The organism is Gordonia sp. AC31 (genome assembly GCF_031844505.1).
GTDB classification, from domain to species: domain Bacteria; phylum Actinomycetota; class Actinomycetes; order Mycobacteriales; family Mycobacteriaceae; genus Gordonia; species Gordonia hongkongensis.
On the sequence record NZ_JAUZVK010000013.1, the window covers coordinates 1 to 161,968 of the forward strand.

Here is a 161,968-nt window from a genome sequence, read left to right on the forward strand (position 1 = left end):
ATCACGTTCGACGACGAGATTTCTCCACAGACCTCATCGTCATCGAATCCTGTTGCACCGCAGTCGCTGTCACTCACTCCTCAGCGGTGAACGGTGGTGAACTGTGGTGAACAAAAACCCCACCAGTCACATAGCGTCAGCGTCTGCGACCCAACAACCACCGTGGTAGAGCTCAGACGAACTGCTTCAGCGAGCCGGCCCGACCTCGCACTGCATCCGGCTCCGACCGATGAACTCGAACTCGACGGATGCACTTCGAGCGAAGTCCATCGGTCGAGTTGAGGTCCATCAGTCGGGGGTGCTCGGCGGACCCTGCGTGACGCGCCCTCCGCAAGCTCCGGGCACTCCTCAGGGAACGGGCGTGACGCACACTCCGGGCAATCCTCAGTATCCGAGGCCTGGCGACCCGTCGTGGAGACGAAAGAACTCCGCTCCCTGAGGAGGCCGGAGCTTGCGGAGGCCGTCACAAAGGGTCCTGGCGAGATGCGTCGCCAACCCTTCGAGGCTCGTCGCTATCGCTCCTCGCGCCTAAGGGAGCAGAGGGAAGGCATCGCCGGCGCTCCTCGCGCCTCAGGGAGCAGAGGGAAGGCATCGCCGGCGCTCCTCGCACCTCAGGGACCAATGGTCATGTCGTTCTTCGGATCTGGGAGCAGGGTTGACGCACCCTCCCTCAGCGCCGCCCGATGATCAGCCGTCCCAGGATCCCGACGGCGAACATCGCGACGCCCACGCCGCCGACGATCAGTGCGACCCGGGTGACGTCGTCGTAGGCGCCGTCGATGATGAGCTCGGCGACCTGGCGGCCCGAGCGCTCTGCGCCGGCCACCTCCTGCTTGGCGCGGTCGGCGAAGAACAGGCCCATGGCCCAGGTCGAGACGCCGGCTGCAAGCACGCCGAGCCCGAGCCACGCGAAGACGGTTCCGCGTCGTCGGGCGATCAGCAGCGCGAGCACGGCTGCGATCACGGCCACCGCCGCCGAGCCCCAGGCGAGCAGCGTGATCTGGCTACCCACCTCCGCGTACCGGCCCGCCTCGAGGCCCGAGGAGCCGTTGGTCAACTCGACGACCACCGGCCCCTGGATCGCGTTGCCACCGGTCAGGTTCAGGGAGCGGTTGATCATGTTCGTGATGTCGAGTTGCATCACCGAGGTGTCCGAACCGGGCGCCGGCTCCTCGAACAGGAACGCGTGCTGCTGGCCGACGACATCGGCGAAGTCCTGCTGGAACTGTTCAGTCTCGGTGTAGCGGCCCGCCAGCGGCCGCACCAGGACGCCGGCGATCGGCAGGTCTGTCCGCGCGGTCGCCTGCGCGGCGATCTCATCTGCGAGGTAGTCCTTGACCTGCTGGTTCTCGGCCATCGGCGCGACCGTGGCGACGAACCCCGCCTGGTCGACGATGCGTTGATCCAGCCAGAAAGACGGTACGGCGAGAACGGTCGCCGCGATCGCGACAAGTGTCAACAGGGCACTCAGGAAGCTACGCACAGCCACGAGGCTACCGAGCCGGGGAACTACTCCCCGATCACATCCGCGGCGCGGCCGACGATCAGCGGGTCGGGCGTGCCCACGAAGGACTCGTTCTTGCCGTCGTAGTCGAAGAGACTCAGCACGTGACGCATGGCGTTGATGCGCGCCCGCTTCTTGTCGTTGGACTTCACCACCGTCCAGGGTGCGTGGTCGGTGTCGGTGGTGGCGAACATCGCCTCTTTCGCCTCGGTGTAGGCATCCCACTTGTCCAGCGACGCCAGGTCCATGGGCGACAGCTTCCACTGGCGCACCGGGTCGATCTGACGGATCGCGAACCGGGTCCGCTGCTCGAGCGGGGTGACCGAGAACCAGAACTTGACCAGGTTGATCCCGTCGTCGACGAGCATCTTCTCGAACGCCGGGACCTGGGCGACGAACTGCGTGTACTGCTGCGGACTGCAGAACCCCATGACCCGTTCGACGCCGGCGCGGTTGTACCAGGAGCGATCGAAGAACACCATCTCCCCGCCGGCGGGCAGGTGCTGCACATACCGCTGGAAGTACCACTCGGTGGCCTCGCGTTCGCTGGGCTTCTCCAGGGCGATCGTGCGTGCGCCGCGCGGGTTGAGGTGCTCGTTGAATCGTTTGATGGTGCCGCCCTTGCCCGCCGCGTCTCGGCCCTCGAAGACCAGCAGATGCCGCTGCCCGGTCTGCTTGGACCACTTCTGCAGCTTCAGCAGTTCGATCTGCAGCCGCCGCTTGGTGACCTCGTACTCGCGGCGGCTCATGCGCTCCTCGTACGGGTAGTCCTCGCGCCAGGTGTCGACGACATTCCGTTCGGGCAGGGTCAGCAGGACCGGATCGTCGTCATCGTCGTCGTTGACCGTGAAGTGCGTGGTGTCGTGGAGGTCGACGAGTTGCTGAAGTGCTTCGCGGCCGTTGAGCACGCTGAAGTCGGGGCCGATCTGTGTCTCGGGATCGTGGAGGTCGGTCACTCCACAACGATAGGTCGAAGCGGCGAACGACGCCCGACGCTCCGGTGAACTACCGTCGCGCCGGGCGTGTTCTGTCTCTCAGGTGTCGTGAGGTGGAGCCGCTCAGTTCCGCAGGTCGATCGAACCGGCGTGCAGACATGCCTTACCGGTGCTGGTGTCGAACGCGGTCGCGAAACCGCCACTGCAGCGGGCACCTTCGGGACCGGCGTAGGCCTCGCCGCCCCAACCGCCGATCGCGACCGTCGTACCGCCGCGACGCGCCTGCGCGACGGACAGCGCGCTCGGGCCGGTCGTGACCGAATAGGCGTTGCCCCGGCTGTTGGCGCCGGCGAGCGCCGTCGAACCGGGCTGCAGGTTGTAGGCCGCGGCGTTGCCGCCGTTGTCCGAGACCGAGACCGCGGTGCCCCGACCGCTGTATTCGTCGGCACTCGCGCGACTGCCGACTCCGGCCTTGGCGCCGCAACCGCTGCGCCCCTCGACACGCTCGACCTGATGACCGTTCGACACCGAGCAACGCGTGTCCGCCGCGGCGACCCCTTCGCCCGACAACCCGGCGAAACCAACACATCCGGCGAGCCCCGCCGCCAGGACCAGGCCGCGAACGGCAAACTTCTTGATTCTCAACTGCTTTGGCCTCCATAGCTCGGGCGCCCGGTAAGGAACGCCCTCAGCGTACAGGGGCCGGCGCCGTGGAGGAGACGATCGACTCGTCACGTCCCGGTCACGATCGTCCTCAGGCCGCCGCGCGCTTCTCCACTTCCGCGGTGAGTCCCTTGCGCGCGGTGTCCACGGCCATCTTCTGGGCGCGTTTCACGATGAGTCCGGGCAGCTTGATCTTCAGCTCGACGGCCAGGTCGAAGCGGACATGGGCACCCTTGTCGGATTCGGTGACGGTGTACTTGCCGTGCTGCTCGCTCAACTGATTCGACTCGATGAGGTGCCATTCGCACGAGTTCTCGGTCCAGTCATAGGTGCAGGTCTGCTCGTCGGAGATACCCGCGGCGGTGACGACCATCCGCACCTTCTGCGGCGTGCCGTCGTCGTAGCTGGACAGGATCTCGGCTTCCTTGTGCGGGCCCGACCAGTCCGGTAGGGACTCGATGTCCATGAGCACTTCCATCACCACCGAGACCGGGGCGGCGACGTCGAATTCGATGTTCGCTGAGACAGCCATGCGCTGAACCTACCGCGCGCCCGTTCCGCCTATGCAACGAACTGTCGAGGCTGTGTCGAGCCGCGACGGAGTCGCCCTGGATTGCCGCGACGGAGTCGCCCTGGATCGAACCGTTCAGCTCTCGCGGTCGACCAGGTTGACCGGCCACGCCTCGTCCGGGATGTCACGCAACGAGCACGCCTGGTCGACGGCGGTGAACCAGCCGCGGAAGTGCATGATCTCGCCGATGACCGGGTTGCGGACGGTCGCGTCGCAGCGGAATCGATCCCGTTTCTCGTCCCACCCCTCGATGTACTTCATCTGTGCGGTGAACAGCCCCTTCATCCCGACCTTGGGTCCGCGTCCGAGCCAGCGCATCGGTCCGCTCTCGAGCAACAGTTCGCCGGATCGCGTCACCGACGGCTCGATCGGATACAGGAACTCGGGGCCGTCGCCGAAGTAGTCGACCAGGCCCGTGCGCCCGGCCACCAGCAGGGAGTTCAGCTTGCGCGGGCCGGTCGTGTACTGGAAATTCCGCAGCACCGCGAGCGACTCGCGCCCCAGCTCGTCGGAGTAGCAGTAGTAACCCTGGGTGAACGGCACCATGCGACTGGTCTTCGAGGGCAGCGCATTGCGCTTGGCGTAATGCCACAGGGCGGGCGGCGGCAGCGCCGACGACACGTAGACCGACTCGTAGATTCCGCTACAGACCTGCGCGACACCGGAAGTCGAGTCGATGCCGTAGCGCCATGCGACGTTGGGATGCAGACGGTCGAAGTCCGAACCCAGCGCATGCCGGAAGACCGGCGTCATGGCGCAACCTCCCCGAGCTCACCCACCGATTCGAGCCCGTCCCGACGATGAACGGATACAGGCCAGACGCCACCACGGCGGTGACGACATGGTGAACCTACTAACGGAGCACACCTGTGTCCAACGTCTCGCCCCGGATCAGACCCGATCGACGGCCGCGTCGCAGAGGCTCGCCAGTTCGGCGATGACGCGATCGAGGGGTTCGACGCTGCGCCGCGTCTGGCAGAGCCCGACCGCTCCCTCGACCGCCGCGATGATGAGGTTGGCCAGTGAGTCGGCACGGTCGCTGTCGACGCCGTCGACCACCAGCCGCGCGGTGACCAGGTCGGCCCAGCGCTGCAGGATCTCGGCGGATGCGTCCGCCACCGCGGGTTCGCTGCGGCGGGCGAGTCCGCCGGCCAGCACGGGGCAGCCGAACTGGAAGTCGGTATTGACCAGTAGTCGCCGCCACACCCCGCCGATCTCGCGCACCGTGTCCGCCGGGGTCATCGTGGTCGGACGCCCGATGCGTTCGGCGATGAACTCACCGGCGTACCGGACGGCTTCGGTCATCAGTTGGGTCTTACCGCCCGGGAAATGGTGGTAGATCGATCCCCGTGGTGCGGAACTCGCCGAGATCACGTCGCCGATGGAGGTGGCAGCGACCCCGTCGCGGCCGATCAGATCGGCCGCGTGCACGACCATGCGTTCGCGGGGGCCGCGGTCGTCCGCGCCGGTGATCACGGACTCGGCGGGATGTGACGCCATGCAGCAACAACTCCTATGCCGACCCTCATACACCCGATGTCGTGGCCAGCATACATAGCATCGGCCGAGGTCATCCCGTATGCGGCGCAGCCTCGCCGATATGCAGACCTTCATAACCACGGCGGAGTATGCAACCATGCATAGTCATGACGACCACGACTGACGCACCCACCGACCCCACCGCCATGTCCGGACTCGAGCTGCTGCGAGCCTGGCAGGCGGGCGGCGCGGGCTCCGACCGTCCGAGCATCGGCCGCCTCCTGGGCATGGTGCCCAAGCAGATCGACGAGGGCGCGGTCACCTTCGCCGTGACTCCGCAGCCCGACTTCGCCAACCCCCTCGGCACCGTTCACGGCGGCATCTGCGCCACGCTGCTGGACTCGGTGATGGGGTGCGCCGTCCACACCACCCTGCCCGCCGGGGTCGGCTACACGACGCTGGAGCTGAAGGTGAACTACATCCGCTCGGTCGCCGTGGACGCCGGGGAGCTGACCGGCGTGGGTACCGTCATCCACGCCGGCCGCACCACCGCGACCGCCGAGGGCAAGGTGTTCTCCGCCGACGGCAAGCTCGTCGCCCACGGGACCACCACCTGCATCGTGTTCCGGTAGCCGGATCCAAGTCCGGCTGCATCAGCTGGCGAAGAGCCGAGGCGACATCTGTGCATGTCGCATGCCGAACAGCTCGAGCGCGAAGCTGCTGGAGCTCAGCGCGTCGAGCGGAGCCCGCTCGACGTCGGCGGCAAGGTCGACGAGAGCGGGTGTCGCCGCGACCAGTGCACGCTGTGCGCCGAGCGAACCGAGCCTGCCGAGACGTACGCACGCGCTGAACGCGGATGCCATCGACGAACGCAGCGTCCCCAGGGTCGCGATGCGCCGGTCGATCCCGAGTCCCGCCTGGACCACGGCTTCGACGACGGCCAGATTGCCCGGTGCATTCGCCGACGACACCGCGCGAAGGTAATCCGCGCGAGCACAGTCCGGCACTCCGCAGATCATCCCGACACGAGCTGCGGTGTCGGCGAGCTGACGCCCCGGCTTGAGCGACGCGTCTCGCGCGTTCTCCGAGGTCTTGTAGCTGAGCAACTCCCGATCGAGGCCCGTGAGCATCGCGAGATCGTCACTCGCCCAAGCGTGGACACCGACAACCGCATCGAGTGTCGCGACCGAGGTCGCCACGTAATCCACGACGAGCTCGACGATCTGATCGGGCCCGGCGTCGGGAAACGCACGCAGCCAGCTCTCGATGCCGTTGCTGTGGACCAGACGGCCCGCGGGAAAAGCGCTGTCGTGCAGGTTCAGCCAGCCGACGGCCGCCGCGAAGGAATCGGGCACAGAGCAATCGGACACAGCGGAGTCGATCGCGGTCCTCGGGCAGCAACTGATGACGGGTCGATCAGTCATGATGGTGATGATGGTGATGATCGGCCGACGTGTTCGACCATCCGTGTGAGGCGAGCGGGACGTCGGCCACCACACCCTGCAGACGCAGTGCGGCGAGGGTGTCCTTCGCGGTCGTCGCGCTCGTCATCAGCGGCGTCGACACCTGGTGCGCCGAGACATCCAGCGGGGCATGCTGGTTGCCCAGCAGATAACCCAGCAACAGCATTCGCCGCGCACCGTCGGGTCCGCCGTTGGCATCGAAGTCGACGACGATGGCGGGCTCGGCAGCACGACGTACCACGGTGATGGTCTCGCCGTCGTCGGCCAGGACCGCGCCGTCGTCGAGAAAGGAACCTCGTGGGAGGCGGAGCCGCACCGTCGATCCCGATGCGGTCGTGAGCATCTGTCGGTGCTTACGCGCGTCCCCCCAACCGATCTCGACGAGGTCGAGTCGACGTCCGTGGAACTCTTCATCACACTCACGTCCCAGGAGGTGGGTCACTTCCCGCGCCTGCTCGGTGGATTCAGTGGTCATGGGGTGTCCTCTCAGATCAATCGCCTTGGGGGCGGTGCCAGCATCAACAGTTCGGACCGGATTGACGCCAGACACACGGCGAGCGCCTCACGCATCGCGGGTGCTCTCGTGCCGAGCACGCGCACGATCGCACCACTCTCGCCCGGCAGTGCGCTGACGCCGCTGACCACATCCAACGCGTCCAGGGCCGATTGCAGTGCATTCTGTAATGCACCGGTGCTTCTCGTGGGAGCTACTACCAGCAACGTAGCGCAGTAGTTCGCGCCGATCAGCCGCTCCGGCAGCGAACCGGCGTCGTCGACCCGCCCTTCGGGTCGACTGAACCGAAGCGCGTCCCGCGCAACGACCTCACCGTCGACCCGCACCGTGGTCCGGCAGACGAGAGACCGGTACCGGAACCGCTCCCCACGGCCGATCCGCCCGGAAGCGAGCATCTCCCATCCGACGAAGAGCCCCGAACCCCGGACGTCGATCTCGGTGTACTGAGCGAACCGGGAGTCGGCCTGCGGAATGATCTCGCGCGGTACGAACTCGACCACCGATCGATCTGTGACCCGGATCCGTTGGTGGTGGGTTGCCCCCGGTCCGTCGTGCCCGTCGAACACCTGGGTTGCCGCCTGGGACGTGAACAGGAGATGGCTGCCGGGGCCGGCCGCCACAGTCGTGTGCAACGAGTCGTCGGCGAAGATCCCCCCGGACGGATTCTGTACGCAGAGATAGGCGATCCGTGGGTCGACGTCGACATACAGCGGTGTGGTGACCCGTTGCGGGTAGGCCTGCCGCAGATGCCGCACCCGAGTCCTTCCGCAGATATCGGCGACCACGTCGACATCGAGAACCCCCGGCTCGATCATGCCCTCGGTGGCGTGGGAAGCATTGCTCCCTTGACTATCTCGTCGGCCACCTCGACGACGCCCACCTGATGCCGTAGGTCGGTGAACAGTGTGGGTTTACTCGGCCGGGCAACCGAACAGTCGTGTCGCATGCGATCCAGGTCGGCTCCGACCATCTCGGCGAGATCGATCTTGTTCACCAGGAGCAGGTCAGCCTGCAGAAGGCCGATACCCTGCTTCCGCGGGATGTCGTCGCCGGCGGCGGTGTCGATGACGAAGATCCAGTAGTCGACGAGATCACTGCTGAACGTGGCAGCGAGATTGTCTCCGCCGGACTCGATCAGCACCGCGTCGAGGCCTGGGTAGGCAGCCGCCAGGTCATCCACGGCGGCCAGATTGACCGATGGGTCCTCGCGGATCGCGGTGTGCGGGCACGCACCGGTCTCGACGGCTCGGACCCGCGCGGGGTCGATGATGCCGCTGCGTCGTACACGCTGGGCGTCCTCGTCGGTCACCAGGTCATTGGTGATCACTGCGAGATCGACCCCGCGTTCTGTGAGGACGGGGACCAATGACTCGACCAGCCTGGTCTTGCCAGAGCCGACCGGTCCGCCGATTCCGATACGGATCGGATCCGAACTCATGCTCTCCTCCTATTTGAGCGTGTACCGGCGTCCGAGCGGGACGCTCGACATCGGTGTGCTCGTGCAGATCTCCCCGTTCACCACCACCCGGTAGGTATCGGGTTCGATGGAGATCTCGGGCAGGTGGTCGTTGTGGACGAAGTCCGCCTTGGTCAAGGCTCTCGATCCCGTGCAGCCGATCAGCGGGGTGTCGAGGCCGAGTCGTTCCCCGAGGCCCGAGTCGAGGGCCGCACGTCCGACGAAGTTGACCGACACGTCAACCGGCGACTTGCCGAAAGCCGCCCATTGCGGGCGATACTTCAGCGGTTCGCAGGTCATCAGCGAGGCGTTCGATTCGCCCATCACCGACCACGCCGGGAAGCCACCTTTGAACACCACTTCTGGACGGATACCGAAGAACTTCGGCTCCCACAGCACGATGTCGGCGAGCTTGCCGGGCTCCAGCGAGCCGACCTCGTGGTCGATGCCGAACATCTTCGCCGGATTCAACGTCAGCTTGGCGATGTAACGCAAGATGCGCTGATTGTCCGCGCCGGTACCGGCGTCGTCCGGCAACGGCCCACGCGTGGCGCGCATGTGCGAGGCGAGTTGCCATGTACGGGCGATGGTTTCGCCGATGCGGCCCATCCCTTGCGAGTCCGAGCCGATCGCGGAGATGGCGCCAAGATCGTGCAGGACGTCCTCGGCGGCGATCGTCTCTCGCCGGATACGCGACTCGGCGAAAGCCACATCCTCCGGTATCCGCGCATTGAGGTGATGGCACACCATGACCATGTCGAGATGCTCGTCGAAGGTGTTGAGCGTATACGGGTTGGTCGGATTCGTGGACGACGGAAGGCAATTCGGCTCACCCACGACCCGCATGATGTCCGGGGCGTGTCCACCGCCCGCACCTTCGGCGTGATAGGTGTGGATCGTGCGCCCACCGATTGCGCGCATGGTGTCCTCATAGAAGCCCGACTCGTTCAGGGTGTCACTGTGGATCTGCACCTGTAGGTCGAGTTCGTCGCCCGCGTCGAGCGAGGCGCGGATCGATGCCGGCGTCGCACCCCAGTCCTCGTGGATCTTGTATCCGATCGCACCGGCGAGTCCCTGCTCGATCAACGGTGCTGTGGATGCGGCACTTCCGTTCGCGATGAATCCGAAGTTCATCGGGAATGCCTCTGCTGCCCGAAGCATCCTTGCCAGATTACGTGGCCCCGAGCTGGTGATCCCCACCGTGACCGGACCCAGGCCCCCACCGATCATGGTGGTGATACCGCTCGAGATGGCTTCCTCGACCAGTCCGGCGCTGTCGAAGTGCACGTGGACGTCGATGGCTCCCGCGGTCGCGATCATGCCTTCACCCGAACGGATGTCGGTGCCGGCTCCGATCACCAGCTCGGCATCGACCCCATCCATGGTGGCGGGGTTGCCGGACTTGCCGATGCCGGCAATGCGCCCGTCCTTGATCCCGATGTCGGCCTTACGAATCCCCAGCACAGCATCGATGATGAGGACGTTCGTGATCACGAAGTCCAGTGCGCCTTCGGCATTCGTGATCGCATTGTGCACGGCCATGCCCTCACGCATGGTCTTGCCGCCGCCGAACACCGACTCGTCGCCGTATACGGTGGCGTCGGACTCCACGCGCGCCAGGAGTTCGGTGTCGGCCAGACGCACCCTGTCGCCGGTCGTCGGCCCGAACAGCTCCGCATAGTGCCTACGCGTCAGTCTCTGCACCATAGTCCCCTCCTGAAGTGGTCCTCCCGGTTACGTCTCCCGCGGACGTGTCCAGGAATCCCGCTGCGCGCAGGTCGCGTAGCGTCGCGGCGGGCAGCGCAACATCGGTTGGGCCGTTGGTCATGTCGTTGAGGCCGGTGATGACGCGCTCGCCGCCGAAGGCGACGAGTTCGACATCGTGCTCGGCCCCGGGCTCGAATCGGACGGCGGTGCCCGACGGGATGTCCAGACGCATCCCGAAGGCTTCCCGTCGATCGAACAGCAGCGCCCGGTTGGCCTCGAAAAAGTGGAAGTGCGAGCCGACCTGGACCGGTCGATCACCGGTGTTGACCACCGTGATCGCTGCTGTGTCCCGCCCGTCGTTGATCACGACGTCTTCGTCGACGAGCAGATACTCCCCGGGCGTGTGCTCGTCACCGTCCAGTCGCGTCGGCGCAGGGCCGGTTCCCGGCCGGATCGGGTCGTGAACGGTCACGAGCTTCTGGCCGTCGTCGAAAAATCCCTCCACCTGCACCGACCCCAGGAGGGCTGCGACCCCGGGGGCCACGTCGTCATCGGTGAGGAGCGACGCACCGAGTGCCGCCGCCTCCGAGACGCTGGCTCCCCCACGAGCGGCTTCCGCCACCTCGTCGGCGATGAGCGCACGCGCTTCCGGATACGTCAGTCGCAGTCCGCGCGACCGGCGTCTGCGTGAGAGCTCAGCTGCGAGGAAAAGCAGCAGCCGGTCCTCGTCCTTCGGTGTGAGATGCACAGGTGTTCCCTCTCAGATGGCCGACACGTCCGGGGTCAGCGGGTCAGGCCCCGACGCCCTCAGCCCACGGATAACTGTCGAGGAAAGGGTCGGGTTCGATCGGTCCGTCAGAACTCCACACCACATCGAACTGACCGTCTGCGGTCACTCGGCCGATCCGTGCCGTCTTGGTGACATGGTGGTTCTCGCCGTCGACGGTGACCAGTCCCTCGGGCGCTTCGTAACTGACGCCGGCTGCAGCAGCGGACACCTCTTCCGGTGTGAACGTATCCGCCTTCTCGACCATCTGCTTCCACAGGTGCACAGCGGTGTAGGCCGATTCCATCGGATCCGAGGTCACACTCGACGACCCGAACCGCTCCTTGAAGGCGGCAACGAACTCGTTGTTCACCGGATTGTCCAGTGACTGGAAGTAATTCCACGACGACAACTGACCGACGAGATTCTGGGCTCCGATGCTCCTGACCTCTTCCTCGCCGACGCACATCGACATGACCGGCATCGTCGAAGCGTTCAGGCCGACGTTGTTGTACTCGCGGAAGAACGCGGCCAACGAGTCGCCGACAACCACGTTGAACACGGCATCGGCGTCGGATCGACGGATCTTGTTGACGACCGTCGAGAAGTCGGTGGAGCCGAGCGGAGCGTAATCCTCACCGGCGATGGTCATTCCGTTCTCCTCCGCGTAAGCGCGCACAATCGCGTTCGAGGTGCGGGGGAAGACGTAGTCACTGCCCACGAGGTAGATCGACTTCACTCCTTGTTCGCGGAGGTAGTCCAGTGAGGGGACGATCTGCTGATTGGTCGTGGCACCCGTGTAGAAGATGTTCGGAGAGCTCTCCAGCCCCTCGTACTGCTGGCCGTAGTAGAGCAGCGCACCGGTGTCCTCGAACACGGGAAGCATCGCCTTCCGGCTGGCAGAGGTGTATCCGCCGAAAACTGCTGCGACACAGTCGCTCGCAACGAGCTTCTGGGCCTTCTGAGCGAAGATGGCGGGATCGGATGCACCGTCCTCGGAGATCTGCCGCAGTTGCTTTCCGAGTACACCTCCTTCCGCGTTGATCTGCTCCACGGCGAGCGTGATGGCGTCGTGGATCACGACTTCACTCACTGCGGTGCCACCGCTGAGCGAGTTGATCGATCCCACCGCGACCGAGTCTCCGCTCGTATCGAGACAGTCGACGCGGCCCGCGGCACTGTCACTGTCGGAAGCCGCACTCCCGCACGCGGACAGCATGACACCGGCCACCGCCACAGCGGTGATCGACATCGTCATGCGCCATCGGGAACGTTCATGTGAAGAGTCCGTGGTCATCGGTAACTCCTGGCTTGTCGGCCGGAGGTGCTCCGGGCCGTGTGAGATCAATCGGTCACCGGCCGCACAGCGGTGTGCGACCCGTGCCTCGAATCTAAGGACCGAGACCTGCCGCGCGAATCGGGAGAATTCCCCATCTTTCCCACTTCGATTGTTAACAGCTGGTTTCCGGATCGACAACGAGTGTTGCGTCGCCGGCCTGATGGGAAACATCGCCGAAACGCGCCTGCGGAACAATGCAACCCATCGAATGATCATCGTCGGGGGGTTACGGAGAGCGCATGAGATCGTCGACCACCGGCCCCTACCACGAGGCACTGGGGAGCGCGGCCGACCTCAACACACGCGCCGACGAGCTGCTGTGCGCGCTCGGTGAGCGCGTGTCGTCGTCGGCAAGCGCGATCAGTCTGTGGGATCCGGTCGCGGGCCGGCACCTGACCCTCGCCAATCACGACTATCCCGATTCGGTCATGAGCCACTTCAACAGCTGGTTCGTCTCGAACGACCCATTGTTCAAAGAGATGGAGAGAACCCGCTCCGGCGCGTTGCGCTGGCGTGACTTCCCCGGGTACCGACGGACCCACTCGGTCACCAACGTGTTCACCCCGGCCGGATTCGACGAGGGACTGTCCGCCCGCCTGGTCACCGCACAAGGCACTTATGCCGGGACCTTGCACGTCAATTCCGACGACCGCCGCTACCCCCGCGACGTGGACGTCACCGAGATCAACGAGCTCCGCAGCAGTGTCGCGTCGCTTCTCGACACGACGATGCGTCCGGTGATGGTGGCTGACTTCCTCTCTCCAGGGAGCCCCGCGTGGCTCATCGACAGGTCGGGAAACTGCCGGGCCCTGCACGATCAGCTCATACCAGATGTCGACCCCGAACTGCTCTCGATCGTCGCACGACTCGCCGGTACCGAGCGCAAGTTCCGATGGTGCGACCCCGGGGGAACCTGGCATCTGGTCCGGCTGCTCCCGGCGACGCCGCGATATCGGGCCGCCACCCCCGTGGCCCTGACCTTCGCCACGCCCGAGCCGCTCCCATTCGACCTCACCGGACGGGAGCTGGAGGTCCTCACCCTCGTGGCGAACGGTCTGACCTCGGCGCAGGTCGCCGGTGCGCTCGTCATCAGCGCCAAGACAGTCGGCCGCCACATAGAGCATCTACTCGGCAAGACCGGGGTCGCCAACCGCGTCGGACTGGCAACGCTGGCGCATCAGCACGGTCTCCTCAGCGGACGCCAGATGCAGCCTTGAATCGCCGGCGTGGTGTCGGAGGTACCCGGCCGGTCAGTCCGTGCGTGCCGCCGCGATGATCGCGGCGATGTCCTCGTCCCGCATCCCGAACCCGGCGAGGCGTCCGAGCGGTATCGACGCCATCATCCGTGCCATGTCAACGCCGAGGGCGTCGTCGGAGCTCGCCAGCGGGTTGTCCTCGAACCGGGACGCGAGCGCCTGCGCCGCAGCAGGATTCGCCAGGACCTCGCCGAGGGTCGAGTTCTCGTCGATTGCGAGATGAACCTCGTCGCCCGCGATCTCGACGGTGGTGGTCAGCCGGATGTCCCGACTCGACGCGCCGACGTCCACCCCGTACTCACCCGGTTCGACGACCCAGCGGTCGACGCGGGTGTCCCAGTACGCGAGGTCGTTACGGTCGATCGCGATCGAGATCCTCTGCGACTCACCGGGTTCGAGGTCGCGGGTGGTCGCGAAGCCCGTCAGCTCGCGCGGCGGTCGTCCGACTCGTGAGTCCGGCTTCGACGTGTAGACCTGGACGATGTCACGTCCGGCTCGAGAACCGGTGTTGGTCACCGTCAGCCCGACGACCACTCCGTCGACGCCCGGATCATCCGATGCGACAGACAGATCCGAGTACTCGAAGGTCGTGTAGGACAATCCGTGCCCGAACGGGTAGGCGACCTCGATGTCCCGGGCGTCGTACCAGCGGTAGCCGACGAAAATGCCCTCGCCGTAGCGGATGTGCGAGTTCTCGTTCGGGAAATTCAGGTATGCCGGGGTGTCCTGCAACCTGACCGGCACGGTCTCGGTGAGCCGACCCGACGGGTTGACGACCCCGAAGAGCACGTCGGCGATGGCCCCGCCCCCGGCCTGGCCGAGGAGCGCGCCGTCGAGGATTGCCGGGGCCGCGGCGATCGATCCGAGGCGGAGGACGCCTCCGTGAGCGAGCACGACGACCGTTCGCGGTTGCACCGCCAGGATCGCGGTCAGCAACTCGACCTGGTCCGCCGGCCGTTCGATGTCGTCGCGGTCGAAGCCCTCCGACTCCTGTGCGGCCGCCAGTCCCAGGAACAGCACGGCGGCATCGGCGCCCGCCGCCGCGGCGAACGCGCCCGCCGTATCCACCCGCGAGCCGTCGGTGCTGAAACCCGGGGCGTAGGTCACCGTGCCGCCGGCTGCCCGGATCTCGTCCACCGGTACGTCGAGGCGCGTCGGGTTCACGTGCGAACTGCCGCCGCCCTGATAACGGGGGTCGTGCGCGAACGAGCCGACGACCGCGACGGAGCGTCCGGGGCTCAACGGGAGCAGATCGCCGTCGTTCTTGAGCAGGACGATGGACCGTGATGCGGCCTCGCGCGCGAGTCGGTGGTGGAGATCGAAGTCGACGACGGACCGGTTCGCCCGGCCCGCGGCGGCCCGCTCCGCGAGTTCCCGGACCGCCCGGGCCGACCGGTCCAGCGCCGCCTCGTCGAGGGTTCCGTTCCGGACCGCGTCCACGACCTGCGCGTCGGTGCGGTCCCCCGGGCCGGGCATCTCGAGATCCAGGCCGGCGGCGACCGCCCGAACGCGGTCGGCGACCGCACCCCAGTCGGAGACCACCACGCCGTCGTAGCCCCACTCACCCCGCAACAAGTCGGTGAGGAGCCACCGGTTCTCCGCCGCGTACGTGCCGTTGATGCGGTTGTAGGAGCACATCACGGTCCACGGGTTCGCCGTGCGGATGATGTGCGCGAAGGCGCGGAGGTAGATCTCCCGCATCGGGCGCGGGTCGACGTCCGAACTCGACCGCATCCGGTCGTCCTCGGCGTTGTTCAGCGCGAAGTGTTTGAGCGACGTGCCGACCCCGATGCTCTGTACGCCGCTCACCCACGCCGCGCCGAGCCGGCCCGTGACGAACGTATCCTCGGAGAAGTACTCGAAATTGCGGCCGCACCGGGGATCTCGCTTGATGTTCACGCCCGGGCCGAGCATCACGTCGACGTCGAGACCGCGTGCCTCGCGTCCGAGCGCTTCGCCGACACGACGGATCAGCCCGGTGTCCCAACTCTGGCCGAGTCCGACCGCGGGCGGGAAGCAGGTGGCGGGTTCGCTGCCGGCGAGGCCGAGGTGGTCGGCGGCGCCGGTCTGTTTCCGGACCCCGTGCGGACCGTCGGTGAGTGTCAGCGCGGGAACGGAACCGACCGATTTGGTGGTCCAGAAATCGGCGCCGCTGCCCAGCGCGGCCTTCTCGGTCAAGCTGAATTCACTCACTCCAAGACACTACCGACGATCGTCGGGCGGTCAGCTCGCTCCCGGGCAGTTCACGGTGTAGTCCCACTCCGTGTTCCGGTCCGGCCCGGTCACTCGCACCACGACCGAGGTGTCGCCACCGGGTGGCACCGTGATCCGGACACTGCCGGTTCCCTGGTTGATGTCGTCTCCGACGTAACCGGTGTTGTAGATCTGCCGGCCACCGTAGAACACGCGGATCTCGTCCGGGATGTCGTAGGTGTCGTAGTTCAGCGTGAAGCTCGTCGGGCCTCGCAGGCCGAGGATGTGCCGGGTCTCGGTGACACCGTAGCCGCCGGACTTGGTCTCGGAGTTGCACCGCTGGGTCGACGGCGGAGCCTGATTGCCCCCGAGACTCCCGAAATAGTCGAGGCCGCCCAGACCGTATTCCTCGAGACTGCCCCCGTCGACGCTTCCGCCGTCGAGGCTCCCGGACTCGAGTGGCGCGGCATCGGCGATCGCGGCCGGGACGACCGCAGCGGTCGCCGTCGCGGCCAGGATGAGGGCAGCTCGAACGAAAATGGTTGTGCGCATCGATTTCTCCGGCAGTCGAGTCGTTTCGGGGGTGGTTCCGACGCTAACGCGACCTGCCATCCGCGGATATCCCCTCATCGGGTGAAAGCACGACGACCAGATGACACCCGTGCGGGTGACACCTCGCTGCCACAGCGTCTCGGGCGGCCAGCCCCTACGTCAGATATCGGTCCCGGAGCGCCTTCTGGTCCGCGGCACCCAGACCCAACGCCTCGCCGAAGTAACCCTCGATTCCGCCGTACCGCTTGTCCACCTCGCCGAACGCGGCGTCGAGATAGCCGGAGTCGACGCCCAGCACGCCGACGAGCAGCTCGGGATCGCCCCCGGCGGCGGCGAACCCGTCGAAGATGGGTGTGAGCGACGGGATCAGACGTTCATTGGTGAGCAGGTAGTCGCGATAGACGTCGTCCTTCGGCACCCCGAGCAGTGTCAGCAGAGACGCTGCGGCCCAACCTGTTCGGTCCTTGCCGGTGGTGCAGTGCATGAGGGCCGGCGTCGAGCCGTCGATCAGTCCACGAAACAGCTGCGTGTACGACGCCGTCGCACTGGGCAGGGTGATCATCTCGCGATAGGTCCCGGAGATCATCTCGCGCGCCTTGCCGCCGGACAGCATCTCGTCGGCCTGCGCGACGACGGCGGGATCGGCGAGGACAGCACCGATGTTGGCGGGAATCGACATCTGCGCATCGGCGAGGACATCGAGTGCGATGTTCGACGCGCCGGGCAGGACGGGGTCGGGGATGGCCTCGCTCTCGTGCGCCGATCTCAGGTCGTAGACGGTCTTCAGGCCGAGCGACTCGAGCGCGGAGACGTCGGCGGCGTCGAGCGCGGAGAAATCCGTGGACCGGTACAGCACGCCGGATCGAACCGTCTGCCCGTCCCCGGTCCGCCAGCCGCCGAGATCGCGGAGGTTGGGCATGCTGGAGATGGGGCTGGGCGCGCCGGGGGTCGCAGTCACGGTCACATCGTGACAGATTGTGCGGCGGTCAGTCGGTGAGCGCGCTTTCGAGCATCGGCCACGACTTCACGAGCTGGTCCTGCCAGTAGGGCCAGGCGTGCGTCCCCGGTGCATAGTCGACGGTCGCGGGAATGCCGAGTTGCTTGAGTCGACGATCGAGATTGAGCGTGCACTGGTGGGTGGCGGCCTCGATGGCGCCGCCGACCGCGATCTGGTCGATGTAGATCGTGGTCTTCCCGTCGATTCCCTGGCCCTGCAACCGGTCGTGCGGTCCGGGGACCCCCGTGCCGGTGCTGATGTAGATCGCCTTGCCGCGCAGCTTGTAGGCGTTGACGACCGGGTCGTGCGCCCGCCACCCCGGGGAGCCGACCGGGCCCCAGATGTTGGCGATGTCGCCACCGCCGCGTCCTTCGACGACCGCGCGGATGGCGAGCCGGCCGAGATTCGTACTCGTCTCCGCACAACCGCTGTAGGAGGCGACCGCGCGGTAGAGCTGAGGTGCGGCTTGGGCAAGACTCAACGACGACGTTCCCGCCATGGAGATCCCCGCGATCGCATTCACGCCGGTGGTGTTCAGCTTCCGATCGATGAGCGGCGGTAATTCGCTGGTCAGAAACGTTGTCCATTTGTTTCGCCCCAGCACCGGGTCGACTTTCACCCAGTCGGTGTAATAGCTGTACGCACCGCGCATCGGCACGACGACATTCACATTCTTGTCGGCGACGAAATCAACGATGTCGGTTTGCTCGAACCAGTGTCCGGTGCCCTCGCCGCCACCCGCGCCATTCAGCAGATACAGCGTCGGTCGGGGCACCGAGCGGTCGGCGGGCACGAGAACCCGGACCGGTACGTGACGTTTCATCGACGGCGAATACACCGACAGGTCCAGGACCCGGCCATCGGCGACAGCGCGGGCCAGCGCCTTCGCCCGGGACGAGGAATCTCCCGAGTCGGCGCCGGCGAACGACGGAACAGCAAGCGCGACAACGAGTACAACGATCGAGACCGTTGTGGCGACCAGGCGTCGGCGGAACAGACCACCCACTGCGGACATCACAGTCCCTTCACATCACTACATGCTCACATCACTACCGCGCCGCCGTCTCGACAACGGAATTCACACACGCAGATATCGATCCGAATACGTTTCACCATACGCACCGGAGACGGCCCCGTCCGGATTACCACGGCCGGGGGTCATCGCTGTTCACCTTGCGATTGCGCGCACCATGGTCATTATTGGAGGCGATTTCACGATGACTGATCCCGACCGGTCGAGACGTCGTGCTCCTGAACAGCCGATCTCGTGCGAGCGAGCCGGCCGTGATCGTCTCTGCCGTCGAAAAACGACCGGCCACTTCGAAAGGCGCCGGGAACGCATTCACCGACCACCCGGTGCCAGATTCGGCCGATCGGACTACAACCGGACCGCCTCTGATCGCACCGACACCGGAAACAGCATTCGTGGATTCTGGAGCAGCGCCGGCGGGGCGACGGCCGACCGCTCGAGCGTGCCGGTCCAGCGGACCCGACGCCGATGCGGGGTGAGCGCCCTGCCTCGGCGGGAGAACTCGTACTCGCCGATCAACGTCCCCAGGGGCAGCACGTCCGGATCGGTGGGGTCGACGACGGCGACCTCGTCCCCCACCCGCAGATCGGAGACGAACGATGCGAGCACGCGGAGGTCCTTGCCCGGCCGCCGCCCGGGACTTCGCTCCTTCAGCAACACGCGCAGGCCGGTCTCGGTGCCCACCGAGGCGTCGGTGTCGATGCCGGATTCGACGCCCAATCCGACGATCTGCCGGCGTCGGAACTGAGCGAACTGTTCGTCGGATCCGGCCCGGATGATCCACACGGTGCGGGTCGGTTCGTCCAGATCGTGCGCGTCGGTGGCCGGCGGATCCGGCCAGAAGTACGGCATCTCGTCGTCAATGTCGACGTCGTGGAACACGGAGCCGTAGAAGTCCGGCGCCTTGCGGAGCAGCGCCGAACGGTGACTGCGATGGAGTCGCTCGTCGCCGAGCCACGCGGGCATCAGACCCTGCGCGGTCAGCTCGGCTTGGGACGCACCCACCACCTCGGGCGCGAACTCGGCGATCATCGGAGCAGTGGTGTCTGCACGACCGCCGCCGGTCCACACGTCGACGAAAGCGAGCCCGTAGGCGACCAACGCCGGGGTGTGCCCGCGCCACATCGTGACCGCGGGATGGCTGGCCCAGCCGTAATCGAAGAGTTCGAGCGCCCGCAGGATCTGCAACGTCTCCACGCGCTGCTTACCGAGGCGCGCGGGGTCCAGGACCTCGGCAGATCGTCGAAAGTCCGGGTAGGGCAGGAACGTCTGCATGGCGCTCGCATACCCACTTCGGACGGGCGCTCACACCCGGCGGAGCCGCGCGGCGCCGAACTCAGAGTTGTCAGCTGCTACCGAAGATCGGCGATCCCGGCCCCGGCGTCACACCAGGACCGGCTCAACCAGCGGCGGGTGCGACCTACTGCCGCGCAGCGTGGACCGAGGTCACCTCGGTGGCTTCGACTCGGCTCAACCAGCGGTGGGTGCGATCTTCTGCCGCGCAGCGTCAGCCGAAGCCCGCGATGGCCTCGAGGAGGTGATCGACGCTCGGACTTCGGGGCTCAGTCGGATGCGGAGTCCGACGCGTCGGTCCCGACCTCCGGCACCGCACACACGCCGTCGACGCAGACGGCCGCGTCGTCGTCGCCGATCATCTCGAAGGGCACCACCGGGTCAGACACGGTCGGACTCCTCTGCGCGGACCTTGTCGAGGGCCTGCGCGAAGGTTTCCGGCGCCTGGGCTCCGGAGATACCGTACTTGCCGTTGATCACGAAGAAGGGAACCCCGCTGATCCCGTATGCACGGGCCTGGTCGATGTCGGCTTCTACGGCCGCGGCGTACTCGCCCGACTCGAGCGCGGCGAGCACGGCGTCGCGCTCGAGACCGACATCGGCCGCCAGATCGGCGAGTTCGTCGGCGCGGCCGATGTGGCGCCCCTGCTCGAAGTACGCCTGGAACAGACGCTCGGCCAGATCCGCCTGCCGGCCATGCGCTTTCGCGAAGTGCAGGGCCTCATGCGCTTTCAGGGTCTTGGTGTGCTGCAGCCGGTCGAAGTCGTAGTCGAGACCGACCTCGGCGGCGATCCCGCGGACCTGGTCGAGCATCCCCCGGACCTGATCGGCCGGCATGCCCTTGTGCCGGACGAGGAAGTCGACCTCTGAACCGTCGAAGTCGACCGGCGTATCCGGTGCGAGCTCGAAGCTGTGGTAGGTCACCTCGACGTCGTCGCGTCCGTCGAACTCGGCGAGGCCCGCCTCGAACTTCCGTTTGCCGATGTAGCACCAGGGGCAGGCGATGTCGGACCAGATGTCGACGGTGATGGGAGCGCTCATTGCCCTCTCAACACCTCGCGGATCGAGAACGTTCCCGGGAGTGCCTCACATGCGATCAGCCGACCCGCGCGCGTCGAGCAGGTCGTCGAGATGCGTTCGCGACCAGTCGCACAGGCCGTGGACCGTCGTGACGAGGTCGCGGCCGGCGTCGGTCAGCGTGTAGTCCACCCGTGGGTTGGCGGTGCGATGGTCGTGCCGATGGATCAGGCCGTGCGTCTCGAGGTCACGCAGCGTCTGGGTGAGCACCTTGTCGCTGATCGTCCCGATCGACCGCTTCAACTCGCGAAACCGGCGGGGTCGCTGCCGGATCTCCTCGAGGACGGTCAGACCCCATTTCGTCGACACGACGCTGAACACCGACCGCGCGAGTTGTCGGGCGCGCTCTTCGGCCCCGGACGACGGCGCGGCGTCCCCGCTCACCTCGAAGTGCGTACTGCCGCTCATCCGCCTGCGCTCCTAGCGTGGGGTCGATGCGAGTGCTGAAGACCTACGCCAGGATATTCGTCGCCGACCTCGACGAGTCTCTACCGCTGTACGAGACGATCGTCGGCGCATCCGCCGATCTGCGGTTCACCTTCGAGAAGGCCGAACTCGCCGCCGTCGGAAACTTCCTCCTCATCGCGGGAGCCGACGACGACGTCGAGGCCTACCGGTCGACCGTCGGACCGGTCATCGTCGACGATCTAGACGCCTTGATCTCGCAGGTCAGTGGCGAAGCCGGGGCCGAGGTCATCGGCGAATCCGAGAGCACGACAGGACGATTCGCCTACCTTCGCCATACCGACGGTGCGGTCCTCGAGTATGTCCAGTGGTCGCGGGAAGTCGCCGAAGCCGTGCTCGGAACGCCGAAGGCCGGCCCCCCGCTCGGGTGACCGGCCTTCGGTTGGTGCTGCGTGAGTGGACGCAGGGATCTGATCAGGAGATCAGAAGCCCATCCCGCCCATCTCGTCGCCACCCGGCATGGCCGGTGCGGCGTTCTTCTCGGGCTTGTCGGCGACGACGGCCTCGGTGGTGAGGAACAGAGCCGCGATCGAGGCTGCGTTCTGCAGCGCCGAGCGGGTGACCTTCACCGGGTCGTTGATGCCGGCCTTGAGCAGGTCCTCGTACACACCGGTGGCGGCGTTGAGGCCGGTGCCGGTGGGCGAGTTGAGGACCTTGTCGGCGACGACGCCCGGCTCGAGGCCGGCGTTGATCGCGATCTGCTTGGCCGGAGCCGACAGGGCGACCTTGACGATGTTGGCGCCGGTGGCCTCGTCACCCTCGAGCGAGAGTGCGTCGATGGCCGGCTCCGACTGCAGCAGGGCCACGCCACCGCCGGCGACGATGCCCTCTTCGACGGCAGCCTTCGCGTTGCGGACGGCGTCCTCGATGCGGTGCTTGCGCTCCTTGAGCTCGACCTCGGTGGCCGCGCCCGCCTTGATGACCGCAACACCGCCGGCCAGCTTGGCCAGACGCTCCTGCAGCTTCTCACGGTCGTAGTCGGAGTCGCTGTTCTCGATCTCGCCGCGGATCTGGGCGACACGACCGGCGATGGCGTCGGGATCGCCCGAGCCCTCGACGATGGTGGTCTCGTCCTTGGTCACGACGACCTTGCGAGCGGTACCGAGCAGCTCGATGCCCGCGCCCTCGAGCGAGAGGCCGACCTCTTCGCTGATGACCTCGCCACCGGTGAGGATGGCGATGTCGGCCAGCATGGCCTTGCGGCGGTCACCGAAGCCCGGGGCCTTGACGGCGACGGACTTGAAGGTGCCCTTGAGCTTGTTGACGACAAGGGTCGAGAGAGCTTCGCCCTCGACGTCCTCGGCGATGATCAGCAGCGGCTTGCCGGCCTGGATGACCTTCTCCAGCAGCGGCAGCAGGTCCTTGATGGTCGAGACCTTGCCCGAGACCAGCAGGATGTACGGGTCGTCGAGGACGGCTTCCTGGCGGTCGGCGTCGGTGACGAAGTAACCCGAGATGTAGCCCTTGTCGAAGCGCATGCCCTCGGTGAGCTCGAGCTGCAGGCCGAAGGTGTTGGACTCCTCGACCGTGATGACGCCTTCCTTGCCGACCTTGTCCATCGCCTCGGCGATGAGCTCGCCGATCGAGGCGTCGCCGGCCGAGATACCGGCGGTGGCAGCGATCTGCTCCTTGGTCTCGACCTCCTTGGCGCTCTTCAGCAGCGACTCGGTGACGGCCTCGACGGCCTTCTCGATGCCGCGCTTCAGACCCAGCGGGTTGGCGCCGGCGGCGACGTTGCGCAGACCCTCACGGACGAGAGCCTGGGCGAGAACGGTGGCGGTGGTGGTGCCGTCGCCCGCGACATCGTCGGTCTTCTTGGCGACTTCCTTGACCAGCTCGGCGCCGATCTTCTCGTACGGGTCCTCCAGCTCGATCTCCTTGGCGATGGACACACCATCGTTGGTGATCGTGGGGGCGCCCCACTTCTTCTCCAGGACGACGTTGCGACCCTTGGGTCCCAACGTCACCTTGACGGCGTCGGCAAGGCTGTTGAGGCCCCGCTCGAGGCCGCGACGGGCCTCTTCGTCGAACGCAATTTGCTTGGCCATGGGTAAGTGATCCTCCGAAGGGGGTGACACTAGGTTCGTATGGCCGGAACTCGGTGCCCGCGACGGACGACCGGTGTGTCATTCGGTACCGGCCTCACCGTCCCGACCTGGCACTCACAGCTCGCGAGTGCCAACCTCGTTTTTAGCACTCGACCAGTGCGAGTGCAAGGCTGGTTCAGGTGTCCCCGTCGGCGGCGTGGTCGGCCGCCGCGACGCTGACTACGTTGAGGACATGTCACTCGCCTCCAGGGAGTTCAGGTTCGGGGTCAACATGCTCGCGGCCGACACCGCGTCGTCGTGGCAGACGCGTGCCCGATCGGTCGAGGAACTCGGCTGCGACGTCCTGCTCGTCCCCGACCACCTGGGCATCCCGAGCCCGTGGCCGGCACTGGCCGTCGCGGCCACCGCGACGCAGCGCCTGCGCGTCGGCCCGTTCGTCCTCAACGCCGCGTTCACCAACCCCGCGCTGCTCGCCCGGGACGCCGCCACCGTCGACCGGTTGTCCGACGGCCGCGTGGAACTCGGACTGGGCACCGGCTACGCCCGGGAGGAGTTCGACGCAGCCGGGATCGAATACCGGTCCGCGGGCCGGCGCGTCGATCACCTGTCGGCGACCGCCGCCCGCGTGACAGAGCTGCTCGCCGACGAGGATCATCAGCCCCGACCCGTGCAGCCGAGGATTCCGCTCCTGCTCGCCGGCAACGGCGACCGCGTGCTGACGATGGCCGCCGGACACGCCGACATCGTCGGCTTCACCGCGGCCCGAACGGGACCCGACGGCGATCTGGAACCGCTGTCCGCCGGCGATTTCGACGAACGGGTGGCCTTCGCACGCGCCGCCGCCGGGGACCGCGCCGTCGAGGTGGAGTGGAATCTCCTGCTACAGATCGTCACCGTGACCGATGATCCGACGGCGGTGGCCGACGAGCTCATCGCGAAGCACGAACTGTCGATGAGCGCCCAGGAGTTCCTGGGCCTGCCGTCGGTGCTCATCGGATCGGTCTCCGACATCGCCGCCCGCCTCGTCGACCTCCGGGAGCGGACCGGGATCAGCTATCTCACCGTGCTCGAACCCGCGCTCGAGGTGTTCGCCCCGGTGATCGCGGAGCTGCGCGCCGTCGACGCCGGAGGGCGGTGAGGCGGTCACGGTCATTCGCACCCCCGACGACCGACGTCCCGCAAGCTGCCGGTCGACTAGGGTCTACAACCGTGGAATTCCTGCTGATCATCATCGTGGCGCTGCTGGCGATCATCGCGGTGGTCGTCATCTTCAACTTCCTGGGCAATCGGCGGGCCCGGCAGGCCGAGCAGGACGCCCTGCGTGAGCGGACCTATCGCCCCGGCGATCCGTTCTCGTCGGCCGACGACGATTCCGTCTACGGCGACCCCCGCGATCTCAAACCCGGCGATCTCGTCGAACTGCGCGGTCAGACCTACGCGGTCCGGGGCACCCTGCGCCTGACGCAGGACGGCTACACCTGGACCGAGAACTTCCTCGACACCGGTGTCGGGTCCAAGGCCTGGATCTCGGTCGAGGACGATCCCGACCTCGAGGTCGTGCTGTGGCACGAGGTACCCGGTGCCGCCGTCACCCCCGGCCCCGACACCGTGGAGCTCGAGGGGCGTCGATACCAGTCGGAGGAGGCGGGCTCGGCGCGTTTCACCTCCGCGGGGACCACCGGCGTCGCGACCTCGGGCCGGATGGCCTATCACGACTACCAGGCCGGCGACGACCGTCTGTCCTTCGAGGACTACGGCAGCGGCTGGGAATGCGCCCGCGGCGAACTGTTGTCCCGCGCGGACTACCGCATCTACCCCACCAACCCGGCTCCGGAAACACCCTGACGGCGGCCCCGACGCCCGCCCATCCACACGACGCCCTGAGCACGGAGACCCCACACCGCATGACCGAGAATTCCGAACATCCCGGCGACCCCGCCGCGCAACTCGCGGTGGCCTACGCCGACACCAGCGCGAGCCAGCTCGGCTTCTCGCTGAGCGCACCCTTGCAGGAGCCCCTGGCACAAGAGGATCGCGAGATCGACGGCATCACGGTGTCGGTGCGGTTGCTCGGCGCGAGCCATCAGGTACTCGTCGAGGACGGGGTGCAGCGGATCTGCGAGACCGTCGCCTGCCTGCCGGAGGTGACCTCGGCACTGCCGGAGAGTTTCCAGGAGAGCGGTTACTACTTCAGTTCCCGTGTGGAACAGGTGAATCCCGACCAGCTCGCCGCCCTCGTCGAACAGCTGAGCGCCCGCGTCACCGAACAGCTGGCCACCGGACACCCGTGCGTGATGGGACGGTTCCCGGGGGAGCCGCACGCCGTCACCGCGATCGTGTCGGAGTCCACCGATGACTCCATCAGCTGGCACACCTGGCACACCTATCCCAAGGCCGCCGAGGTCGTGATCACCTCCAGCAGGATCGACCGCGGTCCGGTGGCCCGTCCATGACCGGGCAACCACCGCCCGGCGGCCCGCCGGACCCACGCCGTCGTCTGAACAAGACCCGCAACATCATCATCGGCGTGATCGTCGTGCTCACCATCTTCGCGCTGATCGGTGCGTGCACCGCGCGAGTTGCCCGTGGCGGCGGAATCGGCGGGTCGGCGCGCGACTACATCACGCAGAACTACGAGCGCGACACCTCCCTCGACGAGGGCGACGTCGACGCCTATGTCGCCGACGGGACACCGGAGCAGGTCGCGGCCGAGATCCGCGACGCCGAACGTCCCAGCGACCAGCGGAGCGGCGCCGCCGGCGCGGGCAACATCGCCGGCACGCAGTTCCTCCAATACCCCGACTACCTCGTCGGCCTGTTCCCGCTGGCGGCCGGCGCCACCCGGGTGATGCTCAGCCGGGATTACCGGTCGGGGTATCACCACTACCACCCCTACGTCGGCGCGTTCTGGGTCCCGACCCCCCGCTATGCGGGTAGCGGCAGCGGAAACCGCGGCGGCGGGAGCGGTGGTGGCGGTAAATGATCGTCGTCCGTCCGGCACGTGCCATCGAATTCGTCCGACCAACCAACGGAGAAGACCATGCTCGCTGATATCGCTGAGAACGCCTACGCTGCAGGCGCTTACGCCGGTGTCGGCGTGATCCTGATGATCGTCTCGTTCGGCATCCTCGACCTGCTCACGCCCGGGAAGCTCCGTTCGCAGCTGTGGACGGACCGCAACCGCAACGCCGGCATCCTGGTGGGTTCCAACATGCTCGCCGTCGCCGTGATCGTCACCGCCGCCATCGTCGCGAGCGAGGGACGACTGCTCGAGGGGCTCACCTACACCGCGGTGTACTCGGCGATCGGCCTGGTCGTGATGGCGGTGACCTTCCTCGTCATCGACCTGCTGACCCCCGGCAATCTCGGCGAGTTGCTGGTCCACCCGGAGAGCCACCCGGCGGTGTGGGTGCAGGGCGTCGCACACATCGGGGTGTCGATCATCGTGGCCGCCTCCATCCTGTGACCGGGTTCCCGCACTCCCCCGTTTGTCCGTGACCGGTCACGACTCCGCTGCCGCCGATGCCGAACCGGTGACGACCGAACCCGTTCCGGACGTGCTGGCGATGCGACCGCGATTCGCCCGCGCCGGACTGCTGGCCGTCGTCTTCGTCTGCGCCGCCTGCGGGTTGGTGTACGAGCTCGCGCTGGTCTCGCTCGGCTCGTTCCTGATCGGCAACACCGCGACGCAGGCGTCGATCGTCCTCGCGGTCATGGTCTTCGCGATGGGCATCGGGTCACTCGCCGCGAAACCGCTCCAGCCACAATCGGTCACGGCCTTCGCGGTCATCGAACTGCTGCTCGCCCTCATCGGCGGATTGTCGGTGATGGCGCTCTACGCGGCGTTCGCCTACCTGGAGTTGTACACGCCCGCCCTCGTCCTGGTGGCCTTCGTGCTCGGCATCCTGATCGGTGCCGAGATCCCGCTGCTGATGGTTCTGCTGCAACGGATTCGACGCCAGGAGGCGGGTTCGGCGGTCGCCGACATGTTCGCGGTCGACTATATCGGCGCCCTCATCGGCGGCCTGTGCTTCCCGTTCCTGTTGCTGCCGTTCTTCGGCCAGTTGCGGGGTGCTCTGGTGGTCGGGCTGGTCAACGCCGCGGCCGGCTGCTTCCTCGTCTTCGTCATCTTCCGCAAGTCGTTGTCGCGCACCCAGATGGGTGTCCTCTCCGCGTCGGCCGTCGCCGTCGTCGCCGTCCTGATCGCCGGCCTGCTGCTGTCCGGCCGCTTCGAGATCACCGCGCGCCAAGCGCTGTACCGCGATCCCATCGTCGCCGCCGAACGTAGTGCGTACCAGGACATCGTCATCACCGAGAACCGTTTCGGCGCAACGGCCGACACCCGCCTGTACCTGAACGGCGACCTGCAGTTCTCCTCGGTCGACGAACATCGCTACCACGAGACGCTGGTGCATCCGGCGATGTCCGGGAACCACGACTCCGTGCTGATCCTCGGCGGCGGTGACGGACTCGCGCTCCGCGAGGTGCTCACCTACCCCGACGCCCGCGACGTCACGCTCGTCGAACTCGACCCGGAAATGATCCGACTCGCCCGGACCGACGAGCGTCTCACCACGTTGAACCGGGGATCGATGACCGACCCCCGAGCCGAGGTGATCGCCGCCGACGCCTTCTCCTGGCTGCGCGGCACCGACCGCCGGTTCGACGTCATCATCGTCGACATGCCCGACCCCGACGACTCGGCCACCGCGAAGCTGTACTCCACCGAGTTCTACGCGATGGTCCGGGCGCATCTCGCCGAGGCGGGCCGCACCGTGGTCCAGGCCGGGTCCCCGTACTTCGCGCCGAAGTCGTTCTGGTGCGTGGCCTCGACCATGCGCGCGGCCGGACTGGACCCGACCCCGTACCACGTCGACGTGCCGGCCTTCGGCGACTGGGGATTCCACCTGGCCGGCGCCGGGGGCAGGGTGACCCCGACCGTGGCGGCGCCCGGCCCCCTCCGGTTCCTCAGTCCCGAACAGTTGGCGGCGGCCACGGTTTTCCCGCTCGACCGGCAGCGACTGGATCTGCCGCCGTCCACCCTGATGGATCCCCGGATCCTGCGGTACGCACAGGGCGAGTGGGCGACCTACTGACGCCGCAACGCCTCCGCGCGCAGATACTCCAGGTGATTCCACAGGTCGCGCTCACGATCGAGGTCATGACTCTCCGCGGATGACTCCGACACCCGCCCGCGATCGATGTAGGCACCGGTAACCGCGTGCGGCACACCGTGAATCGTCTCGGCGAGCCGTCGACCGGCCGTCGGCACCCGATCGAACGGCCCGACCAGGGCCAGACCCGGCAGGACCCATCTGTTCGCAAGACGCTGCGGTGCGCTCGCCGCCCGGGCCAGGTCCGTACCGGGCACGTAACCCGGGTTGTACGAGACGATCTCGACGCCGTCGGGGAGCCGGCGTGCCCACTCGTGGACGAGATGGATGGCCGCCAGTTTGCTCGTCGAGTACGCGGTGCGGCCAGCGGCCGGACTCGAACCCCCGAACGCACCCGGCCGGAACAGGCGTGCCGGGCTCGTCCACCGCGGCGCGGGGACCATCCCGAGGTTGTGCCGGAGATCGCCGAAGTGCGTGTCGCTCACCGTGATGGTGATCCGGGAGCCACGGGTCAGATGTCCGCCGAGCTCACCGATCAGCAGGTGGTTCGCGAGTACGTTGACCGCGAAGGTCGCCTCCAGTCCGTCGGCGGTGACGTGGTCGTCGTCGAGGTACTGGATGCCCGCGTTGCCTGCCAGCCCGCGCAGCGGCGGCAGCGTCGCGTCGTCGAGCATCCGCCGGATCTCCGCCGCCGCCCTCATCGTCCCGGCGGTGTCGGCGAGATCGGTGTCGACGGCGACGACGCGCCCGGCGCCCTCGCCGAAGCCGTCGACGAACCCCGCGGGCCCGCCGCCGCGAGCGAGGACCAGGAGATGACATGACCGGTCCGTCGACACGATGGACCGGGCGGCGACCAGACCGAGCCCGCGGGTGGCTCCCGTCATGACCAGCGTCCAGTCCGGATTCGGGGTGAGTGGTCGAGTCATGTCGACTCCCGCCGCTTGAGTTGACGTTGTCAACACCAGAAGACGCCATTCGGTTGACGATGTCAACTGTAAGGTCGGGTGATGACCACGAGGGCGGAGAGCGCGGCACACACCAGGCAGGCACTGCTGGCCGCGGCGTCGGCACTTCTCGACCGCGGCGGGCCGGAGGCGGTGACCCTACGCGAAGTCGGCAGTGGCGCCGGGGTTTCCCGCTCGGCCGCCTACCGCCATTTCATCGGGAAAGAGGAACTGCTGGCGGCCCTCGCCACCGACGCATGGGCGGTCGTCGCTTACGGTCTCGACGCCATCGCCGCCGACCCGGAACTGTCGCCCGAGGATGCGGTCCGATCGGCGCTGCACGCGCTGTCAGACCTCGGACTGGGCCGGCCGCACCTGTACCGGCTCATGTTCGCGACCCCGGCCGGCACGCCGTCGATCCCCGCAGCGGCACGCGCTCAGGACGGCCTGGTGTCCCTCGTGGGCCGCATCGTCGGCGCCGATGCCGCGCGACACCACGCAGCGCTGCTCTTCGCGGCGGCCCACGGCCTCACCGACCTCGACACCCACGGCCATCTGCCGCCCGACAAGTGGCACGCCGATCGGCACACCCTCATCGACCTCGCCGTGTCGTCGTTGCCGCACACCACGGACGCCGATCGGGGCATCGATGTCTAGCGGCGTGACCATTGCTCTCGTTCTCCTCGGCGTGCTCGCGTGCGTCGGCGCAGTCGCGCTGATCCGCACCCGGCGCGTCGTGCGGACCCCGGCCGAGCGGGCAGTTCATCTGGCGCTGCACACCGCGTCGCTCGCCGCCCGCTCACTGCGCACCGGACTGTCGGCGGAGTCGGCTCGCGAAGCACTGCCGCACCTGCACACCCTGACCGGCGCCGAAGCGGTCGCACTGTACGACGGCGAACCGAGCCGCCTCGCCCACGAGCCGGATGGCGAGGCCATCTGGGACGCCGAGATGCTCGGCCATGCCGACCGTGCGGCGGCGTCCGCGCTGGGTGACCTCCGGCGCGTGCTGCTCACCGACCCCAGCGGCGCCGAGTCGCCCGTGCGCGCGCTGGTGGCCCAGCCGCTCCTCGCCGACGACGTCGGGGTCGGGGTCCTCGTGGTCGCCACCACGCGACGACCCGGACCCGGGATGCTCGGCGCCATCGCCGAAGTCGCGCGGTACGCGTCGAGCCAGATCGAACTCGCCGACCTCGACGCATCCCGCGCACGGCTCAACCGCGCCGAGGTCCTCGCCCTGCGCGCGCAGATCAGTCCGCACTTCATCTACAACGCGCTCAACACCATCGCCTCGTTCGTGCGGACCGACCCCGACCGGGCGCGCGATCTCGTCCTCGACTTCGCCGACTTCACCCGCTACTCGTTCCGGGCCGCCGGCGAATACACCGTGCTGGCCGACGAGCTGCGGAACATCGACCGCTACCTCACCCTCGAACGAGCCCGCTTCGGCAATGCCCTGGACGTCAAACTGCATGTCGCACCGGAGGTCCTGAACGTCGTCGTGCCGTTCCTCGCCTTGCAGCCGCTCGTCGAGAACGCCGTCCGGCACGGTCTCGCGTCGAAGGGCGGCGGCACGATCACCATCGTCGCGGCCGACGAGGGCACCGACTGTGTCATCACGGTCGAGGACGACGGCGTGGGCATGGAACCGGAGCTCCTGCGCAGCGGCGCTCTCGACGCCCTCGACCACAGCGAGGGTGCCCACGTGGGCCTGACCAACGTCGACCACCGGCTCCGCGCCGCGTTCGGCAACGACTACGGCCTCGTCGTCGAGACGGCGGTCGGCGCCGGCACCAAGGTGGGGATGCGTGTCCCGAAGTTCCGCGCGGGCATCCGGGCGTGAAACGCAACGCCGGAGTTCCGGCAGTGCCCGAACTCCAGGGCGGTAAACTGCGGGCTGTCGTCGAGGCGGGAGGTGTTCCATGACCGCACTGGTCGTACTCGCGGTCGACGACGAACCACCAGCTCTCGACGAGCTCGGCTACCTGTTGAACCGGCAGGACGACGTCGCCGAGGTCCGCTCCGCGTCCGACGCCACCGGCGCCCTCCGCGAACTCAACGAGCACCGCATCGACGCGATCTTCCTCGACATCAACATGCCCGGCCTGTCGGGACTCGAACTCGCCGGCGTCCTCGCGAAATACGCCTCGCCCCCGGCGATCGTGTTCGTCACGGCCCACGACGACCGGGCCGTCGACGCCTTCGAGGTCGGAGCGGTCGACTATCTGCTCAAACCCCTACGCGAACAACGTCTCACCCAGGCGGTCGACCGGGTCCGCGCGAGCCTCGACAGTCGGGAGCGTGCACCCGAGCCCGCGCAACCGACCGTTCGCCCGGAGCGTCGCGCCGCATCGGACGAGGTCATCCCGGTGGAGATGAGCGGCGTGACCTCGCTCGTCCGGCGCGATTCGATCTCCTGGGTCGAGGCCGTCGGCGACTACGCCCGACTGCACGCCGACTCGGGCGCACACCTCGTCCGCATCCCGTTGTCGACGCTCGAATCCCGCTGGCAGGAGACCGGATTCGCCCGGGTACACCGGTCCTACCTCGTCGCGCTGCCGATGGTCACCGGATTGCGGACGGTCGGCGGCGGCACGGTGGTGTGCGTCCGCGCGAACGGCGCGTCCGAGGCCGTCGAGCTGCCCGTGAGCCGCCGACAGGTCCGCGAACTCAAGGACCGCCTCATCCGGGACCCGCTGCGCCAGTACCGTTCCCCCACCGCACGGGACGATGGCTGAGCACCCGCCTCAGCGCGAACGGGTGGTGCTCGCCTCCCGCCGCGGGGCGCGAATGGTCCGCACCCGCGTCGAGGTCCAGGAACAGACCGAGGTCGGCGACGCGCTCGTCCGCGGCCTCATGCGCGCCCAACTCGGTCTCGGCCTGCGGCTCGGGGGCGCCCTGCTCGCCGTTGCTGCCGCCATACCCGTTGCCGCCTGGGCGTTTCCGGGGATCGCCGACGCCGGCGTCTTCGGGATTCGACTCATCTGGCTGATGCTGGGAGTACTCGCCTTCCCACTCCTGTATCTGACCGGACGGCTCTACGTCCATCTCGCCGAGCAGGCCGAACGCGACTTCATGGGCCTCGTGGATGACGATCTGTCCGACGCACCCGAACCAGGTCCGCCGTGACGACCGACGTCCACGCCCTCACCGCGATCGGCCTGTTCGCCGCCGCCATCGCCACGATCGCGGTCGGCGCGTGGGGCGGCCGCTTCTCCCGGACCACGTCGGACTTCCTGGTGGCGTCGCGGAGCGTCGGCTCGCGCTGGAACGCCGCCGCGGTGTCCGGTGAATACCTGTCGGCAGCATCGTTTCTCGGCGTGGCGGGCCTCATCGCGAAGTACGGTGCGGACGCACTCTGGTACCCCGTCGGGTTCACCGCCGGCTACCTGGGCCTGCTGCTGTTCGTGGCCGCACCCCTGCGCCGTTCCGGGGCCTACACAGTGCCCGACTTCGCCGAGTTCCGCCTCGCCTCGCCGGCAGCGCGGAAGACCGCGATGCTCGTCGTGGTCGTCGTCTGCGTGCTGTACCTCATCCCGCAGTTCCAGGGCGCGGGACTCACCCTCAACATCCTTCTCGGCGCACCGGTGTGGGCCGGCGTGGTCGGCGTCGGACTGATCGTGATCGTGAACGTGGTGGGCGGCGGCATGCGATCGATCACCTTCGTGCAGGCCTTCCAGTACTGGCTCAAGCTGACCGCGATCGCGGTCCCCGCGCTCGTCCTGATCGGCGTCTTCGCCCAGGACCCCACTCGCGTCGGCGAACCCGCGCCGCCGCGCATCACCACCGCGACGACCGTCGACGTGACCACCGACGTCTCGGTCACCGTCGCCGAGACCACCGGCGTGCGGGTCACCGGGACGCTCGACGGGGTCGTCGTCGACGACGCGCCGGTGGACACCACCGGACCCCACGTCATCTCCGCGGGCTCGACGATCTTCCTCGACGCCGGTGCGGCCACTCCGGTCGTCGCGGGCGCGCCGGCACAGAACGCGGACTGGATCGCCCCCGGCGGGGGCTTCGGCGGCAGTCACCCGCTGTACCAGGTGCTGTCGCTCATCATCGCGATGTTCCTCGGCGTGATGGGTCTGCCCCACGTGCTGGTGCGCTTCTACACCAACCCCGACGGGCGATCGGCGCGGCGAACCGCGCTGGCCGTCATCGCACTGCTCTCGTTGTTCTACCTGTTCCCCATCCTGCTGGGGGTGTTCGCACGGCTCTATGTCCCCGAACTGCTGATCACCGGCACCGCCGACGCCGCGGTCCTGTTGCTGCCGAGCGCGGCGGTTGGCGGGATCGCCGGTCAGATCCTGGCCGCGCTCGTCGCCGCCGGGGCGATCGCCGCCTTCCTCGCCACGTCGTCGGGACTGCTGGTGTCGGTCGCCGGGGCGCTCGCCACCGACCTGCTGCGCGGCCGGGTGCGCGACTTCCGGGTGGCCGCGGTCATCGGCGGACTGATCCCGATCGGCTTGTCGCTGGCCGCCGCGTCCCTGGAACTGTCCCGGACCGTCGGGTTGGTGTTCGCCGTCGCCGCGTCGACGCTGTGCCCGCTGCTGGTCCTCGGGATCTGGTGGCGCGGACTCACGGCCGTCGGCGCGATCGCCGGACTCGTCGTCGGCGGCGCGTCGTCGGGGTCGGCGACGATGCTGGCGATCGCCGGGGTCGTCGACGACGACGTGCTGGGCGGGTGGCTTGCGGTCGTGATCGGCTACCCGGCCGCTGTGACGGTCCCACTCGCGTTCGGCACGATGGTGCTGGTCAGCAAGGCAACCCGGGGACGGGTACCCGTCGACCTCGCACGGACCTTTGCCCGGATGCACGTCCCGGAACGCGTCGGGATGGGGCTCGATCGCACCCCGGGACGGGCCCCGGACGAGCGGGCGACCTGACCGTTCGGACAGGTGACCGTTCGCCGCTCGTCGGATCTCACCGACCGTCCGGCGCACGGACCGCGGGTTTCGGCGTGTGACCCAGGCCACCCGATTGTCTGTGATCTGCACCTCATTCAGGCTGACTTCCGTAGAGCCATCACACATGTGGCCACGTCACCCTGGGAGGAAACGTGTCGACCGTCGACCAACCACCACCGGCGCCACACGCGCCGACCGGCGAAGAGTTCATCGAGATGCAGGCCAGTCCGGAGTTCCAGGAGCTGCGGCGGACGCTGCGGAAGTTCGTCTTCCCGCTGACCGCGTTCTTCCTGATCTGGTACGCCCTCTACGTGCTGCTCGGCGCCTTCGCGCATGACTTCATGGCGACCCAGGTCTGGGGCAACATCAACCTCGGCCTGATCCTCGGTCTGTTGCAGTTCGTCAGCACCTTCGTCATCACCGGCATGTACGTACGCTTCGCCAATCGCAATCTCGACCCGAAGGCCGAGGCGATCCGCAACGAGATGGAAGGCGGGCCCGCACTGTGAACACCACTGCCGTACCCACCACCGACGTGACCGTCCTCGCGGCGACCGTCGGCAGCCCGGCCGCCAACATCGCCATCTTCGCCGCGTTCGTCGCGGTCACGATGTTCGTGGTCATCAAGGCCAGCAAGAACAACAACACCGCCGCCGACTTCTTCACCGGCGGTCGCGGCTTCTCCGGACCGCAGAACGGCGTCGCCATCGCCGGCGACTACCTGTCGGCGGCCAGCTTCCTCGGCATCGCGGGCGCCATCGCGGTCTACGGCTACGACGGCTTCCTCTACTCCATCGGGTTCCTCGTCGCGTGGCTGGTCGCGCTGCTGCTCGTGGCGGAACTGCTGCGCAACACCGGCAAGTTCACGATGGCGGACGTCCTCAGCTTCCGCCTCAAGCAACGCCCGGTGCGTCTGGCCGCGGCGATCTCCACCCTCGCGGTGTCGCTGTTCTACCTGCTCGCCCAGATGGCCGGCGCCGGCGGCCTGGTCGCGTTGCTCCTCGACATCGAGGGGCGCCTCGGCCAGTCCATCGTCATCGCCGTCGTCGGTGCGCTGATGATCGTCTACGTGCTCATCGGCGGCATGAAGGGCACCACCTGGGTGCAGATCATCAAGGCCGTCCTGCTCATCGCGGGTGCCGGCATCATGACCGTCATCGTGCTGGCCAAGTTCGGCATGAACCTGTCGTCGATCCTCGGTGCGGCACAGGACGCGGTGACCGACTCGACCAGCGAAAAGGTCGCCGCGCGTGACGTTCTCGCTCCCGGTGCCCAGTATGGCGGGTCCCTGACGAGCCAGATCAACTTCATCTCGCTCGCCATCGCGCTCGTCCTCGGCACCGCGGGCCTCCCGCACGTGCTGATGCGGTTCTACACCGTGCCGACCGCGAAAGAGGCTCGCAAGTCGGTGGTCTGGGCCATCGCCCTCATCGGCGCCTTCTACCTGTTCACCCTGGTTCTCGGTTACGGAGCGGCCGCCCTGGTCGGACCGGACAAGATCCTCGACGCCGCCGGCGGACAGAACTCGGCCGCACCGTTGCTCGCGTTCGAACTCGGTGGCGTGGTCCTGCTGGGCATCATCTCGGCGGTCGCCTTCGCGACGATCCTCGCCGTGGTCGCCGGCCTCGCCATCACCGCGTCGGCGTCGTTCGCCCACGACATCTACGCCTCGGTGATCAAGCGCAACAAGGCAAGTGAGGACGACCAGGTCCGCGTCTCGCGATACACCGTCGTGGTCCTCGGCATCGTCAGCATCGTCCTCGGCATCCTCGCCAACGGCCAGAACATCGCCTTCCTGGTGGCGCTGGCCTTCGCGATCGCCGCGGCCGCGAACCTGCCGACGATCGTCTACTCGCTCTACTGGAAGCGGTTCAACACCCGCGGCGCCCTGTGGAGCATGTACGGCGGCCTGATCTCGACGATCGTGCTGATCGTCTTCTCCCCCGCCGTCTCCGGGTCGTCGACCGCCATGATCTCCGGCGCCGACTTCGCCTGGTTCCCGCTGGCCAACCCGGGCATCATCTCGATCCCGCTGGCCTTCGTCCTCGGCATCGTCGGCACGCTGACCAGCCCGTCGGACAACGGCACCCCGGAACGCAACGCCGAGATGGAGGTTCGCTCCCTCACCGGCATCGGGGCCGAGAAGGCCGTGCAGCACTAGGTCATTCGCAAACCCACCCCTGTTCCGTGAACCCACTGCCTTGCAAGGCGGTGGGTGTGCGGAACAGGGGTGGATTTGTGGGGGCACGCTCAGCTATCCGGGCGAAGTGCCGCCACACTCACCGGTGAGCTGAGATCACCGGGATCGCCGAAGCATGTGACCAGCACGGCTCCCGGAACGGGTACGACGCCACCCAACGTCTGCCCGCACGGCGACGGTACGGACGCGATCGAACCGCCCGGGTGGATCGTCGTCAGGTCGTACCGCCCCTGGTTCTCGAGAGGTCGCTTCAGTTGGGCCGTCACCACGGAGTCGTGCAGAAGAACCCAGCTCTGCGACTCCGGGATCGGATCGCGTGGCCAGTCGGTACCTTTCGGGATCGTGACGCGGGTCGACGAGCGAGAATCCAGATGTCCGATGACTACCGCCCCGGGCTGGTCGAAGTACATACCCCAGGACGGCTGCGCGTTCACATGGATCCCCGTCATCCGGCGCCCTCGAGCATCTGAACCCCACCACCATCTGTCCACCGGCTCGTGTCCGCCGTTCGCTATGGAGACCACCAATGCCCGGGGGACGTCATCGAGGTCCCACAGGTGAGCCACGAACTCGGAGTCGCCTGTCTCGCCGACGCTGACGTCGAACCGCTCGTCCGCCGCCGTGATTGCGATGCGATGGGTCCGATCCGCTCCGGTCAGGGCGTCGAAGACAACGACCTTCACATGACCCCTGTCAGGAGTCACATAGACCACATGATGACCGGCAGCGAAGACCGAGCGCGGATGCGGGTTCGGTTCATCACGTCCGGTCGGCGGCGACACACGTCGCTGCCATCTGACCTCTCCGCTCCGAGGTTCGAGAACTGCCATCTCGCCGTCACGGATCACAGCCACTGGCTGATCGACGCGTCCGGCGCGTGGTACGTCGGAAATCAGAATCCACGGCGAATCGTTGGTCCAGAGGACCTGTCCTGTCATCGCATCGATCCCGGTCGTGAAATACCCCACCCGCCCTGCGCGGGCGTAGTCACAACCGACCACGACCACTGAATCGGTTCCCGTTCCGGTACTGGTGACGCGATCGAACCCTCGCTCAGCGCAATTCGCCGCTCCGACGCCATCGGGAGTGAGGCTCCACCGTGGTCGGCCCGTCGTGCCGTCGTAGGCGACCAGGATGTCATCGACGACTGCGGCGAAGCCCGGGCCGGCCGGGGTGATCGACCAGGGATCGACATCATCCACTCGGTAGGCTGGTTCCCCGGTGACCGAAGGCGGCACTTCGGGAATCCGAATGGCGTCGGCCCCCGTCGCTCCACTGCGCTCGAACGGCATGAGACCGATCGCCAGTGTCACGACGAGAGCGACAACGGCGATTGCGCCGACCTCTCTTAGAGACAATCGATCTCGTCGAAACGTCGCCGCGACCGCGGCGACGAGCAGGCACGCCCACGCCGCCAGGACCGTTCGTACCACGTCATGTCCGCCCGGGCCTCCCGTCAGCGCCGCGATGGTATCGACCGCCTCGGATCGGACCGAATAGGCGAGGCAGACCCCCGAGACCAGGGCCGACCCGATTGCCGGACCGCGACCGACGAAGCTGAGCAGTACGACACCAATCACGAGCGACAACCCGAGTGATACTCCGAGCACGAGTGTTGTTGCGGCCCATTGTGGTCCGGTCCAGAATCCGTCAGACACCCGACCCGACGGAGCCCGTTGAACAAACGCCAGCCCGGAGAGGACGATTCCGGCAACCGCGGAAACAGTAGTCACGTAGCCGGCGAAGCGGGATGCGGCGGACGACCTTCGATAACTTCCGCCCACCGTGACGCCACAATGTCCGGCGCTGATCGTCTCGGACTCTTGCGCCATCCCATGACCGTTCATCCCACCCCCGTCGACTGAACTCATTCGGTGCTGCCGGGCAGACTATCGGAGTTCGGCATCTCGGTCAGTCGCGCGTCCCCAGGCCGACCAACACTCCCGCGGCGCAGTTTCCGTCGTGCTTATAGGATCCAATAAGCGCGACGGAAACGTCACCGCGGGAACGAATTACGTATCTCAGGCGTCCTGAATCCGCGCGAACGGCCGGGCCGCCTCGAGTTCGAAGGCCAACTCGAGGAGGGTGCGTTCCTGGCCGAGGTCGGCCGCGAAGTGGATGCCCACGGGCATGCCCGATTCCGTCTGTCCCAGCGGCAGACTGATCGCCGGGGTGCCCGCGGTGTTGTTGGCCGGGGTGAAGGCGATGAACCGGGTCAGCCGGCCCATCGCCTCGTCGAAGTCGAGTGCGGGATCGAGGTATCCGATCTCCGGGGTCGCGTGGACGACGGTCGGGTTGAGGACCACGTCGAAGGTGTCGTGCAGTCCGCGGATCGCGGCCGTGGACCTCCGCAGCCCGCGGACCGCCCCGGGCAGCCGGTAGAAGTGCCGGAGCGCGCCGCGCGAGAGCCCACGGGTGAACGAGTCCACCTGGGAACGGTCGAAGCCCTTGTCGACCACCCGTTTTCCGAATCGGTCCAGCGCCAGTGCGAGCAGTGACCAGTAGTCGATGAAGTCCCGGACGTAGTCCCGGTCCACCGGCAGCGGCACCATCTCGGTGCGATGTCCGAGGGACTCGACCAGCTCGGCGGCCTCGGTGACACACCGTTGTGTGTCCCGGTCGAGCAGCGAGCCGGTCAGCGGCTCGGTGATCAGCGCGATCTTGAGCCGTTTGGTCCCCGGCCCCTCGACCAGCCCGACCGGCGGCATCCCGGGCGCGGGCCGGAAACCCTGTGTGTCGGCGAGGAATCGGGCGGTGTCGCGCACCGATCGGCTGACGATCCCGTTCGACACGAGGTCAATCGGCGCGTCCCGTGTCTCTTTCGACGCCTCGACGCGCCCGCGACTCGGCTTCAGTCCGACCAGCCCACAGATGGCGGCGGGGATGCGAATCGATCCGCCACCGTCGTTGGCGTGGGCGATCGGCAGTGCACCGGCCGCGACGAGCGCCGCGGAACCACCGGACGAGCCGCCCGACGAGTAGTCGGTGTCCCACGGGTTGCGGGTCGGCTCGCGGTCGACGAACTCCGTCGTCGAGGTCAGCCCGAAGGCCGGCATCGTCGACGCGCCGACCACATTGACGCCGCTCGCCAGGAACTGATTGGTGAACGCCTCGTTGGCCTTCGCCGGTCGTTGGGGCACCGCAGCCGAACCGTGACAGGTCGGCAGCCCCGCGAGGTCGGTGTTGTTCTTGATGATCGACGGCACCCCGATGAACGATCCCAGCGGGAAGTCGTTGTCGACCGCGCGTTTGCGCGCACGCTCGCGATCGTCGAAGGCGATGGCGTTGAGGTGCGGGTTGACGGCATCGATCCGCGCGATCGCGGCCTCGACCGCCTCGGAAGCGGAGATCTCTCCGGATGCGATGGCCTGGGCGACGCCGACCGCGTCGTGCTCGCCGAGTGCGTCGTCGGTGAACGCGTGAACGTGTTTCATTCCCGGGACCCTATCGTCTCGGCCTACCTTCTCGGCGCAGCTCCGATCATCGACAAGACGTCATCGACCAGGCCGGCGGCATGATCGGCGTCGAGCTCGAGTCCGAAGACCGCATGGTGATACAGCGGGGCGATCACGTGGTCGAGCACCTGTCGGACCGACGGCGTGGGTTCGCCGCGGTCCCGCGCCCGCGCGATCATCTGTTCGGCGTGCCCACGCCGGATCTCCCAGCAGGGGCAGACCTCGACGATGTCCTCGCGCGCGGCGACCATGGCCCGAAGGTAGGCGCGGCGCTTCGGGCGTGCGATGTCGGCGGCGATGATCTGCGCCCACTCGGACAGGTCCTCGGCGAGAGTGCCGGTGTCGGGCAGGGGTTCGCCCTGCGTCAACGCCGCAACGGCGACCTCCCCGAGAAGCGCGTCGATCGTTCCCCAGCGTCGATAGATGCTGGTCGGATTCACCCCGGCGAGTTCGGCGACCTCGGGGATCGTCATCGTCTCGCGGCGTCCGGCCCCGACGAGCTGACCGACTGCCGTGTAGACCGCCGATTGCACGCGCGCGCTACGACCACCTGGACGACGGGTCGGCGAGGCGGGAGCACCAGAAATCGGGCTGTCGGGGGTGCGGGCCGTCGTCATGGAAGCCATTATTGCAAAGCTGATTGCTTTTGGAACGCAGTCCGGGCTAGTTTCTGAATGCAAACCTGTTTGCTTTAAGGAGACCTCGTGGCGCCACTGCACCCACATCGCGCGTTCTGGCTGATCGCGGCGACGTACATGATGGTCCTGTTCGCGTCCGCGGCACCGTCGCCGCTGTACCCCGTGTATCAGGAACTGTGGGGATTCTCCGCGCTCACACTGACGCTCGTGTTCGCGGTGTACGTGGTGACCATGCTGGTGAGCCTCCTGACGGTCGGGTCTCTGTCCGATCATGTCGGCCGGCGGCCTGTCCTCGCCGTCGCGCTCGTCCTGCTCATCGCGAGCATGGTGCTGTTCGTCGTAGCCGAGGACGTCGGCACCCTACTCGCCGCGCGCGCCCTGCAAGGCCTGGCCACCGGCGCGGCGATGGGCACCTTGACCGCGACGACGGTCGATCTGCAGCCCTCGGCCCGTGCCGGATCGACGATCGTCGGCGCAGCCCCGGCGGTCGGCCTGGCGAGCGGCGTCGCCGTGGCCGGGGTGCTCGTCGAGTACGCACCCGCACCCCGCGTGCTGATCTACGAGATCATCCTCGGCCTGTTCGCCGCACTGCTGATCGCACTTCTCGTCGTCCCGGAGACCCGCGAGCGAATCGGCTTCGATTCTCGACGGCACCTGGCCGGCACGCTCGCGCCGCAGGTGCGCGTGCCTCGCGAGGTCCGCACGGTGTTCCTGGCGTCAGTTCCCGCGCTCGTCGCCACCTGGTCGCTCGGCGGCCTGTATCTCTCGCTCGGGTCGTCGGTGGTCTCCCGTGTGTTCGGTGTGGGCAACCACGGCGCGGCGGGCGCGATCCTGTTCGTCTTCTTCGCCTGCGCGGCCGTCACGTCCCTGTTCATCACCGATCGCTCGTCGACGATCAAGGCTGCGTACGGATTTCCCGCACTCGCCGCCGGCGTGGTGATCTCACTGGCCGGGGTCCTCATCGAATCCCTGCCCTTCTACATCGTCGGTTCGATCGTGGCCGGCTCGGGCTGGGCCGCCACCTTCCTCTCCGCGATGGACAACATCACCGCCGCGACACCTCCCGCGATGCGCGGTCAGGTCTTCTCGTCGGTGTTCGTGGCGAGCTACCTCGCATTCAGCGTCCCGGCCGTGATCGCCGGGATCGTCGTCTCGCACATCGGTTTGCGCGACACCATCATCGGCTACGTCGGTTACGTTCTCGCGATGGTGATGATTGCGGCGGTATTCGCGGTGACAGTGCGCCGCCGGGCAGCATCCGCAGCCCGGAACGCAGTCGAAGTCTCTCCGTCGCAACCGGAACCGGCATGCAGGGGCTGAGTCACCCGCCGACGGGCGGTCGCCATCCCACCATCCGCGTGGCCAGCTCCGCGTAGAAGCCCCCCATCTCCTCGGGCGAGAGTGACCCCCCGTCGCGATACCAGCGCGCGACATCGATCCCCATGGACAGCATCGCGTTGGTGGTGGCGAGCGAGTCAGCGACATCGAAGTCCCCGCATGCGATCCCGGCTTCGATGATCTCGCGCACCCGTCTGGTGATCTCGCGACGCATGGCCATCACCGTGTCCAGATGGTCGGGCGCGAGGGCGTTGAGTTCGTAGTTCACCACCCGACCCCCCACGTGCTCGCGCGCGTGGTGCTCGGTGAAGGCGTGGAAGATCGCCCGCAGCCGGTCGCCGGGGGACGCCGACGGATCGTCGGCGTCGTCGATCGCCGCGAGAATCGCGCGATGCCCGGCGTCGGAGATCTCGAACAGCAGCTCCTCCTTGGAGCGGAAGTGCACGTAGACCGCCGCCGAACTCATCTGCGCGCCGTTGGCGATGTCTCTCGTGGTCGTCCCGTTGAACCCCTTGGCGGCGAACGCCTCGACGGCGGCGCGCAGGAGCCGGGCCCGGGCGGCCACGGGCCGGACTTCGGGCGTCGGATCGGCAGACGGGCCCACGGTCACCTTCTCGGAACGGTCGGACTGGTCATCGCGACGAGCCCGTGATTGACAGCATCCAGCCCGCGCGGCATAGTGCAACCTATCACTAAGCAAGCGCTTAGTCATTCGTGGCTCGGTTGGGTTTCCCCAGCTTGGGTGCACACGGCAGAGGTCCCCAGTTCGACCACACCGCCCGGGGTACGGACACCCTCGACAGGAGTAGAGAAGAACCCATGCAGCTGAAATTCAGTCCTGAAGAAGAGGCCTTCCGCGAGGAGTTGCGCAGCATCTTCGCCAAGGTCCCCGAAGACGTCCGCAAGCGGTGCGAAGAGGGCAAGCTCCAGTACCCCGAGGACCTCGTCACCACGACGCGCATCCTCAACGAGCACGGTGTGGCCACCCCCAGCTGGCCGGTGGAGCACGGCGGCAAGGACTGGACCCCGATCCAGCATCACATCTACCGCGAGGAGATGAGCCTCGCGTTCGTCCCCGACATGCTGCCGTTCAACGTCGGCATGATCGGCCCGGTCATCGCCCAGTTCGGTTCCGACGAGATGAAGGAACGCTTCCTGGCCAAGACCGCCAACCTCGACATCTGGTGGTGCCAGGGCTTCTCCGAGCCAGAGGCCGGCTCCGACCTCGCCTCGCTGAAGACCCGCGCGGTCCGCGACGGCGACGACTACGTGATCAACGGACAGAAGACCTGGACCACACTCGGACAGTTCGCCGACTGGATCTTCTGCCTCGCGCGTACCAACCCCGATGTCAAGAAGCAGGCCGGCATCAGCATGTTCCTGTTCCCGATGGACACGCCGGGCGTCGAGATCCGCCCGATCCAGCTCATCGACGGCAGCTACGAGGTCAACGAGGTCTTCTTCAACGACGTCCGCGTGCCCGCCGAGAACATGGTCGGCGAGGAGAACAGCGGCTGGACCCAGGCGAAGTTCCTGCTCGGCAACGAGCGCAACGGCATCGCCCGCGTCGGTTACACCAAGGCCAAGCTCGCCCGCGCCAAGGAACTCGCCAAGCAGACCCGGACCGCCAAGGGCACCCTCCTCGACGATCCGCTGTTCGCCGCCCGCCTGGCCGAGGTCGAGAACGAACTGCTCGCCCTCGAGCTCACCCAGCTGCGCGTCGCCGCCTCGTCGGCCGACGGCAAGCCGAACCCGGCATCGTCGCTGCTCAAGCTGACCGGCAGCCAGTTGCAGCAGGCCGCCATGGAACTCCTCGCCGACATCGCGGGCCCCGACTCGCTCCCGGTCGCCCAGCTCGACGCCTCGGCTCCGAATGGCAGCGCCGAGGTGAGCGCCCCCGAATGGGCCCAGCTCGCCGCCCCGACCTACCTCAACTACCGCAAGGTCACGATCTACGGCGGGTCGTCGGAGGTCCAGCGCCAGATCATCGACAAGGCTGTCCTCGGCCTCTGAGCGCCGACCCCGCACCTTTCGACCTTTCACTAAGGAACACCATGGATTTCGAGCTTTCCGAAGAGCAGGGGATGCTGCGCGACACCGTTCGCGAGGTCCTCACCAAGACCTACGACGTCGAGACGCTGCGCAAGGTCACCGACACCGATCTCGGCTGGAGCGAGAAGGTGTGGAAGTCGCTGGCCGAGATCGGCATCCTCGGCCTCACCTTCCCGGAGGACGAGGGCGGCATGGACGCCGGCCCCGTCGAATTCACCAGTGTCATGACCGAACTCGGCCGCGCACTGGCACCTGAGCCCTACCTCGACTCGGTCCTCGTCCCCGGCTCGCTCCTCGGCCTCGCCGACGACGCGACCCGCGCCGAGCTGCGGACCGCGCTGGCGTCGGGCGAACTGCTGATGGCCTTCGCCCACACCGAGCCGGGCGACCGCTGGCCGGAGGCGCGGGTGGAGACCACCGCGTCGGCCGACGGCGTCCTCAAAGGCACCAAGAGCCTTGTCGGACATGGCGATTGCGCTGCGAAGCTGATCGTGTCGGCGCGCGACGACAACGGCGTCGGCCTCTACCTCGTCGACGCCGATGCCCAGGGCATCACCCGGACGCCGTACCGGACGCACGACCGCCGTCGCGGCGCGCAGATCGAGTTCAGCGACGTCAAGGCGACGCGACTGGGCACCGGCGACGCGTCGCAGACCATCGCCGACGCCGAGGTCGGCATCCAGACCGCACTGTGCGCCGAGGCCGTCGGCGCGATGGAGCGGAGCCTGGACCTGACCGTCGAATACCTCAAGTCGCGCAAGCAGTTCGGCGTCACGCTGTCGGCCTTCCAGGCACTGACCCACCGTGCCGCCGACATGTACGTCCAGCTCGAACTCGCTCGCAGCCTGAGCCTCTACGCGACGTCGGCGCTGGCGGATGGGATCGCCGATCCCATCATCGCGTCGCGGGCCAAGCTGCAGATCTGCCGCTCGGCGCGCCTGATCGGTCAGGAAGCGATCCAGATGCACGGCGGTATCGGTATGACCGCCGAGTACCCGATCGCCCATTACGTGAGCCGTCTGACGGCGATCAGCCACACCCTGGGCGACGCGTCGGACCATGTGACCCGCCTGGCGGAGAACATCGACACCTACGACATGCTCAGCGTCGGCTGATACCGGCTACTGTCCTTCAGCGAAGGCCCTGCGCGTTCTCGCGCGCAGGCCTTCGCTGAAGTCCTTTCGGGCGGCAGCCCGCTCGAGGTGTTGCAGTCGGGCGGCAGCCCGCTGATGTCGATGCGAGGCGAGAGGGAGCCGGATGGAACTGCTGCGGGACAACCTGGCCGCGGGGGCATCGTTCAGCCTGGTGGGGATCGCCGTGCTCGTCCTCGGCTTCGCCGCCCTCGACCTGGTGACACCGGGCCGGCTGCGGCAGCTGGTGTGGATCGAGCACAACCGCAACGCGGTGCTGCTGACCACATCGATGGTCATCGGCCTCGCGATCGTGCTGGTCTGTTCGGTCATCGACACCGAACTCCTGGAACTGTGGCGCGCGCTGCTCTACACCGTCGCGTACACGGTCTTGGCGATCGCGGTGATGATGTGGTCGTTCGTGCTGATCGACTGGCTCACACCCGGGAAGCTCGGCACGCTGCTCTTCGACGGCGCGCCGCGCAGTGACGAGACCCCCGACGACGCCGTGACCACCGGCCGCCGGGCCGCCGACGAACACCCCGCCGGGTGGATCACCGCCGCCGTCTTCCTGGCCATCGGTGCCGTCATCGGGATCACCCTGCTGGTCTGAGTTCGGCGCGACATCGCTGGTCCACGCGTTTTCCGGGGTTGACTCGGGCACCCGAACATGCTTATTGACCCTCGGCCAACAAGCACATAGGGTGAGCGACCATGACCGCAGCACTCATCGAGGAATCCATCGACATCGACGCCACGCCCGAACAGGTGTGGTCGGTGATCTCCGATCTGAAGCGCATGGGCGAGTGGAGCCCCCAGTGCAAGAAGATGATCATCCGCGGCGGCACCGTCGGGTTGGGGACCAAGACCATCAACATCAACCGCCGGGGCCCGCTGGTGTGGCCGACCACCTCCAAGGTCGTCCGGTTCACCCCGAACCAGGAACTCGGCTTCCGGGTCGCGGAGAACCACACCATCTGGAGCTACACCATCACCCCGAAGGACGCCGGGGTCACGGTCACCGAGCGGCGCGAGGTCAACGGGTCGACCACCAAGGTGTCGTCGGTACTCGTCGACAAGCTCTTCGGCGGAGCCGACTCGTTCGAAGAGGAGCTCAAACTCGGGATGGCCGAGACGCTGGGCAAGATCAAGCGCGCCGCCGAGTCCAACTGACCCTTCGAGACGCTCGCAAGCTCGCTCCTCAGGGAGCGGGGAGACGCTCGCAAGCTCGCTCCTCAGGGAGCGGGGAGACGCTCGCAAGCTCGCTCCTCAGGGAGCGGGGAGACGCTCGCCCCCTGCTCCCTGAGGAGGCCGGAGCTTGCGGAGGCCGTCACGAAGGGTCCTGTGCGATGCGTCGCCAACCCTTCGTGGCTCGTCGCTTTCGCTCCTCGCACCTCAGGGGGCAATGGTTGTGTCGGTCTCTCGGGTTTAGGCGCGGGGATCAGGCTCCGCCGAGCTTGCCGATGAGCTCGGGGAGGTCGGCGACCGAGTCGATGATGTGGTCGGGGTAGGGCCCGAACTCGTCACGCTGCAACGCATGCAGCGCCTCCTCGCGGAACTTGCCGGTACGGACCAACACCCCGATCAGCGCCGCCGCCTGGGCACCGAGAACGTCATTGTGCATGTCGTCGCCGACCATCACCACCTGGGTCGGCTCCAGACCGAGGACCTCGGTGGCCGCCCGGAAACCGACCGGCGAGGGCTTGCCGATCGCCTTGATCTTTGCGCCCGAAGCCTTTTCAAGACCCTCGAGGTACACCCCGGTGTCGATGCTCAAGCCGTCCGCCGTGGACCACGTCATGGACCGGTGCATCGCGATCACCGGAATCCCGTCGAGCATCATCTCCAGGACCTTGGACAGCGTGGCGTGCGTGAAGACCGAACCGGCACCGCCGAGTACCACCACCTCGGCCGACGCCGGGTCGTCGGTCAACTCCACGCCGGTCATGTCCTCGGCGATCGGGCCCTGGTTGAGCACCCACACGCGCTTGCCCGGATAGGTGGCGGCGACGTGTTCGGCGGTCAGCTTGGCGGCCGACAGGATCTCGTCCGGCTTCACCTCGAAACCGCATTCGTTGAGCGCCTCGGCGATCTCGCCACGCGAGCGGGACGTCGTGTTGGTCAAGAACATCCGCGGGATGCCCTGGTCGGCGAGATCGGCGATCGCCTCGACCGCGCCGGGCAGCGCCTGCCACGAGGTGACCATCACCCCGTCGATGTCGAACAGCAGACCCAGCGCCATGCGCACGAATGTAGTCCTCGCCCAGCGGCGTCGCAGGACGGCCCGGTCACCTGCCGGGACGACGCCATGGTCTCCGTCGACACCTGGCATGCTGAGCGGATGCGTACCGTCGTAGAGCATCAGCGCATCGTCGCGGCGTTGTTCGGCCCCGCCGAACCGTCGGAGGTCGCCGTGCCGGAATCGCTCGGCTTCGCCACGTTCACCGACGTGGACGCCCCGCTGTCGCTGCCCGGCTTCGACAACTCCGCGATGGACGGATTCGCGGTCCGCGCAGACGATCTCGCGGACGCGAGCGCCGACGAGCCGGTCACCCTGCCGGTCGCCGCGGACATCCCCGCCGGCCGTACCGACGACCTCACTCTCGAGCCGGGCACCGCGCACCGCATCATGACCGGCGCCCCGATGCCCGCGGGCGCCGACGCGGTCGTCCCGGTCGAACTGACCGACGCCGTGGTGGGCCCGGTGGCCGCGGCGCCGACCGTCACGTTCACCGCAGCACCCGAGCGCGGCAGGCACATCCGGCGCGGCGGCTCCGACATCGAGGCCGGCACCCGGGCGCTGCCGGCCGGCACGGTGATCGGCGCACCGCAGATCGGCCTGCTCGCCGCACTGGGCCTCGCCGAGATCACCGTCGCCCGGCGGCTGCGGGTCGTCGTGCTGTCCACCGGTTCTGAACTCGTCGAACCCGGAAAACCGTTGCGCCACGGGCAGATCTACGAGTCGAACGGCGCGATGCTGACCGCCGCGGTCATCGAGGCCGGCGCGGCCGGCCGTCACCTGCACTTCGTGCCCGACAACACCGCGGACTTCGCCGCGCGGCTCGACGAGGTCGCCGACGACGCCGATCTGATCATCACCTCGGGCGGTGTCAGCGCCGGCGCCTTCGAGGTGGTCAAGGACGCACTGTCGGCGACCGGGACCGTCGAGTTCGTGAAGGTTGCGATGCAGCCGGGCATGCCCCAGGGGTGCGGCCACTTCCCCTCCTCCCGCGGCCGGCGCGTGCCGATCATCACGCTGCCGGGAAATCCCGTCAGTGCACTCGTGTCCTTCGAGGTCTTCATCCGGCCCGCGCTGCGGGCCGCGATGGCACTGCCCGCCGACCGGGAACGAATCCGAGCTCGTCTCGGTGCCGACATCCGCTCACCCCGCGGCAAACGACAGTTCCTGCGGGGCGTGCTCGACGCCGGGCCTCGCGACGGGGTGGTCGGGGTGGACCCGATCGGCCCGCCGGCGTCCCATCACCTGCGCTACCTCGCCGAGGCCGACGCGCTCATCGACGTCCCCGCCGACGTCGAGGCGGTCGAGGCGGGCACCCTGGTGGACGTGCTGGTCCTGCGCTGACGACGAGGTCTCCGGGCGCGGCGCTCTAGAGTGGACGCCGATGCACCCGGCGATGCGGTGCGCACCATTTATCCGGCCTGGACACAGGCCAGAGGAGGTTGATCGTGGCCCGACGTCCGCGTCCGGACGGCTCCGGTGACACCGGCCGTGTCGCCCATTTTCTCGATCTGGCCCGAGAGACCATCCCTCCGATCCATCCGGCGGGTGTGCCGTTCGTCGCCGCGCCTGCAGCCGTCGCGCTCCTCGGGCGTCGACACCGCTGGATCGCCCGACCGGCCACGCTGACCGCCGCCGCGTGCGCAGCCTTCTTCCGGCATCCGAAGCGGGTCACCCCGACCGAACCCGGCGTGGTGGTCGCCCCCGCGGACGGGACCATCGCCCTGGTCGACGAGGCTGTCCCGCCCGCCGAGTCCGGCCTGGGCACACAGCCGCTGCCCCGGGTCTCGACCTTCCTGTCGATCTTCGACGTCCACGTGCAGCGCGTGCCGATCGCGGGCACGGTGACCACTGTGACCCACACGCCCGGCGCGTTCGTCTCCGCCGACCTCCCCGAGGCCAGCCGCGACAACGAGCGCACCACGATGACCATCCGCACCACCGCCGCAGGCGGCACGCCCGGCCCTGAGCTGGCGGTCGTGCAGATCGCCGGTCTCGTCGCCCGTCGGATCGTGTGCGAGCCGTCGGTCGGGGACTCGCTGACGATCGGCGAGACCTACGGGCTCATCCGATTCGGATCGCGCGTCGACGTCTACTTCCCGGCCGGCACCCGGCCCCGCGTCTCGGTCGGCCAGCGCGCGGTCGGCGGCGAGACCCCGTTCGCGTACCTGGATCAGTGAACTCCGGCCCGGTGAACCCGACCGACATGACCTCACCCGGCACGAACCCCGGCCGGCGACGCCCCGGCTCGCGCACCGCGCGCAACCCGACCGCGCGCTCGGCCAGCCGGCACGCACAGACACATCCGGTTCCGCGGGAGCCGGAGCGCCGGCGTCTGCGGCGCCAGGCACAGGCCAGCCGCATCGTCATCCCGTCGTCGCTGACGATCCTCGCGATCTGCGCGGGCCTGACGGCCATGCGGTCAGCGATCAACGGCGACGTCGACACCGCGATGGCTCTCCTGGTCGCGGCCGCGTTCCTCGACGGCATCGACGGTCGGGTCGCACGCCTGATGGGAGCCACGAGCCGGATCGGCGCCGAGATCGACTCGCTGGCCGACGCGATCAACTTCGGTGTGGTCCCGGCGATGATCATCTACTTCTATTTCATCGACGGGCATGACCTCGGCTGGGTGCTCGCGCTGATCTACTGCTGCGCCATCGTCCTGCGCCTCGCGAGGTTCAACACCCTGCTCGACGACGACGAGGCACCCGCGTACACCAAGGATTTCTTCGTCGGTGTCCCCGCGCCCGCCGCGGCGATCTGCGCGCTCCTGCCCATCGGGCTGGAACAACAGTTCGGCGACGGGTGGTGGACGTCGCTGCCGGCCGTCGGCGGGTGGCTGATCTTCGTCGCCTTCCTGGCCGTAAGTCGCGTCCCGACGTCCTCGCTGAAGACCGCATCGATCCCGGCTCGCGCGGTGACCGGCCTGCTGGTGCTGGTCGCCGCGGCCGCGGCACTGTTGGTGACCTTCCCGTACGTGCTGATGATGATCGCCATCGCCGGATACGTCCTGCACATCCCGTACGCGTGGCGCGCGCGCCGCTGGGTCGCCTCCCGGCCCGAGCACTGGGACGACAAACCGGCCGAGCGTCGTGCACAGCGCCGGGCGCTGCGGGCCACGTCGCCCGGAGGTCGACGCCGTCGGCCGGTCATCAACTCCCTCGGCCGCATGGGCCTGAACCGTCCCACCGGCCCCGGCCGGTCCGTGGTCGGCGCGCCCGGCGAGACGACCGAAAGCGAGTCCGAATGAGCACACCGGCCTCCCTCACGCTGACCGCGCGGCACAATCCCTCGGCGGCCGAGGCGCGGCGCGGCATCATCCGCGTGCATCCCGAGGTGTTGACGGCCCTCTCGCTGCGGGAATGGGACGCGGTGTCGATCACCGGCGCACGGGTCACCGCCGCCGTGGTGGCCGCGACCGAGGCCTCCGCGCCGACCGGCGTCGCCCTCCTCGACGAGATCGCCTTCTCCAACGCCGGTGTCCGCGAGAACTCGACGGTCGTGCTGGCGCCCGTTGAGGTGCAGGGCGCAAGCCGGGTGGTGGTGAGCGGTTCGGCGCTGGCCACCCAGTCGATCACCGAGTCGACGCTGCGCCGCGCGCTGCTGGGGAAGGTCTTGTCCGTCGGTGACGCCGTCTCGCTCCTCCCCCGCGACCTCGGTCCCGAGCTCGCCGCCACCGAGGCCACGCGTGCGCTGGCCAGGTCGGTCGGGATCACCTGGACCACCGAATTGCTCACCGTCACGGCAACCGAGCCCGGCCCGCCGGCGGGTGGCCGGGTGTCGGCGCCGGTCAGCGTGCAGACCAACACCGCCGTGCTGTGGTCGACCACCGCGGGCGAGGTGGCACCGCTGGGCGATCGGACCGGTCCCGGTTCACCCCGGATCCCCGGCGCCCTCGGCATGGTGTCGGAGTCCGACTCCCGCCCGCGGCCGGCCGCCGCGCCCAGCCCGGTCCGCGAGCCCGCCCGGGAGCCCGAGATCCCGGTCCGGCCGGTGTCGGAGCTGGTCGGCGTCGACTCCCAGATCACCAAGCTCACCGAGTGGCTCACCATCACCCTCGACGAGCCGGAGGTGCTGCGCACCCTCGGTGCGACACCGCGTCTCGGCGTCCTGGTCACCGGCCCGGCCGGCGGCGGCAAGGCGACCTTCGTCCGTTCGGTGTGCGCGTCGCGCACGCTGGTGACCATCGACGGCCCGACGGTCGGCGCGACGGAGGCCAACACCCGCCTGCGGACGGTCGCCGACGCGGTGGCCCGCACCCGGGCGGCCGCCGGGGTCCTGCTGATCACCGACGTCGACGCGCTGTTACCCGCCGAACCCGAGCCCGTCGCCGCACTGATCCTCGACGAACTGCGTTCCGGCATCGCCGACGGCCGCATCGCACTCATCGCGACCACCGCCGAACCGGTACGCCTCGACGCCCGGTTGCGCGACCCGTCGCTCTGCGACCGGGAACTGGTCATCGGCCTCCCCGACGCCGCGACCCGGGCGCGGTTGCTCTCGGCGATCCTGTCGAACGTCCCGACCGACGGCGACCTCGACCTCACGTCGGTCGCCTCGCGCACCCCCGGTTTCGTCGCCGGGGATCTCGCCGCGCTGGCCCGCGAGGCCGCGCTGCGCGCCGCGACGCGTGCGAGTGCCGAGAAGTCCGCGCCGTCGCTGCGCACCGAGGATCTCGTCGGCGCCCTCGACGTCATCCGGCCGGTGTCCCGCTCGGATTCCCCCGAAGTCGCGCTTGGCTCGATCACCCTCGCCGACGTCGGCGACATGGTCGAGACGAAACAGGCTCTGACCGAAGCGGTCCTGTGGCCGCTGCAACACCCCGACACCTTCGCCCGGCTCGGCGTCGACCCGCCGCGTGGGGTGCTGCTGTTCGGCCCGCCGGGCTGCGGCAAGACCTTCGTCGTCCGCGCGCTCGCGGCGTCGGGTCAGCTGTCGGTGCACACGGTCAAGGGCGCCGAGCTGATGGACAAGTGGGTCGGGTCGTCGGAGAAGGCGGTGCGGGATCTGTTCGCCCGTGCCCGCGAGTCGGCGCCCTCGCTGATCTTCCTGGACGAGGTCGACGCGCTGGCCCCGCGCCGCGGTCAGTCCACCGACTCCGGTGTCGGCGACCGGGTGGTCGCCGCGCTGCTCACCGAACTCGACGGCGTCGAACCACTCCAGGACGTCGTGGTGCTCGGTGCGACGAACCGACCCGACCTCATCGACCCGGCGCTTCTGCGGCCCGGGCGACTGGAACGGCTCGTCTTCGTGCCGCCGCCGGACGCCGACGCCCGCGGCGACATCCTGCGCGCCACCGGGCGCGACGTCCCGCTCGACGGAGTCGACCTCGACGAGCTGGCCGGCGACCTCGAGGGCTACTCGGCGGCCGACTGTTCGGCCCTGCTGCGCGAGGCCGCCCTGTCGGCGATGCGCCGGGACATCGACGCCGCCGCGGTCACCGTGGCCGACGTCGAGGAGGCCCGCAAGCGGGTTCGGCCGTCGCTCGATCCCGCGCAGGTCGCCGACCTCAAGGCCTACGCCGAGCGTCGGCTCGACTGAGCACCGCCGAGCCTCCCTCGGCCACCGGGTGAGTCCCGGAACACACCCGGAATAACCTCCGATAGTTGTTGGTTGCAACCATCACGACTTATGGTTGCATCAATCAACCAATCGGGTGCGCCACCGCGCGCGCCGATTCGCCGCCCGCCCGTCTCCTCGTCGCGGGCAGCTCTCTTTCTCGGAGGTTTGCCATATGAGTGCACCCGCGTCCGCGATGGCGCCGGCCGAAGACGTGCCGATGACGCATCGTCAGAAAATCGAGGCCCTCATCGGCCTCCTGCTCGGCATGTTCGTCGCGTTCCTGTCGTCGACCGTGGTGTCCAACGCCCTGCCGACGATCATCACCGACCTGCACGGCACCCAGGACCAGTACACCTGGGTCATCACCGCGACCCTGCTCGCGTCCACCGCGACCACGCCCATCTGGGGCAAGTTCGCCGACCTGGTCAGCAAGAAGCTGCTGGTCCAGGGCGCGCTGTTCCTGTTCACCCTGGGTTCGGTCCTCGCCGGGCTCTCCACCTCGGTCGACATGCTGATCGGCTTCCGCGTCATCCAGGGCCTGGGCCTCGGCGGCCTGCAGGCGCTGGTCGTGATCGTCGTCGCGACGATGTTCAGCCCGCGCGAACGCGGCCGCTACCAGGGCCCGATGGCCGCGGTGATGTCCGTCGCGACCGTCGCCGGTCCGCTCATCGGCGGCGTCATCGTCGACACCAGCTGGCTCGGCTGGCGCTGGACGTTCTACGTCTGCGTCCCGCTCGCCGTCATCGCCCTACTCGTCATCCAGCGCACGCTGAACGTCCCGGTGGTCCGCAAGAAGGTCAGCATCGACTACCTCGGCGCCGCCCTCATCGCCTCGGGCGTCAGCACCCTGCTCATCTGGGTCACCTTGGCGGGCAAGAACTTCGACTGGGCGTCGATGACCTCGTACGGACTGGTGGCACTCGGAGTCGCGCTGCTCGCCGCAGCCGTCTTCGTCGAGTCCAGGGTGTCCAGCCCGATCATCCCGCTGCACATCTTCCGCGACCGCACCACGGCCCTGGCGACTGTCGCCAGCGTCGGCGTCGGTGTCGCCCTGTTCGGCGGCGCTGTGTTCCTCGGGCAGTACTTCCAGATCGCGCGCGGCTACTCGCCGACCGCGGCGGGCCTGCTGACGCTGCCGATGGTCATCGGCTCGATGCTCTCGGCGACCGTGTCGGGCAACCTGATCACCAGGTACGGGCGGTGGAAGCGATTCCTCGTGGCCGGTGCCGCGATGATGACGATCGGCTTCGGCCTGCTCGCGACGATCGACGCCCACACCGACATGGTCGTGGTCGGTGTATTCCTCTTCGTCCTGGGCTGCGGCATGGGTATGACGATGCAGAACCTGGTCCTCGCGGTGCAGAACAACGTCAGCCCCGACAACCTCGGCGCGGCGACCTCGACGGTCACCTTCTTCCGTTCCCTCGGTGGCGCGGCGGGTGTCTCGGTGCTCGGCGCGGTTCTGTCCAACCACGTCACCGACCTCATCGCGAAGGGGCTCGGCGCACTCGGCATCGGCGCCGGCGCATCCGGTGGCGGCAGTGCCGGCCTGGCCAATCTGAACGAGCTGCCGGCTCCGATCGCGGCCATCGTCCGCGGCGCCTACGGCGACGGGACCGCCCGGGTCTTCCTCGTCGCGGCCGTCATGGCGGCGCTGAGCTTCATCGCCATCGCGTTCATCAAGGAGGTTGCGCTGAAGACGATGAGCAGCGACGAGGAGCGCCGCGCGCAGGAGGCGGCGGTCGCCGACGTCGCCGTGCCCGCAGCTGTGGCACCGTCGACGGTCGGTCCCGTCGCGGACGACGCCATCGCCGGCGAGACGCGGACGGGCGACGCCACCCGCGCCCGATGAACACCATCGCCGTCGGGGTCGATCTGAGTCCCGAATCCGAGGCGGCCGCTCACTGGGCGGCCGCCTCGGCCCGCGACGGGGACCGCCTGCTACTGATCCACGGATTCGCGGCAGCCGTTGCGCTGCAACCACTCAGCGAGTTCGAACTCGACTTCGACGTCACCGCCACGCGGCAGGCAGCTGCCGCCCACCTGACCGCGGTGGCCGGCCGTCTCGGCACCCGACATCCGGGCCTGCGCATCGAGACCGTCGTCGAACACGACTTCGCGATACCCCTGCTCACCAGGCTGTCGGGTCAGGTCGATCTGATGGTCCTCGGCCATCATCGACCCGGCCTCATCGAACGCCTCACCACCGGGAGCATCAGCTCCGCGCTCTCGGCCCGGTCGCGATGCCCGGTCGTGACAGTCCCGTACGGCAACCTCGCGACGGGCGGTCCGGTCGTCGCGGCCATCGATGCCGACGCCCCGTCCGATCTCGCGCTGTCGACCGCATTCGAGTACGCCGATGCCACCAGCAGCCCCGTGGCGATCGTGTGCGCGATCCCCGACGACGCCCCGCCCGCTCGGATCGAAGCGGTGTACGCGCGAGCCGACGCGCTGCTCGACCCCTGGCGCCGACGCTTCCCCGACCGCGACACGACGCTGCAGTTGGTGAACGGCAACCCGTCGAGGGCCGTCGGCGAGGCGGTTCCGCAGGCCTCGCTTCTGGTCGTGACCCGCCCCCGGGCCGGGAGCACCTTCACCGCCTGGGCGGGCTCGGTGGCACGCGCAGCGCAGCATCACACGCGGTGCCCGATAGCGATCGTGGACCACGGCCGCCCCGATCGGTACGACCGTCGATCGACAGGCTAGGGGTGCGACTACTCCACGTTGACCAGATAGAAGACCGACGACCCACCGCCCGCGGCCTGCGGGGACGCGCCGATCTGGACCCAGTAGGTCGAACCCTCCTTGGTCGCCGACAGCACGACGACCGATTGTCCGCCCTCGGTCGACCGGTGCGATTCGACGTAACCGGCCTCGGTGAGCGTCTCGGTCGCGGCCTCGAGCTGATTGCCCGCGTTGGCCGGGCCCTGCACCGCGACCTCCCAACCGTCGGAGCGACTGCCGCTCGCCGAGAGCACGTGACCGTCGATGAGCGGGACCTGCGCGGCCGGGAAATCCGACGGCAACGGGACGCCGTCGGGGCCGGCCTGCTCCTCGTCCGCACAACCCACGACGAGGCCGAACACCAGCAGGACAGCGGCGATGCTGACGGCGGTACGCCGGAGCCAGTCGAACCGGAACATACGGGCAACGGTAAAGTAGCCACCGCGGGTGCTCGCCCGTGACACCCCGCCGGGAGAAAGACGGAGTGCCCTTTTGATCTCTGTGTTGGCTGCGTTGGCAGTGTGCGCACTCGTCGCGCCCGCAGTCATCCATTGGATGGGTACCCGCGGTTTCTACGTTCTCGCACTGGCGCCCCTCGGCGCGCTGATCTGGGTCGTGCTCAACTGGCCGCCGGCCGATGCGGCTGCCGCCCGGGTCGAGACGGTCAGCTGGGTCCCATCACTCCAGATGGACATCGCCACCCGCTTCGACACCCTGACCGCGATCCTGTCGGTGCTGATCCTCGGGGTCGGTGCGCTCGTCCTCTGCTACTGCGCCCACTACTTCGACGACGCCCGTCCCCGCGTCGCCGTGTTCGGCGGGGAGATGGTCGCGTTCGCCGCGGCCATGTTCGGCCTCGTCATCTCCGACAACATGCTGGTGCTGTACGTGTTCTGGGAGCTCACGACCGTGCTCTCGTTCATGCTGGTCGGCTTCTACGGGGTGCGCGCGACGGCTCGGCGGTCCGCCACCCAGGCGCTGCTGGTCACCACGTTCGGCGGTCTGGCCATGCTCGTCGGCATCATCATGCTGGGCGAGCGGTCGGGCACCTACCTGCTGTCGGAGATCGTCTCGGCACCGCCGACCGGTGTGTACGTCGACATCGCGGTGGTCCTGCTGCTGATCGGCGCGCTCACCAAATCGGCCATCGTCCCGTTCCACTTCTGGCTGCCCGGCGCCATGGCCGCACCGACCCCGGTCAGCGCGTACCTGCACGCGGCCGCGATGGTCAAGGCCGGCATCTACCTCATCGCCCGTCTGGCCCCTGCTTTCTCGGTGACGATCAGTTGGCAGATCGCCGTGGTGGGGCTCGGCCTGGTGACGATGGTGCTCGGCGGATGGCGCTCGCTGCGCGAGCTCGACCTCAAACTCATCCTCGCGTTCGGCACGGTGTCCCAGCTCGGCTTCATGGCCGTGCTGGTCGGCATCGGTGACGCGAACGTCGCCATGGCGGGCATCGCGATGCTCGTCGCGCACGCGTTGTTCAAAGCGTCGCTGTTCATGGTCGTCGGCATCATCGACCACTCCACCGGTACCCGCGATGTCCGCAAACTCGCCCGGCTCGGCCATCGTCTCCCGGGGCTGGCGATCACCGCCGCGGTCGCCGGGGCGAGCATGGCCGGCATCCCCGTCACCCTCGGATTCGTCGGCAAGGAAACAGCTTTCGCCTCGGTGTGGGAGACCGGGGCGTTCGTCTCGTGGCAGGCCCACGCCGTCGACATCATCCTGCTGGTCGGCTCGATCATCACCTGTGCCTACACGCTCCGCTTCTTGTGGGGCGCGTTCGGCCGCAAGGTGCGCAGCACCCCGAGTCCGGCGGTCGCCAAGATGCACCCGCCGAAGTGGCCCTTCTACTTCTCGCCCGTGGCGCTCGCCGCGGCCGGTGTGGCGGCCGGTGTGTTCAGCCCGCAGCTCGGCGCTCTCTTCGAGCCGTACGCCGAGACCCTCGACGGGTACGGGCACGAACTCGAGCATCTCGCGCTGTGGCACGGGTTCGGCCTTCCCGTCGTGTTCTCGATCATCGTCATCGTCGGCGGCGCCCTGCTGTTCCTCGGTATCCGCCGGGTCCGCGACCGCGTCTTCGGCTTCCGCCCGCTGGTGAACGCCGACCGCATCTACGACGCGACGCTGCGCGGTGCGGACACCCTGTCGCTGCTGCTGACGCGCAACACCCAGCGCGGGTCACTGCCGGTGACGCAGGGCGTCATCCTGTGCACCGCGATCCTGCTGCCGACCATCGTGCTGTTCGCCGGCGCTCGCGACCGACTGGAGATCGACTACGACGCCAAGCCGGTCCAGCTGGTGATCGGCGGGTGCATCGTCGCCGCGTCGTTGGCCGCCGTGCTGCTGCGCAACCGCCTCGCCGCGACGCTCGTCGTCGGGATCACCGGCTACGGCTGCGCGATGCTGTTCGCGCTGTACGGCGCCCCCGACCTCGCGCTCACCCAGTTCCTCGTCGAGACGCTCACCCTGGTCATCTTCGTGCTGGTACTGCGCAAGCTGCCCGCCGAACCGGAGAAGCGGCACGCCACCGGGTTCAAGCCGCTGCGCGCCCTCATCGGACTCGCCTTCGGCGCGATGCTGGTCCTGATCGGGTTGTTCGCGGCGTCCGCCCGCTCGACCGAACCGCTGCACGTCGACCTGCCCGAGGCCGCCTACGACTACGGTCACGGCGCCAACGCCGTTAATGTCCTGCTCGTCGACATCCGCGCCTGGGACACCCTCGGCGAGGTGTCGGTGCTCATCGCGGCCGCCACCGGCGTCGCGTCGATGGTCTTCCGCAACCGCCGCTTCGGGGCGGCACCACGCGTGGCCGACGCCGCCCGGCTGCAGGCCGGCGACAACGGGGACGACGACGATCGCGTCCCACCGGACCGCACCACCTGGCTGCTCGGTTCCGGGCTGCGCGATCCACGCCACCGGTCGATGGTTCTCGAGGCCACGACGCGGTTGCTGTTCCCGACGATGGTCGTGCTGTCGATCTACTTCTTCTACGCCGGCCACAATGCGCCGGGCGGTGGCTTCGCCGGCGGCCTGACGATGGGTCTCGCGCTCGTCCTCCGCTACCTGGCGGGCGGACGCTACGAACTCGGTGAGGCGCTGCCTATCGAGCCCGGCCGCATCCTGGGCGCCGGCCTGGCCGTCTCGGCGACCACGGCGATCGTCTCGATGTTCCTCGGCGCCCCCGCACTCTCGTCGGCGGTCTTCGAGGTCACCGTCCCGGTCCTCGGCGACATCAAGTTCGTGACCGCCCTGTTCTTCGACCTCGGCATCTACCTGATAGTCGTCGGGCTCGTCCTGGACGTGCTGCGAAGTCTCGGCGCGCGTCTCGATGTGGAGACCACGATCGCCCGCACCGCGGCGCGCATCGAGAACTCGCGTGGCGACACCGCGTCGGACGACGCCGCGAGTACCACCGGCGAGCAGGTGAGCCGATGACCACGAATCTCTCGCTCATGCTGGTCGTCGGCGCGATGGCGGCGTGCGGCGTGTACCTGCTGATGGAACGCAGTCTGGTCCGGATGCTCTTCGGGCTCCTGCTCGTCGGCAATGCGCTCAACCTGATGATCATCGTCGTGTCGGGCGGCATGGGGAACCCGCCGATCATGGGCCGGTCGTCGGAGAACCGGGCGTCCGACGCCGATCCCCTCGCGCAGGGCATGGTCCTGACCGCGATCGTGATCATGATGGGCGTCGCCGCGTTCGTCCTGGCGCTGGTCTACCGGCTGTTCGTGATCAATCGTGACGACGACGACGTCGAGGACGACGAGGAGGACGTCAAGATCTTGAGCGGATCGCTGGGGACGGCACCCGACCGCGATCGCAGCGACGATCCACTGACCCTCTCCGACACCCCGACCGGCGATCACTTCGACGACAAGGGCAATCCGCTCACCGCGGAGGAGGCCGCCGCCCGGCACGCCGCGCTCTACGAGACCGACATCATGCCGACGGACTCCGACGTCGTCGACGAGATCGGCGGCGCGGAGGAGGAGCCCGATCCCGAGACCTCGGCGCAGACCGCCGCCCGCGAGGACGGGCCGGACGTGTACGGGCCGGGCGAACTCGGTCCCGACGAGGTGGGTCCCAAGTCGGCCGTCGCACCTCCCGACGGGTCCGGCGAGGACGACGCCGACCCCGACGTCATCGACCAGCGTGAGATGCCGGACCGCGACGTGGTCGGGCCGGACAAGAAGAAGCACGCCGACGAGAACGGGGGTGACCGATGACCCCGCAGGAGTCATGGATCCCCGTCCTGATCACGCTGCCGACGCTGGTGCCGCTGGGCGCTGCCGCCGTCTCGCTGCTGCTCGGCCGCAGCCCCAAGATCCAGCGGGCGGTGTCGATCGTCGCCATCACCGTCGCGTTCGTCGCGTCGTGCCTGATGCTGTACCTGACCGACCGCCACGGGACCTTCGCGGTCGCGATCGGCGGCTGGGGAGACAAGGGCTACCCGAACGGACCGCTCGGGATCACGCTGGTCGTCGACCAGCTCGCGGCCCTGATGCTCGTCGTCTCGACGATCGTGCTGCTGTGCGTCGTCGTGTACGCGATCGGGCAGGGTATCCGTGACGGCACGGCCCAGCAGCCGACGTCGATCTTCCTGCCGACCTACCTCATCCTGACCGCGGGTGTCTGCAACGCGTTCCTCGCCGGCGACCTGTTCAACCTGTACGTCTCGTTCGAGATCCTGCTGACCGCGAGTTACGTGCTGCTGACCCTCGGGGCGAGCGCCGAACGTGTCCGAGCGGGCGCGTCGTACGTGATGGTGTCGATGGTGTCGTCGCTGATCTTCCTCGCGGGCATCGCGTTCGCGTACGCGACGACCGGCACCCTCAACCTCGCCGAGATGGCCGTGCGCCTCGACGACGTCCCCGACGGGACCCGCAACGCGCTGTTCGCGGTGCTGCTCGTGGCGTTCGGCATCAAGGCCGCGGTGTTCCCGCTGTCGACGTGGCTACCCGACTCCTACCCCACCGCGCCGGCACCCGTCACGGCGGTGTTCGCCGGCCTGCTCACCAAGGTCGGTGTGTACGCGATCGTGCGCGCCCACTCGCTGCTGTTCCCCGGCGGCACGATGGACGCGGTGCTGCTGGTCGCCGGCCTGTTGACGATGCTCGTGGGCATCTTCGGCGCGATCGCCCAGGCCGACATCAAGCGACTGCTGTCGTTCACCCTCGTCAGCCACATCGGCTACATGATCTTCGGCATCGCGCTGTCGTCGGACCTCGGGATGTCGGCGGCGATCTACTACGTCGCCCACCACATCCTCGTGCAGACGACGCTGTTCCTGGTCGTCGGCCTGATCGAACGTCAAGCCGGTTCGGCCTCGCTCCGCCGCCTGGGCGGGCTCATCGCCAGCCCCCTGCTGGCCGTCCTGTTCCTGGTGCCCGCGCTGAATCTCGGCGGCATCCCACCGTTCTCCGGTTTCATCGGCAAGGTCGCCCTCCTCGAGGCGGGCACCCAGGACGGGTCCGTGCTGGCCTGGATTCTCGTCGCCGGGTCGGTGGTCACCAGCCTGCTCACCCTCTATGTCATGGCCCGCATCTGGACCAAGGGATTCTGGCGACCGCGCGCCGACGCCCCCGAGGGCGATCTCGCCGACAAGGGCCCGTCCGCGCTGATCGACGAGAGCGCCGACGACGCCGCGTTCTCCGACCGTGAGGACGTCGGTCGGATGCCCGTGATGATGGTGCTGCCGACGATGGCGATGGTGGCCGCGGGACTCGTGCTCACCCTCTGGGCCGGGCCCATCTTCGACTTCACCGACCATGCGGCGACCGACGTCGTCGACCGCGCCGTCTACGTCGACGCCGTGCTGGGAGTGGGTGGTACCCGATGAGCGCGCAGGATCGAGCCGACGACCGCGCCCGCGGAGCATCCGCGGCGCCCAAACGGCGGCCGCCGGTCGTCTCGACCAAGGGACCGGTCATGTCCCTGGTCATCAACGTCTGGCGCGTGTCGCTGCTGTTCGTCTTCTGGCACTTCGTCGGCGCGCTGGTGTGGTTGCGCACGCACACCCGTGTGCCCAGGTGGCTGGGCAGCGACGGCCGCGAGGTCGCGGTCCGGTTGTGGACCATCGCGTGGCTGACGTTCGTCTGGGTCCTGCTGTGGGGCACGCTGTCCTGGGCCAATGTGATCGCAGGGATCGTGCTGGCGATGCTCGTGCTGACCGTGCTGCCGTTGCCGCGGGTCCCGGTCGAGGGCCGTATCCATCCCCTGTCGGTACTGCAGCTCGTCGGCCGTCTGATCGTCGACTTCTTCGTGTCGAGTGTGCAGATCGGCTGGATGGCCATCCGTCCCGGCCGGCCACCGCTGGGCGCCGTGGTACGGGTGCGCGTCGCGATCAAGTCCGACATGGTGCTGACCCTGGCCGTCGACTACCTCAACCTGGTGCCGGGCACCATGGTCCTGGAGATCGACCATCGACGCCGGATGCTCTACGTGCACGTCTTCGACGTCCGCTCGGAGAAGAAGGTGCGGGCCTTCTACGATCAGGTCGCCTATGTCGAGCGGATGTTCATCAAGGCGTTCGAGCGGGACAGCGAATGGCATCCGAGTCCGTTCCACGGCATCGACGAGGACTTCCACCACGTCCGCACGGTGGACCGGTCGGTGGACAACGCCCGGTCGATCGACGACACCGAACCGGAACGTCGACAGGGCGAGCCCGAGCGGGAACGAGGTGACTCATGAGCTACGTCTGGACGATCGCCGCCGCCATGCTGCTCGTCGCCGCGGTGCTGACGATGATCCGCATCCTGCGCGGCCCGACCACGCTCGACCGACTCGTCGCACTCGACGTGCTCATCGCGCTGTGCATGTGCGGCCTGGGGACCTGGGCGGCGTTCAGCCGTGATTCGACGGTGGTCCCGGCGATCGTGGCCCTGGCCCTCCTCAGCTTCGTCGGGTCGGTGTCGATCGCGCGGTTCCGAGTCCGGGACGACCAGACATGATCGTCGACATCATCAGCGCGACGCTGCTGCTCCTCGGATGCCTGATGGCGGTCACCGCCGCCATCGGACTCGTCCGGTTCCCGGACACCCTGAGCCGGATGCACGCGGCCACCAAACCGCAGACCTTCGGCCTGCTCCTCATCCTGCTCGGCGCCGTGCTCCGGCTCGGCGACAACGTCGACAGCGGGATGCTGATTCTCGCCGGGCTCTTCGCCCTGATCACCGCGCCTGTCGTGGCGCATCGGATCGGCCGGCTCGCGTACCAGGAGCAACGGGCCCGCGACGGGCTCATGGATCAGCGGGACATGGAGTCACCGGACCGGGACTGACTGCGGACCGATCGTCCGACGCCCCTCGCGCCTCACGGACCAGCGCGAGCGCGGTGTCGAGGCCCCGGGCAGCTTCCCCGGGAACGACCCGCACGAGCGCGAGTGCGGCGATGACCAAGGCCGTCACGGCGTCGGCGAGGACTGCCTGTCGATCGTCATCAAGCGCGGGCGAGCTCGCCCGCACACCGGCCCCCACCGCCTTCCGCAACTCGTCGCGATAGGCGGCGATGGTCCGGGCGACAGCAGCGTCGCGCCCGATGGGGGCACCGGCGGTGTTGATGAGCAGACAGCCCTCGCGCGCCGGGGAGGTGTCATCGGTCAGCGCCGATCGCAGCCCGCTCAGGTAGTTCTCGACGGCGTCAGGCGCAACGGTGCCGCCGGTCAGGGGACGCAGCCGCGGGCGGACCACCTCGTCGAGATAGCTCTGTACGGCGGCGTCGAAGAGACCCCGCTTCGATCCGAAGGCATGGTAGAGACTCGATCGCCCGATTCCGGTCGCCCGTTCCAGGTCGGGGAGCGACGCGCTCTCGTATCCCCGCTGCCAGAAGATCCCGCGGGCGGCCCGGACGACCGCGGTCGTGTCGAACTCCTGGATCCGTCCCATCCGCCGCCCGCCCACCTCTCTGTCGTCGCCCTCCGGTATTTTAGACCGGTCGGAACACTATTCTTCGACGGCCCGTTCACAATGAGGAGTACGAAATGGTCATCGCGGGTCTGGTGCTCGCCGCGATCGCGGCGCTCGTCCACGTCTTCATCTTCTATCTGGAGTCCATCGCATGGACGAGCGCGCGAGCACGCGCGACGTTCGGCACCGGAACGGTGGAACAGGCGAGCGCGCAGCGAGAACTGGCGTTCAACCAGGGGTTCTACAACCTGTTCCTCGCGATCGCCGTGTTCGTCGGGATCGCCTTTGTCATCGGCGGATCCATCGCGATCGGCGCAACACTCGTCATCACCGGCACGGCCTCGATGGCGGCCGCGGCACTTGTGCTGGCGCTGTCGAGCCCCGACAAGATCGCGGCCGCACTGAAGCAGGGTGTGGTTCCCGCTCTCGGAATCGTCGTGCTCGCCATCGGTCTGGCCATCTGAGCCCGGGCCCTGCCTCCCGGATCTCGCGCCGACTGAGATCAGGGAGCGTCCAGCTCGGCGACCACCGACGCGACCACCTCGCGTAGCGAACCGGTGCGACGATGCACGTCACGCTGCCGCTGATAGCTCGCGCCCTGGGCGATGATGCGCTCGACGCCGGACAGCTCGTCGACGCAATCGAGTTCGCGCGCAATCGGTTCGAGACGTTCGAGCAGAGCGGTGAGGTCCTCGGTCACGAGTTTCTCGGTGCAGTCGGAGTCGAGGATGACGATGGCGTCGAGTCCGTAGCGGGCTGCCCGCCATTTGTTCTCCTGGACGAGCCAGGGCGCCATCGTCGGCAGCTTCTCGCCCGCCGAGAACCGCCGGTCCAGGTCGACGACCAGGCAATGGATGAGCGCGACGATCGCCGACAGCTCGCCGAGATTGGTCATGCCGTCGCACACGCGGACCTCGATGGTCCCCAGATGCGGGGAAGGCCGGATGTCCCAGCGGATCTCGTTGAGATGGTCGATGATCCCGGTCGTCTTCTGGTCGGCGACGAAGGCCTCGAACTGCTCCCAGGTCTCGAACTGGAACGGCAGCCCGGCGGTCGGGAGTTGCTGGAACATCATGGCGCGATTGCTCGCGTATCCGGTGTCCTGACCGGCCCACATCGGCGACGACGAGGACAGCGCGAGCAGGTGCGGATAGTAGTTCAGGAGCGCGTCGAGAACGGGTAACACCTTGTCGCGGTGGCTGATCCCGACGTGGACGTGTACGCCCCAGATCAGCATCTGCCGTCCCCACCACTGGGTGCGCTCGATCAGCTCCGCGTATCGATGACCCTCGGTGAGCAGTTGGGTCGAGTACTCCGCGAACGGATGCGTACCGGCGCCGTACAGATCGACGCCGAGGTCCTCGGTCAGCCCCCGGACCACGCCGAGCGTGCCCGTGAGGTCGGCGATCGCCTCGCCCGCGGTCCGGCAGATGCCGGTCACCAACTCGACGGTGTTGCGCAGCAGCTCCTTGTGGATTCTGCCCGCGAAGTCGGGATGGTGTTCGCCGACGGCGGCGAAGAGCGCCGCCGCCGAGTTCGACAGGTCGCCGGTTGCCTTGTCGGTCAGGGCGAACTCCCATTCGACCCCGAGGGTGGGGGTCGGTGACCCGTCGAACTCGATCGGTGTCATGTGCTCAGGTGGCGACGGACGGCGCCAGAACCCCTAGCTCTCCTCTTCGATGACACCGCACGCGATGCGTGCGCCGGCGTCGCCGGTCCGCAGGGTGTCGGGGTTCGGGCCGCCCGGGTACTTGTCGGCCGGGATGTTCCCGAAGTTGTCGGGCTTCTCGTGGATCATGATCGACTTGCCGATCAGCTGCTGGATGGTCACCGCGTCGGTCGTGGTGACCGTCCGGCCGGTGTGGTCCTCGAGGATGTTGATCGAGATCAGATCTCCGCTCGAGGGATGGTCGGTGTTGCCGTCCACCTGCAGGTGTCCGCCCGCCGAGGTGAACGCCTGCGAGCCGCCGGCGCCCGCGTCACAGGTGCCGGTCTCGTGGATGTGCATGCCGTGGAACCCGGCCGGCAGGTCACCGGCGGTGACGCGCACGTTGATGGTGACCGGCTCGGCGGTTTCGGTGGCCGCGGTGAAGGTTGCTTGGCCGACGACGTCGCCGGAGGTGTCCTTGATCTCGGCGACGGCGATCTGGCCGCTGGGCTCGCCGTCGACGTCGTCCTCGGCGCCCGGCGGGAGCGGCGCATCGCTGACGACGGGCGGCGTCGTGCCCGGGACGTCCGTGGGCTCCTGGTCGGGGCTGCACCCGGCCAGTGTCACGCCGATCAGTCCTGCGGAGAACAACGCGGCGAGAGCGCGGGGCGCGGCGAGTGTGGAACGTCCGGACATGTCACTCCTTGGTTGGCGGACAGTGGTTTTCGGTACTTCTCGGTTCAGCTGTTTCGTGATTCAGAGGTTCGCGGCTCGGCCCGGGTCATGCGCCGCTGACCGCGGTCACCACGACCACCGGGATGCCGCCGCGGCACCGGGTGAACGAGGCCGGCCGCTCCTCGACCGCGACCTGGCCGCCGAGTGCCTCGGCGACCTCGTCGGCCTCGGCCTTGTCCGTGTCGTCCTCGTGGAAGACCGTGTTCTCGCTGAACCCGCCCGCGGTGTAGTTGCCGGGCTCCGCCATCTGGTAACCCCTGGCCTCCAGCAGATCGGTCACGTCCGAGGCGAGGCCCGCGACCTGGCCGGCGTTGATCACGCAGAGCCGCTTGTCGGTCGACGCCGCACTCGTGGACGCCGGCGTCGACGTGGGCGACGAACTCACGGTCGTCGCGGCCTCGGTCGTCGGGGCGTCGTTCCCGGCGGTCGCCGCGGAATGCCAGCCGAGGCCGATGAAGACCACGGCGACTGCGAAGAGCATCATCGCCCCCGCACGAAGCGGCAGGCGATTGGGCTCACGATCTGCATTCATCACCGACGACCTTAACGCACCGCGCGAGGGCGTCCGGGTTCAGCGTCTCAGGTGATCTCGAAGCCCAGACGGCGCGCCGCACGGGCCTTCTGACGGGTCGCGCGCAGGCGCCGGAGCCGCTTGACGAGCATCGGATCGGCCGCGAGCGCCTCCGGCCGGTCGACCAGCGCGTTGAGCACCTGGTAGTACCGGGTCGCCGACAAACCGAACAGCTCTTTGATCGCTTCTTCCTTGGCGCCGGCGTACTTCCACCACTGGCGCTCGAACGCGAGGATGTCGTGTTCGCGGCGGGTCAGACCGTCCGCACCGACCTCGTGCGGATCGACCGGCCGGCCGGCCGCCCCGGCCTCTGCGTCCTGGCCGGGGGTGGTTTGATCGCCCTGTTTCTGGCTACGCGCAGCTGCGCCGTCCATCTCACTCCCTCAGATACCAGTCGACGACCTCACACCACCGCTGACGTGCACCTATTCGCGACGCGACGCGGGCGCGGACGTCTCCTCACGGAGACGAATGACAGCGGTGTGGTTCGCAGCCAATCTAACCACGGCGGGCCGGTCCGATCGCGGTGTGACTCGCCACGGCGCGCATCACGACCATTCCGTCGGACGGCGACCGCTGTTAGGCTGCCCTCACTCATCCCCGTCCGGGATGGGTCGAGGCGGGGGACAGAGATGACGACGGTCGGGATGACGACAACCGGATCCGGGGTGGCGAGGACCCGGCGAGCAGTGATGGGAGCCATCGCGGCGCTGGCCTCCACGGCCGCCGTCGCGACCGCGGCACTCGCCGCGCCCGCTGCCGCCGCGCCCGCCGAGCGCGTCGTGGTCATCGTGCCCGGCCAGCAGCTCTACGCCGGCAACGCACAGAACGAGGAGACGTTCCGTCCGCTGGCCGAGGCGATCCGCGCCGACGGGAACACCGTGGTGTACGCGCACGCCGGGGGACGCGACGTGGCGTCCGACGCCCGGCTGATCCAGCGGACGATCGCACCTTTCGTCGGCACCGCGAAGTCGATCGGGCTCGTCACCCACAGTGCGGGCGGGCTCGGCGCCCGGCACTACCTGAAGTTCCTCGGCGGGTCCGACGTCGTCGACGAGTACGTCGCGATCGGGACCGCCCAGTACGGCTCGCCCGGCGGTTGCGCGCAGCCGCGCGACGGCGGGTACGACACCTGCATGTACGCCGACGCGGTCACCGAGCTCAACCGTGGTCCCGACGCCCCCGGCCCCACCCGGTACTCGGTGGTGCAGAGCGACGGCGAATGGACCGACGGGCGCCTCGACGGCACCGCACAGTGCCGCGCATACTCCCCGGTTCCCCTGGCGAACACCGGGTACGACCACGTCATCGAGATGCGCGACCCGACGATCATCGCCAACGTGCGGACGTCGCTGCGCGGGTCGTGCGCGGGCTCGGTGGTGACCGAGCCGGTCGACAGCTTCGACTGGCAGTCGACGCTGTTCCCCGGCATTCCCGGCCCTGCCGGTGACGCCATCCGCAACGCCGTACCCGGCGTCGTTCCTGCGCCCTGAGCAGCGCTAAGGTGATCGCCATGGCGATTCTCCCGATCTGCATCGTGGGCGAGCCGGTCCTGCACCAGCCGACCACTCCGGTCCCCCTCGACGCGGACGGCCGTCCGTCCGATGAGGTCGTCGGCCTCATCGACGACATGTACGAGACCATGGACGCCGCCCACGGTGTGGGCCTGGCCGCCAATCAGGTGGGCGTCGGGTCCCGGGTGTTCGTCTACGACTGCCCCGACGGCGACCGCTCGGCGGCCCGCCGCCGCGGCGAGGTCATCAACCCGGTCCTCGAGACCTCCGAGATCCCCGAGACCATGCCGGATCCCGACGACAACGACGAGGGATGCCTGTCGGTGCCGGGTGAGCAGTTCCCCACCGGCCGTGCCGACTGGGCCCGCGTCACCGGCACCGACCGGACCGGCGCCGAGGTCGTCATCGAGGGCGAGGGGTTCTTCGCCCGGATGCTCCAGCACGAGGTCGGCCACCTCGACGGCTTCCTCTACGTCGACGTGCTCGTGGGGCGCAACGCCCGGGCCGCGAAGAAGGCGATCAAACGCAACAAGTGGGGGGTCCCCGGTCTGACGTGGACGCCCGGCGAGGTCGCCGACCCGTTCGGGCACGACGACGACTGATCTCGCTTCCGCGTGGAGGTCTCATTGTCGGGTGCCGTCCCGGGCGACCGCGTCGTCGTTCGCTATCTGCTGGGCGATGCGACCCCCGCCGATTGGCGGGGAGATCCCGCGGCCGCCCGGTCGGACGTGACGGGCGTCCTGCTCGACGACTCCGACCCGCTGCGGATACGACGCGACGACGAGGAGTTGTCGATCCCGTTCGCGGCGATCACCTCGGTCCGTCTGTTGTCCGCGAAACCGGTGCGCAACAGCGAGATCCGCGCGCTCGAGCACGCCGCCGCCCTCGCCTGGCCCGGTGTCGAGACGGAGTGGGTCGACGGCTGGCTCCTGCGGGCCGGTCACGGATTCAGCAGACGCGCCAACTCGGCTGTGCCCCTGGCACGCCACGCACGTCCCGACGCCGCGACCCTGCGACATATCGGTGAGTGGTACGCCGACCGCGGCCTCCCTCCGCTCCTCGCCTCCCCGGATCGCCTCATCCCGTCGGGCTCCGTTCCCGGAGACCCCGGGGTCGAGGTACAGATGCTGACCGCCGACCTGCCGGGGCTCCGCGCGCGCACCGGCGAGATGCACGGACGGACAGTACAACTCGATCCGCAACCGGACACCCGCTGGTTGAGCGCATACGCCGGTGGGCGCGCGTCGCTCGGACTCGACACCGTGGCCGGCGTCGTGACCGCCGGGGACGGCCCGATGACCTTCGCGACCGTCGACGATGCAGCAGCGATCGGGCGGGGTTCGGTGACCGAGTCGCCCGACGGACACCGGTGGCTGGGGTTGACCGCCCTGTGGACCGACCCGGGCTCGCGCGGGGGCGGGCTATCCTCCGCGGTGGTCGCGGCGCTGACGGCGTGGGGGGTCGAGCAGGGCGCCGACTCGGTCTACCTGCAGGTCGAGTCCACCAACCGGTTGGCCGGATCGTGGTATCGCCGCCTGGGTTTCGGGCTGCATCACACCTATCGCTATGTGACACCGCACGTGCCGGCCGCGTCGGAGGACATCCGATGAGGATCGCCACCTGGAACGTCAACTCGATCCGCGCCCGGTCCGAGTCCGTCGTCGCCTGGGCGGAGACCGCCGGCGTCGACGTTCTCGCGATGCAGGAGACCAAGTGTCACGACGACGCGTTCCCGCTGATGGGTTTCCTCGCCGCCGGTTACGACGTCGCGCACGTCGGGCAAGGCGCCTACAACGGTGTCGCGATCGCCTCACGGGTCGGGCTCGACGAGGTCGAGATCTCCTTCGACGGCGTGCCGACGCACCCGGTCGACGGCCAACCGATCCGGGAGGCTCGGTCGATCTCCGCGCGCTGCAACGGTGTTCGCGTCTGGAGTCTCTATGTACCCAACGGCAGGACACCCGACGACCCGCACTACACCTACAAGCTCGCCTGGCTCGACGCGCTGCGGAATCACGTCACCCTGCGGCTGGCCCACGACCCCGCCGCAGACATGATGCTCGCCGGCGACTGGAACGTCGCCCAGACCGACGACGACGTGTGGGATCGCGAGTACTTCGAGGGACGCACACACGTAACCCCACCCGAACGCGCCGCAGTGCAGGGGTTTCTGGAGGCCGGCCTCGTCGACTCGGCCCTTCCGTACGCCCCGGGGTACACCTTCTGGGACTACACCCAGCTGCGGTTCCCCCGGAACGAGGGCATGCGCATCGACTACGCGTTCTGCTCGCCCGCTCTCGACACCCGCATCATGGGCGCCGTCGTCGATCGCGCCGCGCGAAAAGCGAAGGGCGCCAGCGATCACGCCCCCGTGGTCTTCGACATCGCCGACTGACCGCGGCTGCGCAACACAACTACTCCCTCAGGTGCGAACCTCCCCATGCTCCCTGAGGTGCGAGGAGCGATAGCGACGAGCCACGAAGGGCGCGGCGAGATGCGTCGCGAGGCCCTTCGAGGCTCGCTTCGCTCGCACCTCAGGGAGCAGGGGCGCCGTCAGGCGAACGACTTCCCGACGATCCAGTAGGCCTGCGACTTCACCGATTTCTTGGGAATCCCGTAATCGTCCTTGAACAATCCGGCGACCGTGCGGGTGCTCGTGGAATCGAGTGCAACCCAACCGAAGTGGTCGGCGGCGTCGAAGGCGGCGGATCGGACCGCGTCGACGAGGGCCGCGCCGGCGCGCTCACGCGGAAGCCAGTGCACCGTGTCCTGATCGCGGACCCGTAGCGGCAGCGACCTGTCGCTCTCGTGCTGATACTCGAACCAGATCGTCGCACCCGCCCCGGAGTCGCCGAGCGAGTCCAGCAGCGAATTGATCGCCGGGAGCGAAGCGGTGTCGCCCGCGATGAGCCAGCCCACCGGCGCCGGGTCGGGGATCGCGAACTTCGAGCCCATCAGGGTCGCGCCGATGGCGTCACCCACATGTGCGTCCTGAGCCCATCGGGCGGCGGTGCCGTCGTGGATCGCGAACTCGATGTCGAAGGTGTCCGTCGCCGGGTCGGGATCGACGAGCGTGTAACCGCGCTGATGCAGCTTGCCACCGTCGGCGAACCAGAGGCGCACCCACATGGTCGGGTGGATCGCGGAACCGGTGAGGAGCCCGCCACCGTGGAAACGCAGTCGCAGATAGTGATCCGTCACCGCCTCTTTGCCGGTGAGGGTGAAGGTGAAGTCGTCACCGCCAAGAATCTTCATGACGGCGCCCTGCCAGCCGCGCCCCTTCGTGGATACCTCGCTCATGTCTGAACCTCTCTACAGTGTCTCCCCGGCCCGGGGTCCGGGCCGGGGAGACACTGTCATTCTCGTGACCGTCGGCATGACACGACGCACCACGGAAAACCGGACCTACTGGAAGGTGCCGTTCTCGACCATCTGACGGGTCTCGAGGCGACGGATCTTGCCGGATGTGGTGCGCGGCACCGAGTCCGGCGCGACGAAGATGACCTCGGCGGGCATGATCCCGCACGCCGACGCGACCTCGGAGTTGACCTCTGCACGCGCCTGGTCGGGATCGGACCCCTTGTACTCGGCGAGAATCACCAGGCCCGGCCGGGCCGAACCCTCCCCCCGCGCCATGGCGACGACGCCGCCGCGACGCACGCCGGCGACTTCCGCGGCCGCGCGCTCGATCTCGATCGGGAACAGGTTGCGGCCCGCGACGATGATGACCTCCTTGGCCCGGCCGCAGATCACCAGCCGATCGTCGATCAGGTAACCGAGGTCGCCGGTCGAGAACCATTCGCCCGCACCGAGATCGGCGTCGCCCAGGTAGCCGCGCATCATCGACGCGCCGCGGATCTCCACGTGTCCGACGTTGCGCCCGTCGATGACCGGGACGTCGACATTCGGCTCGACGATGCGAACCTGCATGCCGCCCAGCGGCTTACCGAGGATCGCGTACCGGCGGCGAATGGGCTCGCCACCGCCGGGCGGGGTCACGGTGACCTCGTCGTAGTGCACCCCCTCGCCGACCGCGGGCATCGTCACCGCGCAGGCGGATTCGGCCATACCGTAGGCGGGTGCCGCGGCGGAACGATCGAATCCGAACGGCGCGGTCGCCTCGAGGAACTTGTCGAAGGCATCGGCGTCGATCGGCTCACCGCCGCTGATCGCGACGCGCAGGTGTGAGAGGTCGATGTCGCGCAGCAGTTTGCCGTAGCGGCCGAGGATGTCGTAGGCGAAGTTCGGCGCCGCGGTGACGGTCGTCTTGGTCTCGGTGAGCCACTGCATCCACTTGAAGGGCGCCGCCGCGAAGGCGGTGTTCGGCACGATGTAGGCGGGGATGCCGGTGGTCATCCCGGCGAGCAGGAACATCAGACCCATGTCGTGGTAGAGCGGCAGCCAGCTGAACCCGGTGTCGCGGGTGCGGTGGAGGCCGAGCCGGCTGACCAGTTCGATGGCGTTCGAGTAGACGGCCGAGGCCGTCAGGGCGACGGTCTTGGGGTCTCCGGTCGATCCGGCGGTTCCCTGGAGGACGGCGATGGTGTTGCCGTTGACGTTACGGGCGACGAAGTCGGTGGTGTCGGCGCCGAGGCCGTACTCGCCCACTCGCGCGATGTGCAGCCGTCCCTCGACCTTCGACAGCAGGTCGAGCTGGGCTCCGCTGCCGAGGACGGTGCCGACGCCGATCGACACGTACCGGTGGTAGGTGTTCTGCGCCCATCGCTCCTCGTCGGCCCCCCGGATGGGGCCCGGCAGGATGGTGACCGGAACACCGGCGAGCCACGCGCCCTGGATGGCGGCGATCAGGTCCACCGTGGGGTCCCCGATGAGGCCGAGCGCCTGCGGCTCGTGCAGTTCGCTGTCAGCCAGCAACTGGACCGCGATCTGCTCCGCGCGGGCATGGACCTCGCGCCACGGCGCCGTCACCCACTCGCCGGTGTCGGAGTCCAGGACGGACAGACTCGTATCCCCCGCCAGCATCGCCTCACGAACGGTGGCCGCCAACGCATTGGTCGAGCCCGCTTCCTCCAGGATCACGCTGTTCTGCGACATTCTCGTTTCCCGTTCTCGCCAGCACCTGGCGTCGGTCGTCTGATCGTCTTCCGGTCGTGTGAGCGACCGAGTGGTCATACCGCGGGTCGTCCCCGACCGCTGGTCTCGGCGAACACAACTGCTCGCACCATTTGGGTAGGGTAGCCTAATCTTTCTCGGACACAAGACCCCGAGTCGATCATCGCGACTACGTGATCCGCGTCATCCGATGAGACCAATACGTGAAACTTAGGCTAACCTAATTCGCGTCGGCTCGCGGGGCCCTCGCCGACATTGCCCAGAGATTGGGCGGAGCGGTTAGTTAGTATAACCTACCCTAAATGCGGGTTCCCCGGACTGAGTAAACATCTCACCGAACTGCGAGAGGCACGCCGGCTGATGGCCACGAATTCCCAGACCACGGATCTTGTCACCGCGGCCGACATCGTCGCCGAGGTGTCCGAGGCCCTCGGCCTGACGCCCGAGTCGATAGACCCGGAGCAGGACCTCATCGCCCAGGGACTCGACTCGCTGCGGATGATGCGACTGGCCGGCACCTGGCGCAAACGCGGCCTCGACGTCGACTTCGCCCGCCTCGCCGCACAACCCACGGTCACGGCCTGGGCGGCACTTCTGCGCTCCTCGGCCGGTCGGCCGAGCGACGCGAACCCGGCCGGTGCCGGCGCGGCCGCCGCCGCGACTTCGGACATCCGCGACCAGGTGGCCACGGCGCTCGGCGTGACCCCCGAGTCGATCGACCCCGAGCAGGACCTCATCGCACAGGGACTCGACTCGCTGCGGATGATGCGACTGGCCGGCACCTGGCGCAAACGCGGCCTCGACGTCGACTTCGCCCGCCTCGCCGCGCAACCGACCATCACCGCGTGGGCGGCGTTGCTGGGCGGCACGCCCGCGCCGACCACCGACGACCTCGCACCTTCGTCATCGGAACCGACCGAAGGACCGTTCCCCCTCGCTCCGATGCAGCACGCCTACTGGATCGGCAGGTCGGACAGCCACGCGTTCGGCAATGTCGCCGCTCACCTCTACATCGAGTTCGACGGTTCCGACGTCGACCGCGACCGCTTCACCTCGGCGATGGCCGCGCTGCTGGAACGCCACCCGATGCTGCGCGTCCGAGTACTTCCCGACGGCACCCAGGAGATCGGCCCGGCACACCCCGAAGCCATTGCGGTGCACGACCTTCGGGAACACTCACCGGAGACGGTCGAGCAGGTCCTGGCGGCCCGCCGCGCGGACGGCACCCACCGCGCCCTGCCGGTCGACGAGGGAGCGGTGATCCGCGCCGAACTGAGTCTGCTGCCGGGGAACTCGACCCGTGTCCATCTCGACGTCGACATGATCGCCGCCGACGCGATGAGCTACCGCGTCCTCGTCGACGACTTCGCTCGCCTGTACCGCGGCGAGTCCCTGCCGGAACTCGGCGTCACCTTCGCGACGATCACCGCGGATCGCACGTCGCGGGAGATCCGCGACGACGACGTGACCTGGTGGCGCGAAAGGATTCCCACACTCCCCGGCCCGCCCGAACTCCCGCTCGACGAACGTGCGATGCGCGGCGATGTCGAACCGCACAGCGTCCGCCTCCACCATTCGGTGTCCGCGTCGGACTGGAAGCGACTCGAGGAGCACGCGCACCGGCGCGGCGTCACCCCCGCGGCCGCGGTGGCCGCAGTGTTCGCCGAAGCCGTCGGAACGCATTCGGCCACATCGCGATTCCTACTCACGGTGCCGTTGTTCGATCGTCCACAGGTCCATCCGGACGTCGAGAGGGTGGTGGGCGACTTCACGTCGTCGATCCTCGTGGGCGTCGACCTGAGCGAGCCGGCGACGCTCGCCGAACGTGCGCGATCGATGCGGGCATCGATGCACGAGGCCGCCGCGCACGGTTCGATGAACGGACTGGACGTGCTTCGCGAACTGAGTCGCCACCGCGGCGAACCAGTGGTCTCGCCGATCGTGTTCACCAGCGCGCTGGGACTGGGAGACCTGTTCTCGCAACAGGCAACCGACGTGCTGGGCGATCCGTCGTGGATCGTCTCGCAGGGTCCGCAGGTGCTGCTCGACGCACAGGTGACCGAGGTGGCCGGCGGACTGCTCCTCAACTGGGACGTCCGTGCCTCCGACCTCGAACTCACCACCGCACGTTCGATGTTCGACCATTACGTCCGTCTGCTCGGGCTCCTCGTCGACGGTGAGTGGGATGTACCCGCGCCGGACCCCATCACGGCCGAGATTCGCGCACAGCGCCTTTCGGTGGAGAGTCCGCTCCCGGACACCGACACCTTCGACGGCACCCTGCACGGAACCTTCTTCGCCCGCGCCGCCGAGCGTGCCGGGACACCGGCAGTCGTGTCCGACACACGCACCTGGACCCACGCCGAACTGGCCGACGAGGCCCGCCGAGTCGCCGGAGCCCTGGTCGCAGCCGGGGTCACACCGGGTGACACGGTCGTCGTGCACCTCCCCAAGGGCGGCGACCAGATCGTCGCCGCGCTCGGAGTGCTCGCCGCCGGCGCGGCCTACGTCCCGATCGCCCCCACCCAGCCCCGGGCGCGCCGCGAGCGCATCGTCGACATCGCCACCCCCGCCGCGATCCTCACCGCCGAACCCGCCGCCTGGACCTCAGCCGAAGCCACCGTGCTCGAGGTGAACGACGCCCGACGCACCGATCCGGTCGAGCCGGTCGCGATCGGCGACGACGCTCTCGCCTACGTCCTGTTCACCTCGGGCTCCACCGGATTGCCCAAGGGCGTGCAGGTTCCGCACCGGGCCGCGGTCGCCACGATCACCGACCTCGTCGACCGGTATGCGATCGGAGCCGACGATCGCAGCCTGCAGGTATCCTCGCTGGAGTTCGACCTCTCGGTCTTCGACATCTTCGGCCTCCTCGCCGTCGGCGGCGCCGTCGTCGTGCCCGGCGACGACGAGCAGACCAAGGTCGACGACTGGGCGCGGCTGCTCACCCAGCACTCGGTGAGCGTGCTCAACTGCGTGCCGTCGATCCTCGGCATGCTCCTCGATCTCAACCCCCTGCCCGCGTCGCTACGGATGATCATCATGGGCGGCGACAAGGTCGACGTGTCGCTGCTCGAGCGTGTCGGCGCACAGCTGCCCGATTGTCGCGTGGCCGGCCTCGGCGGGACCACCGAGACGGCGATCCATTCCACCATCTGCGAAGCGGATGCCGTCCCGGCCGGAATGGCGTTCGTGCCGTACGGGATTCCGCTCCGCGGCGTCCGCTGCCGGGTCGTCGACGACGCCGGCCGCGACCGTCCCGACCTCGTGCCAGGTGAACTGTGGATCGGCGGAGCCGGCGTCGCCGACGGTTACCGCGGCGACCCGGAGCGCACCGCTGATCGTTTCGTCGAGCACGAGGGACAGCGTTGGTACCGCACCGGCGATCTCGCGCGCTACCTTCCGGGTGGCTTCCTCGACTTCCTGGGCCGCGCCGACCACATGGTGAAGATCCGCGGGTACCGCGTCGAACTCGGTGAGGTCGAGGCCGGGTTGCTGGGTCTGACCGGGGTGGGCTCGGCCGTCGCCTGGTCCGACGGTCGCGACCTGCGTGCCGCGGTGGTACTCACCGACGGATCGACCGAGGACGACGCCGACCTGCGCGCCCGGTTGTCGGAAGCCCTTCCACCGCACATGGTCCCGCGGTCCATCACGGTCCTGGACCGGTTCCCGCTGACTCCGAACGGCAAGCATGACCGCAAGGCCATCGCCGCCGGCGTCCGGTCCGACGACGACGCCGTCGAGGCGGTCGCGCCGCGCGGCCCGGTCGAAGAGGCCCTCACCCTGATCTTCGGCGAGGTCCTGCCGACCCCGCCCGTGAACGTCACCGAGGACTTCATCTCCCTCGGCGGCGATTCCGTCCAGGCCACCCGGGTGGTCGCACTGACGCGCCAGTGGCTCGACGCACCCGGCCTCTCGGTCGCCGACATCTTCTCCCGGCGGACGATCGCGGGGCTCGCCGGACGACTCACCGAACTCGGCGGGGAACGCGCCGAGTTCGTGGCACAGACCTTCCTCGACGTCCTGCAACTCACCGACGAACAGGTGGAGGCCGAGATCGCGCGCGGCTGACCGCATCCGGCACCTTCTCCGGCACCCCAACAGACCACCACCCAGAGCAAAGGCATCATGACCATTTCCTCCGCCCCGACCTACGACCTGACCTCGGTCGACCTCGACGACGTATCGCACGCCGCGACGGTCCACGGATGGCTCACCCATCCCAAGGCCAAGTACTGGGACATGCTCGACAGCTCGGTTGCCGACGTGGAGAAGATGATTCGCGAGTCGGCCGAGGCCACCGCCGGCACGCCCCACGGAATGCGCCTGGGTTACCACGACGGGCGCCCGCAGTTCCTGTTCGAGCTCTACGACCCGGCCACCAGCGAACTCGCCGCCCCCTCCAGCGGTTACGTACCCGCCGACGGTGACATCGGCATGCACCTGCTGGTCGCCCACGCCGAACAGTCCCTGCCGGGCTTCACCGGCGCGGTGATGCTGCACATCATGCGGACCGCGATCCTGGAGGTCGGCGCCGCGCGCGTCGTCGTCGAGCCCGACGTCCGCAACAAGGCCGTGCACCGCCTCAACGCGAGTGTCGGCTTCCGCGTCGACGGCGACTACCCCGTCGGGAACAAGACCGCGCACCTGAGCTATTGCACCCGAGCCGACTTCCTCGAGGTGACCGACAACGGCAAGTCCGTCGGACCCGTCGAGGTCACGGACCTGGGGGCGTAGATCGTTGACTCTCCAGGACATCGGGACCATTCCGGGATTCGCGACGCGCACGGCCGGGGGGTCGGGTGCGCGAAGCCATCGCCAGACGTATCACACCAGGATCGCGAAGAAGATCCTCGCCGAGTTCTCCCACGAGCGGGCACTCGACCCGGTGGCGAGCGGCGACGGGTACGTCGTCTCCTCCGCCGACGGCCGCACCGACTACCACTTCCGCGCCGACCGGCTCGCCCTGGACAGCTGGGCGATCGACGAGTCGTCACTGCGTCGCGTGCGCGACGGCGCCGAACTCCCCGTCGACGCGGTGGCGATGATCGTCGACCTCGCCCCGTTCCTGGGGATCGGCCCCCAGGCGCTGCCGGAGTACCTCGAGGAGTTCATCAACACCCTGGCGATCAGCGCCGACCGTCCGGACGAACGACGCATCCCGGCAACGGATCTCGCTCACGCCGACTTCCAGACCATCGAGGCGACGATGACGGAGGGGCACCCGTGCATCGTCGCCAACGCCGGCCGTCTTGGGTTCAGCGCGGACGACATCGAGCGCTACGCCCCCGAGGTGGGCAACCACTTCCGACTCGTCTGGCTCGCCGTCCGTCGCGAGGACTGTGACGTCGCCACCGTCAGCGACGTCGACTACGACGCGCTGCTCCTCGACGAGCTCGGACCCGAGACGCTGTCCGACTTCGGGGACGCCCTGCGCGAAGTCGGTTGTGACCCGGCCGATTACCGGTACCTCCCGGTGCATCCCTGGCAGTGGGTCGAGAAAGTACGAAAGCTCTACTCCGCCGACATCGCCGACCAGCGCATCGTCGAGGTCGGCACGAGCCCCGACCTCTATCAGGCACAGCAGTCGATCCGCACGGTGTTCAACGCGACCACCCCGACCCGCAACTACGTCAAGGTCGCACTGTCGATCGTGAACATGGGTTTCACACGCGGGATGTCGGCCGACTACATGCGGACGACGCCGCTGATCAACAACTGGGTCCGTGGACTCGTCGCCGACGACCAGTACCTCGCCGCGATCGGCTTCGAGATGATCTTCGAGGTCGCGGCGATCGGTTACCGCAGTCCGGCGTTCACGCCGATCACGCAGCCGGGGTCGGAGTACCGCAAGATCCTGTCCGCGCTGTGGCGACAGAGCCCGGTGCCGCTGGCAGCCGCCGACGAGCAACTGTCGACCATGGCCGCGCTGCTTCACGTCGACCACCTGGGGGAGCCACTGGTCGGCGCGTTCATCGACCGTTCGGGTGTTCCCGCGACCGAGTGGATCCGTCGCTACCTGCGCACCTATCTGCACCCCATCGCCTACCTGCTCTACCGATACGAGCTGAAGTTCTCACCGCACGGGGAGAACCTCATCCTCGTTCTCGCCGAGGGCATCCCGGTGCGAGCGATCCTCAAGGACATCGGCGAGGAGGTATCGGTGTTCGGCGAGGCGGACGGACTCCCGGAGAGTTGCGCCCGCGTCCGGACCACCGAACCGGACGAGATCCGCAACCTGGGTGTGCTGTCGGACGTCTTCGACGACTTCCTACGTCCACTCGCCGAGATCCTGCACACGCACGGCATCGTCGGCGACGACGAGTTCTGGTCACTGGTGGCCGAGAGCCTGCGTGAGTTCGTCGCCGCCCACCCCGATCTGGAAGACAGGTTCGCTCGCTGGGATCTGTTCGCACCGGAGTTCGGGGCGGTGCACATGAACGGGCTGCAACTGCGCAACAACAAGCGCATGGTCGACATCGAGGACTCCTACGCATCGCTGATCGACGCGGGTCACCGGCTCGTCAATCCGATTGCGCCGCCGAGGGACCGGTGACGGAGATGACCACCACCCGCACCCACGCACCCCACGACGTGGAGATCCTGCGTGATGACCACGGCATCCCGCACGTCCTCGCCTCGACGCCGCGCGGAGCTCTGTACGGACAGGGCCGGGCATGCGGCGAGGACCGGCGCTGGCAGATCGAGTTCATGCGGCTGCGCGCCGAGGGACGCACCGCCGAGGTCTTCGGGGCCGGCTGCGTCGAATGGGACACCTTCGCCCGCCGCGCCCAGCTCGACGTGGCGGCGAAACGCATCTTCGACGCATCGTCCACCCGCACCCGGGAACTGGTCACCGCCTACGCCGACGGCGTGAACAGCACCCTCGGCGACCTCGAGACGTCGGCTGCCGCACCGGAACTCGAGGCGTTGGCGCATCGCCCGCTGCCGTGGCGGCCGTGGACGCCGATCTCGGTGTTCATCATGCACCACGTGCTCTTCGGCCGGTTCACCACGAAACTCTTCCGCCTGCACGCCTGCCGCACGCTCGGTTTGGATGCGCTGCGGTTCTGGGACTTCGAGACGCGGGAGACCGACCCCACGGTGCCCGCGATGCCCGATGAGGCGTTCCTGGAGGAGATCCTCGCGATCACCCGCCCGGCGTCGCCCGAGCAACCCGCCCCGGCGGTGGACCTCGGCGATCCGATGTCGGGCAGCAACGCCTGGGGTGTGTCCGCCGAGCGGAGCTCGACCGGTGCACCCATCGTCGCCGGCGACCCGCATCGATTCCTCGAACTGCCGGGCATCTATCAGCAGTTCCACCTCGCCTCGACAGGTCCGCACGAAGCATTCGACATGGCCGGGTTCGCCTTTGCCGGCGTCCCGGGAGTCCCGCACTTCTGTCAGGGCGACGACATCGCTTGGGGCATCACGAATGCCATGGGCGACTATCAGGATCTGTACCTCGAGCGATTGACGCGCGACGAGGCCGGCACGCTCCTGGTCGAGGTACCGGGCGGCGGGCGGGTGCCGGCCGGGGTGAGCACCGAGACGATCCTCGTCCGGGATGCCGAACCCGTTGCCGTGCAGCTCGTCACCACCCCGAACGGTGCCGTCGTCTTCGGCGGCCCCGACGAGTCGTTCGCGATGAGCATCCGGTCCCCGCTGCTCACCGAAGAGGTCACCTTCGACGCGCCGATCGACCTGCTCTTCGTGCGCACCGTCGCCGATGTCGAAGCAGCCCTGACGAAGTGGGTCGAGCCGGTCAACCGCGCGGTCATCGCCCACACCGACGGCACCGTCGCCACCCACGTGGCCGGCCGGGTGCCGGTCCGCGCGCCCGAGAACTACTGGTTGCCGGTCCCGGGCTGGGACGAGCGCTACCAGTGGCGCGGATACGAGGCGGGTTCGCTCGGTGACCCCGGCTTCGACGCGACCCTCCGCTCCCTGAGGAATCCGGAGCTCGCGGAGGCCACCCCCCGCTCCCTGAGGAGCCCGGAGCTTGCGGAGGGCGTCTCGAAGGGTCCCGCCTTCACCGTCACCGCCAACCAGCGGATGTCCGATGTGCCTGCGTTGCAGCCGCTCACGAGTGAGTGCGTCGAACCGTTCCGGGCCGACCGGATCACCGCGCGACTCGACGATCTCGGTTCGGTGAGTCCGGCGGATTGCGCCGACATCCACACCGATGTCCGGCTCGAGCAGGCGACCGTCGTCCAGGAGTTGCTGTCACGTGTACGCGGCGCCGACGCCGAGGCCGAAGGCATCCGGGAGCGCCTGGTGGCGTGGGACCGGTCGATGATCGCCGACAGCACCGACGCGTATCTCTATGCCGAGTTCCGTACCCAGTTGGTTCTCGGGGTCGCGAGTACCGACGTGCTCGCGCCGCTGCGCGGGCCGCACGGATTCCCGGCGGTGTTCCAGCCGTGGTTCGTGCCCGAGCCCCGTCTCGCGACCGCGCTGACCTCCGTCGTCGCCAACACGGCGGGGATCGGCATCGACATCGAGGCCGTGGCGGTCGCCGCCCTCGATGCCGTGGTGGCCCGGATCGGGACCTTCGGTTCGACGCCCACGTGGGGCAGCGTCCATCGCCTGGCACCGATCCACGGATTCGACCTGGTCGGCGCGTCGCCGCAGCACCCGGATCTGTTCGCCACCCTTCGTCCGACTCCCCTGCCCCTGGCGGGGGACGCCGAGTGCGTCTTCGCCAACGCCGCGGCGGTCGGCACCCACCTGTGCATCACGGGTGCCGCCGCACGCTACGTGTGGGACCTCGCCGACCGCGGGGCGAGCCGTTGGATCGTCCCGCTGGGCGTGAGCGGTGATCCCCGTTCCGATCACTTCCAGGACCAGGCGCCGCGGTGGGCGGCGGGCGAGCTGATCGAGGTCGTCCGCGATTGGGATGTGTTGCGTGGCAAGACCGCAGCAGCGTCGACGACGTCCACCGCCACATCGACCGAGAGGGAGCCATGCCCGCGTTGACCGAAGCGCGACTGACGCTGTTGCGTCGTCGAATCGCGCAGACCGGCGAACCCGCCCGCACGGCCGCAGCTGACGAACCAAGGGCCTCCGTGCCGTTCGGCGAGTTCGGCACCGCCGAACGGCGGATGTGGCGGATCTACGAACTGGATCCGGAATCGGTGTCGCACAACATCGGACTCGTCCTGCAGTTCGGCGGTACGCGAACGCTCCGATCGGTCGTCGACTCCGCCGAACTACTCGTCGAGCGCTTCGGGGTCCTGAAATCGGTGGTCGAGGTCGACAACGCGGGCACGCCGCGTCGCCGCGCCGTTTCGCACGCGGGATCGTGGGACGCATCGGGCACGGTGTGGACCTGGGGCCTGCCGGACGCGGAGGCAACCGGACCCGTCGACGATGCCGACGCGATCGCGACCGCGCTGACCCGCACGCCATTCGATCTGACGTCGGATGTGCCACTCCGGCTTCGGGTCTCGGGCTCGGACGGCGACGTCACCATGATCCTCGTCGTGCACCATCTCGCCGTCGACGACACCTCATGGCCGCTGCTGCTGGGCACCCTGGTGTCAGGTTCGTGGCCCGGCGACGTCAACGCCGACTCCCGCCCGGTCTCACCAAATTCCGCGGCCGCCTCGGCAGCCGCCGAGGACGCGGTGCGCCACGCGCTCACGACCTGGGCCGCCGACGACGTCCGCTATCCGCTCAGCGGCGAGTTGCCCACCGAAAGTGCCGCCGACAGCTGGCTCTCGCCGATGGACGACCGGGACGGCATCAAGGTCGCCGCCCCGGTTGCGGCCGACTCGCTGGCCGCTTTCGGCCGGGTCGCGCAGACCGTCGGCGCCACCCCGAACGCGTTGCTGATCGGCGTGTGTTCGCTGGCGGCGTATGCCCTGACCGGCGCCGCCGACCACGTCCTGGTGGTGCCGGCCGACAACCGTCGTCGGACGCAGTCACCCCAGAACGTCGGATACTGCGGCAACATCATCCCGATGCGGTTCCGCATCGACCCCGACGCCACGGTCGAGCAGGCTCTGCGGGATGCGGGTGCGGCCATCTACCGATCGATGGAACACTCCGGCACCGATTTCGGGCCGATCCTGACCGCGTTGCGGCAGCAGGGCGGCCGTTTTCCCGTCATCGAGATCATGGCGTCGGTCCGGCCCGCGCCGCTGCGCGGGATCCCACAACCCGCCGACGCCCCGGTCACCTGCCGGTCGGTGTTCAACGGGATCGCCAACTACCCGCTCTCGATCGCCTTCGAGGCCGACGACGAGAGCACCCACGTCGAGGTCGACCACCAGCCGGGGATCGTCCCCGACGCGGTGGCCGACCGCGCCACCGCAGTACTCACCGCACTCGTCGACCTGATTCCGACGTCGTTGCACCAGAACGTCTCCGCACTCGTCGAAACCCTCGCCGAGAGCGCACCACAGAAGGGCAGCGCCGGATGACCGGCCTGCCACCGCGCCACCGCGCGCCAGAGTCAACAGGGGGGAACTCAGTGTCCGAAGACCGCCAGTCCGTATGGGGTGCCTCGCGATTCGCCCGTCCCGGCGATGGCTGGGCCGACGTCGGGCGCGGCTTGGCGGAGGTCGCGGCCGCGGTCGGCGACGACCACCACGGCGCCCCGCTGCCGAGCGGTGACCCCGTCGCGGTGCTCGGCGGGGTGACGGCACTACTCGGCCCGCACGGAGTCCCGGAGAACGGGATCGGGGAGTCCCAGGCGCTGACCCGGCTCGCCCGCCTGGTGGCCGAGTTCGGACTGGACCTCACCCATCCGATGGCGGCGGCGCATCTGCAACCCGCGCCGCTGTCGGTCGCGGTCGCCGCCGACGCCCTGGCCTCGGCCACCAATGCCTCACTCGACACCTACGATTCCGGCCCGGCCACACTGGCGCTCGAGACCTGGACCGTACAGTCGCTGGCTCGTATGGCCGGGTTCGGCGAACATGCCGGCGGTGTCTTCAGTCCCGGTGGATCGATCTCGAATCTGCTGGCGCTCATGATCGCTCGCGACCACACCGCTGCCCGGCGGGGCATCGACGTGCGGCACGACGGCGTCGGCGCGTTGCACCGCCCGGTCGTCTTCTGCTCGCGCGTGGCGCACTTCTCGGTTCACCGCGCCTGTGCGGCACTGGGACTGGGCGAGACCGCGGTCATCCCGGTCGAGGTCGACTCGCATCACCGGATGATCCCGGAGGCGCTGGAAGCGACCATCCGCGAGGCCGGCGCGGCGACACCGCTGGCGATCGTCGCCACCGCGGGTACCACCGACTTCGGTACCATCGACCCGCTCGGGGAGATCGCCGACATCGCCGAGCGGCACGAGATCTGGATGCACGTCGACGCCGCCTACGGTTTCGGCTCGCTGTTCTCCGACCGCCTCGCCGGTCTGCTCACCGGCGTCGAACGCGCCGACTCGGTCACCCTCGACCTGCACAAGGTCGGTTGGCAGCCGGCGGCCGCGAGCCTCATGCTGCTGTCCGACGCCGATCGCTTCGTGTCCCTGAACCGTTCGGTGGCCTACCTCAACCCCGACGACGACGTGGAGGCCGGGTACAGCGGCCTCCTGGGTCAGACGCTGCAGACGACGCGACGGCCCGACGTCCTCAAGGTCGCGGCGACCCTGCTCGCCTACGGACGCCGCACTCTGGGTGACATGCTCGACAAGTGCAACGACCTCGCGGTGTACGCCGAACAGCGAATCGCCACCGAACTGCAGCTCGAGCTCATCGCGCCGGTCACGCTGACCACCGTCGTGTTCCGGTATCGGTGCACCGATCTCGACGCGGTCAACGGCGAACTGCGGCGTCGGTTGATCGCCGACGGCAAGGCACTCATCGGCCGTACCCAGGTCCGGGTGCCCGGTGAGGAAGAGCCCCAGACCTGCCTGAAGCTGACCCTCCTCAACCCGGAAACCTCGGAGAGCGACATCGACGAGCTGTTCGACGAACTGTTGCGCGTCGCGCTCGAGGTGGAGTCGGAAGGCACCGCCGCACCCGGCGCGGAAGTCCACAGTGAAGAAATGGTGAGAGTGTCCGAATGACCCCAGAAGAGAAGACCACTGTCGAGAATGTAGACGTACTCGCGATCGGTTGCGGCCCATTCAATCTGGGCCTCGCCGCGCTCGCCTCGACGCTCGACGACGTGAACCTCCTGGTCGTCGACTCGCGAGACGAGTTCCGGTGGCATCCGGGCCTGATGTTCGACGACGCCACCCTCCAGGTGAGCTTCCTGTCGGACCTGGTGACGCTCGTCGACCCGACCCATCCGCTGTCGTTCCTGAACTACATGGCCGACATCGATCGCATGTACCGGTTCCTGGTACGCGAGAACTTTTTCCCGACCCGCATCGAGTACGAGGCCTACCTGCTCTGGTGCGTGTCCCGGCTCGACTCGCTCCGATGGGGCACCACCGTCGACGAGGTGGCCTGGGACGCCGAGGCCGACGCGTTCCGGGTGACCATGCACACCGGCACCACCTCCTCGACGGTCATCGCACGACACGTGGTGGTCGGCATCGGCACCGAACCGTTCGTCCCGCAGGCACTCTCGTCGGACTCGCCCGCGGTGGTCCACAGCTCCGACTACCTGTTCAACCAGGAGAAGGCGCTCGCCGCCGACACCGTCACCGTCATCGGCTCCGGCCAGTCGGGTGCCGAGATCGTCATCGATCTGCTGGAATCCAACCTACGCGGCGGCCCCGCGGTCCGATGGTGGACGCGCACACCATGGTTCGCGCCGCTGGACTTCACGAAGCTCTCGCTGGAGATGACCACGCCGGCCTACATGGACTACTTCCACAGCCTTCCCGAGGCCGCACGGGATCGGGTTCGCCCGCAGCACTGGCAGTTCCACAAGGGCATCTCCACCGACACCCTGGAGCGCCTGCACGACCTGCTGTACCGGCGCCAGTTGCAGGACAAGCTCAACCCGGTGCAGCTGCGGATCTCGGTCGAGGTCGAAGGCATCGACACCCTCGCCGACGGCAAGCTCCGGGTCCGCGGCCGTCACCTCGACACCGGCTCCGAGCTGGCCCACACCACCGACATGGTCATCGCCAGTACCGGCTACCAGGCCCGCAGGGCGGACTTCCTGGCCCCGATCGAGTCTGCGCTGCACCGGGATTCGCGCGGACGCCTGGTCATCGGCGCCAACCACGAGATCGAGACCGACGACGCCCTGACCAACCGGATCTTCGTCGCCAATGCCGAGGAGCACGCGCACGGCGTCTCGGCCCCGAACCTCGACATCGGCGCGGTCCGCAACGCACGCATCCTGAACACCGTGCTGGGCCGCGAGGCCTACCGCCTGCCCAGGCACACCGCGTTCACAAGTTTCGGCGCCTCGGACGACGACGACATCGTCGCGCCGTAACCCGCTAGCCGGCTCACGGCCCGATCCGCCACGTGCGGCTCGGGCCGTTGTCGTTGTTGCGAAGTGGCTTCGACACGGCTCCTCACTGCGCTCGTCGCCTGCTCAACCAGCGGTGGGCCCCCGCTCCCTGAGGAGCCCATGGCGACGGGCACCCCCTGCTCCCTGAGGAGCGCCCGGAGCTTGCGGAAGGCGCGGCCAACCCCCCGCTCCCTGAGGAGCGCCCGGAGCTTGCGGAGGGCGCGTCACGAAGGGTCTTCGCAACCCGACTCACCAGGACCCTTCGTGACGGCCTCCGCAAGCTCCGGCCTCCTCAGGGAGCAGTGATTGGGCTCGCTCCAACACAACGGGTTCTTTCGTAGTCCACGACGGCCGCCAGGCCGCGGATACTGAGGAGCGATAGCGACGAGCAACCCCCTGCTCCCTGAGGTGCGAGGAGCGATAGCGACGAGCCACGAAGGGTCCGGCGACCCCGAAAACCAACTCGCCCTCCACATTCCGCGGAGGGCGAGTTCGTTTCAGACCGAGCTCAGTTGGACGCCGCGGCGAACGACGGCTTCAGCAGGTCGAGGACGTACGGGATCGAGTTCGGCGTCGGCGCGTTGAGACCCGTGATCTGCGACTGGGTCATGAACGTGACGGCGTTGTCCTTGACCGCCTTCAGGTTCTTGTACCCGGGCAGCGACTTCAGGGTCTCCGCCTGCTCGGGGGTGGCCGTGGCCACGACGAGCACGTCGGCGTCGAGCATCGGGATGTTCTCGGTGCTCAGCCCGAAGCGCGGCTGGCCGGTCCGCTGGTACTCGGCGACCAGCTTGGGCGCCATCTTCATCCCGAGCGAGGTGAACAGCTCTCCGGCGCCGTCGTTCTCGTCACCGAGCACCGACAGCTGGTCGTTGCCGTACATGAACGCGAAGGCGTAGGTCTTACCCTTCAGATCCGGGTACTCCTGCGCCACCGCCGCGATCTTCGCGTTGGTGTCGTCGATGATCGACTTCGCCTTCTCCGGGTCGTGCAGCACGGTGCCCATCACCGTGACCATGTCCTGCCAGGGATCGATCTCCTGGTCGCTGATGGCATTGACCGTCGGGGCCAGCTTCGAGATCTGCTGGAACTCCGGACTGTCCGAGGCGAAGCCGGGTGCGAAGATCAGGTCCGGGTTCAGCTTGGCGATGGTCGTCGCGTCGTCGCCCTTGGTGGGATCGACGAACGTCGCGTCGGCCAGCTTCTCGCCGTACCACGGCTGCATCTCGCCGGTCGCCGACTTCGAGTAGTCGTAGTACCCGACCGGCGTCTCACCGAAGGACAGAACGACGTCGGTCCATTGGTCTCCCAGGGTCACGATCCGCTCCGGGGTGTCGGGGATCGTCACCGACCGGCCGTCCGGAAGGTTGAGTTGGACGGTGCCACCGGCGGATTCGTCATCCGAGCTCGAGCAACCGGCCAGCAGGCCCGCGAACAGGAGTGCACTCGCGGCGAGTGCGCCCAGGCGTGGTCGTGAAATCACGTGAAGATCCCCCAATGGTTTGTCGGTGTCGTCCGGCGGACCGGACCGTGTCACCCCGCGCGGTCAGAGCGAGCAGGGCAGCAGGACGAATCCCGCGATGGTGCAGACGCTTCGGTTGGAGAGCTTCCACTTGTTGCCGCTCCACACGAACGTCATCGAGCGATTCTGGCTACCGCGGCCGACCACGCTGATCTGCAGCGGGGCGGTCAGCGTGTTGCCGCTGACCTGGACGGGCCCGACCATCTGATAGCTGAGCCCGACGTTGCCGTACGTCGTGATCGCACGGGCGACGAGGTCGATCTGACGGAGCGCGCGCTCACCGCCCTCGAGTTCGGCGGCGCGTGCGGCGCGGCTGCCATTGGAGTTCATGACGATGCGGACCTTGGTGTTGAGCTGTCCGGGCGTCAGCGCGGTCGGGCCGGCGGCAACGCTCTGCTGCGGGGCGGCCGTGGTGCCCGGCGCGGGAGCAGGTGCTGGGGCCGCACCCGGAGCCGGCGCGGCTCCTTCACCGGGAGGACCGACCGGTCCACCGATCGCTCCGCCGCCTTCGGGCACGTTTTCCGTCGGGGCCGCTGCCGGCGCTCCGGCCGGTGCGCCGGCGGGTGCGGGCTGACCCGGGACGGGCTGCTGGCCGGCAATGCCCTGCTGGGGCAGCGCGGTCTGCGCGGCACCGAGGTTGACGACGGTCGGCTGTGCGGCGGTGGCGGAGTCGTTGCGCTCGCTCACCACGATGCCCACCACGCCGATCGTCACGACGATCGCGGAGATGATGGCAGCGATGCCTGCCGACGCCAGGACGGTCGGGACGCTGACCCCGCCCGATCGGCGAGACGAACCGGTGTCCGACTGGCGGTGATCGACCCCCGAGTAGTAATCGGCCCCGGCCGGGTCCTGGTAGTTGACGTCGTTGCTCATGTTGTTCTTTCTCCGTGTATGTCTTCGCCCCCGCCGAGCCGACGGCCACCTGTATATTGCAGCCCTCGGACCCCGGATTACAAGGCAAGCCTAAGCTCGCACCCCCGTCAGGTCGACGGGAGGGCCTCCTGAAGTACTTCGTCGAGCGCGGACACAAATCGTTCGGCGTATCCGGGTAGCGCCTGCGCGTCGGTGACGACGCCGAACGTGGTGGTGTGTCCGAGGATCAGGGTCGTCACCGACAGCGAGTAGCCCGCGAGCGGCGACAAGGGTGTCAGGGTGACGATCGAACGCCCCAGCACCGACCGGACCCGCGAGAAGCCGGGGTTGATGCCGATGTGGATGTCGGGGTGCATGTGGGACATCGACGCGTTCACGATCGCGCGCTGCAGACCCCACAGCGGGGCGCGCGGCAGATCGTCGGCGGCGGCCAGGTACAGCTCCGGCTTGCGCGTTGCGATCGTCTCGAGTTCGCTTTGCGCACGGCCGATCTGACGTGACAGATCGGGCTCGTTGCCGAGCAGGTTGAGGAGCGCCACGGACACCGCGTTGCCGGTGTGCCGGAACTCGTCGTCGAGGGTCACCGGCAGTGTCACGCGGACGACGTCGGCCTGTGGGGACGCGGGCGGGTTGAGGCTGATCGCCCGGCCGATGGCCGCGAGGAGGAACTCGTGAACGGTCGCGCCATTGCCCTTGGCAGCCTTGCGCAGCGTCCGGGTCGACGCGGAGAACAGGGCGTACTCGCGCTCGCCCGACTTCGTCAGCGCGGGCCAGGCTCGTTTCTTGCCACCGCCCGCCGCGTGCTGGTCGCCATAGGCGGCCTTCGCCTCTTTGAGTTCCTCGGGATCGATGCCGCTGATCCGGAAGCGGGGACTTGTGGCGAATCGCTCGAACTCCGCGAGATCGTCGGGCTCCCCGTCGGCGAGGAGAGCGGCGAAGGCCGCCCCCGCGATGCCGTCGGAGATGCTGTGGTGCACCCGGAGCAGGACCCACTGTCCGACGCCTTCGGCACCCGCCGACGGCGTGAACAGGGTGATGTCCCAGAACGGGCGCGGACGCGGCAGCGGCGACTCGAGCAGTTTCGTCACCCGGCGCTGAAGATGGGCGCGGTCGGTGAACCCGAACTCGGTCACGTGTTCGCCGGCATCCCAGCTGTCGTCGGCGAGCACCACCTCGGGCTTGCGCCAGCGGCCGTTGCGGATGCCCAGCCGGAAGATCTCGAACAGCCCGGCCCGCTCCCGGACACGCGTCCGCACCTCGTCGAGGCCGAGCAACGCCCCGTCGCTCTCGAGCTGCAGGATCATCGACCAGTGCATGGGCGCGCTGTTTTTGTCCATGTGCAGGTAGGTGTGGTCGGGCGGCGCGAGTTCGGTGACACGCGCGTCGGCCGGCGCCTGGCTGGCTGGGCTGTTCATGGGATGACCGCCTGGGTGAGAGGGACGATGGCTCGAGCGCTTCAGGACACCGGCGAGCCGGTGCCGTGGAGTTCGGAGTCGACGAACATGGCCTGGTACCGATCGGTGTCGGGTTTCATCGCCGCCGCGACCAGTTCCCACAGCACCTCGTCGGTGCCGCCGCCGACTCGGGCCAGTTTCATGTCCCGCCACCAGCGACCGATCGGGGATCCGGTCTCGAGGTAACCGATCCCGCCGAAGATGTGCAGGCACTCCGACGCGACCTCTTCCCCGAGGTTGGCGGCGGTGGCCTTCAGTGCCGCGGCGGTGCGCAGGTTGATCTTGCCCTCCGCGGCGACTCCGGCCAGCGAGTAGCGCAGGACGTCGACCCTGGCCTGCAGATCGGCGACGCGCAGCCGGAGCGCCTGATGGTCGTAAAGCTTCTTGCCGAATTGGGTGCGCTCCACCATCCGGGCGAGTGTCACGCCGATCATCACGTCGCACGCGGCGGCGATCTGGGCGGCCACCGAGTACCGCTCGTGCGCCAGTCCCCAGCTGATGATCGCCAGGCCCGTCCCCGGCCGGGCGATCAGCGCCTCGTCGGGAATCCAGGCGTCGATGGTCACCGGTGCGGTGTCGAGGGGCCCGGCGCCGAGTTTCGCATACGGCTTCCCCACCGTCACCGACTCGATCGGGACGGCGGCCAACGCCACGTTGCCGCCCACGTCAGGACCGTCGTCGACGCCCCGGCAGACGACGAACACGTGGTCCGCGATCGGCGAGAGAGACACGAACTTCTTGTGCCCGACGACGCGGAACCCGCCGTTCTCCGGCAGGATCCGGGTCTCGGAGTTCTGTAGATCCGACCCGCCCTGCTCCTCGGAGGCCCCGATACACAGCACGGTCTCGGCGGTCAGGGCGCGCTGGGCCAGGTCTCTGAGATAGTCGTTGCGGCCGAAGCGGCGGAGGATGGCGATGGCCGAATCGTGCAGGCTCACACCCACTCCGATGGCCGCGGAGCCCAGCGCGCCGAGATGTGCGCCGAGGGCGAAATGGTCGTGGAGGTCGGTGACCTTGCGGTCCTCCCACTTGCGGACGAAGACGCCCTCGGCACCGAGGTGTTCGAGTAGGGGCCGCGGGAATCGATGATCCCGCTCGGCCTGCGCCGTCCACGCCGTCACCTGCTCGTCGAACGCGGCGTCGAGCAGTTCGGCGTACGTCTGCACTGGGGTCTCCACAGTCATGTCGGGTCCGGGTCCTCTCAGGCCGGGGTGCCGGCCTTCGACCGGATGAGGTCTTCGAGGTCTCCGACGGTCTTGGACTCGAAGAGCTCCCGTTCCGACAGCTTCACGCCGAGACGCTCTTCGATCGCCACCACGCCGATGGCGAACGCCACCGAGTCCAGCCCGAGGTCGTCGATCAGCTTCGAGTCGCGGCTGATGTCGCCGAGCGCGAGGTCGAGGTCCTCTTCGAGGATGCCGCGCAGGGCTTCGGTGATGTGGTCGGACATGTGGTGGCTCCTGGGGTGGTGATGTTCGGTCGAAAGTATCGGTCGGTCAGCGCGGGACCACGTACGGGGCGACGCTGGCCAGCTTCTCGCAGGTCTCGGTGAACTCGCGCTCCGGCGTGGACTGGGCGACGATCCCGGCACCGGCACGCAGCCATGCGCCTTGCCCGGACGAGAATATGGTGCGCAGGGCCAGGGTCGCCTCGAGCTCGCCCGTCGACGAGGCGGTGAGGATCGCGCCGGAATACAGGCCGCGGCGTCGGGGCTCGAGACGGTCGATCGCCTCCACGGCCGGGGTCTTGGGGATGCCCGACGCGGTGATCGACGGGAACACCACCTCGAGTGCACGCCAAGGCGTTTCGTGATCGGCGAGGGTCCCGCGCACGGTCGAGGCCAGATGCTGGACGCTCCCGCGCTCACGAACCTCCATGAACTCACTCACGGCCGTGGTGTCCGCAGCGGCGATCGAGGAGATCTCGTCGAAGCACGCGCGCACCGACATGGCGTGCTCGGCGATCTCCTTGGCATCCGAGAGCAGGTCGGCGCGGGCCGCCGCGTCCTGCTCCGCGGAGATCCCGAAAGCCCTTGTGCCGGCCAGTGGTTCGGTGACCACGGTCCGGTCGTCGTGCACCGCGACGACGAGTTCGGGACTGAACCCGGCCGCCTGCAGGTCACCGAGCGAGAGCAGGTAGCTCCGGGCGGGGTTGTTGTCGGCGCGGCCGCGGGCGTAGGTGGCAGGGATGTCGACGTCGAACGGGATGTCGACGGCACGCGAGAGGATCACCTTCTGGTACCGCCCGGCTTCGATCTCGGCGACAGCGGTGGCCACACGGCCGCGGTAGTCGTCCGGGTCGGACTGCACGTCCACCGGCCGCGACTCGCCGGGAACGGTTGCTCGCGAGGCGATCTCGAGGAGACGACCGGCACGCTCGGCGTCGAGCGACCCGGTGTCGACCCCGTCGGCATCGACAGTCGCCTCGAACTCGGGAACGATGAGGTGCGCCAGCACCGTGTCCTCGGGAACGCGCTCGAGGATGCCGTGATACGGGGCGCAGAAGTCGAAACCGACCCAGCCGTAGACGCGCCAGTCGGAAATCGACAGCGACGCGGTCGCGGCGGCGAGCGCGTCGGCGGGGTCGCCGCGCCAGGGCGTCGTCGTGCGGTCGCCCTGATCGTCGACGATGACCTCACTGCGTGTGATCACCACGCGGGCGCGGACACCCGCCGCGAAGGTCCAGCGCCGGTCGCGCTCGTAGACGACATGGTCGCCGAATTCGCCGGAGCCGGCCCAGGCCGCCGTGATCCGCGCGGCATCGGACTCGCTCAGCGGCGAGGCCGGCGCGAGCAGGTCGACGAACTGCGCGGCGTGCGATTCGGTTGTCAGCGACATGTCCTTCGTTCCTCCGGTCGTGATGCACTCGAGCACCGATGATCATAGGGAATCTTAGGGCAGCCTAATCAAACAATCCCCCGCGGGTCGACAGCCGGCCTCCCGCCCTGCATCGACCGGTAAGGTTACCCTATCCTGCCTGTGTTTGAATGAACTCATGCCGACGCATCTCGACCCCGCGACCGATCTGCTCGACGGTTTCGCTCCCCACACCGACGCACAGGCACAGAAGTACCGCGACGCCGGCGTCTTCCTCGACCGCCCGTTGTTCGCCGGCCTCGATCTGGCCGCCGAGCGAACTCCCGACTCCCCTGCGCTGACCGACGCCTCCACCGACGGGCCGCGCACGCTCACCTATGCCGAGTTCCGCGACGCCACCCTCCGTCGTGCCGCCGGTTTCGTCGCGGCCGGACTGCGGCCGACGCAACGGGTCGTGTTGCAGCTGAACAACTCCCTCGACTTCGCGGTCACCCTGTACGGCCTCCTACGCGCGGGTGTCGTTCCGGTGATGACGCTGCCCGCGCACCGGATCACCGAGATCGCCCATCTCGCAGCCGGTGCCGGCGCGGTCGCCTACATCGGTGAGGACGGCCGCCGGGGGTTCGACTATCGCGAGCTCGCGACCGAGCTGCAGTCACGGGTGCCCGACGTCGCGCAGGTCTTCATCTCCGGCGAACCTGGTCGATTCACACCGCTCCCCGACGCCGACCCCGCCTCGGTCGAGCTCCCGGCTGCCCCCGACGCCGGGCTACCCGCCCTGTTCCTCGTGTCGGGGGGCACCACCGGACTGCCGAAACTCATCGCGCGCACGCACGACGACTACGACCTCAACGCCCGGCTGTCCGCGGACGTCGCCGGCCTCACCGCCGACGACACCTACCTCGTCGCCCTGCCGGCCGCGCACAACTTTCCGCTGTGCTGCCCGGGAATCCTGGGCGTCTTCGGTGCGGGCGGCCACGTCGTCTTAGCCGACAACCCCAGTCCGGACAACACTTTCGACCTCATCGAGCGGCACCGCGTCACGGTGACCGCGCTCGTCCCCGCGCTCGCGCAACTCTGGTGCGCGGCGACCGAGTGGGAGCCGGCGGACATCAGCTCCCTGCGCCTGCTGCAGGTGGGCGGCGCCAAGCTGGCACAGTCCGACGCCGTCGCCCTCGACGCGGCCCTCGGCCCCGTCGTCCAGCAGGTCTTCGGCATGGCCGAGGGGCTGATCTGCTACACCCGGACCGACGACCCGCGTGACTTGGTGCACCAAGTGCAAGGGGCACCGATGTCGGAGCTCGACGAGGTGCGGGTCGTCGACGAGGGCGGAGCCGATGTCCCCGACGGGGAAGAAGGTGAACTGCTGGTGCGGGGGCCCTACACGATCCGCGGTTACTACCGCGCCACGGCGCACAACGAGAAGTCCTTCACGCCGGACGGCTTCTACCGGTCCGGGGACAAGGTCACCCGGCTGCCGTCGGGGCACCTGGCCGTGACCGGCCGCATCAAGGACACCATCGTGCGCGCCGGGGAGAACGTCGCCGCCGACGACGTCGAGGAGAACCTCCTCGCCCACGATTCGGTCCGGCAGGTCGCGGTGGTCGGGCTGCCCGACGACGCGCTCGGTGAGAAGATCTGTGCGGCAGTCGTGCTCTCGCACGAACACCCCCCGGCCCGACCACTCGAGCTGGCCGCGATCCGCACCTTCCTCGCCGACCGCGGACTCGCCTCCTTCAAACTGCCCGACGTGGTCCGCGTCGTGCGCACGCTCCCGGTCACCGCAGTAGGCAAGATCGACAAAAAGGTGCTCCGCGAGACACTGCTGTCGGAGCCGTCGGCAGGCTGAGCCGAGTCGGAGCCCGCTCCTCACACCGGCGCGAGGAGCGCGACCACCGCACCATAATCCCAAGGAAGCGCATAACCCCTGCTCCCTGAGGTGCGAGGAGCGATAGCGACGAGCCTCGAAGGGTCCGGCGAGGAATGTTCCGGAGCCGCCGAGGCTTACCTTCGGATCACACCGGCGCGAGGGTCACGATCCCGGGATGGCCGTCGAGATAGTGCTTGGTGAAGGTGCACACGGGCCGCAGGCGGGCGCCCTGCTCGCGGGTGAAGTGCACGACGGTGCGGGTGAGTCGGGTGGCGAGACCATGTCCGGTGTACTCGTCGTAGAGCACGGTGTGTAGGACGGTGATGGTGGTCTGACCGTCGACCGTCTCGGTCGAATAGCCGAGCACGCCGACCAGGTCGCCGGCGACCCACAGCTCGAACCGGTCGCGGTCGGGATTGTGCACCACCTGCGAGATCTGCTGCAGGATCGACTTCGCCGACTGTGGTGGTCGCTGACGATGCTTGCGTAGCACCCGACCCTCCTCACCTCTTGATCGTGGACATCGGACCACTGACATGTGCCGTCCGAACCTCGGCATAGGCCCCGCTTGTGATCCGGGTCACACGGTACCTTACGGAACCGTAACTGATGACCCCGATCGTCCGGTCGTCGCACATCGAGACGGTCGCGCGCACCCCTACGACCCGAACGAACTCCGCGCTGTAGGGTGGCGGACGCACGACAACTACACCGCGGGGGCTCTCACGATGACCGAGGGCTGAGATGGCGACGGGCGGTCGCCGACCGCTCGAACCTGTCCGGGTAATGCCGGCGTAGGGAGACAAGCCATGGGCACACGTGTATCCGCGACTCGCGACGGCAGCGCACCCGCCGACTCAGGGTTCCTGACCCTCGGTCCGATCGAGGGCAGCACCAAGCACTACCTCACGGTCGGCGACCTGCGCGTCCCGCAGCGTCGTATCCACCTCACCAACGGCGAACACCTCGACGTCTACGACACCTCGGGTCCGTACACCGATCCGACGGCGCGCATCGACGTCGAGAAGGGCCTCGCCCCCACCCGCGACAACTGGCGCCGCCCGGAACCGGTCGACGGCGCGAGCACCCAGCTAGCTTGGGCGCGGGCCGGGATCATCACCGAAGAGATGCGGTTCATCGCCGCCCGAGAGGGCATCGACCCCGAACTGGTCCGGTCGGAGGTGGCGATCGGGCGAGCGGTCATCCCGGCGAACCACCGGCATCCGGAGTCCGAACCGATGATCATAGGCAAGAACTTCGCGGTCAAAGTCAATGCGAACATCGGTAATTCGGCGGTGCGCAGCTCGATCTCCGACGAGGTCGAGAAGATGGTGTGGGCCACCCGCTGGGGCGCCGACACGATCATGGATCTCTCGACCGGCGCCGACATCCACACCACCCGCGAGTGGATCATGCGCAACTCGCCGGTCCCCGTGGGGACGGTTCCGATCTACCAGGCGCTGGAGAAGGTCAACGGCGATCCCGCCTCGCTGACCTGGGAACTGTATCGCGACACCGTGATCGAGCAGGCCGAGCAGGGTGTCGACTACATGACCGTGCATGCCGGTGTCCTGCTGCGCTACGTTCCGCTGACCGCGAAGCGGGTGACGGGCATCGTCTCGCGCGGCGGTTCGATCATGGCGGCCTGGTGTCTCGCGCACCACCGGGAGTCATTCCTGTACACGCACTTCGACGAGTTGTGCAAGATCTTCCGCCGCTACGACATCACGTTCTCCCTCGGCGACGGCTTGCGCCCCGGATCGATCGCCGACGCGAACGACGAGGCCCAGTTCGCCGAACTCCGCACTCTCGGCGAGCTGACCGCGATCGCCAAATCGCATGGTGTGCAGGTCATGATCGAAGGCCCCGGGCACGTCCCGATGCACAAGATCGCCGAGAACGTGCGCCTGGAGGAGGAGTTGTGCGAGGAGGCCCCCTTCTACACCCTGGGTCCGCTCGCCACCGACATCGCGCCGGCCTACGACCACATCACCTCGGCCATCGGCGCGGCGATGATCGCTCAGGCCGGCACCGCGATGCTGTGCTACGTGACTCCGAAAGAGCATCTAGGACTTCCGGACCGCGACGACGTCAAGGTCGGCGTGATCACGTATAAGATCGCGGCGCACTCGGCCGACCTGGCCAAAGGCCACCCGCGGGCACAGGAACGCGACGACGCACTGAGCAAGGCGCGCTTCGAGTTCCGCTGGACCGACCAGTTCAATCTCGCCCTCGACCCCGACACCGCGCGCGCATACCACGACGAGACGCTGCCCGCCGAGCCCGCGAAGACCGCCCACTTCTGCTCGATGTGCGGACCCAAGTTCTGCTCGATGCGGATCTCGGCGGACGTCCGCGCCTACGCCGAGGAGCACGGTCTCGTCACCGCGGACGACATCGACCGGACTATCGCCGAGGGCATGGCCGCGAAGTCGGCCGAGTTCGCCGAGGCCGGTAACCGCGTGTACCTCCCGCTCCAGACGACCGGCGGCGCCTGATGCGCACAGACGACGCACGACGACGCACAGTCGACGCGAATCAGCGCACGGTCGACGAACAGGCCTACACGGGACTCCCGCTGTCACCGCCCGGAACGGCCCCGGTACGGGTCCTGACGATCGCGGGTTCGGACTCCGGCGGGGGCGCGGGAATACAGGCAGACATGCGCACCTTCGCCCTGCTCGGGGTGCACGGGTGTGTCGCGGTGACCGCGGTGACGGTCCAGAACTCGGTGGGCGTGAGCGGGTTCGAGGAGATCTCACCGCAGACCGTGGCGGCGCAGATCGACTCCGTGTCCGGTGACATCGGTGTGGCCGCGGCGAAGACCGGGATGCTCGCGTCGGCGCCCATCATCGAGGCCATCGTCGAGCAGTGCCGCACGAGTGGAATCGGCCGGGACACATCCGTTCCGCTGGTGGTCGATCCGGTGTGCGCGTCGATGCACGGCAACCAGCTGCTCGCCGACTCGGCACTCGACACCCTGCGGCACAGCCTGTTTCCCCTCGCGACGGTGGTGACACCGAACCTGGACGAGGTCCGGCTCATCACCGGCATCGCGGTCACCGATGCCGCGTCGCAGCGCGACGCGGCCAGGGCACTGCTCGATCTCGGGCCGCGCTGGGCGCTGGTGAAAGGCGGGCACCTGCGAACCTCGGACCACTCCCCCGATCTGCTCTACGACGGCGACCAGTTCATCGAGCTCAGCCACGAACGCATCGACACCCCGCACGACCACGGCGCCGGCGACACCCTCGCCGCCGCGATCGCGTGCGCGCTGGCCCACGGGCACGACGTTCCCGCGGCGGTCGGTTTCGGCAAGGACTGGGTGACCCGCTGCCTGGCGGCCGCGTATCCACTGGGCGCCGGCCACGGTCCGGTCAATCCGCTGTGGCGTGTGGGCGTCGGGTCGGCGGACTGACGCGACGCCGGTCCCGAACCGGAGAACAGACAACGCTCCCCGACGGCGACCGGCGCCATAGGGGAGCGTTGTCTGTGTCGAGGGACCGTCAGGCGGTTCCGCTGAGGGCCTTGCTCTTCAAGTGCTCGAACTCCTGAGGGGTGATCGCGCCCGAGTCGAGCAGGTTCTTCGCGTCGGCGATCTGCTGGGTCGGTGAGGTGCCTGCGACGGACCGGATGTACTCGTCGGACGCCTGCTTGGCCTCGCTGTACGCCTCACGCTGACGCTCGGCCATCCCCTTGCCCTTCGCGAGCAGGTACACGATGGCGGTGATGTACGGGAAGATGATCAGGAAGACCACCCACGCCGCCTTCGCCCACCCCGAAGCCGCCTTGTCGCGGAACAGGTCGCTGATGATGTGCCACAGGACGATCAGATAGGCCACGAACGCGAAGATGACGATCGTGTACCAGATGAAGTCCCAGAACGAATCCCACATAAGAAGTCTCCTTTGTCTAGAAGCAAGCCTGCCCGGCGCACCGGAACCGTGAATTCCCTCTGAGCATGTCACAGCTCTACGGTGGTCAGCGCAACGAACATTGAAGAAGTTCGTGAAATCCTGAGACTGCGGTATCGATCGGCAGCCGAGAACCGGGATCGATCGACTCTGACTCTCGCGAAGGGCGACATGGAATCTCACCCGGTAGGTATCGAGAAGATCGAGCTCGGTCTCGACACGTTCGGGGACATCACCGCCGAACCCGACGGCACATTGCGCTCCGGGTCGCAGACCCTGCGCGATCTGCTCGAGCAGGCCATCCTCGCCGACACGGTCGGCGTCGACTTCCTCGGTGTCGGTGAGCATCACCGCGACGACTACGCGGTGTCGGCACCCGAGGTCGTACTCGGCGCGATCGCGGCGCGCACCACCCGGATGCGTCTCGGTTCGGCCGTCACCGTCCTGAGTTCCGACGATCCGATCCGCGTGTTCCAGCGGTTCTCGACAGTCGATGCGTTGTCGTCGGGTCGCGCCGAGGTGATCCTCGGGCGCGGATCGTTCACCGAGTCGTTTCCGCTGTTCGGTTTCGACCTCTCCGACTACGAGGAACTCTTCAGCGACAAGCTGGCCCTGTTCGCCGAACTGCGCACCGGCCGACCGGTCTCATGGTCGGGTTCCACACGCAGTCCGCTGCAGTCCCAGGCGGTCTATCCCGAACTCGAGAACCCGCCCCTGCCGACGTGGATCGCGGTCGGCGGCAGCCCGGAGTCGGTGGTACGTGCCGCGTCGTACGGCCTGCCACTCATGCTCGCCATCATCGGCGGCGACCCGTTGCGCTTCACGCCGTACGTCGATCTGTATCACCGTGCCCTCCGTGAGATGGACAAGCCGCTGATGCCCGTCGGCGTGCACTCACCGGGCCATGTCGCCGACACCGACGCGCAGGCACGCGACGCCCTATGGCCGCACTACCGCGAGTACGTCGGGCGCATCGGTCGCGAACGCGGCTGGCCGCCGCCGACCCGCATCGAGTTCGAGCGGTCGACGGGACCCGGCGGCTCGCTCTACGTCGGGTCGCCCGACACCGTTGCCCGCAAGATCGCGTCGACCGTCCAAGCACTGGGACTGAGCCGATTCGACCTGAAGTATTCGCACGGGACACTCGGCCACCCCGAGCTCATGCGCAGCATCGAACTCTATGGAACGCAGGTCATCCCGCGGGTGCGCGAACTGCTCAGCGTCGGGTCAGGGTGAGCTGGAAGTCGCCTGCGGGATCGGTCCACGCCGACACGACGGACAGTCCGGCCGACTCGAGTTCTTCCGCGAGCGCCCCGGGCTGGAACTTGGTGCTGATCTCGGTGTGGATCTCGGTTCCCGCGGGCACCCGCCACGATCGGCCCAGCACACCGAAGTACGCGTCGACGTCCCGCCGGGCGCGAAGCCACATCTCGACGCGGTGCTCGCCCGGATTCCAGCGGGCGATGTGTTCGAAGTCGTCGGCGTAGAGCCCGCGAGCGTCGAGGCCGGCACGGAGCACCTCGATCATGTTCCGGTTGAAATCGGCGGTCACACCAGCACTGTCGTCGTAGGCGGCGACGAGCCGCCCGGTGTCCTTGACGAGGTCAGTACCGAGGAGGAAGTAGTCACCCGGGGACAACGAGCCGACCATCGAACGATAGAACTCCGCGCGCGCAGCAGGATCGAAGTTGCCGATCGTGCCACCGAGGAACACCGCGAGGCGCGGGCCGTCGGCGGGCGGGAGATCCAGGTCGGGCTCGGTGAAGTCGGCGACCACGGGGACGACGTCGATCCCGGGATAGTCGACGGCGAGCACTTCGGCTGTCGTCGTGAGCATCTCGGTGCTGACGTCGACGGGGACGTAGGTCGGACGCTCACCGTCGGCGGCCGCGTCCACGAAGGCGTCGAGCAGCAGACGCGTCTTGGTCGATGTGCCCGAGCCCAGTTCGACGATGACGTCGGCACGGGTCGTCGAGGCGATCTCGGCCGACCGCGCGCGCAGGATCGCGGTCTCGCGGCGGGTGGGATAGTACTCGGGCAGACGGGTGATCTCGTCGAAGAGCTTGCTGCCGCGCTCGTCGTACAACCACTTCGTCGGGAGGACCGGCGGTTGCTGCCACAATCCCGAGAGTGCGTCTGCAGCAAGGCCCCCGATGGCCGTGTCCCCGGTGGTCGCCGTCACCGGGGTGTCGCTGTCGAGGCTCATCGGGCCAGCCGGAGTCCCGAGAAAACCCAGCGCGACGGCGCCGGGAAGAAGTTCCGGTACGTCAGTCGTTCGTGAGCCACAGGCGTCACCGCGCTCGCCCCGCGCAGCACATGCTGGTCGGACATGAACTTGCCGTTGTATTCACCCACCGCGCCGTTGGCGGGCACGAAGCCGGGATAGGGCAGGTACGCACTGGCCGTCCACTCCCACACATCCCCGATCATCGCCGCACCGACGCGGCCGGGATGACATCGGTCCGGGTCGAGCAGGGCCCCGCGCTCGGTACCCAGTGAGCCGGCAGCGATCTCCCACTCGAATTCGGTGGGCAGCCGGGCCCCGGCCCAGCGGGCGTAGGCGTCGGCCTCGTAGAACGACACGTGCAGGACGGGCTCGTCGGGCACGATCCGCCGCCGACCGGACAGGGTGTACGTCGTCCAGTCCGACGGGTCGGTGGAGCGCGCACCCGTTTCGTCGCGCCAGTATCCCGGTGCGTCCCATCCGGTCTGGCGGATGGTCGCCCACCCGTCGGACAACCAGAATTCGGCGCGCCGGTAACCGTCGTCGGCCATGAACTCCAGCCAGTCGGCGTTGGTGACCGCGCGGTCGGCTATCTCGAAGTCCTCGAGATACACCCGGTGCCGGGGGCCCTCGTTGTCGTAGGAGAATCCGCTGCCCAACGCGCCGATCTCGTTGACGCCGCCCTCGAACTGCCGCCAGCCCAACGCTTTCGCGATGCCCGGTTCGTCGGGTTCGCGATCGACGTACACCGGCCCGAACGTATTGGTGGAGAAGAGATGCTTGATGTCCATGAGCAGCAGCTCTTGGTGCTGCTGTTCGTGATTGAAGCCGAGTTCGACGAGTTCGAGTGCGGCCTCGTCGAGGTCGCCGCGCTCGAGGAGATCCACCATCGCGGCGTCGACATGCTCGCGGTAGCGGGTCACATCGCGGACACCCGGCCGCGTGACGAGACCGCGATCAGGTCGTGGATGCCGTTCTCCCACAGCCTCGTAGTAGCTGTTGAACAGGTACCGGAACGTGTCGTCGTAGACCTTGTACGCGGGGTCACGCCGCAGGATGAACTCCTCGAAGAACCAGGTGACGTGCGCCCGGTGCCATTTCGCCGGGCTCGCCTCGGTCATCGACTGCGGTGTCTGGTCCTCGGGCGAAAGCCGTTCGGACAGCGTGTCGGTCAGGGCGCGGACGTCGAGGTAGCGACGCGCGACATCGGTGACGACACCGTTCGCCGGCGGGCCCTCGGCGGACCGGGTGTCTGTGGACTGGGGACGAACCGACGGTTCGGTGATGCTCACTGGATAACCTCCCGTGGCAAAGCCTGGAGCGGCCGGCGACGACTTCGCCGGTCTCCGCATACATCGTCATGACGCTTGCCGTTCCTGTCAACGCACAGGCTCTTATCGGCCTCGACGTGTCGTCGTCAACTCGGGGTTGACGCGATCGACTCGTCAACCTACGGTTGACGCATGCCCCAGAATTCAGTCACCATCCGTCTCGACGACCTGATCCATGCCATCCGCAAGGTCCACGACGACCCGCTGGACCAACTCTCCGACGCGGTGGTCGCCGCGCAGCACCTGGGCGACATCGCCGACAGCCTGATCGGTCACTTCGTCGACCAGGCCCGCCGCTCGGGAGCATCGTGGACCGCGATCGGCACCAGCATGGGCGTGAGCAAACAGGCCGCTCAGAAGCGGTTCGTCGACCGCGTGTCGTCCGCGGGCGAGAACAATGCACCCGGCGCGGACAACCCGTTCTCGCGTTTCACGCCCCGGGCCGCGAACGTACTGATGGCCGCGAACGCGGCAGCGGCCGCGGGCCGTGCCGAGCACGTGACCCCGGCCCACATCGCGCAGGCCCTCCCGGCCGAACCGGAGTCCCTCGTGTTCCATGTGTTGCGGGACTCCGGCGTCGACGCCGACGCCTGGCGTGCGGCCATCGCGCCGCTGCTCCCGGCACCGCGGGACATCGCCGACGACGAAACAACGAGCGTGGTGCCCTACGACGACGCGTCGAAGTCGGTCCTGGAGTCGACCGTCGCTGCCGCCCTCGATCTCGGGCACAACTACATCGGCACGGAGCATCTCCTGCTCGGCTTCTTCGCCGATGGCACGCTTGCCGAGGCGTTGAGCGGGCTGGGCCTCACGGCCGACGCCGTCCGCTCGACCATCGTCGCGACGCTGGCGCAGGTATTGGAGCAGCCCGGCGCCGGGAGCGAAGCGAGCGGGCCGAATCAAACCGGCGCCGGGAGCGAAGCGAGCGGACCGAATCAAACCGGCGCCGGGAGCGAAGCGAGCGGGCCTAATCAAACCGGCGCCGGGAGCGAAGGGAGCGGGCCGAACCAGACCGACTAGTCCGAATCGGAGATGTAGTGCACCGCAGCCTCTTCCGCGGAGGCTCCGGCGCCGTCGATCCCGGCGTCCTCGGCGACGGCGTCCGACTCGGTGTCGATACCTGATCCGGCGTCCGGGGCGATGAGACGTCCGGCGCGGCGGTCCCCGACCTCGTCGTCTTCCTCGAACTCGTCGTCACGATCGGAATCGTGTGCGCGCCAGTCGGTCCGCGCACGTTCCTCGGCGGTGATCTCGTCGAGCGGATCGACCGCTCCGACGTCGGGTTCCTCTTCGGCCAGCCGCTCGTCGAGCGTCTCGCCCTCGGCCTGTTCCCGGGAGGTCAGCCCGTGGACGGCACCCTTGGGCGCATAGTCGGGCGGTGAGTACCCCTCGTCGAGGACGTCGTCGACGCCGCGGTCGTCCAGAGTGTCCTCCGGCTGCAGTTGGTCGTCCTCGTCCAGGCTGTACTCGCCGTCCGAACCCTCCGGAGTGCTACCGATGTCGTCCTTCATCCTTGCCACGATGCCAGCCCGCCGGGAGTCCCGCCAGGACGACCCGATGGTGTTACCTGGCCGGCCGGTGTCGGTCGTGCTCACCCGGTTCGGCCGAATCGCCGATGCCGGGGTGCCGGATCGGCGACAATGTCGAGGGTGATCGAGGAAATGCAGGCCGAGGCCCGGGCGCTGCTCTCGGCCGGTGAATACGACCACGCGCTGGCCGAGTTCTCCGTGCTCCGCGAGATCAGGTCGCGCCGCGAGGGACCGTATTCGGTGATGTACCTGTCCAATCTGCACGACTGCGTCCGCTGCATGTCCCATCTCATGCTGTGGTCCGACGCCAGCCACCTGTGTCGTGAACTGCACGGCAAGTACGTGCGCACGCACGGGCGCGCCGAAGCCGACACGGTCGACGTCGCGAAGCACTGGGCCTGGGCGCTCGTGCACCTGCACGACTATTCGCCGGCCGTCCGGTTGTACCTGCTGACCGCCGACGCGCTCTGGGAGTCCGATCCCGCCCAGGCGCAACGTCTGCTCGGCGCGGCGGTGGTCCACCGGCACGACACCGATCCCCTCGCGCTGATCTCGCCGGGGCTCATCGACGGTGTCGGACTCCGTCATGCCGACGAGGAACGGGAACTGCTCACGCGCCTGGTCGAGAGGTTGGCCGATGGTGGCGGCGCTCCGGCGAGCGCGGCCACCATCGACGGTCTGGCTCTGGTGTGAGCCGTCAGACGACGTCTCGGCGTCGGCGTCGCATGATGTAGCTGTCGGCGCCCATCCGGCCGGCCGACGTGTAGCCGACGGCCAGCAGGCCCGCGATCAGCGCGAGCGGCCACTCGTAACCGCCGTCCATGTTCCAGAACCCGGCGTCCCAGTGCACGAACACGATCGCGCCGATCATGTCGGCGATCAGCAGGGTCGCGACGATCGGCAGCAGCAGTCCGAGGATCAGCAGGATGCCGCCGATCAGCTCGACCCATGTCGCGTAGTACGCGGCGAGCTCCGGGTAGGGGATGTCCATGCCGGCCGGGCCGAATGCCGCCTTGGTGGCGTCCATACCCTGGGTGACCAGCTTCTGCCACCCGTGGGCGATGAAGATGATGCCGAGTATCAGGCGCGCGAGAAACTGCGCCACACTACCGAATCCGCTCATTCCGCACTCCTCGTATCGATCGGGCGGGCCGGCCGTGCCGCCGCCAGGTACTCTCTCAGTGTCCGGGACAGCATCGCCCCGTCGCGGGTGAACAGCCGAATCGAGACGTCACCACCGAACCGCAACCGCTTCGTGACCGGTCGCAGCGCGTCGCCGACGCGACTCGTCGAGGCGCGCCGCCGCACGTCAGCCCGCCGGGGCAGAACGGAGTAGGAGTCGAGAGTGCCGGGAAAGTCTGGGCTGGGTTCACGTGGCAACTCCGGGCAACCCGTGCTGGGGGCACCCGCCGACGTCCTCGATACATATCTGCCCGACAACGGCAATCTGGGCTATCGCATCTCTCGATACGATCTGGAACTCGAGTACAAGGTGTCGAGCAATCGACTCGAGGGCACCGCGATCCTGACCGCGACGTCGTACGCCGAGCTCAAGCGTTTCACCCTCGACCTGGCGAGCTCGCTGTCGGTGCAACGGGTGTCGGTCAACGACAAGCGCGCCCGCTACTCGCATCGTCGGCACAAGCTGACCATCACCCCCGACACTCCACTCCCCCCGGGCGGGGCGATGACCGTCACCGTCCGGTACCACGGCAGTCCGCATCCGATCCGCGGCCCGTGGGGTGAGGTCGGTTGGGAGGAACTGACCGACGGCTCGCTCTGTGCGAACCAGCCCAACGGGGCGGCGTCGTGGTTCCCCTGCGACGACCACCCGAGCGCCAAGGCGCCGTACCGGATCTCGATCACCACCGACAGCCCGTATCACGCGCTCGCCAACGGCGTCCTGGAGTCCAAGCGGGTCCGCGCCGCGCAGACCACCTGGGTCTACGAGCAGGTGGAACCGATGCCCACCTACCTGGCGTCGATCCAGATCGGTCAGTACAAGCAGATCTCGTTGGCGTCCAAACCGATTCCGGTCTCGGGCCTCGTCCCCTCGCGACTCGAGGAGAACTTCGGGGTCGATTTCGGTCAGCAGACCGAGATGATGGCGGCGTTCGTCGAGATGTTCGGGCCGTATCCGTTCCCCCGGTACACCGTCGTGGTCACCGACGACGAACTCGAGATCCCCATCGAGGCACAGAGTTTCTCCACCTTCGGGGCCAATCACTGCGACGGCAGCCGGCACGCGGAGCGGTTGATCGCCCACGAGCTCGCGCATCAGTGGTTCGGCAATTCGGTGACCGCGGCCCGCTGGCGCGACATCTGGCTCCACGAGGGTTTCGCCTGTTACGCCGAATGGCTGTGGAGTCAGCACTCGGGCGGCCGCAGCGCCGACGAATGGGCGCGTCACTACTACGCGAAACTCGAATCGTCGCCGGTGCGTGTGCCACTCGCCGATCCCGGTCCGCGCAAGATGTTCGACGACTGGATCTACAAACGCGGCGCACTCACCCTGCACGCACTGCGGCTGACCATCGGTGACGGCGACTTCTTCGCGCTGCTGCAGCGGTGGACCGACAAGTATCGGTACGGCTCGGTGACCACCGAGGACTTCATGGCACTCGCCGCCACCCACTCGTCGAAGCCGCTCAAGGATCTCTGGGACGACTGGCTGTTCACGCCCGAGTTGCCGCCGTTCCCAGGTCCTTCCTGATCCGTTCGATGACGACCGATCCGACGACGCCGGGTCCGGACGCCGGTTCGGCAGGCGACACCGACGCACGTTCACTGGGCCGGGTCACGATGGCGACGATCGTCGCGGCCGCGTCGGGGTATGTCGTCCTGCTCTTGGCGGCCAGGCATCTCGGGGCCGTCGGTTACGGCGTGTTCGCCGTGTTCTGGGCTGCCTACGGCCTGGTGACCGGGGCGCAGAACGGGCAACTGCAGGAGACGACGCGGGCGGTCCGGACCGCCGCATCGGAGGGGCTCGCCCGGTCGCGCCCGTTGCTGGTCAACGCGGGCATCGGGCTCGGCCTGGCCGTTCTGGTCGTCGCGACGTCACCGTTGTGGAGCTCACGGGTGTTCACCGCGGATCGCGGCCTGTCGGTGCTGCTGCTCGCCGTCGGCGTGGCGAGCTTCGCGGTGTACGCGCACCTGTGCGGAGCGTTGTCGGGGCGGCTGGACTGGTCGTCGTTCGCGGTGCTGCTGTCGGTCGACGCGCTGATCCGGCTCGCTGGTGCCGGTGTCGCGGTGGCGGCCGGCTGGGGCGTCACCGCGTTCCTGGTCGTCACCGTCGTCGGGTCGGTGTCGTGGTGCCTGCTGCTCGTGGTGTCGGCCTCGGCCCGCCGTGCGATCGGCGTCGCCGGCGACGTCGCGCCCCGACGTCTGACGGGCAACACCCTGACCGCGATGGCCGCCGCCGCCGCGAGCGCCGTCCTCGTCATGGGTTTTCCCGTGCTCATCAACCTGACCACCGACCTGCGTGGCGGCCCCGACGCCGACGACGTCCGGACGATCGGCGCGCTGATCCTCGCCGTCACCCTGACCCGCGCACCACTACTAGTGCCGCTCAACAGCTTTCAGGGTGTGCTGATCTCGAGGTTCGTCGACCGCCGGGACCACCGCCTCGCCGCGCTGGGTGCTCCCCTCGGGATCGTCGCCGCGGTCGGTGGCGTCGGGGTGACGGCCGCGTGGCTGGTGGGCCCGTGGTTGCTGCGATCGGTGTTCGGCGCCGACTTCGATCTCGACGGTGTGGTCGTGGCGATGCTGACGCTCGGCGCGACGTGCCTGGCGCTGCTGACGGTGACCGGCGCCGCCGCGATCGCCGCGGGCGCCCACCGCTGGTACGCGGCCGGATGGTGGGTGTCGACCCTGGTCGCGATCGCGATGTTGTTGCTGCCGCTCGACGTCGCGACCCGGACCTGCGTCGCCCTCGTCGTCGGACCCCTGGTCGGCCTCGGCGTGCATCTCGTCGGGGTGCTGCGGGCCTGACCCTTCGTGACGCTCGCAAGCTCGCTCCTCAGGGAGCATGGGGTCGGCTCGCAAACTCGCTCCTTAGTACCTGCGGCCTCGCGGCCGTCGTTGACCGAAAGAACCGCATAACCCCTGCTCCCTGAGGTGCGAGGAGCGCAAGCGACGAGCCTCGAAGGGCTGGTGAGGCGCGCTACGAGCCCTTCGAGGCTCGCTTCGCTCGCACCTCAGGGAGCAGGGGTTAAGCTCGCTTCGCTCGCACCTCAGGGAGCAGGGGTTGGGCTCGCCCACCCCCCAGGGAGCGCAGGCGCTCCTAGCTTCCGGACGAAATCCGCAGCCGGCCGAGGCCCGCGCCGACGCGGGCCGAGAGGTGGTTCAGCCTCGACGTCGCGTGCCACCTGGCGGCGCGCGCTGCCTTCGGCCAGCCGTGCGCCTCGCAACGCTGCGCTTCGTCGGCGAAGAATCGGTTCTCCTCGGCGAACCGCCGACCGTCGACGGCCTGCACCGAACTCACCGAGGCGCGGTGCCTGCGGTAGGAGAAGACGACCTCGGGGTCGTAGACCAGTGATCCGCCGGCGCTCGCCAAATCGACGAGGAGTGCGAGATCGAGGACGATCTCGAGTCCGGGCCGGAACCCGACCTCGCGCACGGCGGCGGTCCGCCACAACAGGGACGGAAAATAGGTCCAGTTGCCGTGGTACAGCGAGGTGGCCAGCCGTTCCCCGGACAGCACGGTCGCCCGCGGCGGCGCGAGAACCGACTTGATCCGGTCACCGAGCGGCGTGACCGGTTGACCGTTCTCGTCGATGACGTCGACGCCGGGCGCGATGACCGCGGCGTCGGGATGGTGGCGGGCCATCGTACGGACGGCGGCGAGGTAGGCGCGGTGCATCACGTCGTCGCACCCCATGACCACGAACCAGTCGGCGGTGACCAGCTCGACGCAGCGCCGGAAGTTCCCGTTCACGCCGAGGTTGGTCTCGTTGCGGAGGTACTGGACCCGGGCGTCGCCGAGCGACTCCAGCCATTGCCGCGGCGTCGGATCCGGGTAGCAGTCGTCGACGACGACGAGCCGGAGGTCCGGGTCGTCCTGGTCGAGCACACTGGTGACGGCTTGCCGGAACTGGGCGACGTCGCCGTAGAACGGCATCATCACGTCGATCGTCACCGGACAAGACTAACCAGGTCCGATCACCATGCAGCCCCCGAGGCGTGCCGGGCGGCAGACCCCGCGCGGAAGCGGGTTAGGGTTGTTGACCATGGCCGAACCCAGTACCAACGCCGACGTGTGGCTGGTGGTGCCCGTCTTCAACGAGGGCCAGGTGATCCGCGAGGTGGCGGCCAAGGCCCGCGAGACGTTTCCCAACATCGTCTGCGTCGACGACGGCAGCTCGGACAACTCGGCCGAGCAGATCCGGGCCGCCGGGGTGCATCTGGTTCGGCACCCGGTGAACCTCGGTCAGGGCGCCGCGATCCAGACCGGCGTCGAGTACGCGCGTCGCCGGCCGGGGGCACGGTTCTTCGTGACCTTCGACGCCGACGGGCAGCACCAGGTTAACGACGTGTCGGCCATGATCGAACGCTTACGACGCGAGCCGGTCGACATCATCGTCGGGACCCGCTTCGCCGACGGTCGCAGCGAATCGGTTCCGATCCTGCGCCGGATGGCGTTGCGCACCATCGTGTTCCTGAGCCCGCGCACTCGTCGCCTCGGATTGTCCGACGCGCACAACGGACTTCGGGCGTTCAACAAGACCGTGGCCGATGAGCTCGACCTGCTCATGAGCGGGATGAGCCACGCGTCAGAGTTCATCGCGCTCATCGATCACCACCGGTGGCGGGTGGCCGAACAACCGGTGACGATCCTCTACACCGACTACTCGCGGGCGAAGGGACAGTCGCTGATCAACGGGGTCAACATCGTCGCCGACGGCCTGTTCCACACCCGGGTGAGGAAGTGATGCCACGATGATCTGGTTCCAGATCCTCGCGATCCTCGGTCTGGTCGCGCTCGTCGGGTTCTTCGTGGTGAATCGAGGCACGGCCCGCGCGTCGGCAGGCGTGAAGCTGCTGTTCGTCGCGTTCATCGGCTTCGGCCTCTACGCGATGCTGCGGCAGGACGACGTCACATGGGTGGCCAACAAGATCGGCATCCAACGCGGCCTCGACCTGGTCCTGTTCCTCCTGGTCATCGCGTTCGCCTTCACGACGGTGTCGACGTATCTGCGGTTCCGCGACCTGGAGGTCAAGTACGCGCGGCTGGCCCGCGCGATCGCGCTGCAAGACGCGGAGCGCGAGAACCATTCCGGAACGGGCGACTAGCTCCGGACCGTCATCGACTGCGCCGCGGCCCTCCCCGACTCCAGCCGATTGTTCGTACCATTGGCGGCGGAACGGCTTTCGGCCGCGGCCACCTGGAACATGGTGGCGACGATGGAGGCGTACAACACCAGCTCACCGAAATTGCCTAGCCAGAGAACCGACATGCCCGCGGCCGCGGTGACCAGCATCGTCACCGAGCCGAGCAACAGCCAGAGCGACCGCACCTGACGCCACGCGGTCATCCCGATCGCGATGAGGATCAGCACGGTGCCCAGTGCGGGGACCGGCGGGCCGGCAGCGGCGGCGTTGGCGTACCGCAGCGCATCACCGTCGGTCGCCGGCGTCAGCTCCAGCGCCACGAAGCACTCGACGATCCCGACGACCACCAATGCGGCGACGAGAACGGCCCCGACCACGACCACCGGGCGACTCCACCGCACCCCCAGACGCCAGGCGAGCACGGCCGCGGCGACAACGATCAGCGGAGTCATCAGCCCGTGAATCCAGAAGCGCGGCAGGTTGATCGCGTACAAAAGGTCACCGAAGCCGACCATCCGGCCTACGGCAACTGCCACGTTGTCGAATGTCAGTGCCACGCCGAGCAGGACCACCAACCAGGTGACGGCCCCGCCCGACCGCCTCACGCGGAACGCACACGCCGTCAACGCGATCATCCCCAGCCCTATCGCGGCCATGATCGCCGAATTTCCGATCACTCCAGTGAGCATCTGCTCGCCACCTCCCATTGCTCAGCTTACTGAACGATTCGGAGCCGTCACCCTCACGGACTGCCCTCCCGGATGCAGTTTCCCCGATCCCTTGCGTCTACGTATACATCTACATATAGTTACCGCATGCCCAACAAGACCATCTACGTCTCCGACGATGACCTCAAAGTCCTCGAACGCGCTCAACAGGTGTCAGGAGGCAATCTCTCCGGCGCAGTCGTCGAGGCACTGCGCGCGTACGTGCGGGCAGCCGACTACCGCGACGCCGGTTACGACGAGGTCGTCCTGCGCGACGGTCCCGACGGAGTGCGTCGTAAACGGTTCTTCGGCAGACTCCTCGCCGAGGAGACCGAGTACGACGAAACCACCGGCAATGCAACCAAATTGACCGCTTACGAAGGGCGGACCGGCAAGATCGTCCTCGCGGTCCACCACGTCGACTGGGCGAACTACGGGGTGACACATCGGCAGAAGACCGGTAACTGGCTGAAAGACCTGACCGGCCTTCCCAGTGTCCGCAGCCTGTTCACCGCCGACCTACCCGACTGGGGCGACTACCGCGTCGACATCGTCGACTCTCCCGACCAGCTCAAACCGCTTGTCCCCGAACGCTTCTACGCACGTACTGCCGCCGCCCTCCGACCCGAGGTCGAAGACCTGGACGTGTAAAACCCCACCCGACCGCACCACTAGAACAACCGAGCAGTTCCCGGCGACGTCCATCAGGGACCGTCGTCTACCCACACATGCATATATGCGCATGAGTTTATTTCTAGTTTCAGCAACCACTGGGAGCACGATCATGACAACAACCGCCGTCCGCGCCTCCGGACTCACGAAGTCCTTCGGCGACCACACCGTCCTCGACGGTATCGATCTCGACGTACCGGCGGGCGCGGTGTTCGCCCTGCTCGGACCCAACGGCTCCGGGAAGACGACCACCGTGAAGATTCTGTCCACGTTGTCGCAACAGGACGCTGGTGAGGTGGAGGTCGCCGGACTCGATCCGCGGACCGACCGCGCCGCGATCTGCGCGCAGATCGGCCTGACCGGGCAGTTCGCCGCCGTCGACACGTTGCTGACCGGGCGGGAGAACCTCACCATGGTCGCCCGCCTGCGACATCTCTCGAAAGCGGCGACCCGCGAACGGGTCGACCGGTTGCTGCGCGACTTCGACCTCACCGACGCCGCGGACCGTCGGGTCGCCGAATACTCCGGCGGTATGACCAGGCGCCTCGACCTGGCCATGACTTTGGTGGGCGAACCGTCGATCATCTTTCTCGACGAGCCGACGACCGGACTCGATCCACGGTCCCGCCGCGCGGTCTGGGACACCGTCCGCGGTCTCGTCGCCGGCGGCACCACCATCTTCCTCACCACGCAGTACCTCGAGGAAGCGGATCACCTCGCGGACCGGATCGCTGTGCTCGACCGCGGCCGCATCGTGGCCGAGGGGACGGCGGCCGAACTGAAGCGTCTCGTGCCGGGCGGATACATCCGGATCGACTTCACGAACGCCGACGACCTCGAACGGGCGCGGTCGCAGTTCCCCTCGGCGGTCGACACCCCGGGCGAGAACACCCTCGCCGTCCCCGGTGGCGCCGGGATCGGCGCTGTCCGCGGCGTGCTCGCCACCCTCGACGACGCCCGGATCGACGCTGCCGGGATCTCGGTCCACACACCGGATCTCGACGACGTCTTCCTCACCATCACCGGCCGCACCGCCGCTACCACCAACTAGGAGAAGTCATGACCACCACGCTCGACCACACCCTGTCCGACTCCGCGGTGATGGTGCGCCGCAACCTGATCCGGCTACGGCGCTACCCCACAATGATGTTCTCCACGATTGCGATGCCGGTCGTGATCCTGCTGATGATGACCTACTTCTTCGGCGGTGCCATCGAGAGCGCCCTCGCCGCGGACGGACCGCTGGACGGCAAGTACATCAACTATCTTCTCCCCGGCCTACTGCTCTTCGTGCCGTCGTTCCTGACGGTGGCGGTTGCGGTCTCGGTCAATCAGGACGTCACCGAGGGCATCATCAATCGGTTGCGATCACTGGCCACTCCGCCGACAGCGATCCTGGCCGGACACTTCGTCGGCGCCCTCATCCAAGGTGTGGTCGCGGTCTGCTTCCTGCTCGCGGTCGCGTTCGCGATGGGCTTCCGTGCCGACGCAAGCCTTCTCGACTGGTTCGCGGCCGGCGGACTGCTCCTGCTACTGACCGCGGGCCTCGTGTGGATCGCGGTTGCCATGGGTGTCGTCGCGCCGAATCCGGAGAGTGCGAGCAACATGCCGCTGCCGCTGCTGTTCCTGCCCTATCTGGGCAGTGGGCTGGTCCCGACCGACAGCATGCCCAACGGTGTCCGCCAGTTCGCCGAGTACCAGCCGTTCAGTCCCATCGCGGACACGCTGCGCGGACTCCTCATGGGTCTCGACATCAGTGATCGCTGGCCGTGGGCGCTGGGGTGGTGCGTGGTGTTCCTGGTGGTCGGCTACTTCTGGGCGGTCACCGCGTTTCGGCGGTCCACTACCGGCTGACGCTTCCTGCCCTGCGACGTGTACGGCTGGCGCCGTGCACGTTTCGGCGTTCGCGCCTCAGTTCCGCAGCGAACCCAGGAAGTCGGCCACCTCGTCGTGGTTCGGCAGCAGACCCGACTCGCGCGCCTCGGTGAGCCCCGGTGCCGCGGTGTCCTTCGGCGAGAGTTCGAACTCCAGCGGTGAACCGTCCCGGGCGTGCGTCGGCCATTCGATACCCAGTTCCGGATCGAGCGGGTTGATGCCGTGCTCACCGGTCGGGTTGTATCCGGTGGAACAGAGGTAGGTCACGGTCGAGTTGTCGGCGAGCGCGCAGAACGCGTGGCCGAGACCCTCGGACAGGTAGACCGCACGACGATCCACGTCGTCGAGCAGGACGGTGTCGTAGGTACCGAAAGTGGGTGAGCCGACGCGGATGTCGACGATGACGTCGAGAATCGCGCCGGTGGGGCAGGTGACGTATTTCGCCTGTCCGGGGGGGACGTCGGCGAAGTGCACGCCGCGCAGCACGCCGGCCGCGGACACCGAGAGGTTCACCTGCGCGAGGTCGAAGCGGTGACCGATGGTCTCGGCGATCACGTCGGCCTTGAACGCCTCGGCGAACAACCCACGGGCATCGCCGTGTTGGACCGGGGTGAACTCCCACGCTCCGTCGATGGCGAGCGGGCGGACCTTCATGCGGACACCTTTCCCAGGGTCGGTCGTCGGACATGCGCCTCGGGGGCGGCGCTTAGAAACCCTTGCCCCGCTGCAACAGTTCGAGCAGGTAGTCACCGTAACCCGACTTGCGGAGTTTGTCGGCACGAGCCCGCAACTCCTCGTCGGAGAGATACCCCTGTCGCCACGCGATCTCCTCTGGGACAGCGATTTTGAGTCCCTGGCGTTGTTCGACGGTGCGGACGAAGTTGCCGGCGTCGAGGAGGCTGTCGAACGTGCCGGTGTCGAGCCACGCCGTGCCGCGCGGCAGGACGGTGACCGACAGTTTCCCGCGGTCGAGGTAGTGGGCGTTGACGTCGGTGATCTCGTACTCGCCGCGGGCGCTGGGCCGCAGGTTGCGGGCGATGTCGACGACGTCGTTGTCGTAGAAGTACAGACCGGGTACCGCGAAGTTCGACTTCGGTTGTGCCGGTTTCTCTTCCAATGAGATGGCGGTGCCGTCGGCGTCGAAGTCGACCACCCCGTAGGCCTCCGGGTTGGCCACCCAGTAGGCGAAGACCGCGCCGCCGTCGACGTTCTCGAAACCCTGCAACCGGCTGCCGAGTCCGGGTCCGTAGAAGATGTTGTCGCCGAGGACGAGAGCGACCGAGTCGGTACCGACGTGGTCGGCGCCGAGGACAAAGGCCTGCGCGAGTCCGTCCGGGGAGGGCTGGGTCTTGTAGGTGAGGTCGATGCCGAACTGGTCGCCGTTGCCGAGCAGGTTCTCGAAGGCCGGGGCGTCGTGCGGGGTGGTGATGATCAGGATGTCGCGGATCCCGGCCAGCATGAGCGTCGAGAGCGGGTAATAGATCATCGGCTTGTCGTAGACCGGGACGAGTTGCTTGCTCACCCCCTGCGTGATGGGGTGCAGCCGCGTGCCCGTACCGCCGGCCAGGATGATCCCTTTCATGGCGATCAGGGTAATGCCCGCGGCCTTTCGCGACGGCACGCGAGTCGCGCCGCTGCGCTCACCCGAGGCGAGCAGGTCGGCTCCTCGGTAGAGTGACTGCGACCATCGACCTCGACGAAAGGCGCCGCGCGTGCGTGTTCTCGTGACCGGGGGTGCCGGGTTCATCGGCGCCAACTTCGTGCTGCGCACACTGGCCACCCGCCCCGGCGTCTCGATCCGGGTCCTGGACAAACTCACCTACGCCGCCAACCCCGACACCCTCGCCCCGGTCGCCGATCGCGTCGAACTCGTCGAGGGCGACATCACCGACGCCGCCCTGGTCGGCCGTCTCGTCGCCGACGCAGACCTCGTCGTGCACTTCGCCGCCGAATCCCACAACGACAACTCCCTGGCCGACCCGTCGGCGTTCGTCTCCACCAACCTCGTGGGCACCTACACCCTGCTCGAAGCGGTCCGCGCCCACCAGGTTCGCTACCACCACATCAGCACCGACGAGGTCTACGGCGACCTCGATCTCGACGACCCGGCACGCTTCACCGAACAGACCGCCTACAACCCGTCGAGCCCCTACTCCTCGACCAAAGCCGGCAGCGACCTGCTCGTGCGCGCTTGGGTCCGCTCCTTCGGCGTGGCCGCCACCATCTCCAACTGCTCCAACAACTACGGCCCGTACCAGCACATCGAGAAGTTCATCCCCCGCCAGATCACCAACGTGCTCTCCGGGGTGCGCCCCAAGCTCTACGGCGACGGCCGCAACGTCCGGGACTGGATCCACGTCGACGACCACAACGACGCTGTGTGGACCATCATCGACCGCGGCCAGATCGGCGAGACCTACCTCATCGGCGCCGACGGCGAGGTCGACAACCGCACCGTCGTGGAAACCATCCTCGAACTCCTCGACCAGCCCGCCGACGCCTTCGACTTCGTCACCGACCGCCCCGGCCACGACCGCCGCTACGCCATCGACTCCACCCGCCTGCGCACCGAACTCGGCTGGACCCCCTCCTACCTCGACTTCCGCGCCGGCCTCGCCGCCACCATCGACTGGTACCGCGACCACCCCGGCTGGTGGCAACCCGCCAAAGAAGCCGTCGAACAGAAGTACGCCACCACCGAACGCGTCACCGGCACCTCCGCTGGTTGAGCCGGCCCCGAGCGAAGCGAGGCGCCGAGTCGAAGCCACCTGGTGACCTCCATGCAGTCCACTTGGCCCATTCCCAGGGTCGCCGCTTACGGTGGTCGTCATGCGCGTACTCGTGAGCGGAGGAGCGGGCTACATCGGCTCGCACACCGTCATCCAATTGGTCTCGGCCGGACACGACGTCGTCATCGTCGACGATTTCAGCAACGCCAAACCGGCCGTCGTCGGCCGGCTCGAGGCACTGACCGACCGTTCCATCCCCGTCCACGCCTTCGACCTCGCCGACGTCGACAAGACCGAACACTTCTTCGCTCACGAGGACATCGACGCGGTCATCCACTTCGCGGGGTTCAAGGCGGTCGGCGAGTCGGTGGCCAAGCCGCTCGACTACTACCAGAACAACCTCGGCACCACGTTCGCTCTGCTCCGCGCGATGGAACGCCACGACGTGCACACGTTGGTGTTCTCGTCGTCGGCAACGGTCTACGGGGCCGAGCCGCAGTTGCCTATGACCGAGGATCTGCCGACGTCGGCGACCAACCCGTACGGCTGGACCAAGGTGATGATCGAGCAGATCCTGCGCGATGTCGCCGCCAGTTCGGACGTGTGGCGCATCGCGGCACTGCGGTACTTCAATCCGGTGGGCGCACATCCGAGCGGACAGATCGGCGAGGACCCGTCGGGCATTCCGAACAACCTGATGCCGTTCGTCGCGCAGGTCGCGGTCGGCCGGCGCGAGAAGCTGGCGGTCTTCGGCGACGACTACGACACCCCCGACGGCACCGGCGTGCGCGACTACATCCACGTCGACGACCTGGCCGCCGGCCATGTCGCGGCCCTCGACCGCATCAGCACCGGCGAGACCGGCATGTCGACCTGGAATCTCGGTACGGGGCAAGGGGTTTCGGTCTTGGAGGTCGTGCACGCGTTCGAGAGGGCCAGTGGGCGCCCAATCCCCTACGAGGTCGCCCCGCGGCGGGCCGGCGACATCGCCGCGTCCTACGCCGATCCGACCCGGGCGAACGACGACCTGAACTGGCACGCCGCCAAGACCATTGACGACATGTGCGCCGACACCTGGCGCTGGCAGTCGGGCAACCCGAAGGGCTACCCGGACGCCTGACCGGTTTCCCCTTGGGCAGGCGCGTGCGGATCGTCGGGATCGACGATCGAGTCGGTGACCCAGCCGATGTAGCGCCGCGCCGAACTGTCCACCACGTCCCGGGCGTTCTCGGCCACGACGACACCGAACGCGTCGTAGAGCCGGTCGAACCGGAGTTCGTTCACCCGGTCGACGATCTGACGGACGAGCCGCGGTGACAGCGGGATCATGTTCGGGTAGCTGCGCATGAAGGTCACCATGCCGGGCTGCATGACGCCCTTGATGGTGTCGCCGGTCAGCACCGCACCCCTGCCGTCGGCGGCGTCGGGGAGGTGTAGCACCGCGCTGCCGGGGAAATGACCGCCGCACTGGACGAGTCGCACCCCGCCGAGGACTTCGGTGGTGTCCGACCAGAAGCGCACGACGGGGTCGGGGCGGGTGACCCATCGCCGGTCGGAGTCGTTGTAATACACCGGAACTCGACCGAATCGGTGACTGAGCGAGACGCTCGCGCCCACCAGATGCGGATGGCTCGCGGCGATGGCGGCGACCCCGCCGTGCTGCTTTAGCCAGTCGACGAGGGACGGCCCGAGGAAACCCGGCGGTTCCCAGAGGATGTTCCCGTCGGGAGTCGCGACGAGCAGGGCACGCTGCCCGATCCCCACGGAGGGTTGCACCGTCAGCGCGGTCAGACCGGGCTCCAGTTCGTGGGCGGTCAGCGCGTTGTCGGCGGTCTCGTCGAGCGGAGTCCAGCTGGGACCGCTGACCGGAAGCCACTGCCGGTCGTCGTCGCAGATCGGGCACATCGCGGGCGGCGTCTCGCCCGGCGGGAACTCGTTGGCGCAGAAGACACACATCCAGGGCCGCATGTCCCGACGCTAGCCCGTGCCCGTGCGTCGAACGGGGTGAATGGCCGCCCCCGCTCCGTGAGGAGCGAGACGCGACCCCACTGCTCCCGAGGAGCGAGACGCGGCCCCACTGCTCCCTAATCCGAAATAAGCGACCCCATTGCTCCCTGAGGTGTGAGGAGCGATAGCGACGAGCCACGAAGGGCCTGGTGAGACACGATGCTGAGCCCTTCGTGGCTCGCTTCGCTCGCACCTCAGGGAGCATGAGTTCAGTCGCCCAGGATTGGTCTTTCGTGGCCCACGACGGCCGCCGGGCCGCAGTTACTGAGGAGCGGAGACACTCAGGGCGCGGGCGGCGGCGGGTAGACGAGGTCGTTGACGCGGTAGATCACCGCGTCGCCGCGGCGGAACACCTCGGTCAATCCGGGAGCGCCGTTCTGACGCAACGCCAGGAAGGGGTCGCCCTGGTGACCGCGGGCGGGGTCGGGCATGCCGCGCTGGAACTCCCAGTAACTCGGCGGCGAGTCGATCACGTAGTGCACGTTCATGTCTCGCACGATCTGGTCGATGGCCGGGTCGGCTCCGATCTCCGACACCCCCCAGAACAGGTCGCGCTGCCGCTCGGAGAACTCGTTGGCCCGGTAGAAGGGGAACATCGGGGTGACCCCGGTGACCGGGTACAGCCAGCCGGTGCCCTGGTCGAGGTTGTTGAGGACCAGGACGTCCTGGGCGTCGGGCTGCGCGGCGAGCCACTCGTAGGCGGCGAGATCGTCGGGCCCGACATACTTGCCGCCCCGTTCCTTCGACGCGATCTGCGCGTTCGGCGGATAACGCACGACGGCGACGCCGGCGATCAGGCCCAGCAACACCACGTATGTCGCGGCCACCACCCAGCGCGCCTTCCCCGAAGTCGCCTCGGCCTTCTCCTGACCGTCGGCCGGTTCCGACGCCACGCGGCGTCGGGCCAGACCTGCGACGCCGAGCGCGAGAACCCCGATCGCGACGCCGGCCGCCGCGGCCGAGAGGATCGCGACCACGAACGTGAGCCGGTGGGGTGAGTTGTAGAAGTAGCCGCCGATCGCCCCGAGCGGGTACGACAGCGGCCCCAGGGACACCATCGCGTTGGCGGTCACCAGGGCGAACACGAACCATGCGACCAGGCCGGCCCAGCATCGCAGCCATACGAGCGCGATCAGCCCGAGCAGGGTGACGACGATCAGCGGCCACACCGGGAAGTGGTCGAGCTCGAGCGGGATCGTCCCGTTGAACGCGCCCTTGACGAGCCCGTCGAGGACGCCGATCGTCTCCTCACGGAAGTCGAAGAACGGGAGTTCGTTGGTGTCGGCGACCCGGATGGTGCCCAGGATGACGGGTGCGATGAGGACCAGCGTCACCACCGCCGTGACGGCCAGCGTCGCGGGATCGCGCAGGCGACCGGCGACCGGACGCCACAGACCCTCGCACAGCCACCAGAGGCCGACGATCACGCCGACGACGATCAGGCCGGAGGGGTGGGTGGCGGTCACACCGGCCACGGCCAGCGCGGCCGGCAGCACACGCGATCGGTCCGACACCACGCTCATCACGAGGACGGCGGCCACCGGCGCCAGGCTCACGCCGACCGCGTTCGGCACCGAGGTCAGCTGGACCTCGACGTAGGGCAGGGACGGGAACAGCGCACTCAGCGCACCCGCGGTACCGGCGATGAGAGCCGACGAGTCGACGTCGTAGCGGTGCCGCGCGAACCAGTAGGCCAGCGACGCGACACCGAGCGGAACGGTGATCGCCAGCACTGCGGGCGAATACGTGTTGTAGAGCTCGACCGGGTCGGCACCGGTCAGCGGGAACAGCAACGCACCCAGCGCATGCCAGGTGTTCGGGTAGTAGTTGAACCCCTGGGTGTCGTAGTTCATCAGCTCGCCCATCCGCATGGCCGAGCCGACGCCCGTCTCGTGGATCCAGCGCAGCGAACTGGCGTGCCACAACGAATCCCACACCTGCGAGATGTTGCCGAGACCGGCGAATGCGGTCGTCGCGATCGGCCGGATACAGGTGACGGCGATGACGAGTCCACCGAGTCCGAGCCCGGCGGCGACGCGCACCATCGCGGTCCGTCCCACGCGGGATTCGCCGTCGGCGTCGGGTACCGGCGCCAGCCGCTGACCCCACCGGGTGAGCAGCAGTGCCGAGTAGACCCAGGCACCGCCGACCGCGAAGACCAGACCCACCAGGGCCGAGACGGCATTCCACTCGAAGCCGACGACGGAGTACAGCACCGTCAGGATCGAGACCAGGGCGAACGTGATGGGCGGACCGGCGGCCAGCGCGACCGGCCACGGGAGGTTCATCCGTCGGCCGACGAACGCGCCGGGCAGGATGAGCACGAGGGCGGTCACGACGACGACCCATGCTCCCAGCATCATCGTCTGCGCCTTTCCACACTCACCCGCCGCACTCCCCGTCGCACCGCGGTGTCACTGCGCGGTGCCTGATCAAACTCTCAGCAGGTTACCGGGTGGTCGATCGACGACGCGTCACCGTGTGCGGGCGGCCCCGGCGGCCGAGCCCGCCATCGCGGCGGTACCGGGTTCGTCGACGGGCGCACCGTGGCGACTATGTCCGAGGAGAGCGACGATCAGGCTCATCATCGCGGCGACGGCGCCGAAGCCGAACATGACCGGGTAGGTGATCGCCGGCCAGCTCTCCGAGATCCAGGCCAGAACCGCCGGAACCCCGAAGCCGAGGTAGGTCACGCCGTAGAACACGGCCGTGAGCCCGGCGAGGTCGTCGGGTCCGGCGATGCGCTGCACCTCCAGCAGGCCGACGATCATCGCCATGCCGTATCCGCAGCCGAGCAGCGTCGACGCCAGGAGCGCGACCCAGACGGTCAGCACGTGTGCCGCCACGGCCGCGAGGACCATTCCGGCCACGAGCACCACGAAGGCGACGACGACACCGCGGAGACTCCCCGGCCGGTTGATCCGCCGACCCAACGACTGGATGCCGAAACCGGCGGACAGGCCGAGGACGCAGCACAGGCCGGCGAACGCGATCGGCGCTCCCGCGGTGCGGGCGGACATGAGGGCGGGGACGATCGCGTAACCCGATGCGGCGGCACCGAAAACCCAGGGCGCCAGTGGCAGCACGACGAACAGGAAACGACGATGGCCCGCGGACGGGATGCGCAGGTCGTCACGCAGACGCCCCGGCGAGTCTTGTCTGGGACGTGTCTCCGGCACCAGCACGATCAGGTTCGTCGCGACGACCGCGACGACGATGTTGATCAGGTACGGCAGCACATGCGGCCACGGCCCCCACTGCGCGAGCACCCCGGCCACCCCGGCGCCGACGCCGAAGCCGGCGGTGAGACTCATGGCCGCGCGACCGGCGCCGGCACCCGTCTGCGCACCGTCTCGGTCGGAGAGTTCCTTGATCCAACTCCCGCCCACGGCCATCGAGAGACCCAGCGCGATGCCGCTGCACACCCGCCCGGCGGTCAGCAGTGCCACCGACTCCGAGCCCGCGGCCAGCAGTCCCGAGCCGACCGCCGCGAACAGCGGGGCGGGCAGCATGAGTGGCCGTCGGCCCAGCCGATCCGACAACGGGCCGCCGATCAGCAGGGCGGGCACGATGCCCAGGACGTAGGCGAAGAGCAACGCGTCGACGACGACCGGCGACATGTCGGTGATCTGCCGGTACATGACCAGCAGCGGCGTGAATTCGTTGCCGCCCCACGCGGTGGCGAACACGGCGAGCGCGACGGCGGGCCATCCGAAGCGCGCGCGGTCGGCGCTCATGCCGGTGCCCCGGGGAGGTCGTGCCCGGGTAGATCGTGAACCGCGACGAGGTGGCCGGCGAGCAGGGTGTCGAAACGTTCGGCGTCGGCGGACTCGATCGCGTCGAGGAGCGCGCGGTGGTCGTCGAGGATTCGGGCCGCGACACTCGCGTCCCGGTGCACCGACGCCGTCGTCATCCGTCGATGCCGCTCCCCGAGCGTGGTGTAGAAGCCGGACAGCAATGCGTTGTCGCCGGCGGCGGCGATGAGCTGATGGAACTCGGCGTCGATGCGGGAGAACTCTCGGATGTCCGAGGCGTCGGACCGACGATGGGCGTCGAGGTTGGCGCGCAGACTCCGCACGAGTCCGGCCACCGCGCCCGGCCGACCGACGACCGCACGCACCGCGTGCCGTTCGAGGAGCAGGCGTGCGTCCACGACGTCGCGGATCTCGCGCTCACCGATGGGGACCACGAGGGCTCCCCGTTTCGGGTAGAGACGCATCCAGCCTTCGGTCTCCAACCGCAGGAACGCCTCGCGCACCGGAGTACGGCTCACCGAGCACTTCGCGGCGATCTCACCCTCGCTGATCAGCTCACCGCCGGCGATCGCGTTTGTGAGAATTTGCTCTTTGACCTCGACATATACCCGCTCAGCAGCGGATTCGGAGGTCGCATGCAACATAGACACAAGTTGTACCTTATCAATGATCATTGGACACTTCACCTGGGCCGACCCACCTTCCGGAACGATCCCAGACGGTGAGACACTTAATCCGGCCGTAACGAGCGTCACCCCGCTCGCACGAGCCCGGCCCGCGTCCGCTGAGCCCACCTGCTCGCGTCGATGCGGATCACTTCTAGCTCGCGGGCAGCGTGGCCGGCGAGACGATGCAACCCGCATTTCGCGGCTTTTCAGGAGGACCCGTGACGAGCACGGAGGACACACGTATGGGTGAGACCCCCTACACCGAACCCACGATCGCCGACCACCCCATCACCGACGAAGAGATCTTCTTGGCCCACGTCGGCGGCAAGCTCTCGGTGGAGCTGCGCGCACCCATCGACACCCAGCGCGACCTGTCGATCGCCTACACCCCGGGTGTGGCCCAGGTGTCGCGTGCGATCGACACCGATGCGACCCTGGTGAACAAGTACACCTGGACCGATCGCCTGGTCGCAGTGGTGAGCGACGGCTCGGCGGTCCTCGGACTCGGCGACATCGGCCCCCGCGCCTCGCTGCCGGTCATGGAGGGCAAGTCCGCACTGTTCCGCAGCTTCGCCGGACTCAACTCGATCCCCATCGTTCTCGACACCCAGGATCCCGACGAGATCGTCGAGACCCTCATCCGACTCCGCCCGAGCTTCGGCGCCGTGAACCTCGAGGACATCTCCGCGCCGCGCTGCTTCGAGATCGAGCGCCGCGTCATCGAGGCCCTCGACTGCCCGGTCATGCACGACGACCAGCACGGCACCGCGATCGTCGTCCTCGCCGCCCTCAAGGGCGCGACGACCCACCTCGGCCGCGATCTCGCCGGCCTGAAGGTCGTGATCTCCGGCGCCGGTGCCGCGGGTGTCGCGTGCGCGAACATCCTTCTGGCAGTGGGCATCTCCGATGTCGTCGTGTTGGATTCCAAGGGCATCGTGTCCGCGGGACGTGACGGCCTGAACGAGTCGAAGAGCGAACTGGCGTCGCGCACCAACCCGCGCGGGCTGACCGGTGGCGCGGTCGAGGCCCTCGCCGGCGCCGACGTCTTCATCGGTGTGTCGGCAGGTCTGATCCCCGAAGAGCTCATCGCGTCGATGAACGACGATTCGATCGTCTTCGCCCTGTCGAACCCCGACCCGGAGATCCATCCGGAGGCCGCCGCGAAGTACGCGGCGATCGTCGCGACCGGGCGCAGCGACTTCCCGAACCAGATCAACAACGTGCTCGCCTTCCCCGGCGTCTTCAAGGGTGCGCTCGACGCCGGTGCACGACGCATCAGCGAGGGCATGAAAATCGCTGCGGCCGAAGCCATCTTCTCGGTCGTCGCCGACGACCTGCGCGCCGACCGCATCGTGCCCAGCCCGCTCGACGACCGGGTCGCCCCGGCGGTCGCGGCCGCCGTCGCCGACGTCGCCCGCGCCGAGGGGCACTGCTCCTAGCCGTAGGGCTTCGATCTCGACTGAAAACCACCCTCCAGGAGGGCGCCGACGGCAATTTGTCGTCGGTCCGCCTGTGGAGGGTGGTTTTCAGCAGTTCGGCGGCGTCACTCACCACCCCATGAGCTCCGCCGACTCCTCGGCGATGGCCGGGCCGAGGGTCATCCCGCGGCCACCGGGGCCGGTGACCGCCCACACCCCGTCCCCGATGGACTCGCGGCACACGATGCGATGGGGCTCGGTGCACTGGCTGTAGACGCCGGCCCAGCGGCGCTGGATCTTTGGCAGCGGCCGCCCGAGCAGCCCCTCCGTCACCTCGACGAGGTGGGCGTAGGGATCCTCCTCGACGTCGAAGGTGAACGGTTCGACGTACTCGTGGGTGTCGCCGATGGTCAGCCCACCGTGCAGGCGCTGCACGCACAGCAGCTGCATCCCGTGGTCGGCGGCGACCGGTCGCTGCGGTTCGGTGCGCCGAAGTTCCTCGAGGGCGGGGCCCGCGAAGCCCGGGTAGTAGCGGAGGCTGTCGCCGTCGGCGATCGAAGTGGTGAGACGTTGCCCGAGTGGTGCCGTCTGCATCATCTGCAATCGGACCCGACGGACCGGCAGCTCGCCGAAGATCTCGCGGAGCAGTCCGCGATGAGTTGCGCCGGGGCACAACACGACACAGTCGCCTGCGTGAACGGCCCCGGTGTCGTCACGAACCGAGGTGCCGGTGATCGCGCGCGCCTCGACGCCCGGAACGAAGGTGTATCGACCCGATCGCTCCAAGCGGAATCGCAAGGCGGGCATCGCCTGTCGGGACTCCACAGCGGCGTCGGACGCGCAGTACAGTCCGGCGAGGTAGTTCCCCTGTAGCGCAGGGTTCTTCTCCGCGACCTCGATCCGGCGCAACAGGGAGAATCCCTGACGCTGCGCGTCGTCGCGGGCGAGCACCTCTTCGGCGACGGCGAGTTCAGCCTCGGTACGTAACAGGGTGATCGAGCCGTTCGCCCGGAAGCCGACCTTCGGGACCTGGGTGCCGATCTGCTCCCAGAGGATGCGGGAGCGCAGCGCGATCTCCAGTTCGGGAGCGGATCGCCCCGAGACCCACACCAATCCGAAGTTGCGGACGGTGGCGCCCCGCGCGCCGAGTTCACGATCCAGATGGATCACCTCGTGTCCACGTTCGACGGCCATCCAGGCGTGTGCGGTTCCGATGATCCCAGCACCGACGATGATCACGCGCATGCGTTCACTTCTCCTCTGTCGAAAGATGGTGTCATTCAGGGCGCGACCGCGACGCGCAGAGCGGCCCCCGGGGCCGGTTGCAACGCGCCCTCGATCTGGTCCAGTGGCAGCGGGTTGGTCACCAGCTCCGACCACGGATGACGGTCGACGGTTCGCGCCAGGAAGTCGACGGCCTGCTGTAGATGACGTGGCTCGTAGTTGTGGACGCCGGTGATCGTCCACCAGCGTCGGACCACCTGCTCCGGGTCGATGTCGAGCAACGGGCCCGGGGTGACCGAACCGGCCAGCACGAGCGTCCCGGCGACGTCCAGCCGGGTGAGTCCCCGACGGATGAAATCCGACGAGCCGGTGAAATCGAGTACGACGTCGACGTTCTCGCCGTCGTCGGGCCGCGCCCCGAATCCGGTGGCCTGCTCCACGCGCGCCCGGTCCCAGTCGGCGATCAGGACGTCGGCGCCGCGGTCGGCACACACCGCCGCTGCGGTCGTCCCCAGCATTCCCGCTCCACCGACGAGGACGCGGCGCCCGGCCACCTCCCCGGCACGCTCGGCGACCGCCATCACGGTGGCGGTGGCGCAGGCCGCTGGGGCGGCCACTACATCGTCGAGAGCGTCGGGAACACCGACCGACGTGGTGCCCGCGGGCAGCAAGATGTGGGTGGCGTAACCCCCGGACAGCGGCCAATCACCGTCGAACGGTTCATGTCCGACCTTGCGCACCCGCCGGCACTTGGCGGTGACGCCGCGTCGGCACCGATCGCACTCACCGCACGAGACCGTGACCGACCAGACGACGCGATCCCCTACGCGGGCGGTCGCTCCCGCGCCGGCGTCGACCACCTCACCCACCGCCTCGTGTCCGAGTACGGAGGGGCAGGGCGACTCTCGGCGTCCGGTCACGGTGTGCAGGTCGCTGCCGCACACCGTGGCCAGTCGTACTCGGACGAGCAACTCGCCACGACCAACTGCAGGAAAGGGCATTTCGACGATGTCGATCCGATCGCCCCGCCAGACGGCAGTACGGGTCAGACGAGTCGTGAGCGTATCCAACCGGACAACCTCTCGATGGTGTAGACGATGACGAAGATGACGAGCACGATGGCCCCGGCGACCTCGAAGTCGAGCGTGCGGATCGATTCGAAGAGCAGGAAGCCGATACCGCCGGCGCCGACGATGCCGAGCACCGTGGATGTGCGGATGTTGACGTCGAGCAGGTACAAACCAGAGCCGACGATGGACGGCATGGCCTGCGGGATCACCACGGCGAACAGTGTTTTCCACCATCCGCACCCGACGGACCGGGCGGACTCGACGGGCCCCGGATCGATCTCCTCCACGGAGTCGGCGACGAGCTTGGCGAGGAAGCCGATCGAACCGATTGCCAGGGCGCAGGTTCCGGCCACCGGACCCAGCCCCAGCGCGGCGACGAACACCACCGCGAGAATGAGCTCCGGCACAGCCCGAACGACGAGGATCCAGGCCCGCGCACCCCAGTACACCGCCGTATGCGGAGTGACGTTGCGAGCAGCGAGGATTCCGACCGGGATCGACAGCACCGCACCTATCGCGGTGGACACGACGCCGATCGCGACCGTCTGGAACGCGGCGTCGAACAGGTCGGCGCCCAGAGTGCTGAAGTCGGGCGGGATCATCCGGCCGAACACCTCGACGGCCGGGGGTATCCACGCGATCAGCGCCCACGGCGTGATCTCCAGGACCACCATCGCGGCAACCGTCGCAGCGACCACCAGCAGCCCGAAACCCGTCCGGACGGCGCGTTCCAGACCGGGCCGCATGGGCGACGGCGTCAGCAGCACGCGGCGGATTCCGATGGCCAGCAACTCCATCGCGGCGATGATCACGAGGATAACGAGCACGATGCCGAGGGCTCGCGGATAGATCAGACCACGGAGCGCGTCCTGCAGTGCGAAGCCGATTCCGCCCGCGCCGACGAACCCGAGCACGACCGACATCCGGAGGTTGATGTCGATGCGGTAGACGAACGCCCCGATCCACGCCGGGACACATTGCGGTACGACCGCATTGACCATCTCGCGGACATAGCCGACGCCCGTGCTGCGCACCGCTTCGCGCGGCCCCTCGTCGACCTGCTCGATCGCGTCCGCGAACAGCTTGCCGAGCATGCCGATCGAATGCAACGCCAGGGCCAGGATGCCCGGCAGCACACCGATACCCAGAGCACGGACGAACAAGACCGCGAACAGCAGGTCGGGCATCGCTCGGCAGAACGTGATGATGGCCCGCGCCACCGCCTGGACCGCAGGATGCGGACTGGTGTTGCGAGCGGCCAGGAACGCCAGCGGCACCGACGCGATCGCGGCGAGAACCGTGCCCAGCACCGCCATCAGCAGAGTCTCCAACGCCAGCACGCTGATCCGGCCGGGATCACCGAGCCGAGGTGGCAGCATCCGCTCGATGAGCGCGACGATGTCCTCGATCCCGTAGATCAGTGTTCCCGGCGCGAAGTCGATCCACCACGCGCAGATCAGCGTGGCGACAAGGCCTCCGACCGCGATGCCGGGCAGGACCGCGCGGTTCCATCGGGGTCGCTTCCGCGCAGACGGGTCCGCCCGCGGTCGATCGAGCAGCGGGGTGTTCATCGGCGTCGCGCCGCGTTCGTCGACGCCGACACTGGGTCGACGCGTCGGTAGACGTCCATCACCTCGTCGCGGTCCAGTCCGATGGTGGAGCGGTCGAGAACCTTGTGCCCGCCACGTAATCCGACGATGCGGTGCGCCCACCCGAGGGCCAGGTCCACCTGGTGCAGGGTGCAGAGGATGGTCAGCTTCTCCTCGACGCACACCTGGAACAGCAGATCCATGACGACGCCGGCGTTCTCCGGGTCGAGGGAGGCCACCGGTTCGTCGGCGAGCAGGAGCGTCGGTTTCTGCATCAGCGTGCGCGCGATGGCGACGCGCTGCTGCTGCCCGCCGGAGAGGGTGTCTGCGCGACGGTCGGCGAGGTCGGCGAGACCGACACGGTCGAGGTGCTCGAGCGCCTCCTGGCGCATGTGCTTCGGGTACGTGAGCGCACCGTAGCGCGGGCACCGGAGTCGGCCGAGCCCGCCGAGCAGGACGTTCTCGAGACAGCTGATCCGGCCGACGAGGTTGAAGTGCTGGAAGACGAATCCGACGTCGCGTCGTAGAGCCCGCATCTCGGTACGTCCGGCACGATCGACCCGGTGCCCCACGACGTCGACGACGCCGGACGTCGCGGGATGCAGTCCGTTCAGGCAGCGGAGGAAGGTGGACTTCCCGGACCCGGAAAGGCCCAGGAGCACCACGAGTTCGCTGCGGTGGACGTCGAGCGACACGTCGTCGACCGCGACGGTGTCGCCGAATCGCTTGGTCAGTCCGTCGACGTGGACGACGAGGTCGTCGCCGGCCACCGGAGGATGTGCGGTCATCAGCTCGCACACTTCTCGGACTTGGTGACCTCGCAGACGTGCCGCACGCCGGCGTAGTCCTCGTCGGAGGCCGGCACGACACCCCAGGCACGCTCGTCGGTGATCAGGCACTCGTCGCCGGAGCAGAAACCCGCGGCTTCCATCGACTCCTTGTTGACCTGCTCGGTGAACACCTTGGTGAGCGTGTCGATGGCTTCCGGGCCCAGCGAATTGTTCGCCGCGAACACCGATCCCGCGATCATCTCCGACTTCCAGACCGTCTTCAGCTGTCCTTGCTGGAGGTCGCCCTTCTCGATGAGGGTCTTGTCGACCATCGAGTCGAAGGCGAATCCGGCTTCGCAGTCACCGGAGGCCACCGACAGCGCCGACGCGTCGTGTCCGCCTGCGTAGATCGGGGTGACGCCGGCGGCGAGGTCGGTCTCGGTGCCGGACTTGATCACCCCGGCTTCGATGAGACCGGCGCTCGGGTAGAGGAAGCCGGAGGTGGACCCGGGGTCGACGAAACAGACCGTCTTGCCGGCGAAGTCATCGATGCTGTTGACGGACGCGTTGTCGGCCTTGGCGATTCCGTAGGACTGGTATCCCGGTTCCGCGCCCTTCTCCGACACCACGGCTCCGATCGGGGTGATGTCGGCCCCGTTGAGGCCGGCGACGACGTAGGCGAACGGACCGAAGAAGGCGAGGTCGACGTTGTCGGCGATCATCCCCTCGACAACGCCGGCATAGTCGGATGCCTGCACGAACTCGACCTTCGACCCGGTTTCCTGTTCGATCACCTTGATGACCGGGTCGTAGCTGGCCTTGAGATCGGAGGAGTTCTCCGCCGGGATCGCGGCGAGGGTGAGGGTCTCGGGAAAACCATTGTCGTTGACCGCTTCCGAATCGCCGCCGGAACATCCGGCGAGGACGAGGGCGGTGGTGGCGAGGGCGGCGGTGATCGCGAGCGGAGATTTTCGGATCATCATCGGGGGTCAGCCTTTCGGGACGTTGCGGGGTCGGTTCGAGGAGCGGGTCAGGGGGCGGTGATCAGAGCGGGGAGATCGGCGACCGACGCGAGCACCCGATCGGCACCCGCGGCGCGCAGGGTGTGCTCGTCGTGGGCGCCGGTGAGCACGCCCACGGCCAGGCCGGCGCGGGCGCGCCGTGCGGTGTCGATGTCGCTCGACGTGTCGCCGACGACGACGACGTTGGCCATGTCGTCGACCTGCGCGGTGAGAGCGGCGGCGAGTACGAGGTCCGGGTACGGGCGACCGCGCAGTCCGGCGGTGGGAGCGAGGACCTGGTCGACGACCTCGGCCCACCCCAGTGAGTCGAGAATCCGCTGCTGGGTGGCCGGGCTGAACCCGGTGGTGAACGCGGTAGTGATCCCGCGCGATCGCAGGTCCGCGAAGGTCTCCGCCGCTCCCGGGATCGGCTCGACACCGTCGTCGATCAGTTCTCCGTAGGCCTCTTCGAACGCTTCGTTGGCCCGGCGGGCCGCGTCGTCGGAGCCGAGAAGCGCGCGGAACACCGCGATCTTGGACTGTCCCATCGTGTCGAGGACGTAGGTGCGGGCGCGGTCGCGTTCCACGCCCTCGGCCGGGATGCCGACCGCGGTCGCGGCGATCTCGAACGCCTGGGTGACGAGCCCGTCGTCGACAATCGTCGTGCCGGCCATGTCGAAGACGACGAGTTGGACGGACGAGGTGCCGTCGTGTGAGGTGGTTGTCCCCGCAGGTTCCGAAGCAGGCTCAGTGAAGTCATCGGTTGTACGCATGAGCCCACTCTCGCGTTTGGTATAGACCAATTCGGGTGTCTTACCCCAACGCCAGGTGAACACTCGGTTGCCACTTGGTCTAGACCATTATTTGCTATGTTGGTCGCATGACCCTGTCCGAGCAACCGCGCGTTCTCAAGCACCAGGTGGTCAGGTCCCGGCTGGAGGAACTCCTTCAAGACCTCGTCGAGGGTGATCCCTTTCCCGCGGAACGCGATCTCGCCGAGAGCTTCTCGGTGTCACGCGAGACCATCCGACAAGCACTTCGAGAGCTGTTGCTCGACGGCAAAATCGAGCGCCGGGGTCGGATGACGGTGGTCGCGGGTCCCAAGATCCGACAACCGTTGTCGATCGGTTCGTACACCGAGGCGGCCCGCGAGCGCGGGATGGAGACCAGTCGCATCCTGGTGGGATGGACGAACCTGACGGCCGACGCGGTGCTCGCCGAACGCCTGGCGATCGCCGTCGGCGACCCGGTCATCCAGCTCGAGCGTGTCTTCACGACCGACAGGGTGCGCGTCGCGCTGGAACGGACACGCCTGCCGGCCTTCCGGTACCCCGATCTCGAACGCGACTTCGAGGTGACCTCGTCGTTGTATGCCGAATTCCGTAGGCGCGGGGTGCGTTTCGGGCGTACCGAGGACACCATCGAGACGACGTTGCCCGACGCGCGTGAGGCCGCTCTGCTCAACGTCGACGCTCGTACGCCGATGTTCTTGCTGAACCGCTTGTCCTACGACAAGGACGACGTCCCCATCGAGTATCGGCGTTCGCTGTACCGGGGCGACCGGATGGCGTTCACGCAGACGATGTACGCCGACTGATCAGTAGTTCTGGTCCTGCCAGGTGCACAGGCACACCTCGTTGCCCTCGGCGTCGGCGAGGACCCAGAAGGCCGGGGCGTACTCGTCGGTGAGGAGTTGGCCGCCGGCGGTGATGGCCGACTGCAGCCGCTCGTGTAGTTCGTCGGTCGGGATCCACAGGTCGACGTGCATCCTGCTCCGCTGGGGACGAGGTTCGTCCATCTGCTGGAACCAAACGCTGGGTAGGCGCCCAGCCGGATCGACGAGGTCGACAGGTTCGCGATCGGCCGCGTCGCCGTAGCCCAGGACGGCTTTCCAGAAGGGCCTGATGGCCGGGATGTCGAGGGCGTCGATGGCGAGGTTGAACTGGGTGACGGGTGCGGACACCGGCTCGAGGCCGAGGTCGGCGGCGATGCCGGTGATCCGGTTCGCCAGCGCGACATCGGCTTCGGTGAGCTGGTGCGCGCTGTGCGTGGTGAGCACGAGATGCACCGTGCCGTAGCGCAGGTCGATGTCGGGGTGGTGGTTCGCCTCTTCGGCGGCGTCGATGATCTTGGCGACGAATTCACCGCCCCGCACCATCGATCCGGTGTTGTAGGCGGCGGCGAGTCGGTCGGCGATGACACGCCAGGGATCGGCGACCATCTCGGCGGCCTCGGCGGTGGTGAGCGGTGAGCGAGTGGACCCGGTCATGTCGCCCCATGCTGCCCCGTTCCGGTGGATTGCGAAAGGGGGCGCGCCTCAGTGCCTGTTGGTGGTCGCCGCGGCCAGTGTCGCGATCGACTGGTGCGTCGCCGGCAGGAACCCGCGGCGCGCCTCTAGGTCCAGGGCGGTGCCGGCGCCGATGACCGGGTCGTAGTCGAGCCCGATGACTCCGCCGACCGCACCGGACACCACGTTCACCAGCATGTCGGCGAGGCCAACCTGATGGGTGGCCGGTAGTTGGGCGGAGATGACGACGATGGTCTTCTCCAGCACCCCGGCCCGGTCCCATTCGGTGAAGACGACCCGGGCGCGGTTGAGCAGGTCGGGTCGCGCCGCGATCACGAGTACCGGGGTGAGATTCGGGAGGTCGTCTTCGGCGAGTTCGGGCAGCAGCGTGAGCGGATGCGCGCCGGCGTCGACGACGGGAACCGCGCCCTGCCGCCACGTCTCGACGACGGCGTCGGTGACCGTCGCCTCCTCGGGCGGAAGCCACAGACCCGTGCCCGACGCCGTGCGCAACAGTTCGGGGTTACCCGACCCGCAGAGCCGCAGCTCGATGTCGCAGTCGTTCCCCGACGCATCCACCCACCACGAGAGAAGGCCGAGCGTCGACGACGCCCGATGCTCCGCGAGCAGCGCCGAGACAACCGACGTGCCAACGCCTCCCGCAGTCCCGCACACGACGACGGCCCGCTCGGCCCAGGCCTGCGGGTCGCCGTCGCGTGGAGTGGTCGGGTTGGTCATCAGGGGTCAAGGAACGAGCATGTAGATGGTCGAACCGTAGCCGGAAGGGACTCGAACAGGACTATTGGGGGAAAACCCACCGAACCCAAGGCTGACTGGACCTGAGCCGGTGTTGATCTCCCAAACCTTCTTCTCACCCGGACGCGGGCCGAACGTTGCGGTAACCCACTTTTCCAGGTTGTAACCCCGCACGCTGGTGTAGTAGTTCCCAAACAGCACTCGGCAATTCGGATTACGCTTCCAACTCGCCCCAGCCCCAGTGAACCCGTGCGACCGCACCGTGACCCTGACTACACCCCGCTTACCCTTCGGCGCATCCACAGTCGCGTTAACCGCACCCCGGCAGTAGGAGTGGTCGCCAAATATCCCGAAGTTGTAGCCGGTGGTCGAAACCTGGGGAATCGGAGCCGCAGACGCCTGACTGACGCCCGCCATGCACAACGCGCCAACGATAAGGCCGACAAACATAGTCGCGAGTAATCGTTTCACTTGATCCCTCCTTACCTTCTGCGGGCGCTCAGTTACGGGACCAACAGGTAGAAACCCGCCCCGTACGACTGGGGTGAGGCGATCGGGCTGTTAGTCGAGTAGGCAGTTACGCCGAATACGACTACACCCGAACCCGTATGGACGTCCCAAGTCTTGCTCTCACCGTGTCGCGGCCCGAAGCCAGCTCTCACCCACTTCTGAATGTTGAGTCCTCGACCGCTCGTGTACGTTGTCGCAAAAAGGACTCGACACCTCGGATTCTTCTTCCATCCCGGGCCGTCGCCTGTGAAGCCGTGCGACCGTGCAGTTACTCGAACCACACCGGGCTTCCCTGCCGGCGCATCGAGACCGATGTTGACAGCTCCGCGGCAGAAGGAGTGGTCACCAAAGGTGCCAAAATTGTTCCCGGTCGTTGATAGCTGGGGAATGGGGGCTGCGGTTGCGTGACCACCGCCAGCAACCGTAGCGACGCTTGCCAAGACAAGCGCGACCACAAAGATCAAGAGCTTTTTCATTCAGATCCTTCGTGCAACAGATCGACGCCTACGGCACCGTCATGAAGAAGGAGGGTCCAGCAGGGGATTGCAGGACGCGAACGGCACTGTTGACGGCATATGTAGTGATGCCCATCCAAGCGGGGCCGGAGCCGGTCACGACGTGCCACGTCTGCTTCTGCCCTGGTTTCGGCCCGAAAGAACCAACCGTCCACTTCTCTATATCGATCCCTCGGACACTTGTGACAGCGGAGCGAAATAGGAAGCGGCAATTCGGATTCCGATTCCATGAAGGACCCTGACCCGAGAATCCGTGTGAAGTCGCGGTGACCTTGACAACGCCACGTTTCTTAGCCACGGCGTCGACTCTGTATGTAATAGCACCGCGGCAGAAAGAATGGTTACCAAACGTACCGAATGTCGTGCCGTTTGTACTGAAGTTCTGCAACGGCGCAGCAGACGCCTGGCCCGCGCCGACAATGACACCTAAAGTAGCGATTACGACAACGAACACGGATACGATTGCCTTTTTCACTTCACAACCTCTTTGCTGATCGACCGAGATTAACGTAATCCTTCGCGCGCTTCATATCATTTCCTAGCAGCGCTAGCGTGGTCGGCCTCGCCGGGCCACTGCACGTCACTACCCGGGACCGCATCCTTGAGAGTCTCGGATTGCGCCCGCGTCCAGTCACGGACTGATCGTTCGACTTGAGGCCCGAACACCGCGTAGGGCGAGCGTGCTTGCATGCCAGACCATTTGAAGGTCGAGGCTCCGACGGTCGCATCGACGTCACCGCGATGATTTACCACGTAGTCAACAGCCGGCAGTCCAGAGCGACGCGCATGGTCCGATGTCAGGTGGAATTCGAATTGGTTCGGGCCAGACTCGGGCAGCGCGTGCCGCGGGCCCTGCTGACGCCACGGCTCGGTTGGGTCGGCACCCGGGTCGCCCGCCCCGAGCGAGTACGCCAGTAGGCCACCTGCAGTACCCCCAATAGCGGCACCGACCACAGCCCCCGCAGCTCCAGCTCCGATTCCACCAACCGCTGCGCCTATTCCAGCTCCACCGAGTGCGTTAATGCCCGATGTAGCACCACCCGTCGTGACGGCACCGACTATCGCACCCGCCACCGCACCAATCGGGGCGCCAACCACCGCGCCCACAACAGCCGACGGAATACCAAGCGCGACAGCACCAGCCGTGCCACCGGCCATGACGCCGATGATCGTCGCGGCCGCACGACGAGTCGCCTCATCCTCAGGAACACCAGCAGAAATCAGTCCCTGCGCGATCTTCGCCTCGCCATAGGCCGACCACGCATTGATCGAGTTCACATCACGCTTCGACATCCCCTCCGGAATGTCAGTGACGAAGTTGCCCACACGGATCTTCTCCGGCGGCGGCGCGATCGGCCGAACCGGCGGAGCAACCCGCGGAGCCACCCGATTGTTGATCAACGGAGTGTAGGGCTCGTCATACGAATACGACCCAGGCGCGGTGTACGCCTGATAAGGCGCCTCCACCGGCGGCCCCGGAATACTGCCCGGCCCCGGAACCACGACCGGCTCGACCGTCGCCTCAGCACCGGCACCACCATCCGGCGACACATCACTCGGACTCGTGCCACCCTGCCCCGGAGCCGTGTCGCCCGGACTCGTGCCACCCTGCTCCGGCACCGCAAACGCCGCCCCGGCGCCCGCAGTGATCGACACCGCGACCACCGCCGACGTCACCGACAGCAATGGACCACTCGGCACCCGACGCTTCCGATGCCGACCCCGACTATGACTCATTACTCGACTACCTCTCTGGTGCGCCCACGGCGGGCGAGATCTCACTCAACGGATCGGATGGACTGGATGTAGGACTTGCCGCCGATGGTCGTCGTGCGGATGACCTGGCGGTAGGTGATGGGCGCCGCGTCGGGCTGCAGTTCGGTGAGCACCACCGAGTACTCGCCCGGGCCGCGCTCGGCGACCGTCAGACAGTGCCGGGTACCGAGTGGACGCTGATTGATGTACTGCTGCATCACGTACTCAGAGGCCACCGCGCCCGGCGCCGCGGCCGCCCGTGCCGCCCTCGCCGAGCGCAGAACGTAATAGGCGTGGTTGAAGGCGCGGATCGCACCGGCACCCGACTCTTGATTACCGGCATCGTCGCCGTCGGACACCGTCGTCCCCGACCCCACCGGGCGCTGCGTACAGACGGGCTCGCTCGCCACAGCGGACGTGGACGGCAACAGCGAATCGGAGGCGTCAGCGGTGGACGTCGATGCCGTCGTCGATGCGGGCTCGCCGCCGCGCGTCAGGACCACACCCAAGGCTGTGGCGACAATCACAAGAATCGCTGCTGCCGCACCTGCGATTCGCAGTGGTGAACCGAGACGTGCGGGCTTCTCACCGCGTGCGGCCGATCCGCTCTTCCGCTTCGCACGGACCGACTTTTCCGCCTCCGCCAGGAACGCGTCAAGCTCCGACGCCGGGCGCGGCGCGACGACCTGAGGTGCCGCGGCCACTGGCCGGACCGGCTTCTCGAGCATCGGAACCGGGCGCTCGAGAACGGCCACCGCGGACGGCTGCGAGGCCACCTGAGCTGGGCCGACGGAGCGGTATCGGGCCAGGTGAGCGGCCAGATCGGCGGCTGGCGTCGCGTCGGAAGCGGGCGACGGCGGGACGTCGGGGAACCACAGTGCGGAAGCGCGCGGCGGCACCAAAGATCCCTCCCCCCGGCCGGTGATCATGTCGTCGTGAAGTTGCACTCAACGACGGCACGACGCAGGGGGTCCCCCGATGACGTCGGCATATGCCGTCGCTGACCTCGGGACACCCTACAACAGCTCTCAGGACGTTCTCAGCTGTCATCCACAGGGGTGACACGCGATCCTGCCGCTGCGAATTCATGCACACAGATGTCGCGCTGACTAGGGTCGCGAGTGTGCTTCTCACGGCCGCAGTCGCCCGCGGGGTCGCGGACGGTACCGTCGACCTCGCCTTCCGGCGATGGGGCCATCCGCGCATACATCCGGGTTCGAGCTTCGTCGCGCTGACTCACGTCATCGAGGTGACGTCTCTGGAACGCGTCGACCCCGAACGGATCACGCGCGACGAGGCGCGGCGCGCAGGATACGACGATGCCGACGCCGTCCGGGCCACCCTCTGCGTCAACGTCCACAATCCGACCTACCGCATCGGACTGCAGTGCATCGGCGAGGACCCGCGCATCGCCCTACGCGCCGACGACGATCTCTCCGACTCGGACGTGGAGGAGATCCGAACCCGCCTCGACCGGATGGACGCCCGGTCCAAGAACGGGCCGTGGACCCGCGAAACCCTCGACATCATCGCGCGCCGCCCGGGCGTGGTGTCGACCGACCTCGCGGCTGAACTCGGCACCGACCGAGCAGGATTGAAGCAGGACATCACCAAGCTCAAGAAGCTCGGGCTGACCGACAGCCTCGTCGTCGGGTACGAACTGTCGCCGCGCGGCGTCGAGTTCCGGCGTCGCGACCGCGACTGAGGTCACCGAACATCCGACGGCGACGTGTCGACGTGGGCATCATCAAGTTCATGCCCAGCGCACACCCGGCCCGTCACCTGCTGCGCGCCAAGGATCTCGCGGACGTGCGATTCGCCGAGCCGCTGACGGTCGACGACATGGCCGCCGCGGCGAAACTGTCCCGCGCCCACTTCTCGCGGGCCTTCGCAGCCGCATACGGACAGTCGCCACACGCGTATCTGCAGACTCGACGACTGGAACGGGCAGCGGCCATGCTGCGAACGACAGACCGTACCGTCGCCGACATCTGCATGGCGGTGGGTCTTTCCAGTGTCGGTTCGTTCACCACGAGCTTCACTCGCGCATTCGGCAAGACGCCGACCGCATATCGGGATTCGTTCCCGCCCGCCTCCACGTACGCACGGATACCGGCATGCGTTCTGCGCGTCTACTCGCGCCCGGCGCCGACGAGTCGGACCGAGTACCCCCCCCCCGGGAAGTGAAGCAACACGCGACGGACCAGGTGAGGACAGCACACGGGGAGAAGACCTCGACGGCCGCAGCGACCTACGTTGATCTCACCACCGCGACATCCCCCAAGCGAAGGAAGACAACATGATTCGCATCGCCAGCGCCCAACTGTGGGTACACGACCAGGACGAGGCGCTCGACTTCTGGACGTCGAAGGTCGGGCTCGAGATTCGATCGGACGCGTCCCTGCCCGAGATGGGCGGATTCCGTTGGCTCACCGTCGGTCCGCCCGAACAGGACGACGTGAGCATCGTGCTCATGGGCATCCCCGGCCCACCGGCCATCGACTCCGGCGTCGCCGAGGAGATCCGCAGCCTGATGTCGAAGGGTTTCGCCGGCACGGTCTTCCTCACCACCGACGATTGTCGGCGGGACTATGAGGCCCTGGCCGCGCGGGGCGTCGAGTTCACCGAGGAACCCGAAGAACGGCCGTACGGCATCGACGCGGGTTTCCGCGACCCGTCGGGAAACAGTGTTCGCCTGACGCAACTGGCCGAGGTACTCGCCTAGACCGCCCGGCGTTCCGGCAATCGCGGGTCGCGTCGCCGCGTCGTCGGCGACAATCCGACCATGAACAGCATCCGATCCGGAGTCACGGCGGCTGTGCTCGCGCTAGCCGCCGCAGGTTTGTGCCTCGTGGCCGGAAGCGCGAACGCCGCGCCGTTCCCGGTGATCACGGATGCGCCGACCGCCATCGCCACTCGCTACCTGAGTCCGGCATCGGAGTCGCCCGCCGGCGCCAACCGCTTCGGCTGCCGCGACCGGGACGGACGCAATCCGGTCGTGCTATTGCACGCGACCGCCATGAACCAGAGCGCCAACTGGGCGTATCTCGCGCCGACCCTGGCCAACGCGGGGTACTGCGTGTTCAGCCTGACCTACGGCCAGACGAGCTGGAGCGGCAACACCGGCGGCCTGGGCAACAAGGAGCAGTCCGCCCGTGTGGTCCCGGCTTTCGTCGGACGGGTTCTGGCTGCCACCGGTGCCCAGAAGGTCGATGTCGTCGGCCACAGCCAGGGCGGCGCGATCGCACAGCTCGTCACCCAATTGCCCGGACGCGCCGAACAGGTGGGCACGATCGTCGGGCTGTCCGCGTCGAACCGGGGATACTCCCGCGTCGGGTCGATCACCGACCGCCTACCGGCCCGTGCCCCCGGTCAGAGCTACTGGGGTCCGACGCATCGCTCGATCCGATACGTGAACCTCGCGACGCGATTCGACGAGATCTCGACGCCGTACACCGTGACCTTGATGCCGCCCGGCCCCAACATCACCAACACGGTGATCCAGGACGTGTGCCCGGCGTCGAAGATCGGTCACGTCGGGATGGCCTACTCCCCGACCGTCGCTGCGCTCGTCCGCAACGCACTCGATCCGCAGCGTCGGGTGCCGGTCGTCTGCGGTTCCGACTTCCCGGGTTGACCTGGGCCCTCTGGCTTCGACGACCCGGGTTTTGTTCGTGCCCCCGTCCCTCGCTAGACTCGTCTGCGCTGCCTCGCGTAGCACGCCGCCCTAGCTCAGTCGGTAGAGCAATTCACTCGTAATGAATAGGTCAGGGGTTCGATTCCCCTGGGCGGCTCCATCTCCTCCCGGCCACTCATGCCTCGGTTCTGGCCCACCCCTGCGTCGTCAGAAATCCGCCGCGCGGCCGCCTCGACGCACTGACCGCAGGCCGTTTAGTTCACTCGTTCAACCATGAACAGGCGGGCGTGTGGCAGCCCCGCGGTGCGCGACCCCCGTCGACCGACCCTGCGAACGCAGCCCTGGGCACCATTGGAACAATAGAGGCCACTCCGACTGTTCCTTATTTTATCTATCTCCGTCTCTGTATAACATAGGCCATACAGGCCACCCCGCTTTTGCGTATGGATGCGGAGATAGATCAAGTGTCATACAGAACGCTCAAGTCCGTCTTCCACCAGCGCGATCAAGTCGGCGCCGACGCTGAGGAACGGGTCCGACGCGAGTCTCCCGCCGCCCTCCGCTGGGACTTGATGATCGGCGAGTACCCGATGTTCGCGCTGCTGACCCCCGAGATCGCAGTGCTGATCGAACGAATCATGAGCTTTGAGCCGAAGATTCAGTCCGAGTGGAAAGATCTGCCAGGACGAGCACGGACCCACTATCTCCATCGCATGGTCATCGACGAAATCCAAGCGACCAACGAGATCGAACAGGTCCGTTCGACCCGACAGGAGATCGGTGCTGCGATCAGGGCCGTCCGGGCGCGACAACCCATCGAAAACAAGCGCTTCGCGGAGATGGCGCGTCTTTACCTCGACATCGGCAACGACGAGGCCGAAAGTCCGCATACGCTGGACGACATCCGGGCTGTCTACGACGCGGTGACCGCGGGAGAGATCCGTGATGAAGACGCTCCCGATGGGCGGCTGTTCCGGCAGGGACCGGTATCGATCGAATCCGGGACCAAGATCGTGCATACCGGAGTCGTGCCCGAGTCAGCGATCGACGCAGCGCTCACCCTGATGCTGAGCCAGGCGCGCGACGATTCGGTCCCCCAACTCATCAGGGCCGTGGCTGCGCACTTCATCTTCGAGTACACGCACCCGTTCTACGACGGCAACGGCCGAACCGGGCGCTACCTTCTCGCACTCGACCTCCGACAGGTGATCGCTCCGTACGCGAGCCTCGCGCTGTCGGCGACCGTCGCCGACAACAAGGACCGTTACTATCGCGCGTTCGCGGACGTGGAGAATCCACTGAATCGCGGGGATCTGACGCCTTTCTTGATCAGAATGTTGGAGATCATCGCCGAGGCACAACATCGGCTGCTGCTCGACCTCTCCGAACGTCGGCAGAAGATCGAGGCGCTCAGGGCACGCCTTCGCGATCTGGTTGATGACGAACAGTTTCCGCTCAGCGTAGGGCTCGACCGCGAGTCGTCACCGCCGATAAGTCCTGACGACTTCGGCGCGATCTTGTACACCCTCGGCCAGGCCTACTACGTCGATGTGAACCGCGCCGTCCGATCGAACACCCTGGCCGACGTGCTGGGAAGATCCAGTCAGTTCGTCCGACCGCGACTCCAGCTCTTGGACGACGCCGGGATCATCGAGACCGTCACGAGGAAACCGCTGCGTTTCCGGCTCACCCAGCGGGTGGCCGCGCTGCTGGATCTGGAAGGACCGTGATCTCCAGTAGCTGACCCTCCGAGTAGATGTCCCGATTTGTGTCATTCAGACGACAGCGAGCAGCCCACTCGTCGTCTAATATCTGATCGACAAAGAGGGGGCCCAGGGGTGGCAGGATATCGGCGCGGCACACGACGCGCCGTCGAGAACGACGGCGTCGGTCCTCTTCGACGACCCTCGGGCCTCTCCAACGCCTCTCTCACCCTCGGCGCGCTCTCGCTGGCCACCGTCATCCCGACCGCGGTCGCATCGATCAACGTGACCACCCTGATCCACGCTCTCGCCGCGCCGGACACCGTCCAGGTGGCCACCGAATCGACCACCGGGTGGAGCCAACCGATCCCGTTGTCGCCGGGCGCCGGCGGCCCCGCCGCCCCGTCCGTCGCTGCGACACCGACCGGCGGGCCGGCCGCTCCCATGACACGCGACCTGTCTTCCACGGGTACACCGAGAACGCTGGTCATCGACTTTCCGCACTCGGTCGGACCCATCATCGCCGGCGGTCCCCGAACCCGCGCAGTGTTGTCGACGGAGCTCGACGACGAACTCAAAGAACGTGCGGTGCAACAGAACCTGGCGGTCATGACCGTCATCGCCGGACTCGACGCGAACAGTCCGTTCGTCGTCTACACCGGCGACGCCCAGGGCTCCGGCGGGCCCGGCGCGCCCGGTGTACCCGAGGGCGGCACCAGCCTGACTCCGCCCCCGCCGGGTACCGACGGGCCGGTCATCGTGCTGGTGTCGGATCCGCGCGGGCCGTGGAGCATTCGAGTCTGGCTGGAGACCATCCCGCTCGTCTCGGCACTCCTGAAGTCGATCGGATGGAAGGTCGACCCGCCCCGGACGGACCGCCCTGTCGAGACGCCACGTCCCGATGCCGGCACGGGCAGCGAGCCGGAGGTCACCGAACCACCCCGCGGACGGCCCATCGAGCCGACCACCGACCGTGGCGACACCACATCCGACGCCGGAGCCGATGCCGAGACGCCCAGGAACACCGTCGAGACACGGGACGTGGGCCGGGAAACCCTGCGGGACATCGTGGTCGACGATGACCAGGACTTGCCGACCGAGTCCGCCGATGTCGAAGACGACGGGGACACCGGACCGGACTCAGGCGAAGCGGGCGACGACGGTCCGTCCGAGGGCTCGGGCAACTCGCGATCCGACTCGTCGAGCCGTGACAGCTCCGGCGCGGGCGACGACAGCGACTCTTCCGACCACGGTGGTTCCGACAGCGAATCCTCGGAATCCGCCGCCTGATCCGTCGTCGTAGATCAACTGCTCAACCGAACACGGACCCGAGTGGTGCTGCCGAGTCGGGCGACAACGGCGAGGTCAGCATCACCGGCCCCTGCGCCATGAATCGTGGAGTCGCACCACGATGTTCGTCAGCCGCGTGCACGGTGAACGGATGGACCACGTAGACGTCACCGGGACTGCCGGTCGCATAAGCGACGCGACGCTCGCGACTCGCGGCGTCCAGTAGCGGACCGGCGTCGAAGGGGCTCATCCCGTCGTCGTCGAGGACGGCGACTGCGTCGCGATGTGACCCCACCCGGATGCGTGTCGGTGCGTCGGTCGGTCCGACTTCGGAGAGCAGGGTCAGGATCAGCACGGTGTGGGGCCGTCGACTCACCACCCACGATCCGTCCTCGCGCGGTGTGTTGGCGTCGATGTGCCAGCCGCGGTCATCGACCGTCGGCGGCAGCGGGAAGCGGACCGGTATGTTGCCCAGGGCGCCGCGCGGTGTCCAACCGCCGACGCCACAGATCGCATCGAGCGCCTCGGTCAGCTCCGGACTGTTCGCGAGCAACCCGAATGGGCCGGCCCCCACCATGTCCGACGCCCAGCGCACCGGATCGGTCCAGGCGTCCGGGTCGTCCTCGGACAGACCCAGCTGAGCCCACAATCCTGCCCGCGCCCGGTCCGCGGCCTCGCGCAGCGACGGACGCTCGATCTTGAGGAAACCGTCTGCGCTGAACCTGTCGACGTCGATCACCGTCGCAGCCTCCCACCATCGGGCGTCTCCCGCGAGCGATTTTCGCCGCACCGCGGGCGACAGATCACCAAGCGTCGAGAAGCTCACGGCCGCAAGACCTCTGGAATCGACTACCGGAGAGCTTGGTCGATCAGGACTTCGGCGGCGGCACGTGCATCGTCGGCGGCACGCGCCGAGCCCGCGATCGCCGCCGTGGTCTGGGCCCCCTCGGCGAGGATGGACAGCTGCGCGCCGAGGCCGTCGGGGCCTCCCAACTCCGCCACCAGACCCGCGACGTAACGCTGGAAATCAGCTTTCTGCGCACGGACCGCGGCGGCGACCGAGGGCATCTCGGCCCCGAGTTCGCCGTAGGCGTTGATGAACGCGCACCCGCGGAACTCGTCGGTGCCGAACCACTGGAACAAGAAGTCGAACACGGCGAGCAGCCTCTCCCGCGGCGACGACAGCCCCTCCGCACAGGCGGCGATCCCGCTGTTCCACTGCCGGGTCCGATCGTCGAGCACCGCGAGGATCAACGCCTCCTTCGACGGGAACATCGAGTAGATCTTCTTCAGCGACACCCCCGCCGCATCGCGGACCTTGTCCATCCCCACCGCGTGGACCCCGTGCGCGTTGAACAGCCGGTCAGCGGCACGGACCACCTGCTCGCGCGGGTCCACGGCGTCGGCCACCTCGATCTCCTCTGCTGCCGGATCCCGGCTTGGGGGTTGCGCGGGGAACGATCGTTCTCTAGTGTAGCAATCACCGGCGAGAACGACCGTTCTCCCGCCCGCCGCATCGATTCCGATCCCGATCGGGTCGCCTCAACAGAGAGAAGTGATCGCAATGGGCTACATCAAAGTCGGCACCGAGAACTCCACCGACGTCGAGCTGTACTACGAAGATCACGGCACCGGCCAGGCCGTCGTGCTGATCCACGGCTATCCGCTCGACGGGAACAGCTGGGAACTGCAGGCGCGCGAGCTCATCGACGCCGGCTACCGCGTGATCACCTATGACCGTCGCGGGTTCGGGAAGTCGAGCAAGGTCGGCACCGGCTACCACTACGACACCTTCGCCGCGGACCTGAACACCGTCCTGGAGACGCTCGACCTCCGCGACGTCATCCTCGTCGGATTCTCCATGGGCACCGGCGAACTCGCCCGCTACGCCAAGAACCACGGCACCGACCGGGTCGCGAAGTTCGCGTTCCTGGCGTCGCTCGAACCGTTCCTGGTGAAGACCGACGACAATCCCGAAGGCGTCGACCGGTCCGTCTTCGACGGTATCGCGGCGGCCGCCAAGGAGAACCGCTACGCCTGGTACACGCAGTTCTACAAGGACTTCTACAACCTCGACGACAACCTCGGCACCCGCATCACCCAGGAGGTCGTCGACGCGAACTGGAACACCGCGGTCGGCAGCGCGCCGGTCGCCGCCTACTCGGTCGTCCCCGCCTGGATCGAGGACTTCCGCGAAGATGTTGCCGCAGTGCGTGACTCGGGCAAGCCGACCCTGATCCTGCACGGCACGGCCGACAACATCCTGCCGATCGATGCCACTGGTCGCCGCTTCCACCAGGCCGTTCCGGAGGCCGAATACGTCGAGGTCCCCGATGCGCCGCACGGCCTGCTGTGGACTCACGCCGCCGAGGTGAACGAGGCGCTGCTGGGGTTCGTTCAGAAGTGAGCGACCCGGGGTGAGTTCGCCCGGCGAACACACCCGCGTGACAGCAGGACGGCCGCCGGATGGATTCTCCATCCGGCGGCCGTTTGCCGTCTGTCCCTACCGGGCGTCGTCGTCGACCCGTTCCGCGTCCTCGGCGGTCTCGTCAGACGTCTCGGCGTCCTTGTTGTCGGCGAGGGGGTCGTAGCCGGGGACACCCTCGAGCACCGTCAGTTCCTGATCGATGGCGGCCGAGACGGCCTTGGCATCTTCCTTGATCTTGCGGATGAAGTCCGACATCGCTCGCTCCTCGCTCATCGTCCGGCCGCGGCACGCGACCGTGACCTCATGATAGGTCGAGGCCTGCGTCACCCTCCGGCGATCGGAGTCCGGGCGCGACCGATCAGTCCCGGAACATGTCCGCGTACGACGACGACAGCGCCGGGTAGTAGGCGTCCCAGTCGACCTCGGCGACGCCACGGCCGGCCTCGGCCGCCACCAAGCGGTCCAGGTAGTACTCCCATCCCGGGCCCACGTTCTCGGCCATGTCGGCCCGTGGCAGTCCCTGCGCGAAGGTCAGTGTCGTCGTTCCGTGGGCTTCCGCCAGGTCCAGTTCCAGCCGCCACACGTCCTCATCCCCGTCCTGGGCCGGGGACTTCGATTCGACGACCAGCCGGCGCGGCGGATCGCATTCCAGGATCGTGAACCGCTCCGGCTCCACGTCGTCGCCCTCGGCGGTCATCCGGAAGTCGACGAAACCGTCGACGGGGTCGCCGGCCCATGTTCCGATCCAGCGTTCGAGGCGCGCGGGTTCGGTGATCGCCGCCCATACGACGTCGATCGGCGCGGCGAAACTCCGTTCGAGCACCACGTGCGGCACGCCGGCCCGCACCTCTCGGCGGCCGGTGGCCGCGATGTCCGCAGTCATCCTGTCTCCTTGTGTCGTCTGCCTGAATCGGGCTGTGCAAGAGGGGAGTTCGCGGATTCCTCATCGACGAACTCGCGCACGGTACGTCGCACCTCGAGGTCGAGCGCGTCGAGATGACGCTCATCGAATCTCGGCTGCACGGCGTGCGAGTCCACGGCGCGCGAGTCCACGGCGTGCGAGCCCGCAACCGCCGAGTCCACCGCGTCGAGCCACGCCCGGACCCCGGCCAGCGCGCCGGACGCCAGCTCGTAATGCCGCTCCCGGCCGTGGTCGACGGCCGTCGTCACGCCAGCTTCGCCGAGCACACGAAGGTGACGCGAGATCGCCGGTCGGCTGATCGGGTGGTCGGCCGCGAGATCGACGACGCGCGCCGACCCGCGAGCGAGCCGCTCGATCAGCGCACGACGCACCGGGTCGGCAATCGCCTCGAAGTCATCCACGACCTATTGGTAACACATGAGTTACCAATAGGGAAGGGTGAAGCTGTCTACGCCCCGACCGGTCGCGCGAGCGCGAGTCCGATCCGCGCGACCATGTCGTCGACGGCGAACTTCGGCTTCACGTTCATGTCGAGGGCCTCCCGGCACGCGAGCACGGCTTCGACGCACTGCAGCAGCTGCTCGGGCTTGGCGTAGCCGGCGAGCGGATTCGCGAGGTCGTCGGCCTTGTCCGGATGCATCGCGGTGACCTGGGCGCCGACGCCGACGACGAGCGCGTCGCGGAACAGCGCGGCGAGGTCGACCAGGGCACGGTCGAGGACGTCGCGTCCGACCCGGGTCGCCCTCGACTTCTGCCGCTTCTCCAGTTCCTTGAGCGCGCCGGCACTTCCGCGCGGCATCCGCGCAGTGCCCTTGCCCGTGCCGCCCGCCCCGAGCGCGGTCTTCATCTCCTCGGTCTCGGCCGCGTCGAGTTCGGCACTGATCGCCTTGGCGGCCTCATCGGCCGACCGGACGAGCTCCTCGGCGGCGGCGTACGCGGTCGAGTCCCGGGAGGCGGCCCTCGCCAACCCCAGAGCCTTGTCGCGCTGGGAGCGGGCGTCCGGATCGGTAGCCAGCCGGCGCGCACGACCGATGTGTCCGCCGCACACCGAGGCCGCCCACCGCGCCTGCTCGGGGTCGAGACCGTCGCGCTCGACGAGGACCCGCTCGATGTCGGCGGCTGTCGGCGTGACGAGCGCAACGTGTCGGCAGCGCGAGCGCAGGGTCACCGAGATGTCCTCGGGATCGACCGACGGCGCGCACAACAGGAAGACCGTTCGCGACGGCGGCTCCTCGACGACTTTCAGCAGGGCGTTCGCGGCCTGCTCGGTGAGGCGGTCGGCGTCCTCGACGATGACGATCTGCCAGCGCCCCGTCCCCGGCCGGCGAGCAGCGGCCTGGACGATGTCGCGCATGGCCTTCACCGCGAGACTCAGTCCGTCGGGCACGACGTGGCGGACGTCGGCGTGGGTCTTCGCCATCACCGTGACGCACGCACGACACTCACCACAGCCGACGTTCGCGGCGTCGGGCGCCTGGCACTGGAGAGCCGCGGCGAAGCACTGCGCTGCCACCGACCGACCGCTGCCCGGTGGTCCGGTGAACAGCCACGAGTGGGTCATCGACGCCCGCGACCACCCCGCATCGACGGCCGGGATCTCGTCGTCGGCGAGGGACAGGTCGTCCGACGTACCAGCGTCGAGCCTCGCCGCAAGAGCACGCGCCGCCCGTGCGGCGGCCCGCAGATCGTCGGCGATGGCCTCTTGCCCGGTCAGCCGATCGAAGACATTTGTCACAGCAACACCCTAATCCGCAGTTCGGACACGCCTGAGGCGCGGAACCGTGTTTAACGATTGCAAGCAGCCAGCTACCGTAGTCTCCGTGGTTCAACAACGGTCGCGGTGGTCAAAGGGCCTGCATCTGGCCCGATGGCTGATTCATACGCCGTGGCCCATTCTCGCGCTGGACATGCTGCGGGCGAACCTCGTCGGCGCACTGTTCACCTTCGCGTTCCTGCGCTTCGGCATGCCGATCCAGGATTCGATCAGCCTCGACGAGATCACCGCCCTGAACCAGGTCATCTTCGCTGCCTACCTGTTGATCGCGATGGTCATCGGCGGCTTCGCCAGCATCCAGCTGTCACTACCGGTGCTCATCTGGCATCGGCGTCGCACCCGACTCGACAACGAGGCCGCACGACGCCGCGCGCTCGCCCTCCCGATGCTGCTGACCGCGGTGAACGCCGCGCTGTGGGTCGTGGGAGGCACGCTGTTCACGCTCGTCAACCTGACCGTGTCGTCGAAGAACGCCTTCATCGTCGCGATCGCCAGCACGATCGGCGCGATGGTCACGTGTGCGCTCAGTTACATGCAGGCCGAGAAGGTCATGCGGCCGATCACGGTCGCGGCGATGGCCAACAATCCCGACAATGCCATCGCGCCCAGTGTCACCACCCGCATCACGGCGTTCTGGGTGATCAGCGTGGTCGCCCCGATGCTGGTGATCATCGGGATGATCGTGCTGCACCGGCTCGGCATCATCGAGGCCGACTCCACCGGCCTGGAACGCCCGATCCTGTGGATGGCCATCTCCGCGCTCGCGTTCAGCGTGATCGCCATCGTGCGCGTCGTGGCCGCCATCAACGACCCGATCAAGCAGCTGCGGCGCGCGCAGTCCAAGGTCAGCGAGGGCGACCTCAACGTCGCGGTAAAGATCTACGACGGCAGTGATCTCGGCCTGCTGCAGGCCGGGTTCAACGACATGGTCGCCGACCTGCGCGAACGCCAGCAACTGCGCAACCTGTTCGGTCGGTACGTCGGGGAGGACGTCGCGCGGCGCGCCATCGAGACCGGCACCGAACTCGGTGGTGAGGAACGCTACGTCGGCGTTCTCTTCGTCGACATCGTCGGCTCGACGCGCCTGGCAGTGAACCGGCCGCCCCGCGAGATCGTCGAACTGCTCAACGAGTTCTTCCGGGTCGTGGTCGGCGTGGTCGGTCGCCACGGCGGGTTCGTCAACAAGTTCCAGGGCGACGCCGCGCTCGCGATCTTCGGGGCGCCGCTCGACCTCGACGACTTCGCCGGCCGGGCACTCGCGTCCGCGCGCGAACTGCGGGCCGAGCTCTACGAGACGCTCGGTGACACCGACATCGGCATCGGGGTGTCGGCCGGCAAGGCCATCGCCGGACACATCGGCGCCGAGCAGCGACTGGAGTACACCGTCATCGGCGACCCGGTCAATGAGGCGGCCCGCCTCACCGAGCTCGCGAAGGACGAACCCACCCGCGTCCTCGGCTCGGCGCGCGCGGTGTTCCTGGCGTCGCACGAGGAAGCCGAGCACTGGGAGATCGGCGAGGGCGTCGAACTCCGCGGCCGCGGGATCGAAACGCTTCTCGCGCGCCCGCACCTCGAGCCGGACCGGCGGGACTGAGCTACCACCCTCCCCTGCCCCTGAGGCGACTCGCCTTCGCTTGTCCCCAGCGTTTATTGGGCGCATTTACTCGGCGTCCGGCGTCGCCTTCTTGGCCGCCGTCTTCTTGGCGGTCGACTTCTTGGCTGCGGTCTTCTTCGCCGTCGTCTTCTTGGCTGCGGTCTTCTTCGCCGCCGTCTTCTTGGCCGCTGTCTTCTTGGCGGGGGCCTTCTTCGCCGCCGCCTTCTTCGTGGTCTTTTTGGCCGGGCCACGAGCCCGACGATCGGCGAGCAACTCCATCGCGCGCTCCGGCGTGATCGAGGCGACCTCGTCGCCCTTGCGCAGGCTGGCGTTGGTCTCGCCGTCGGTCACGTACGGTCCGAACCGACCGTCCTTGATGACCATCGGTTTGCCGCTGACCTCGTCGTCCTTGCCGAGCTCACGCAGCGGCGGCGCGGCGGCCTGACGACCGCGACGCTTGGGCTCCGAGTAGATCTTCAGCGCCTCGTCGAGGGTGATCTCGAAGAGCTGCTCCTCGGTGCCGAGGGACCGCGAGTCCGAGCCCTTCTTGAGATACGGGCCGTACCGGCCGTTCTGCGCGGTGATCTCGTCGCCCGACTCCGGGTCGACGCCGACGACGCGCGGCAGCGACAGCAGCTTCAGCGCGTCCTCGAGCGTGACCGTCGAGATGTCCATCGTCTTGAACAGCGAGCCCGTACGCGGCTTGGGACCGGCCTTCTTCGCCGCCTTCTTCGCGGTCTTCTTCGCCGCCGGCTTCGTCTTGGTGGCCGTGCCCCCGCCGGGCGAGTCGAGCGGGACGACGTCGCCGTCGGCGGTGTCTGAACCTCCGGTACCGCCCCCCGACCCGCCGTCACGCGGCGTCGGGCCCGCGGGAATGGTTGCGGGCGTGTCCCCGTCGTCGTCATCGTCGTCCGACGGCAGGACCTCGGTCACGTACGGACCGAAACGTCCTTCCTTGGCGACGATCTCGTGACCGGTGGCGGGGTCCGTACCGAGCGAACGCCCCTCTTGCGGTGTCGCGAAGAGCTTTTCGGCGACCGCGAGGGTCAACTCGTCCGGGGTGATGTCAGCGGGCAGGTTGGCGCGCTGCAGATCCTCTTCCGCACCGTCCGCGGCGACATTGCGCTCCAGATACGGCCCGTATCGGCCGACCCGCACATAGATCGGGCGGCCCTCTTCGTCGTTGAACAGACGGATGGAGTTGACCTGCCGTGCGTCGATCTCCTCGAGATTGACGCCGACGAGCTTCTTCAGACCGCCGTATTGCGCGATTGCCGAATGGGCGGAACGGGTTTCACCGTCGGCACCGGAATGGTCGTCGCCGAAGTAGAACTCCGACAACCACTTCGTGCGGTTCTCGTTACCCGTTGCGATCTGATCGAGGTCGTCTTCGAGGGTCGCGGTGAAGTCGTAGTCGACGAGGCTCTGGAAGTACGCCTCCAGCAGACCGACGACCGCGAACGCGATCCACGACGGCACCAGGGCGTTGCCCTTCTTGACCACGTACCCGCGGTCCTGGATGGTGCCGATGATCGACGCATACGTCGACGGTCGGCCGATCCCGAGTTCCTCGAGCACCTTCACCAGCGACGCCTCGGTGAACCGTGCGGGCGGGTTGGTGGAGTGACCGTCTGCGGTCAGGTCGGTGGCCGTCAGCGACTGCCCCTCGGTGAGCTGCGGCAACCGGTTCTCGGCGTCGTCGGCCTGGCCGCCGCTGAGCTCGTCGACCGTCTCCACGTAGGCCGACAGGAAGCCCGGGAAGGTGATCGTGCGACCTGACGCGGCGAAGGTGCAGCGCTCCCCTGACGACGCGGTACCGGCGATACGCAGGCTCAGCGTGGTGCCCTTGGCGTCGGCCATCTGCGACGCGACCGTGCGCTGCCAGATCAGTTCGTACAGGCGGAACTCGTCGGCCTCGAGTTGTCCGGCAACCTGGCCGGGGGTACGGAAGGTCTCACCGGCGGGTCGGATCGCCTCGTGTGCTTCCTGGGCGTTCTTGACCTTGCGGGTGTACTGACGCGGCGTCGGGTGGACGAAGTTGTCGCCGTAGAGCTCGCGGGCCTGGGCGCGGGCGGCGTTGATCGCCGACTCGCTGAGGCTCGTCGAGTCGGTACGCATATAGGTGATGAAGCCGTTCTCGTACAACCGCTGCGCGATCCGCATCGTGCGGTCGGAGGTGAACCGCAACTTGCGGCCGGCCTCCTGCTGCAGCGTCGACGTCATGAACGGCGCGTACGGACGGCGCGTGTAGGGCTTCTCTTCGACCGAGGTGACGGTCATCCCCGCACCTCGCAGGCCGGTGGCCAGACTCTCGGCGCGGTCGGCGTCGAGCACGATGACGCCGTCGGACCTCTTCAGGACACCCGTCGACTCGAAGTCGCGTCCCGTGGCGACCCGGGCTTCGTCGACGTTGACCAGCCGCGCCTTGAAGGTCTGCGGATTGGAGCTGTCCGCACTCTCCGCGCTCGCGTCCATCGTCGCGGAGATGTCCCAGTACTCGGCCGACACGAACGCCATACGCTCGCGCTCCCGCTCGACGATGATGCGCGTCGCCACCGACTGCACACGGCCCGCCGACAGCTTCGGCATGACCTTCTTCCACAGCACCGGCGACACCTCGTAGCCGTAGAGGCGGTCGAGGATGCGTCGGGTCTCCTGCGCGTCGACGAGGTCGATGTCGAGGTCACGCGGGTTCTCGGCAGCCGCCCGGATGGCCGGCTCGGTGATCTCGTGGAACACCATGCGCTTGACGGGGATCTTCGGCTTGAGGGTCTCGAGGAGATGCCAGGCGATCGCCTCCCCCTCGCGGTCACCGTCGGTGGCGAGGTAGAGCTCGTCGACGTCCTTCATCAGCGACTTCAGTTCACTGACGGTCGACTTCTTGTCGGGCGACACCACGTACAGCGGCTCGAAGTTCTCGTCGACGTTCACGCCGAGACGTGCCCAGGACTGCCCCTTGTACTTGGCCGGCACGTCGGCGGCACCGCGCGGGAGGTCGCGGATGTGCCCTCGGGAGGACTCCACCACATAGTTCGCCCCCAGGTACCCGGCGATCTTGCGGGCCTTGGTCGGGGACTCGACGATCACGAGGCGTCGAATACCCCTGTTCGAGCGGGATGCGGTGCTGGTCTCTGCCACCGGGGCGTCCTTCGGTTGACTGGGTGGAGAACGTTCCTGCGTGTCAGTTCAGGTGTGTTCGATGGGTTTGTACCTTATGTATAGCGCCGTTTGCACATCTGAATTCCGTCTCGGACCCGGCGAGGTGACCGATCCGACACCGTTCCGACCCGTTGTAGCAGCTCAACGGCTCGAATGCGGGATGACTAATGCTCGTCGACCGGAGGCCAGTCGGCGACGGCCTCGGCACAGGGCGGCACACCGACGTACTCGTGCAACCGGGACAGGCGCCGGTGGCCGGCGATCCGCAAGGCCGGGGAATGCCCGCGCGTACCGACGAGGGTGGGTGCGATGCCGACACGCATCAGCGCCGTGGCGAGTGCCGCGTGCGACTCCGGAGCGTGGGGATCCAGTCCGAGCTGGTAGCGGCCGGCATCCGATTGACCGGAAGCGATCACCCACAGGCGCAGGGCCCGGTAACTCGGAACCCAACCGGGGGGCATCGCCTTGACCGCTCCCGCGGACCAGGCCGCGTGCAGGGGATCGAGTTCATGGCAGGGCGCGGTCCGGGCCAGCGGGGTGCCCTCGTCGGAGACCGTCGACTCGGCTTCGAGGCCGGCCGCACGCATCTCGACGACGATCTGCTCTGCCCGCCAGCGGTCGGCGACCACGATCGAGACCCGCGTACCGGTTTCGGAGCGGACGGCCTGTCCGTGCGCCGCGAGCAGCCCCGCGAGGTCGGCGTACGCGGGCTGTTCGGTCTCCGCGGAGAAAAACGACAACTGGCCCACGATTCGAGACTAGTGCTGTGTCTCGGAAATAGGTGGGCGGTTCAGGTGGCGCGTTCGCGACGCGCGGAGCGCTGCGGAACAGGAGCCGGACAACAAACCGCTCCCGCCTCGACGAATCGAAACGGGAGCGGTGGTTTGCCCCGACTGCGTGGTGCAGTCACACGCGGGTCTCCTCAGACAGCGCGGACGCCGGTGGCCTGCGGCCCCTTGGTGCCCTGACCGACCTCGAACTCGACCCGCTGGTTCTCCTCGAGGGTGCGGAAACCGGATCCCTGGATCTCGGAATAGTGGACGAACACGTCGTCGGAACCCTCATCAGGCGCGATGAAGCCGAAGCCCTTTTCCGCGTTGAACCACTTCACAGTTCCCTGTGCCATTCTTGCAATCCTTTACATATCAACTGTCGCGACACGATGGGTCATCGTGTCGTGGCCGGTCGACCGCCATACCTCAAAGAGCCCCGCGAAGATCTGCATCGATCCGCCAAACTAACCTCAGTACCACGGCTGCAACATGCTTGTCGCCCACCGGGCGGTGGGTCGCGAAAGCTGCGGCCGGAACCAGTCAATCATGTTCGGCCCCCCAGCGATAGTCACACGAACCAAAGTGAGTCAAAACCTCGTCAAACTTCAGACCAACGACACCAGCCGGTAACATCGACGCAGGTCGGAGACCCGTCGCTGCAACACTATTTCGAAGAGTTCTCACCAGAAGATGCAGTACTCCACATTCGGGACAGGCCTGTTGGCCCGCACCCTCGCGGGTTCCGACGCCGACCCCTCCCCTCTCACCCACCTCTCGGTAATCCCGTCGCGCTCACCATCTTTCGACGCCTGGCCGGAGTGGGTGCCGCAACCCCTGATCGACGCCTACGCCGACAACGGCATCGAGAAGGTGTGGACTCACCAGGCGCGCGCGGCCGATGCCGCATTCCGCGGCAATCATGTGGCTATTTGCACCGGGACCGCATCGGGCAAATCGATGTCGTATCAAATTCCCATTCTCACTTCTTTGCTGAACGAAAAGAATGCGACCGCGTTATACCTCGCGCCGACAAAAGCTCTCGGGGCCGACCAGATCCGGACAGTGTCCTCGATTATCGCCGGGCGACCGGAGTTCGGGCACCTCCAGCCGTGCGCATACGACGGCGACACCGACCCCGAGATCCGGCAGTGGGCGCGCGCCCATTCGCGCTGGATCTTCACCAACCCCGACATGCTGCACATCGGCATCCTCTCCCATCACCACCGATGGCGTCAGTTCTTCCGGCATCTGCGATTCATCGTCGTCGACGAATGTCACCATTACCGAGGCGTGTTCGGGTCCCACACCGCCCTGGTGATGCGGCGTCTGCTGCGGATCGCGCGGGCCGCCGGTGCCGATCCGGTCGTCATCGGCGCGAGTGCGACGGTCGCCGAACCGGCCGAGGCGCTGGGCCGGTTGATCGGTGAACCGGCCGTCGCGGTGACCGAGGACGCATCTCCCCGCGGGGAGCGGACCGTCGCCCTCTGGGAGCCCGATTTCCTGCCGGTGGTCACCGGCGAGAACGGTGCACCCGTGCGACGCTCGGCCGGCGCCGAATCCGCCCGACTGCTGGCCGATTTCGTGGTGGAAGGTGCTCGTACACTGTGTTTCGCCCGGAGCCGGCGGGGCGTCGAGCTGACCGCACTCAGCGCACGACACCTGTTGTCACAGAGCGCCCCCGAGCTCGAGTCCCGGGTCGGCGCGTACCGGGCGGGATACCTGGCCGACGATCGGCGACGTCTGGAGAAGGCCATCTCCGACGGCGAACTGCTCGGCGTGGCCACCACCAATGCGCTCGAACTCGGCGTGGACATCAGCGGACTCGACGCCGTGATCGTCAGCGGGTACCCCGGCACGGTCGCCTCGTTCTGGCAGCAGGCCGGGCGCGCGGGACGCCAGCGCGAGTCCGGCGACTCACTCGTCGTGCTCGTCGCCCGCGACGACCCGCTCGACACCTACCTCGTGCATCATCCCGAGTCACTCCTCGGCAAACCCGTCGAGGCCACGGTCACCGACCCCGCCAACCCGTACATTCTCGGTCCGCACCTGCTGTGCGCCGCCATGGAGAAACCGCTGTCGGACAGCGAGATCGACGCCTGGAACGCCCGCGACGTGGCGCAGGGCCTGGCCGCCGACGGCCTGCTGCGCAAACGTAAGTCCGGCTGGTACGTCACCGCCGGAACCGAACCCCACGCCGACGTCGACATCCGCGGCGGCATCGGCGGGCAGGTCCTGATCGTCGACACCACGACGTCGCAGCTGCTCGGTACCGTCGACACCGGACGGGCCATGTCGACGGTGCACCCCGGCGCCGTCCACATCCACCAGGGCGAGACCTATCTCGTCGACGAGCTCGACCTCGACGACGGTCTCGCGCTGGCGCATCCGGAGGACCCGGACTGGACGACGTCGGCGCGGGAGACGACGGACATCAGCATCACCGCGACGCTCGCGAGCCGGCGATTCGGCCCGCTGACGGTCGCATTCGTGGAGGTCGACGTCACCCATCAGGTCGTCGGTTACCTGCGCACGTTGCGCACCGGAGAGGTGCTCGACGCCGTCGAGCTCGACATGCCCGAGCAGACCCTGAGCACCCGCGCCGTGATGTACACCCTCACAACGGAGGCACTCGCCGACGCCGGTATCGACGAGACCCGGTTGCCCGGTTCGTTGCACGCCGCGGAACACGCGGCCATCGGCCTCCTTCCTCTGGTTGCGACCTGCGACAGGTGGGACATCGGTGGACTCTCGACCGACCTCCACCCGGACACCGGTCTGCCGACGGTCTTCGTCTACGACGGGTACATGGGCGGTGCCGGTTTCGCCGAACGCGGGCATTCGGCGTTCCTGACCTGGATCGACGCCACCCGAGACGCCGTGGCCAGCTGCGGTTGTGAGAGCGGTTGCCCATCCTGCGTGCAGAGTCCCAAATGCGGCAACGGTAACGATCCGCTCGACAAGTATGGCGCAGTAGCCGTCCTGGATCTTCTCCGTCGGGAATACTTGGCCCATGCATGACGAGGCATCCGACCGGGGGACCCACACGTATCGTCAGGTCATCCGACCCTCTCGTGCCTTCTTCCTGCTCGCCCGCCCGACGCAGAACACCGACCAGTTGCCGTCGTCCATCGGCGAGCGCGACGTGTTCTTCTCCGAAGACGAGGCGCTCGACGCCCTGGACCTCCACTACGCCTGGTGCGCGGCCCGTTCCGGAGGTTTCACCGATGTCGTGACCACGGCACAGTGGTATCTGCAGACGGCGATGGTCGGTCCGCGGGTCACCGCCTCCCTCGGTGAGGTCTATCTGGCGTCCACCGATGCCCAGTCCGGCGAAACCTGGGCAGCGGCAGGCGGTTTCCTCACCGAGGGGGAACTCATCCACTGGTCGTCGTTCGTCCGGGCCGCCCGATCGTGGATTCCGCTCAACACCGGGACCGATGCGCTCGAACTCGCCTATCGCGGCGACACCGACGTGCACTTCCACCAACTGTGGTTCGCGCCCATGCAGTCCATCCGGGTGTATCCCAAGCGGATCTCTGTCGAATCCGACGGTCTCGGGTAGAGCCGCCCTCCGGCACGTCAGTCAACCGGTCCCGCGCGCGCCTGGGCGGTGGCGTCGCTCGTCCCGAAACTCCCGAGCGCCACCGGCACCCGAACCGTCACCACCACATCGTCTCCGGCGGTACGGCACTCCACGAGCTCGGCCCCCGAGTCCTGTCGGCGGCTCAGATCTCGTGCCGCCGCGCATGGATTCGGCTCACCCGCGGCATGCTCGATCGCCGCGGCCAGTGCGGACAGGTCGGCCGCCGACTGGGCGCGGTGGCGGGCGAGCACCGCTGCCCCGACATAGATCACCATGACGAGAACCGCAGCCAGCGCCGCGATCACGAATGCGCCCAACACCGTTGCGTGACCGTCGTCGTCGGCGATCAGCCCACGACGGCGCGTCATGGCCCCACCCCCGGCGCGAACACCACCTGATCCGCACCTGTCGGCTCCTTGGCCGCGACCGCTCGGGCCGACACCGTGAGACCCGGCAGCATCGCCACACCCGATCGGACCTCGACCACGACGACCCGATCGTCCGCATCCGAGATCGACACGTGCGCAACGTCTCCGACCAGCCGTTGCGCGACCTCGCGCCCCGAAGCATCACCCGCAGCGGACAGGCGAGCCACCTCGCGTGCCGCATCGGTACAGCGGATCTGGGTGGTCACCGCGGCGACCGCACCCACGGCGATGAGCACCATGACGACGATCGCGGCGATCGCGTACGCGGCCTCGACCGTCACCATGCCTGATTCGTCGGCGAGCAGGCGTCGCAGCCACTTTCGGCGGTTCATCAACCGACCGAGGTGTTGAGCGCCTTTCCGATGATGCCCGTCAGGGCACTCACGATGTTGTCACCGGTGACCACCGTGTAGAGGATCGCCCCGAACGCCGCCGCGGCGATGGTGCCGATCGCGTACTCCGCCGTGGACATGCCTTCCTCGTCGGCCATCAGGCGCGTCATGTGCGCGCCGAGACGTCCGATCACATCGCTTCGATCGTGCGGCGCCGCGGCCTGGGTGGCGTCATGGGTCCGGAACATGGTGCGTGACATAGTCTCTCCTGGGAGTCGATGGAACCGAGTGAACGGTGTTGCACGTACTTGGACGCAGCGCGTCGCCGTTCGGATCCCTCGGATTGGCCGACCATGCCGTTCCGGCGCAAACCCGGACGATCGCCAGTTACGAGGTCGACCACACCCCGAGTTCGTTGCCGCTGGGATCGGTGAAGTGGAACCTACGACCACCGGGGAAAGCATAGGGGCCGTTCACGATCTCGCCACCCGCCGCGCGCACCCGCTCCACTGAGGCGTCGAGATCGTCGGAGTAGAGCAGCACCAGCGGACCACCGCGTACGGCTGCGACCTCGCTCGTCGCGAGACCCCCGACCTCGGGCAGGTCCGGGCCGCCCGGATTCGCGATCCCCGCGTATGCGGGACCGTAGTCGTTGAACTGCCAGCCGAACGCAGCAGCGTAGAACGCCTGCGCCGCGGCCGAGTCGGTGACGGTGAGTTCGATGTAGTCGATCGCATGGTGTCGGTGCCCGGAGTCGGTCATGGAGAACATTCTGCGTCGTCGCACCGACAAGCACGTCAGATCGAACCCAGAACCGACGAGGCGAGCCCGACGACGACCGGGACGATCCCGAGACAGATGAACGCGGGCAGGAAGCACAGTCCGAGCGGGCCGCTGATCGCGACACCGGCCCGTTCGGCGGCGGCAAGTGCGTCGTCGTGCGCCCGGCGTCGAACATCATCGGCGAGTTCGGCGAGGCCGCCGGCCAGCGACGAGCCGGCCCGCGCCGACCGGCGCGCCATCGCGGCGAGTGCATCGAGATGGTCGTCCGACGTCTCGCCGTCCGGTCCGTCGAGCAGGGCCGACCATGCCGCGTCCGGATCGGCGCCCAGCTGCAGCAGGTCGGCGACGTGAGCGAGGGGCGCCGCCATCGACGCCGGCGCGCGTTCGGCGACCACCGAGGCCGCGGTCCCCACCGGCAGACCGGCGCGTAGGCACACCGCGAACAGATCGAAGGCCGCCGCGACCGCGAACGGGTCGTCGGCGGTGGGACCGGCACCGAGCCACCGCGGCGTGCGATCGGGCGGCGGCGGATCGGTCACCCGATAGAGCAGCCAGCGCGGCGCGGGCCAGATCCACAGCGCGGCCGCGAGCAGCACCGCCGAACACGCAGTGCCGGTGAGGCCGCCGGCGATCATCGTGCCAGCACCTTGCCGGTGATGCGCTCGGACCAGCCGATCCCCGCGGCGACCAGAGCGCACCCGACCACCAGCAGGATCCCACCCAGGCCACCGCCGAGGAGGACCTGGATCGGACCCGCACCGGTCGCCTGACCCAGGGCGATCCCGAGCAATGGCAGCCCGGCGAGGACCGCCGCCGTCGCCCGCGGTCCCGACAGTCCGGCTCGCGTCCGATCCGCGAAGCCACGCCGCGCCTGAAGATCCGAACGCACTGCACCGAGCAGGTCGACCATCGGCAGGCCGCGGTCCTCGGCGATCTGCCAGGCCACGCCGATACGACGCCAGGACGCCTCACCCGAGACCCTGCCCGCCAGGCCGGCCCCGGACACCGGGTCGATCACCGACCCGCCCAGTGCGGCCCGGAACGCCATCGACTCCAACCCGTTCGCGATCTCCGCTCCGGTGGCCGGGTCATGGGGCTCGCGACGACGGAGTTCGGCGACCGCGACCTCGCAGGCCCGGACCGGTGGCGCACCCACCGACAGTTCGGCGATCATCAGCGACAGCCCCAGGAGCAAGTCATCCGACTGGCGGTCGAGGCGCTTCTCGGCCGACCGCCGCCGACGTACCCACAGCACGACGGTCACAACGATCGCGGCAGCGACGGCGGCCGCCAGTCCGCCGATCAGGAGCGACCCGAACGGGACCGTCATCGGGATCAGCACGACCGGAACCGATCTCCGGGCGGGGCGGGGTTGTCCGGACACCGTCTGGAGTCGGTGTCTCGCTCGCGGCGCGGCCGACAGCGGCAGCGCGACGCCCACGGCTCCCAGGACCAGCGCGACGGCGACCGGCGTGGACATCATCGTCGGTCCCCCGACACCGGCCCACGCCCGGCGACCAACCGGTCGAAGTGATCGCGCTCCGCCGTGAATCCGCTGTTCCGCAACCAGATCGGCACGATCGTCACGCGTCCGGCGTCGTCGCGCCGGACGACCCCGACCTCGGCGAGTCCGCGGGTCCCGCCCGCGTTGCGCGCCACGCCGAGCACCACCTGCAGTGCGGCACCCAGCTGACTGTGGAGAGCGTCGCGGGCCATGCCTCCGAGGGCGGCGAGGGCCTCCATCCGCGCCGGCACCTCCGACGTCGAGTTCGCGTGGACCGTGCCGGCACTCCCGTCGTGCCCGGTGTTCAGCGCGGTGAGGAGGTCGATGACCTCACCGCCGCGAACCTCTCCGACGATGATCCGGTCGGGTCTCATCCGAAGTGCCTGACGGACCAGGGTCCGCACCGGCACCTCGCCCACGCCTTCGACATTCGACGCGCGCGCGACCAACCTCACCACCTGCGGATGGCGCGGGGCCAGTTCGAGCGCATCTTCGACGCAGACGACCCGCTCGCGCGGATCCATCGCTCCGATCAGTGCGTTGAGCAGGGTCGTCTTGCCGGTCCCCGTACCGCCTATCACCAGGAATGCCAGGCGGTTCCGGAGGATGTCCCCGATGATCGGCACCACCTCGGACGGGATCGCGCCGCTCTCGACGAGGCTCGGCAGATCCTTGGACGCCGAACGCAGGACCCTTAAGGAGATACACGTCCCGTCCGCGGCAAGCGGCGGGATGATCGCGTGCAGCCGCACGGTGTATCCGCGCCGACCGACGTTCGACAACTGCCCGTCGACCCAGGGCTGGGCGTCGTCGAGCCGCCGCCCGGCGCCCAGCGCCAGCCGACCCGCGAGGCGGCGGACCGACGCCTCGTCCGGGAAGCGGATCGTCGTCTGCTCGAGTCCGGATCCGCGGTCGACCCAGACCTCGTCGGGACCGGCGACCAGGATGTCGGCGATGTCGGGTTCGGCGAGGAGTTGCTCGAGCTTGCCCGCCCCGGTCAGCTCGGTCTGCAGGAAGCGGAGGGCGGCGAGCAGGTCGGTGTCACCCAGCACTCCCCCGGCCTCTGCGCGGATCGCGTCGGCGATGACGGCCGGACTCGGGTCGGCCGCGGCGGCGGCCAGTCGCGAGCGCACCCGGTCCAACAGCGCCTCGTCGGCCGGTCCGTCGATTCGCGCCTGGGTCACGACGCACGCTGTCGGTGCTCGGAGACCCTGGCGTGCACGGTGTGCGCCGCGCGTCCGAGCGGACTGCGGCGTCGCAACCGCAACGGACCACCCTCCAGCCGCCCCGCGAGACGGGGCTCCGGCCGATAGGCGGCGAGCAGTGGGAGTCCGATGGCATCGGCCACCTGTTGCGGACGCAACCCGCCGGGCGACGGGCCGCGCACCACCAGCTCGACGGCCACCTCGTCACCGACGACACGGTCGACGATGCGTCGAGCCGCGGCACATCCGCCGACGGTGGGTGTGGTCACCACCACCACGACGTCGGAGGATGCGATCGCGGCGCGCACCACCGGTGCGTCGGACCGGGGCAGGTCGAGCACGACGAGATCACCATGGGTGTGCCCCGCGTCGATGACCGCGGTGACCGCCTCGACACTCAACCCGGCGCTCGGCAGGCGTTGTGAGGTCAACACCGCCAGGCCCTCGCCCGCGCTCGGCAGCGCCTGGTGGAGCGCCGTACCGCCGACGACCCCGCCGTCGAGCGAGAGATCCTGCCACCGCAGCCCGCGGCGGCGCTCGATGCCCAGCAGGAGGTCGGCTCCGGCGCCCATGTCGTCGAGGTCGAGCAGCAGCGTGGGCGACTGGGCACCTGCCGACGTCAGCGCGACCGCCGCTGCCAGGGTCGACGCCCCGGCACCACCGTGAGCACCGATGAGCGCCACGACACCCGCGGGTCGGCGTCTGGGCACCCGGCACTCCGTCAGTACCCGGACGAGGCGTCCTTCGTCGGCCGGGAGCGTCGATGAGTCCTCGATACCCAGCTCCATCGCCATCCGCCAGATGTGTGCTCCCGGTTCGGCCGCACTCACCAGTACGAGGCCGGGTCGCCGAGGTGGGCGCACCCGGGCGAGGAGGGCGATCGCGGATGGGTCGGCCGCGACGGCCCGGGCGGTCAACCATTCGCGACGGCAATCGTCCGCCGGCGCGCTGATCACGTGGTATCCGGCTGCGGCGGCGCACCGTGCGACGTCGTCGTGGAGTTCGGGGTCTACGAGAACCAGGAGTTCATCGGGCATGCGGCCGATCATGCGGCAGGTGCGGCGCTCCGACGGGTGGGGTCCCGGGCAATTGGGGATGGCGGCGAAGGCTGTGGACAAACTCTCGCGACCAGCGGGGTCTCGGGCTACAAAAGACCCCAGACAGAGGACAACCCCGGCCAGGGGGGGGAGGAGGCCGGGGTCGTCACGTTTCAGCCCCGGGGGGTCGGGCTGAAACGCACCGG

General features: G+C 68.0%; 154 protein-coding genes, 1 tRNA gene, 1 pseudogene and 1 riboswitch. Of the genes and pseudogenes, 73 read left to right on the forward strand and 83 right to left on the reverse strand.

What is annotated here, in order from left to right:
• Positions 1-670: 670 nt before the first annotated feature.
• From Q9R39_RS15900 to Q9R39_RS15925, 6 genes are all read right to left on the reverse strand, one after another.
• The gene (locus Q9R39_RS15900; protein WP_211539095.1) at positions 671-1,483 is read right to left on the reverse strand and encodes a hypothetical protein; all 813 of its coding nucleotides are present in this window, start codon (positions 1,481-1,483) and stop codon (positions 671-673) included.
• A gap of 26 nt (positions 1,484-1,509) precedes the next feature.
• Positions 1,510-2,460, reverse strand: a complete 951-nt coding sequence (ppk2, locus tag Q9R39_RS15905) for a polyphosphate kinase 2 (protein ID WP_058251299.1) — start codon at positions 2,458-2,460, stop codon at positions 1,510-1,512.
• A gap of 102 nt (positions 2,461-2,562) precedes the next feature.
• Entirely contained in the window at positions 2,563-3,084 is a 522-nt protein-coding gene (locus Q9R39_RS15910; RefSeq protein ID WP_058251300.1) for a DUF6764 family protein, read from the reverse strand.
• Between the two features lie 109 nt (positions 3,085-3,193).
• Complete coding sequence (locus Q9R39_RS15915) at positions 3,194-3,634, reverse strand: SRPBCC family protein (RefSeq protein WP_058251301.1); 441 nt, start codon at positions 3,632-3,634, stop codon at positions 3,194-3,196.
• Positions 3,635-3,748: 114 nt separating this feature from the next.
• Positions 3,749-4,426, reverse strand: a complete 678-nt coding sequence (locus Q9R39_RS15920; protein ID WP_058251302.1) for a DUF4166 domain-containing protein — start codon at positions 4,424-4,426, stop codon at positions 3,749-3,751.
• Positions 4,427-4,564: 138 nt separating this feature from the next.
• Entirely contained in the window at positions 4,565-5,173 is a 609-nt protein-coding gene (locus Q9R39_RS15925; RefSeq protein WP_058251303.1) for a TetR/AcrR family transcriptional regulator, read from the reverse strand.
• A 128-nt stretch (positions 5,174-5,301) separates the two neighbouring features.
• Between Q9R39_RS15925 and Q9R39_RS15930 the strand changes: the two genes are divergently transcribed.
• Positions 5,302-5,784, forward strand: a complete 483-nt coding sequence (locus Q9R39_RS15930) for a PaaI family thioesterase (RefSeq protein ID WP_058251304.1) — start codon at positions 5,302-5,304, stop codon at positions 5,782-5,784.
• Positions 5,785-5,805: 21 nt separating this feature from the next.
• Here the strand turns inward: Q9R39_RS15930 and Q9R39_RS15935 are convergent, their stop codons facing one another.
• The 7 genes from Q9R39_RS15935 to urtA all read right to left on the reverse strand — a co-directional run bounded on the left by Q9R39_RS15935 (position 5,806) and on the right by urtA (position 12,355).
• The gene (locus Q9R39_RS15935) at positions 5,806-6,507 is read right to left on the reverse strand and encodes an urease accessory protein UreF (RefSeq protein WP_265968908.1); all 702 of its coding nucleotides are present in this window, start codon (positions 6,505-6,507) and stop codon (positions 5,806-5,808) included.
• Positions 6,508-6,568: 61 nt separating this feature from the next.
• Positions 6,569-7,090, reverse strand: coding sequence for a hypothetical protein (locus tag Q9R39_RS15940; RefSeq protein ID WP_078111712.1), 522 nt, complete (start codon positions 7,088-7,090; stop codon positions 6,569-6,571).
• Positions 7,091-7,101: 11 nt separating this feature from the next.
• Positions 7,102-7,944 carry an urease accessory protein UreD gene (locus Q9R39_RS15945; protein ID WP_078111713.1) on the reverse strand — a complete coding sequence of 281 codons (843 nt, stop codon included), beginning with the start codon at positions 7,942-7,944 and terminating at the stop codon, positions 7,102-7,104.
• Positions 7,941-8,567 (reverse strand): urease accessory protein UreG, encoded by a 627-nt coding sequence (ureG, locus tag Q9R39_RS15950; protein WP_159370027.1) that lies wholly within the window; start codon positions 8,565-8,567, stop codon positions 7,941-7,943. The genes Q9R39_RS15945 and ureG overlap by 4 nt, the downstream gene beginning before the upstream one ends.
• A gap of 9 nt (positions 8,568-8,576) precedes the next feature.
• Complete coding sequence (ureC, locus tag Q9R39_RS15955; protein WP_311277765.1) at positions 8,577-10,292, reverse strand: urease subunit alpha; 1,716 nt, start codon at positions 10,290-10,292, stop codon at positions 8,577-8,579.
• Positions 10,270-11,040, reverse strand: coding sequence for an urease subunit beta (gene ureB, locus Q9R39_RS15960; RefSeq protein ID WP_311277766.1), 771 nt, complete (start codon positions 11,038-11,040; stop codon positions 10,270-10,272). Before ureB ends, ureC begins: the two co-directional genes overlap by 23 nt.
• A 43-nt stretch (positions 11,041-11,083) precedes the next feature.
• Positions 11,084-12,355, reverse strand: a complete 1,272-nt coding sequence (urtA, locus tag Q9R39_RS15965; protein ID WP_388029824.1) for an urea ABC transporter substrate-binding protein — start codon at positions 12,353-12,355, stop codon at positions 11,084-11,086.
• Between the two features lie 281 nt (positions 12,356-12,636).
• Between urtA and Q9R39_RS15970 the strand changes: the two genes are divergently transcribed.
• Positions 12,637-13,614, forward strand: coding sequence for a LuxR C-terminal-related transcriptional regulator (locus tag Q9R39_RS15970; protein ID WP_137808559.1), 978 nt, complete (start codon positions 12,637-12,639; stop codon positions 13,612-13,614).
• 33 nt (positions 13,615-13,647) lie between these two features.
• Here Q9R39_RS15970 and Q9R39_RS15975 read toward each other — a convergent pair whose 3' ends face one another.
• The 7 genes from Q9R39_RS15975 to Q9R39_RS16005 all read right to left on the reverse strand — a co-directional run bounded on the left by Q9R39_RS15975 (position 13,648) and on the right by Q9R39_RS16005 (position 21,203).
• Positions 13,648-15,846: a glycoside hydrolase family 3 C-terminal domain-containing protein gene (locus Q9R39_RS15975; protein WP_311277767.1), complete on the reverse strand. Its 2,199-nt coding sequence runs from the start codon at positions 15,844-15,846 to the stop codon at positions 13,648-13,650.
• Positions 15,847-15,876: 30 nt separating this feature from the next.
• A complete protein-coding gene (locus Q9R39_RS15980; RefSeq protein WP_165630632.1) occupies positions 15,877-16,398 on the reverse strand; it encodes a hypothetical protein in 522 nt (173 codons plus the stop codon).
• A 154-nt stretch (positions 16,399-16,552) separates the two neighbouring features.
• Complete coding sequence (locus Q9R39_RS15985; protein WP_311277768.1) at positions 16,553-17,356, reverse strand: tyrosine-protein phosphatase; 804 nt, start codon at positions 17,354-17,356, stop codon at positions 16,553-16,555.
• Between the two features lie 28 nt (positions 17,357-17,384).
• On the reverse strand, positions 17,385-18,410 hold the full coding sequence (locus Q9R39_RS15990) for an alpha/beta hydrolase family protein (RefSeq protein WP_065630131.1): 1,026 nt from the start codon (positions 18,408-18,410) through the stop codon (positions 17,385-17,387).
• A gap of 363 nt (positions 18,411-18,773) precedes the next feature.
• Positions 18,774-19,700, reverse strand: a complete 927-nt coding sequence (locus tag Q9R39_RS15995; RefSeq protein WP_311277769.1) for an MSMEG_6728 family protein — start codon at positions 19,698-19,700, stop codon at positions 18,774-18,776.
• A gap of 399 nt (positions 19,701-20,099) precedes the next feature.
• A complete protein-coding gene (locus tag Q9R39_RS16000) occupies positions 20,100-20,759 on the reverse strand; it encodes a DsbA family oxidoreductase (protein WP_311277770.1) in 660 nt (219 codons plus the stop codon).
• Between the two features lie 45 nt (positions 20,760-20,804).
• Positions 20,805-21,203 (reverse strand): helix-turn-helix domain-containing protein, encoded by a 399-nt coding sequence (locus Q9R39_RS16005; RefSeq protein ID WP_083207299.1) that lies wholly within the window; start codon positions 21,201-21,203, stop codon positions 20,805-20,807.
• A 26-nt stretch (positions 21,204-21,229) separates the two neighbouring features.
• Between Q9R39_RS16005 and Q9R39_RS16010 the strand changes: the two genes are divergently transcribed.
• Entirely contained in the window at positions 21,230-21,631 is a 402-nt protein-coding gene (locus tag Q9R39_RS16010) for a VOC family protein (protein ID WP_065630129.1), read from the forward strand.
• Positions 21,632-21,682: 51 nt separating this feature from the next.
• On the opposite strand, the gene groL is transcribed toward Q9R39_RS16010, so the two are convergent.
• On the reverse strand, positions 21,683-23,308 hold the full coding sequence (gene groL, locus Q9R39_RS16015; RefSeq protein ID WP_065630128.1) for a chaperonin GroEL: 1,626 nt from the start codon (positions 23,306-23,308) through the stop codon (positions 21,683-21,685).
• Positions 23,309-23,540: 232 nt separating this feature from the next.
• Here groL and Q9R39_RS16020 point away from each other — a divergent pair, with 232 nt between their 5' ends.
• The 6 genes from Q9R39_RS16020 to Q9R39_RS16045 all read left to right on the forward strand — a co-directional run bounded on the left by Q9R39_RS16020 (position 23,541) and on the right by Q9R39_RS16045 (position 28,404).
• On the forward strand, positions 23,541-24,446 hold the full coding sequence (locus Q9R39_RS16020; RefSeq protein WP_311277771.1) for a TIGR03621 family F420-dependent LLM class oxidoreductase: 906 nt from the start codon (positions 23,541-23,543) through the stop codon (positions 24,444-24,446).
• A gap of 71 nt (positions 24,447-24,517) precedes the next feature.
• Positions 24,518-25,153, forward strand: coding sequence for a DUF4178 domain-containing protein (locus Q9R39_RS16025; RefSeq protein WP_068970516.1), 636 nt, complete (start codon positions 24,518-24,520; stop codon positions 25,151-25,153).
• A 59-nt stretch (positions 25,154-25,212) separates the two neighbouring features.
• Positions 25,213-25,761: a DUF2617 family protein gene (locus Q9R39_RS16030; RefSeq protein ID WP_068970517.1), complete on the forward strand. Its 549-nt coding sequence runs from the start codon at positions 25,213-25,215 to the stop codon at positions 25,759-25,761.
• Positions 25,758-26,291, forward strand: a complete 534-nt coding sequence (locus tag Q9R39_RS16035; RefSeq protein WP_137808566.1) for a DUF4247 domain-containing protein — start codon at positions 25,758-25,760, stop codon at positions 26,289-26,291. The genes Q9R39_RS16030 and Q9R39_RS16035 overlap by 4 nt, the downstream gene beginning before the upstream one ends.
• A 57-nt stretch (positions 26,292-26,348) precedes the next feature.
• Positions 26,349-26,774, forward strand: a complete 426-nt coding sequence (locus tag Q9R39_RS16040) for a DUF350 domain-containing protein (protein WP_068970523.1) — start codon at positions 26,349-26,351, stop codon at positions 26,772-26,774.
• Positions 26,775-26,874: 100 nt separating this feature from the next.
• Positions 26,875-28,404: a polyamine aminopropyltransferase gene (locus Q9R39_RS16045; RefSeq protein ID WP_159371808.1), complete on the forward strand. Its 1,530-nt coding sequence runs from the start codon at positions 26,875-26,877 to the stop codon at positions 28,402-28,404.
• Here the strand turns inward: Q9R39_RS16045 and Q9R39_RS16050 are convergent.
• Entirely contained in the window at positions 28,398-29,348 is a 951-nt protein-coding gene (locus Q9R39_RS16050) for an SDR family NAD(P)-dependent oxidoreductase (RefSeq protein ID WP_311277772.1), read from the reverse strand. The genes Q9R39_RS16045 and Q9R39_RS16050 overlap by 7 nt on opposite strands.
• An 81-nt stretch (positions 29,349-29,429) precedes the next feature.
• Between Q9R39_RS16050 and Q9R39_RS16055 the strand changes: the two genes are divergently transcribed.
• The 7 genes from Q9R39_RS16055 (at position 29,430) to Q9R39_RS16085 (ending at position 36,434) form a co-directional block, all read left to right on the forward strand.
• Positions 29,430-30,023 carry a TetR/AcrR family transcriptional regulator gene (locus Q9R39_RS16055; RefSeq protein ID WP_159370013.1) on the forward strand — a complete coding sequence of 198 codons (594 nt, stop codon included), beginning with the start codon at positions 29,430-29,432 and terminating at the stop codon, positions 30,021-30,023.
• Entirely contained in the window at positions 30,016-31,206 is a 1,191-nt protein-coding gene (locus tag Q9R39_RS16060) for a histidine kinase (protein WP_311277773.1), read from the forward strand. Before Q9R39_RS16055 ends, Q9R39_RS16060 begins: the two co-directional genes overlap by 8 nt.
• A 79-nt stretch (positions 31,207-31,285) precedes the next feature.
• On the forward strand, positions 31,286-32,101 hold the full coding sequence (locus Q9R39_RS16065) for a LytTR family DNA-binding domain-containing protein (RefSeq protein WP_065630124.1): 816 nt from the start codon (positions 31,286-31,288) through the stop codon (positions 32,099-32,101).
• Positions 32,094-32,492: a hypothetical protein gene (locus Q9R39_RS16070; RefSeq protein ID WP_065630123.1), complete on the forward strand. Its 399-nt coding sequence runs from the start codon at positions 32,094-32,096 to the stop codon at positions 32,490-32,492. The genes Q9R39_RS16065 and Q9R39_RS16070 overlap by 8 nt, the downstream gene beginning before the upstream one ends.
• A complete protein-coding gene (locus tag Q9R39_RS16075; RefSeq protein ID WP_226512369.1) occupies positions 32,489-34,252 on the forward strand; it encodes a cation acetate symporter in 1,764 nt (587 codons plus the stop codon). Before Q9R39_RS16070 ends, Q9R39_RS16075 begins: the two co-directional genes overlap by 4 nt.
• 173 nt (positions 34,253-34,425) lie before the next feature.
• Entirely contained in the window at positions 34,426-34,782 is a 357-nt protein-coding gene (locus tag Q9R39_RS16080; RefSeq protein ID WP_058251329.1) for a DUF485 domain-containing protein, read from the forward strand.
• Positions 34,783-34,808: 26 nt separating this feature from the next.
• A complete protein-coding gene (locus Q9R39_RS16085; RefSeq protein ID WP_065630162.1) occupies positions 34,809-36,434 on the forward strand; it encodes a cation acetate symporter in 1,626 nt (541 codons plus the stop codon).
• 89 nt (positions 36,435-36,523) lie between these two features.
• Here the strand turns inward: Q9R39_RS16085 and Q9R39_RS16090 are convergent, their stop codons facing one another.
• From Q9R39_RS16090 to Q9R39_RS16100, 3 genes are all read right to left on the reverse strand, one after another.
• Positions 36,524-37,906: a PQQ-binding-like beta-propeller repeat protein gene (locus tag Q9R39_RS16090; RefSeq protein ID WP_165630640.1), complete on the reverse strand. Its 1,383-nt coding sequence runs from the start codon at positions 37,904-37,906 to the stop codon at positions 36,524-36,526.
• A gap of 588 nt (positions 37,907-38,494) precedes the next feature.
• Positions 38,495-39,907, reverse strand: coding sequence for an amidase (locus tag Q9R39_RS16095; protein WP_058251331.1), 1,413 nt, complete (start codon positions 39,905-39,907; stop codon positions 38,495-38,497).
• 23 nt (positions 39,908-39,930) lie between these two features.
• Positions 39,931-40,545: a TetR/AcrR family transcriptional regulator gene (locus tag Q9R39_RS16100; RefSeq protein ID WP_068970598.1), complete on the reverse strand. Its 615-nt coding sequence runs from the start codon at positions 40,543-40,545 to the stop codon at positions 39,931-39,933.
• An 87-nt stretch (positions 40,546-40,632) separates the two neighbouring features.
• On the opposite strand from Q9R39_RS16100, the gene Q9R39_RS16105 reads away from it, so the two are divergent.
• The gene (locus tag Q9R39_RS16105; RefSeq protein WP_058251333.1) at positions 40,633-41,886 is read left to right on the forward strand and encodes an MFS transporter; all 1,254 of its coding nucleotides are present in this window, start codon (positions 40,633-40,635) and stop codon (positions 41,884-41,886) included.
• A gap of 1 nt (position 41,887) precedes the next feature.
• On the opposite strand, the gene Q9R39_RS16110 is transcribed toward Q9R39_RS16105, so the two are convergent.
• Positions 41,888-42,514 (reverse strand): TetR/AcrR family transcriptional regulator, encoded by a 627-nt coding sequence (locus Q9R39_RS16110; RefSeq protein WP_058251334.1) that lies wholly within the window; start codon positions 42,512-42,514, stop codon positions 41,888-41,890.
• 209 nt (positions 42,515-42,723) lie between these two features.
• On the opposite strand from Q9R39_RS16110, the gene Q9R39_RS16115 reads away from it, so the two are divergent.
• From Q9R39_RS16115 to Q9R39_RS16130, 4 genes are all read left to right on the forward strand, one after another.
• The gene (locus Q9R39_RS16115) at positions 42,724-43,917 is read left to right on the forward strand and encodes an acyl-CoA dehydrogenase family protein (RefSeq protein ID WP_058251335.1); all 1,194 of its coding nucleotides are present in this window, start codon (positions 42,724-42,726) and stop codon (positions 43,915-43,917) included.
• 41 nt (positions 43,918-43,958) lie between these two features.
• The gene (locus tag Q9R39_RS16120; protein WP_058251336.1) at positions 43,959-45,071 is read left to right on the forward strand and encodes an acyl-CoA dehydrogenase family protein; all 1,113 of its coding nucleotides are present in this window, start codon (positions 43,959-43,961) and stop codon (positions 45,069-45,071) included.
• Positions 45,072-45,213: 142 nt separating this feature from the next.
• On the forward strand, positions 45,214-45,699 hold the full coding sequence (locus Q9R39_RS16125) for a DUF350 domain-containing protein (protein ID WP_058251337.1): 486 nt from the start codon (positions 45,214-45,216) through the stop codon (positions 45,697-45,699).
• A gap of 101 nt (positions 45,700-45,800) precedes the next feature.
• A complete protein-coding gene (locus tag Q9R39_RS16130; RefSeq protein ID WP_004022833.1) occupies positions 45,801-46,259 on the forward strand; it encodes an SRPBCC family protein in 459 nt (152 codons plus the stop codon).
• Between the two features lie 268 nt (positions 46,260-46,527).
• Here the strand turns inward: Q9R39_RS16130 and Q9R39_RS16135 are convergent, their stop codons facing one another.
• Positions 46,528-47,328, reverse strand: coding sequence for an HAD-IIA family hydrolase (locus tag Q9R39_RS16135; RefSeq protein WP_058251339.1), 801 nt, complete (start codon positions 47,326-47,328; stop codon positions 46,528-46,530).
• Positions 47,329-47,427: 99 nt separating this feature from the next.
• Here Q9R39_RS16135 and glp point away from each other — a divergent pair, with 99 nt between their 5' ends.
• The 6 genes from glp to Q9R39_RS16165 all read left to right on the forward strand — a co-directional run bounded on the left by glp (position 47,428) and on the right by Q9R39_RS16165 (position 55,596).
• The gene (gene glp, locus Q9R39_RS16140; RefSeq protein WP_058251429.1) at positions 47,428-48,669 is read left to right on the forward strand and encodes a gephyrin-like molybdotransferase Glp; all 1,242 of its coding nucleotides are present in this window, start codon (positions 47,428-47,430) and stop codon (positions 48,667-48,669) included.
• Between the two features lie 104 nt (positions 48,670-48,773).
• Positions 48,774-49,505, forward strand: a complete 732-nt coding sequence (locus tag Q9R39_RS16145; protein WP_058251340.1) for a phosphatidylserine decarboxylase — start codon at positions 48,774-48,776, stop codon at positions 49,503-49,505.
• A 26-nt stretch (positions 49,506-49,531) separates the two neighbouring features.
• Entirely contained in the window at positions 49,532-50,578 is a 1,047-nt protein-coding gene (locus Q9R39_RS16150) for a phosphatidylcholine/phosphatidylserine synthase (RefSeq protein WP_231742352.1), read from the forward strand.
• Positions 50,575-52,869, forward strand: a complete 2,295-nt coding sequence (locus Q9R39_RS16155; protein ID WP_058251342.1) for an AAA family ATPase — start codon at positions 50,575-50,577, stop codon at positions 52,867-52,869. The genes Q9R39_RS16150 and Q9R39_RS16155 overlap by 4 nt, the downstream gene beginning before the upstream one ends.
• 193 nt (positions 52,870-53,062) lie before the next feature.
• Complete coding sequence (locus tag Q9R39_RS16160; RefSeq protein WP_159370001.1) at positions 53,063-54,742, forward strand: MDR family MFS transporter; 1,680 nt, start codon at positions 53,063-53,065, stop codon at positions 54,740-54,742.
• Complete coding sequence (locus tag Q9R39_RS16165; RefSeq protein ID WP_311277774.1) at positions 54,739-55,596, forward strand: universal stress protein; 858 nt, start codon at positions 54,739-54,741, stop codon at positions 55,594-55,596. The genes Q9R39_RS16160 and Q9R39_RS16165 overlap by 4 nt, the downstream gene beginning before the upstream one ends.
• 8 nt (positions 55,597-55,604) lie before the next feature.
• On the opposite strand, the gene Q9R39_RS16170 is transcribed toward Q9R39_RS16165, so the two are convergent.
• Positions 55,605-56,033: a hypothetical protein gene (locus Q9R39_RS16170; protein WP_058251345.1), complete on the reverse strand. Its 429-nt coding sequence runs from the start codon at positions 56,031-56,033 to the stop codon at positions 55,605-55,607.
• Between the two features lie 73 nt (positions 56,034-56,106).
• Here Q9R39_RS16170 and Q9R39_RS16175 point away from each other — a divergent pair, with 73 nt between their 5' ends.
• Genes Q9R39_RS16175 through mnhG form a run of 6 tightly spaced genes read left to right on the forward strand, consistent with a single transcriptional unit; the run spans position 56,107 to position 62,899 of the window.
• Positions 56,107-59,052 (forward strand): Na+/H+ antiporter subunit A, encoded by a 2,946-nt coding sequence (locus Q9R39_RS16175; protein ID WP_311277775.1) that lies wholly within the window; start codon positions 56,107-56,109, stop codon positions 59,050-59,052.
• Positions 59,049-59,843 carry a Na(+)/H(+) antiporter subunit C gene (locus Q9R39_RS16180; RefSeq protein WP_311277776.1) on the forward strand — a complete coding sequence of 265 codons (795 nt, stop codon included), beginning with the start codon at positions 59,049-59,051 and terminating at the stop codon, positions 59,841-59,843. Before Q9R39_RS16175 ends, Q9R39_RS16180 begins: the two co-directional genes overlap by 4 nt.
• The gene (locus tag Q9R39_RS16185) at positions 59,840-61,456 is read left to right on the forward strand and encodes a Na+/H+ antiporter subunit D (RefSeq protein WP_058251348.1); all 1,617 of its coding nucleotides are present in this window, start codon (positions 59,840-59,842) and stop codon (positions 61,454-61,456) included. The genes Q9R39_RS16180 and Q9R39_RS16185 overlap by 4 nt, the downstream gene beginning before the upstream one ends.
• Positions 61,453-62,310 carry a Na+/H+ antiporter subunit E gene (locus Q9R39_RS16190; protein WP_311277777.1) on the forward strand — a complete coding sequence of 286 codons (858 nt, stop codon included), beginning with the start codon at positions 61,453-61,455 and terminating at the stop codon, positions 62,308-62,310. Before Q9R39_RS16185 ends, Q9R39_RS16190 begins: the two co-directional genes overlap by 4 nt.
• On the forward strand, positions 62,307-62,570 hold the full coding sequence (locus Q9R39_RS16195; RefSeq protein ID WP_058251350.1) for a monovalent cation/H+ antiporter complex subunit F: 264 nt from the start codon (positions 62,307-62,309) through the stop codon (positions 62,568-62,570). Before Q9R39_RS16190 ends, Q9R39_RS16195 begins: the two co-directional genes overlap by 4 nt.
• On the forward strand, positions 62,567-62,899 hold the full coding sequence (mnhG, locus tag Q9R39_RS16200; RefSeq protein WP_277243897.1) for a monovalent cation/H(+) antiporter subunit G: 333 nt from the start codon (positions 62,567-62,569) through the stop codon (positions 62,897-62,899). Before Q9R39_RS16195 ends, mnhG begins: the two co-directional genes overlap by 4 nt.
• On the opposite strand, the gene Q9R39_RS16205 is transcribed toward mnhG, so the two are convergent.
• On the reverse strand, positions 62,859-63,503 hold the full coding sequence (locus Q9R39_RS16205; protein ID WP_311277778.1) for a helix-turn-helix domain-containing protein: 645 nt from the start codon (positions 63,501-63,503) through the stop codon (positions 62,859-62,861). The two genes, mnhG and Q9R39_RS16205, sit on opposite strands and share 41 nt — an antisense overlap.
• A gap of 95 nt (positions 63,504-63,598) precedes the next feature.
• Between Q9R39_RS16205 and Q9R39_RS16210 the strand changes: the two genes are divergently transcribed.
• Positions 63,599-63,988, forward strand: coding sequence for a DUF1304 domain-containing protein (locus tag Q9R39_RS16210; RefSeq protein WP_311277779.1), 390 nt, complete (start codon positions 63,599-63,601; stop codon positions 63,986-63,988).
• A gap of 38 nt (positions 63,989-64,026) precedes the next feature.
• Here the strand turns inward: Q9R39_RS16210 and Q9R39_RS16215 are convergent, their stop codons facing one another.
• From Q9R39_RS16215 to Q9R39_RS16230, 4 genes are all read right to left on the reverse strand, one after another.
• On the reverse strand, positions 64,027-65,154 hold the full coding sequence (locus Q9R39_RS16215) for a glutamate--cysteine ligase (RefSeq protein WP_311277780.1): 1,128 nt from the start codon (positions 65,152-65,154) through the stop codon (positions 64,027-64,029).
• 33 nt (positions 65,155-65,187) lie between these two features.
• Positions 65,188-65,868 carry a superoxide dismutase family protein gene (locus Q9R39_RS16220; protein ID WP_159369993.1) on the reverse strand — a complete coding sequence of 227 codons (681 nt, stop codon included), beginning with the start codon at positions 65,866-65,868 and terminating at the stop codon, positions 65,188-65,190.
• Positions 65,869-65,953: 85 nt separating this feature from the next.
• Complete coding sequence (locus Q9R39_RS16225) at positions 65,954-66,439, reverse strand: LytR C-terminal domain-containing protein (protein WP_311277781.1); 486 nt, start codon at positions 66,437-66,439, stop codon at positions 65,954-65,956.
• A gap of 47 nt (positions 66,440-66,486) precedes the next feature.
• Entirely contained in the window at positions 66,487-66,852 is a 366-nt protein-coding gene (locus Q9R39_RS16230; RefSeq protein WP_065630471.1) for a DUF3263 domain-containing protein, read from the reverse strand.
• A gap of 273 nt (positions 66,853-67,125) precedes the next feature.
• Between Q9R39_RS16230 and Q9R39_RS16235 the strand changes: the two genes are divergently transcribed.
• From Q9R39_RS16235 to Q9R39_RS16250, 4 genes are read left to right on the forward strand one after another with little or no spacing between them, the layout of a single operon-like run.
• On the forward strand, positions 67,126-67,971 hold the full coding sequence (locus Q9R39_RS16235; protein ID WP_311277782.1) for a lipase: 846 nt from the start codon (positions 67,126-67,128) through the stop codon (positions 67,969-67,971).
• A gap of 20 nt (positions 67,972-67,991) precedes the next feature.
• Complete coding sequence (locus tag Q9R39_RS16240; RefSeq protein ID WP_159369990.1) at positions 67,992-68,594, forward strand: peptide deformylase; 603 nt, start codon at positions 67,992-67,994, stop codon at positions 68,592-68,594.
• Between the two features lie 24 nt (positions 68,595-68,618).
• Entirely contained in the window at positions 68,619-69,602 is a 984-nt protein-coding gene (locus Q9R39_RS16245; RefSeq protein ID WP_311277783.1) for a GNAT family N-acetyltransferase, read from the forward strand.
• Positions 69,599-70,387 carry an exodeoxyribonuclease III gene (locus Q9R39_RS16250; RefSeq protein ID WP_311277784.1) on the forward strand — a complete coding sequence of 263 codons (789 nt, stop codon included), beginning with the start codon at positions 69,599-69,601 and terminating at the stop codon, positions 70,385-70,387. The genes Q9R39_RS16245 and Q9R39_RS16250 overlap by 4 nt, the downstream gene beginning before the upstream one ends.
• A gap of 158 nt (positions 70,388-70,545) precedes the next feature.
• Here Q9R39_RS16250 and Q9R39_RS16255 read toward each other — a convergent pair whose 3' ends face one another.
• Together Q9R39_RS16255 and mbtM are read right to left on the reverse strand one after the other, a co-directional pair.
• Positions 70,546-71,292 (reverse strand): siderophore-interacting protein, encoded by a 747-nt coding sequence (locus tag Q9R39_RS16255; protein WP_311277785.1) that lies wholly within the window; start codon positions 71,290-71,292, stop codon positions 70,546-70,548.
• Between the two features lie 105 nt (positions 71,293-71,397).
• Positions 71,398-73,047: a long-chain-fatty acid--ACP ligase MbtM gene (mbtM, locus tag Q9R39_RS16260; RefSeq protein ID WP_058251360.1), complete on the reverse strand. Its 1,650-nt coding sequence runs from the start codon at positions 73,045-73,047 to the stop codon at positions 71,398-71,400.
• A gap of 378 nt (positions 73,048-73,425) precedes the next feature.
• Between mbtM and Q9R39_RS16265 the strand changes: the two genes are divergently transcribed.
• The 7 genes from Q9R39_RS16265 to Q9R39_RS16295 are packed head-to-tail and all read left to right on the forward strand — an operon-like array spanning position 73,426 to position 86,418.
• Complete coding sequence (locus Q9R39_RS16265) at positions 73,426-77,136, forward strand: amino acid adenylation domain-containing protein (RefSeq protein ID WP_311277786.1); 3,711 nt, start codon at positions 73,426-73,428, stop codon at positions 77,134-77,136.
• Between the two features lie 57 nt (positions 77,137-77,193).
• A complete protein-coding gene (locus Q9R39_RS16270; RefSeq protein WP_159369985.1) occupies positions 77,194-77,802 on the forward strand; it encodes a GNAT family N-acetyltransferase in 609 nt (202 codons plus the stop codon).
• Between the two features lie 4 nt (positions 77,803-77,806).
• On the forward strand, positions 77,807-79,621 hold the full coding sequence (locus Q9R39_RS16275; protein WP_311277787.1) for an IucA/IucC family protein: 1,815 nt from the start codon (positions 77,807-77,809) through the stop codon (positions 79,619-79,621).
• 5 nt (positions 79,622-79,626) lie between these two features.
• Positions 79,627-82,044: a penicillin acylase family protein gene (locus Q9R39_RS16280; protein ID WP_311277788.1), complete on the forward strand. Its 2,418-nt coding sequence runs from the start codon at positions 79,627-79,629 to the stop codon at positions 82,042-82,044.
• The gene (locus tag Q9R39_RS16285; RefSeq protein ID WP_058251365.1) at positions 82,032-83,492 is read left to right on the forward strand and encodes a condensation domain-containing protein; all 1,461 of its coding nucleotides are present in this window, start codon (positions 82,032-82,034) and stop codon (positions 83,490-83,492) included. The genes Q9R39_RS16280 and Q9R39_RS16285 overlap by 13 nt, the downstream gene beginning before the upstream one ends.
• Positions 83,493-83,542: 50 nt before the next feature.
• A complete protein-coding gene (locus tag Q9R39_RS16290; RefSeq protein ID WP_058251366.1) occupies positions 83,543-85,087 on the forward strand; it encodes a pyridoxal-dependent decarboxylase in 1,545 nt (514 codons plus the stop codon).
• Positions 85,084-86,418, forward strand: coding sequence for a lysine N(6)-hydroxylase/L-ornithine N(5)-oxygenase family protein (locus Q9R39_RS16295; RefSeq protein ID WP_058251367.1), 1,335 nt, complete (start codon positions 85,084-85,086; stop codon positions 86,416-86,418). Before Q9R39_RS16290 ends, Q9R39_RS16295 begins: the two co-directional genes overlap by 4 nt.
• A 526-nt stretch (positions 86,419-86,944) precedes the next feature.
• Here the strand turns inward: Q9R39_RS16295 and Q9R39_RS16300 are convergent.
• The 6 genes from Q9R39_RS16300 to Q9R39_RS16325 form a co-directional block, all read right to left on the reverse strand.
• Positions 86,945-87,919, reverse strand: coding sequence for an ABC transporter substrate-binding protein (locus Q9R39_RS16300; protein ID WP_159369978.1), 975 nt, complete (start codon positions 87,917-87,919; stop codon positions 86,945-86,947).
• A gap of 63 nt (positions 87,920-87,982) precedes the next feature.
• Entirely contained in the window at positions 87,983-88,834 is an 852-nt protein-coding gene (locus Q9R39_RS16305; protein WP_311277789.1) for a hypothetical protein, read from the reverse strand.
• A 107-nt stretch (positions 88,835-88,941) separates the two neighbouring features.
• Positions 88,942-90,249: a wax ester/triacylglycerol synthase domain-containing protein gene (locus Q9R39_RS16310; RefSeq protein WP_159369976.1), complete on the reverse strand. Its 1,308-nt coding sequence runs from the start codon at positions 90,247-90,249 to the stop codon at positions 88,942-88,944.
• A gap of 41 nt (positions 90,250-90,290) precedes the next feature.
• Entirely contained in the window at positions 90,291-91,472 is a 1,182-nt protein-coding gene (locus Q9R39_RS16315) for an acyl-CoA dehydrogenase family protein (RefSeq protein ID WP_311277790.1), read from the reverse strand.
• 17 nt (positions 91,473-91,489) lie between these two features.
• The gene (locus Q9R39_RS16320; RefSeq protein WP_058251371.1) at positions 91,490-91,738 is read right to left on the reverse strand and encodes an acyl carrier protein; all 249 of its coding nucleotides are present in this window, start codon (positions 91,736-91,738) and stop codon (positions 91,490-91,492) included.
• A 46-nt stretch (positions 91,739-91,784) separates the two neighbouring features.
• Positions 91,785-93,125, reverse strand: a complete 1,341-nt coding sequence (locus Q9R39_RS16325; protein WP_311277791.1) for a salicylate synthase — start codon at positions 93,123-93,125, stop codon at positions 91,785-91,787.
• A gap of 157 nt (positions 93,126-93,282) precedes the next feature.
• Between Q9R39_RS16325 and Q9R39_RS16330 the strand changes: the two genes are divergently transcribed.
• The gene (locus Q9R39_RS16330) at positions 93,283-94,953 is read left to right on the forward strand and encodes a (2,3-dihydroxybenzoyl)adenylate synthase (protein WP_078111966.1); all 1,671 of its coding nucleotides are present in this window, start codon (positions 93,283-93,285) and stop codon (positions 94,951-94,953) included.
• A 166-nt stretch (positions 94,954-95,119) separates the two neighbouring features.
• On the opposite strand, the gene Q9R39_RS16335 is transcribed toward Q9R39_RS16330, so the two are convergent.
• Complete coding sequence (locus tag Q9R39_RS16335; protein WP_058251372.1) at positions 95,120-95,467, reverse strand: GNAT family N-acetyltransferase; 348 nt, start codon at positions 95,465-95,467, stop codon at positions 95,120-95,122.
• Between the two features lie 210 nt (positions 95,468-95,677).
• Positions 95,678-95,792: riboswitch (TPP riboswitch) on the forward strand.
• Here Q9R39_RS16335 and thiC point away from each other — a divergent pair.
• Together thiC and thiD are read left to right on the forward strand one after the other, a co-directional pair.
• On the forward strand, positions 95,784-97,472 hold the full coding sequence (thiC, locus tag Q9R39_RS16340) for a phosphomethylpyrimidine synthase ThiC (RefSeq protein ID WP_058251373.1): 1,689 nt from the start codon (positions 95,784-95,786) through the stop codon (positions 97,470-97,472). It overlaps the preceding riboswitch by 9 nt.
• On the forward strand, positions 97,472-98,392 hold the full coding sequence (gene thiD / locus Q9R39_RS16345) for a bifunctional hydroxymethylpyrimidine kinase/phosphomethylpyrimidine kinase (RefSeq protein ID WP_078111736.1): 921 nt from the start codon (positions 97,472-97,474) through the stop codon (positions 98,390-98,392). Before thiC ends, thiD begins: the two co-directional genes overlap by 1 nt.
• Before the next feature lie 88 nt (positions 98,393-98,480).
• Here thiD and Q9R39_RS16350 read toward each other — a convergent pair whose 3' ends face one another.
• A complete protein-coding gene (locus Q9R39_RS16350) occupies positions 98,481-98,870 on the reverse strand; it encodes an SHOCT domain-containing protein (protein ID WP_058251374.1) in 390 nt (129 codons plus the stop codon).
• A 189-nt stretch (positions 98,871-99,059) separates the two neighbouring features.
• On the opposite strand from Q9R39_RS16350, the gene Q9R39_RS16355 reads away from it, so the two are divergent.
• Positions 99,060-100,124, forward strand: coding sequence for an LLM class flavin-dependent oxidoreductase (locus Q9R39_RS16355; protein ID WP_058251375.1), 1,065 nt, complete (start codon positions 99,060-99,062; stop codon positions 100,122-100,124).
• On the opposite strand, the gene egtD is transcribed toward Q9R39_RS16355, so the two are convergent.
• Complete coding sequence (egtD, locus tag Q9R39_RS16360; protein ID WP_058251376.1) at positions 100,105-101,094, reverse strand: L-histidine N(alpha)-methyltransferase; 990 nt, start codon at positions 101,092-101,094, stop codon at positions 100,105-100,107. The genes Q9R39_RS16355 and egtD overlap by 20 nt on opposite strands.
• A complete protein-coding gene (gene egtB / locus Q9R39_RS16365; protein ID WP_211538734.1) occupies positions 101,091-102,404 on the reverse strand; it encodes an ergothioneine biosynthesis protein EgtB in 1,314 nt (437 codons plus the stop codon). The genes egtD and egtB overlap by 4 nt, the downstream gene beginning before the upstream one ends.
• A gap of 171 nt (positions 102,405-102,575) precedes the next feature.
• Here egtB and Q9R39_RS16370 point away from each other — a divergent pair.
• Positions 102,576-103,301, forward strand: a pseudogene (locus Q9R39_RS16370) (Clp protease N-terminal domain-containing protein); the annotation flags it as partial.
• A gap of 158 nt (positions 103,302-103,459) precedes the next feature.
• On the opposite strand, the gene Q9R39_RS16375 reads toward Q9R39_RS16370, so the two are convergent.
• Entirely contained in the window at positions 103,460-103,954 is a 495-nt protein-coding gene (locus Q9R39_RS16375; RefSeq protein WP_058251378.1) for a DUF5709 domain-containing protein, read from the reverse strand.
• 129 nt (positions 103,955-104,083) lie between these two features.
• Between Q9R39_RS16375 and Q9R39_RS16380 the strand changes: the two genes are divergently transcribed.
• Positions 104,084-104,665: a hypothetical protein gene (locus Q9R39_RS16380; protein ID WP_175404303.1), complete on the forward strand. Its 582-nt coding sequence runs from the start codon at positions 104,084-104,086 to the stop codon at positions 104,663-104,665.
• 4 nt (positions 104,666-104,669) lie between these two features.
• Here the strand turns inward: Q9R39_RS16380 and Q9R39_RS16385 are convergent, their stop codons facing one another.
• Positions 104,670-105,095 (reverse strand): DoxX family protein, encoded by a 426-nt coding sequence (locus Q9R39_RS16385; RefSeq protein WP_058251379.1) that lies wholly within the window; start codon positions 105,093-105,095, stop codon positions 104,670-104,672.
• Between the two features lie 222 nt (positions 105,096-105,317).
• On the opposite strand from Q9R39_RS16385, the gene Q9R39_RS16390 reads away from it, so the two are divergent.
• The gene (locus Q9R39_RS16390; RefSeq protein WP_058251381.1) at positions 105,318-106,685 is read left to right on the forward strand and encodes a M1 family metallopeptidase; all 1,368 of its coding nucleotides are present in this window, start codon (positions 105,318-105,320) and stop codon (positions 106,683-106,685) included.
• Positions 106,686-106,693: 8 nt separating this feature from the next.
• Complete coding sequence (locus tag Q9R39_RS16395; RefSeq protein ID WP_058251382.1) at positions 106,694-107,962, forward strand: hypothetical protein; 1,269 nt, start codon at positions 106,694-106,696, stop codon at positions 107,960-107,962.
• A gap of 292 nt (positions 107,963-108,254) precedes the next feature.
• Here the strand turns inward: Q9R39_RS16395 and Q9R39_RS16400 are convergent, their stop codons facing one another.
• The gene (locus Q9R39_RS16400; RefSeq protein WP_058251383.1) at positions 108,255-109,109 is read right to left on the reverse strand and encodes a glycosyltransferase family 2 protein; all 855 of its coding nucleotides are present in this window, start codon (positions 109,107-109,109) and stop codon (positions 108,255-108,257) included.
• Positions 109,110-109,200: 91 nt separating this feature from the next.
• On the opposite strand from Q9R39_RS16400, the gene Q9R39_RS16405 reads away from it, so the two are divergent.
• Both Q9R39_RS16405 and Q9R39_RS16410 read left to right on the forward strand, forming a co-directional pair.
• Complete coding sequence (locus tag Q9R39_RS16405) at positions 109,201-109,902, forward strand: glycosyltransferase family 2 protein (RefSeq protein ID WP_058251384.1); 702 nt, start codon at positions 109,201-109,203, stop codon at positions 109,900-109,902.
• 7 nt (positions 109,903-109,909) lie between these two features.
• Entirely contained in the window at positions 109,910-110,263 is a 354-nt protein-coding gene (locus tag Q9R39_RS16410; RefSeq protein ID WP_058251385.1) for a DUF2304 domain-containing protein, read from the forward strand.
• Here Q9R39_RS16410 and Q9R39_RS16415 read toward each other — a convergent pair.
• The gene (locus Q9R39_RS16415; RefSeq protein ID WP_211538732.1) at positions 110,260-110,991 is read right to left on the reverse strand and encodes a hypothetical protein; all 732 of its coding nucleotides are present in this window, start codon (positions 110,989-110,991) and stop codon (positions 110,260-110,262) included. The genes Q9R39_RS16410 and Q9R39_RS16415 overlap by 4 nt on opposite strands.
• A gap of 126 nt (positions 110,992-111,117) precedes the next feature.
• Here Q9R39_RS16415 and Q9R39_RS16420 point away from each other — a divergent pair, with 126 nt between their 5' ends.
• The 3 genes from Q9R39_RS16420 (at position 111,118) to Q9R39_RS16430 (ending at position 113,535) form a co-directional block, all read left to right on the forward strand.
• Complete coding sequence (locus Q9R39_RS16420) at positions 111,118-111,660, forward strand: EXLDI protein (protein WP_058251387.1); 543 nt, start codon at positions 111,118-111,120, stop codon at positions 111,658-111,660.
• Between the two features lie 133 nt (positions 111,661-111,793).
• Positions 111,794-112,732 (forward strand): ABC transporter ATP-binding protein, encoded by a 939-nt coding sequence (locus tag Q9R39_RS16425; protein ID WP_058251388.1) that lies wholly within the window; start codon positions 111,794-111,796, stop codon positions 112,730-112,732.
• A gap of 8 nt (positions 112,733-112,740) precedes the next feature.
• On the forward strand, positions 112,741-113,535 hold the full coding sequence (locus Q9R39_RS16430) for an ABC transporter permease (RefSeq protein ID WP_058251389.1): 795 nt from the start codon (positions 112,741-112,743) through the stop codon (positions 113,533-113,535).
• 57 nt (positions 113,536-113,592) lie between these two features.
• Here Q9R39_RS16430 and Q9R39_RS16435 read toward each other — a convergent pair whose 3' ends face one another.
• Positions 113,593-114,210 carry a dTDP-4-dehydrorhamnose 3,5-epimerase family protein gene (locus tag Q9R39_RS16435; protein WP_058251390.1) on the reverse strand — a complete coding sequence of 206 codons (618 nt, stop codon included), beginning with the start codon at positions 114,208-114,210 and terminating at the stop codon, positions 113,593-113,595.
• A 52-nt stretch (positions 114,211-114,262) separates the two neighbouring features.
• A complete protein-coding gene (gene rfbA, locus Q9R39_RS16440) occupies positions 114,263-115,138 on the reverse strand; it encodes a glucose-1-phosphate thymidylyltransferase RfbA (protein ID WP_058251437.1) in 876 nt (291 codons plus the stop codon).
• Positions 115,139-115,268: 130 nt separating this feature from the next.
• On the opposite strand from rfbA, the gene rfbB reads away from it, so the two are divergent.
• Together rfbB and galE are read left to right on the forward strand one after the other, a co-directional pair.
• Positions 115,269-116,285: a dTDP-glucose 4,6-dehydratase gene (gene rfbB, locus Q9R39_RS16445; protein ID WP_211538731.1), complete on the forward strand. Its 1,017-nt coding sequence runs from the start codon at positions 115,269-115,271 to the stop codon at positions 116,283-116,285.
• Positions 116,286-116,385: 100 nt separating this feature from the next.
• Positions 116,386-117,405 carry a UDP-glucose 4-epimerase GalE gene (galE, locus tag Q9R39_RS16450; protein WP_058251392.1) on the forward strand — a complete coding sequence of 340 codons (1,020 nt, stop codon included), beginning with the start codon at positions 116,386-116,388 and terminating at the stop codon, positions 117,403-117,405.
• Here galE and Q9R39_RS16455 read toward each other — a convergent pair.
• From Q9R39_RS16455 to Q9R39_RS16470, 4 genes are all read right to left on the reverse strand, one after another.
• On the reverse strand, positions 117,390-118,253 hold the full coding sequence (locus tag Q9R39_RS16455) for a hydrolase (protein WP_078111742.1): 864 nt from the start codon (positions 118,251-118,253) through the stop codon (positions 117,390-117,392). The two genes, galE and Q9R39_RS16455, sit on opposite strands and share 16 nt — an antisense overlap.
• A 320-nt stretch (positions 118,254-118,573) precedes the next feature.
• Positions 118,574-120,655, reverse strand: coding sequence for a DUF6541 family protein (locus Q9R39_RS16460; protein ID WP_311277792.1), 2,082 nt, complete (start codon positions 120,653-120,655; stop codon positions 118,574-118,576).
• 111 nt (positions 120,656-120,766) lie between these two features.
• Positions 120,767-122,029: an MFS transporter gene (locus Q9R39_RS16465; RefSeq protein ID WP_311277793.1), complete on the reverse strand. Its 1,263-nt coding sequence runs from the start codon at positions 122,027-122,029 to the stop codon at positions 120,767-120,769.
• Entirely contained in the window at positions 122,026-122,691 is a 666-nt protein-coding gene (locus tag Q9R39_RS16470; protein ID WP_065630510.1) for a GntR family transcriptional regulator, read from the reverse strand. Before Q9R39_RS16470 ends, Q9R39_RS16465 begins: the two co-directional genes overlap by 4 nt.
• A gap of 266 nt (positions 122,692-122,957) precedes the next feature.
• Between Q9R39_RS16470 and Q9R39_RS16475 the strand changes: the two genes are divergently transcribed.
• A complete protein-coding gene (locus tag Q9R39_RS16475; protein ID WP_058251397.1) occupies positions 122,958-124,154 on the forward strand; it encodes an NADP-dependent malic enzyme in 1,197 nt (398 codons plus the stop codon).
• Positions 124,155-124,262: 108 nt separating this feature from the next.
• On the opposite strand, the gene Q9R39_RS16480 is transcribed toward Q9R39_RS16475, so the two are convergent.
• The 6 genes from Q9R39_RS16480 to Q9R39_RS16505 are packed head-to-tail and all read right to left on the reverse strand — an operon-like array spanning position 124,263 to position 130,560.
• Complete coding sequence (locus tag Q9R39_RS16480) at positions 124,263-125,378, reverse strand: TIGR03364 family FAD-dependent oxidoreductase (protein WP_137808619.1); 1,116 nt, start codon at positions 125,376-125,378, stop codon at positions 124,263-124,265.
• A gap of 35 nt (positions 125,379-125,413) precedes the next feature.
• On the reverse strand, positions 125,414-126,427 hold the full coding sequence (locus Q9R39_RS16485) for a zinc-binding dehydrogenase (protein WP_311277794.1): 1,014 nt from the start codon (positions 126,425-126,427) through the stop codon (positions 125,414-125,416).
• Positions 126,403-127,998, reverse strand: a complete 1,596-nt coding sequence (gene phnE, locus Q9R39_RS16490; RefSeq protein ID WP_311277795.1) for a phosphonate ABC transporter, permease protein PhnE — start codon at positions 127,996-127,998, stop codon at positions 126,403-126,405. Before phnE ends, Q9R39_RS16485 begins: the two co-directional genes overlap by 25 nt.
• Positions 127,995-128,804, reverse strand: coding sequence for a phosphonate ABC transporter ATP-binding protein (gene phnC, locus Q9R39_RS16495; RefSeq protein WP_311277796.1), 810 nt, complete (start codon positions 128,802-128,804; stop codon positions 127,995-127,997). The genes phnE and phnC overlap by 4 nt, the downstream gene beginning before the upstream one ends.
• Positions 128,804-129,769, reverse strand: a complete 966-nt coding sequence (locus tag Q9R39_RS16500; RefSeq protein ID WP_311277797.1) for a phosphate/phosphite/phosphonate ABC transporter substrate-binding protein — start codon at positions 129,767-129,769, stop codon at positions 128,804-128,806. Before Q9R39_RS16500 ends, phnC begins: the two co-directional genes overlap by 1 nt.
• Before the next feature lie 47 nt (positions 129,770-129,816).
• Positions 129,817-130,560, reverse strand: coding sequence for a phosphonatase-like hydrolase (locus tag Q9R39_RS16505; RefSeq protein WP_137808624.1), 744 nt, complete (start codon positions 130,558-130,560; stop codon positions 129,817-129,819).
• 107 nt (positions 130,561-130,667) lie between these two features.
• On the opposite strand from Q9R39_RS16505, the gene Q9R39_RS16510 reads away from it, so the two are divergent.
• Positions 130,668-131,384 (forward strand): GntR family transcriptional regulator, encoded by a 717-nt coding sequence (locus tag Q9R39_RS16510; protein WP_065630516.1) that lies wholly within the window; start codon positions 130,668-130,670, stop codon positions 131,382-131,384.
• Here the strand turns inward: Q9R39_RS16510 and Q9R39_RS16515 are convergent, their stop codons facing one another.
• From Q9R39_RS16515 to Q9R39_RS16535, 5 genes are all read right to left on the reverse strand, one after another.
• A complete protein-coding gene (locus Q9R39_RS16515; protein WP_058251398.1) occupies positions 131,385-132,056 on the reverse strand; it encodes a VOC family protein in 672 nt (223 codons plus the stop codon). It lies immediately after the preceding gene.
• Positions 132,057-132,104: 48 nt separating this feature from the next.
• Entirely contained in the window at positions 132,105-132,812 is a 708-nt protein-coding gene (locus Q9R39_RS16520) for a hypothetical protein (RefSeq protein ID WP_226512323.1), read from the reverse strand.
• A 6-nt stretch (positions 132,813-132,818) separates the two neighbouring features.
• A complete protein-coding gene (locus Q9R39_RS16525; RefSeq protein ID WP_171011527.1) occupies positions 132,819-133,280 on the reverse strand; it encodes an enoyl-CoA hydratase in 462 nt (153 codons plus the stop codon).
• 1,106 nt (positions 133,281-134,386) lie between these two features.
• Positions 134,387-135,592: a hypothetical protein gene (locus Q9R39_RS16530; RefSeq protein ID WP_247451138.1), complete on the reverse strand. Its 1,206-nt coding sequence runs from the start codon at positions 135,590-135,592 to the stop codon at positions 134,387-134,389.
• 41 nt (positions 135,593-135,633) lie between these two features.
• A complete protein-coding gene (locus Q9R39_RS16535) occupies positions 135,634-136,509 on the reverse strand; it encodes a hypothetical protein (protein ID WP_247451136.1) in 876 nt (291 codons plus the stop codon).
• Positions 136,510-136,733: 224 nt separating this feature from the next.
• Here Q9R39_RS16535 and Q9R39_RS16540 point away from each other — a divergent pair, with 224 nt between their 5' ends.
• From Q9R39_RS16540 to Q9R39_RS16570, 7 genes are all read left to right on the forward strand, one after another.
• Positions 136,734-137,315 carry a hypothetical protein gene (locus tag Q9R39_RS16540; protein WP_137808632.1) on the forward strand — a complete coding sequence of 194 codons (582 nt, stop codon included), beginning with the start codon at positions 136,734-136,736 and terminating at the stop codon, positions 137,313-137,315.
• A gap of 50 nt (positions 137,316-137,365) precedes the next feature.
• Positions 137,366-137,797, forward strand: a complete 432-nt coding sequence (locus Q9R39_RS16545; RefSeq protein ID WP_311277810.1) for a helix-turn-helix transcriptional regulator — start codon at positions 137,366-137,368, stop codon at positions 137,795-137,797.
• Between the two features lie 112 nt (positions 137,798-137,909).
• Positions 137,910-138,335 carry a VOC family protein gene (locus Q9R39_RS16550; protein ID WP_137808633.1) on the forward strand — a complete coding sequence of 142 codons (426 nt, stop codon included), beginning with the start codon at positions 137,910-137,912 and terminating at the stop codon, positions 138,333-138,335.
• 60 nt (positions 138,336-138,395) lie between these two features.
• On the forward strand, positions 138,396-139,247 hold the full coding sequence (locus tag Q9R39_RS16555) for a triacylglycerol lipase (RefSeq protein ID WP_065630522.1): 852 nt from the start codon (positions 138,396-138,398) through the stop codon (positions 139,245-139,247).
• Between the two features lie 84 nt (positions 139,248-139,331).
• Positions 139,332-139,407: transfer RNA gene (locus tag Q9R39_RS16560), tRNA-Thr, on the forward strand.
• Between the two features lie 304 nt (positions 139,408-139,711).
• A complete protein-coding gene (locus tag Q9R39_RS16565; RefSeq protein ID WP_311277798.1) occupies positions 139,712-140,977 on the forward strand; it encodes a Fic family protein in 1,266 nt (421 codons plus the stop codon).
• 108 nt (positions 140,978-141,085) lie between these two features.
• On the forward strand, positions 141,086-142,240 hold the full coding sequence (locus Q9R39_RS16570) for a hypothetical protein (RefSeq protein WP_068970196.1): 1,155 nt from the start codon (positions 141,086-141,088) through the stop codon (positions 142,238-142,240).
• A gap of 22 nt (positions 142,241-142,262) precedes the next feature.
• Here Q9R39_RS16570 and Q9R39_RS16575 read toward each other — a convergent pair whose 3' ends face one another.
• Together Q9R39_RS16575 and Q9R39_RS16580 are read right to left on the reverse strand one after the other, a co-directional pair.
• Complete coding sequence (locus Q9R39_RS16575; RefSeq protein ID WP_226514346.1) at positions 142,263-142,979, reverse strand: phytanoyl-CoA dioxygenase family protein; 717 nt, start codon at positions 142,977-142,979, stop codon at positions 142,263-142,265.
• 110 nt (positions 142,980-143,089) lie between these two features.
• Positions 143,090-143,650 carry a TetR/AcrR family transcriptional regulator gene (locus Q9R39_RS16580; RefSeq protein WP_226512314.1) on the reverse strand — a complete coding sequence of 187 codons (561 nt, stop codon included), beginning with the start codon at positions 143,648-143,650 and terminating at the stop codon, positions 143,090-143,092.
• Positions 143,651-143,804: 154 nt separating this feature from the next.
• Here Q9R39_RS16580 and Q9R39_RS16585 point away from each other — a divergent pair, with 154 nt between their 5' ends.
• On the forward strand, positions 143,805-144,647 hold the full coding sequence (locus Q9R39_RS16585; protein WP_065630546.1) for an alpha/beta fold hydrolase: 843 nt from the start codon (positions 143,805-143,807) through the stop codon (positions 144,645-144,647).
• Positions 144,648-144,743: 96 nt separating this feature from the next.
• On the opposite strand, the gene Q9R39_RS16590 is transcribed toward Q9R39_RS16585, so the two are convergent.
• The 4 genes from Q9R39_RS16590 to Q9R39_RS16605 form a co-directional block, all read right to left on the reverse strand.
• A complete protein-coding gene (locus tag Q9R39_RS16590) occupies positions 144,744-144,923 on the reverse strand; it encodes a hypothetical protein (RefSeq protein ID WP_269553014.1) in 180 nt (59 codons plus the stop codon).
• Positions 144,924-145,026: 103 nt separating this feature from the next.
• On the reverse strand, positions 145,027-145,551 hold the full coding sequence (locus Q9R39_RS16595) for an SRPBCC family protein (protein ID WP_311277799.1): 525 nt from the start codon (positions 145,549-145,551) through the stop codon (positions 145,027-145,029).
• Positions 145,548-145,991, reverse strand: coding sequence for a metalloregulator ArsR/SmtB family transcription factor (locus Q9R39_RS16600; RefSeq protein WP_311277800.1), 444 nt, complete (start codon positions 145,989-145,991; stop codon positions 145,548-145,550). The genes Q9R39_RS16595 and Q9R39_RS16600 overlap by 4 nt, the downstream gene beginning before the upstream one ends.
• Before the next feature lie 47 nt (positions 145,992-146,038).
• Positions 146,039-147,325, reverse strand: a complete 1,287-nt coding sequence (locus tag Q9R39_RS16605; protein WP_311277801.1) for a DNA polymerase III subunit delta' — start codon at positions 147,323-147,325, stop codon at positions 146,039-146,041.
• A 172-nt stretch (positions 147,326-147,497) separates the two neighbouring features.
• Between Q9R39_RS16605 and Q9R39_RS16610 the strand changes: the two genes are divergently transcribed.
• Positions 147,498-148,958 carry an adenylate/guanylate cyclase domain-containing protein gene (locus tag Q9R39_RS16610; protein WP_078111767.1) on the forward strand — a complete coding sequence of 487 codons (1,461 nt, stop codon included), beginning with the start codon at positions 147,498-147,500 and terminating at the stop codon, positions 148,956-148,958.
• 66 nt (positions 148,959-149,024) lie between these two features.
• Here Q9R39_RS16610 and topA read toward each other — a convergent pair whose 3' ends face one another.
• The 3 genes from topA to Q9R39_RS16625 all read right to left on the reverse strand — a co-directional run bounded on the left by topA (position 149,025) and on the right by Q9R39_RS16625 (position 153,243).
• The gene (gene topA / locus Q9R39_RS16615; protein ID WP_311277802.1) at positions 149,025-152,096 is read right to left on the reverse strand and encodes a type I DNA topoisomerase; all 3,072 of its coding nucleotides are present in this window, start codon (positions 152,094-152,096) and stop codon (positions 149,025-149,027) included.
• 185 nt (positions 152,097-152,281) lie between these two features.
• Positions 152,282-152,866, reverse strand: coding sequence for a hypothetical protein (locus Q9R39_RS16620; protein ID WP_311277803.1), 585 nt, complete (start codon positions 152,864-152,866; stop codon positions 152,282-152,284).
• Between the two features lie 173 nt (positions 152,867-153,039).
• Positions 153,040-153,243, reverse strand: coding sequence for a cold-shock protein (locus Q9R39_RS16625; RefSeq protein WP_004022110.1), 204 nt, complete (start codon positions 153,241-153,243; stop codon positions 153,040-153,042).
• A gap of 337 nt (positions 153,244-153,580) precedes the next feature.
• Here Q9R39_RS16625 and Q9R39_RS16630 point away from each other — a divergent pair, with 337 nt between their 5' ends.
• Positions 153,581-155,908 (forward strand): DEAD/DEAH box helicase, encoded by a 2,328-nt coding sequence (locus Q9R39_RS16630; protein ID WP_311277804.1) that lies wholly within the window; start codon positions 153,581-153,583, stop codon positions 155,906-155,908.
• A complete protein-coding gene (locus Q9R39_RS16635) occupies positions 155,901-156,452 on the forward strand; it encodes a hypothetical protein (protein ID WP_311277805.1) in 552 nt (183 codons plus the stop codon). Before Q9R39_RS16630 ends, Q9R39_RS16635 begins: the two co-directional genes overlap by 8 nt.
• Before the next feature lie 17 nt (positions 156,453-156,469).
• Here the strand turns inward: Q9R39_RS16635 and Q9R39_RS16640 are convergent, their stop codons facing one another.
• The 8 genes from Q9R39_RS16640 to ssd all read right to left on the reverse strand — a co-directional run bounded on the left by Q9R39_RS16640 (position 156,470) and on the right by ssd (position 161,762).
• Complete coding sequence (locus Q9R39_RS16640; RefSeq protein ID WP_065630534.1) at positions 156,470-156,841, reverse strand: Rv3654c family TadE-like protein; 372 nt, start codon at positions 156,839-156,841, stop codon at positions 156,470-156,472.
• Positions 156,838-157,233, reverse strand: a complete 396-nt coding sequence (locus Q9R39_RS16645; RefSeq protein ID WP_311277806.1) for a TadE family type IV pilus minor pilin — start codon at positions 157,231-157,233, stop codon at positions 156,838-156,840. Before Q9R39_RS16645 ends, Q9R39_RS16640 begins: the two co-directional genes overlap by 4 nt.
• Positions 157,233-157,493 carry a DUF4244 domain-containing protein gene (locus Q9R39_RS16650; RefSeq protein WP_082652892.1) on the reverse strand — a complete coding sequence of 87 codons (261 nt, stop codon included), beginning with the start codon at positions 157,491-157,493 and terminating at the stop codon, positions 157,233-157,235. The genes Q9R39_RS16645 and Q9R39_RS16650 overlap by 1 nt, the downstream gene beginning before the upstream one ends.
• Before the next feature lie 127 nt (positions 157,494-157,620).
• The gene (locus tag Q9R39_RS16655) at positions 157,621-157,995 is read right to left on the reverse strand and encodes a VOC family protein (RefSeq protein WP_065630549.1); all 375 of its coding nucleotides are present in this window, start codon (positions 157,993-157,995) and stop codon (positions 157,621-157,623) included.
• 35 nt (positions 157,996-158,030) lie between these two features.
• Entirely contained in the window at positions 158,031-158,651 is a 621-nt protein-coding gene (locus Q9R39_RS16660) for a type II secretion system F family protein (RefSeq protein ID WP_211538702.1), read from the reverse strand.
• Positions 158,648-159,499 carry a type II secretion system protein F gene (locus Q9R39_RS16665; RefSeq protein ID WP_311277807.1) on the reverse strand — a complete coding sequence of 284 codons (852 nt, stop codon included), beginning with the start codon at positions 159,497-159,499 and terminating at the stop codon, positions 158,648-158,650. Before Q9R39_RS16665 ends, Q9R39_RS16660 begins: the two co-directional genes overlap by 4 nt.
• On the reverse strand, positions 159,496-160,704 hold the full coding sequence (locus tag Q9R39_RS16670; protein ID WP_211538701.1) for a TadA family conjugal transfer-associated ATPase: 1,209 nt from the start codon (positions 160,702-160,704) through the stop codon (positions 159,496-159,498). The genes Q9R39_RS16665 and Q9R39_RS16670 overlap by 4 nt, the downstream gene beginning before the upstream one ends.
• A complete protein-coding gene (ssd, locus tag Q9R39_RS16675) occupies positions 160,701-161,762 on the reverse strand; it encodes a septum site-determining protein Ssd (RefSeq protein ID WP_311277808.1) in 1,062 nt (353 codons plus the stop codon). The genes Q9R39_RS16670 and ssd overlap by 4 nt, the downstream gene beginning before the upstream one ends.
• Positions 161,763-161,968: the final 206 nt, after the last annotated feature.

What these genes read in the sequence shown, in the direction of transcription:
- Q9R39_RS15915 (WP_058251301.1), bottom strand. Translation starts at nt 3,634, where the DNA reads ATGGCTGTCTCAGCGAACATCGAATTCGACGTCGCCGCCCCGGTCTCG.
- Q9R39_RS15920 (WP_058251302.1), bottom strand. Translation starts at nt 4,426, where the DNA reads ATGACGCCGGTCTTCCGGCATGCGCTGGGTTCGGACTTCGACCGTCTG.
- Q9R39_RS15925 (WP_058251303.1), bottom strand. Translation starts at nt 5,173, where the DNA reads ATGGCGTCACATCCCGCCGAGTCCGTGATCACCGGCGCGGACGACCGC.
- Q9R39_RS15930 (WP_058251304.1), top strand. Translation starts at nt 5,302, where the DNA reads ATGCAACCATGCATAGTCATGACGACCACGACTGACGCACCCACCGAC.
- Q9R39_RS15940 (WP_078111712.1), bottom strand. Translation starts at nt 7,090, where the DNA reads ATGACCACTGAATCCACCGAGCAGGCGCGGGAAGTGACCCACCTCCTG.
- Q9R39_RS15945 (WP_078111713.1), bottom strand. Translation starts at nt 7,944, where the DNA reads ATGATCGAGCCGGGGGTTCTCGATGTCGACGTGGTCGCCGATATCTGC.
- ureG (WP_159370027.1), bottom strand. Translation starts at nt 8,567, where the DNA reads ATGAGTTCGGATCCGATCCGTATCGGAATCGGCGGACCGGTCGGCTCT.
- ureC (WP_311277765.1), bottom strand. Translation starts at nt 10,292, where the DNA reads ATGGTGCAGAGACTGACGCGTAGGCACTATGCGGAGCTGTTCGGGCCG.
- urtA (WP_388029824.1), bottom strand. Translation starts at nt 12,355, where the DNA reads ATGACCACGGACTCTTCACATGAACGTTCCCGATGGCGCATGACGATG.
- Q9R39_RS15970 (WP_137808559.1), top strand. Translation starts at nt 12,637, where the DNA reads ATGAGATCGTCGACCACCGGCCCCTACCACGAGGCACTGGGGAGCGCG.
- Q9R39_RS15980 (WP_165630632.1), bottom strand. Translation starts at nt 16,398, where the DNA reads ATGCGCACAACCATTTTCGTTCGAGCTGCCCTCATCCTGGCCGCGACG.
- Q9R39_RS15990 (WP_065630131.1), bottom strand. Translation starts at nt 18,410, where the DNA reads ATGTCCGCAGTGGGTGGTCTGTTCCGCCGACGCCTGGTCGCCACAACG.
- Q9R39_RS15995 (WP_311277769.1), bottom strand. Translation starts at nt 19,700, where the DNA reads ATGCAGACGTTCCTGCCCTACCCGGACTTTCGACGATCTGCCGAGGTC.
- Q9R39_RS16000 (WP_311277770.1), bottom strand. Translation starts at nt 20,759, where the DNA reads ATGAGCGCTCCCATCACCGTCGACATCTGGTCCGACATCGCCTGCCCC.
- Q9R39_RS16005 (WP_083207299.1), bottom strand. Translation starts at nt 21,203, where the DNA reads ATGAGCGGCAGTACGCACTTCGAGGTGAGCGGGGACGCCGCGCCGTCG.
- Q9R39_RS16010 (WP_065630129.1), top strand. Translation starts at nt 21,230, where the DNA reads ATGCGAGTGCTGAAGACCTACGCCAGGATATTCGTCGCCGACCTCGAC.
- groL (WP_065630128.1), bottom strand. Translation starts at nt 23,308, where the DNA reads ATGGCCAAGCAAATTGCGTTCGACGAAGAGGCCCGTCGCGGCCTCGAG.
- Q9R39_RS16020 (WP_311277771.1), top strand. Translation starts at nt 23,541, where the DNA reads ATGTCACTCGCCTCCAGGGAGTTCAGGTTCGGGGTCAACATGCTCGCG.
- Q9R39_RS16030 (WP_068970517.1), top strand. Translation starts at nt 25,213, where the DNA reads ATGACCGAGAATTCCGAACATCCCGGCGACCCCGCCGCGCAACTCGCG.
- Q9R39_RS16035 (WP_137808566.1), top strand. Translation starts at nt 25,758, where the DNA reads ATGACCGGGCAACCACCGCCCGGCGGCCCGCCGGACCCACGCCGTCGT.
- Q9R39_RS16040 (WP_068970523.1), top strand. Translation starts at nt 26,349, where the DNA reads ATGCTCGCTGATATCGCTGAGAACGCCTACGCTGCAGGCGCTTACGCC.
- Q9R39_RS16045 (WP_159371808.1), top strand. Translation starts at nt 26,875, where the DNA reads ATGCGACCGCGATTCGCCCGCGCCGGACTGCTGGCCGTCGTCTTCGTC.
- Q9R39_RS16050 (WP_311277772.1), bottom strand. Translation starts at nt 29,348, where the DNA reads ATGACTCGACCACTCACCCCGAATCCGGACTGGACGCTGGTCATGACG.
- Q9R39_RS16055 (WP_159370013.1), top strand. Translation starts at nt 29,430, where the DNA reads ATGACCACGAGGGCGGAGAGCGCGGCACACACCAGGCAGGCACTGCTG.
- Q9R39_RS16060 (WP_311277773.1), top strand. Translation starts at nt 30,016, where the DNA reads ATGTCTAGCGGCGTGACCATTGCTCTCGTTCTCCTCGGCGTGCTCGCG.
- Q9R39_RS16065 (WP_065630124.1), top strand. Translation starts at nt 31,286, where the DNA reads ATGACCGCACTGGTCGTACTCGCGGTCGACGACGAACCACCAGCTCTC.
- Q9R39_RS16070 (WP_065630123.1), top strand. Translation starts at nt 32,094, where the DNA reads ATGGCTGAGCACCCGCCTCAGCGCGAACGGGTGGTGCTCGCCTCCCGC.
- Q9R39_RS16095 (WP_058251331.1), bottom strand. Translation starts at nt 39,907, where the DNA reads ATGAAACACGTTCACGCGTTCACCGACGACGCACTCGGCGAGCACGAC.
- Q9R39_RS16100 (WP_068970598.1), bottom strand. Translation starts at nt 40,545, where the DNA reads ATGACGACGGCCCGCACCCCCGACAGCCCGATTTCTGGTGCTCCCGCC.
- Q9R39_RS16115 (WP_058251335.1), top strand. Translation starts at nt 42,724, where the DNA reads ATGCAGCTGAAATTCAGTCCTGAAGAAGAGGCCTTCCGCGAGGAGTTG.
- Q9R39_RS16120 (WP_058251336.1), top strand. Translation starts at nt 43,959, where the DNA reads ATGGATTTCGAGCTTTCCGAAGAGCAGGGGATGCTGCGCGACACCGTT.
- Q9R39_RS16125 (WP_058251337.1), top strand. Translation starts at nt 45,214, where the DNA reads ATGGAACTGCTGCGGGACAACCTGGCCGCGGGGGCATCGTTCAGCCTG.
- Q9R39_RS16130 (WP_004022833.1), top strand. Translation starts at nt 45,801, where the DNA reads ATGACCGCAGCACTCATCGAGGAATCCATCGACATCGACGCCACGCCC.
- Q9R39_RS16135 (WP_058251339.1), bottom strand. Translation starts at nt 47,328, where the DNA reads ATGGCGCTGGGTCTGCTGTTCGACATCGACGGGGTGATGGTCACCTCG.
- glp (WP_058251429.1), top strand. Translation starts at nt 47,428, where the DNA reads ATGCGTACCGTCGTAGAGCATCAGCGCATCGTCGCGGCGTTGTTCGGC.
- Q9R39_RS16150 (WP_231742352.1), top strand. Translation starts at nt 49,532, where the DNA reads ATGACCTCACCCGGCACGAACCCCGGCCGGCGACGCCCCGGCTCGCGC.
- Q9R39_RS16155 (WP_058251342.1), top strand. Translation starts at nt 50,575, where the DNA reads ATGAGCACACCGGCCTCCCTCACGCTGACCGCGCGGCACAATCCCTCG.
- Q9R39_RS16160 (WP_159370001.1), top strand. Translation starts at nt 53,063, where the DNA reads ATGAGTGCACCCGCGTCCGCGATGGCGCCGGCCGAAGACGTGCCGATG.
- Q9R39_RS16165 (WP_311277774.1), top strand. Translation starts at nt 54,739, where the DNA reads ATGAACACCATCGCCGTCGGGGTCGATCTGAGTCCCGAATCCGAGGCG.
- Q9R39_RS16170 (WP_058251345.1), bottom strand. Translation starts at nt 56,033, where the DNA reads ATGTTCCGGTTCGACTGGCTCCGGCGTACCGCCGTCAGCATCGCCGCT.
- Q9R39_RS16180 (WP_311277776.1), top strand. Translation starts at nt 59,049, where the DNA reads ATGACCACGAATCTCTCGCTCATGCTGGTCGTCGGCGCGATGGCGGCG.
- Q9R39_RS16185 (WP_058251348.1), top strand. Translation starts at nt 59,840, where the DNA reads ATGACCCCGCAGGAGTCATGGATCCCCGTCCTGATCACGCTGCCGACG.
- Q9R39_RS16190 (WP_311277777.1), top strand. Translation starts at nt 61,453, where the DNA reads ATGAGCGCGCAGGATCGAGCCGACGACCGCGCCCGCGGAGCATCCGCG.
- Q9R39_RS16195 (WP_058251350.1), top strand. Translation starts at nt 62,307, where the DNA reads ATGAGCTACGTCTGGACGATCGCCGCCGCCATGCTGCTCGTCGCCGCG.
- mnhG (WP_277243897.1), top strand. Translation starts at nt 62,567, where the DNA reads ATGATCGTCGACATCATCAGCGCGACGCTGCTGCTCCTCGGATGCCTG.
- Q9R39_RS16205 (WP_311277778.1), bottom strand. Translation starts at nt 63,503, where the DNA reads ATGGGACGGATCCAGGAGTTCGACACGACCGCGGTCGTCCGGGCCGCC.
- Q9R39_RS16210 (WP_311277779.1), top strand. Translation starts at nt 63,599, where the DNA reads ATGGTCATCGCGGGTCTGGTGCTCGCCGCGATCGCGGCGCTCGTCCAC.
- Q9R39_RS16215 (WP_311277780.1), bottom strand. Translation starts at nt 65,154, where the DNA reads ATGACACCGATCGAGTTCGACGGGTCACCGACCCCCACCCTCGGGGTC.
- Q9R39_RS16220 (WP_159369993.1), bottom strand. Translation starts at nt 65,868, where the DNA reads ATGTCCGGACGTTCCACACTCGCCGCGCCCCGCGCTCTCGCCGCGTTG.
- Q9R39_RS16225 (WP_311277781.1), bottom strand. Translation starts at nt 66,439, where the DNA reads ATGAATGCAGATCGTGAGCCCAATCGCCTGCCGCTTCGTGCGGGGGCG.
- Q9R39_RS16230 (WP_065630471.1), bottom strand. Translation starts at nt 66,852, where the DNA reads ATGGACGGCGCAGCTGCGCGTAGCCAGAAACAGGGCGATCAAACCACC.
- Q9R39_RS16235 (WP_311277782.1), top strand. Translation starts at nt 67,126, where the DNA reads ATGACGACAACCGGATCCGGGGTGGCGAGGACCCGGCGAGCAGTGATG.
- Q9R39_RS16240 (WP_159369990.1), top strand. Translation starts at nt 67,992, where the DNA reads ATGGCGATTCTCCCGATCTGCATCGTGGGCGAGCCGGTCCTGCACCAG.
- Q9R39_RS16250 (WP_311277784.1), top strand. Translation starts at nt 69,599, where the DNA reads ATGAGGATCGCCACCTGGAACGTCAACTCGATCCGCGCCCGGTCCGAG.
- Q9R39_RS16255 (WP_311277785.1), bottom strand. Translation starts at nt 71,292, where the DNA reads ATGAGCGAGGTATCCACGAAGGGGCGCGGCTGGCAGGGCGCCGTCATG.
- mbtM (WP_058251360.1), bottom strand. Translation starts at nt 73,047, where the DNA reads ATGTCGCAGAACAGCGTGATCCTGGAGGAAGCGGGCTCGACCAATGCG.
- Q9R39_RS16265 (WP_311277786.1), top strand. Translation starts at nt 73,426, where the DNA reads ATGGCCACGAATTCCCAGACCACGGATCTTGTCACCGCGGCCGACATC.
- Q9R39_RS16270 (WP_159369985.1), top strand. Translation starts at nt 77,194, where the DNA reads ATGACCATTTCCTCCGCCCCGACCTACGACCTGACCTCGGTCGACCTC.
- Q9R39_RS16280 (WP_311277788.1), top strand. Translation starts at nt 79,627, where the DNA reads ATGACCACCACCCGCACCCACGCACCCCACGACGTGGAGATCCTGCGT.
- Q9R39_RS16285 (WP_058251365.1), top strand. Translation starts at nt 82,032, where the DNA reads ATGCCCGCGTTGACCGAAGCGCGACTGACGCTGTTGCGTCGTCGAATC.
- Q9R39_RS16295 (WP_058251367.1), top strand. Translation starts at nt 85,084, where the DNA reads ATGACCCCAGAAGAGAAGACCACTGTCGAGAATGTAGACGTACTCGCG.
- Q9R39_RS16305 (WP_311277789.1), bottom strand. Translation starts at nt 88,834, where the DNA reads ATGAGCAACGACGTCAACTACCAGGACCCGGCCGGGGCCGATTACTAC.
- Q9R39_RS16310 (WP_159369976.1), bottom strand. Translation starts at nt 90,249, where the DNA reads ATGAACAGCCCAGCCAGCCAGGCGCCGGCCGACGCGCGTGTCACCGAA.
- Q9R39_RS16315 (WP_311277790.1), bottom strand. Translation starts at nt 91,472, where the DNA reads ATGACTGTGGAGACCCCAGTGCAGACGTACGCCGAACTGCTCGACGCC.
- Q9R39_RS16320 (WP_058251371.1), bottom strand. Translation starts at nt 91,738, where the DNA reads ATGTCCGACCACATCACCGAAGCCCTGCGCGGCATCCTCGAAGAGGAC.
- Q9R39_RS16325 (WP_311277791.1), bottom strand. Translation starts at nt 93,125, where the DNA reads ATGTCGCTGACAACCGAATCGCACGCCGCGCAGTTCGTCGACCTGCTC.
- Q9R39_RS16330 (WP_078111966.1), top strand. Translation starts at nt 93,283, where the DNA reads ATGCCGACGCATCTCGACCCCGCGACCGATCTGCTCGACGGTTTCGCT.
- thiC (WP_058251373.1), top strand. Translation starts at nt 95,784, where the DNA reads ATGGGCACACGTGTATCCGCGACTCGCGACGGCAGCGCACCCGCCGAC.
- thiD (WP_078111736.1), top strand. Translation starts at nt 97,472, where the DNA reads ATGCGCACAGACGACGCACGACGACGCACAGTCGACGCGAATCAGCGC.
- Q9R39_RS16350 (WP_058251374.1), bottom strand. Translation starts at nt 98,870, where the DNA reads ATGTGGGATTCGTTCTGGGACTTCATCTGGTACACGATCGTCATCTTC.
- Q9R39_RS16355 (WP_058251375.1), top strand. Translation starts at nt 99,060, where the DNA reads ATGGAATCTCACCCGGTAGGTATCGAGAAGATCGAGCTCGGTCTCGAC.
- egtD (WP_058251376.1), bottom strand. Translation starts at nt 101,094, where the DNA reads ATGAGCCTCGACAGCGACACCCCGGTGACGGCGACCACCGGGGACACG.
- Q9R39_RS16375 (WP_058251378.1), bottom strand. Translation starts at nt 103,954, where the DNA reads ATGAAGGACGACATCGGTAGCACTCCGGAGGGTTCGGACGGCGAGTAC.
- Q9R39_RS16380 (WP_175404303.1), top strand. Translation starts at nt 104,084, where the DNA reads ATGTCGAGGGTGATCGAGGAAATGCAGGCCGAGGCCCGGGCGCTGCTC.
- Q9R39_RS16385 (WP_058251379.1), bottom strand. Translation starts at nt 105,095, where the DNA reads ATGAGCGGATTCGGTAGTGTGGCGCAGTTTCTCGCGCGCCTGATACTC.
- Q9R39_RS16395 (WP_058251382.1), top strand. Translation starts at nt 106,694, where the DNA reads ATGACGACCGATCCGACGACGCCGGGTCCGGACGCCGGTTCGGCAGGC.
- Q9R39_RS16405 (WP_058251384.1), top strand. Translation starts at nt 109,201, where the DNA reads ATGGCCGAACCCAGTACCAACGCCGACGTGTGGCTGGTGGTGCCCGTC.
- Q9R39_RS16410 (WP_058251385.1), top strand. Translation starts at nt 109,910, where the DNA reads ATGATCTGGTTCCAGATCCTCGCGATCCTCGGTCTGGTCGCGCTCGTC.
- Q9R39_RS16415 (WP_211538732.1), bottom strand. Translation starts at nt 110,991, where the DNA reads ATGCTCACTGGAGTGATCGGAAATTCGGCGATCATGGCCGCGATAGGG.
- Q9R39_RS16420 (WP_058251387.1), top strand. Translation starts at nt 111,118, where the DNA reads ATGCCCAACAAGACCATCTACGTCTCCGACGATGACCTCAAAGTCCTC.
- Q9R39_RS16425 (WP_058251388.1), top strand. Translation starts at nt 111,794, where the DNA reads ATGACAACAACCGCCGTCCGCGCCTCCGGACTCACGAAGTCCTTCGGC.
- Q9R39_RS16430 (WP_058251389.1), top strand. Translation starts at nt 112,741, where the DNA reads ATGACCACCACGCTCGACCACACCCTGTCCGACTCCGCGGTGATGGTG.
- Q9R39_RS16435 (WP_058251390.1), bottom strand. Translation starts at nt 114,210, where the DNA reads ATGAAGGTCCGCCCGCTCGCCATCGACGGAGCGTGGGAGTTCACCCCG.
- rfbA (WP_058251437.1), bottom strand. Translation starts at nt 115,138, where the DNA reads ATGAAAGGGATCATCCTGGCCGGCGGTACGGGCACGCGGCTGCACCCC.
- galE (WP_058251392.1), top strand. Translation starts at nt 116,386, where the DNA reads ATGCGCGTACTCGTGAGCGGAGGAGCGGGCTACATCGGCTCGCACACC.
- Q9R39_RS16455 (WP_078111742.1), bottom strand. Translation starts at nt 118,253, where the DNA reads ATGCGGCCCTGGATGTGTGTCTTCTGCGCCAACGAGTTCCCGCCGGGC.
- Q9R39_RS16460 (WP_311277792.1), bottom strand. Translation starts at nt 120,655, where the DNA reads ATGATGCTGGGAGCATGGGTCGTCGTCGTGACCGCCCTCGTGCTCATC.
- Q9R39_RS16465 (WP_311277793.1), bottom strand. Translation starts at nt 122,029, where the DNA reads ATGAGCGCCGACCGCGCGCGCTTCGGATGGCCCGCCGTCGCGCTCGCC.
- Q9R39_RS16470 (WP_065630510.1), bottom strand. Translation starts at nt 122,691, where the DNA reads ATGTTGCATGCGACCTCCGAATCCGCTGCTGAGCGGGTATATGTCGAG.
- Q9R39_RS16475 (WP_058251397.1), top strand. Translation starts at nt 122,958, where the DNA reads ATGGGTGAGACCCCCTACACCGAACCCACGATCGCCGACCACCCCATC.
- Q9R39_RS16480 (WP_137808619.1), bottom strand. Translation starts at nt 125,378, where the DNA reads ATGCGCGTGATCATCGTCGGTGCTGGGATCATCGGAACCGCACACGCC.
- phnE (WP_311277795.1), bottom strand. Translation starts at nt 127,998, where the DNA reads ATGAACACCCCGCTGCTCGATCGACCGCGGGCGGACCCGTCTGCGCGG.
- phnC (WP_311277796.1), bottom strand. Translation starts at nt 128,804, where the DNA reads ATGACCGCACATCCTCCGGTGGCCGGCGACGACCTCGTCGTCCACGTC.
- Q9R39_RS16500 (WP_311277797.1), bottom strand. Translation starts at nt 129,769, where the DNA reads ATGATGATCCGAAAATCTCCGCTCGCGATCACCGCCGCCCTCGCCACC.
- Q9R39_RS16505 (WP_137808624.1), bottom strand. Translation starts at nt 130,560, where the DNA reads ATGCGTACAACCGATGACTTCACTGAGCCTGCTTCGGAACCTGCGGGG.
- Q9R39_RS16510 (WP_065630516.1), top strand. Translation starts at nt 130,668, where the DNA reads ATGACCCTGTCCGAGCAACCGCGCGTTCTCAAGCACCAGGTGGTCAGG.
- Q9R39_RS16515 (WP_058251398.1), bottom strand. Translation starts at nt 132,056, where the DNA reads ATGACCGGGTCCACTCGCTCACCGCTCACCACCGCCGAGGCCGCCGAG.
- Q9R39_RS16520 (WP_226512323.1), bottom strand. Translation starts at nt 132,812, where the DNA reads ATGACCAACCCGACCACTCCACGCGACGGCGACCCGCAGGCCTGGGCC.
- Q9R39_RS16525 (WP_171011527.1), bottom strand. Translation starts at nt 133,280, where the DNA reads ATGTTTGTCGGCCTTATCGTTGGCGCGTTGTGCATGGCGGGCGTCAGT.
- Q9R39_RS16530 (WP_247451138.1), bottom strand. Translation starts at nt 135,592, where the DNA reads ATGAGTCATAGTCGGGGTCGGCATCGGAAGCGTCGGGTGCCGAGTGGT.
- Q9R39_RS16545 (WP_311277810.1), top strand. Translation starts at nt 137,366, where the DNA reads ATGCCCAGCGCACACCCGGCCCGTCACCTGCTGCGCGCCAAGGATCTC.
- Q9R39_RS16550 (WP_137808633.1), top strand. Translation starts at nt 137,910, where the DNA reads ATGATTCGCATCGCCAGCGCCCAACTGTGGGTACACGACCAGGACGAG.
- Q9R39_RS16555 (WP_065630522.1), top strand. Translation starts at nt 138,396, where the DNA reads ATGAACAGCATCCGATCCGGAGTCACGGCGGCTGTGCTCGCGCTAGCC.
- Q9R39_RS16585 (WP_065630546.1), top strand. Translation starts at nt 143,805, where the DNA reads ATGGGCTACATCAAAGTCGGCACCGAGAACTCCACCGACGTCGAGCTG.
- Q9R39_RS16590 (WP_269553014.1), bottom strand. Translation starts at nt 144,923, where the DNA reads ATGTCGGACTTCATCCGCAAGATCAAGGAAGATGCCAAGGCCGTCTCG.
- Q9R39_RS16595 (WP_311277799.1), bottom strand. Translation starts at nt 145,551, where the DNA reads ATGACTGCGGACATCGCGGCCACCGGCCGCCGAGAGGTGCGGGCCGGC.
- Q9R39_RS16610 (WP_078111767.1), top strand. Translation starts at nt 147,498, where the DNA reads ATGCTGCGGGCGAACCTCGTCGGCGCACTGTTCACCTTCGCGTTCCTG.
- Q9R39_RS16625 (WP_004022110.1), bottom strand. Translation starts at nt 153,243, where the DNA reads ATGGCACAGGGAACTGTGAAGTGGTTCAACGCGGAAAAGGGCTTCGGC.
- Q9R39_RS16630 (WP_311277804.1), top strand. Translation starts at nt 153,581, where the DNA reads ATGCAGTACTCCACATTCGGGACAGGCCTGTTGGCCCGCACCCTCGCG.
- Q9R39_RS16635 (WP_311277805.1), top strand. Translation starts at nt 155,901, where the DNA reads ATGCATGACGAGGCATCCGACCGGGGGACCCACACGTATCGTCAGGTC.
- Q9R39_RS16640 (WP_065630534.1), bottom strand. Translation starts at nt 156,841, where the DNA reads ATGACGCGCCGTCGTGGGCTGATCGCCGACGACGACGGTCACGCAACG.
- Q9R39_RS16645 (WP_311277806.1), bottom strand. Translation starts at nt 157,233, where the DNA reads ATGAACCGCCGAAAGTGGCTGCGACGCCTGCTCGCCGACGAATCAGGC.
- Q9R39_RS16650 (WP_082652892.1), bottom strand. Translation starts at nt 157,493, where the DNA reads ATGTCACGCACCATGTTCCGGACCCATGACGCCACCCAGGCCGCGGCG.
- Q9R39_RS16655 (WP_065630549.1), bottom strand. Translation starts at nt 157,995, where the DNA reads ATGACCGACTCCGGGCACCGACACCATGCGATCGACTACATCGAACTC.
- Q9R39_RS16660 (WP_211538702.1), bottom strand. Translation starts at nt 158,651, where the DNA reads ATGATCGCCGGCGGCCTCACCGGCACTGCGTGTTCGGCGGTGCTGCTC.
- Q9R39_RS16665 (WP_311277807.1), bottom strand. Translation starts at nt 159,499, where the DNA reads ATGATGTCCACGCCGGTCGCCGTCGCGCTGGTCCTGGGAGCCGTGGGC.
- ssd (WP_311277808.1), bottom strand. Translation starts at nt 161,762, where the DNA reads ATGCCCGATGAACTCCTGGTTCTCGTAGACCCCGAACTCCACGACGAC.